Genomic DNA, 230,686 nt, shown 5'->3' on the forward strand with positions numbered 1-230,686 from the left:
TAGCAAGGTCATTAACAGCAACGGGTGCATCGTTTAATGGGATAACTGAGATATTTACATTTGCAGTATTAGTTAACCCTGTGTCACTAATAATTTGATAAGTAAAACTATCAACACCATTAAAGTCAGACTCTGGTAAATAGCTAAAACTACCATCGTCAGCCAACGTTAGACTGCCATTTTGAGGTGCGCTTACTGGTGTTGTATTAACTCGTAAAGATGAATTATCAATATTGGTATCATTAATTAATAAACCATTTGATACTTCAACAATCAGCTGAATATCTTCTTGAACTTGGTAGTTATCATCTAACGCAACAGGAATATCCGCCGTTGGGTTGATCGTAATAGTAACAAAAGCTTGGGCATTTAAGCCGGCTGAATTCTTTATTTGATATTGAAATTGATCTACACCAAAAAAATTACTATTGGGAATATAGGTAAAGGTACCGTCTAGCGCTAAATTTAACAGTCCGTGTTGTGGTTGAATCAGTAAAAGCTCTTGTAACTCAAAAGACAAATCATTTGGGTCACTATCGTTAGCTAAAATACCTAAATTAATAGCAGATACTACTAGTGTGCTATCTTCATCCACGGTGTAATTATCGTTAAGCGCAAGAGGAGGCAAAACATCACCGTTAGGTAATATGGTAACCCTTGCTTCGGCAGTGCCTCCTTGACCATCAGTAACTTGATAAACAAACTGATCGTTTTCAACTAAAACACCAAACGATTGATAAGAAAAACTACCATCAGCGTTAATTGATAAAGTGCCTGACTGGGGTGGAGTTACAGGTGTTGTCGTGATAGATAAATTATCGCCATCTATGTCAGAGTCGTTACTTAATAAGTTAGTATCAACGGCGCTAATATTCCCACTGGCATCGACACCATAAGCATCATCTATGGCTACTGGGTTATCATTTATAGGTAGTATTTCAAAAACTACCGTTGCTTCAGCAGTCGCCCCTTCAGCATCCATAACTCTATAACTAGCACTGTCAGTGCCGTGGAAATTTAACCTAGGAACATAAGTAAAGTTACCTTCATCATCGCGTGTTAATGTACCATTAATGGGTGCTAACAATATGCTTTCAATGATTAAAGGTAACCCTTCGGGATCAAAGTCATTATCGAGCATATTAACGGTAATGGTTTCATCTTCATTAACTTGGTAGCTATCGTTATTTGCAACAGGAGGTAGGTTCGTGACCCCCGTTAACTTAGCCAAACTAAAAGGCGCTGATTTTCCGCTTTCACCACCGTTATCAATACCTGTTACCAATAAATGATAATTTTTGCTTTCGTCGACATCATTAAATTGCGCTGTTGTGCCATTAATGGCCAATTGCTGAATACCGTTTTCTAGTTCAGTAGCATTCTCTGATGTTACACCGACTTCTGTCGTTGCATATAAATTATAGCGCTCTAGTTTTGAGTTCCCTGACCAAGAAACAGTAATAAGCCCATTTTCTCGGCTCGCACTTAATGCTGAAATTTGGATTGGCTGCCAGTTAACACTAAAGGCATCAACCACGGCGCTATTGCCTAAGCTATCTTCCACAACAAGCTCTATACGTAGTGAACCCGCTACTTCATCTGATAATTGAGGGTTAAAGCCGGTAATGGTCGCTTGAAAATCAGGAGTACAATTGTCTGCACATAAAACCAAACTACGCGCAGTGTTAGGCAAATATAGCGATACTTTATTCATTACATCAGTATCTGATGCAGTAACACCAAACGTTAAATTACCCTCAGCAATACCGGTTGTGTTGGGGTACCTGATGGTACCTAGTGCATTTGAAAAGCTAGTACTAACTGTGCTATTACTCTCGCTTTGTGTGCCCGCAACTTTTTGTGGCGTAGCAAGTGTTAAACCTGACTGCCCAGTTAAATCAAAAGTTTGTGCACTAGGCACTTGAGGAGTAGTTACTACCGGAGCAGTATCAACTGTTTTTTGTTCAGATGCTGAGTCACCACCTCCGCCACCACAAGCGGTAAGGCCCAATAAAGTAATAATATATATACATCTATTAATATACATTTTAAAAATCCTAATGTTTATGGGCGAATAGTAAATGAACCGTCGGCATTTACTGATGGGTTATTAACTTCTTGTAAATCAAAACCACCAATAATTTCATCTAAACCATTGGCAAAAGCACCAAATATAATACCTTCAGCTCTATTATCACCATGCGAAGCAAAGTTAATACCTAGGTCAAGTTGATCAATATTAATCAGCCCTGAGTAAGCGGCAAACCATTCGCCACCGCTGTCAGAAAAACTCAACGTACCGCCTGGTACAGAAGCATTATCAAAATCTATGGTCATGTTGATAGAAAAATCACTTACTGCCCCAACACTCGAAACGATGGCACTTTGGGTTACATTATTATAATCAATAATGCCTGTGCGTTCTGCTAACAGCTCTGCGGTAGGTGTACCATCAATACCTTGCTGATCAGACTCATCATAAACATCGAGGTCGTCAGGAGTTATTCTATCATCTGCATCGAAGTCTATACCTAAAGGGCTCACATCTGAGTCAGCTAATACAGTTTGTGTTGTTTCGGGTGATTCATTAATATCGCTCTCTTCATCGACATCACTAGGTGCAACATCAGAAAAGCCTAAAGAAATAGCGGCTGGTGCTTGAGTCATGCGGGTTACTTGTCCTTGAGCATTTACAGAAGCAAACGCGAAGTCTTCTGAGCTGCCAAGTGATAAAATACTTTGATCGTTTAACTCAACATCAATATTACCGCTGTATACCGCTAAAAAAGTGTCTCCTCCAACAACTTCAACAGCAAAGTGTGTACCACGAATACCAATACTTCCTACTGGGGTTTTAACTTGGTAATCACCACCCGATTTTTTAATCAAGCCACTTATTGAGCGAAAACCTCCGTTAACAACTTCAAGCGTTGCTGAAGACTCTCCTGCCTCTGGACTATAGTTGTAATTAGTGATTAAAATTTCTGTATTTGCTTTTAAAGTAATTAATCCACCATCATTCATACTAAATTGGGCTTTACTTTTATCACCAGTAACGATTTTATCTACGGTGAATATTTGTGAGCGACGTTTAAGTTTGCGTTTTTCATTATTATCGACATTAAACGACTCCACAGTTCCCTTGGCTAGAATAGTTTTTCCTGCAACATCACTTGCTAAAGCTGAACTTTGTGAGCCCAAAACATAAATAAAAAGCGTGCATAATAAACGAGTATTAAAAACTTTACGCTTGGTTAAATAGTTAATTTTTTTCATCGTTTACCCCTAAAAGCTCATACGAGCAGATAAATTAATTTCAGCACGTTGATAGGAAAAAAGTGCAAGGTTACTATCTTTGTCTTGCATATTAGCACTTAATTGATAGGTCCAATTCGTAGAATCTTTATATTGAATTGACGAACTAAACAACCACATATCATCTTTCTGCTTTTCTAAGAAAAAAGGATGCTCGTGCTGATAAGCTTGGTGTTGAAAAGCAATATTGGCCGTTGCCAACCATTGTTGATTAATAGCAAAATTAACCATGTAATTAATCGTGTTAGTATCTTTGCTATTGTGCTGGCTTTCGACAAACTCACTCTCTTCTTGAGAATAAATAAGTGAGAGAACATGTCGCCATTTTTGCGTTAGATATTGAGCCGATAATTGAATGGAAGCGTCATCGGTATTTAAAAGTTTATTGATATCATTTTTAGTTTTACCTATAAAGGCTTGCGTTGAAAGCATCCATTGTTGATTAAGAGTCTTACTTAAGCCAAAAGTGGCACCATATTGTGTTCGGTAATATTCACCATCTAACCAAAGTGGCACAGCTCTAAAACCAACATTGGCACTAAAAGCTTCAAAATCTTGATGATATTGCACGTTAGTTCTAAGTGTTATTCGGTTAAATTCAGGCTCATTAAAAAAGCGATGTAATTTGCCACTACCAAAAAATGTTAATTTCGACGACTGAGTTAACGCTTTAGTGCCGTTTAATTGGTAGCCAAGCCCTAAATAACTATCACTGCTTTCTTTACTGCTTTCAGAGAGGAGAATTTCTTGGTCTAAAAAAGGTAAATAAATGTTATCTTCGCTAGTGCCGGCATTTATATTCGAGTCATACCCCAAACTCACATTAACTGACTGTTGTATAAATAATGATTGCTTATTAAGTGCAACACTTGACTGACGGTTTAAACTTTCTGTTGAGCCTTTAAGCTGTGGAGATATTGCGTCAATATTAATTAACGACTGCGTAATTTCGACAGACGCATGATAATTTTTCATTAGATGATAAGCACGGGCAAGGTAATATTGTGCATCTAACCACTGCGGCTTATTCGCAACAACACGCTCAAATGCATACACAGCAAATTCATTCTCTTTTACTTTAAGCGCCGCAATACCATAAAGAAAATCAAAGTCTGGATCGCCTAAATGTTCATCTTCAAGGCTGGTTGCCAACTGCCATGTACTGCTAGCATCATTGCTTCTAATTTGTTTTGAAAAGGCGGCATAGGCACTATTGTCGCGAAATGTTTGCGCATTAATTGCAGAACTGGCGAATAACAACAAGAAAGTAATTAATAAAACGATCTTCACTCGACCATCCTTATGAGAAGATTAATATTACTTTATTCAAACTTATAAACCGTAAAAAAGCAATTAAATAATATCTAAATTTATGATAATCAGTACTGTACGCACATTCTACCCTACTAATATTATTCGCCTAAACTTGCATAATTATTCTAAATACTGATTAATAACGTAGCATTTGAAATAGAATGATAAAAGTTGGTTTTGACATTAGTAATTAAATTTAAGGTAAACAAGTAATTATATTAATAGTCAGCCTCTAAATCTCAAGCATTAAAAAATAACAAAAAAGCCGGTGACCCATTAAAGGCAACACCGGCTTTTTATTATTAAAAGTTGAATTGATTAACTGTTTAACGCTGTCTTACAGGCATCTGTAATTTTAGACCACTGCTCATTAGCAACCCATTCTGGATTCGCGACCCATGTTCCACCCACAGCAAAAACATTATTTAATGCTAAAAACTCATGTTGATTGTCTTGATTAACACCACCGGTAGGACAAAAAGAAATTCCCTTAAATACTGACCCCATAGCTTTTAGAAAAGGAGCGCCACCTGATAATGAAGCTGGAAATAGTTTTACTTCACTATAACCAAACTCTATAGCTAACAAAATGTCAGCCGTGTTAGATACCCCTGGTACTACTGGAACTTTGCAATTAGCTAAGTGTGTTAACAAGCTTGGTGAAATAGCTGGTGTAATTATAAAATCGCTGCCAGCATCTATTGCTTGTTGCAAAATGTCTGCATTAATAATAGTGCCCGCACCAATTTTTAATGCTGGGAGTTCTTTTTTAATAGCTTTAATAACATCTAGTGATGCTTCTGTTCTTAATACAACTTCTACTAAGTCAATCCCTGCAGCAGACATAGCCTTTGCTATTTCTACCCCTTGAGTAACGGTGTCTGCCTGAATAATAGGAAGTAACTTTTGCTGGCCCATTAAGGTAGAGAATAATGTCATGAGTGTTCCTTTTGTACAATTTTATAAAATAAGTAAACTAAGCGAATAGATACTAGGCATTAATAATTAAGATGCCATAAACTGTTGGTAAGCTGTTTTGTCTACAATGGCACCTTTGTGCTGTATAACAAAGCCTGCTGCTTTTGAGGCTAAAGCAATTGAATCAACGACCGAACGCCCTTCAAGACGCGCGCCTAAATAAACACCATTAAATGAATCACCCGCAGATGTAGTATCAACAACATTTTCAACTGGAGTAATTGCAAAGTGTGTAATTTCGCCATTTAAAACGACTAAAATACCTTGCTCACCGTTTTTGATGATTAACTCATTTAAAGCAAATTGTTGACAGTAGTTATTTACTTCTTCTGCTATTTTCATGCCAAATAGCTGCTCAAAATCATCAACACCAGGGAGCGATAAATCAGACTTTTCTAAAGCAAGCTCAAATTGATCTTGAGCTTCTTTAGGACTACTCCACAATCGAGGTCGGTAATTAGGATCAAAAACTATTTTTACGCCAGCCGCCTTTAATCTGTCGATTAAGTTCCAGAAGTCTGATCTTGCTGAAGGTTCAATCACAGCTAAAGAAATACCTGAAAAGAAAAACATATCGCCTATAGATAATCGACTAATGGCTTCGTCTGTTATATGTTGCATAACTTGCCTAGCAGCAGAGTTTTCACGCCAATAAGTAAAACTTCGCTCACCTTGGTCATCAAGCTGAATTGAATATAAACCTGGAATTTTAGTCTCAGATTGATAAACAAAATCAGTTCCAATGTTTTCACTTTTAAAGTATTCGATCATGTCTACGCTAAATTTGTCTTGACCAACAGCCGTGACCAAGTGCACTTTTTGTTCGGAAAACGTACGTTTCAAATAAACTGCCGTGTTAAAAACATCTCCAGCAAACGATTGTTTCATTGTATTAGCTGGCTGATCCTTTGAAGCAGCCATCAGCTCAATCATACATTCACCGAATAAAAAAATGTTTTTCATTTACAAACCTTAATAACTGACTTAAATAAAATAAAATTCTCGGAATCAGTTTCCGAGAATTTATGCTTTAATGTTTAATACTTAACTTTTAACTTTAGCTTTCAATGGCTCAACTTTTGGAATAAGTATCCAAATAGCAGCAATGGCAATTACAGCTAACGATGCTCCGATAACAAATGCAGGGGTGTAGTTTCCGTCTGCGGTCAAAATAGGCACTAACGCCGTTAAACCTAAAGCACCAAGTTTAGCAGCCATACCAGAGAAGCCGGCTAAAGTACCAACCGCTTTTTTGCCAAACAAATCACTTGGTAAGGTTTGTACATTACCGATAGCGGTTTGGAAACCAAACAAGATAACCGCCATAATCATTACAGCAGTAGTTGGCCCACCTGGATTAGCCATAGCTAACAATGCCGGTAACATAATTAAACAACCCAAAGTTATAGTAAGCTTACGCGTTTTATCTGTGTTCCAACCCGCTTTAATACGATTTTGAGCAAGTAAGCCACCAAACCAAGCACCAAACATAGCGCCAACATAAGGAACCCAACCGTAAATACCAATAGATTTAACATCCATGGCATAAACTTCGTTCAAGTAAATAGGGATCCAAAATACAAATAACCACCAAATAGGGTCAATCGCAGCAGAAGCAATAATTACGCCCCAGCTTTCTTTACGAGACAGTAATTCTTTAGTAGAAGGGTTATATTCTTTGTCATCTAAAGTACAATCTGCATCCGTATTTCGTTGGCCTGTTAAAATATATTCACGTTCTTCATCAGTGATCCAAGGATGAGATTTAGGTGGCGCTTTTACCAGTATTATCCAAGGAATCAACCATAGCAAACCCACTAAGCCAATAACGATAAACACCATTTGCCAGCTAAAATAAACCGTTAAATAGGCAATTAATGGAATGGCAATAATACCGCCAATAGCAGCACCTGAATTAAAAATACCTTGCGCTAAAGCACGCTCTTTAGTTGGGAACCAATCAGCATTACTTTTAGCTGCGCCAGGCCAGTTACCTGCCTCTGCCACACCTAAAATAGCACGGAAAATACTAAAGCTAAGAACGCCTTGTGCAAAGGCATGAGCAGCCGTTGCCAGAGACCATACACCGATAGATAACACAAAGCCTAAACGTGTACCTACCCAGTCAAATATTTTACCAAATATCGCTTGACCAAAAGCATACGACAAGATGAAGACGATAGAAATATTGGCATATATTTGCTTACGCTCTAAAGCCGACTCATCCGGAAACAAATCTTCTACAATATCAGGCCAAAGAACACTAAGTGCTGAGCGATCGATGTAGTTAATCACAGTTGCTAACGCAATAAGCGCAATAACCCACCAGCGTAAATTTTTCATTTTCATGCGCTAGTTTCCTTATTATGAATATGGTCAAAAGCACCTTCTTCAACAAAGTCTTCACGTGCAGGGCTAAAAGTATCAATTAAAATCCCACCCGTTGGGCATGTAGCACCGTGGTCAGCGTGTGGCGGTATAAAACAACTATCACCAGGTTTTAATATTTGCGTTACGCCATCAATATTAAAGTGAAATTCACCTTCAACCACATAAGTTACTTGAGAATGTCTATGTGCATGGTTGTAACCAATAGCACCTTCAGCAAACCAAATTTTTACCGCCATAAGCTCATGGTTGTAACCTAACATTTGACGTTTTAAACCACCGCCTATGTCTTCAATTTCTGCTTCATTACCTAATGTAAAATGTGCACTCTGACTCATAGCTGACCCCTACTCTTTAATATTGAACAATTTAAAACGGCCATCAAATTGATATTTAGAGCCATTAAACGAAAATGTGTTTAGTTGATTATTTTTGATTTTATCTGCGGCATTAAACGCTAATAGATAATGCTTATTGCCACTTAAAATAATTTCTACTAAATCTATATTATTAATTTTTTTGTGTGTTAACTGTTGTACTTTACTTACCGCTGATAGGGTAAATTCTTTTGATGGGTTATATTCGCCATGTGGCTCTAATACACTAACAAAGGTATGACTTTTAGCTTTTTCTTTTCGATTAATAAAAGCGTTTTCATTACGTAAATTAAACAATGGATCGTTCGCGCCAATTTGAGTAAATATAATTGAAGCATCGCCATCCATCATTGATGAACTTGTATAGAACCTACCATTGTCATTTAACCATGTTATTTGCGATAAACCTGCCTTCGGTTGAGCTTGCGCTTTCAACCATAAATGTTGATAACCATTCTCTGTGCCAAGTACTGGTAAGCTAGTTAAGTTGGTCGCCAACTCAAAATTTGTACTGATAAGATGACCTTTATAGTGTACAGGTAAATCGTATTGATGCGCTTCATTAGAGTTAACCTCGAATACATCAACCACTAAAGACTGTTCAGGATCTTTGCTGTTTAGCATAGGCAAGTTTATTAATGCCATTGTACGTTTTAAAGATACGTCATCATAAGCACTGTCAATGTACGCCGAACTGATAGTAACATCGTCATTTTTTGCAAAAAACACTAGCTCAGGATGATTAGCATTCCCTTTTTTTACATTCGCATTAAAGTGCGTTTTTTCATCTACAACCACAGTGTTATGTGCAACTGTTTGTTTCGCCCAAGTGTCATTCTCTGGTAAGTATCTACCGCCAAACTTTGCTTCAACATTTAAGAAACGAGCAGCGCCATAGTCTGAAACTATTTCTGCGCCTTTATCGTAAAACTGCCAAGTTAGCTTATCAAAATGTCCATGACCTAAACCTTGCGCAGCAGGTTTGAACAATACAGCTTGCTCGCCACCAACGTTTTGACGCATAACAACAAGCGCACCTTGTTTGCCGTCGTTGCCATCACCAAAAGCTACTGACTTAAACTTATAAGGTGTATCTAAGTTATTATCTAACGCGTTTGCTACCTTTAGGCCATCACCAGTTAATATAACTTGGTTTTGTTGACGTGCAATATCAAGTAACGATGAATCTTGTGTTAGTCCGTAAGCAATAGTGACACCATTAACTAATTCAATGGTATCAATACCTTTACTCTTGATCGCATCGTTAATTGGGAAGAAAAGCATGTTGTAACTTAGCTGTATTGTGGTATCAATCGCTTTCAGTACAATGCCATCGCGATATTCAAATATCTTACGTTCAGGCTGATTAGAATGAATGGCTTTAGCAAATGTTACAAATGGCATTAACGCATAACGTTGATAATAAGGACCTTCGTTGTAATAACCTTGTGGTGAGAACAACTCATCAAGTTGTCTTAAAAAACCACCTGTGCCTGATTTATCTAAACCATAAAGCGCTTGTTCAACCCACTCTTGCTCGCCAAGCACGTAGCCTGTCATGCCTACAGCAGCTGTAGTCCATGTGCCGTGGTTATGTACTTTATTAAATGTTTCAGGTGACTCTACCGATAAAAATTTAACAACAGGGCGAAATAAGCCATTTTCTATTGTTGTTTTGTCAGTTGTAGACAATGAGCTTAAAATTAGGTCATAAGCTTGGCTGGTATAAACCAACCAAACCGCCTCATTTAAACTTTGCCAAAATAATTTCCCTGGGTTTTGCTTGCCCATTTTTCTTTGCGGGTGCAAAGGTAGTGTTGGATATAAATTGGCATACTCAAGCAACATATCTCGAACATATCTGGCATATTTATCATCTTGCGTTATCTGATAAACAACACCAGCGTCATACATTAATTTATAGTTTTTCTTATGACGTTCGTGCGTATAACCGCCGCCACCATCTTTAGGTAAAGGTACGGTAATGGCTTGAGCTATTTGTTTATCTACAGATGCCTTACGTGCAACAAAAGCTTCAGTAAATTGACCGTCTTGTTTAATTGCACCACGCATGTCTTTAACGTCTTCAGGTGTAATAACCAAGTTAGGGCTAGTTCTAGCTAAAGTACTAGTACTTACCATTAAAGCCAAAACCATTATAGCTAAAACTAATAAGCTATTATTTAAGCTAGATAACCTAAATACAGAAAGTGACATTTGATTAAAAAATTTCATAGCTGCTATTAATCCGATTGCTTGTTATTTGATAGCACGGCAGTGTGCGGGCCTTTAGCATGTAACTCTTTTACGCTAGGTGATGCTGTTTTATTTAAAACATTGTTTGTAACTTCCGTAATCGGCTCGCCAACAGTATGCTCTATAACAATATCAGCCGTGTTGTTAAAGGTATTATTTTCAACATTAGTAACTTGTACACCATGTAAATAAAGACTTGACGATGTTTTGTTACGTTTACCATTACTACTATTATTAATTTTATTTTCAAACATAGCTAAGTGTGGGCCAAAAGTACTTTCATCCGTTCCACCACGATATAAATTAACTAAAGTGCCTTGCACATTATTAAAAGTGTTATTTTTAAGCGTGACATATTCAGCGTTATAAATACCTAAATCTTCAATTTCTTTATTTAAGCGTAAGAAGTCACCGGTAATATTGGTAAAAGTATTACCTGTTAATTCAATATAGTCAGCAAACGAGCCATTACCAGCATCAAAGAAATGAAAAGAGTGATTAATATCAAGTGCACTTACCGAACTGTTACGCATAACAAAACGATAATTATCAACCATGCCCCACTTTTGAGTTCGTACTAATGTATTTCCAGCTGCATCAGGGCTACTTTTACCTGTGATAGTTAAACCATCAAGTGTTAAGCTACCGCCATCAGAAATTTGAAACAATGTAGAACGTTGAAAACTAATAACAGCCTTACCTTTATGCTGTGCTTTAATCGTTAGGGTTTTGTTAATATCGATCATTTTTCTGGCTTCATATTCACCATCAGCCAATATAAGTACATCACCATTACTTGCTGCAGCTACCGCATTGAATAATGCATCACCTTCAGCGTTAACATGAACAGTTTTACCTGATTCAAAAGCAATTAAACTATCAACCTTCGGGTACCAACTAGGACCTGTAGCTGATTTTAATGTTGGCGTTAAGCCTTTGTTAGCACCTTTATCAGCAAACTTAGAAGATGTTGGATAAAGTAAACCGTTCTTAGCTCTTTTAAGTTCAACATTTTGCTTTTCAATGCCAGATGCAAGAGACGCTAACGCGACGGTATTAGCTACATTGCCTTTAAACTTTATACCGCTAACATCATCAAACAAAGTAAATGGTTGGTTGCCATCTTCATTAATAATTAAATTATTTTTTATCGTTGAGTTAATCGGTACTGCACTTCTTTCTGCATCACTACCAGCTGCTAGCTGAATATGTTTGACATTGACTAAAGTATTATTTTCAATTAATGCGTTTTCAACTTGATGATAACGATTAATCGATGAGTTAGGTACACCGTTCATTACGGTAAAACCGCTACCAAAACGATAACCTGTTAACCCTTCTAAGTAGTTGTTACGAATAATTTGATCTTTATTAATGACTCGAATACCGCCGGTATGATCAACACCATTACCAATAAATACATTTTCTTCAATTAAATTACCATTACCATGGCGCATGGTAAGTGTACCTCGCGACTCAAAGAAAACATTGTTACGAATTTCATTTTTCCCTGACTTAACTGAAATAATTTCAACTTCACCGTCACAACGATCAAAGTAGTTATTTTCAACCACAGTAAAAGAATTTGATAAAGAGTAATGGCTAGTACCAATACGTAGTGTTTCACCACCATTAGAGCCTAAGATTGGACGTGGACCAAAATAGTTATGGTCTATTTTATGATGATTCTCTTGACTCTCTTCTGTATTAAGGCGAACAGCGACAGTAACACCTTTATTACGTTTACCAGAAAGGTAGTTATGATCTAAACGATTATATTGGCCATAAATTGCAACCCAATAATCAGACTCACGCTTATCTGGATTACTGAAATTATCAATAACAACTTCAGTTACACGTGAATGAAAAGCTAAATTGTCTTTATTACTTCTAAAAGAAACAACAGCGCTGCTTGGTGTATAACCATCTTTAAATACTAGGCCTGAAACAACTAAATGCTCACCTGCTAGGCGCAAGTTAGATTGTCCGGTAAGAAAAACCTGTCCTTTAGTTTCAGCTTCTAAGGTAATGGGGTTATCTTTTGTGCCAGTGCCTTCAAACAAAATTTCAAAGTTATTATAAGTACCATTTGCTAAGACAATATTGTCACCCGCTTTAACTGCTTTCATCGCCTTTTTATAAGCTGCTTGGTCATCAACCAACCACTCTTTCGCTACTAGCGAGTTTGCTGTTAGCGCTAAACATAGCGTTAAGGTAAAACAACCTAGTAAATTAGGTGATAATTTTGTTTGTTGCATAAAATGACCTATAAAATTAAAGTTTAAAATTTGGCGTTTTATTAATAAAAGTATAATAACGTCAACATATTTATATTGATTAAATTGAGCCTTCCTAAACTAAATAACTTCTCACATTCACTATAATTGGGCCAAACAGCTCGGTTTATAATGCAAAAGTTAGCTCGCGAAATACTTATAAATTACCTTTAATCCAATTTAACTGATACCAACACCAATTGTCAACCAAATAACATTACCAAACAATAAGTAATTGGTAATAATAAAAGTTTCATTATATGCAAAAAGAGCTTACCTAAATTCTATTTACCTCTAGACCAAAATGGTATATAACAGATATGTAACTAATAGGTCAAAGCCTAATAGCTTTGCCATAAGCCAGTGAAAACGATATCATTAGTAATTGATGTTTTTACTTTAATATAAGTTAGCTAAGGAAAATAATATGGGCAGCAACCGCAGGCTGTTTTGGGGTATTGTAGATAAAATTGAAGCATTAATAGATTCTGGAGTTTACTCTCCAGGAAGTCGCTTACCACCAGAAAGAGAATTAGCAGAAACATTTAAAGTAAGTAGACCAACTATTCGTGAAGCAATTATTGCTTTAGAAGTGCGTGAAAAAATTGAGGTAAAAACTGGCTCAGGGGTTTATGTTTTAAAGCCGGCCAATCAACTTGCTGGTTCGCACAAGCAAGTCAATGCATTTGAAGTAACTCAAGCACGCGCTTTAATAGAAGGCGAAGTAGCTGCAATTGCCGCAACTACCATTACTGAAGACGAATTAGCTCGATTACACCAAACCTTAGTTGATATGGAAAAAGGGCAATTTATTGCTGCGGCTGATAAAGAGTTCCACCAAATTATTGCTAATGCGACTCGCAACAGCGCAATGATACTTTCTGTACAAAATCTTTGGAAGTTACGTTCATCAACACCTGAAATAATTAAAGACTATGACAGTGTATGTAGCAAAGATAACTCAAGAACTTTAGCTGAACATACAGCAATCTATCAAGCGCTTAAATCTGGTGATTCAACCCAAGCAAGGTTTGCCATGCATGGTCACTTTAATCGCTTAATTAATGCCTTATTTGATGCTGTTGAATTAAGAGCTTTAGAAGAAATAAAACAGAAGAACAGTGAAAAACGTGGCTTATATTCAATACCTAGTTCTGGCGAAATTCAATAAATATTTACTACAATTTTTAACAGAAAAGGTCTCTTTATAAGAGACCTTTTTTATATCAAGCTAAACATACCCCTGGGATCTATTAAAAATCTCTCATAATCATCGTAGCACCTATTTTAATTGTTAAGTGCTCTACTCCTTAACCAGTTAAAACTTATTATTACTAGCCACAGAGCTTAGCCAGTAACTACGCAAGTTATAAATTTTATAACAGCCTAGTTACTCTTTGTTACCATTAAAAGTTAGCAGCGAATTATTTACTTTGATATTACATCAAGTACATAAAGTTATGCCAAATAAGCTTGATTTTACAAACACAAAAAAACCAAAGACCTTATTCAAGATCTTTGGTTTTTAAATTTTAATTTCTATTTCAATAATTCCAATTATATTTAATACTTTTGGTATTTAGTGCTATCTAATTACTTAGCTAGTTTAGTATTAAAGTAATCAAATATAACAGGTACATCACTTTGGCCAAGACCAGCATCAACAGCGGCTTGTAAGTTAGCAGAAGTACCTTGAGCGATTAACGACTCGCCACCTAGATCTGAAACCATTTGATTAAAATAACCAAGATCTTTATTGGCATTAGCAACAGAGAAACCTAACTTTTCTTCACCGTCTACAGCATAAAACTTAGTAAACTGCATAAATGGAGAGTTAGAAGGTCCAGCAGACATAATGTCAAATAATTGCTGTCCATCTACGCCTGCAGCTTTAGCTACAGCAAAAGCTTGTGACATTGCAGTAACCGTAGTCATGCCAATGAAGTTATTAATTAGCTTAGTTGTATGACCCGCACCTAAAGCGCCTAGGTAAAATACGTTTTCGCCTTGTTGCTCTAATACTGGCTTAACTTTGTTAAAAGTTTCTTCGTTACCAGCAGCCATAATGTTAAGTAAACCATCTTTAGCATGAGCAGGAGTACGACCCAATGGAGCGTCAATCATGCCAGCACCTTTTTTCGCAAGGTCAGCACCAATTTTACGCGTTGAATCAGGAATAGAAGTACCAAAATCAATTAGTGTTTTGCCTTCACTCATACCCGCTAAAATGCCATCTTCAGCATAAACAACTAACTCAACCACTTTAGAAGTTGTTAGCGCAAGCATTACGATGTCACTTTTCTCAGCTAACTCTTTACCTGATTTAACTTCAGTAGCATTACCGCGAGCTATAACTTTTGCAACAGCATCTTTATTAAGATCCATTACATTTACTTGAAAACCACGAGTTTGTAGGTTTTCAACCATATTGCCGCCCATAAGACCAAGGCCAATGAAACCTATAGTAGGTTTTGTCATATCTAACTCCTAAAATATTAGTGTTTATTTATTTGATAACAAACATTACTCACCTTAATTTAGGCGGCATGCTAATTTTTGAGTAAATCAGGCTAATTCTATTAAGCCTTAAGTTAGTCTTTAGTAAAAATATAGACTAGCTTCAAATGCAACTCATTAATAATATTGGTATAAACACTTATATTCACACAGTATTTATACAAGCTTATTGTTAAGTTATATTCGAAACAATAAGTAATAACTAGATACTAACCAAAGGTACATTAGGTGTCAACCAATTATTAAATATTGGTAATAATCAAAGCTTGAACCATTATCAGCAATTGGTTTGAAAGATATTTAACCTCAATTAAGGTGTGTACTTTTATTGTTTAAATTTAGCTGCTAAAAAACGAGAAATATACACGGCGAAGCTTTTTCTATTGAGTTATAAAATCAAAGCCATTAAAGAAATATATATTCATGGTTAGATATTATATTGCGTTTTTGTGTAATGATATTCAGAAAGTAGATTCATTATTGGTAATATAGTGATAGTGATAGTGATAGTGATAGTTTTATATTATCGGGTGTTTCTAACTTATTTATTCAACCCACAGCTAAGCTTATTTACAAAAACCATAAAATCAATAATAAATTTCAACTTTACACGCTAGCTCAGAATATGTAACTTGCTAGTTATAAAAATTTTTATTTATTCAGTTGCTACTCTTTATTCACTCTTTGAGGCATGTACCTATATAAAGTGTGTACATAGGTAAGCTTATGTATGTGTAATAAGCACCCACATTTTCTTAACTCCATATAATAATCACTAAACACTATGCGTAAAAAAAGCCACTTATATAGTGGCTTTTTTCTCTAACGTAACGTAACTTAACTTTTATTTTGCTACGGCAGCAGCCTTCTCATCAGCTTCTGCAGGTTTAGTTTTTGGTAATAATAACTCACGCAAGCGAGTATCAATTTCTTTCGCTACTTCAGGGTTTTCTTTCAGGTATTTGGCTGCGTTTGCTTTACCTTGACCAATTTTGTCACCTTTATAGCTGTACCAAGCACCGGCTTTTTCAACCATTTCGTTTTTAACACCTAAGTCTACTAATTCACCTAAGCTGTTAATACCTTCACCGTATAAAATTTGAAACTCAACTTGCTTAAACGGTGGTGCAATTTTGTTTTTAACTACTTTAACACGTGTTTCGTTACCAACGATTTCGTCACCATTTTTAACAGCACCTATACGGCGAATGTCTAAACGAACCGAAGCATAGAATTTTAATGCATTACCACCTGTTGTTGTTTCAGGGCTACCAAACATAACACCAATTTTCATACGAATTTGGTTAATGAAGATAATCATGGTATTTGACTGTTTCAAATTACCGGTAAGTTTACGCATAGCTTGTGAAAGCATACGAGCTTGCAAGCCCATGTGTGAATCACCCATGTCACCTTCAATCTCAGCTTTTGGTGTTAAAGCAGCTACCGAGTCAACTACGATAATATCAATTGCACCAGAGCGCGTTAACATGTCACAAATTTCAAGCGCTTGCTCACCCGTATCAGGTTGAGACACTAATAACTCGTTAATATTAACACCTAACTTTTCAGCATAGATTGGGTCAAGTGCATGCTCAGCATCAACAAAGGCACAAATTTTTCCATTACGTTGTGCTTCAGCAATAACTTCAAGTGTTAATGTTGTTTTACCACTTGATTCTGGACCGTAAATTTCAACAACACGTCCAAGCGGTAAACCACCAGCACCTAGTGCAATATCTAATCCTAATGAACCCGTTGAAATTGTTTCAACGTCCATGCTGCGATTATCACCTAACTTCATAATTGAACCTTTACCAAATTGACGTTCGATTTGGCCTAAGGCAGCTGATAATGCTTTTTCTTTGTTATCGTTCATTTGTTGCTCCAAAATAATTTAGGTGCTTAATTCGTTTAATTGAGCAAAGTATACTGTATAGTCGTACAGTATCAAGTTTTTTATTGATTTATTTTTTTATCAATAAAAAACTTAATAACCGGTACTTTTATCTTACTGATATAAAATAACTTATTTAACATTAGTAACTTTTGTCAATTTCAGTTTAAAAAGTTACTAATGTATTTTTTACTGTAGTTTACAGTACATGATTTATAATCGTGGAGAGATTTTGTCAATTTATATAAAAGGTGTTTATTTTATTAAACCTTTTATAGCTAATTTTGCTTGGACATTGAGTTTGGTATGAGTAGATTCAAATCAAGCGAGTTTTCTATGTACGACATACAAAAAAACCAAAGCAAAATTGCTTTGGTTTCAGTTTCAGTTTCAGTTTTTTATATCACTAATACTATTATTAACTTACTTGGCTAAGTGCCTTAATAACACCTCTAATTTCGGCTAGGCCTTTTAAGCGACCAATGCACGAGTAACCTGGGTTACCGGGTTTGTTAATGTCATCTAGTATTTGATGTCCATGATCAGGTCTAATAAATATCGGCGCACTATTTTTATTGTCAGCACGTGACTTTTCTTCACTCAATAATGCTGAAATTATTCCCACCATATCAACGTCGCTAGATAAATGCTCAGCTTCATAAAACGAGCGTTGTTCATTTTTGTCTCTACTAACGCCACGCAAATGAGCAAAATGAATACGCGCACCATATTGCTTAGCCATTACAGGAAGATTGTTATCTGGACGACTCCCATAAGTACCGGCACATAAGGTGATTCCGTTTGCAGGACTTGGCAGCTCAGAGAATAAGATATCTAAATCTTCTGATGTACAAATTATGCGAGGTAGGCCTAACATATCTCTTGGTGGATCATCAGGGTGTATGGCTAATTTAACCCCTAACTGCTCCGCTTTTGGTAACACCTGTGATAAAAAAGCGAACAAGTTTTTTCTTAAAATATCTTTTGTAATATCTTTATAGTTCGCCAACATACTTCTAAAATTATCGATGTTGTATGCGTCTGTCATTTTACCTGGCAAACCAGCAATAATATTATTAGTTAACAGTGTTTTTTCATCTTCAGACATAGCCATGTAAACCGCTTTGGCTTGCTCTAACTCTTCAGCTGAGTAATCGGATTCTGCATTTTCTCGTTTTAATATATATAAATCAAAGGCGGCAAACTTTTGTTGATCAAACCTTAGTGCATAACCACCATTGGGCAGTTGAAACTTTAAATCGGTGCGAGTCCAGTCGATAACCGGCATAAAGTTATAGCATATAGTTTTAATACCACATTGAGCTAAGTTTTCCATTGAAGCTATCCAAGCATCAACGTAGCGCTGACTGTTGTCGCGACCTAACTTAATATCTTCATGCACAGGTATACTTTCAACAACAGACCAAATTAGCTCAGATTGCTCATTGTTACCTTGTTCAACTAACGCTTTATGGGCCTGAATTTGATCTAACGGCCATACTTCCCCAGTTGGAATAGCATGCAAAGCGCTAACAATATCTGTAGCACCAGTTTGCCTGACATCATTAATTGACACAGGATCATTAGGACCAAACCATCGCCAAGCTTCACGCATTATTTTATCTCCACATCATTATTCATGATAATTTCTTATTTATTTAAGACACTTAAGTAAGTGTCTAACGCTAATTGTTTAGTTCGCTATAAAGCTAGCTTTCCCGTACATGTTGCACTAAAACTTTATACAGAACTTAGCAAGACTTAAGTAAATTTAAGGTGGCAAATATGCTTCTTTGTAATTTAAGTAACCAAATTAAATGAAACACTTAAACCGCCAATTAAATCTAAACTGCAACTCATTACTTTTGTAGCACAACCCAACAGGCCAGACCAATAAAGCAACTCAAACCCACTACATACTAATCACCACCAGTATTTTAAGATGTTACACACTACATATTGGTAAGTCCAATTTAAATTACAATTGGTAAAGTATATATTGCGGTTGTCGATAAAAATAGATCGAGTATTTTCAAGCAGTTTAATACTGCTGAAAACTTAGTATGAATCTAGATTGTTGAATATTAGGTTAAATTAAATTTAGATGGGCGAATAGGTTTACAGTAAGCGGCGCTTGCTTAGATAACGAAAATGATACTCTGAAAGTTAAATAGGAAAAGCAATGTTACTCCTAAGTTTACAGCACACAATATCCCTGTTTTAAACCATTAACGAATAAATTAATAAAAATATTCGCTAATGGTTCGCACATACACTGATATTATTGAGTAAGTACGCTTAGCTATTTCCAGGGTAACATTCGAGAACAGACATACCTGAATCACTTTGATATTCGAACTCAGAAACGCCTGCAGGGCAGAAGAAACGGTCCCAGCGTTTAAGCTCGGTAACCTCGCCGTTAATAATGAATGTGCCTGAGCCCTCGGTCACAATACCATAGAAAAATTCATGCTCATTGCGCTTAAAGCTTTTTGAAACTGATGCACGTTTAACAGTAAAACATGTTGTATCCTCAGCACCTATAAGCTCTTCAAGACTATTATCATGCTCGTCTGAAATTAGCACTTTAGGTATGCAACGAAACTCTGCATCTATTTTTTCAGGCGGAACGGGCTCGAAATTAAAGACGTCTAATGCGGTTTCAATATCCCTGCCCATAAATCTTGCTTGCTCTGGTATAACATAACCACAGCGTTCAAATTCAAACCTTACAGCAAGATCAGAAGGCTCCATAATTTCTAGCATAAGTATCCCCTCGCCTAATGCGTGAGGACGTCCTCCAGGTAATAAAAACACATCACCTGGCTTAACAGATATGCGATCAAAACAACTTTCTATTGAAGCTATATCTTGCGTTTCTATCCAGGTTTTTAATTGCTCGCGACTTGGCGAACGCTGAAAACCTGCATATATATAGGGATCAGCGATATCTTCTCGGGTTTGCAGAATAACATAAGCTTCAGTTTTACCACGCGGCATACCTAATCGCTCTTGCGCAAACTCTCGTGTTGGGTGGGCTTGAAAATGCAAACGTGTAGAGCTATCAAGATATTTAACCAGCGGAATATCATCTAATGTGCGCATAGAATCGCCATGACACCCTAAAAAGTAAGCTTGGTTTTCTTGTAATAAATCACGAAATGGCACTGGCTGCCCTGCTTCATTATCGACCATAGCTAAGCCTTCTGAGATATGTTCACGCCCCACATTACGTGCTTCAACGGTTGAACCTATCCAGTCTTCTGGAAAACTTGTGTCTTGTGGTGACTCTTTACCTTCAATCGAATCAAGTAGTTTACCACCTTGGTAAGTACGCCAAACACGATTCGCATTAAATTTAATAATTTTATTCATTGTTTATATTCCACTTAAATTTTTACAGAAAGCACTTGTCGGGCATTTGAATATGTCGATAAAACAAGTACTGAAGATTTCATTTAAAAGGGCGAACACTGAATGGCGAGCCCGTTTCACATACTAAAGTGCTTGTAACGTAGACATAATACCGTTGAAACTCATATAACTCATAACGATGGCAAAAACGAATATCAGCGAAAGTATAATGTTGGTTACCGTTGAAAATTTATACATTCCCATCAGTGAGCTCTTATTACCAATATAAAAAATACATCCCACAGTTGCAGGTAATAATAAAGCGCCAAAAGCCTGAGAACTCACCATAACGGCAATCGGCTTAACACTAAAAATAGGCACAATTAAACCTAAGCAAGAAATAACTAAGGCAATAACACGATAACTCGTACGCTTTAAATTAGGTTTACGTTGATGAAAGTCATCTAATAACCAAGGTAATAATGCCACATTAGGAAACTGAGATGATACGCCAGCGGCTATAAGGCCTATTGTAAATATGGCCACGGCAGCTGCGCCTGCTAAAGGCTCTAATAAATAAATCATTTGTGTTACGTTGGTTAACGTTATGCCTTTTACAAATAATGAACCTGCCGCTGCTGCCATGATTGACGTACTTACAATAAACATAAGAAAGGCAGAAAACAAAGCATCCCTATTTTGAGTTTTTAAGTCAGCCATCGTCCAGCCCGCTTCTTTCACTAAGATGGTTCTTAATATAAACAAGCCAGAAAACACAGTCGTACCAACCATTGATGCAATAACTAAAAAAGAACTTTTATCTGCTCCCGTGTCAGGAACGTTTGGTACCATACCATTTAATATTTCAATTGCAGGCGGCATTAAAATTACAAAGTTTATTAAAAAACAGACGGACATTATAGCGACAAAAATCGCCAATACTTTTTCAAATACCTCTGTCTTACCAATCAAGAAAATAATATAAACAAAGGCAATAAAGAATAATGCGAAATACACGGCTGAAATACCACCATCAATAAAGCTCTTTGACCACTCATAGCAAACATCGGCTAGTATTCCCATTACACCAATAACGCTACCGCAAATTTGCGTGGTAAGTGCAACAATAAAAAATATAGCAACGCCAGGATGAATGTGCTTTTTAAAAGACTGCAATGCTGTTAAACCGGTTACTAAAGTAAACTTGCCAAATAAGTTAATTAAAAAGTAAGTAATTGCACAAGAGATAAAAATGGTCCACAACAATGACATACCATAATCTGCACCTGCTTTAGCCATAGCGGTAACACTGCCAGTGCCAACAGTAAAACCGAACAAAAATATTCCCGGCAATAACGACTTAAAAAAAGTTTTCATATTATTCATGTTGAGTCTTTACCTAAAGTTAGAGTGAATTAAAGGGCATATTCATTAAGGCATTAAATTTCATGCAAGCCCATTACCTTGTAGTTACTGATAAATACTGACGGGATATTTATTGACACATCAGAACATATTTATTCATAACACCTAGTCAGCTTAAAAAAGCCCATCTTAGGTTTTTATAAGTTAAGTATTATTTATTGAGCCATTTCGCAATTAAATGAATGAGCATATCTATATAAATAATTAAATAGCACACCATATATATCATCACATCGAACTCAACATACGACTTACAGTCATCAAAGCTAAAGCCTCGAAAGAAGCGTTTCATGCTGTTCAATAATTATTTACCCAAGACTATTGATATATACCCACTTGGTCAACCAATTTATGTTGCTGGTTAAACAAAACACCAAATTCGATTGTTTTTTAGACCAATAAAATATATGGAAAATAACAATTAGTATAACAATGGAATAAATAGATAACTTACAAAAACACATGCCTTATTTGAAAAAGGTCAACAGCAACCAAACAAAACACATAAATACAATAACTTAAAAAAACCTAAAATAACAAAATAACCAAGCGGTAATAATAAACCTGCCAACTGGTAAGTCCAAACAGTTAATTTTTTAACTTTTTTGTATAACCAAAAGATTGACCTTTGCTGCTTTTATTGTAACTATCTATGCTAATTCTTTTTGAGTACTTGATATTTTTACTTTCAGGGAGTTTGCAATTCTAGGGGACGACTTTAATTAACTAAAGATGTGGCTTTTGAGATGTTTGCAAAAATAATTTTCAAAAAAACTACACAGGGGAAATCTATGAGACAACAATTATCTAAAATAACTTTAGCGGTTCTTTCAGCTACCTCGCTGACTTTTGCAGCATCAGTTGCTGCACAAGAAACAGAAGCTGAAGCACAAGCTAAAAAATCAGTTGAAGTAATTCAAGTGACCGGCATGCGTAGTTCACTGACAAGCGCGCTTGCAGAAAAACGTGATACAGCTAACCTTGTCGAAATTATTATGGCAACTGATATTGGTAAATTACCTGACCAAAACCTTGCAGAGGTTCTTGAGAACGTAACCGGTATTCAAATTACAAGAACAGCAGGTATTGGTACCGGTGTTCAAATTCGTGGTAGTAACTCTAACCGCGTTGAAATTAACGGTGCATCAACGGTAGGCTCAGGTGCTGGTCGTAGCGGAATGAATTTTGAAGATCTTTCTGCCGCGATTATTGCTGGTGTTGAAATAACAAAATCCCCTGAAGCTAAAACGACTGAAGGCTCGGTTGGTGGTACAGTAAACTTACGTACAATTCGTCCACTAGAGTTATCAGAAACATTAGGCTCTATTCGTGTACAAGGTGAAGACAGTAGTTTAACAACTGATGGCGTTCAACCAAGAATATCTGGTGCTTACGGTGATAACTGGGAGCTTGATTCAGGTAAATTTGGTTTTGTCATTAGTGGTAGTTACACTAAACAAGAAGCCACGTCATTCCGCCCTCGTGTTGACCGCGACGGTAGTCTTGTTGAAAATAGAAATGCTGATGTTACTCGTTACAACAGTAATGGTGTTGCTGTAGTTGAAGATCAAGCTGCAGACAGACCAGTTGCACAAGATTATGACTTTCTTGGTATCCAATTCTTAAACCAAGAATTAGAAAATTTCGAATATGAAACAACTAACGTTGCAACCACTTTTGAATTCGCTCCTAACGATAACATGAAGTTCTTCTTCGATGCTATTATTACTGATCAAGAGCGTCGTCAAGAAAGTACACGTGTTCAAGCATCAGGTGTAAGTAGTGTACTTAACTACACTTTACCTAGTCAGTTTGAAACGATTGACTTTGGTTCACTTGATGGTGTTGACTTAGGCAGCATTCAAGCAGCATCTCGAGGCACAATTCAGCCAATAAACTCAGAAGATGATGATGATCCAAACCTACGTTTTAACAGTGATACCGGTGCACGTGTAACAGATACACAAGTATTTAGACTAGGCGGTGAATGGCAAGGTGATAACCTATTTATCAGCGCTGAGCTTTCAACGGCAAGCTCTGATACTGAAACACCATCTTTAAATACCCAGTTAAACTTTATTAACCCTAACCCATTAACACCACTCGATGGTTCAAGTAACGATAACAGTGTGCCATTTATTTATGACTTAACGGGTGGTTCATTAGCTTTTGGTATCGACTTTGCTTCACCATTTGCACCAACGGTTGCTAATTTGTTAGATCCTAATAATGTCGTACTTGACCAAGTAGATATTAGCCGTAGCACAACAGAAAACTCTGAAGACGCTTTTCGTATCGACTCTACTTATTATGTAGATGATAGTATTGTTACATCTGTTGACGTTGGTTACCGCTATAACATAACCAAGCATGATTCAGTTAAGATAACAGACCGCATTGGTGGTTTCAGTAAAATGATTGATAGCCCGAATGGCTCTTTATTTTCCGATCTACTTGTAGCAGGCCCAAGTCACTTTGGTGATGCTGACGGCAGAGAATTAGCGCTTAGAAATTTCCTAATCGTAAATCCTGATTTAGCGTTTAATGACCCCAGTCTTGTTATATCTACGTTAGAAGCAGCTTTGTTAGCGCATCGAGCTGAGCAAGAAGCATTAGGCGTTACTTTCCTTGATAAAGATGGTAACTATATACCTGTCGATGTTTCTAATTTAACTCCTTCAGATACAGCAGCATTTAGTATTGAAGAAAAAACGCATGCTTTATATGCGCAAGCAAACTTCGAATATGAAATGATCCGCGGTAACATTGGTGTACGTTATATCTCTACCGATATTGAGTCACGTGCTAACAGTGTTGTTAATGGCGATGTAATTCCTACGTCAAATGAAGGTGATTATAGCTACACGCTACCTCGTTTAAACTTAGTTGCCGATGTTCATGATGACGTAGTACTTCGTTTAGGTTGGGGTAAAGACATTCTTCGCCCTAACTTTGGTGATTTAAATACTTCAGTATCATTCGGTACTAACGAAAACCAATCAGTAGAGATCGGTAATGCCGCTTTAGAGCCTGAAGAAGTAACATCATTTGACCTTTCAGCTGAATGGTATTTTGCTGAAGCTGCTGTGGTAAGTATCGGTTATTTCAATAAAGAGCGTTCTAACTTATTTGTGACTAAATTAGAAAGTGCGATTATTCAAGCAAATGGCTGGCGTGAAGCAGGTCCTACTTGTGCCGGTGGTGGTATTTATAACCCAGCTGTTCAGCCAAACGCGATAGGCGATCCAAACACTACTGGTTTGTGTGTTGATGTTGAAACTAAATTAAATGATTCAGCAACCACTACGCAAAAAGGTATTGAGATGGCGGTTCAGTATGACCTTTCAAGCTTTGAAGAAGACTTAGGTTGGGCATCTGGTTTTGGTATTGTTGCTAACTACACAATTCAAGAATATAGCGGTGGTTCGGCTTTCTACACTTCTGCAACACGTGGTACCGATATCTTTAACGCAATTAACGGCGTTTATGATAGTGCACAATTTGTTGATGTAACATCTGACCGAGGTCTATTAGACTTTTCAGAAAATGCTTACAACGTTGCTGTTTACTACGAAAAGTATGGTCTTTCTGCTAGATTACGTTACACATGGCGTGAAGCGTTCCGCACAGAAGATACTGCTGCTGGTGCTAGCTTGAACTCTACATTAGGTTTCCCTGTTGTTACACACGACAGAGGTCAGCTTAACGCGAGTATTAGCTATGACGTGAATGAAAACTTAAACCTTGGTCTTGAAGCTGTTAACTTAACAGAGTCAGACATTACACAATCTTGTGTTAATGAAGGCGCTATGCTTTGTGCTCAAGGTATTACTGACCGTCGTATTACTTTTGGTGCTAGCTACAGATTCTAAACGAAAAAAAATGGCGCTGTATTGTTTAATATCAGCGCCAAGTTTAGGAGTATAGCGCTAACGTTTGTTGTTTTATAACGTTAAAGCAAGCCAGTCTAAATAAGCCATTAACGAGTCTCTGTACTGGTTGATGGCTTTTTTTATCAATAGTAATTAGCTAATTGCACTATTGGGAATTAAAACGATTAGCGTTGAGGCATGGAGCTTTGACTTTGATCAGTTTGGTTTTTCTTAAGTAGGAACTTAACACCGCTAGTTTTTATCTAACGATGCTGATTAATTGAAGTAAAGAAGCGGAGTATATGTTTAGATTTCAGCTTAGATTTGCTAATGCGTTTAAATAAGCCCCCTTGTTTTACTCAATCTTTCTCGGCTTTTAATCACTTGTTTTCGAGCCGCCTCTACAGCTTCAACCTCTGTCGCTTGTAAAATACCATCGATAACTCGCATTAAATGTTCGCGCATTAAAGTTCGAGCCGCTTTAGCATCACGTGATTTTAGAGCTTCATATATTGCTCTGTGTTCATCAACAGAAGGTTTAACACCACTCTCTCGCACAGTTTGATACATGCGCTTGGTTAATGCTGAACTGTCTCGCTCATCCCACAGCCCTTCAATAACAGTACTTATAGCACTATTGTTAGTCGCTGTTGCAATAATCATGTGAAATCTTTTGTCAGCAGCTTCATGACTATCTAAGTCACGCTTGTTTTCACTTGCCATCTCGTCAAGCGTTTGTGCAAGCTGGGCTAATTGTTCATCTGTTATCATAGTAGCAGCAAGTGCAGCTGCTTCACCTTCAAATAATGCTCTAGCTTCAGTTAGTTCAAAGGGGCCAACATCTTTATCTGAAAAGCGGCTTTTTCTTTTGTTACTTTCGATAATGTAGACACCAGAGCCCATACGCACTTCAACATAACCTTCTAACTCAAGTGCTATAACCGCTTCACGAATAGTGGGTCGGCTAACAGTAAACATTGCCGCTAAATCACGTTCAGCAGGTAACCGCATACCAACCGTATATTGTTCAGTCTCAATGAGAGTAACGAGTTTCTCAGCCACTTGTTGATATAAACGCGGGCCTTTTGCTGGCGATGACTTCATAAAATTATATTCACTTGCATTTAATGCACCTAACTGACCAATATAGGAATGTAGATGACCAGTTTTAGAAAGATAAATTATAATACAGAATATAATGTCAGTTTTATATACGTCATCGCATATTACTGTTAGCTATTTAAGCAGGCCTGCTAAGTAAAATTCTCGCATTTATAATGCAATATTTGGTTTAGCTTGCAGGATAAAAGCTTATTGATAACAACTTACTTGTCTTTTTACTTGATTAAGATTGGCTGTATTTCAACGCCCTACATTGGTAAGTCCAAATAAAAACATAAAACAAAAACCTAAAACATTGTAATTTATAAAGATAATTACACAACCCTGCTATGCAGAATAACGAGTTACAAATAACACAAAAATAAACTGGTAAGGCCGATTACTTTTCGTTTATTATAAATGAAGTTAATATTTATATGATGAACAAAGCTTCTGCAAATTAGATAAATATGTTGTTCATTAAAGTGGCAGTTATAACTAACTAACACCTAATCGCTTAAAGCAATACAAACAAGAGAACGATATGAACTTAGCGTTAAATCAATTAAATTTATCTCAAGTTGCCAGTAAAACAGAGGTTTCTGTTCCGCAATACGACAGAGAAAATACTGAAATTGGTATTGTTCATCTTGGTCCTGGTGCTTTTCATCGTGCTCATCAAGCGGTTTATACTGAAAATGCACTAAATTTATCTGGCGGCAACTGGGGTATTTGTGGCGTTTCACTTCGTAGTGCAACCGCACGAGACGTTTTAGCCGAGCAAAACAATTTATATACTCTGGCAATTTTAGATAAAAATATTAGTTATCAAGTGATCGGTGCCGTAAAGGAACTACTCGTTGCAAGCGAGCAAACACACGAAGTAATTACGCGTATGTCTGCAGCTACTACAAAACTTGTTACCTTAACAATTACCGAAAAAGGCTATTGCTTAGCCGCAGATGGTTCTTTAGATTTAAACCATAACGATATTAAACTTGATTTAGCAAACCCAAGCGCTCCTACTAGCGCGATTGGCTTTATTGTTGAAGCGCTCAAAACTCGTCAATTAAACGGTATTAGTGCCTTTAATGTGCTCAGTTGTGACAACGTTTCAGGAAATGGTGACAAGTTACGCCGTGCAGTTTTAGATTACGCAAATCAACTTGATGCAAACCTTAAAAGCTGGATAGAAAACAATGTTGCCTTTCCAAATGCCATGGTGGATAGCATTACACCTAAAACCGAAGATTACACTATAGAGTCGGTATCTAAAGCCGTAGGTATGCAAGACAATTGGCCGATTCAAAGAGAAGAGTTTACCCAATGGGTTATTGAAAATAACTGGCAAGGTGAGCGTCCAAACTGGGCAGCTGTTGGAGTTATATTTACCGACGATGTTGAAGGGTTTGAAAAAGCAAAGTTAAGATTGCTGAACTGCCTACACTCAACGTTAGCCTATGCAGGATCTCTAGCTGGCTTCGAGACAGTATTTGACGTTACCAGTGACAAAGGCTTTTATCAGTTTATTAGCAAACTTGCTTCAGAAGAAATTATTGGCTCTTTTAATCCACCAAAAGAATTAAATGAAGAGCTTTATAGCAAAGATATTATCCAACGCTTTTTAAACCCTAACATTCGTCACTTATTAGCTCAAATAGCCTTCGATGGTTCACAAAAAATACAAATGAGAATATTACCAACCATCGAAGATAACTTGCGCCTAGGTCGATCAACAACATTACTTGCTTTGTCATTAGCTTGCTGGTTTGAATTTATTTGCCAAGCGCTAAAGTCAGCTAGCGAGATAGTTGATCCCATCGCAAGTACATTGGCCAACATGCCTCAATTAAAAAGTAATGACGTAATCGAAGTTGTTGAAGCTTTTTTAAGTATTGAGTCAATTTTTGATCAAACATTTAGAAGTAACACACAACTTAAAACCCAATTAGCTAACAGTTTAACCGCGTTACGTCTTGGCGATATCAAAAACATTAGCAACATTGTAGATAAATTGTCTGCTTAAAAAGTAGCTTTGATTGTACTTTAAGCAATTAGTAATTTTAATTTGAAGAACGGGTATTTATGAAACAATTAAATCAAACCTCATTCACTGTCTTATTGGCACCAAAAAAATGGCTAACCACTATCACCATGGTGTTTTTAGCGTTTATGGCTAACACTCAACTAGCGATGGCAAAAACTAGCCCTAATTTAGTGATAACAGGTGCTGACGTTAAAAATATGCGCGCTGCAATACAAAGTGAGGGCCAATTCAAAAGCACATTTCTTACCAGTAAAGCTTCGGTTGATGAACAAATAACACAAACCATCACTGTACCACAGCCAAAAGATGGCGGCGGTGGTTATACTCATGAACGTCATAAAAAAAATTACAAGTTAATGTACAATGCTGGCATTATTTATCAACTAACCCAAGACGAAAAATATGCTAACTATGTTCGTGACATGCTACTTGTTTATGCTGAGCTTTATCCTACATTACCCCTTCACCCGAAAAGAAAAATGGGTAAACAAAGCCCTGGCAAACTATTCTGGCAAAGCTTAAATGAAGCAATGTGGTTGGTTTATACTAGCCAAGCTTACGACTTGGTTTTACCTTCGTTAAATACCGCAGAAAAGGATAAAATCGAAACAGGTTTATTTCGCCCTATGGCTAAATTTTTATCTGTAGAGTCACCTCAAACCTTTAACAAAGTGCATAATCACGGTACATGGGCAACCGCAGCCGTTGGTATGACAGGTTATGTACTAGGTGAGCAAGAATGGGTAGAACAAGCGCTTTATGATCTCGAACTATCAGGCGAAGGTGGCTTTTTAAAACAACTAGACGAGTTATTTTCACCACAAGGTTATTACAACGAAGGTCCTTATTATCAACGTTATGCGTTAATGCCTTTCGTTACTTTCGCTAAAGCAATTCAAGCTAACCAGCCTGAACGTAAAATTTTTGAATACCGTGATGGCATTTTATTAAAAGCGATAGATACCACCATTCAGCTAAGCTACAACAAGTTATTTTTCCCTATTAATGACGCGATTAAAAGCAAAGGTATTGATACGATTGAATTAGTTAACGGTGTTGCCATTGCTTATGGTTTAACAAATGATGCCGGCTTCCTAGATATTGCTAAACAGCAAAATGAAATTATATTAACCGGCGATGGCTTAAAAGTGGCACAGGCATTAGACCAACAGCTTGAAAAACCTTATCTGTTTAAATCTGAAGCGTTTGGTGATGGTAACGACGGTAAGCAAGGTGCTTTGGTAGTTATGCGCCAAAACGTTGCTGGTGAACAAGCCGTTTTATTTAAGCCTACAGGACAAGGTTTAGGACATGGCCATTTTGATAAACTTACTTGGCAGTTTTACGATAAAGGCGCTGAAATAGTATCAGACTACGGTGCTGCAAGATTTTTAAATGTTGAAGCTAAATTTGGTGGTAGATACTTACCTGAGAACCAAACGTGGGCAAAGCAAACGGTTGCTCACAATACCGTAGTGGTTGATGAAAGATCACACTTTAACACCAATGTTAAAGTGGGTAATGCTAATCATCCTGAGTTATTGTTTTTTGAAAAAAATGACCACGTTATAATGAGCTCAGCAACCATTGATACTGCTTACGAAGGTGTAGAGTTAAAGCGCACAATGGCGTTAATTAAGCTGCCGTTAAAGCATAAATCTGGCTTAGAACAATCGCTAGTGGTTGATGTATTTGATATAAAATCAAAAGCAGCACATCAATATGATTTACCTGTTCACTATAAAGGTCACTTAATTAGCACTGATTTTGCGTTAGACACGCAGCTGACAAGTTTACCTGTTCTTGGTAAAGAAAATGGTTATCAACATTTATGGTTAAAAGCACAAGCACAACCCAAAGCAGGTTTATCTCAGATTACTTGGCTAAACGATAATGGCCGATTCTATACTAGTTCAGCGGTTATGGATGGTGATTCAACTATCATGTTTACTCAAATTGGCGCTAACGATCCGCTATTTAACTTGCGTAATGAAAATGCTTTTATCAACCGTAAAACTCATGCTAAAAACCATACTTTTGTTAGCGTGTTAGAACCTCATGGTGAATATAATCCATCAAAAGAGTTTACGATTTCAGCGGTCAGTTCAATTGAACAGCTAACGCATAAGAAAGTTAACAATATTGACGTAATTGAAATTAGCCTTGTTGGTAACCAACACTATGTATTAGCCTTTAATTCAGCTGAAAGTATCAAAGCAAAGCAATTAAACAGCTTTTCACATAACGGTGAAAACTATCAATTCAATGGCCGCTTTAAATTGTTTACCCTAACGAATAAGTAGTTAATCGTTAACGTAATAATCAGCAAAAGCTACGAATACCCAAAGTAGCTGTTGCTGATTATATTCTTTTTTAGTAACAACATCTCTGCGTTTACCCCCTAAAATGCTGCCAATTTTTTTCAGCATAATATCGAAATAAAACACGTTTATTTACTTAAAATCTTGTCTGTTGCTTTAACCACTTAGTTCTATATTATTCGATCAAACAACTTGAAACGAAAACATTAAATCTAAATAAAACCGATAGCTCCACTGCCATGTTTATCAATTAATTATTTACGACCTGTCCTTACTTAAAGCTGTTTACAGGGAGCACTTAATATAATTTTCTGTTAGTATCATTTTCAATAATTACATTACTTACCTTAAGCTTTATACTTGATATTAAATTTCCATTTTTATCAAATATTAGCGCTTTATTTTGTCTAGACTCACAGCTTAGATAAATGGCTAGTCCTTATTCACCTTGTAAAATCTGAATAAGGAGAATAAATATATCAACATTAAATACAAAGCTTTAGTGTATAACTCAACAGATAAAAACATATAAAATGACTGAATCAGAACTCTCCAAACACACTCCTATGATGCGTCAGTACCTGACAATTAAAGCCGAATTTCCTAATATTTTAATTTTTTATCGTATGGGCGATTTTTATGAATTGTTTTTTGATGACGCTAAAAAAGCAGCTGATTTACTCGATATTTCATTAACTGCGCGTGGAAAAACCGGTGGAAATGCAATACCAATGGCGGGGGTGCCGTATCATGCGGTTGATGGTTATTTAGCTAAGTTAGTTAAATTAGGCGAATCTGTTGCTATTTGCGAACAAATTGGTGATCCAGCAACCAGTAAAGGTCCGGTAGAGCGAAAAGTGGTTCGAGTAGTTACGCCAGGTACTGTTAGCGATGAAGCTTTACTGAGTGATCGACAAGATAATTTAATTGTGGCTATTCATCAAACATCACAAGGCTTTGGTCTTGCTTATTTAGATATGACCAGTGGTCGTTTTGTTTTAGTAGAACCTAGAACTGAAGAACAAGTTCAAGCTGAGCTGCAACGTTTATCGCCGGCAGAGTTACTCTACCCTGAATCCTTAGCTGCCAATAATATTGTTGCTGGCCGAAAAGGACTTCGCCGTCGCCCCGATTGGGAATTTGATCTAGAAACCAGTAAAACCCTACTGAATAAACAATTTGGCACTCAGTCTTTGTCAGGCTTTGGTGTTGAAGACAAACCTTTAGGCATCGCGGCAGCAGGTTGTTTATTTCAATATGTAAAAGATAGTCAGCGTATTCCGTTACCTCATATAAGATCTATTATTGGTGAAAGCGCATCAAGTGCCGTTATTCTTGATGCTGCTACTCGTCGAAACTTAGAGTTAACACAAAACCTCCAAGGTGGTAATGAAAATACTTTAGCTTCGATTTTAGATAAAGCCGCTACACCTATGGGTTCAAGGCTACTTAAACGATGGTTGCACTTTCCGTTGCGTGATCTTGTTGCGCTAAACAACCGTCAAAGTGCGATTGAAAATATCTTACAGCAAGACTTATCTTTTGAGCTTAATACTAACTTAAAACAATTTGGTGATATTGAACGTATCGTTGCACGAATAGCCTTAAGATCGGCTCGTCCTCGTGACTTCGCACGTTTACGAAATGCGCTAATGCATTTACCTGAACTACAAACACTTACCTCAAGCTGCTCACAAGTACATTTAGCGACGTTAATTAAGCAGTGTCAGCCAATTCCTGCGACTCAGGCGCTATTAGAAAGTGCAATTGTAGAAAACCCTCCGGTATTAATTCGAGATGGCGGTGTTATTGCTCCTGGCTACAATGAAGAATTAGATGTATTGCGTGATTTAAGCGATGGCGCTACAGAATTTTTAGCCCAACTTGAAGCAAGAGAAAAAGAACGTACAGGTATTCAATCCTTAAAGGTCGGTTACAATAAGGTTCATGGCTTTTATATTGAAATGAGCCGCAGCTCGGCGATTGATGTTCCTGATGATTATATTCGCCGACAAACGTTGAAAAACAACGAACGTTTTATTACTAACGAATTAAAACAGCATGAAGAAAAAGTGTTATCGGCTCAAAGTAAGTTTCTTGCTTTAGAGAAGCGCTTATATGAAGCACTGTTTGACCAAATAATGCCTGAATTAGAAAAGCTGCAATTACTGGCGCAATCTCTATCTGAAATAGACGTACTTAATACCTTTGCTGAGCGGGCTGAAACGCTAAACTACGTTAAGCCAATATTACAAGAAGAAAGCGGCATTGATATTGACGCTGGTCGACATGCTGTAGTTGAACAAATGACGACAGAGCCTTTTATTGCAAATCCTGTTGTCCTAAATAACAACAGAGAAATGTTGATTATTACTGGCCCTAATATGGGCGGTAAATCGACTTATATGCGCCAAACAGCCCTTATTGTATTACTTGCCCATATTGGGTGTTATGTACCGGCAAGTGCTGCAACCATTGGTATGGTCGATAGAATATTTACCCGTATTGGCGCGTCTGATGATTTAGCCAGCGGGCGCTCAACCTTTATGGTGGAGATGACAGAAACCGCCAATATTTTACATAACGCTACGAATAAAAGTTTAGTGTTATTAGATGAAATTGGTCGCGGCACCAGCACTTATGATGGTTTATCACTGGCTTGGGCTTGTGCTGAAATGTTAGCGATAAAAACCAAAGCTTTCACCCTTTTTGCAAGTCATTACTTTGAATTAACTTTATTAGCGGATCAAATTGAAACGCTAGCTAATGTACATTTAGACGCGGTTGAGCATGGAGACAGTATTGTCTTTATGCATACAGTACAAGAAGGCGCAGCCAGCAAAAGTTTTGGGTTACAGGTAGCACAACTTGCCGGGGTGCCAAAAAGCGTTATTCAACGAGCAAAGCAACGTTTAGCAGAGCTTGAAACCATGCAAGCTCCATCGGTTATGAATAACGAACCACAAGCATTTGAACAATTAAACTTAATGGATAGCAGTCATCCTGTTGTTGAACAATTAAGCACAATCGATGTGAATGATTTAAGTCCTAAAATGGCTTTAGACCTACTCTATAAATTAAAAGGTTTGCTGTAAAAACAAAAAGTTATACCAAGCTAATTAAATCAGCATTCTACTTTTTCATGAGAAAAAGCGGATAATGATAAGACATGACATTTTGCCAGTCGTTATTCCACTTGTTAGTTTTATAAGGCCGTAATTATTCATTTTACTCCTTAAAAATGAGCTACTCATTAATCAACTTGGTAGTAAGCTAAAGCACACCATAATATAGACCTAAAAAAACCAGCAATCGCTGGTTTTTTATTTAAAAGCATAATTGAACTAAGCGAGTAAATTTATACTTGAAATAACGCTTCGATAGATAAGTCTTGCTGGCTTAAAATATCCCGTAAACGCTTCAGTGCTTCTACTTGAATTTGGCGAACACGTTCACGAGTTAAACCAATTTCAACACCCACATCTTCAAGGGTTGCCGCTTCATAACCTAATAAGCCAAAACGCCTTGCTAATACTTCACGTTGCTTAGAGTTAAGTTCATTCAACCAATCTACTATGCTGTGTTTAATATCGTTGCTTTGTAGCTTTGTTTCTGGCCCGCCAGCTTTTTCGTCAGGAATAACATCTAATAAAACTTTTTCACCATCGCCACCAAAGGGAGAGTCAACAGAGGCGATGCGCTCATTCAAACGCAGCATTTTACTAACACTTTCGATAGGAACGTCAAGTTCTAGGGCAATATCTTCAGCAGTAGGTTCATGATCAAGTTTTTGCACAAGCTCACGAGCAGTGCGCAAATAAATATTAAGCTCTTTAACCACATGAATAGGTAAACGAATAGTACGGGTTTGGTTCATAATGGCGCGTTCAATGGTTTGACGAATCCACCAAGTAGCATATGTAGAAAACCTAAATCCACGTTCTGGATCAAACTTTTCAACTGCGCGAATTAGGCCTAAGTTGCCTTCTTCAATAAGATCTAACAGGGGTAAACCACGATTATTATAACGGCGAGAAATTTTTACAACTAAACGGAGATTGCTCTCAATCATACGTTTACGTGAACGTTCATCTCCTTTTAGGGCGAGGCGAGAAAAATAGACTTCTTCTTCGGCGGTTAGTAGGGGTGAAAATCCTATTTCACTTAAATATATTTGTGTTGCATCCAGACTAGAAGACACTTCTTCAGGCGTTTCCACCTTAGTGCTGGTTAGCTTTTCCTTAACGGCAACATCAGAACATGTTGGTTGTTTCTTTATACCCATGTTATATCTCCCTTTTAGCTTAAGCTAAATTTACTGACTAATTACTCACATTGGCTCCAATTTATTTTTTATAAATTCTTATTATTATTTCGGCAAATACTTCATAGGATTTACTGATTTTCCGCGAAAGCGAACTTCAAAATGAAGCATGACTCTTTCAGCGTCAGTATCACCCATTTTAGCAATCACTTGACCGGCTTTTACAACTTGCTGCTCTTTCACTAGAATACGATCGTTATGGGCATAAGCACTGAGATAATCTTCGTTATGTTTAACTATGACTAACTGGCCGTATCCTTGTAACGCATCCCCGGCATATACTACTTTGCCGTCTGCTGTTGCTTTTACCGAATCACCGCGACGCCCCGCAATGTCGATTCCTTTATTTCCTTGTTTTGCTGAGGAAAAATTACGAATAACCTTTCCTTTCGCAGGCCACCGCCAATTACGTATTTTTTGTGAAAAGACAGTGGTTTGTTGCTGAACATTTTTGCTTACTTTTCGTTCAGCTACACTTCCACCATACGCCTGCTTTTTCTTCTGCGCAATAGGTTTTGTTATAACTTTTTGTTTTGATGATGTGCGGCTTTTACCGTTAGTGTTATTAGCGCTAGGTTTAGTCGCTTTTTTAACTAAAAGTAGTTTTTGTTGCGGGTAAATATTGTAGGGTGCTTTAATATTGTTGATAGCAGCTAAGGTGCGAATATCTACATCTGCTCGCCATGCTATTGAATATAGAGTTTCACCTTTTTTGACTATATATTCACTTCCGGTGACGCTATTTTTCAATCTTTGGCTTAAAGGAAGCGAACCTTGAACATCAACAACAGGAGCAGGTTTGCTGCGCGTAGAACAGCCATTAATGGCTATTAGCAGCATTAGTACCAATATATGATTAGTGCTAATTGAGTGACCCTGCATCCATTTCGTCATAATGATAAAGTTACCTTTTAGCGTGTTGCGATATAAGCAACAACAATGGCAATAACAACCAGCCAACCTAAAACATCAACCCACTGTTTCAGTTTTTTCTCCATCGCTGCACCGCCCCAACGAATGATACCGGCTACCATAAAAAATCGCATGCCACGACCAACAGCGGAGGCAATTAAAAATGGTAAAAACGCCATACTTAAAAAACCAGCACTTACGGTGAACAATTTATAAGGGATTGGAGAGAAACCGGCAATAAACACCACCCAAACTCCCCACTCACTAAACCATAACATAGCTTTATCGAATCGAGCTTGATAACCAAATTCAGTGATCAATGGTTGTATCCAAGGTTCAAACATTAAGTAGCCTAAACCATAGCCAACTATACCACCCAGCACTGAGGCAATAGTGGTAATGGTTGCAAAACGCCAAGCTTTTTCGCGTTGCGCCATTACCATAGGCGCTAGTAATACATCGGGAGGGATCGGAAAAAAAACTGACTCAGCAAAGCTTAAAGTCGCTAAGATTCTTGGGGCAAATTGATGCTCAGCCCATTTAAGTGTCCATTCGTATAATGCAGAAAATATTTTCACAAACTATCCTAACGCGCCAGGTACAAGTGGAACAAAACGAACAGCTTCAATTTGCTGTTCTTTAAATTCATCGCCGTGACGGGTAATTAACTTTAAAACTTGGCTTTGTTCGCCAACGGGAATGATTAAACGGCCACCATCGGCAAGTTGCTCTAATAATGCCGAAGGTACTTCTGTAGGAGCAGCCGTTACTATGATAGCCTGAAAAGGTGCTTTGCTTTGCCAACCTTGCCAACCATCGCCATGTTTCATTGAAACATTATGTAAATCCATCGTACGTAACCGACGCTTTGCTTGCCATTGCAATGACTTTATACGCTCAACGGAAAAAACTTTAGGGGTTAATTGCGCCAATATTGAAGTTTGGTAGCCAGAGCCAGTGCCAATCTCTAAAATACTGTCAGGTACACCATCAGCAAGTAACAACTCTGACATTTTTGCCACAATATAAGGTTGTGAAATAGTTTGGCCTTGGCCAATAGGCAACGCCGTATTGTCATAAGCTTTATGCGCTAAAATTTCGGGCACAAATATATGTCGAGGAGAACTCGCTATCGCTTTTAATACTTGTTGATTTTTGATGCCCTCAACCAGTAATTTTTGAGCCAATAATTCGCCACTACGACCCGATTTACCACTGATATTACTGCCTACTCTGGTATTGATATTACTTTGTCTCATATTGAAAGTTCATTAATCCATTCAGTCATTTTTGCCAAGCTTTTATAAGCGGTCATATCTATTGTTAACGGGGTAATTGAGGCATAGCCATTAGCTACAGCATGAAAATCAGTACCTGCACCTGCATCAAGCTCTTGTCCTAATGGGCCGTACCAGTAAATATCACGTTGCCAAGGATCTTTCACCTTTTTCATCGTTTCTGCTTTATGGCGGTTGCCTAACCGAGTTACTTGAATACCTTTGAGTTCTGCAAGCGATATATCGGGTACATTAATATTAATAATTTGGTCGCTCGGCAGCGGATGAAGCTTCAAGCGTTCAATAAATCTTGCTGTAACCACCGCTGCTGTTTGAAAGTGCTTAGGATCAGAAGATACCAATGAAACCGCTATTGCAGGCATACCTAAATGACGCCCTTCAGTTGCCGCAGCAACCGTACCTGAATAGATAGTATCATCACCTAAGTTAGCACCATGGTTAATACCCGCTACAACTAAATCTGGTTGAGGTTGCATTAATTGAGCTGCACCTAAATGCACGGCATCTGTGGGCGTGCCATTGACAGAAATAAAGCCATTTTCTAATGTTTGCGCGCGCAAGGGATTTAATAAAGTTAATGAATTACTAGCGCCGCTACAGTTTCTATCGGGAGCAACAACCGTAACATCAAAATATTTTGCAAGCTCATCATACAAAACTTTAATACCGTCGGCATGAACACCGTCATCATTACTTAATAATATTTTCATGTTCAGGTTTTCAACTCCGTGTTATCGACTGAAATATTAAGCTCAGCCTGAGTGGTCGCTGTTGAGTTTCTATTCGTGTTTATATCTACACGCTCTGTTAGGTCAGTATAATCAATGAGCTCTCGCATGATGGTGGTGGCATAAGCGCCAGCAGGCAAGAAAAATGACAAAGTAACTATATCGTTATCTACCGTAATATCGGTTTCTTTAATATTGAGACGAATTCTGCGACGTTCTTGTTTTAAACCAAAGCGAGGTAAGCCTTCGCAAAGTGCAGGTTGTAAATCGGCAATACGTTGTTCAAAAGTACGGGCTTGGTCGGTTGTCATTAATTCACCTGCGCCCCACATTGGCGCGGTAATATCAATATCATGCCCGTTAAGACGTGTTGTTAAACTTTCATCGTTAACATCGGCTAAAAATACCGATTGCGTGCCCGCTAACATTAAAACATCGCCATTGAATATGTTGTCGAATGTTTGTTCATCAATACGCTGACTGAGCATTTGATTAAAAATTAACGAACGTGCCGCAGATAAATACATACCACGCTTTTTCTTATCTTTAACTTTTTGCCCAGAGAATAACCCAATAGCCTTTTCAATATTACCGCCATTAATACCAAAACGTTGCTCGCCAAAGTAATTGGGTACACCAAAGTTACTTATTACATGCCAACGTCTAACCAGTTCATCAATATCGGTTACGTCGCGTAAAGTAATCTCAAAGCGATTGCCGTCTAAGCCGCCAATACGCAATTTTTTGTTATGACGTTTAAATGATAAAACCTCAACACCTTCAATGCTTAAATCACTTAAGTCATAGTTTTGTTTGCCCGGCAAATGCACCCCGAACCATTGTTCGGTTACCGCAAAGCGATCTTTTAAGCCGGCATAAGAAACTAACGACTCTTTAACGGAGAAATACTGTGCTAATTGCTTAGCAACAAATGCGGTATTGGCACCGGTTTTTCGAATATGAATATAAAGATGTTCGCCTTCACCACAGGGCTTAAAAGGTATTTGTTCAAATACTTTAAAGTCTGATCTGTGTTGTCTTAATAAACCAGTAGATTTAGGTTTACCGTATAAATATGAAAATTCAGGCAAAGCAGATATGCTGTTATCAGGCAAAGGCGCTGCACTTTGCTCAGGTGCTTTGGCGTCATGATTAACCCCAGCTTTACTTGGCGATTTTATTTTGCTGCTATTGTCATCTTTCATCAATAGCACTACTGCATGCACTGATACACCTTCTTTTCGACCAACATAACCTAGTTTTTCAGTTGTTGTTGCTTTGACATTAATTTGGTCTATATCTGCTTGTAAATCTTGCGCTAAACATTCACGCATAGCGAGAAGATGCGGCGCCATTTTAGGCGCTTGAGCACAAACGGTAATATCGGCATTACCCAAGCAAAAACCTCTTTCTTGCATTAAGCCAACGACATGACGTAATAAAATTCGGCTAGAAATATTTTCATATTCACCGTCAGTATCGGGAAAATGGTTACCTATGTCAGCCAAACATAATGCGCCTAAAATGGCATCACACAATGCATGTATAGCAACATCACCATCAGAGTGGGCGATAAAACCATGTTCATAAGGGATCTCAATACCACCTAAAACTAAGGGGCCTACACCACCAAATTTATGAACGTCGAAACCATGTCCTATTCGCATATTGCCTCTGCAGCTAAATTATTATTTTGTTGATTTAGTATGAACTCGGCTAAAAGCAAATCTTCTGGCTGAGTAATTTTTATATTATCACTACTTCCCTTCACTAAGCCGCTAACATAACCTTGAGCTTCCATCGCTGAAGATTCATCGGTGATATCAATACCATTAGCTAGTGCTGAATTGATCGCTGAGGTTAATTCAGCTGTTTTATACATTTGAGGTGTTAGTGCATGCCACATTTGGCTGCGATCTAATGTCGATGCCACCCGTTGTTTATTATTAGCCTGTTTCATGGTGTCACGCACTGGTGAAGCTAACAGGCCGCCATGATCATTTTCAAGACAATAAGTTATCAGTTGAGTTAAATCACTATGTCGTACGCAAGGTCTTGCCGCATCATGAACCAAAACCCAAGGCTCTTTTATTGCACTTAAGTGTTTTAATCCAGAAAGAACTGAATCCACACGCTCTTTACCACCAATAACCTTGGTAACATTAGGATTATTAGCTAATGAAGTTGTAGGAAGATATTCGTCATTTTCACCTAAGGCAATAACAACATGGTCAATAGCTGGGTGACTCAGTAACCGCTGAACGGTATGTTCTAAAATGGTTGTATTTTCAATAGTTAAATATTGTTTTGGACAGGATGAAAGCATGCGCTTACCAACGCCTGCTGCGGGCACAACTACGGTAAAGTGCCCTATAGAATCGCTCATTATCGCAATCGTTCCTTTTCATCGGCATCATCATTAGGTATTACACGGAAAAAAGTTTCACCTTGTTTGATCATACCTAGTTCATGACGAGCTCGTTCTTCAATGGCTTCAGTACCAGACTTTAAATCGTCGGTATCGGCATACAATAATTTATTTCTTTGTTTAAGCTTATTATTATTTACAACTTGTCGGCCAACTTCGTCTTCTAATGCTAAATAATCAGGCACACTATTTTTACCAAACCAAAGTCGGTATTGTAAAAGTATGAGAAAAAGTAGTAAAACTGCCGTGATCAGCCGCATAAAATATCTAAAGTCGAAATTAAAGAAGGTTATTAGTACGCTATTATAAATGCGTACCGTCTGCTGTAAACACCCAACGAGATTTAAAACCCATTGTTAGACTAATTTACCCTAGGTTGTTTGAAATTACGCCAATTAATTGTACAAGAAAGTAGTAATTCACGTAATGATGGCATGATAGGTTGAGACTTACGATTATTTTGCCAGCAATGCCCTGCGCAAGCTGCTGTCATAATTTTTTTCGTCGGCTTAAGTAAATTAACGCCATTTTCCAGTGGTTGATTATGTCCTTGGTTATCAGAGAAATTAGTAGCTAAGTAAAACCAGCCATAAACATTCGTGCGAAAACGCTGTTTCTCTCGATCTATTCTGTCAATGCTATCCAGTACAATATGGTTATTAAGTCCAATTGGCACAACTAAACCAAGCGTCAAAGATTGGTTTCGATACCATGTCATCACATTTTCATCATCGCCTGATAATTGGCTTATTGATGGATGAACATTACTTTGCTTAGCCGACCAACTGGCATTTTGAATATCTAACTCGAGTGGTGTTTGGGCATTAAGTAGCGCAAAAGCGGTACGTTTTACATAGTGAGGTAAGCTTTTGATACGACTTTGTAAACTTGTGAGTATTACCTGTTCATCTCGGGCTAAAGCGGTTAATTCTCTTTCATATAAAGCATTACAAAGCTCAGCAAAGTCTGAAGACTGCTGTTGCGATTGCCATAATAATGATTGAGTCACCATGAATTTAATTACCACTTTAAGAAATGCTGATAATTTAAGCATACTTGATTGTTGTGTAAAGATAAAATAGCCCATCAAGTTTTTGCTGTTCACTGTTCAATAGTCAGCTTAAAATCATAATCTTGTGTGCTACAGCAAGCTAAGTTTAGTAAGACCTTAATTAAACTAAGCGTTGAAAGAAAAGATTTAAAGAAAGCGTTCAAGCAAGGTTAAATTTTGGATAATTAGCGTCAATTGTATAAAATAAACTGATTTAGTGGTGTTTAAGTGCCCAAGTTAAAAGTAAGCTTTAATCGTTAACAATAAATCAAAAAATTATCACCACTCAAGCAAGCATTTTTAGGTTGTTTGGGTATAATATCGAAAAATATTTTCATCAAGCTTCTGGAGCAAATAATGAGCGTAATCGAAGTAAAACATCCCCTAATAAAACACAAGCTTGGCTTAATGCGTGAAGCCGATATTAGCACTAAGCGTTTTCGTGAGCTTGCTTCTGAAGTAGGTTGTTTATTAACTTATGAAGCCACGAAAAATATGGAAGTAGAAACAACAACAATTAATAGTTGGAATGGTGAAATTCAAGTAGAACAAATTAAAGGTAAAAAAGTAACAGTTGTACCAATTTTACGTGCTGGCTTAGGCATGATGGACGGTGTTTTAGAACTAATTCCAAGTGCTCGTATCTCTGTTGTTGGCATGTACCGTAATGAAGAAACGTTAGAACCTGTATTTTATTTTGAAAAGCTTGCTGGTCAAATAGAAGAACGTTTAGCCTTAGTTATTGATCCAATGCTGGCTACGGGTGGTTCTATGGTCGCTACGATAGATCTTCTTAAAGAGCGTGGTTCAACTAATATTAAAGCCCTTGTTTTAGTTGCCGCACCAGAAGGTGTTGCTGCCCTAGAAAAAGCGCATCCTGACGTTGAGTTATATACAGCTTCTGTAGACGACTGCTTAGATGACGCTGGTTATATATTGCCTGGTTTAGGTGATGCTGGGGATAAAATTTTCGGCACTAAGTAATACTAGTTATCGATAGTTAATATAACTTTCGCCATAAAATGGTTTAACCTGATTAAACTGCCAGCCTGCTGGCAGTTTTAAAGAGTAATATATGACCACAGAAAATAGCCAAATAGAAAACCTTCAACAACAATCTCTCTTTAAAGAGATAATTACTGGCACTCAAATGTTGTTTGTTGCTTTTGGCGCGCTAGTGTTAATGCCATTGCTCACCGGTTTAGATCCTAATGTTGCTTTATGCACGGCCGGTGTTGGTACTTTATTATTTCAATTAGTCACTAAAGGCAAAGTACCGGTATTTTTAGCCTCTTCGTTTGTTTTTATTGCCCCCATTATGTACAGCACACAAACTTGGGGAATTCCGGCAACTATGGGCGCTCTCGCTGTGGTAGGCGGTGTGTACATGTGTTTTAGTGGTTTAATCAAAGCGCGTGGTGTAGGTTTTATCAGTAAGTATTTGCCGCCCATTGTTACTGGTCCCATTATTATGGTTATTGGTTTATCGCTAGCGCCAGTTGCTGTGCATATGGCTTTGGGTCGAACAGGTGATGGCTCAACAGAGCTTATATCTCAGTCGGTAGCATTAAGTATTTCACTTCCTGCACTTTTAACTACCCTTTTAGTTTCAGCATTTAGTAAAGGCTTTATGCGTTTAATGCCAATTTTATCCGGTATTATGGTTGGGTATTTATTATCGCTATATCACGGCATTATTGATTTTACTCCAGTACAAAATGCCGCATGGTTTGCCGTGCCTAAATTTAGTGCACCAGAATTTAACTGGCAGGCCATTATCTATATGTTACCCATTGCAATTGCCCCAGCTATTGAACACATTGGTGATATTTTAGCTATTGGCTCAGCAACTGGCAAAGACTACATTAAAAAACCAGGACTACATCGAACACTTTTCGGTGATGGTATAGCAACAACCGCCGCTTCAATGTTAGGTGGCCCACCCAACACCACATATTCAGAAGTTACTGGCGCTGTAATGCTAACCAAAGCGTTTAACCCTAGAATTATGACCTGGGCTGCTTGTACGGCAATTATTATGGCTTTTGTTGGCAAGCTTGGCGCTTTGTTGCACACTATTCCTGGCGCGGTAATGGGCGGTATTATGATGTTGCTATTTGGTTTAATTGCCAGTGTCGGTTTAGGTAGTTTAGTGAAAGCAAAGGTGGATTTTGATCAACCAAGAAACTTCATTATTTTTGCCGTAGTGCTGGTTTTTGGTATTGGTGGAATGGCATTAAATCTAGGCGGATTTAGCATCCAAGGTATTAGTTTGTGTGCGTTAGTTGCCATTGGATTAAACTTAATATTACCAAAAGATAAACTCAGTAACTAAAGTCTTAGGTTAGTTATTAATGTATAGACCTGCCCTAAATTAGCTCAGGTCTATAATTAAAAGTAACTAGACTACTCAATTAGAATACCCAAATACGTTCAGCTGACAGCATACTGTAATTCATTTTGATAGTGGCTAAGTTCACTTATAAATCTACAGCAATTAAAATCTCATCACTTTTACCAAACTTAGCCATACAATAAGAATCTAAGTTTAATGCTTCATGAGCATTATTATTGGTTTTTTGATCAAATTTCGAAAAGGGCTTTATATAGTTTTTAACTAAGCCTTGAATTGGTTTATCAATATTTTCTAGTGCTAAACGAATGTTATTTCGATCTATATTCATTTCCCCAGATAGACCAACTTGTTTAACCGCTTGGATAAATAACTTAGTAAGATCATAAGCATGAATAAAGCCAACTGCAGACTTTAAATCTGCTGGTTCCGTTATTTCTCCTTTAGAATGCGCAATTAATTTCGAAAAAACGTCATTTGCAAATGAACTTTGATAAGGGTTTGTGAAAGCAAAGCAAGTCTGTATAAAGTTTAACTGTAATGTCTTACGACGTTCATTTGAAATAATTTCATGAAAATTACCACTAGTAATACCCCAATGGCTAATAATGGGTAAACGTTGGTTCTCAGGTTTATTCAAAATTTCATGTACAATTACCGCACCTTCCGTTGCATTACTAACCAAAACGATACAATCGCTTTGTGAGTGGGCAATTTGATTTACAATTACCGCTGCTGCTTTTGCTTTTATATTCCAAGAAAAGCGTGTTGTTTCATGTTTATCTATGCCATGAGTTTTTAAAGCTTCTGACATCGTTTTTAAGTTGGCATCACCCCAGGGCGTTTTTTCGAGCAACAAATGTGGCTTTTTGCATTGTTGCTCAGTTATAGCGTAATTAATAAGAAATGGGCCTGCTCTGCTGTCATCAATAGACAGCCTAAACATCCAATTCTCTGTTGATGGATAACGTGTTATATAATCAGCCGCTGCCCAAGGAATAAGAGTTAACGCTTTATTCTCATTAATATAAGTTCGGTTTTTGATCAGTGGAGGTGAATGAATACCTGAATAAATAACTAAGGCATTAGGGTCATTGATAAACGCCTGATAATTGCGCTTACTTCTAATAGCATTGCCACGATGATTTAAATATTTAAATGCAATGGTAAAATCGTTAAGTGTGTTATCTATTTCACTAAAAGCAAGCTCAATGCCCTGCTGTATAGCTTTTGAAGAGGCTTTATTATCAGAAAGATCAGCATCAAGATAAACATAAAGCTTTTTATCTTCCGCAACGGCTGGGATGATAAAATTAGATATTATCAACATAAAGATTAGCAATAATTTATTCATTTATTACCCACTCAAAGGTATATCATTACTCTGAATTAGCGCACAGATAATAGTAACTTTCATATAACTATACTTTAGTTATTACCATACTAAGTTTGCTTTCGAAGAACAAACACCGATTTAGGCCGCGCTAATAGATACTTTTAATGACTTTAATATCGAGTCTTTTAGCAATGCGATTTAAATTAGCACGATCAACAGATAGCCTTCTTGCTGTAGCTGCCCAATTACCATTTTCTTGTATTAGTACTTGTTTAATCATTTGTCGTTGAAATTGCTCAGTTGCATCTCTGAGGTTAATAGTTTTTTGAGATAAGTTAATGTCTGCATTGGTATTAATTTCTATATTATCTGCTTTTACAGCTGTAGATTGAAGATTTAGTAACCTACCGCAATCTTGTTTTTCAATCGATATTATTTTCTTGCCTTGTTGTCGTGCACGAGCTTTTAATGCCGAACGACTGACTACATGTTCTAGTTCTCGAACGTTACCAGGCCAATGATATTGCTCAAGATAATTGATAGCTTCAGACGTTATTTTTAATTGCGCTACGCCGAGTTTACGTTTTGTTTTTTCAACAAAATAACCACTTAATATTTGAATGTCACCTAAACGATCTTCAAGATTGGGCACCTTGATAGGGTAAACACTTAGCCTGTGATAAAGGTCTAAACGAAAACGACCGTTTTGCGCTTCTACTTTTAAGTCTCTGTTGGTTGCCGCAATTATACGAACATTGACTTGCTCTACTTTGTCTTGACCAACAGGCTGTATTTCATTGCTTTGAATAGCACGTAAAATTTTACTTTGAGCGGCTAAAGTGAGCTCACCAATTTCATCTAAAAATAAGGTTCCGCCGTTCGCTAATACAAATTTACCTGCACGGTTTTTTTCTGCTCCGGTAAAAGCGCCCTTAACATGGCCGAACAATTCACTTTCAATTAAGTTTTCTGGCAGGGCTGCACAGTTAACATAAACCAGAGGTCCATGTTGGCGAGGTGATTTATGATGTAAAGTTCGAGCGACTAATTCTTTACCTACCCCTGTTTCACCATAAATTAGAATATTAAATTCTGAATTGGCTACAATGGCTAATTCTTCTTTAAGCTTTTGCATAACCAAACTTTCGCCAATTAATTCACCACCATCACGCTTCCAGGCTTCTTCGGTTAGCTCTGCCACCACTTTTTGAGAGTGATCAGCTCGAGTTTCTAATTGCTCAATTAAAAATGCGGTATTTAATGTGGCTGCGGCTATTGCAGATATCACAACTAATGTTCGCTCGGGAATATTGTCAAATTCATAAGGCGTTAAGCTATCTATGGTTAAAAGCCCTAACAACTTGTCATCGTAATATAGCGGTAACCCCATGCATGAGTGCACAGGTAAATCATCTTCTCTATCAATCAGTAACCCATCGTAAGGGTCAGGTAAAGGTGAGTCTGCAGCAAAGCGAATAGGTTGCTTAGATTGGCAAATAACATTAAATCTTGGATGCTCAGCAAGCAAAAAACGTCGCCCAATAGTGTCTCTGCTCAGCCCCTGTATTGCTATTGGAGTGAGTATATCGCCATGAAACGATAATAAAGCAACAGCATCACAACTAATGGTTTTTCTTACGGTATCAAGTAAACGATCAAATCGATCTTTACTGTTAAGGCTGCTGGCTAGGTCAAGTGCTAGCTCAATAATAGCGGTTGATGATATTTGATTCATGTACGAATTCCTTAATAAACACAAAATCAAAATAACACACCAGAGTCTTTTAGACTACAGATAAAAGAGTCCATTTGACTTCATAAAATAAAAACAAAATCGCAAGTCGTTGATACTAAATAAAATAAACATATGGCATTCAATTTGCAAAATAACTTATAGCTGCATAAATCTGTGCAAGTAATCACGTTATTTATTGTTTTATTGAACTATAAGGAGTTAATGATGTACGCACAATTCTCAATTGCTAAACATTTACCTGAAGTTAAACACGCTCTCAACTTTCAAAAATGTTTAATTTTAGGCAATACCATGATGCTATTTTCTTTCATTGTTATTGCTTTTAGTATCACAGTAACTTTTATATTTGATAGCTACTTTGCCATTCCAACACAAGTTTTCGCGCATATTTCGACCATTATTTTCGCTGGCGCATTAAAGCTTGGTTACGTTCTGCGCTGTGTGGCTTTACACGGTTTTGGTAACAAGAACTTTTAGCTTAACCCGCTGAAAAATAAGTTCACCTACAGAGAAGCCCTTGAATAACCTTGTGGTTTTTATATAAGAATTTTACATCTACATACCTACTTAGGAAAAAAAATGCTAACCGACAAACACATCGACATAATTAAAAGTACGATTCCACTATTAGAAAATGCTGGCCCGGCACTAACCTCACATTTCTACCAACGCATGTTCTCTCATAATCCAGAGTTACAAGATATTTTTAATATGTCGAATCAAAAAACAGGCAGACAACAAGTAGCGTTATTTGAAGCAATAGCGGCTTATGCAAAAAACATTGAAAACTTAAGTGCATTAACCTCAGCTGTTGAACGTATTGTGCAAAAACACACAAGCTTTAATATTCAGCCAGATCATTACGCCATAGTTGGACATCATTTAATTGAAACACTGCGTGAATTGGCAACAGCAGCATTTACGCCTGAAGTAGAGTCTGCCTGGACTAGTGCTTATCAATTTTTAGCGGGTATTTTTATTAACCGTGAAGCCGAATTATACCAACAACGCTCACTAGCTATTGGCGGCTGGCAAGGGGCAAGAACATTTAAAGTTATTGAGACTGTTAGCGAATCGGCTTTAGTTAAAAGTTTTACTTTTGCTCCCGTAGATCAAAGACCCGTAATCGATTTTATACCTGGCCAATATTTAGGGCTTGAAGTTAAGCCAACAGGCAATGATTACAAAGAAATTCGTCAATACTCGTTGTCAGATAAACCTAATGGTAAAAACTACCGCATTTCTGTAAAACGAGAACAGCTAGGTGTTCCGGGCAAGGTATCTAATTTTTTGCACGACGCGATTAATGTTGGCGACGAGGTTAAACTTTATGCACCTGCTGGAGACTTTTTCTTTGTTGATCGCCAATCACCTACAGTACTTATTTCTGCCGGTGTAGGCATTACGCCGATGCAAAGCATGCTAGAAACATTAGCAGATCAAAAACATAGCCAACACGTACATTTTTTACATGCTTGCGAAGACAGTGAACAACACTCTTTTTCAAAGCGTACCGATGAGTTAGTGAAAAATAATAACTGGCAACAAAGCACTTGGTATAGAAACAAAACGGAACAACACGGCCATATTAGTAACGGTATGATGGATTTATCAGCCGTTGATCTGCCAATAGAAAAAGGTAACTTTTATTTATGTGGCCCTATCGCATTTATGCAATTTGCCAAACAACAACTCTTAAAGCTTGGCGTAGGCGAAAACAACATTCATTACGAAGTCTTTGGTCCACACGCAACCTTGTAATATAAATTAAACAAGCAAATACGCTGACAAATATACTTAAAACAATGACCAATAAAAAACCACTCCTGAGAGTGGTTTTAGCTAACAAGAAATAACGATTAAATTAGCAGTGTGATGGTACTCTGACAAGGAAGTTGCACGGAGCTGACAAGTGTCGTTAAGTACAACTGACGCCGTCAGCGTGCCATCACGCAATTAATTTAACGTTGTTCATTTATTAGCTAATAACCATCAAGATTGCAGTTAATTAACTCAAGAACAATAACCAATAAAAAACCACTCCTGAGAGTGGTTTTAGCTAACAAGAAATAACGATTAAATTAGCAGTGTGATGGTGCTCTGACAAGGAAGTTGCACGGAGCTGACAAGTGTCAGTGAGTACAACTGACGCCGTCAGAGTGGCATCACGCAATTAATTTAACGTTATTAATATCCATCAAGATTGCAGTTAATTAACTCAAGAACAATGAGGTTACACGGAGCTGACAAGTGTCAGTGAGTATAACCGAAGCCGTTATTGGGTTAATTAGCAAAAGATGATGGTTATTGGCCTTTAACTTCTGATAGACCATTGAATACAGCTTTATCGCCAAGGAACTCTTCAATACGTAATAATTGGTTGTACTTAGAAACACGATCAGAACGACAAAGTGAACCTGTCTTAATTTGACCTGCTGCTGTTCCTACTGCTAAATCAGCAATCGTTGCATCTTCAGTTTCGCCTGAACGATGAGAGATAACCGCAGTAAAACCAGCATCTTTTGCCATTTTAATTGCGGCTAACGTTTCAGTTAACGTACCAATTTGGTTGAACTTGATTAAGATTGAGTTACCAATACCTTGCTCAATACCACGAGCTAAAATTTTAGTATTAGTGACGAATAAATCATCACCAACTATTTGAACTTTATCGCCTAATAATTTAGTTTGGTAAGCAAAACCGTCCCAGTCTGACTCATCTAAGCCATCTTCAATTGAAACAATTGGATATTCTTGACAAAGTTCTGCTAAGAAATCAGAGAATTCGTTCGCGGTGAATTGCTTGCCTTCACCTTTAAGGTCGTAAATACCTTTGTCTGCATCGTAAAATTCAGAAGCAGCACAATCCATGGCTAATGTTACGTCTTTACCTAACTCGTAACCCGCGGCAGCAACTGCTTCTTTAATTACTGCTAATGCGTCGGCATTAGATGCTAAATCAGGGGCAAAACCACCTTCATCACCAACTGCGGTGTTTAAACCTTTTGCAGATAATACTTTTTTAAGGGCATGGAAGATTTCGGCACCCATACGTAGTGCTTCTGTAAAGCTTTTAGCGCCAACTGGCTGTACCATAAACTCTTGAATATCTACGTTATTATCTGCATGTTCACCACCATTGATGATATTCATCATAGGTAATGGCAATGAGTATTGACCTGGTGTGCCATTAAGGTCAGCAATGTGTTCAAATAATTGTACTTTCTTTTCCATTGCGGCAGCTTTTGCATTTGCTAATGACACAGCAAGAATAGCATTCGCACCGAATGTTTCTTTATTTTCTGTACCATCTAAATCAATCATGATTTGATCGATGTTAGCTTGATCTAAAGCACTTTGGCCGATAAGCGCATTCGAAATATTGACATTAACAGCGGCAACGGCTTTTAAAACACCTTTACCTAAATAGCGAGCTTTATCACCGTCGCGTAATTCTAATGCTTCACGCGAACCTGTTGATGCGCCAGAAGGAGCTGCAGCTCGACCCCAAGCACCAGATTCAAGAAAAACATCAGCTTCAACTGTTGGGTTACCACGAGAATCCATGATTTCGCGAGCGATAATTTTATTAATATTCGACATTATATTCCCTATTCCTTACTAGCTGCACACGGCAGGTTATAAACATTAAATTAAATTTGTTAACATTATTAAGTATTAAAACTCAATATTATAAAAAAAAACCGCAGCAATTAGCTACGGTTTTCATAAGTTAGGTTTAGCTTGATTGCTGCTTTTGGTGTTCAAAAGCGGCAGCCACAAAGCCAGCAAAAAGCGGGTGACCATCGCGAGGAGTTGAATTAAACTCAGGATGAAATTGCCCAGCAATAAACCAAGGGTGATTTGGATTTTCTATCACCTCAACTAACGTTTTATCTGTAGATAATCCCGAAAACACTAAACCAGCTTTGCTTAATTGTTCACGGTAGTTATTATTTACCTCAAAACGATGACGGTGTCTCTCATAAATTGTTTCACTACCATATACGTCATAGGTCTTGGTACCTTTCACTATGTGGCACAATTGTGAGCCTAAACGCATAGTTCCGCCTAAATCAGACTCAGCATTACGGTATTCTACTTTACCTTCTTCATCTAACCATTCGTTGATTAAACCAACAACAGGATGCGGTGTTTCAGGGTTGAACTCAGTACTGTGCGCATCAGTTAAGCCGGCAACATTACGAGCATATTCAATCAATGCTACTTGCATACCTAAACAAATACCTAAGTAAGGTATTTTGTTTTCACGCGCATACTGTGCGGTTAAAATTTTACCTTCAACGCCACGCTCGCCAAAACCACCAGGTACTAAAATAGCATCTAAATCTTTAAAAACTTCAACACCTTTAGACTCTACATCTTGTGAGTCAATGTATTGAATTCTAACTTTAACTTGGTTAGTAATACCGGCATGTTTTAATGCTTCATTTACTGATTTATAGGCATCAGGTAATTCGGTGTATTTACCTACCATACCAATAACAACTTCACCTGACGGGTTAGCTTCTTTGTAAAGCACTTGTTCCCAATCAGTTAAGTCAGCTTCTGGCACATCTAAGCCAAAGCGTTTAACGACTAATTCATCAGTACCTTGTGCTTTAAGTAACGCAGGCACTTTATATATAGAATCAACATCGCGCATTGAAACAACAGCTTTTGCTTCAACGTTAGTAAATAATGAAATTTTAGCGCGCTCGTTTGCAGGAATAGCGCGTTCACTTCGACAAACTAAAATATCTGGGAAAATACCAATAGAACGTAGCTCTTTAACAGAGTGCTGGGTTGGCTTGGTTTTAATTTCACCCGCGGCGGCAATAAAAGGTACTAAGGTTAAGTGCATGAACATAGCGCGTTCACGGCCAAGCTCAACACCTAACTGGCGAATAGCTTCTAAGAAAGGTTGTGATTCAATATCACCTACCGTACCGCCAATTTCTACCATGGCGATATCGTAACCTTCAGCTCCCTCAATAACGCGACGTTTAATGTCGTTAGTAATATGAGGAATAACTTGAATAGTGGCACCTAAAAACTCACCTTTACGTTCGCGTGCCAAAATATCTTGATAGATACGGCCCGTAGTAAAGTTATTAAGCTTAGTCATTTTGGTACGAATAAAACGTTCGTAATGACCTAAATCGAGATCTGTCTCTGCACCATCTTCAGTAACAAATACTTCACCATGTTGAATCGGGCTCATAGTGCCTGGATCAACGTTAATATAAGGGTCAAGTTTGAGCATGGTAACTTTTAAACCACGTGCTTCGAGAATTGCTGCTAGTGATGCTGCAGCAATACCTTTACCAAGAGACGATACAACGCCGCCAGTAACAAAAATATATCTAGTTGTCATGCGATACCCAGAGTCAGGAAAAACAGAAATTTTGCACTAAATTGATTTATTATTTGGTAAACAAATGAATTTAGTAGGACGGGAAAGTATTATACTGAAAAGCCATGCGTACAACAATAAGATCAATGCATCTAGTTGCACAAATTTTCACTAAAATAGTCAGTATTCCTCTTAATGCATTATTGTAACTATTGAAAAACGGGGTAAACTAATGTTTTCCACTAATATTCAATCGAAATAGAACATGATGACTCAATTAGAAAATGTCTTACTCGCTATCGACAATATAAATTCGGCAGATACCAATACAACTATGGTTGACGGCGTTTGCCATCCGAAAGAGTTATTGTATGGTCAACAAATGTCAGCTTGCCTTGAAGAATATTGGCCAAACGCTAGCGAGCATTTACAAATTGCCGTTCGTGCACAGCACGTAAAACGTTGGCACTTAAAGCGAGCCGACTTTGCCATTGGTAAAAAGGGCTACTTAACGTGGCGTAAAGAATTAGGTGTTTTCCATGCTGCAACAGCGAAGTCTATAATGTTAGAGCATGGCTACAGTGAGCAAGACTCAGATGTAACCGCAGCCATTATTCGTAAAGAAAACTTAAAATCTAACAGTGAAAGCCAAACACTAGAAGATGTAGCCTGCTTGGTATTTTTGCAATTTTACTTTGATGAATTTGCCGCTAAGCATACTGAAGAAAAAATAATACGTATAGTACAACTAACTTGGCGAAAAATGTCGACACAAGGTCAAGAAATAGCATTAACTTTAACTTTGCCACCGCACTTAGCAGCACTTGTTGGGAAAGCTTTAGCGTAAAGTTTTTTTAAAGGTTTTGCTTTATGTTAACACTTATTAGTCAGGCACTTTTGGCTAGCGCCTGACTTAATGCTAACGACGTTTTATTTAGCTATAGGAAGCCGACAAATAAAAACAAACGGCCAAGAGACTAAGCAAATAACTAAAATTTTCAACCATATTGCTGGCAAAATATAGACAGACCACATCACAGCTAAAACCATAGAGATCAAAGCAATAACCTTTGCTCGTTTAGGTATGCTGCGCGTTGTTTGCCAATGATAAATCATAGGGCCAAAAATCTTATTATTTAATAACATTTGATGCAAACGTGGTGAAGACTTAGCAAAACACGCTGTTGCCACTAGTAAAAAAGGCGTGGTTGGTAACAAAGGTAAAAATATACCTATAAATGCCAAACCAACAAAGAATATACCCACTATTTTAAAAAGCATATCGTTATGCAACACCTCTAACCAACACCACTTTACGACTACTAATCAACAACTTAAAGCTCAATAAAAGCATAAACAACTCTAGACTAAGCTAAGCTATGCTGAGTTAGTAATCGCCCCATCAATTGATTTACAAACAATCACTAACGCTCAGTATTCCAACTGAAAAAGTATGCACCTAAACTAAGGAACACTGCACTCATCAGCATTAAAATTGAAATATGGTAACTAATATCTGCTAATGTAGCACCTTCAGTAATTATTTTACGCGCACCTGCCACAAGGTGTGTTAACGGTAAAAACTCAGCAAAAACTTTTACCGCATTAGGTGCTCCTTCCAAGCTAAACCAAACGCCTGATAACAACATCATTGGCCATGAACTTAAATTTAATAACCCACCAATTAATTCTTCACTTTTACTTCGACTAGCAACCAGTAAGCCTAAAGTAATTAAACTGAATGCGCCTAATATAGCGACAATTAATAAATCAAAATAACTACCGAGCATGTAAAAATCAAAAAACAAATTACAACCAATATAGACCACAGAAGATAAAAATATCACAATAAATAAGCGTGAAAAAAGTTGAGCAGAAACAAATTCAAACGCTGATAATGGCGTAGCTTTCAAGCGTTTTAAAACGGCATTCTTACGGTATCGTACAATAACGTAGCCAACGCCAAATAAGCAGCTAAACATCATGTTCATGCCTAAAATACCCGGCAGTACCCAATCAACATAGCGAATTTTCTTCCCTTGGGTTTCAATGCGTTGATAATTGCTGTTATCGCTTAAAAATATCTTCTCTACTAAATAGCTATTCGGCGAACCTTGATTTACCCAATATGTTTTAGCATTAAAATCAACAAGTAAATCTATACTATGTTGCTCTAGTTTAACTTTGGCTAAAGCAACCTCTTGATAATCAATAAAACTCATATATTTGGTTTCAAGAAAGCTAGATTTACTTTGCGCTAAATCTATAACCCCAACTTTATAAATGGCACGTCCATCACCTGAAAAAACAAATGACAAACCCACTAACATTAATACCGGAAAAATTAGATTCCAGCCTAAAGAAGAGCGATCTCGAAAAAACTCTATATTTCGCGCTTTAAATACCGCGAAAAAACGTGAAAAATTCATATGATTAATCTCTTAATGAGTTGCCAGTTAACTTCAAAAATAAATCATCCAAATTTGGTGATTTAACATGTAAGCCTGTCAACGACACATTTTCTGCTAATAATAATGCTATGGTTGCTTCAACATCAGTGGTAATGATTTCAACTTGTTGCTCAATAACTTGCCAATTAAACTTAGTGCAAAGCGCTTCGGGTATTTGCTCTGCTGGTAAATAAATAAACACTTCATTAAAATGCTCTTTAAGAAGTTGCCTTGGCGAACCGCGCGCAATAACTTGGCCATGATCCATAATTAGCACATCGTCACACAGTTGTTGTGCTTCATCCATGTAGTGTGTGGTTAATACAACAGTTTTATCTCTTGCTTTAATGTTTTTAATTAACTGCCAGAAATTTCGTCGTGCTTGAGGGTCAAGCCCTGTGGTAGGTTCATCAAGAAAGACAATGTCGGGATCATTAATTAATGCCAATGCTAAAAGTAATCTTTGTCGCTGCCCACCAGAGAGTAGGCGATTATCTCGATTTAAAAACTCGCTGAGATCACATAATTCAATCAAATCTTCATGCGGTACTGTATGTTGATAAAAAGAAGTAAATAAATTTAAGGTTTCTTTCACGGTTAAGAAGTCTTGCAAAGCGGTATGCTGAAATTGAATACCTATTTGCTGAGACATAGATTCATCAATGGGTTTGTCGTAATAATAAACTTGGCCTTTTGAGGCTTTAATAATACCTTCCATTATCTCTATTGTGGTTGTTTTACCTGCACCATTTGGCCCCAGTAGACCAAAACAATGGCCTTTCTTAATAGCAAAGTTAATATTGTCTACCGCAATAACATCTTTATAACTTTTAGTTAAATTCTCAACGCGAATAACTTCCTGCATGATACACCTCAATAATGCTTATGCTTTATTCTAACGATACAATCAAATTATTAATACTAGAAAACTGTTAACACACCGCAAATGATAACAATTATCATTTGCATTTAATTGATTATTCCACTATTGTTTTATTTAGCCTATCCAGCAGCGATTAAAAAGGAACTATTATGGGTTATAGACAAGTAAACGAAGGTTGTGCTAGCAAAGCTCAGGTTGAGATACCTACCGCTTTATTAGCGCAATTAATCAGCTCAGGTATGTTAATTGGCACTGACTGTGTATGTCTTGACAACAATGCGCGAAAAATCATGTGGCAGTCTTTACTTAATTTAAGTGCTAATTTAAGTGCTAACTCAAGTACTAACTTCAACCAAGCGGAGCTGTAAGATGATGTCTGAGCAATCAAAAGTTGATATTAACTCACTTGAACATTGGCTAAAAGTGCTGCTCAAGCGCTATAATTTATCTGCGAGTAAACAATCGATAGAATCTATATGTACTAACATTAATGCAATTATTGAACATGAAGACTTTGATCAACTCGCCGATTGCTATTGTTGCTATCATAAAATGAAAACATATTGGCAATGGCGACTTCAGGCTTGATAAAATATAGACTTGTGCTTTTATTACATGAATCTTATATCAATTTAATGCGAACCAACATAATCGATAATGTGCTGATTTAATGATTTCTTACCTGTAAATCCATACTGTTCGCACACGTTATCGATACTGTTTTTTTGCAGTATTCGCGCAATAAGAGGCAAAACATTTGAGTCGTAATCTGCTGTGGTGTGTTTTAATAACCATTGATGCAAGGCATAAATACAGCTACTCAATTGCCTTTGTCCTGACGTAAAGTCATTAACACTTTGCAAAACTTCAGCACTAAGGCTAGAGTTTTTTATCGCAGCATTGCCATTAAGCAACTGCCACACTAAATGTGTTGGCATATGCTTGAACTCGTCTATAAGCCAATAATTAAGTTGCTGATAAAACTGCTCATTAAAATCATGCTGTAGATTGCTCGCCCTTGGCGTTAATGCTTTAGTCACTAAGCAAGAGTGTTCGCCACTGGCTTTATCTTTGTTAAACCCTACTCGAGCTATGCTATAGCCACTTTTTTGCCAAAAGCGAACTAAGGTCGCATTACCGGCAAAACTGGCGCCGATAAAGTCTGTATCTTTCATCAAGCTATGCTGTTCAATTGCAGTTAAAAAGTACTTCCCTAAACCTAAACCTTGAAGTTCAGGATGCACAGCAATACGCATAACCCGCTGATAGCTATAATCAAAACTTGTTTTAACACCACAATGCATCAATAAAGATTGAGGTAAAAATTGGTCACGTAAACGCCTTTTGTTTTCAATTACTTTTTCTACTAGCCCGTCGCCAACTAAGCCTTCTTGCATCAACATAGCAACACCGACTACGCTGCTTTCTCGTTTTAGTACGAATAATGAAATAGCACGGTTATTTAATAATAGTTTCAAATCACTCGGTGATGTTTGATAGTGTGCGGTTACTAACACGGAAAAAACTGCTTGTAATAGCGCTTCATCTTCAAGTAAATCTTCAACACTGATCAGTGTAACTTCTAATGCTGTATCATCTGTTAAGTTAGTATTCGCTTTTAACTGACAGGTTTTATCAACGCTGGGTAATTGGCCGTTGAGTAAACAACTGTCAAAAACAAACTGCTCAAGAGGATCATCACTAGCCCACCTTATCGCTTCATTAATGTGCATATTTCGCCAGTTAGGCATTGTGCGTTTTAAAACTTGACGAAATTTAATACTAAAACCTCGTCCTGCGCCTTCGTAGCCATGCATAGTACTAGCAAATATCAATCGATGATAAGTGCTCAATAGCTTTTGTAGAAGATATACTGGAATAGCTGCAGCTTCATCAACCATAACAATACTGGCAACGGGCTGATCTTTAAGAAGGGTATCAATCGGATAAAAGTTAATACTACCATTCGCATGTTCAACAGAAGCTCCGTTGACTATAGCTTCAGGTAAATGTTGTGCAACTTGTTGAAAAAATATTGCGAGTGCTTGCTTGCTAGGAGCACTCATTAGTATTTTCAATGGTTGGGTCGCATTGTTCAACATTTGACAAGCGGCAAGTGCTAATGCCGTTGACTTACCCCGCCCTCTATCTGCTGTTAACACTAAGGGCCTGTTCCTATGCCCAGAGAGTACTTTAAGCATAACCTCAACGGCTGAAACTTGTTCTTGGGTAATACAGCCGTAGGGTAAAGAGTTTATACCACCAAATTCTGCAGCGGCTTGAGCGTTACTTGTGCCTGTTTTTGGCACTGCCGCTTTAATGACAGCATTTAAGTCTGGTAATAAGGTGTCTGATTGTTTGATCACATAGCAATGTTCACGGGATAATTGCTGCATGAAGCGTTGAAGAAAGTAGTCATTTTCCTGAGCATGTTGAAGTTGGTTTGGAGAAATTAATAACACCAACACTCCGCCTGAAACTATCGTGCCTGAGAGAGCTGCAAAGGCATCAACATCAAACTCACTGTAACTCTCACTCTTTGTTTCAGTTTCAGGTTCAGTTTCGATTTCACTTGTTTTGCATTCAGCTTGTTTTTGAATGTACTCTGCGAGACGAAAGAAAACCAGTTTTTGTTCTGTGCCTAAATATTGATTAAAGGTTTTTCGATTAACAGCAGAAAGTTGTGAAGATAAAAAACTACCATCAATATCGCCATAAATAAGACCTTGCTTGGGTTGCATAACTTTAGCTGTTTGCTCAGATAAAAAAGCCTTAATGTTTGTCTCAACATGCTGGTTAGTCCATGCTTTATCTCCCACCAAAACCAATAAACTACGCCAGCGCTTTAGCTGAGTAACTTGTTGTAATTTAAAGCACCAAGCTGAAAATTCTTCATTTAACATTCAAGTAAACCTTCATAAATATTTTGGCTATCACTATGCCCTATAGTCTATCAGAGCGATTGCCATAGCTAAATCGCTTGGCTCAGGTAAATCCGCATATAAAATCAGCAACTAAACAATTGAGCAGTAAATTTTTGTTGAAATGAAAAAATTATTAGTTGAAAATCCGATTTTAGTTGCCTATGTTCAAAATATGGATCAGATATAAGTTAACTCTCGATATATACACTGTGATTATAACCTAGTCATTTTTAAGATATCGCGAATTAAAAATATTTAGCATAATTTTACATTGTAGCAATGATGAGCCATTAATATTTTAGTGCTTACTTAACACCCGCATATTTAGGGCCTTATTTTGTGTAATTGTAGCTAGCTCTACAAAAGCCATAGGTATAAACATGAACAATGATTTAACAGACGACTTATCAGATGATTTAACAGACGACTCTTCATCAGAAGAAGATCAAGAGCAATATGATAAAGACTTACCTAAAGGTCAAAAGCCTACTAGTAACAAAGAGGTAAGAAACCGTATTGAAGAGTTGCTAGAAAAAAAGCGCCTTAAGGCTTTATTAGATGATGCTGATGACTGGGACTTTTAACCGTCGGTACTAGTAGCTAATAACTAGCGGTGCTCCTTTAAAGCATCGTTATTAACTTTAAAGCTGTTATATATTTACGCTAACTGTTTGTTAGTAATAAAAAACTGCTATTATTAATTTCATAAATTCTCCACGTATACGGCCCCTACATGACATTATTTGAAAAACTGCGCTGTTTATTAACCTTCGGTCAAGGCGTTGCCCTGCCATTACCTGTTATTGACAATAACGCCGATCCGCTTACATTGTTCAAACTTTGGTTCGACGAAGCAAATAAATCCGGTATTTTATTACCTGAAGCGATGTCAGTTAGCAGTGTGAGTCAAGACGGTCAACCAAGCTGCCGCATGGTTTTGCTTAAAGAATTTAATCAAGATGGTTTTATTTTCTATACCAATTACGCAAGTAGAAAAAGCCAAGAATTAAACGAAAATGACAAAATAGCCTTGTTATTTCATTGGAATGTACTGCAACGCCAAATTCGTATTGAAGGCATTGTTGAAAAAGTTAGCGCAGAACAATCTGCAAAGTATTTTCATAGTCGAGATCGTGGCAGTCAGATTGGTGCTTGGGCTTCAAAACAAAGTAGCAAAATTCAAAGCGAGAGCGAATTGGCAGAAAGTGTAGATTACTACACGAAAAAATTTGCGGGTAAAGAAGTGCCATTACCAGAGTTTTGGGGTGGCTGGCGTATAAAACCGAATTTTATGGAATTCTGGCAAGGTCGCGCTAGTCGTTTGCATGACAGGGTTTGTTTTGAAAAAAGCACAACGGGTTGGAATAACTTTAAGTTGCAGCCATAAACGTTTTTTTGAAAATTTGATATCAAGTTAGCTATTAACTAAGCGTAAACAGACTATAAAAAAGGGAAGCAATGCTTCCCTTTTTAGTGCTTAATTTTCAAGCCAAATACTTACATTAACCAACTAACGCTAACAAAATACCTGCTGCTACAGCTGAACCTAATACACCTGCTACGTTTGGCCCCATAGCATGCATTAACAAGAAATTATGCGGGTTAGACTCTAAGCCAACCTTATTAGCAACACGAGCCGCCATAGGTACTGCTGATACCCCTGCGGCACCAATAAGCGGGTTCACCTTTTCTTTTGACAGCTTATTCATTAACTTCGCCATCAGTACACCCGTTGCTGTACCAATAGAGAAGGCAACTGCGCCCAATGCTAAAATACCTAAGGTTTTCCCGTTTAAAAATTGCTCTGCACTTAATTTAGAGCCAACACCTAAGCCTAAGAATATAGTCACAATATTGATCAACTCATTTTGTGCGGTTGAGCTTAAACGATCAACAACGCCACACTCACGCATTAAGTTACCTAAACAAAACATACCCACTAATGGCGTTGCCGCTGGTAGGAAGAATATGGTCATTAATAACACGCCAAGTGGAAAGACAATTTTCTCTACTTTAGTAACATGGCGTAGTTGCGCCATTTCTATTTTACGCTCACTTTCAGTGGTTAAAGCGCGCATAATAGGCGGCTGAATAATAGGTACCAACGCCATATAAGAATAAGCTGCTACAGCAATAGCTCCCAGTAAATCAGGTGCAAGTTTCGACGCTAAAAATATAGCTGTTGGACCATCTGCACCACCAATAATAGCGATAGCAGAAGCGTCTTTCATTGAAAAGTCTAGACCGACAAAGTTTAATGCAATGGCGCCAAATAAGGTGGCAAAAATACCAAATTGAGCGGCAGCACCTAACAACAATGTTTTTGGATTCGCAATTAATGCGCCAAAATCAGTCATGGCCCCAACGCCCATAAAAATAAGCAATGGGAATATACCGGTATCTATACCGGCGTAATAGATGTAATGAAGTAAACCACCTACCTCAGAAAAGCCAGCCACTGGAATATTAGTTAAAATAGCACCGAAGCCCATTGGCACTAATAAAAGCGGCTCAAAGTTACGCGCAATAGCTAAATAAAGTAAACCACAACCAACGAGCATCATGATCACTTGGCCTAGCTCAAAGTTTGCTAAGCCTGTGGACATCCACAATAATTTTAAAGAATCCATCGATATTCCTAAACTAAGCTCAACAATACATCGCCAACGGCAACTGAGTCACCTTCTCTAGCGTTAATAGAAGATATTTCACCGGCTTTGGTCGCTCTAATTTCAGTTTCCATCTTCATCGCTTCCATAATGACAACAACTTCGCCTTCTTCAACTTCGTCGCCTTCATTAACGAGTACTTTAAATATATTACCCGCTAAAGGCGCCTTTAAATCTTCACCACCTGCAGAACTTGGCGCTGGAGTAGATTTGGTTTGTTGAATATTTTCAATTGAACCACCTGGCGCAACAACAACATCGTATACCTTACCATCAACGCTTACTGCGTAACTTTCTGGTCCAGTGCTTGCTGAACTAGATGTAGGCGCTGATGCTGTACTTTTAGCATCTGGCTTAGTTGGAGCCGGTTCGAAGGCATCAGGGTTATTGCGATTTTCTAAAAATTTAAGCCCTATTTGTGGAAATAATGCGTAAGTTAATACATCGTCAATTGTATCTTCCGCTAAAGTAATGTTTTTGTCAGCGGCAATTTGTTGTAGCTCTACCGTCAATTTGTCCATTTCAGGGTCAAGTAAATCAGCAGGACGACAAGTTATAGCTTCTTTGCCATCAAGTACCCGAGCTTGTAATGCCGCATCAACCGGAGCAGCTGTTTTACCATATTCGCCTTTAAGTACACCGGCCGTTTCTTTGGTAATAGATTTATAACGTTCACCCGTCAAAACGTTCAATACTGCTTGTGTTCCAACAATTTGAGAGGTTGGTGTAACTAATGGAATATAACCAAGCTCTTTACGCACTTTAGGGATTTCTGTTAATACTTCATCTAACTTATCAGCTGCACCCTGCTCTTTTAGCTGGCTTTCCATGTTAGTCAACATGCCGCCTGGTACTTGTGCAAGCAAAATACGTGCATCGATACCACGTAAGCTACCTTCAAACTGAGCATATTTTTCACGAACATCACGAAAGTACGTTGCCACTTCAGCTAACTTAGCCATATCAAGACCAGTATCACGTTGCGTACCTTCAACAATAGAAACAATCGTTTCTGTTGGTGAATGGCCGTAAGTCATACTCATTGAAGAAATAGCTGTATCAATAACATCAATATCAGCATCAATCGCTTTCATGTGTGTAGCGACACTTAAGCCTGTTGTGGCATGACAATGTAGCGCAATTGGTAGAGCTACCGTTTCTTTTAAACGCCCAATCAACTCAGCAGCATCATAAGGCTTTAATAAACCGGCCATATCTTTAATACATAAAGAATGTGCGCCCATGTCTTCAAGCTGTTTAGCCATAGTTAACCAACCCTCAAGGGTATGAACAGGGCTTTCGGTATAACTTAATGTACCTTGTGCATGCGCACCAACTTTTACCGCAGCTTTAATTGAGGTTTCTAGGTTTCGAACATCGTTCATCGCATCAAAGATTCTAAAAACATCAACGCCATTTACATGTGCACGTTCAACAAATTTTTCTACCACGTCATCAGCATAGTGGCGGTAACCTAGAATATTTTGACCACGAAACAACATTTGCTGCTTTGTGTTCGGCATGGCTTTTTTTAATGCACGAATACGTTCCCAAGGATCTTCACCTAAATAACGAATACAAGAATCAAATGTTGCACCACCCCATGACTCAATTGACCAGAATCCAATTTCATCCATTTTCGCAGCAATGGGTAACATATCTTCTAAACGCAAACGTGTCGCGAGTAATGATTGATGGCCGTCGCGTAAAACGACTTCAGTAATTCCTAAAGGCTTAGTCATGGTAGTTCCTATTTCTGAGCTGAATGTTGTTGACGATATTGAGTAACAGCAGAAGAAATTGCTGCGACAACGGCAGGTGATACATTTTTACCGTCTTCTTTTTTATTATTTCTTTTACTTGAGCTTCTGTTTTCTACAACGGCATCAGGAAATTTATTTGCCAACCTCACAAGCACAATATTGATAAAAACAATCAATAAACCCAAAAAGGCAAAAACAAACACCATTCCGGCTAACATCAAAGTGCCTGCTTCAATAAATAACTGTTGAAGATTTTCCATTTTTTTACTCTCAAGTAATATTTATATAATTAGAATAATCACTCCAATGTGTAAAAAGCAAACAAATTCTTACAAATTGATAAAATAAAGTAATGTCAAGTTACAACAGGTTAAAAAAAGCACTATTTTAAGCGTAATTTCATCATTATTTTATACAATCGAATATAAAACAAAGATTGTATACAATATCAAAGTTATGAATAGCGGCTATTATAAAAAGAAAACCCAAGATAATATACAATATCCAATATTATCAAAGCCGTATACTGAACAAATAAATATCGTTCAAAAATCAAACTACAATATCAATAAGGAATAAACTAATAACGCCTATATGCTTCTAAACAATTTACATCGGCTTTACCGTGTCAATTTAACAAATCGCTATTCACCGCCTATTAAGCGTTACAATAATCGAGTGAAAAATGTCACTTTGCAGAGCCTAGCTTTATTAGAACCGCGTTTTATTTGAGTCCACTTTTTTAAAAATATTGGCTATGTAACCTGAACTCTGGATAAGCAGCACTTGCTCAATGTTCCCTTTTAATCCATTTTCTGCGTTAAAACGTTTATAAATAGCGCGCTATTCATAAACGTTTTGCCTTGGAAATGGCATAAAATGAAGCATTGATGATATCTATTCGTGATGTTCACCTGGCTATAGCATTTACTTTATTACCTAAGCTTTTGGTTCACTTGAGTTTCAAGCACTCATTATCCAGAGTTCAGGTTATGTAATACCAAACAGATTAATTAGCTTTCCTCTTATACCAATTGACTTAATGAATCGATCAATTTTAAACGAGGATAAATTTTCAGTAGCAAGGCGCTTGATTGATTCTTACATGGATGTAAGTCATTAGAGCAATGCAGGAGCATATTGTCGAGCAATAGCAGGCTATTGGGATTGAAAGCAACGTAGATACTGGATATTTAAACCGCTTTAGAATGATCGATTGTTTATATCAATTGGTATAACGGTAATCAATAAGTTAAAGCAATTGCATTAATGCCTTTATCACTTAAGAAAATTAAACTGTTTCTCGCTAATACTTAACGGAGCAATGGGTTATAGCAATTGAAATAAATAATCGAATGGTTTTAAAAGAGGTAATGATAAATTTTAGACGAAAAAAAACCAGTCAAAAGACTGGTTTTTTTAATGTGGCGGACGCGGCAGGAGTCGAACCTGCGACCGCCTGGTTCGTAGCCAGGTACTCTATCCAGCTGAGCTACGCGTCCGCGGTCAATCGTTATTTTATATCTTGATTCAAGATAAACTTATATCAAATTAAAACTTAATATAAATCACATATTTATTTTTTTATTAGCTTTAATACTAGCTACTCTTTATTATTTATCCACTTAAAGAAAAGTGGCGGACGCGGCAGGAGTCGAACCTGCGACCGCCTGGTTCGTAGCCAGGTACTCTATCCAGCTGAGCTACGCGTCCTTATTTAAACCTGTTATTTATATCTCTAGCTTAAGAGATAATGAACTAACAACATTAACTTAGGTAAAACGACCTAGTGAATATTATATACATTCATAGTGAACTATTTCAATACCGTTGTTCCTACGGTGCCAATCTAAAAGAATGGCGGAGAGGGAGGGATTCGAACCCTCGATCCGGGATAAACCAGATACTCCCTTAGCAGGGGAGCGCCTTCGGCCACTCGGCCACCTCTCCAATGGGTGCGAATAATAAGGGATTAAAAAAATAAGTCAAACTTTTTTCAGCTTTTATTTCTATTTTTTGACTGTTTGCTGAGAATTCAAACAATACGGTCAATTTCCCAACATTAAGTTACCCAAAAGGTGGGCATTTGGTGTTAATAAATTAAATTACTGGATCAAAAAAGCCGACTGATGTCGGCTTTAATTAGTAGAAAATACTTAGATTTCATTCCCTGAGGCTTCACCCTCACCTTTTTCTGATTGAATTCTCATGTATATTTCTTCACGATGAACTGACACTTCTTTCGGAGCATTAACACCAATGCGAACCTGATTGCCCTTTACACCTAACACTGTCACTGTGACGTCGTCTCCGATCATCAACGTTTCACCAACTCGGCGAGTTAATATTAACATCTTAATTTCCTTTATGTTTAAAAACGAGATCCACTAAATATATATAAGCTAGTAACAAATTAAATTTAGTCTAATTTTTGCAAAAGTGCACTAAAGATTACAATAAGTATTTAAAAAACTTATTAAACATTGAAAATTCCATTATCAATGTCAGTTTTTAAGTATTTAAATCAAAACTTGTAAATCAAGAGTAGAATGCAATTTCAGCAATTCATGGTTATTTTACCAACCTTAATGAAACAATAAACAGTTTATGCTTAATTAATTGCTATTTTGGTAAAATATTTTCTAAATACCTTTTAAACTGGTCCGATTTCACGTTTTATTAACATAAACGGCTAGTCTTCTATATATAAGACCTGTTAACTACAAAATAATTCCACTGTAAATGAATTAAAAATATTACTTTTAAATGAATAGAGAACTTATTAGTAGGATCGTAAAACCAGCCCTCTCAGAAAGCACAACAAAAAAATTTCACCACCGAGGGACTTCGTCCTGCACCGAGAAGAGCAAAAACATTAAAGTAAGATCTTACCCACATACACTGTTCTCTTCTCGGTGTCGGTGTAGCGCGCAGCACCTCGGTGCCTCGGTGGTAGAAGCCCTTAATCTTTTAATCCGTAAGATTATCAGGTTTAAAGTTTTATAAAACCGTAGATCAAAAAAAGGGACGCAAGGTCCCTTTAGTTAATTTCTATATGATGTTATTGCTTAGTTAAGTTTATCAGCTAACCAATTCTGAGCTGCTGTTAGGGCCGCTTCAAGGTTTTCTGGTTGGCTGCCACCTGCTTGAGCCATATCAGGACGACCGCCACCTTTACCACCTACTTCTTGAGCCGCTACATTAACTAAATCACCTGATTTAACTCGCCCAACTAAATCTTTAGTTACGCCAGCAATTAAGCTCACCTTATTATCGCTAGCAGTAGCGAGTAAAATAATGCCTGAGCCCATTTTATTTTTCAGGTCATCAACCATACCACGCAATGATTTAGCTTCTACGCCTTCTAAGTTAGCAATAAGCGCTTTAACACCATTATAATCTTTAGCTTGGCTTACTAGGTCTGCACCGGCGGCACTGGCAAGCTTTTGCTTAAATTGCGCGAGCTCTTTTTCTAACTCTTTATTGCGTAATATAACTTGTTCAATTTTGCCTGTGACATTAGCAGGCTCAGTTTTCACTAACGCTGCAATGGTATTTAAGGTTTGCTCTTGTGCTTCAAAATAGTTTAATGCCGCTTCGCCTGTTACAGCTTCAATTCGACGAACACCCGCAGCAATGCCTGATTCAGAAGTAATCTTAAATAAACCAATATCACCGGTACGATTAACATGCACACCACCACAAAGCTCTGTAGAAAAGTCACCTAAGGTAACAACTCGAACTTCATCATCGTATTTTTCACCAAATAAGGCCATTGCACCTTTTGCTTTGGCTTCATCTATTGCCATTAAGTTAGTGTCACGGCCCAAATTACTACGAATTTGTGCGTTTACCATACGCTCAACCGTATTTAACTCTTCTGGCGTTACTGCTTCAAAATTAGAGAAATCAAAACGCAGCTTTTCGGCGTCACATAATGAGCCTTTCTGAGTAACATGCTCGCCTAGAACTTTACGAAGCGCGGCGTGTAAAATATGCGTTGCCGTGTGGTTCTTCACAATAGCATCACGACGTTCAGTATCAATTTTGGCGGTAACTCGACTATTTAAACCAATGGTTTGTCGAGCAATGCCTTTATGCGCAAATGCATTGCCAAGCTTTGTTGTGTCGGTAACTTCAAAAACACCGTTTTCTAGGATTAATGTACCGCTATCACCCACCTGTCCACCTGACTCAGCATAAAATGGCGTTTGGTCAAGAATAACCATACCCGTTTCACCTGCGTTTAAGGTGCTAACTGAAGATTCATTGTTAAACAGTTCTACCACAGTAGATGACATTTCATTACGCGTATAACCTTTAAAGTTAGTGCGATGTTCTGATTTTAGTGTTTCGTTATAGTCAGTACCAAACTGGCTGGCTTTTTGGGCACGAATACGCTGTTGAGCCATAGCGGCATCAAAACCTTCAATGTCAATATTAAGCTCTCGTTCACGAGCAATATCAGCCGTTAAATCAGCTGGAAAACCATAAGTATCGTATAACTTAAATACATCATCACCGGCAATAGTGTTGCCTTTAAGATCAGATAATATATCTTCTAGCAACGCCATGCCTCGGTCTAACGTGCGGCCAAACTGCTCTTCTTCTATACGTAAAATTTTCTCAATAGTTGCTTGTTGTTGAACAAGCTCAGGATATGCAGCACCCATTTGCTCTGCAAGTGAGGCAACTAATTTATGGAAGAAAAATGACTTAGCTTCTAATTTGTGACCGTGGCGAATAGCACGGCGAATGATACGGCGTAATACATAACCACGCCCTTCATTTGAAGGCATAACACCATCAGTGATTAAGAAACTACATGAACGAATATGGTCGGCAATAACACGCAGTGACTTATGCTCTAAATCATTACATTCAAGTAATTCAGCCGTGTCTTTAATTAAGTTTTGGAAAATATCTATTTCGTAATTGCTATGCACGCCTTGTGTAATAGCGGCAATGCGCTCTAAGCCCATGCCGGTATCCACTGAAGGTTTTGGTAAGTTTTCCATTGTGCCGTCAGCATGACGGTTGTATTGCATGAAAACTATATTCCAAATTTCGATGAAGCGGTCGCCATCTTCATCTGGCGAACCTGGAGGACCACCGAAAATTTCTTCACCGTGATCATAAAAAATTTCAGAACAAGGACCACAAGGACCAGTATCACCCATAGACCAAAAGTTATCTGACTCGTACTTTTTATCGGCTGACTTATCACCTATACGAATAATTTTATCGGCTGGCACGCCAATTTCATTCAACCAATAATTATAAGCTTCGTCATCACTTTCATAAACGGTGACCAATAATTTTTCTTTCGGTAATGCCAATATGTTGGTTAAAAATTCCCAAGCATAAGTTATCGCTTCTTCTTTGAAGTAATCCCCAAAACTAAAGTTACCTAGCATTTCGAAAAAAGTATGGTGACGCGCGGTATAACCAACATTTTCTAAATCGTTGTGCTTACCACCAGCACGTACACAACGTTGCGCAGAAGTTGCTCGGGTATAACTGCGAACATCATCGCCTAAAAAAACATCTTTAAATGGCACCATACCAGCATTGGTAAATAATAATGTCGCATCGTTACCAGGAATAAGCGAGCTACTCGCAACAATTTGGTGCTGCTTAGAAGCATAAAAATCTAAAAATGCCTGACGCAATTGGGCACTAGTTTCAATCATGTGAATTTCCAACTTTTCGAAAAATTATATCTGTTTAAGCGTTTAATAGTGTCATGATTTCATGTAATGAGAAACCATCTTATTGTAAAGCGTAGTATTTAAGCTTGAGCTTTTTGTTCTTTATTAGGGACGCACCAAAGCGCATATTATACGCAACCTCTGCTTGAATATACCAATGTATTTAAGAATTTAATCCTAATTTCATAAAAATATTCGATAACATTAACTTTCATTCACATTACTGTTGAATAGCGTAAGTTTTTACAAGGGAAGTGTCGCTTGATAATTTACACTATTATGGTATTTATTCAGGCTCAGTATCTCAATTCCATACCACTATTGATGAGTTTTCTAAAAATAAAAACTGCATAACAAACTGAGGGCTTATCGAGCTTTTAGCTAAGATTTAATGTAAAGCTAGCTTTTAAATATAAGTACTTAGCGACGTTTCAAAGGAAAACTTTAGGCGGAGCCTTACTTTTACATTAAACAAAAATAGTCTGTAAATGTAAAAATATTGTAATAATGATGATAAGTTTTACATTATGTTAATAATCGCGCAAAATAAACTTAACCAATTGAAATAATGAATTAGCAAGTTTAGAGCGACATTCAGTTATCAATATAAGCTATTGTTTAGCAATTAATAAAAACAGGGACCTGTATGAAGGGACAAATGAAAAACATGCGTTTAATGTTAGTTATTTTATTTAGCTCACTATTTTTACAAGCATGTGGCGGCTCAAACGAAAAGGCTCCAACATTCACCGTTAGTTCATCGGTTTCATCGGTAGCATTTACTAATGAGTTTTTACAAACTGAGAGCAATACCATCGCCATTGATGTAAATTTTGATGGCTCGGGGTTATTACTTGGATTTGCTCCAACGGCGCAGCCAGTTGCTTGGTTGAATTATCGTATTGAAAGCCTAACCGCAAACTCAGCTACCATTTATATTGATGTTGTTGACGCTGATATCATTGCTGCTGACTTATACGGCACAACATTAAGGCTATCAAGTGGCGACCCAACCACAACAAATTTAGCGCATGCAGATATCAATGTTTCATTATTGGTATGGCAAGCACTTACCTTTGATGACACTTATGGCGTTGAATCAACACCTGCAAAAACTATCGAGTTAAGCTCTAGCGCAGACAACTTATCACTAACGAGCTCAGTACCTTGGCTAAGTGTTGAAAAAACCTTTACTGACGGTATTACCACCATTACTGCAACACCTAATTTGGCTGAGTTTAGTCAATCAGGCTTTTATCCTGCCACAATCGACATTACTAGCCCACTAGGCACAACTAAATATCCGGTTGAATTGAGCTTAGATAATATTCATATTTTTGCTGATAAAGCCAATATTGCCTTGGCCGAAACGGGTAATATTAACAACCGTAAAGCGGTGCTGAATATAAATTCAAATAGTGTTTTACCTTGGGGCTGGCAAGCAAGCACTGAAGCAACATGGCTAACCTTGACGCCTGACAACGATAATAACCAATTAACCATTACCGCTGACAGCAGTGCACTAGCCAATAACACCACAACCCTGGCTGAAATAACCCTTAGCCCAAATGTTCAAACCACAGCAATTGCAAACACAATACAAGTGAGCTTTTATAAATCTGACTTGAACACTGAAAACAATTCTTTAGACATTATTGCTAATACCGATGGCATAGTTACTGATCCTTTATTGCCGCAATATTATGTAGCTGTTAATAACGAGCTACGAAGCTATCACCTTTATAGCAACGAATTATTATCAACAACGGTAATTTCACCAGAAGAAACAACATTAGAGCAACTGATCATCCACCCTGACGCTAGTATGATATTAGCCAAGGCGACTGAAACCGTTGTTATTGATGAAGACACCACTGAAACCACAGTACATAGATATAAAATTAATCTTGACGATATGAGCTTTGTTGAATTAGCTGAAACTGATATTACCAATGAGCCGGTTAAATTTATTCGCATTGACGGCCGCTATTTTGTTGCAACAGCACTTTTAGAGTTTGCTGATGAAAACCTTATGCAAGTTGGTTTTGACGCCGCTAATGCCTTTTTCGCCAGAGCATTTAATATCGCAGAACAAAATCAAACCCTGTTTGCTTTAGATGTTAGTTCAGCTGATGACTTAATGTCGATAAAACGTATTGAAGCTATGGTGAACGACTTTGGCCGTAACCCGATTACAACCAGCATTAGTCACAGCTACCGCCCAGAGTTATTAGGTGAAAATGATCAAATTAATGACTTTTATGTCACTTCAGATGAAAAAAACATTTACGCCCTAAGCCCAACAAGCCAATGGATAAGCTTTGATGGTACAACTTTTACTGACAATGGTGTACTTAGTAGCGACGAAGCTATTATAGATTTAGCGCTAGCACATACAGCGAATGATCGCCCTCACTTTGTTAGATTTGATCCCGAAACAGGCTTTAGCGTTGATGTTTATAACGAAGAGCAAACCATTGCCAACAGTATTACATTAGGTTCAAATCAACCCACTCAAATGCTAATAGCCAACGGTGATAGCAGAGCTGTGCTACCTTCGCCAAACGCTAACAGCATAGATGTTATTAATTTAAGTCAATTTTCTACTTCTTCTGAAGCCTTAAGCTTTACCACCAATTTTGGTGATAGTGTTATTAACCAACAAATACTGACACTGTCGAATATTGGCGCAGATTGGCAAGTATCTGCCAGCGCTCCTTGGTTGATATTAACGCCGCAAAGCGATGAAAATGGCGATGCTATTTTAATTGATATCGATCGTAGCCTAATTACAGGCTGGGGCTTAATGTCTGCCAGTATATCTATATTCGACCCTGCAAGTGGCACAACAAAAGTTATAACGGTAGAACTAGCGATTGACGCGATAAGGTTAAGCAGCAACTATCCATCATTAGCCTTTAACAGCTTAGCGACCGAACAAACTTTAGAACATACAGTTGATATTATAACGAACAGCGAAACACCTATTGCTTGGCAAGTAAGCACCGATGTTAACTGGTTGTCTTTGTCAGCAAACAACACAAATAATACCCTTAGCATTAACGCAATTCCTGCTAATCTAACTGCTGATGGTGTCTATAGCGCAGTAATTAACTTAACACCGACGACCGAAGGTTCAGCTATAGCGGGTAGCATTAACGTAACGTTTAACAAAGGCGCTGATGACAGTGCAGATATTGAAGTTGAAAGTGTTACAGTCAATGCTTCAGGTTTCGTGCTTGACCCAATGCGGCCTTATGTTTATATCGCTTCAGGTGACAAAATTAATACTTACCACGTTATTTCTGGTGCCTTGGTCAATACTGCTAGCTCACCTTTGGCTGATATAGATCTAACTAACTTAGTTATTCATCCTGACGGCTCAATGCTGCTAGCATCTAATAGTGAAACCTATTTAGATGAAAATGAAGTTGAACAAACTCGGGTAAATCATTACCAATTTAACTTAAGCAATTATCAATTTAGTGAAATCGACAGTGAGAAGATCACCATAGCGTTTCGCCCAGTTTTAATTAAAATAGTCGCTGGCGCACCGGTTGTTATTACACAAACTCTTGAATACGCTGATTTAAACTTAGTTCGCCAGTATTGGGATCAAGAAAATGCTTACTTTACCTCAACTATTGCACAAGCTAATAGCGCTGATATTGTAACGGCATACAAGCAATCAACAACGTCATTAGAGCGCTATGCTCTAAGCTATAATGCCTATGCCAGTGAAATGGTTTCAGTAATGAATAACCCAGCTTATACTAATAGCGCTTTTGTAAGCCTAACAAGCATAGGTTTGAGCCATCAAGGCAACACCATTTATAGCGCCAATAGCACTTCTGAATGGGCAAGCTTTGACGGTACAACATATACCGACAATGGCTTACTGCATGCAAATGCTAATGTTCAAACCATTAATACAACCTCTGATACCGAAGACAACAGTTACTTCTATCGCTTTGATCAAACACAGGGAATGGTATTAACTAAATACAATGCTGCTCAAGTTGAACTTTGGTCAGAATTAATTATTGCTGATAGTCCAAGACAGCATTATTTTCTGCCAGATTATCAACGAGTAATTATTTATGACGCCGGCACATCAACATTAAAATTGCGCTCTCATCAATAAGAGCAAGAAAAATGTATAACGCCTATTTTTAAGCCATATAAACAGGTGGCAAGGCGAGTAAAATAGGTAAAGTATAAAAAATAAAAAACCGCATTAATGCGGTTTTTTTATTGGTGAAAGTAAAACTTAAGTCATCATGGTTAAAATATACATTTCTAGCGTTATTTACCTTTTCTGATTCCAATATGCGCTGGCATAAAGTTTAGTCTTCTCATATTCACAACTGGTGTTTAAATGCGACTTTAATTGCTTAACAACACTAGCCTCTGCAGCAATAAATATCGCGGTATCACTGAAATCATTGCCTAGTGACTTAAGTCCTATAAGGAAATCTTCTGTGAATTTATTTGCTGTTACAAGCCAGTGTAGCTTTACTCCTTTTGGCGCTGCTATCACTTGTTTATCTTGCTCGTTAGGTATTTGAATATAAGCATGTCCCGCTGCATTCTCTGGCAGTTTCTCCAATGTTGCAGCAATGGCAGGCAATGCGGTTATATCACCAAAAAACAAGTGATTTGGCGCGTTTAAATCGGCATGTTTTGCATCGCCTGGTCCAGCTATACCAAGATAATCGCCTGTTTTAGCTGCAAGTGCCCAATTAGTCGCTAAACCTTGGTGATCGTTTACAGCAAAATCGATAGTTAACGCTAAATTTTCTTTATCAAACGATCTAATGGTATAAGAGCGCATGAAATTTTTAAACCCCAAATATACGCCTAGTTTAGGCTTTTTATTACTTGAACTAGGCGCAGGAAAAATGGCTTTTACATGGGCGCTTTCTTTACCCTCTGGGAAATCAGCAAGTGAATCTCCCGTTAAGGTAATTCTTCTCATGTGTGGCGATAAATCATTAATAGATAAAACCTGTGTCATTCGCATAGTGGGTCCCATAATATTCTCCTATTTTTTATCTAAATTAAATAACAGCTAAACAACACCTTCATCAAGCTGTTCAAGCTTTGGCTTTATCACTAACGTCATAATAAGCGACAACGTAATCCCTACGGGTAATGCATAAAGTAAACTATTAAAAAATAATGCAAAAAAGTGTGTTATTGATTCATAAACACCATTTTTTATGGTCAGAACTGCTGCCATAATCGACTCCATAGCGACAGCCATTAACAAACCTTGTAATAAGTTTTTTTGCAAAACAGACCATGCTGAGCAGTAATGATTTATCAGCTTACTTAATATGATAAAAACACAGCCTCCTGTAGGGATTAATACTAAAAAGGTAAACAGAAAAGCATTTAACCAAACATTAAGAAAAACCTGTGAACCCTCAAGATTTGCAATGGTCATAATCGCCGTAATACTGGCGACCATGAATAGCATCACCAAAAACATAATAGTTACTCTTTTAAATTTAAGTGGCATAACAACTCTCAATACAATATAGTTAATAAGGTCTACTATATTGTATTTTGGTTGATATAGTCAACCATATTTTTATATCATTAATTTATGCGGAAATAACGATGGAATTAAGTGAAGCTCTTTTTAATTTAGTGCACGCAGTACGTAACAACATGAAGCAAGAAATAAAACTATTAAACATAGACTTATCTCCAATGCACTTGAAATCTTTAAAAGTAATATCACACATAGATGATTGCACAGGGCAAAAGTTAGCTGACTTTATGGGCCGAGATAAAGCCCAAATTAATAGATTAATTAAAGAGCTGCTAAGCCAAGAACTCATTATCAAAACAGATAATGAAAAAGACAAACGTAGTCACTTATTAACCTTATCGGTTAAGGGCATTGAAATAATCACGTTATTTAAAACAGCCGAGAAACAGCTATTTGATAAAATGGTCAACAATGTTTCAGCTGAAGAAGTTGCTGACTTTATTCAATTATCCCAAACGCTTAAAGCTAACTTAAATGAGTGATGAGAAAGTTAAAAGCACTAGTAGCTTTGTTTGTTTCAGCGTTTAGGGTATACGAAATTTTGAGATTGCTTGAAAAGCCGTTTGAGGCTTAAAGCTGCCCTTGGTGATTTAAAAGTTAAAGACTGCTTAGAGCCTAAAGCGGACGTTGAGGTTGCATTTTCTTGTTCGTAATTCAGCGTGAACTAACTCTAAAAAAGTTGATTCATGAAAAAAGTCAAGGATATGAGACATTATGTGATTTTTTAAATGGCACTAATCTTAAGAGCTGTATTTATATGAGCTTGATTTGTATGTAATATTTTTAATTCTATTTGGATATAATGTGCCATTCGACGGCTCACATATCTCAATGCTCGCTTGCTACAAACAAAGTGAAATTTGAAAAGGGAAATGATTGCTGATAACGTATTAATATCATTAATAAAAAAGTGTGCTGTGCCTCATTGAATTTCGGGTTTGATTTTGTATTAAATCGAAATGCACATTAATACACTGTTATGTATATATGAGTACTCCGATGATTAAGCAATCCCTCAAGTATTTTTTAATAGGTCTTCTCGCTTGGCCAATTACAGCCGAAATAATTGGTTTTATTTCTCCATTTTGGGGCGTTTTTGTTATTGGAGATTCTACAGGTGAAGCAAGTTTCTCTTTACTAAATATGATTCGGCCTTATTTGGCGTTGTTCTCAATAATTTTTGCATACTCGTTCTATTTGATTTCACGTATCACTCTAGGTGTATATAAAAAACGAGTTTGTGAGCTATTAGCATTACTCTATGTTTGCGTATCAATTTACGGTTTTTTTCCAGAAAATGGTGTTGTATATACAGTGTTAAATAGCTTACATTATCTTACAGAGCTATCGATGTTGTTTATTGGGGCTATGTTAATTTACAAAAACGTTCAAGATATACATAAGCCAATCAAGCAGGACTAAAAACAGTTTACTCGGTTTCGCTTCGCTACACATTTTAGCAAACAATTTTTACCCTCTTATTGGGGCGTTGTTAGTTACCAAAGGAAGCATATGCTAAATCTTCGTGTTTTATTTTTAGTCTTTGTGTTTATTGGCTTTAGTGTTGAAGCCGTAGAGAAGGCAAATCAATTGAATCAAGAACAATATATTCCTCCTGTTATGCCTGAATATCCCAAGACTTATAACGATATAATGAATACCTTAGCACCTTTTTATAAGGCTGAACGACCTTTAGATTATTTCTTTGAACTCTACATTATCAGTATATTAAACAAGTTACCGACAGAAACAGAAGTTGCTTTGAAAGAATATAATGATAAGTATCCAAGCTTTTTCCAGTCAACGAACGGTGATTGGAAAGCTTATGTTAAAAAAGAGCTTCATTTATCGGATACAATTGAAATAGCAATATGGTATTTATGGGCACGTAACTCTGTAAATGCAAAAAACAATGGATGGAATTACCACCCTTGGCATTTTGCTGAAAGTTTTCTTGATAATTATTTTGCTGAAGATAGCAAAGTTGATATTTGGGATGGCAACTCTCTTGAATTAGCAAAAAAAAGAATTTTAGAGTTCCGTGGAAATGGTAACTAACAACACACCCTGAGGTGGACAACTTGTAAAACTTAGCGTTCCGAGATGAAAAAGTCTGGCCGCTATGAATTTACATTAGTACATAAAAAATACAGTGATTTCCAGTTACAATTTCCCCTAATATGTTTTGAGTTTAAAAAGGCCAATGACCGCTTTGGCTAGCTACTGCCGTAAACAGCTAATGTCCGCAATGTCGGATAAGCTGCCGATAAAACTTATAGATTGAATAGCCGTAAAGGGGCCAAACCATCTATTTCAAAATAAATTTATACCAATATGCTATCGCTTATTTTAACAATCAAACTATAACCTATTTACCTGCCGGCTTTACTCAAGTTTAGAAACTACATCACTTAACACTCATCATAAAAAAAGGGCTTTAATGCCCTTTCATCAATCCAAAATACAGCCAAGTGAAATGATAATTAACTTAACGTGTAAGAAGCTAATATCACAGTTTTTCGTTACTATTAATCGCTGCTACTTTAAATCTGCAACCAAGGTTTTTAACCACTTTTCTTCTGTGATAAACGCCCAAGATAAATGCTTATATTTTTCACCAATACCTGCGCTAAGTATTTGCTCTTCTGATTTTCCTGCCGCAAGTGCTGATGCAACTCTATCAATACTGAAGCTGATCATATCAGCAAACGCTAGTAAACTTTCTTTATTGGTGAGTTTGCCGTGACCAGGAATAATAACGACATCGTCTGGTGTGTTTTTCAGCATGTGTTTAACGCTAGCTAAATAACCTTTAACACTACCACCGCTTTTTAAGTCGACATATGGAAAGCCAACTTCAAAGAATAAATCGCCGGTATGTAATACATTGGCCTTTTTGAAGTAAACATAAGTGTCGCCGTCTGTATGACCTTTTGGTAAATGCGTTAACTGAACTTCTTCATTATCTAAATAAATAGTAATACCATCTTTGTATGTTACTACAGGTAAGCTTTCGACGCTGTGATCTGCTTTACTGCTCAAGCGGCTACGGACATTTTCATGCGCAAAAATAGGCGCTTTATGAGAGAAAAATTGATTACTGCCCGTGTGATCACCATGAAAGTGAGTATTAATAATATATTTAAGATCTTTGTCTTCAAGCCCTTTCATCGCACTTTCAATTTTTTCAGCTAATGGTGCAAACTTATCATCAACTAATAGTAAGCCTTTATCTGTCGCTAATACGCCAATATTACCACCTGGGCCTTGAAGCATATAAACGTCGCCTGCAGCCTGCTGTACGGTTATTTCTTTATCGGCCATAGATTGTGCATTTGCTGTACTCGTTGCTGCGATACTAAAAAACAACGTTACCGCCACTAAAGATTTTTTAAACATAATTTCCTCGTTTTATTATAATTGTTGAACCTAAACTTATAGGTAATAGCGTAGACCTTATTTATCACTTTAACCTTACACATTAAATTCTTGTAGGTATTTATTTTACTATTCTGATTTTTGGCCGTTTTACTAAAATGAGTATGAATTAACTTAATCGCTTGTTTACTTAATAACTTACTTGATAAGTTACTGGATAAGGCAGAACTTAGATCACTCGCAGCAAATAATACTAGCCGAAAGCCTACAATAAGCTCCCAAATGGCAAAACTAAATTAATTGTCATTAGCTAAGTTTAACAAAACTGTCTTGACATGATATTGAGCCTAACAACGCTATAAAATAGATTTGAATGATAAGTATAATAAGCCTTGTGGCACTTTCACGCTGTTTTTTATAATCGTAGGTTTGAGTTAACCCTGTAATTAATTATAAGTCTAACCCAAGCTGTAATGTTTTTTCCGCTTCATCGGCAAGCCCAATATGTACGCCTAATAACCTGACAGGTTTGCCATTTCCACGATTTACCGCCTCAGTTAATAACTCAGAAAATAACTTAGGATTTATGTCTGAATACGTTTGCTCTTTTGTTGTTTGATGAAAATCATTAAACTTAACCTTTACACCCAGTTTGCTAATTTTTCTGGTCTCTAAATGCTTAGCAGCCCTTTTAATAAGCTCTGGTATTAGTTTTTCTTTTAATATCTCATCCATCACTTGAAGACTTTTAACGTCTTTATCAAACGTTCTTTCAACCCCTACTGACTTCCTAATGCGAGTCACTTGCACTTCTCGCTCATCAATACCGTGGCTTCTTCGCCAGAGCACTTGGCCATATTTACCAAATTTATTTATCAAATAAGCTTCATTGGAAGCTCTTATATCCCCACAGGTTTCAAAACCTAGGTTTTTTAGCTTTTCTGAAGTCACTTTGCCAACACCTGGAATTTTTCTTAAGGATAAGTTTTCAAGGAAGTTATCAATGTCATTTGGCCCAATGGTGCACTGGCCATTGGGCTTGTTTAGATCTGAGGCAATTTTTGCAACAAACTTTAACGGCGCAATGCCAGCCGAAGCGGTTAAGCCTGTTGCTTTGTATATTTCTGCCCTTATTTCTTGCGCAATTAAGGTAGCTGAGCCGTTATGCAGTTCTACATGAGTTACATCTAGGTATGCTTCATCTAATGAAAGTGGTTCAATTTTATCCGTATATCTTTCAAAAACCTCTCTGATTATCTGACTAGCTTCTTTATATACCGCCATTCTTCCCGGTACTATAATCAGATCAGGGCACTTTTTTAAAGCAACAGCAGAGGGCATAGCAGAGCTAACACCAAACTGCCTTGCAATATAATTGCAGGTAGACAGCACGCCGCGTCGGTCAGACTTGCCACCAACAGCAACGGCTTTATTTGCTAATTGTGGGTTATCTCTGATTTCAACAGAAACAAAAAAGGCATCCATATCAACATGAATGATTTTTTTCATGACTTAGCTCGTTTTAAAAAAACATACGCACTTTTCACACGATAAAATAAAGACATGAACAAAGGTATTGAAGGGATATAAGCTGAGACTGATATTTTTACATCACGGCTATGTTGCCAATAACAGGGTGTATCGATGTAAATTATTTTTCTTTGACTCTGGTACCCTCTAAACATTTACCGTTCCATATTAATAAACTTGAGGAATGACACTAACAACAAGACTGTATATAAACACAGTAACGATACCACATATAACGCTAACGTCAATACAGAAGAATAATCAGGGCTCTGTTAATTGCTATTAGATGTGAGCATAAGGGTTGCTGCTTGTTTTTTAAGCTATAGACAATCAGTACGCCTTTGAGGTTTAAAAATTAAACTGCCTGTCATTAAGTGCTATTTAACCTGAACTCTGGATAAGCAGCACTTGCTCAAAGCTCCCTTTTAAGCCATTTTCTGCGTTAAAACGTCGATAAATAGCGCGCTATTCATAAACGTTTTGCCTTAAAAATGGCATAAAATGAAGCATTGATGATGTCTATTCGTGATGTTCACCTGACTATAGCATTTACTTTATTACCTAAGCTTTTGGTTCACTTGAGTTTCAAGCACTCATTATCCAGAGTTCAGGTTATTTAAGCTTATTAATAACAGGCAGAAAAATAATCAGTTAACGATGAAAAGTAATTGGGTTAGCCATTAATTAAAAAGTGCACGCCAATACTTGCTGCGTAGCCTAGCGCAATTACCCAACTCCACTTAAGGTGACCCATAAATGAATAAACGCCTTTAGTTTGCCCCATTAAAGCAACACCAGCAGCAGAGCCAATTGACAATAAGCTGCCGCCAACACCTGCGGTCATAGTTACTAATAACCATTGTTGAAGATCCATTACTGGGTTCATACTTAATACGGCAAATACTACAGGAATATTATCTACAATGGCAGATAACACCCCAACAGCTATATTGGCATACGTAGGACTCCAGTAACTATATAACGCTTCTGACACTAAACTTAAATAGCCCATAAAGCCAAGACCGCCAACACACATCACAACACCATAGAAAAACAATAAAGTGTCCCACTCTGCGCGCGCTATTTTATCGAAAATATCAAAAGGGACTATGTTCCCTAACTTTTTCAATTCTTCAGCGTTATTCGCTGCTTCAGCTTTGCTACGCTTTTTATCTAAAGATCGCGGTAGGCTCATTCGTAAGTAATAACCGAAGAACTTTAAGTAACCTAATCCCATCATCATGCCAAGCACTGGCGGCATATTAACTACACTGTGACATAAAACAGCGGTGGCGATAGTTAAAATAAACAACCCGACAATTCTTTTAGCCCCGCGCTTAATTTCGACAGTTTCGCTAATATCAACCACTGACTTTTCATTAGAAATGAAAAAACTCATAATAATAGCTGGCACCAAAAAATTAACTAAAGATGGAATAAACAAGACAATAAATTGTTCAAACTTTACCAAGCCTGATTGCCAAATCATTAATGTTGTAATATCGCCAAATGGGCTAAATACACCACCGGCATTAGCAGCAACAACAATGTTAATACAGGCAATGTTGATGAATTTTTTATCTTTTGAAGCGACCTTCAATATAATGGCACACATCAACATCGCGGTAGTTAGGTTGTTAGCAAAAGAAGAAATAACAAAGGCTAGAACCCCGGTTAACCAAAACAATGATCTTAGACTTAAGCCTTTAGACACCATCCATAAACGTAAACCATCAAAAATGCCTCTTTCTTCCATAGCATTAATGTAGGTCATTGCCACTAATAGAAATAATAAAAGTTGGGCATATTCAAGTAAGTTATGGTTGAAAGCCTCTTCTGCTTCTAAAGGAATACCATTTTGCGTGTAAATCCAACCAATAATCAGCCAAATAATACCTGCTGCAACCAACACAGGTTTTGACTTTCTTAAATGAATAACATCTTCACCAATCACTAATAAGTAAGCAACGGAGAACAAAATAAGGGCGGTAAAACCAAGTACCGAGCTGGTTAAATCTATACTGCCAGGGCCCGCAGCCCAAGAAGTACCAGAAATACAGGAAAGTAAGACAATTAATGCTATTTTTTTAATCATAATGACCAGTGACCTAATTGAACGAGTAGTGTTCTGATTATTAAAGCGAACGAATAGATAAGTTGCTTTGTCAGTTTTAGAGTGGTTATTTTCCCTTTTAATTGTGTGACTTACTCCGCTTTTAATGTATCAATTTGTTTTACAGAGCTAACATCGGCCGAGTAAAAATATTGCTAATAATTTGTACGCCCCTTTTCCAGAAAGTCATTACCAAGCAACCTTTATCAGGCAACATTTATCAAATAAAACAGCCTGCCTTTTAGTTCCCAGCTTTGCTTAAAGCACCTTCTAAAGAAACAAACTTTAATTTTATAAACGCAATTACTGGCGTAAAGCCGGAATAATGTAAAAAATTTGTTTCCTCAACAAACAATGCTGTTAATTTAATAAAAGATACTATAGCGTAACGCTATTTTTTATCTTACAAAGAGCTAAATACTTTACCTATGCGCACACTTTCATTTTTTTACCTTTGCATTGTTCTTGTTACTGCCTCGTTTTTTTCATCAACGAGTTCGGCCCATTCTGATGAGATTAACCAAGCAACGTTATCGTTAGAAAACGCTGAAAGCTTTCAACTAGTTGTTGAGGTTGATTTTATTCATCTGTTAAAAAAGCATTTAGCTGTTACAGATAGCGATAATCAAGTTATAGAGTCAATCAATCAGTTATCATTCTTTGAACAAAAAAGACTACTTGAAAACGTAAAGACTATTTTGAGTGATCAAACCAGCATTCAATTTGAATTTTTAGCTAATAACGTTGCTAGCACTGCTGACTACACTAATAACTACAATGCTAATAACAATGCAAATAACACAGCTAATAACACTGCAGATAATAATGTTCAAATAGACATTGAGACAGAAGAAAATAATCAACACACCACAACATCAGCAACAACACAGCAGCAAAGTGTCTCTTTTAGCGGCTTAACATTACAACAACTAAAACAATTACTAGCTCAGCAAGTAAATCTAACCAGCAATAAAGCAAAGTTATTTGCAAACGGTAATATTCCATCGGGTTCGAATAGCATTGCTGTGCGCTTCTCTCCTTTATTTGGCGACATTGTGCTTACAGTCGTTCGACCTCAACAAGAAATGATTACTGCAACAACATTAAGTCAGCGCTATCTTGTAAACGATAACATCACCGGATTGGCTGAAAAATCAATAATGATGCCCAAGAAGGTTAGCAATGCGCTTGATTATGTTTACCAAGGTTTTGTCCATATTATTCCGCGCGGTTTAGATCATATTCTTTTTGTTTTAGCACTATTACTTTTTGCCAAAAGCCGTGCAGCTTTACTTTGGCAGGTGTCGGCTTTTACGCTCGCCCATACCATCACCTTAGCACTAGGAATATATGGCATTGTAGAAGTATCTAGCGCTATTGTTGAACCGCTAATTGCCCTCTCTATTGTTTATGTTGCTCTAGAAAATATCCACCGCGCGAAAAGCAATACCTTAAGCCATACTCGTATGCCGGTAATATTCGCTTTTGGTTTATTACATGGGCTAGGTTTTGCATCTGTATTAGCAGATGTAGGGCTACCGCAAAGCCAATACGCTTTGAGTTTAATTTCTTTTAATATCGGTGTTGAACTTGGACAACTAACAGTTATTGCTTTAGCTTTTATCTGTTTACTACCGTTTAGAAACAAAAGCTGGTATCAAACTAGGCTGGTAAAAAACTTGAATGGCGCTATCGCTATTATGGCTACCTATTGGATTTTTGAACGGTTGCTAGGGTAAGTTTATAAGTTCTATCGGCTTTATGATTTACATTGAGAGCCATTAGGTTTCATACAAGTATTGATAGTTTTTAAACAACTAAGCAACAAAGTAAACGTTTATAAATAGAAAAGGTGAGCTAAAGCTCACCTTTTCTATTATTTATCTCATCAGTTTTAACCTAAATGTTTTTCACATTAATATCACCAACAGCTAACGCGGCAACACGATCACGTTCTTGACGTTTTTCGCATGGGTTATCACAATTACATGATTTATCAATACCAACACTAGCTAAACCGCCGCAACTACCAGCAAGGGTTTTGTTTTGAAAAATATAACCAACAGCCATTGCTGCAAAAATAACGAGAAAAAAGCCAAAGGTGATTAAAAATATAGCCATAATGTGTGCCTACCTATTTTATAACATATCAATATTTTTTATATAAACGCTTGGAAACAACTATTTCCTTTAAAAAATATTCAACAAATTAACTTATTTAAATAAAAGTGCAAACCTACTTAAGATATTGCATGAATTTTACCGTGCTTTGCTCAACAAAGCCATGCTCTGTTTTAGCAATAATGTAAACAGCCAGATCATGTGCTTCAGCAAATGCTATAGCTTTATCTTCTCCCATGACCATCATTGCTGTAGATAAACCATCAGCGGTCATTGAAGATGGATGTATTACAGTAACAGAGACCAGTTTATGGTTAATTGGCTTCCCAGTATTTGGGTCTATGATATGCGAAAATCGTTGGCCTTCAGCTTCAAAGTAAATTCTGTAGTCGCCTGACGTTGCTACGGCATTATCTTTAGGAATAATAATTTGATGCACTGAACGCTCGTTATTCACCGGCTTTTCAATCGCAACATGCCACAACTCACCGGTATGCTTAAAGCCTTTAATTCGCATTTCACCGCCAATTTCAACTAGGTAGTTATTAATACCATTGGCCTCGACAAACTCTGCAACTAAATCAACCCCATAACCTTTGGCTATGGTAGATAAATCTACATAAAGATCTGGAATATTTTTACTTAACATTCCTCGTTCAAAGGTAAGTTTATCTAAACCAATGCGCGACTTGGTTGCTAATAGTAATTCCTCACTTGGCACTGTTTCAGGACGGTATTCTGGGCCAAATCCCCATAAATTAACCAAAGGTCCCACAGTAACATCAAGCGCCCCTTCACTTAACTCACCTAAACGAATAGCTTCTTTTATGACTCGACCTAAGCCTTCTGATACTTTAACTGGCTCAAGCGAGGTTGATTGATTGAATATCGATAATTCTGAATCTTTAATATAGGTCGACATTTCCTGGTTTAACTTTACTAACTTTGCATCAATGCCTTGCTGTAACTTTTCAGTATCGATATTTTCTCCTACCACTTTAATATTATAGGTTGTTCCCATAGTTCTACCTTGTAGTAAATATTCTTGACGACCAAGATCATTACTCGGAAAACACCCTGCAAGTATTACCAATGTGGCGACTATCAGCGCTAGTTTAATCGCTTGCCTATTTTTCTTAAGGTTAAAAATATATTGCATAACAATACCTTCATAAAATTTATTGAGTTAAAACATCTGCTGTTTATTGCTGCTTTAATTAAATAAATCTCAGCTACTTTTGAAAAAGCTTGTCTTTGCACAAGCATAAGATATTAAAAAGGCGACCTAGGCCGCCTTTTTATTCAATGAATTCATTGGCGAAAATTAGCCACCGAAATCATCTAACATAATGTTTTCGTCTTCTACGCCTAAATCTTTAAGCATATGAATAACGGCAGCATTCATCATTGGAGGACCACACATGTAGTACTCACAATCTTCAGGGGCTTCGTGGTCTTTCAAGTACTGCTCATGCAATACGTTATGAATAAAACCAGTTAAACCTTCCCAGTTATCTTCTGGTTGTGGGTCTGACAACGCAACATGCCATTCGAAGTTGTCATTTTCAGCCGCAAGACCGTTATAATCATCTTCATAGAACATTTCGCGCTTAGAGCGAGCACCATACCAGAACGACATTTTACGCTTAGACTTAAGGCGTTTAAGTTGATCGAAGATATGAGAACGCATTGGCGCCATACCTGCACCACCACCAATAAATACCATTTCGTTTTCAGTTTCTTTCGCGAAGAACTCACCAAATGGGCCTGAAATAGTCACTTTATCGCCAGCTTTTAAGCTAAAGATATATGATGACATTTTACCGGCTGGTAAATGCAAACGTCCTGGAGGTGGCGTAGCAATACGCACGTTAAGCATAATAATGCCTTCTTCTTCAGGATAGTTAGCCATTGAATATGCACGTAATGTGTCTGTATCAACTTTTGACTCTACATCGAAGAAACCAAAATGATTCCAGTCACCTTTGTATTGTTCATCGATATCAAAATCGCTGTATTTTACATGATGAGCTGGTGCTTCAATTTGTATATAACCACCTGCGCGGAAAGGTACAGATTCGCCATTAGGAATTTTTAACTTAAGTTCTTTAATGAACGTAGCTTTGTTATCGTTAGAGATAACTTCACATTCCCACTGTTGAACACCAAAGATTTCATCTTCAAGTTCAATATCCATGTCTTGTTTAACTGCCACTTGACATGCTAAACGACAACCTGCTTTTGCTTCACGCTTATTAATATGGCCTGATTCAGTTGGTAAGATATCACCACCACCTGAATGTACTTCTACGCGACACTGGCCACAAGTACCACCGCCACCACAAGCTGAAGGTATAAAAATACCTTGGTCAGCTAGTGCGCCTAAAAGTTTACCACCGGCCGCTGTAGTTACAGCTTTCTCTGGGTCGCCATTAATGCTGATCGTAACGTCACCTGAAGATACTAACTTAGACTTGGCAAATAAAATCACCATTACCAAAGCAAGCACTATCACGGTAAACATCGATACGCCGAGAATAATAATTTCCATCGACTTTTCCTTTAATCTTCTTTAAGGGTTTTAGCTTTGTTATTCACACTAAAGTGAAAACAAGCTAAAACCGACATTAACCTAAAGTGAAATACCACCGAAAGAAAGAAAGCCAAATGCCATCAATCCTGCAGTAATAAACGTAATACCTAAGCCTTTTAAGCCATCGGGTACATCTGAGTATTTCATCTTCTCACGAATACCTGCCATTAATACAATAGCTAACATCCAACCTACACCTGAACCAATGCCGTAAACAACACTTTCGCCTAAGGTAAGGTTTTTCGCTACCATAAATGACACGCCACCGAAAATGGCACAGTTAACTGTGATCAACGGTAAGAAAATACCCAATGCTTGATATAAAGCAGGGAAGTATTTGTCTAATACCATTTCAAGAATTTGCACTAATGCCGCAATCACACCAATAAAGGTAATGAAAGACAAAAAGCTTAAATCAATAGAATCAGCAGCATCCGTAACACCCATCATACTGTCTAACGCACCTGGCGCTAAAATAGCTTGATAAATGATTTGGTTAACAGGTACCGCAATACCTAGTACCACAACAACAGCAACACCTAAACCTATAGCCGTGCTTACTTTCTTTGAAACAGCTAAGAAAGTACACATACCAAGGAAAAAAGTTAATGCCAAGTTTTCAATAAAAATGGTTTTAACAAATAAACTTATATAATGTTCCATGACAGCTTAGTCCTTCTCTACTTGTTCTGGTTTGTACTGGCGAATTGCCCAGATAATTAAACCTATAATGAAGAATGAGCTAAATGGTAAAACTAATAAGCCATTACCTTGGTACCAACCGCCATTTTGTACCAAAGTAAACACTTCCATACCAAACAATGTACCAAAACCAAATAGTTCACGGAAAAAAGCAACAACAATCAATACTGCGCCGTAACCCATACCATTACCAATACCATCTAAAAAGCTCACACCAGGCTTTTCTTTCATTGCAAAAGCTTCAGCACGGCCCATAACGATACAGTTAGTAATGATTAAACCAATAAATACCGACAACTCTTTTGAAAGCTGATAAGAGAATGCTTTTAACACTTGGTCAACAACAATTACCAATGATGCGATAATCGCCATTTGCACGATAATACGAACACTTGAAGGTATTTGATTACGAATAAGTGAAATAAACAAGTTAGAAAAACCTGTTACTAACATTACCGCAATTGTCATAACAAAAGCATTTTGTAGAGAACTTGTAACCGCTAACGCAGAACAAACACCAAGTACTTGCAAAGCAATAGGGTTGTTATCAACAATAGGTCCAAATAAAACCTTTTTAGTATCTTGAGACATTAGTTCAGTCCTCCAGCGCGATAGTTAGAAATAAATGGACCATAGCCCTCGTCACCTAACCAAAAGCGCAATGTGTTTTCAACACCATTACTGGTTAATGTTGCACCAGACAAGCCATCTACACCATGAACATCGCCGGCTTTTGCGCCGCCTTTAACAATTTTAATAGCAACATTGTTTTGCTCATCAAACATTTTTTTACCAGGCCATAGTGCTTTCCACTTAGGGTTAAGCACTTCTGCGCCCAATCCAGGAGTTTCACTGTGGTCTGAGTAAATTACGCTTTTAACAGTATTCATGTCTGATTCTAAACCAACAAAACCATACATTAGGTTCCATAAGCCTGAGCCAACAATAGGTAAAACTATTGTTGTTACTTTACCTTGCTCATCTTTAACCAGATAAACGACTGCATTTTTAGCAACACGGTTTAAACCAGCAATATCATTTTCAGGCTTAAAACTTTTATTAGCGTCACGCGCATCAGCACGTTCTTCAAAAGTATTAACATCACCTTCAACAACTTTACCCGTAGCTAAGTTAATCATTTTAGCGTCAACACGTTGGTTATAAGTACCAACAATATCGTCGCCTGCTGCGTCTAAAAGACCAGCAGTTTCAAGAATTTTAGTTTGCTTATCAAGCAACTTATTCGCGGTTTGTAATGGTTTTAAGCTTACAGCTGAAATTGACACTAAAGCCGCACAAACTAAACAAACAACAAATACAAAACCAATCGTTTTGCCAAACGTTTCTTTATTACTAGACATTGCGAGCAAGCCTCCGTTTGATATTCCCTTGAACCACAAAGTAGTCGAAAAGAGGTGCAAACAAGTTAGCGAATAAAATAGCTAACATCATACCTTCTGGGAATGCAGGGTTAACAACACGTACTAGCACTACCATGATGCCAACTAAAGCACCAAACCAGTATTTACCTGTATTCGTAAATGACGCTGAAACAGGATCAGTTGCCATAAACATCATACCAAAGGCAAAACCGCCAGTAACTAAGTGCCAATACCAAGGCATAGCGAACATCGCATTAGTATCGCTAGCAATAGCGTTGAATAACATAGCCGTAACAACCATACCGCCGAATACACCTAAAACGATACGCCATGAAGCGATACCTTTATAAAGAATGTATGCACCGCCTAGTAAAATCATGGCAGTTGATACTTCACCAACAGAACCTGGGATATAACCCCAAAATGCATTCCACCAGTCAGCATTAATGGTATATTCAATTAAACCTTGGTTTGCAGCACTTAATGCTGTAGCACCAGAGAAACCGTCAGCAGCAACCCAAACAGCATCGCCTGAGATTTCACTTGGATAAGCGAAGAATAAAAACGCACGACCCGCTAACGCTGGGTTTAAGAAGTTTTTACCTGTACCACCAAATATTTCTTTGGCAATAACAATACCAAAAGTAATACCGATAGCCGCTTGCCATAATGGAATAGTTGCCGGCAGGATTAACGCGAAAAGAATTGAGCTAACAAAGAAACCTTCGTTAACTTCATGTTTGCGCACTGAGGCAAACAATACTTCCCAGAAACCACCAACAATAAATACCGTTGCATAAATAGGTAAGAAGAATACGGCACCGTATAGCATCATCGTGAACCAACCAGATTCAGCCGATAAGCTACCGCCTAACATTTCAAACAAACCTACTTGCCACGTATCAGGTAAAGCATAACCAGCCGCTAATGCGTCAGTTGCTTGAAAACCTATGTTATACATACCCCAGAACATGGCAGGGAAAACCGCTAACCAAACTGTGATCATGATACGTTTAAGATCAATACTGTCACGTACGTGCGTTTGACCTTTGTTAACTTGGCCAGGAGTAAATAACCCGGTAGCTACAGCTTCGTAAAGTGCATACCAAGCTTCAAATTTACCGCCTTTTTCAAATTGCGGTTCAATATCTTCAAAAAACTTTTTCAAGCCCATGACTAACCTTCCTTCTCAATTGTGGTTAGGCAATCACGAAGGATCACGCCGTAATCTGTTTTGCCTGGGCAAACAAATGTACATAAGGCTAAATCTTCTTCATCAAGCTCTAAAGCACCAAGTTGTTGCGCACCGTCTGTATCGCCGGCACATAAATCACGCAATAACATAGTTGGTAATATATCTAACGGCATAACGCGCTCGAAATTACCAATAGGCACCATAGCGCGTGCACTACCATTTGTTGTTGTGGTCATGTTGAACAACTTCTTAGGAAAGAAATGTCCCATATAAGCACGTGTTACAGAAAATTTATTAGGACCTGGATACATGTAACCAATAAATTCTTTTTCTCTACCCTCTAGGATAAGAGAAAGCTGTGTATGGTAACGACCTAGGTAGCCATGAACACCTGAAGCAACAGAGCCATGTAATAATGAACCTGAAACTACACGCACTTCGCCATCAGCTTTGTCTTTTGCAATTATCTCAGTAGAACTTGCACCTAAAACAGTACGAATTAAACGAGGATTTTTTGCTGCTGGACCTGCTAAAGAAATAACACGACTGTTATCTAATTCACCGGTAGTAAATAATTCACCGATGGCAATAACATCTTGGTAACCTGCATGCCATGCAACTTTATCAGCACTAACTGGCTTCAAAAAATGCATTTGTGTACCAACTAAACCGGCAGGATGTTTACCAGCAAATTCAGCAACTGTAGCGGCTGAATTAACAGCTATATCGCTACCTGGTGCTTTGCTAACAAATACTTCACCTTCGGTTAAGCGAGCAAGAACAGTTAAACCATTAACAAAGGCTTCACTTTTCTCAGCAATAATAACCGCTGGATCTGCAGCTAAAGGATTGGTATCCAATGCGCTAACAAATATAGCAACAGGCGTTGCATCTACAGCAGGAACTTTACTAAATGGACGTGTACGCAATGCAGTCCACAAACCTGAATTAACAAGGTTTGCAACAACATCTTCACGTGCTATTGAATTAAGTTCATTGGCGGCATAGCGGGTAAACGTTTCTTGCTCATTGCCACCGACTTCGATAACAACAGATTGCAATACGCGCTTTTCACCACGATTTATTTCTTTAACAACACCTGAAGCTTGAGCTGTGAATTTAACGCCAGGATTCTTTTTATCTTCAAAAAGTGCCTGACCTTTTTTAACGCTATCTCCAACCTTAACAAACATGGTTGGGCGCATACCCACAAACTCTTCACCTAATGTTGCAACAGTTTTGATGGACGGACCATCATGGATTACCTGCTGGGGGGCACCTACTACAGGAACATCCAGACCTTTTTTTATCGTAATCATAAACACTTGCACTACTTTTGATGGGAGTAATCAAAATCAATTAATGCGTTATTAAAAACACTTACATATTGCGAAAATCCACAATAAATGCAAATTAATAACATAAAAGACCGATTTCAGTGTATTTCAGTAAAATCTTAATTTAGTTTCAATAAATTAAGCTTCACTGGCTCTAGTTAAAATTTCTGGCGCGATTCTAACACAAAACCATATTTTGATTCTATCTTAAGCACCACAAATAATAATAATTTAGTCGAATAATCTTTATTTAGAACAAATATAGAACAAAATATACTTTTTTAAACGCTAACTTTTGAATAAAGAGGTTAAAAAAAGTTAAATTTTGATTATTTTTACTCCGCTATAAAGTTGAAATTATTCGATATTTACAAGGTAGACTGACATAAAAAAACCGACAATTCGCCGGTTTCTGTATCAATAAATATTTGCGAATTCAGCTATAACCAAACAGTAATAACTAACTTATAGTAAGTTATTTATCGCTAATTCTGGACTAACATCAGCATCATAATCAACACCTGTAACGCCAAAGCCGAACAGTTTCAAAAACTCTTGATGATAACCAACATAGTCGGTTAATTCGTCAATTGTGTCGCTATCTACTGTATTCCAAATATCAGTTACACGTTGTTGAACACTATCTTCAAGCTCTTTATTGTTTTGACGTAAACGCCCTGCTTCATCAAGTGTTGGGTTTTTACCGTATATATTTTCTCGAAATAGCGCCTGTATTTGTTCAATACAACCTTCGTAAGTACCGTCAGCTTTCATTACTTTAAACATAGCTGAAATATACAAAGGCATAATAGGAATAGCTGAACTTGCTTGAGTTACCACTGCATTAAGTGAAGTAACATAAGCTTCACCTTTAATATCAGCTGTTGTAGTTTTTATAGCTGTAGAGGCGCGATCTAAATCTTCTTTTGCGCGACCAATAGTGGCATGGCCATATATCGGCCAAGTTAACTCTTTCCCGATATAAGTATAAGCAACCGTTTTAAAACCTTTAGCTAAAACACCTGCTTCGCCTAGGGCTTTTATCCAAAGTTCCCAGTCTGCGCCGCCCATCACATCAATTGTACCTTGAATTTCTTCTTCTGAAGCAGCTTCAACCGATACTGAATCAATAATACGTTTAGAAGTATTCAGATTCTTAGTGGTAACACTTTGACCAATTGGCTTTAATGTTGACGAGTATACTTCGCCGGTATCAGGATCCGTTCTACGCGGTGATGCTAAGCTATAAACAATCAGATCAATTTCACCTAACTCAGCTTTAATAGTTTCAATAGCTTTGGCTTTAATTTCATGTGAGAAAGCATCGCCATTAATGTTTTTTGACCAAATACCTGCACTGTCAGCAGCAGCTTGAAAGGCGGCAGTATTATACCAACCCGCTGAAGCGGTTTTCTTTTCTGTTGGTGGTTTTTCAAAGAAAATACCCAATGTTTTTGCATTATTACCAAAAGCAGCTGTAATTCGTGAAGACAAGCCATAACCTGTTGATGAACCAATAACTAATACGTTCTTCGGTTTAACATCAGCTTGCGGCTGGCTTTTAACATAAGAAATTTGCTCGTTAACATGCGCTGCACATCCTGCAGGGTGAGCATTAGTACAAATAAAACCACGAATTTTTGGCTTGATAACCATAACTATACCTTCTTAATATCACATTAATAATCAAAAACTAAGGCTAATAATTTTAGCCTACTACCTGAGATTATTAAGTGAAAAATTGATTTATAAAATGAAATTGTCGCCTAGTTTACTCTTGCTTGCACCAATATGAGGTGCGACCAGTGACAATATTCGATATTTTTTAATGAATATTGCAAAAACAAACGTATTTTAGTTTAATTTTTAGGTTGCTATTCAAGTGGATAAGCTTTGGCTATTTAAGTGCTACTTTTGCTGCCACCTAAACATTTCGGCGATAATGGCGTGTTCTCTGCATAATAACTCTTCCACTCTTTTTCTGTATAAGTGTGTAGCGCTAGTGCATGAATTTTGTCTGCAAGTTCTTCGGCTAGAATGGAGTTTATTGCACGATGACGCTTAATTAAACGCTCGCCTTCAAACTCTTCAGAAACGATAATAACTTTAAAATGTGATTCGCTACCTGGGGCTACATTATGTTGATGACTTTCATTTATAACGTCGAGATGAATAGGTGAGAAAGCAGAAAGTAATTTTTCTTCGATTACGGCTTCAATAGTCATATTTATTCCCTGAAGTTGATCGATAGTATGATCAGTTTAATTTTAGTCGCTGACCGTAATTATGCCATCTATCTATGTGAGTAACAGCGTAATTTAATATTTTAATTTCAAGCCAAGCGTTATTGATGAAGAATAACGCTAAATACAAATATTGCGAAAGGTTAAATTAACTCTACTAGTTATCGCTCTAGTTCTTTTAGGTATGCAGTGTTGCCAATAATGCTGTGTTTTACCTTTCATGATTAGCAAGCTACCCGAGGTAAGCGTTAGATTAACTTTTTCTTTAGTTATAATATGTTTAAGCTGGAACTCTCGCTCAGCGCCAAAAGATAACGAAGCAATCGTTGGCATATTTCCTAGCTCAGGTTCGTTATCACTATGCCAACCAACACTATCGTTTTGATTACGATATAAATTCGCCAATACCGCGTTAAAATCGTGCTGACAATAACCACTCACTTTAGTTTTAATGTCTAATAAGCGCTCTGACCAAGGCTTAGCAATTAATGTTATATTGGAATAGCTATAACGTAAGTGATTATCACCATACCAAGCCTGTAGCCTTGGTATTTTCATTACTTTTCCAAAAATTTTTATATCGTCATGGCGCCAAGCTAAATTTTGCTTTAAGTCTTGAAAAATAATATCGGCTTCATCTTTAGGGTAAAAGTTTTCAATATAATAAATATCAGCATCTGCACAGTTAATCTTCAAATTTTACGATTCCTCAATAATCTTAAGTGTTTGTTTTATCTTTTTTAGCCTCATTATCTTATAATTTTGGTAATTAGCTAGCTCGTAGAGTTAAACTTTGTCACAATATCTGTTACGCCAACTAAGTATTTATCACTATGATCAGCCCTTTTATTATCAATGACAAAAACCTTTTTCTCGATCGATTTCCTACCGGACAAGTGAACCGAAGCCTACAGGCATGGGATGCTGCTGATGAATATATTATTAGCTATTTAGCGCAACAAGACTTAGATAAACCAAAACAAAAAATTCTAATTTTCAACGATAATTTTGGTGCTATCACCTGCAACTTAACTGAACATCAAGTGTTTTGTGTTAATGACTCTTTTTTAAGTCAACAAGGAGTTGAGCTTAATTTAGAGCAAAATGGTTTATCTAATGAAAATGTAACCTTGCTAAGTAGTTTAGACGAGTTACCTAGTGACATAAATCTAGTACTTTATAAAATACCGAAAAGCAAAGGGTTACTCTGCCAACAACTTAGCGCTATAAAGCAAAAGCTTAGCAAAGACGTTTTATTTATTGCCGGTGATCGTGCTAAAGAAATTCATAGTTCAACACTGAAAATATTTGAGCAATATCTTGGCACAACTAAAACATCGTTAGCGGTTAAAAAAGCACGATTGGTATTTTGTGAACTCGATAATAAAAAGCCCACACATGCTAATTTCCCTACATCTTGGCCACTAGAAAACACCAATTTTACTTTACATAATCACGCTAATGTTTATGCAAGAGAAAAGCTCGACATTGGCGCAAGATACTTTATGGATAATTTACCAAGCATTTCTGCTGACACTAAAGTTATCGATCTTGGCTGTGGTAACGGTGTAATTGGCTTAAATGTATTATCAAAACAACCCCAAGCACATGTTCACTTTATAGATGAGTCTTACATGGCGATAGCATCTGCAAAGTTAAATATCAGCGAAAATTTACCCTCCGTTGCCGAGCAATGCCAATTCCAAGTCAATGATTGCTTAACCAGCGTTGAAGGAGGCAGTGTTGATTTAGTATTATGCAACCCACCTTTTCATCAACAAACAGCGACCACAGACCATATTGCATGGCAGATGTTTAAAGATAGTCATAGAGTGTTGAAAAAAGGCGGCGAATTGCGCATTATTGGCAATCGACAACTCGGTTATCATATTAAATTAAAAAGAATTTTTGGTAATGAAACATTGATTGCTAGTAACGATAAATTTGTTACTATTTCAGCAATCAAACGATAGTTAATCAACTTAACGCTTAAGAAAATCATATGAAATCAACTATATTTAAGTTCATGCTTTTATGTACAACGACTTTTTTAATTGCTTGCTCATCACCAACACAGCAAGTAATTGTAAGTCCAGAGTTGAATATTGGAAGTAGCAACGCGTACCAGCTAAAGCAAGCACAATTACTTATGCGTGATTTACGCACCTCTCCTCATATAGTACAAATTTTGCGCACAGGTGAAGCCACAAAGTTATATTCTCCACAACAGCCTATTATTGAAACCGTAGAGATAACATTGATTAAAGCATTAAAAGCTAATGGTTTGCGCTTTAATACCCCAGCGGCAAATCAAGTTGAAATAATTATTGATAATGCCTTAATCAGTGTTAAGCAAGCAATGTTGAAGTATAGCGCGAGTAACCTTATGAATATTCGTGTTGTTATACATAATAGTAAAGGCACTTTATCAAAAGCATTTAAAGTTACAGGTTCCAGTAATGGCCCATTGAAGGCAGATTTGGCAGTTTTAGAGCGTGACTTTAATCAGCAGCTAACCAGACTATTATCACAAATCGTTCAAAACGAAGAGTTACAGCAATTCATGCAATAACTGATTTTATGTTGCCTAGTAAGAGAGTTTTCCAATGAGAGTTACCCAATGAAATTTTTTTCAGTTATTTTTTTATGTTTATTGTCAGTTACTTCTAGCGCTAAAAACTTATCGATAGATCCTGACAATTTATTTCCACAGGTAAAATTAGAGACAACGATGGGCGTTATTGTTGTCGAACTTGATAGAATTCGCGCTCCGCTAACTGTCGATAATTTTTTAACTTATGTTGTTTCAGATGAATACAACAACACTATATTTCATCGTGTAGTAAATGAATTTATTGTTCAAGGTGGCGGATATAGTGAAAACTTTGAACTTAAAAAAATACACGGTGAGATAGTAAATGAATCGGGTAACGGGCTAAAAAATGAAATAGGTACTATTGCTATGGCAAAAGAAAGCCGCCCTCATACCGCTAACAGACAGTTTTTCTTTAATGTGGGCGACAATACCAGTTTGGATCCAGGTAGAAAATGGGGTTATGCCGTTTTTGGTACAGTAATCGAAGGCCAAGAAGTGGTAGACGCTATGGCATTAGTCGCAACAGACTACAACGAAGCTATGGGCTGGGAGGATGTTCCTTTAGAACCAATAATGTTAATTAAAGCTAGTTTATTACCTGCTTTATAAGATATCTTTTGCACGAATATATGTTCAGAAAATGTAACGCATTTCAAACATAAAAATAATAATAATAAAATTAACGGTCAATATACAACCAAAAAAATAGTGTGTGAAATACGCTATTAGGCTTAGAAAATAAAGTTTCAGTTACAATTTTACCGGCTCATAACTTTGACAATACTAGTTTTCTCTACGATAACTAAACTGTACAAACAACAACGCATGGTAACTATTACTGTTTATTTCTTACGCTAAATTATGTATTGGCTTAATAATTCAAAAGGAATGTCATGATAATTGAGCAGTTTATCAATGAAAAAATCACCCAAATCGGTGCCTACATTATCGCGGTTATAAATCATTCTATCCATTACACTGAGCTCGACCATTTTGTCGATAATACAATGGCAGAATGGACATTACTCTGTGTGAGTGACGAAACACCGAGTAATGCTAGGGAAAGGGTTTTTTGGCATATTATGCATGAGTTAAGCTTACATAGTGCTCATGATCTTGAACGCGATCTTTACTTTAAAAGTGAGATATCAACCTGCCTAGATTTTTTCTCTGGTACGGGCAGTTATCCTATTGATTGTATAGGCTGGCGACCGCTGCCATAACTAAGCGACCACTCCTCGTACATATCTTGTCATCATAAAGTTAAACAATGCAAAGTACAGGTGATTCAATATAAGTAATTACCTGTTTCAAAAGATTAATCTTCTGTTTACTAGTACATTTTGGTAGCCTATTAGTATTACCTTCTCGCTTTCATTAGGCTTAATCAATGCAGTCTCCTACCTTTAAGCAAGCGATATTTAATCGTCGCATGCTAATTTGTATTTTCATGGGCTTTAGCTCTGGGTTACCACTGTTTATTTTATATCAACTTGTGCCTGGATGGTTGCGCTCTGAAGGTGTTAGCCTAACTGAAATCGGCCTATTTTCACTTATCGGTATTCCTTACGTTTGGAAGTTTGTTTGGGCACCATTAATGGACAGGTACTCATTACCTGTACTGGGTCGTCGTCGCAGTTGGATGTTACTCACACAAGTCCTTTTACTATTTTCTATTGCCGGGTTTGGTTTTGTTGACCCCATAATGAACATTTGGAGTGTCGCGTATTTAGCTGCCGCTGTAGCATTTTTTAGTGCAAGCCAAGATATTGTGTTAGATGCTTATCGACGGGAATTATTACCCGAGCATGAGCTTGGTTTAGGTAACTCTATTCATGTGCAAGCTTATCGGCTTTCTGGTTTAGTGCCCGGCTCGTTAGCTTTTATTCTTGCTGATCATATCAGTTGGCAATCGGTATTTTTGATTGTTGCAGCCTTTATGTTAATCGGTATTTTCTTAAGCCTTACCATTAAAGAACTTAACAACACGCTACAGGCACCAAAAACACTTCGCCAAGCTGTTGTGCTCCCTTTTAGAGACTTTATTAATAGAGAAGGGATAAAATCAGCACTACTAATTCTAGCTTTTTTATTTTTATACAAGCTTGGTGATAGTATGGCAACCGCCTTACAAACCCCATTTTTCATCGACTTAGGCTTTACTAAAACAGAAATAGGTGTTGTCGCCAAAACGGCATCATTAATTGCGATGACCATTGGTTTAGCCGTTGGTGGTATAGTCATGATTAAATTAAGTATTAATCGTGCGCTTTGGTTATTTGGTTTTGTGCAAATAGTCAGTATATTAGGTTTTGCGGCTTTAGCAGAAATTGGCCATAACACCTACGCTTTAGCTTTTGCTATGGGCTTTGAATATTTAGGCGTTGGACTTGGCACCGCGGCTTTTACTGCCTTTATTGCTCGAGCGACTAACCCTGCATTTGCTGCAACCCAATTTGCACTATTTACAGCACTTACCGCATTGCCTAGAACATTCGCTAATGCCACTACAGGAGTTATTGTTGAGCAAATAGGCTGGACAAATTTTTATTTTATGTGCACGGCATTAGCAGTACCCGGTATGTTAATGCTTTTAAAAGTTGCGCCATGGCGAGAGCCAACTAAACAAACAACGCAGGAGATAGCGTAAATATGATCAAACTATTTTTTCTCGTTCCCATTCTTATGTGTGCTATTTGGTATTGGTATTTAAAAAGCAATAACTATACGATAAAAGAGGGTTTAAAAGGCTTTGGTTATATATTTGCTTTTAATGGCACCATCATCGCCTTTTTTGTCTTAATGTTATTTATCACCAATTAACAATTTGCATACTAGGTAACTGAGTCAGTCAATTCACCATAGCACTTAAATAGACTACCTTGGGTATTTGAGGTAAATTAAGTCAAAGTACAATTTTATTAATAAGGAAAGCCCATGAAAACATTACCAAGCCTAATATTACTTACAGCAGCTTTATCAACAACAAGCTTCTTAGCATTATCAAGTAGCGCGCAAGCCACTGAAGTAAAGCAAGCAAGCAATGAAAAACAAGCGCAAGCAGTAACTACCTACCGTAAGTCTGTATTTCAGCTAATTAGTAGTAATATGGGCCCGTTAGGTGCCATGGCGAAAGGTAAAATACCGATGGATGCCGACGTGATCACAAAAAATGCTGAACGTATCGCCTTTTTAGCACCTATGATGCATGACTACTTTTCACTAGATACCTCAAAATTCAATATAAACACTGATGCTAAAGACAGCATTTGGACTAATCATAAAGATTTTAGCGATAAAGTAGATAACTTAGTTACTGCTGCTAATAACTTAAAAATGGCTGGCGAAAAAAATGAAACAGGTAGCTTTAAAAAAGCTATCGGAGCCGTTGGCGGAAGCTGTAAGTCTTGCCATGACGACTACAAAAAAGATTAAATCCTTATAGAAATTTGATGAATTAGCTACTCATTTTTAATGCTTAAAATGAAAAGGTAGCTCACTTAATTAATCAAATTGGCATTATCAAATGTGTGCTCTGAGTGAATAAAATCAATGAGAGCACACTTTTTTATCTTTCCCCTTACCAAACCCTAAATAGTTGAAAAATAAAAGCTTTACTTAATCTATCAATTTTAGACCATTAATAGCCAAAATAATCTTCTACTGGCTCAGGTGGCCATACTTCAATAATTAAGTAAACGGTTAGCGCTGTAATCGCTACACAGACTATCAAGCCTAACCATGGAAACGGCCCTTGAGAATGCACACTTTTATGTACTGTTTTATTACCTGTGACCATTGCACTGGTTAAGTTGTCTTTGTGTTTGATTTTATAAAACAAAATTGCGCCGATATGTAAAACAATAAAGCCTAAAAGTACGTAGACTACATTGTGATGCACAAAATTAGCCACAGTTTGCCAAAAATCGTTCAGTACACCGAAGTAAGGTGCATCATTAAAAATATCATCGGTGGTGAATAAGCCACTAACCGCCTGCGCGAGTATTAATGACAACAAAGCGATAACAGAATAAGCACCTGCGGGATTATGCCCAATGTGATTTTGTACTCCCCTGCCACGTAAATAATGAAAGGTTTTAATCGGAGATTTTACAAATTGGCTAAATTTAGCATAGTAAGTACCTAATATTCCCCACAAAATTCTAAAAATAACGAGTGCAAGGCAAGCGTATCCGCCATAAAAGTGCCATTGAGTAGCGTTAGATAGCATTGATTCATCTAACACTTTTACACTGATAAATTGAAAAGCAATAATAATGACTAATAACCAATGACAAATCCGAACAGGTAAATCCCACACTTTTATTTTCATACGATGCATCCTATTAGCACTTTAATTTTCAATAACATAAATAGTCGAATACATTGATGTAGCCGAAAGAGTTAAGCAACTTTTTTAATATTAAGCATTATATCAATACCGATAAATAGATCAGTGATTTAATTCAAAAAATCTTTAAGCACAATAACAGTGAAAGTAATAAAAGAAGGAGTACAAATAAGGCAGCATAAAGAAGATAGAACAAAAAAATATCTAGCAAAGATATTGAAAGGTATGTCAGAAATTTAACGTTAAAGAATGAATGATGTAATACCAACTTGGAATGATATAACTGCGATTTAAGACAGAGCTATTAACTCATACTAAAATCGCAGCTACCAATATTTACTTAGTTTGAATTTAACCAGTAATGATTAAATTCCGGCCAAATAAGTTTACTCGGCTAATGGACGCATGTGCGGGAACAAAATAACGTCTTTAATCGTTGGTGAGTCAGTAAATAACATCACTAATCGATCGATACCGATACCTTCACCTGCTGTTGGCGGTAAACCATATTCTAATGCTTGTATGTAGTCAGCATCGAAGTGCATAGCTTCGTCATCACCTGCGTCTTTACCTTCAACTTGGTTTTGGAAACGTTCTGCTTGGTCTTCTGCATCATTAAGCTCAGAGAAACCATTGGCTAATTCACGGCCACCAACAAAGAACTCAAAACGGTCGGTAATAAATGGGTTATCGTCATTACGACGCGCTAGTGGTGAAACTTCCCACGGGTATTCTGTGATGAAAGTTGGTTGATCAAGCATGTGCTCGGCAACTTCTTCAAAAATTTCACAAATATACTTACCTGCACCCCAAACTTTAGATGCGTCAGTTTCTTTAACGCCAACAGATTTTGCCATCGCTTTAAGCGCGTCAAAGTTTTCTTCTGGGTTACGTAAAATGTTTTCGTCTAAATTATTACCGTGTAATAAAATCGCGTCAACCATTGATAAACGAGTAAATTTCTCGCCAAAATCATAGAACTTCTCTTCTACAACTTCGCCATCAGCATTTTTAATGGTATTTCGAATAACAGAAGTTCCCATTACGTCTTCAGCTAACGTACGTAGCATATCTTCAGTAAGGTTCATTAAATCATGATAGTCAGCATAAGCTTGGTAGAATTCAATCATAGTAAATTCTGGGTTATGACGAGTTGATAAACCTTCGTTGCGGAAGTTACGGTTAATTTCGAATACTTTTTCAAAACCACCAACAACCAAACGCTTCAAATAAAGCTCCGGGGCAATACGCATATACATTTGAATATCTAAGGCATTATGAAAAGTTTCAAATGGTTTAGCTGATGCGCCGCCAGGAATAGTTTGTAGCATTGGTGTTTCAACTTCCATAAAATCACGGTCAGTTAGAAACTTACGAATTCCATCAACAATTTTTGAGCGAACTTTAAAAGTGTTACGGGTATCTTCGTTGATGATCAAATCAACATAACGTTGACGATACTTAGTTTCAACGTCTGATAAACCATGAAATTTTTCAGGTAATGGACGAAGCGACTTTGTTAAAAGTTCGTACTTGTCCATGTTAACGTATAAGTCACCTTTACCAGACATGTGCATAGTACCGGTTACACCAATAATATCGCCAATATCTAAAGTGCCCCAACGCTCTTTAATATCTTTTTGCACTGTTTTATGCGCGTAAGCCTGAATACGGCCGGTCATATCTTGTAGTACTAAAAATGGACCACGTTTTGCCATAACACGACCAGCAATGCTGTATTCAGCAGATTCAGCTTCAAGCGTTTCTTTATCTTTTTCACCGTGCTGGGCTTGTAAATCAGCAGCATAATGTTTTCGGTCAAACTTGTTAGGGTGGCCATTAGCCGGACAGTTTTCGCGAATTTTTGCTAATTTGCCACGACGCTCGGCAATCAATTTGTTTTCGTCTTGGTTTGCTTGATCAGTCATTTTATTTCTCGTGTTTAACGTAATATTCTATTTAAGTTAATGAATGTGTTTATAACTGCTTCATTAGGTTTATCAATTTATTGTGCAAAGAAAAACAAATCAAGATATAGCGCTTTGAATTGTTTTAGCTAACACAAGTGACTAATAACGTAATGAAATGGTTATTATAAGCCAGATTTTAAACTAGCTTCTAAAAATTTATTTAAATCACCATCTAATACGGCTTGCGTATTGCGGTTTTCTATTCCGGTGCGTAAATCTTTAATACGGCTGTCATCTAAAACATAAGAGCGAATTTGACTACCCCAACCGATATCAGATTTTCCGTCTTCTAATTCTTGCTTACCTTCATTCTGTTTTTGCATTTCCATTTCATACAGCTTAGCTTTTAATAGCTTCATTGCTGTTGCACGGTTTTTATGCTGAGAACGATCGGCTTGACACGCCACTACAGCCCCCGTTGGTACATGCGTTATACGAATAGCAGAGTCAGTTTTGTTAACATGTTGACCACCAGCGCCTGAGGCACGAAAGGTATCTATGCGTAAATCTGCTGGGTTAATATCAATTTCAATATTGTCGTCAATTTCTGGATAAATAAATGCAGAAGCAAACGATGTATGACGACGACCACTTGAGTCAAACGGAGATTTTCTTACTAAACGATGCACGCCGGTTTCTGTTCGCAGCCAACCAAAAGCATATTCGCCGGTGTACTTAATGGTACAACCTTTAATGCCAGCAACATCACCACCGGTTACTTCAATTGCTTCAGTTTTATATCCGTTAGCTTCGCCCCAACGCAGATACATACGCATTAGCATTTCAGCCCAATCTTGTGCTTCTGTGCCGCCTGAGCCTGACTGAATATCTAAGTAGCAGTTATTAGCGTCATGTTCACCAGAGAACATACGGCGAAATTCTAATTTTTCAAGGCTGGCTTCTAACGCTTTTGTTTCCGCTTCTGCGTCGTTAAAAGTTTCTTCATCTTCAGCTTCAACAGCAAGTTCTACTAGGCCTTCGATATCTTCACAACCAGAGTCCATCTCGTCAATGGTTTCAACAACAGCTTCTAATGCTGCGCGTTCACGACCCAAAGCTTGTGCTCGTTCTGGATCATTCCAAACATCAGCTGACTCTAATTCGCGTGTAACTTCAACCAAACGTTCTGACTTTTGGTCGTAGTCAAAGGTACCCCCGAAGCAAATTGGTGCGTTCGCGAATTTCTTTAACTTTATTGAGTACAGGGTTTACTTCTAACATACTTTTACTGATACGCCGTTATGGTTGAATATAATTGGTCAATAGAACCAAAAAACAGTCGCGCATTGTAGCTTAATTATACGACTAAATAAACGCTTGCTTGTGCTTTGAAATGTCATTTTTTTATATTTTTCTAACTGTTTTTTAACTTCAATAATCTAAGCAAATAAAACGGCAATTTTTCTGATAATTTTCAAGCCAATTGTTCAACCATTAATTGTACCGTTTGCTTGCCTCTAAACTCATTAATATCTAAACGGTAGGCTAACTTAACCTGCTTTGCTTGATGATCTGGCCAACGTTTAATATCAACATTAAACGCAATAGCATCAAAAATTTGCTGATCTTTTTCTACCACTAACTTTAAGTGTTTTTCGCCAACAATACGCTGCTGAACTAAGGTAAAAGTATCATCAAACACGGGTTCTGGAAAATTTTGTCCCCACGGGCCTGCTTCACGTAATACTTGAGCAAAAGTCAGCGTGATATCGCTTGTTAATAGCTCGCCGTCAGAAGATATAGTGCCCGTAAGCGCTTCTTTGCTTAACCACTGCTCGGCATACTTCTCGAAAAGTATTGAAAACTGTTGAAATTTATCCGCCACTATCGATAAACCAGCAGCCATGGCATGGCCACCAAATTTGATAATAATTCCCGGATGTTGGCTGTCAATGTATTCTAATAGATCTCGAATATGCAGGCCTGGAATTGAACGAGCAGAGCCTTTTATTTCTGCCGAATTAACCGCAGCGCTTTGCTCATCAAGATCATCGTTACCTTTCGCAAAAACGATACTCGGTCGATGATATTTTTCTTTTAATCGCCCAGCCACAATGCCAATAACACCTTGATGCCAGTCACTATGAAACAAACTAATGCCATTGGGTAAATTGTCTTCACTAAACTTTAAACTCGCTAGCACCTGTTCAGCTTCAACTTGCATACCTTGTTCAATTTCACGACGTGCTTTATTTAAATCATCTAAGTCGGCCGCCATTACTCTTGCTGTTGATAAGTCTTTTGCCAATAAACAATTAATACCAAAGGCCATATCATCTAAACGCCCTGCGGCATTTATTCGAGGCCCCAAAGCAAAACCAAAGTCACTAGCAACTAACTTTTGTTGGCTCTTCCCTGCTATTTCAATTAACGCTTGTATGCCTGGGCGTGTGGCACCAGCTCGAATACGTTTTAAGCCTTGCTCAACTAAAATGCGATTATTGGCATCAAGTGACACCACATCGGCAACTGTGCCTAATGCGACTAAATCGAGTAATTGCGCAATATTAGGTTCTTTAAAGTCTTGTGCTTCAAACCATTGTTGTTCGCGTAAATATTTTCTTAATGCCAACATAAAATAAAATGCTACGCCAACACCCGCCAACGATTTACTCGCAAAATTACAACCGCGCTGGTTTGGGTTAACAATGGCATCGGCAGGCGGTGTATCCGCTCCAGGAAGGTGATGATCTGTCACTATCACTTGTAATCCAAGATCTTTCGCTCTTTTAACACCCGCCATACAGCTAATGCCGTTATCAACAGTAACTAATACTTGTGCACCTTGTGAAGCGGCAATATCAACTATTTCAGGTGTTAAGCCATAACCATATTTGAACCTATTAGGCACTAAAAAGTGATGATTGGAAGAGCCTAGCATCTGCAAAGCTTCCATCATTAATGCCGTACTCGTGGCACCATCAGCATCAAAGTCACCTATTATTATAATATTCTTTTTATCTTTCAGCGCTTGGTATAAAAGTTCGCAAGCTTCAGGCAGCCCTTTTAAGGTATCAACAGCACAAAGATGTGAAGCGGTTAATTCAAGCTGGTCTTTACTTGTAACACCACGTCGCGCATATATTTGTCGAATAATAGGGTGCAAAGTATCAGGTAAATGCTCATCACTTACTTGATCTCGACGTATGATCTCTTTATGCATAAATGCACCTTAATACTTAAAATGCCAAAAACGATAGAAACAAAAATGGCAAGTTAATTACTTGCCATTTCTAATAAAAACAATAACGTACCTAACACAAGTGTATTATTTACGGGGTATTAACTACCTTGTTGAGTAGTTTCTAGTAAGGTAAATAGTTTATCAGGGTCTTGATAGCCTGGCACCATCATGCCATTTTTAAGCATAATTGCAGGTGTACCTGTTACGCCCACTTGACGACCAAAGTTAAATTCTTCTTCAATCGGCGCTTCACAAATACGGGCAGCAACAGATGAGCCACTTTTTGCCTTTGTTAATGCTGTTTCTGCATCTTCATGACACCAAATTGAGCGAAGATCTTTAAAGCCTTGAGAATAACTTCCATTACGATCTTTCACACCGGCACGCGGATACGCTAAGTAACGCACCGTTATACCTTTGTCGTTGTAGGCACTCATTTGTTCATGCATTTTACGACAATAACCACAAGTAATATCAGTAAATACTGTTACCACATGCTTTTCATTTTTAGCTGGATAGACAATCATATTATCTGAAAATTTAACCATGCCATCAACACGCACTTGCGCTAAACTTTCTTCCGTTAAATTACTAACGTTATCGCCTAAACCATACATTTTTCCATGCAATAAAAAGTTGCCATCAGCACTTGCGTAAAACAAGCCTTGATCGGTTAATACTTCCACAACACCTGGCATTGGTGAAGCTTTAATACTGGCAACATTAAAACCTAACGTTTGTGAAAGTTTTGCTTTAACAGCAGCTATTTCAGTTGATTGCGCCACAGGTAACATTACACTGTTATTTGCAGACGAAACAGGCTCAGCGAATGCAGTAACATTGTTCGTTAAACTTAGTACACCGAATGTGGCAGCCAATATAATTTTTTTATACATAAGTAAATTCAAACCTTAATGAGTGAGCGGAAATTAGCGGAAAATTACAATTGCAATTTAGGGTAAATACAAAGACCGCTCTAATGCCGCTAAAATTACAGTGAAAATAGTATAATTGCAATAACACTAAGCCTACCAATAACCAATATTTACAATAAAGTATTTATTTATCCACGCATGCAAAGCTTCTTATTTACTGAGATTTTGTTAAAATCTCGCCATTAGCTCACTAACCACCGAAAGTGGTTTGTATTAAAACTCGGTAAATTATAAATGAACATCGCATTATTTTACGGCTCAACCACTTGTTATACCGAAATAGCTGCAGAAAAAATTCAGGCAGAACTTGGCGCTGATATGGTCAGTTTATTTAATATAAAAGATACACCATTAGCTGAAATGGCAAATCACGATATTTTAATTTTGGGAATATCTACTTGGGACTATGGTGAAATTCAAGAAGATTGGGAATCACATTGGCCTGAAATTGCCGATATTGATCTAGAAGGTAAAATTATTGCTCTGTATGGCATGGGCGATCAAATTGGCTACACTGATTGGTTTCAAGATGCATTGGGTATGCTGCATGAACAAGTGCAGGCTCAAGGCGGCTATGTTATTGGCTATTGGCCAAATCAGGGCTATGAATTTGCCGAGTCAAAAGCCTTAACTGAAGATAAACAACAATTTGTTGGTTTAGCGCTTGATGAAGACAACCAATACGATGCCAGTGAAGAGCGCATTAAACTATGGTGCCAACAAATTAACCTTGAAATCGCTGATATTCTCGCTGATTAAGCGAAATATGATAATAAATAGACTAATTTGGCAAGATCTTTAGGAAAAAACTGATTTTGCCATTATAATCCGCGTTATTAATCCCCAAAGAAAATTATTACATGTTTGAGCAGTTTGACCTAGATTCCGCGTTATTAGGCGGCATTGAAAAAGCAGGCTTTAAAAAGCCAACGTCTATCCAAGAATTAGTACTTCCTGTTGCTATGACCGGCAAAGACGTATTAGCTTCAGCCCCAACAGGAACCGGAAAAACAGCAGCGTTTTTGTTACCTGCCGCTCAGCATTTACTGGATTACCCACGACGAGGCCAAGGTTTTCCGCGTGTGTTAATTTTGTCACCAACGCGTGAACTTGCCATTCAAACCTATGAACAGTGTGTAAAATTAACTGCGCTAACCAACATTAAATCTGCGGTAATTACTGGTGGTGTTAACTACGGTAGCCACAAAGAAGTGCTTACCGGCCATACTGATATTTTAGTTGCAACGCCTGGTCGCTTAATGGAATACATTGAAAGCGAGCAATTTGATAGTCGTGAAATAGAAATTCTAATCTTAGATGAAGCTGATCGCATGCTTGCCATGGGTTTTGCGGAAACCATTAATCGCATTGTAGGTGAAGCGCGCTGGCGTAAACAAACCATGCTATTTTCTGCAACGCTTGAAGGTGCAGCTGTAGTACGTTTTTCTCGCGAACTTTTAAACGACCCCGTATTTTTAGAAGCGAATCCTTCACGTAAAGAAAAAGCTAAAATTCATCAATGGATGCATTTAGCAGACGATAAAGAACATAAATTCGCTTTGTTAATGAACATATTGCAACAAGAAGAAGTCGAACGAGCACTTGTTTTTGCCAATAAACGTGAAACCGTACAGTACCTATCAGGCAAACTTTATGCTGAAAACATGCCTTGTGTATGGCTTGAAGGTAAAATGCAACAAGACAAACGTAACACCTCTGTTGAGCGTTTACGCAATGGCACGGTGAATGTACTTGTAGCCACCGATGTTGCTGAACGTGGTCTTGATATTGATGATATAACCCATGTAATAAACTTTGATATGCCTCGCACCGCTGATATTTATCTACACCGTATTGGTCGCACAGGCCGTGCAGGTAATAAAGGCACGGCTATTTCATTGGTAGAAGCACATGACATGACGGTAATAGGCAAAATTGAGCGCTATATTAAAGAGCGTTTAGCTCGTCGCGTAATTGAAGCACTAAGACCGAAATATAAAGAAGCACGTGTTGCCACGAAAAAAACCAAAGTTAAAAGAACTGTTGCTCAAAAGAAAGCTAAAGCTAAAAAAATGGCGAAACGCGCTAAAAAGTAATAACTGTTTTAAAATAGCTTTAAGTTACAAGCTTTCAGCTGTCAGTTATTAGCTAAAAACCTAAACGATCTCGTTTAGGTTTTTTTGTTTTAGTGATTGTTAAACTAGAACTATGACTATGACTAAACGACTGATAATTAAACGAGTACGTTCTTAAAGTATGATTAATTGTCAGGTAAAAATACGAACATCAACAAAAAAAATCACACCACATCAATTCATCAAAGCTTCATTATAGCTATCTAAAAACACAATAATTCTAACAACTTAAATTAATTTAATAGCAATGGGGATTTCCCTTCATTAAAAAGGGCAGATATAATCGTTCAAAATATAATATATGATAAAAGGATGTTTTATGTACTTTCAAACAATGAAGTTTATTATCTTGTTTTGCCTTATGTTTGGCTGCAGTTTAATAGTTTCAGCACAAGTATCAAACCATGTTACCCCCCAAAAATTAGCTATTAGCGCCCTATTTCAGGATGATGACTACCGAGATGTTCGTTTATCACCAGACGGTAAACATATTGCTTTAATAAAGAATCAACAAGGTACGTCAGTTCTTGTCGTAGTTGCCGTTGGAACGATGAAAGCAATTAATCAAATTTCTTTTGCCAATAAAGACAATGTTGGAAGCTACTCATGGGCAAATAACGAAAGATTACTTATTTTTCTCTCTAGTAAACAAAGAAAAAAAGAAAGAAAGGCCTATTACGGTGAAATTTATAGTATTAACATCGATCAAGCAGAAGGAAGGTTTATTTTTGGCATTCGTTCTTTAGTGAGTAGAGGGAAAATCAAGAAGAATGTTCAGTCACTCGACTACGAAAAACATTTAGCCCACCCTAAAATAATCAGCATGTTAGAAAATGATCCTGAGCACATCATCATTTCAACATCGCAATATCAAGATAAGGGCATGTGGGTCTTTAAATTAAATATATATAACGGAAAAACAGAAACGTTAGCGAAAGTTGATGATAGCAACGCAGACCACAAATCAACTAGATTACATTACTTTGATACTCACCAAGAACTTTGGCTTAGTAGTAAACAAGAGAATGAAAATAACATTATAGCGCGTTATGATTTTGAAGATGAATCATGGCTAGAATATCCATTACTTGATGCTAGCGATAATTTATCAATCATTAGTAAATACAAAGATGAAGAAAAACTCATCGTTAGTGATTACTGTGGCAACAACACAATATCTATTTGCCTTTTTGACCCAATGAATAAAGAACTCAGCCCTTTATATCAAGTTGATGGATATGATACCAACTGGTTGTATTTAGATAAAGAAAACATCCCTTATGCGGTTTCGTACTTTGATGCATACCCACAATATAAAATTTTAGATAACAACCATACTATGGCACAGCAACTTTCTGGTTTTTTAGAAAAGTTTGCAGGCTATAGAGTTAACGTAAACTGGAACAGTACAGACGAAACAAAAGCACTTATTACCCTCTCAAGTGATATTCAACCAACGTTATGGTACTTGTTTGATAGCGAACAAAGCAAACTAACTTTTGTTGCTAACAGCAATAAAAATGTCAATACAGAGCAATTGAATCCTCAATATTCTTTTAACTTTATGGCAAGAGATAACACTCCTATTCAGGGGTATATAACCTTGCCGGTAAAAATAGACAATGCACCACCTCCTGCAGTGATATTAGTCCACGGTGGTCCACATTCACGTGATTATTGGGGGTTTGACCCTGAAGTACAATTGTTGTCGTCACGCGGATATGCCGTTGTTCAAGTTAATTTTCGTGGCTCTACAGGCTTTGGTTGGGAGTTTGAAGCTTCAGGCTTTAAACAATGGGGAGAAAAAGTCCAATTTGATATTCTCGACAGCATAGACTACCTAGTAGAAAAACAATATTTAGATAAAAGTCGTCTATGTATTATGGGGGCGAGCTTTGGCGGTTATAGCGCGATTCAAAGTAGTATTATCGCACCTGATTTATTCAAATGCTCAATCGCAACTTCAGGTGTTTACGATATACAACTGCAAGTTGAAGATGAAAAGCCAGAAGTTGGCAGAGCCTTAACTAAAAGAATAGGATTAGAGGATATACAAAGCAATCATTCACCCATTAACGCTATTGAACATTTAAAGTCCCCTGTATTAATAGTACATGGTACCAAAGATGACACAGTGGATGTAAAACAAGCTGAGGTATTAATAAAACAATTAAAGAAGTATAAGAAGCAATATCAATGGTTTGAAATTGAAAATGAAGGACATTACTTTTACAAGCCTAAAAATAGAATTGCCTATTATGAAAAAGTAATTCAGTTCCTAAATAAATATAATCCGGTTAACTAATCGATTATTACCTTACGAACTCATATTAAAAAAGCACAGTATAATAACTGCTTAAAGTAGCTTTAAGTTACAAGCTGTCAGTTATTAGCCAAAAACCTAAACGTTCACGTTTAGGTTTTTTTTAATAACGTAAATGCTAATTAAATTTTTTCGCTATATGTAAGTACATTAAACGCGTCTCTTGTTCTGTACTTTAATGACAACGACACCAACATTTCAGAAACTTTAACGAGCCAAGCCTCAGAATATCTTTTTGCCAGCTCAATTTTCTTGGTGTTTGAAACTGGAAAAATTTCACTTTATGCACTAAGTTTCAAGCAGTAAATTAATTTGCAGTCGCCCTTAAAGGCCAACTCCAAGAATTTTAGCTACCTATGTACAGTACTAAAAAACTATCTTGTTATTCATTACAAAGGATAATCTTATGTTAAGACGAAATTTTTTAACTGGTTTGGGTGTTAGTATTGGTGCGAGTTTATTGGCTTCTAGAGATTTGCTAGCAGGTACACACTCTTCCATTAATAAAAGTGAAACTATCGCCCCCGCTGATTGGGCTGCCTTGAGAGACTTATTCCCCTTAACCAAAAAATATATTCAACTATCTACATTTTTATTAGCTTCCCATCCTAAGCCGGTTTCCGATGCCATTGAAATGCATAGACGGGGCCTAGATGAAAATCCTGCTGATTATTGGCATCAACGATTTGAAACAATTGACAATGATATTGCTGAGTCAGCAGCAGAGTATATGGGAGGAAAAGCTAACAATATTGCGCTAACTGACAGCACAACCATGGGCCTCGCATTGATTTACAGTGGATTAAAATTATCTCCTGGTACAGAAATTTTACAAACAGTACATGACCACTACTCAACAGATATGTCATTAGCATATCGAGCTAAACGCACAGGTGCGAAAGTTCGTCGAATAGCACTTTACGAAAACCCTTCAACCGTCAACATCGCTAATATAATTAAGCGTTTAAAAAATGGAATTAACCAAAACACTCGTGTGGTTGCAGCTACATGGGTGCATTCTTCAACAGGTGTTAAACTCCCTATTAGGGCAATGGCAGATACTATTAAAGTCTTAAACCAAGCGAGAAAAAAAGAGCAACAAATACTTTTTTGTGTCGACGGTGTACATGGCTTTGGTATTGAAAATGAAGATATCTCCACTTTAGGTTGCGACTTTTTTGTCGCAGGCACACACAAATGGATTTTTGGACCTAGAGGTACGGGTGTTATATGGGGTAATGACCGTGCATGGGAGAACAGCGAACCTGTTATTCCAAGCTTTAGTGCTTCTTATGATGTGTGGCTAGGCAATGGCTCTCAAGCACAAGTACCCGTAGGAGAGCATATGTCGCCAGGCGGATTTCACTCTTTTGAGCACCGCTGGGCTCTACCTGAGGCCTTTAAGCTTCATATGCAATTAGGCAAAGGCAATGTACAAAAACGTATTCATCAATTGAATACTCAAACAAAAGAGGGTTTAGGGAAAATGCGCCATGTAACACTTTATACTCCTCAATCGAGTGAACTTTCTTCAGGGTTAGTATGCTTTGACGTTGCAGGTATGAGTGCTAGTGATGTAGTGACAAGGTTACACAGCAAAGGCATTATTATGAGCAGCACTCCTTATCGACAAAGCTACGCTCGATTTGCTCCTTCACTAATAAACAATGAGCAGGAAATAGAAAAAGCATTGGCTGAAATAAGAGCACTAGCTTAAGTGCACGTTTAAAATTCAATTATTTCAGTAAATTAAAGGCCTTCAAAATAGTACAACTCGCTGATGTATAAATTCTAAAATGTATTGGTATTTGAATCTTTAAGCGCCTACCCCAAAAAAAATTTCAGAGCTGTTATAGGCTATCCCCCTTGTACTTCAGCTAAGCAATATTATTATGTAAATATAAAAAAGGCGTGTAAAAGAGTCTTGGTCTCAGCGTAACTCTCAGCTATATTATGGCTACATTTACAACTATTTAACGACGTGCTATGAATATTCGCTCTAAACTAACCTTGAGTTTTGCTGCTACTGTTATTTTACCTATTATTGCCATTGCAATCGTCAGTATATCCATGACTATCTCTAAGTCTTCATCACAGTTTGTAGAACGTACTCATAATGAATTAAGACAAGTAGACAATGGTTTTCAACTATTTTTTCAACAAATCAAAGCCAATGTAAAATTTCTAGCTGAAAGTAAATTAACGGCACAGCTTCCTGACAATACACATAGTTATATTGGCGCTGCGCACATGATGGATCCTAAAAATGACTCTGTCGAAGAATTAGATTTATTCAAGCTTTATGAGGATTTTGGTACGTCACACCCCGATTTACTTTACGTCTACACTGGCACCAAAGAAGGTGGTTTTGTTCAATACCCTTCAGAAGAACTTGGTAACTATGACCCTAGACAACGTCCGTGGTATAAGCAGGCATTAGCGTCTCCAAATATTCCTATTCTTACCGAAGCCTATCAAGATGTTATAGGTAAACCAGTAGTTACATCTGCTTTAGCGGTGAAAAACCAACAGGGCGAAATAGTTGGTGTACAAGGGCTAGACGTTACTCTTTCAACCTTAACCGATATATTGAGTAATACAAAGTTAGGCAAAAGCGGCTATCTTATTCTTATTGATGATTCAGGAACCGTTTTAGCTGATGCCAAAACACCTGAAAATAACTTTAAAAATATTAAAGATCTGCCTTCCTCATTATTTTCTACACTACAAAAAACACCAAATCAGGATCATTTCTCTACTCAACACTTAGGTAAAGATGTTGATGTAGCAAGTTATTATTCACAGAAATTAAAATGGCGATTTGTTGGTGTAATTCATAGCGATGAAATTTTAGCTCCTGCATATAGTATGAGTATGACCATTTCCGTAATTGCCTTTATTATGGTGACATTATTTATTGCTATTGGTTTTTGGCTAGCGAATCGAATTGTTCACCCCATTAATCGTGTGGCTGCGGGTTTACGTGATATCGCGCAAGGCGATGGTGATTTAACTGCCCGTTTGGCTGTTATTGGTCAAGATGAAGTAAGCGAATTAGCCCAATGGTTTAATCAATTCTTAGACTCAATTCATCAACTTGTTGTGGATATTAAAGCCTGTGCCTCAACATTAAATTTGGCAGCAAATGAGTCAGGTTTGCAAATCGCTGATGTGAAATCAGTTAGTCACCAGCAAGAACAATCTATAGATAATGTGAACAACCTTATCGATAGCATGACAGATATCGCGCATCAAACATCAAATGACTGCCAAGAAAGCTCAGCCACAATTACAAAGACTGAAGAGTATTCAAAAGAAGGTATTTCGCTAATTTCTATCACGGTAAATGAAGTGAGCTCCTTAAATCAATCGTTAAGTGAATCATCTCAATCGATGAAGTCACTTGAGCTTGAAAGCGAGAATATTACAAAAATATTAGATGTAATTAGAAGTATTGCTGAGCAAACTAATCTGTTGGCACTTAATGCCGCAATTGAAGCAGCAAGAGCAGGTGAGCAAGGTCGCGGTTTTGCTGTAGTCGCAGATGAAGTAAGAACATTAGCACAACGTTCGCGCGGTGCTACCGAAGAAATTGATAGTGTATTAATGAACTTACTCGATAAAACAAGAGTGGTTTCTCAACAAATGGGGGTGAATGTAGAGCAGTCGCAACAAGCTATCGAAAAAATCACACAAGCAAATCAATCTTTTAACGAAATCAGTTCTTTAGTTGTTCAAATGAAGGGAAATATTGCACGAATTACGCAAGCTGCAGATCAACAGTGCAGTTCATCAGACTTGATCAATGACAATATCAGTGGCATTAATCAATCAGCAAAGGGTATTGCTGGTACTGCTGATAGTCTAGCTGACGGCTCGAATAACTTACTTTTATTATCAAAAGATTTAACTAATTTAGTGGGTCGATTTAAAGTCAATCATTAACCCAAAATATGAGCTGCAAAAATGAGCCAGTACAACTAAAATTGCTACTGGCTTTTTACCTTAGCTAAAAGATTATTTTTAACTAATATCATCGGTTACTTCCTATATAACTAGTATATTCTAAAAGCTATAAGATCATATTCAACGTCTATAGCTTTTAGATTTGACCAAATAGAATAAGCTAATCAAGCTCTTTACGGGTAAAAACCCAGTCATTACCTTTGCTAAATTCACTTGAAAACTGATAACCTGCCACGTCGAAGTCTTTCAGCTTCTCAACATGAGTAATTTGATTTTCAATGATATACCTGGCCATTAAACCACGGGCTTTTTTGGCAAAAAAGCTGATCATTTTGTATTGACCATTTTTCCAATCTTTAAATGCCGGGGTAATAATTTCAGCTTTTAATATTTTCTTATTTACCGATTTAAAGTACTCATTTGATGCGAGGTTGATTAATACATCGTCACCTTGCGCTGCAATTGCCGCATTTAAATTTTCGGTAATAATGTCACCCCAAAATTGATACAAATTAGTACCGCGATCATTATCAAGTTTTTTCCCCATTTCTAAACGGTATGCTTGCATTAAATCTAACGGTTTTAATAAGCCATATAAACCCGACAAAATTCTCATATGCTGCTGAGCAAATTCAAAATCTTTCTCGCTGAATGTTTGAGCGTCTAGACCTGTGTACACGTCGCCATTAAAAGCTAATATAGCTTGGCGAGCATTGTCTGGCGTAAAAGGGGTTGTCCATTCACCAAAACGTGCAGCGTTTAACCCTGCCAACTTATCGCTGATACCCATTAATGAACTGATATCTGCTGGGGTTAATGTTTTACACTTTTTCATTAACACTTCGCTGTGTTCTAACAGCTCAGGTTGGGTATATTTGTCAGTAGCAACGGGGGATTCATAATCAAGATTCTTAGCGGGAGAAACAACAAGCAACATTATATATCTACTCAACTTTAAAAAATTTTTCACACTATAACACAGGAAAAAACGAATATAATTAGTGGCATTATTAATTAATCATCTAACTAATAGCCTATACCGCTTACAATAACGTTTTTATCTAATTTATTTCGTTATCGCACTTGAAAAATTATGAAAATTTGATACAAATAGTAGCGAATAAAACAGATACCTAGCAATTTCACCTATCTTGCTCGAAAAACGTTGTAATATTTCATCAAATTTTACGTGCTCATACGTACCACTATTTATATCAAGGACATATTATGACCGACCAATTATCACAATTAAAAGCGATGACAACCGTTGTTGCAGATACTGGCGACATTGAAGCTATTGCTAAGTTTCAACCACAAGATGCCACAACAAATCCGTCGTTATTATTAAAAGCGGCGTCATTACCAAATTACCAACAACTATTAAAAACAGCGGTAGAATGGGCAAAAACCCAATCTGCTGATGCTGATCAACAAGTGATTGATGCTGCAGATAAACTGTCAGTATTAATTGGTTTAGAAATTTTAAAGATAGTACCCGGTAGAATTTCAACTGAGGTTGATGCTCGTCTTTCATTTGATACGCAAGCGTCTATTGCTAAAGCTCATAAACTTATCGCGATGTACAACAAAGCTGGTATTAGTAATGATCGCATATTGATTAAAATAGCCTCTACCTGGGAAGGCATTAAAGCTGCTGAACAATTAGAGCGTGAAGGTATAAACTGTAACCTAACATTACTGTTCAGCTTTGCGCAGGCACAAGCTTGTGCTGAAGCTAACATTTACCTTATCTCTCCTTTTGTTGGCCGCATATTAGATTGGTACAAAAAAGACACTGGCCGCACCGACTATTCAGCAAGTGAAGATCCTGGTGTTGTATCAGTGACTAGCATTTACAATTACTACAAAGCAAAAGGTCACAATACGGTTGTAATGGGTGCAAGTTTCCGCAATATTGGCGAAATACTTGAATTAGCCGGTTGTGATCGTTTAACCATTAGCCCTAACCTAATGGACGAATTAGCGAATTCAACAGAAACAGTTGAACAAAAGCTATTTAGTGAACAAGCACCAATCGCGCAAGAAGACGCTTTAACTGAAGCGCAGTTTAGATGGCAAATGAATGAAGATGCTATGGCAACTGAAAAGTTAGCAGAAGGTATTCGTAACTTCACCATTGACCAAGTAAAACTAGAGCAACAATTAAAAGCAATGCTTTAAATTTTTATTAAACTTGTTGATATGTCAGTTGAAATGTAATTTTCTGTAATTAAAATGCAAAAAATTGTTTCTTTTTTATCGACAATTGTGGTATTAAAAAGCTGCAGTTGTAGAAATAAGGAGCATACCATGGAAAAATTTCAACAAGTATTGGATTCAATAGGCGCTCAGCCGAAAGCAAGTCCGAGTAATAATAAAAAAAGAAAGTGGCGTGAAATCGAACAACTGAAAGAAAAGTTTCAGCTGGAAAAAGAATTAAAAGCATATGATGATTCTTTGGAAAGTATGCTGAAAGAGTTTTAAGTAAGCAATGTAGTGCTAATAAAACATTTAAAACGACTAAAAACCCGGAATTTTCCCGGGTTTTTTATTAATAATTAATTAATACCAAGTGAGTATAAGAAGAAAAATGCTCAATCTCCCTGTCGGTCTTGGCAACGATAACGCCAATATTATTTTCTACATTCGTAATCGCCCGCCCCTCAAAACGTATCAAAACCTCAATAGTATTAAACCGCTAATACCTGGTGAAATTAGTCATATATGCCAAGAAACGGGGAATCATTGGCGCAAAATATTTAATGTTTATGCTAAGTTATTATTTGAATTATCAGCTGATAAATTTTCTAGTTGGCAACAATTAAGAGATGAACAACTTTTACAAGCACACAGTCAGCACTGCTTACTTTTTTCAGCGCCTAACTTAACAACAAACTACACGACTGATATAACTTATTATCAGACTACTAATTCAAATTCGCAAGCTACCTACATTGCCGACTTAAAAAAAGAAAAACCCAATACAAAATTACATATTGTCTTGGGTAAAGGGTATGCACAAGAGCTTAGCCTAGCTAATGAAAGCACTTGGCTAAGTGATGATTTTGCAATTAATGCTGAGTTCGGTTTAATTATCTGTCCATATTTCGATTATCGACAATTATCAAATATAAAAATAATACAGTTAGCTGGCTTGATTAAGCAATTATTACTACCTGAAACATCAGCTATCTAGCAGCCGGGTTAATAAGCATCTTAACTCTCAGATTAATTTTAAAGTAATTCAACTGAGCCTGAGTAAAGCGCAAACTAAGCAAAGTATAAAATGACACTAGCCTTAGCAGTGGTACTTTTGACCAGATATAAAAAAGCCTTAAGATATTTATGCTTAAGGCTTCATTGCAGTTTCAGCTAAACACGCATTACAATCGAGTTATGTGCTCTGCATTTTTGTAATTGTTGAGACTATGCAGCTAAGCTTCACTTTCTGGCGTTTCAGGCTCTAAACCTGCACCTGTTTGCTCAACAACAATATTATCAACACGCTGTAACCCTCTAGGTAATTTATTACCTCGACGACCACGCTCACCTTTATAATGCTCAATATCACTAGCTTTTAAGGTCAGCTTTCGTTTACCCGCATGTAAAGTTACAGCACTATCTGGTGGTAATACTTCAAGCAAAGTTACATATTCTTCACGCGCTTTTGCCCTTGCGGTTGGAATATTAATAATTTTATTACCTTTACCTTTACTTAACACAGGTAAATCTTTAATTGGGAAAACTAACATCCGCCCTTCAGAGGTAATTGAAAGCACCAATTCGGTATCTATATTAGTAATAACTCTTGGGGTCATTACCTTAGCCGAAGCCGACAAGCTCAGCAGCGCTTTACCGTTTTTATTTCGGCTAACCATATCGCCAAAGCTACCGACAAAACCGTAACCTGCATCACTACTTAATAAGTATCGACTTTCGTCATCAGCCATCAGCACTTTTTCAAAGTACTCACCACTGGCTAAGTTGAACCGACCTGTTAATGGTTCGCCCTGGCTGCGTGCTGTAGGTAAACTATGAGCATCGGTAGCGTATGCCCTGCCTGCTGAGTCAATAAACACTACAGGGCGATTACTGCGCCCTTTAGCTGAGCATAAATATTCATCGCCTGATTTGTAGCTGAGTGCTTGCGCGTCAATGTCATGACCCTTAGCACAACGTGCCCAACCCTTTTGAGAAACCACTACGGTGACCGATTCACTTGGCATTAAATCTTTTTCTGATAAAGCTTTCGCCTCGCTACGTTCTACAATAACTGAACGGCGATCATCACCATATTTTTCAGCCGCCTCTAAAATTTCTTTCTTCATTAGCGTATTCATACGCGCCTTTGAGCCCAGTGTTTTTTCAAGGTATTCGCGTTCAATATTTAATTCGTCTTGCTCCGCTCGAATTTTAATTTCTTCTAGCTTGGCAAGTTGGCGTAATTTAATTTCTAATATTGATTCAGCTTGACGATCAGACAAGTCAAAACGAGACATTAACTCCGCTTTGGGATTATCAAAACCTCTGATAATTTCAATAACTTCATCAATGTTTAAATAGGCAATAAGTAAGCCGTCTAAAATGTGTAAACGCGCTAACACTTTATCTAATCGATACTGTAAACGACGTCGCACAGTTTCACGACGATATTCTAACCACTCGCTTAAAATGGTTCTAATATCTTTAACCGCTGGTTTATTGTCTAAACCTATCATGTTTAAATTAACACGGAAGTTTTTCTCTAAATCTGTTGTAGCAAACAAATGCTGCATTAGCTGTTCTATATCAACACGATTTGAACGCGGCACAATAACAAGGCGAATAGGGTTTTCATGATCAGACTCGTCACGTAGATCAACTACCATCGGCAATTTTTTAGCCTGCATTTGATTCGCAATTTGTTCTAATATTTTTCCGCCAGACGCTTGGTGTGGTAAAGCAGTAATAACCACTTCACCATGCAAGATTTCATACACTGCGCGCATTTTTATACTGCCGCGCCCCGTTTGATAAATTTTCTCTATATCGGCTTTCGGGGTAATTATTTCGGCATCGGTTGGGTAATCAGGCCCTTGAATAATTTCAAGTAAATCTGACAGTTCTGCTTTAGGTTGCTCAATTAAGTGCACACAAGCACTAGCTACTTCTCTCACATTATGAGGCGGAATATCAGTTGCCATACCGACAGCAATACCGGTAATACCATTAAGCAATATGTGGGGTAAGCGTGCAGGTAATGTTTTAGGCTCTTTCATGGTGCCGTCAAAATTAGGCGACCAATCAACGGTGCCTTGGCCTAATTCTGCTAATAAAACTTCACTAAATCGTGATAAACGGGCTTCAGTATAACGCATAGCCGCGAATGACTTTGGATCGTCAGGAGCACCCCAGTTACCTTGTCCATCAACTAATGGGTATCGGTATGAAAACGGCTGGGCCATTAACACCATAGCTTCATAACAAGCTGAATCGCCATGTGGATGAAATTTACCGAGCACATCACCGACCGTACGCGCTGATTTTTTATATTTTGCCAACGCAGACAAGCCAAGCTCTGACATTGCATAAACGATACGACGTTGAACCGGTTTTAATCCATCACCAATATGTGGCAAGGCACGGTCCATAATGACATACATAGAGTAATTTAAATAAGCTTCTTCAGTAAATTGCCTTAAAGGGCGTTGTTCAATACCGTCTAAACTAAAGTCGATCGCATCTGACATGAAATTGTTCCTTAAAAGTTCGATTAATGCCGAGTTATTAAACGTAACTTCTATTATTATTGTTCTAGGGGTAGCTTAGCTGATTATACTTGAGGAAAGAATACTTTTAGCGGATAAATATCTTATAACGATAATTAATTTTAGTTTTCTTTTTCTGCTTTAGTGAAACTATAAACTTGATTACAGCCTTTAACCTTAGCTTGATACATGGCTAAATCTGCAGCATGTAATAAACTATCGAAATCTTTTTTAACATCTCTGATACTCGCAATACCAATACTGACAGTTACCGTTTGCTTATGGTTTTCATTATCTCTGATATTAGCACTAGCGTTATCTTGAATTTTCTCACGTATATGTTCTGCAATAGAGCGTGCTTGCTCTATGGTAGCGTCAGGTAAAATCGCTGCAAACTCTTCACCACCAATACGAGCAAAAAAATCTCGTGAACGCATAGTCTCAGCCGCTAAAGTGGCAACATTACAAATAACACTATCGCCAGCATCATGGCCTAAATTGTCGTTTATTGTTTTAAAGTCATCAATATCAAGCATGAGAATACTAAGCTCTTTATCTGACGACAATGCTTTACTCATGTAGGTATCGCCACGACTAAAAAATGAACGGCGATTTGGCAATTGCGTTAAGCTATCTGTTTTAGCTAATAACTTTAACGCTCGACGTATTTTAAACTGCCGAACTAATAACAAGAAGAACACACTAACAGCGACAATAAAAATCGCAATATGAATGTGTTGTTGTGTACGGTCAGACTCTGCACGAGAAAGTGCATATTGTTTTATTTCATTGTTTTGGGCGAGCAGCTCATTCTCTTCATGCTTTTTTTCAATATTATATATTTCATTTAAACGTTTAACACGTAGCTCTTTTTGTTGCTTTAAGTGTGAGAAATACTTTTTGATATACTTTTTCTTATTATCAAAAGCCAATTTATCTTGACCTTGGCGTTGATATACAGCTGATAACAGCAAATAAGCATCAGCAAATAAGGGTGAGTCGAGCTGTTTTTTAGCAAGCGATGGTTCAAGTACAATTGCTTTATTGAGCCAGTTAATAACTTTATGCTCTTGCCCTTCAGTATTTGATATATTGGCACGAATCACATTTAATAAGTATTGTTCAGCGATGTTGAATGTTACCCCCGATGACTGTATCTCCAAAAGTTTAATTTGGGCTGCGCTCTTATCATGTTCACTCAAGGTTTTTAGTGAATACACTGTACCACTAATGACCATAACTTTAGTTGAATTGAGAGCATTAACCTGAGGGTTATCAGCAGACGTAAATGCTTGTTGTGAATTAATACCTTCATCAGCAAAAACTTGTAAACTGAAGATCATTAGCCAAAAAGATAATAGATAAGAATGTATTCTAGAATATCTACGCATCTGAACTAACCTTATTTCGACCAGAATGTTTTGCTTTTAATAATTGTTCATCTGCGGCTTTTAGCAGAGTTGAAAAATCGTTATAATTGTCACACTCAAATGTCGCTACACCAACACTAATGGTTAATTGGCTAAGTTGCAGCTTTTGCCAGTTTGTTTCTTCAATATGCTGTCTTAGTCGCTGTGCAACGTCAAACGCTTGGTTATGATCAGTATTGGGCAGCAGCGCAATAAACTCTTCGCCACCAAATCGACCAAAAACATCACTATCGCGCATTAGATTTTGCCCTATAATGGCAACTTCTTGTAATGCTTTGTCTCCAACACTATGACCAAATTTATCATTTATTTGTTTGAAAAAATCAATGTCGATCATATAAACACTAAATGCTTGTTGTTCTTTTTTCGCCTGCTTGAATAAGTCTTCTCCTAATTCAAGCAATCTTCGCCGATTAACTACTCCGGTTAAACTATCAATTCTGGTTACTCGAACTAAGTTTTTTTGTCCGGTAATAACTCGCAGTAAAAACCAAGCTAAAAGCAAAGTACATACGGCTAAAATTATAACGAGTATCTCACGACTATCAGCATTACTTGTCATTTGTTGAAGTTGTAAATCTTGTAATCGTTGTTTTTTCTCTAGAATGTTATTCTGCCGCTGAGCGGTTTCACTTTCATATTGTAAAATTAACTCATCAACCTCATTAGTTTCTCGTACTTTTTTATATGCAATTGATTTTGTAAAGAATGTAGATTGAGTTTCAATAGCTTGACTGTAATCGCCTAAAACATACTGTAATTTAGCTCTCAAAAATAGAATATTTAATTCACTGGTATCATAGATATTACTGTCTTTAAGCGCCAATAAAGCTTGCGCTTGATCTAAGTTATCTAATGCCTCCTGATAACGCTCCATCTTCTCTAAGACAAAAGCTTTATCAACCATATATTGTAATTTTACCGCATGTTGCTCAACTTCTTTTACGTATTCCCCAGCTAAAATAATATAACGATAAGCATTTTCTGTGTCAGGCATTTCTTGATTGACCAATGCCCAAGCTATGTTTCGATAAATACCAGCGATAAAGTGATTACTCGTGTTAGGTAAAATCTCGCTTTCTAAAATTCTATAAACCTCTAAGGCTTCTTCATACCTTTTTTGGTTAGCATGGTTATTAGCCACATTATGCAAGCTATTCAGTGCATAATTATGTTTTCCTGCTTTTTTAAAGTGCTGGTATGATTGTTGAAAGTAATCATTTGCCTGTTTCTCTTCACCTAAGTAGCCGTATAAAATACCCAATTCACTGTTGATGTCACCTAAAAGAGCTTCATCTGCAATATTATTCGCTAAGGTTAGCGCCTGGTTAAGCGTTATTAACGACTGCTTGTAGTTTTTTTGTAAATATAATATCGCCCCTATATTCATTAACCCACGCGCAGTAAGCTCTTGATTATTCATCGAGCGGGCAACGTCTAAGCCATTTTGATATATTTGCAATGCGCTATCGAAATCTCCTAAGCTTTCTAATGAAAAACCTTTGGTATAAGCAAGCTCAGCAATAAATACACTTGGATTACTCATTTGTTTAGCTAGCATTAAACCTTTTTCTGCCGATGCTTCACTTAAACTGTAAAGTGATTGGTCTGAATAGGCCGCAGATTGAATACGGTAATAGTTTACTTGGCTAGATATTGGTTGAGTGTTTAATGAATCTTTGTGTGAATTTAATAAAATTAAAGCAGCTTTAGGATCACTATTATTAAGTTGCTCCGCGCGTAGCAGGAAGGCATTAAAGTCATTATTCGTTAACGATTGCAAAGCATTTGATTTACAAGATATTAACAATAAAACAAAGAAAACTTGGGCACAGTTTTGAAAGTTGAATTTTACAAAGCTTCTAAACAAATTCTCGCTCCAACAGCATGTGCGATTATGTACAAAATACAGTATAAAACGATTTTGTGTAAATGATAAACTATTATTTTTATTGATAAAAAAGTAATTATTATGTTGTCAGAACATAGCAACATACTATTATTTTTCAGTAACTTGCCAATAGCTCGCTTCTATTTTATTACCATCTAAATCGATAATAAAACAACCATAATACAGTGTGCCATATTCCGGCCTTGCACCTGGTGCACCATTACACCTTCCACCCAAAGCAATAGCACATTGATAAAAATCATCTACTTGCTGTTTATTTAGCGCAACAAAGCCAAAGTGAACGCCATTACCTGGCGTTGCTGGCATTTTATCAAATGGTTGTTGCAACCAAAACTCAGGGTAGCCTTTACCGTATGTCACGGCTTGTTCATATTCACTCACTAAGGCTATGTTTAATGTTGCTAATACCGGCGTATAAAAGGCTTTAGCACTTTCTAAATTGTTGGTACCAATAGATGCGTGACATATACTCCGTAGAAGACGATGCTCAATCATAATTTTCCTTCCAAAAGAAAAAAGGTATAGTTATTAATAACTATACCTTGATAAATTAACGTAAAAAGATGACTAATTCATTGTTGTTACGTTACTTAAAGTACTAATCTAACTCAACTAAGTCGCCTTTAGATTGGAGCCAGTTTTTACGATCGCCACTGCGTTTTTTCGACAGTAACATGTCCATTAACTCCATCGTTTCTGCGTGTTCATCAACAGTTAATTGCACTAAACGTCGAGTATTTGGATCCATAGTGGTTTCGCGCAATTGTAACGGGTTCATTTCACCCAGGCCTTTAAAGCGCTGTACGTTAACTTTACCACGTTTTTTCTCTGCTTGAATTCGGTCTAAAATACTGTCTTTTTCCGCCTCATCTAACGCGTAAGACACTTCTTTGCCAACATCGACACGATACAGCGGAGGCATAGCAACGTAAACATGACCTGCTTGTACTAGAGGTAAAAAATGCTGAGTAAATAGCGCACAAAGCAAAGTCGCGATATGTAGGCCATCAGAGTCGGCATCGGCAAGAATACAAATTTTACCATAACGTAATCCTGATAAATCATCAGTGTCGGGATCAATCCCTAACGCAACAGATATATCATGTACTTCTTGCGAGGCTAAAATTTGTCCTGAATCGACTTCCCAAGTATTTAAAATTTTACCACGCAACGGCATTATTGCTTGAAATTCACGATCTCTCGCTTGTTTTGCACTACCGCCGGCTGAGTCACCTTCAACTAAAAAAAGCTCGGTGCGTAAAATGTCTTGGCTACCACAATCAGTTAACTTTCCGGGTAAAGCAGGCCCTTGAGTTACTTTTTTACGGATAATTTTTTTACTAGCGCGCAAACGACGTTGCGCGTTGGAGATACAAAATTCAGCTAATGCTTCTGCAATTTCAGTATGTTCATTAAGCCATAAACTGAAAGAGTCTTTTACTACACCAGTAACAAATGCAGCACATTGTCGCGAAGATAGCCGCTCTTTAGTTTGACCCGCAAATTGCGGATCTTCCATTTTCACCGAGAGAATATAAGAACATTTATCCCAAATATCATCTGGTGTTAACTTAACTCCGCGAGGGATTAAGTTTCTAAATTCACAAAATTCTCGCATTGACTCTAACAAGCCTTGGCGAAGACCATTAACATGGGTACCACCCTGCACCGTAGGTATTAAGTTTACGTAACTTTCTCCTACAGACTCGCCACCTTCAGGTAACCAAGTTACAGCCCAGTCAGCGGCTTCGTGTACAGAGCTAAAACTACCAACAAATGGCTCTTCTGGTAAGCTTTCATAGGCTTTCACTGATTCTTTTAAATAATCAACTAAGCCATCTTCATAGCACCATTGATATTTAGCGTCTTCGTTCTTATCATGAAATTTAATCGTTAGGCCTGGGCATAGAACTGCCTTGGCTTTTAACAAATGTACTAACCTACGTGCAGAGAATTTAGCTGAGTCAAAATAGTTAGCGTCAGGCCAAAATTTAACACGTGTGCCTGTATTTCGTCGGCCCACGGTACCCGTTTCGGTTAACTCTTCTACTTTATAGCCATTTTCGAAAGCCATTTCATAAAGTTTACCATCGCGCCTAACAGCAACATCTACCCGGGTAGATAGCGCGTTGACCACTGAAATACCAACACCATGTAAACCACCAGAAAACTGATAATTTTTATTAGAAAACTTACCACCGGCGTGTAACTTACAAAATATAAGTTCAACACCTGATACGCCCTCTTCTTGATGGATATCAATCGGCATTCCGCGACCATCATCAATCACTTCTAATGACTGATCTTTATCAAGGATCACCGTAATATTTTGTGCATGACCAGCTAAGGCTTCATCAACAGAGTTATCGATAACCTCTTGACCTAAGTGGTTAGGCCGAGTGGTATCGGTATACATGCCAGGACGATGGCGTACTGGGTCAAGGCCACTTAAGACCTCGATGGAGTCGGAATTATATTGTTCGCTCATTTATATGTTCTGATCATTGTGCTGTTAATAGGGGTAAGTTGAAAAATAACGCGATATTAGGCAAGGCATTTTCATAATTAATAAAACTATGATCGCCACCTTGCTCAATTACTAATTGGCAATGACGGTATTTTTCAACAGCTTGTTGGTAATCTAACACTTCATCACCTGTTTGTACCATGACCAAGTAATTATTTTTAGAAATATTTTCTTGTTCAAGTGTTTTAAGCTCGTCAATATGCTGAGCAAGCACTTGATATCGTTCTTTCGTATACGGATTTACTTGTTCTCCGAGTATATCTGCCATTAAATCAAATGGCTTAACTGCAGGATTAATGAGTACCACTTTTATTTGGTATTTCTCAGCAAAATAAGTCGCAAAGAACCCACCCAACGAAGAGCCTACTATGTACCATGAATCAATTGGTTCAAGCGCAATAATATCTTCTAGTTGCTTAATGGCACCGCTAGGCGAAGGAATAATCTGTGGGCAGTAAAGGTTCACCTCAGGATGGTTTTCGGCTATGTATTTGCGTGTTAGCTCTGCTTTCATGGATTGTGGCGAAGAGTTAAAACCATGGATATACAATAGGTTAATCATAATCACTTTTTCTCATTATATTAGACATAAAATACTGTTCGGGTTAATTCACCAGAACTAGCGAGTGTAAACACCTGATAACCTGGTGGCTGTCCATTAGATGCAGGTATTGTAGAATTCATATCAAATTGAATTGATGTCGCAGGGCACGTATATAAATTCACGCTTCGTTCGCCCAGTTCCACAGGTAAAATTAACGCCTGATGAATATGACCACAACCAAGCGCTTTAATTGAAGGAAACTTGTTTACCCATCTATGAAACTCATTTTTATTTATTAAACCATGCTGATCAATAAAAAAACCAGCATCAACGGCGTGATGATGGGTTAATAGTAACTGTGATTTAGCGCTGTTAATGACTTTAGTCGCCTGCTCGCATTCTCCATTGGTAATGATTCCTGCAGGTGTATCACTTTTGCTTTCAATTAATACGACTTGCCAATAATTATTTTCTATTACCTTGTGCTGACAGAACGGCGCTTTTGATAAATATTGATTTAGTAATGAAGGCTCATCATGATTACCTGAAACATAATAAACCGGTACATTAATTTCACATGCTTCAAAAGCATTAACAAACAGCTGATAAGACGCTTCTGTGTGGTCTTGAGTTAAATCGCCAGTAAAAACAATAGCATCAATTAGTGGTTGCGCTTTAATCGCAGACAAAACATGCTTTAAGTTTTCATATACATTGGCCTGATGATGCCTACCATTTGGGTTTGAAAATAAATGACTATCGCTTATTTGCGCAATAGTCAGTGTATTTAACCTTGAGTGGTTTAATGATAATTTCGTTGGCATGAGACGATCAAATTCTAGGTATGTCGAAATTCACTTGTCCCAACTTTAAACATAGCTGCAACCACTCTTTTAAAAAATAGTTCACTTGTTGTTTTTCATCAGGTAAGTGCATTTTCTCGTTAGGGTAATCATAACGAGGTTTAATTTGTTGTACATCTTGATTACTTATCACTTCAGCCATGCGTGCATCATGATATAAGCGCACGACCATTTTTGGCCGAAAAAGCTCAGCTAAATTATATCCGCGAATATTGGCTTCTTGATTAATCGTGATCAAGGTTGTGTATTTTGTTACTTCATTAACAGTAACGCGATAACTTAAAAAATCTGAGATAAAAAAGCATCTTTGCTCGCCGACCTGCTCTTTATCTGCAAGTATACGAAGTAGTAACATGTAATTAATCTCACATAAAGCCATTAATGTGGGTAAATGAGGACGATATTTTTTTTCTACAACAGGCATTTATTTCCAGCTTGATTTAAATTTATCTATATTCAGAGCTAGCCATTGTAACGTAATAATAGTTGCTGCATTAAGGATCTTTCCTTCGGCAAGTAATTTGTTGGCATTTTTTCTTGTCATAACATGCACTAAAATATCTTCCCCTTCAGATTCTAAGCCATAAACACCCGAGATATTGCTACTATCTACTGGTGCACAGTATAGTTGAATACATTCACTCATACCGCCCGCGCTTGAAAGGTAGTCCATGACTTTAATTACATTTTCTGGCGCTAAGTCTAAATTTGCTTCTTCTTTAGATTCTCTGATGGCAACGTCTAATGGCACTTCATCCTCAGAACACATACCAGCGATTAATTCTAATTGCCATGGCCCTGTTTTACTTTTAAGCGCACCTGCTCGAAATTGTTCTACTAAAACTACAGAGTCAGTTTTCGGATCATAAGGTAATAACCCAACAGCGTTTCCACGCTCAAAAACCTCTCTTGTTAACACTTCACTGTAACCACCAGCATAAAGTTTATGCTGAAATTGGTACTCATCTAGTGCAAAAAAACCTTGATATTTTCGATCTTTTTTTTGCACTTTTACATCGGTTAAATCAAAGCGCAACAGCGGTTCTCGAGTGATATTCATTTACATAGTTCCTCTATTATAATTGGCCTTTTTATAAGGTATTTTTCGATACCCTAGCGTTTAACATTTTGTTACACTAGAGTACTTCCTTATACACTTATTTTATTTAGCTAATATAATATTCGCGTTAAGATAGTTACAATTAAAAAAATAATAGCATGTTCATTATTACAGGAATCGCTTCAAGATGAAAAAAACAATAACCGCACTACTTATTGGCCTTGCTTATACTGCGAGTAGCTCTTTAGCTAATGCCGAAGATTTATTGTCAGTATACCAACAAGCACAAGGGAATGATCCGGTTGTTCTTAAAGCGCATGCGCAATTTTTAGCCACTGAAGAAGGTATTGAACAAGCTCGCTCTGTATTATTACCACAAATTAATGCTTCTGCTTCTTACACTGATAGCAAGAACGAAATTTTTAATACTGTCACTGGTGAAGTTAACGACTTTAACAATGAGAACTTCTCTTATGGTGCGAGCCTAAGCATGGAGTTGTATCGTCATTCAACATGGTTAAACTTGGCTAATGCTAAAAAACTTGCTCATCAAAGTGATATTGCTTATCAATCGGCTAAGCAAGAATTAATCGTACGAGTTACTGGCGCTTACTTTAACGTATTAAGTGCTAAAGATGATTTAGAATTTTCAATTGCAGAGAAAGCAGCGATTGAACGTCAATTAGAACAAACAAAACAACGATTTTCTGTTGGCTTAACAGCCATTACTGACGTTCACGAAGCGCAAGCTCAATACGACAATGCGGTAACCGAGCAAATTCGTGCAGAAAATAACGTTTTCAATGCTGAAGAAGCTTTACGTGTTATTACCAATATTTACCCGCGTGATTTAAACATATTAAACACTGAGCGTTTTGCGACATCTCGCCCATACCCAGATAGCGCCAATGAATGGCAACAAACTGCTGAAGCGAAGAACCTTGATTTAATCGCGCAAAAAATTAATATGGATATTGCTAAAGAAAATATTAATATCGCACGTTCTGGTCATTATCCTTCACTTGGTTTAAACGGTAACTTAAGCTCTTCTGATGATAACCGTTCACAATTGCCTGGCGTTAATCCTCCGTCTTTAGACAGTCACTCTATCGGAATAACATTAACTGTACCAATTTATTCTGGCGGCTCTATTTCAAGCAGTGTTAGACAAGCTCAAAGTAATTATGTTGCCGCAAGTCAAGATATGGAACAGTCTTATCGCAACGTAGTACGTAACACCCGTAATGCCTACAATACTGTTATAGCTGCAGTATCAGCGATAAAGTCGTTAGAACAATCTGTGGTAAGTGCACAAAGTGCATTAAAAGCTACAGAAGCTGGCTTTGAAGTAGGCACTCGTACTATCGTTGATGTACTTAATAGCACCAGAAACCTTTATAACGCTAAACGTAATCTATCTTCAACACGATACGATTATATTCAAAACGTTTTAGCACTTAAACGCGCCGGCGGTACAATTACAGAACAAGACTTAAAAGATATTAACCAAGGCTTAATTGCTGCTGAGTAACAATTCCAGCGTTAATTAAACCACATAAAAAAAGCAGCATTTATATGCTGCTTTTTTGCTATTTGAAATAGCGGTTTATTACATAACCTGAACTCTGGATAATGAGTGCTTGAAACTCAAGTGAACCAAAAGCTTAGGTAATAAAGTAAATGCTATAGCCAGGTGAACATCACGAATAGATATCATCAATGCTTCATTTTATGCCATTTCCAAGGCAAAACGTTTATGAATAGCGCGCTATTTATCGACGTTTTAACGCAGAAAATGGCTTAAAAGGGAGCATTGAGCAAGTGCTGCTTATCCAGAGTTCAGGTTACATATGTAAGATAAACACTTATAATCGATACGGTTATCAACAGTGAGTGTTTAGTCTTCTTGTTTAATCGCGTTAATAATTTTAGTGGTAGAAATACCATCTTCAAAGTTCAACACTTTAACTTCACCACCTGCGGCTATTACCTCTTCACCACCTGCAATATCTTCCACTTTATAATCGCCGCCTTTTACTAAAATGTTCGGTAGTATGTTGGCAATTAAACGTTGTGGCGTATCTTCACTAAATGGCACTACCCAATCAACAGCGCCTAAACCAGCAAGTACTGCCATACGACGGTCTACTGGATTAACAGGACGACCGGGCCCTTTTAAGCGGGTCACTGAAGCATCATCGTTAACGGCAACAATAAGTCGGGTACCTAAGGTATTTGCTGTAGATAAATATGAAACGTGTCCCGCATGAAGAATATCGAAACATCCGTTTGTCATCACAATATTTTCACCGCGTGCTTGCGCTAATTCAACTGCAATTTTAAGTTGATCCTCAGTCATGACACCAAAGCCACTTTCTTGGCCCGATAAAAGCTCAGCGCTAAGTTCTGCTTCGCTCACCGTTGAAGTGCCCAATTTACCAACAACAATACCTGCTGCTATATTTGCTAAAGCACTGGCTTGAGCAAAATCGGTTTTAGCGGCAATTGAAAGTGCTAAAGTAGCAATAACGGTATCGCCCGCTCCTGTTACGTCATAAACTTCTTTCGCTTGAGTAGGTAAATGAAACTCTTGCTGATCATGCATTAGCAGAGTCATTCCCTGCTCGCTTCTGGTGACCAACATTGCTGTTAAATCTAACGCTTTAAGCAGTGCTTGGCCTTTACTGACAATTTCAGCTTCATTTTTGCAATGTCCAACAACCGCCTCAAATTCTGCAAGGTTTGGCGTAATTAAGGTTGCGCCACGGTATTTTGAAAAATCAGTACCTTTTGGATCAACTAATACCGGAATATTTTGTTCTTTAGCCGCTTGAATAAGTGCCTGTACTTCTGACAAAGTACCCTTGTCATAATCTGACAATAACAATAAATCGTGTTGAGCGACCAAAGCTTTAGTTTGTTCTGTCAGGGAGTATTTATCCATTTGTGCAAAAGATTCTTCAAAATCTAAGCGCAATAATTGCTGATTTCGACTTAAAATACGCAATTTTGTGATCGTTGGATGATCTGCAGACTGAATAAATTGACAATTTATATTCATTGCAGACAGCTGTGTTTGCAATGTTTTTGATGCTTCGTCTGCACCGGTAATACCAAGCAAAGTTACTTGACCATTTAGCGAGGCAATGTTCAAGGCTACGTTAGCCGCGCCTCCTGGGCGATCTTCGTCTTGATGTATTTTAACAATAGGCACAGGTGCCTCGGGTGAAATACGTTGTGTTGGTCCAGACCAGTAGCGATCTAACATGATATCACCAACGACTAAAACACGCGCTTTTTCAAAAGCGGGAATATCTACTTTCATCCTGTACCCTATAACAGATATAATAACCAATATTGTATCACAAGCAATTCAATGAGTTGAAATCATCCCGTGAGTAAAAACAAAGTTTTACAACCAAATTTTAAAATATCTTACCTATTACCTAAATATTGGCTAACGTGGATTGGAGTGTTTATTCTTTATAGCATTTCTTGGTTGCCTTACAGGTTCCAGTTATTTCTAGGTAAAATGATTGGCCGATTACTTTATAAAATTGGCTCAAGTCGAAAACGAGTTGCTTTAAGAAATTTAGAGCTGTGTTTTCCTGATATGTCTGACGCTGAGCGCCAGGTTATGCTCAAGCGCAATTTTGAAAATACCGGCATTGCACTACTCGAAACCGGCATGGGTTGGTGGTGGCCAAATTGGCGTGTAAAGCGCAAAACTAAAGTTATCGGCCTTGAACATATTGAAGCAGCACAAAAGCAAGGCAAAGGTATATTACTACTCGCCATGCACTACCTTAGTGCTGAAATTAACTGTCGTGGCATTGGTTACGGGCATCCAATGGTGGTTTTTTATCGACCACACAACAACCCTTTAATGGAGTATTTTCAGTTTCGTGGCCGTGGCCGTTCGAATAAATATATGTTGGGAAAACGTGATGTTAAAGGTTTACTTAAAGCCCTTAAAGATGGCGAAGCATGTATTTATTTACCGGATCAAGATTACGGGAGAAATCGCAGCGTATTTGTACCTTTTTTTAATGTCCCTGAAACCGCTTCAACTACCGGTACATTAATTTTTGCTCGACAAAAAAACACTCAAACTCATATGCTGATTCCAACACGCAATGACGATGGCAGTGGTTATACATTGGAGATAAAGCCGATGCTGGAGAACTTTCCTACCGGTGACGATACAGCAGACGTTTTACGAATAAATCAAGAATTAGAAAAAGCCATTATGGTTAAGCCAGAGCAATATATGTGGTTACATCGTCGCTTTAAAACACGACCTAACCAAGACGATCCTTCATTATATGATTAAAATAAGTTGTTAAATCTATATACAAAAATGCAAACTATGATAAAAATTAAATAACAAACGACAATAAGTGATTTATGAAATTATTTTTTAAAATTATTATAGGCCTTATTTTAATCGGTTTAGGTGCTGCACTTTGGTTAAATAAAGCGCATTTATTCGGAGGCAATCAAAGTACTTCGCAACTACCTGCAGTAACTAATGCAGATCATCATCATAAAAGCGAAACAACGTCAGAAAGTGAGTCTGCAGAAGAGAAAAAAAGTGACACTGAAAACATTGTAAAGAAAAATAGCAATGCGGCAGCCGATGGACTTTCACGTTATTATGCCAATCTACATGGCGAAATGGACGGCAAAGGTCCAAAAATTCGCAATAATATTGTCTATTTACCTGAGCCAGAAGGAGATTTAGCGTTAATATTAGAAGAAAGGCGCTTAATCACTCGGCCTTTGCGAAGAAGCTGGACTGGCAATACTGACAACCATCCATTTCGCCAAGATGAAACCTTGTATCAGAAATTATCTGAGTATTCTAAAAGCAATGATGTTGAATTAATTTGGTGGTTAAATCGTGATTTTATCGTCAAAAGCCCTTTTAGAATTAATAAAGATATTATTAAAACCTCATATCAGGTAGGTAAAGCCATTGAAGGCCACTTTGAAAATGGCCTTTCAATTTATTTTTGTTACCAGCAACGTGCTATTGTTTTAATAGAGTACGATATTCCTTACTTAGCTAAAGAATGTTTAAAATTACACAAAGATAAAAGTTACTAGCGCAGACATAATACTGCGCTATTTTTTCTAATGTAGTAACGCTGAAACAATATTCATTACTTGGTTATGCTCTGCAGTAAACTCCGCCGCAGGTATCATTGCTGGACTGTTTTGTAAGGTTGCATGATGGCTAAAATCACGCAATTTACAATAGTTTTCAACCAAAGTTTGCTGCTGATGCACAGTAATAATATCAATACTAGCTAAGTATTCGAGTAAATTAATATTATCGGAGTAAGTGCTTAACTTAGGGTGGTCTATTGAATATGCGAGCACTAAATACTGCACAAGGAACTCAATATCAACCAGTCCACCAAGCCCTTGTTTAATATCAATTTCAGTTGATGATGACTTATCCAGATGGCGCCGCATTTTATCACGCATTTTTAACACGTCTTCACGTAATACTGCTTTGTCACGTTTTCTCATTAATACATCGCGCTTAATATCTTTAAACTTTAATGCCAACGCTTCATGACCATATATAATACGCGTACGCACTAAAGCTTGATGCTCCCACGTCCATGCATCATTATTTTGATAATGGTTGAAAGTATCAATATGCACCATTAACAAACCTGCATTACCTGAAGGCCTTAAACGCATATCCAATTCATATAAAATGCCATTTGCCATTCGGGTATTAAATAAATGCATCATTCTTTGCGCAAGTTTTAAATAGAATTGGCCAGCCGAAATCGATTTTTCACCTGAAGTCATTTCTGCCAAATCGGCATCATGCACAAAAACTAAATCTAAATCTGAGCTATAACCGAGTTCAATACCGCCTAATTTTCCATAACCAATAACCGCAAAACCTTTATCTTGGCAGTCTAATTTACTGCTAGGTACACCAAAGCGTAAGGCCATTTGCTGCCATGCTAAGTTGGCCACTTCTTCTACTAGTGCTTCTGCGAGTGCGGTTAAATGGTCACTGACTTTAGTAATAGGCAAAATATCAGTGATATCTGCAGCAGCGATACGCAATTGTTTAGCTTGTTTGAATTGACGTAGCGTTATCATTTGCGCTTCTTGATCATCTTCGGGCACCCGCAACATAGTTTCTCGCAACTCAGCAGCATAAGAAGATAATAACGGTGGTTGATGAAATAATTTGGGGTCAATCAATTCATCTAATAATATAGGAAACTTGGCTATATGCTCAGCCACCCAACTACTATTTCGACATAAATGTATTAACTGTTTTAACGCTCCTTCATTCTCAAATAGTAACTCAAGATAAGCCGTTCGAGTTGCAACGGTAGTCAACACTCCTAATACTCGCGCTAAGGTTTCATCGGTTAATTTCAACTCTGCAAGGTGCCAAAGTACTGTTGGTATTAATTTATCAAGGGTTTGTCTACCACGACTTCCCATGCTTCGTTTAACCATTTCACGACGAAAATCTCTTAATGTTAGCCATAAAGATTCACTATGGGTAAAAATTACCCCGTTAGTGGTATCAAGTAATTGCGGTGAATGTTCAATCCAAGCAATAGACTCTTCATCGCTCCATTGGCTATCCCATAATGTTGTCCAGTATTGATCTACAGCTTGTCGATTTGGGCTTTCCTCACCAATAAGCTCGCCAAACTGTTGATGAACACCTTGCATATGAAACGTAAGCTGAGTAAGAAAAGTAGGCCAATCGCTACACTGGCTATCCGCAAGAATAGTCACCAAACGTTGTTTATCTAATTCGCATTCAGGCAGTTTTTGAGTTTGTTGATCGTTTATCGCTTGAATAATATTCTCAACCCGACGTAAAAAACGATAGCTATTCGTTAGCACCTGCGCGCTTTGAGGGGTAAGTTCACCGTGAGTTACGAGTAAGGGCACTACCTTTAATAGATTACGATGTTGCAAGTCGGTATCGCGACCGCCTCTGATCATTTGGAAAACTTGGACAATAAACTCTACTTCACGAATACCGCCAGCGCCCAACTTAATATTATTGGTCAGTTGCTTGCGTCTAACTTCTTGTGCAATCAAAGCTTTCATTCGGCGCAGACTATCAATAACACTAAAGTCGATATAGCGGCGGTATACAAAAGGCCTAAGCATACTCGACAACTGACCGTGATAATCGCTTTCACCAATCAAGCGTGCTTTTAACATGGCATAACGCTCCCAATCACGCCCTTGATCTTGATAATAGTTTTCCATGGCGGTAAACGACAACACCAAAGGCCCACTTTCGCCAAAAGGTCGTAAACGCATATCAACACGATAGACAAAGCCATCAGCCGTTTGTTGATTCAAAGCCGTTATTAATTTTTGACCTAAACGGGTAAAAAATAATTGGTTATCTATACTGCGCCTAACACCTTGTGTTTCACCGGCTTCTGGATAAACAAAAATTAAATCTATATCTGAAGAGAAGTTCAGCTCTTTGCCGCCAAGCTTTCCCATACCATAAACCAGTAAACGTTGAGGAACCCCTTCAGCGTTAACCGGAGTACCCCATTTTTCCTGACAAAATATTGATAACCAATCATTTGCTGCAATGATTAAATGATCTGCCAAAGACGACAACCTTTTTAATGATTCATCAAGCGATATGCCTAACAAAAAATCGCCAACAGCAATATGTACCATTTGCTCTAAACGAAACATTCTCAAACAATGCTGTAATTGCTCTTCTGTTTTACATGGCTCCAGCTTCCCTTCAATTATATCGCCATATTTTGGGGTGTTTTTCGTAAGTAACTGTTCACTATTAAACAGATCAACAATCACGTTTGGAGCCTGTATAGCGCTGCGTAATATAAAGTCACTTAATGCGATTGCGTGTTTAAATAGTGCTAATCGCTCCGGTGTAAGACCATCAGTCGCGTTAGGAAATTGTTGAGAAAACTGTAACCAACTTTTATCTTGCTGTTCAACAAGTAGTGGTGAAAATGACAAAGGAGATGAATTAGGCACGTTATCCTCGAAAATAGTTACAAATGCAAATGAGCATACAGTTATAATGTACAATAAATTAATTTCACTGATATACCTAAAACATTAGACATAATATGTCATAAATGGTATTAATGAATGATTACCATAGCATTTTTGAGGACAGTATGGCAGGAATGCAGCCCCTAAAATTAATGATACTTTTGCTGACGTTACTACTCTTTGCTTGTTCAGATCCAGTTAAAGAGCAAATTACCCAGCAAATTCCACTCACAGAACAACGCATTAACATGCTGGCTAAAGCGCTTGCTAATGGCGAGGTTCGTAACGCTAATTTGATTGGTCAATATGGCTCAAGGCTATTAGACTCTAAACCAAGTTATAAACCGTTAATTGACGAGTTTTTAAAAGACACCGGCACCCAAGGGCCTATGTTTTTAGCATTAGTTGATCGATTAAACACGGTAAAAAATCAACCGCAAATGTTTGAGAGCTCTCAAGCTATTTACGACGAGTTACTAAATTTATATCAGGCTGCTGATCCTGTTTTATACTCTGACGCCTTAAGCGACCCACTCAATGTGTTAGCTGATATGTCCGACGGAACTTTGCCACGTGTTAATGCTATGTCAAAATCACAAAGTATGTCAGCTAATAAAGCCCAAGACTTTGGCACCGGCGAACAACTTATTGGCAATCCTTCCTACGGCAGTTGGACAACTGGTTCAAATGGTATGTCCTTCTGGGCTTGGTATGGTATGTATTCAATGATGGGTGATTTATTTGGTTCACGTCGCACGAGTTATAATGATTGGGGTCGTAGTAGAAATTATAGCTATTACAATGATTATGGCCGTAAACGTTACAGTTCACCTGATCAACTGCGGAAGCAAAATGATATCGACACACGTACTAAAAAATCATTTGAAAGCCGCGGTCAAAAATATACTAGCACCTATAGTAAAAACAGAACTGGCGCGTCAAGTATCTCTAGTCAAAGTAAAAGTGCACAAACCAGTGCCAACCGATTTGCTAGCAAAACAACCAATAAAAGCGCTTATGCTAAATCAAGTAAAAGTGCTAAAAATGCTAGTTTTAGAAACAGTAAGAGTACAACGTCACGTAGCTTTAGACGTGGAAAGTAGGGATAAATATGAATACATTTATTGAAATAACCGGCCTCAATCTAGAGCTATTAATTTTCTTAGCCATTGATATCACCATCGCTATTATATTACTGGGCGCTATGCGCTTTATCAGTGGTTTATCAGCAAAGGTTAACTCAACAGACGAACTTTCTAAAGAAGATAATTTTGCCTTTGGTATAAGTGTTGCCGGCAGTGTGGCTGCCCTGGGTATTGTATTAACCGGTGCCATAGCGGGAGAAAATGCAGATAGTTATTTAATGGAAATTATCGGCATGGCAAGTTATGGCATTTTTGGTTTAATCTTGATTAAAGTTGGTCGCATTTTTCATGACCGCTTTGCTTTAAACCAAATTGACAAGAATGCGCAAATTAAATCACGTAATATTGCCGTTGGCATTGTTGATGCATCAGGTGCTATTGCTACAGCGATTGTCATTCGTGCTGTACTACTTTGGGTTTATGGTTTAGACATCAGCACCTTTGCCGCCATTGCCGCTGGCTTTGTAGTTTCACAAGCTATGCTAGTGTTAGTTACTCGACTTAAAGAACGCCAATATGCCAAAAACAACCAAAACAGCAGCATGCAAAATGCCTTTGCACAAGGACATGTAGCACTTGCCATTCGTTATGCAGGCCAAGCTATAAGTACTGCCTTAGCTGTTACAGCAGCCAGTCACTTTCTAACTTATAGTCCAGAAACCTTAATGGTTAATTTAGTCGGCTGGTTAGTTTTTGGTATAACCATGACATTATTGGTCGCCCTACTTACTTCTATTGCTAAACGCCTAGTACTCATGGGCATCAATTTAGTTGAAGAAGTAGACCATCAGCACAATATTGGTGTTGCTTGTGTTGAAATGGCGATCAGCATTTCAATTGCACTACTACTAACGGCGTTAATGTCTTAACTGCCGCTAAAATCTGCATATTAAATCAAGCGCAATTATGCGCTTGATTGCTTTCTAACCAATAAATACAGCGCATTAAAGCTAGGAACATTCATGATACTCGAAAGAAATCGGCTATGGGACGATACACTCCTGATTTTAACTATGGCTGTTTTAGCGGGTTGTGGACTGATATACGAATATCTATTGTCGCACTATGCAGGTCGTGTTTTAGGTATAATGGAAAGCACCATATATGCCATGATTGGCTTAATGATCGTTGCCATGGGCTTAGGTGCATTTGCCGCCCGTAAAATTCAATGTGCTTTTAATGGTTTTGTATGGCTCGAACTCACCATCGCATTTCTAGGTAGTAGTTCAATATTGATCATTGGCGGGTTAATCGCTATTACCCAGACCTTCCCTGAAATACTAGGTAGTATGTTCAACCTGCCACCAGACGCTTACCCGCGAGGTGGTATTTTTAAACAACTCAGTTTTCTTGCTTTTAATAGCCCGTACTTTTTCGGCTTAATTTTAGGCTTTTTTATTGGCATGGAAATCCCCTTAATCGCGCGAATTCGCGAAGAAATACACCAGAAACACCTAAAAAACAATCTTGGCACCATCTACGGTGCAGATTATATCGGCGCAGGTATTGGCGCTGCTATTTGGGTTATTTTTCTGTTATCAATCGACATTAGCAAAGCCAGTGCACTAACCGCTGCTTTAAACTTAACGGCCGGCGTAATTTTCATACTTTACTACTGGCAAAGGCTTACTTGGCGAAAAACCTTAATTACAGCCCATGGGGTTTTATTAGTAATGATCATGGCTATATACCATTATGGTAATGGTTGGTTGAGCCAAATGAGTAACTTACTTTACCTCGATAAAGTTGTTTATAGTGATAAAACGCGTTTCCAACAACTCACCTTTACTGAACGAAATATGGGGCCTGAAAGCGGCAATATTATTAACTTTTATTTGAATGGCCGCTTACAATTTTCATCTTCCGACGAGTTTATATACCACAGTTATCTCGTCAGCCCAGTTTTAGCAGGTTCTGCACGCCATGAAAATATTCTTATCATAGGTGGCGGTGACGGACTCGCCTTGCGAGATGTGCTGCAATGGCAACCTAAACACGTCACTTTAGTTGACCTAGATACTGAATTGATGCAGTTATTCAAAAACCCACATGAAAAACTACCTCACTCTCTAGCTAATGAAATTGAAACGTTAAATGCAGCCAGTTTACGTGATGAAAGAGTTAACATTATTTCTGCTGATGCCTTTATTGCTATCGACACATTACTGCAAAGCCAACAAACCTTTGATGCTATTATTGTTGACCTACCTGACCCGAGCCACCCGGATCTCAATAAACTTTATTCAGTTAATTTTTATGCTCGCTTAAAACAGTTGCTTGCGGGCGATGGCTTAATTGGTATTCAATCTGCTAGTCCTTATCACGCTAAGAATGCCTTTATTGCGATAGGAAAAACGGTACAAGCTGCTGGCTACTCAAGTGTTCAACAATATCATGACAACGTGCCAAGCTTTGGTGAATGGGGTTGGACTATCGCCAGTAAAATTGGCGCTTCTCCGCTTACAAGATTAAAAAATATTGAAGAATTCCCTACACCTCATCATTGGCTAACCTTACCTATGACTATTAATGCTTTTGAGTTCTCCAAAGGTTTTTATGAGGACAGCAAGTCAGTACCCGTTAATTATCTAGGTAGCCATGCCATTTATCAACTGCATCAAAAAGCATGGCAAGATCAACAAGGGTTAAATAATGCCCATTTACAATAAAAATGATTAAGATGGATTACAAAATAAAATGAATTAGCACTTGACATAATATGTCACAATGCTAAATTACTCCCAACACGACATAATATGTCGTCAGTAAAATCAAGTTAATTGGTTTTACGCTACTTATTAGAACATGAGGAAGAACATGAATATTCATAAGATAGCTGACTATTTAAATGCTTTGGCCGATGATTCGGACACCGGAATGACCTTTGACTGCCAACCTATTTCAGGTGAAGTAGATGTACTGCAAATTACTGTTTTTGGTCGCGAAGAGCTGCCTATATTTGTTTCAGTAACAGATGACCAAATTCTTTGCATTACTTACCTCTGGGGTGAAGAAGAAGTTAAAGCCGATAAGATCAATGAAATGCACGTAAGCATGCTAGAGATGAACATTCCAATGCCGCTGTCTTCATTTTCGAAAATCGGTGATAAATATGTCATTTTTGGCGCCCTAGCGATTAGCTCAACTTTTAATGACATAGAACACGAACTAGCGGTATTGAGTAACAATGCACTAGAAATTATTGACGACATGAGTGATTACTTAATTTAAGCAGCCACCTTAGGAGTATTATTATGAGTATATTTAAAAAAATTATGACCGCTATTCGCGGCGGTGCAACTGAAGTTGGCGAATCTATTATTGACTCAAATGCCACTCGCATTTTTGAACAAGAAATTCGTGATGCAGAAAATCACTTAACTAAAGCTAAACGTGATTTAACCGGTGTTATGGCACAACAAATGTCATCTAGCCGTGACGTTGAACGTATTAAACGCGAAATTACTGAACATGAAGGTTATGCTGTTCAAGCCTTAGAAAAAGGTGATGAAGCACTTGCATTAGCAGTTGCTGAGAAAATTTCTACGCTAGAGAATGAGCTTACAACACAGCAACAAGCACTTGATAGTTTTCAAGGTAATGCTGAACGTTTAAAAGAGCTAGTTAAAAAGAGCGAGCGCCAAGTGGCTGAGTATAAGCGCCAATTATCTATGGTTAAAACCACTGAAAGCGTACAAAAAGCAACTTCAGCCATTACTGATAACTTCTCATCAAGTAACTCAAAGTTATTAAATGCTAAAGACTCGTTAGAGCGCATTAAAGCTAAGCAACAGAAATTTGATGATCGCATGAAAGCTGCCGAAGTATTAGAGTCTGAAAACTCAGATACTTCGTTAGAAGCTAAGCTAAAAGAAGCAGGTATTGGTGCTAGTGATAACAGCGCTAATTCAGTACTAGAGCGCTTAAAAGCCAAGCAAAAATAAATCAACAATTTGATTTACCGCTTTGTATCTATGATGCAAAGCGGTTTTTTAGCTTTATTTAGCTCAACTATCTGCCAAAAATTCGGAGCACAAAGTGAGTTTTTTCAAAAATATATTCAAAAAACCAACACCAGAGCGCAAACTCAGTAATGTAAAAGACCTTACTTTAGGTGATATTATTGTTATGTCAGACAGCTTTGGTTTACCCAGCGCACTACGAGCACAAGAGTTTCAAGTTAGCGCCGTAAATAGCTACGAATTTGAGCATAAAACTCAAGCAGAGTGGGTACTTAAAGGCAATAATGAACTAGAATTATACTTAACGTTAGATATAGACGATAAAACCTACTTAAAATTCTCTCTGAAAATATTACATCAAGACGTAGAAACCTTGTTTGATCTAGAGCAATTCGCTGAAGTCTTCGATGAACCCGGCGAGGCACAATTAACCCGCCTTGGTGACAATGACACCACATCAGGCTGGAGTAGCGAAGTATATCAACAAAGTAGCTACGCTGAAGTTGGGTACTTCCATCGCAAAGATTATAGAACAGATGCCCTTTCTGCTTATGAAGGCAAAGACAGTGGCGAGCAGTTTGAACTTTATGCATTGTTTAACGAAGATCAAGACAAAGGTGTAGACATTGAAGTTTGGCAAGATGGCGACACCGAAGTATTTTTGACCCTTTTTAGACCTACCACAGATATTGTGGACATGTATCCAGGGAGTTAATTATGTCACGAAAAATCCCAGAAAAATGGCAGTCATCAGTTAAAGCAGTTAAAGCGGTACAAGTCGCTTTTGATATGGACGAAAAAATTCAACTCGCCATTCGACAAAAGGCGCTCAAAGCAGGTATTAGTCCTTCAGAGCAAATTAGAGATATTCTGGGCTTACCAACCAATAAACGCCCCAAGCGCCCAAGACTAACCGTTAGCTTATCTGGCGAAGACTACGTACTACTCGCTGAAAAATATGGCCTATCTGCTGAACAACAGCTTGAAATTAAGAAAAAATTGATGGATGATTTAATTAGTTATGTTGATCATACAACGGATGAGTAAAGCGCTACTCAACTTAATGGTTGATTCTATTAAATAAAATAACGTAGAGATTGCAATGATAGTCGTACAAAAAGCCATGGAGAAAACAAATTTATACCGTGTCGATGATTTCGGGGTAAAGAACTATAACTACGGCTTTATTGGCGCTATATCTTTGCTGTTATTCTTAACATTAAACATTTCATTAGGCTACTTTACATATCAAGCAGAAGCAGGTCTTGAAACTTCACCAATTCAAACTTACGGCGACGCTATTTGGCTAATGGTAATGTCTGCAACTACCATTGGTTTCGGTGATGTTTACCCTATTACTCTGATCGGTAGAACGTGCGTTTTTGTTATGTTTATTTTAGGCGTAGGCATCTTAGGAGGAATGGGAGCTGTATTTGTAAATAAAATATTTGGCTTTGCCGACACCAATATTAAAAATCGTGAGCTCAGAATGCAAAACTCACAAATTATTGCTCAAAATACAGAAATGGCCAAAAAACTTTTAGCCTTAGAAGAAAAATTAGAGGCGCTAGCAAAATCCCTCGATAAATAATCTACGTTAACCCCAATTACAATAATATCCAACAAGAGTGCTAATACGTAATACAACGTTTCTATTAATAATTGTTGTTCAATGTTAGTACTTACTCCGACTAAATGTCGAGTTACAAACTCTTGCAAGCTAGTTGCTATTTTAAACCCTACTATTTTTGTGCCATACTGAAATCTGACCACTATTAGCATATTAATTTATTAGAAATACAGGGATCTCTTTATGATATTAAAAAAATTAACACTCGTAGCCATAGTTGCCATTATTAGCGGTTGTGCAAACAACACTGCCTTAGAAGCAAATATTTCGCAATTAAATCAAAAAATTGATAATTTAACTAATAAAGTTAATAGCTTATCTGCTAAAACAAAAGCAGTATCTGGCGAAGTAAATGCATTAGGGATGGCGCAAGAAAAAACTAATCAAGCGGTAAAAGATACCAATGAACGCATTGATAATGTAGTGGCGAGTTACAAAAAATAATTTATAGCGACCATTTATAGTTACTAAATATTGTATATGAGCATAAATAAAACACTAAACTTTGTTTGGTGTTTTATTGTTTTTGCAGCGATATTTAGCGTGTATATAATTCAGTTACCAATCCTTGCGGGTTAGCGACTTGTTCAATTAACATTTTTTTATTTTCAGCTAAATCGCCTACAAAATGACTAATATTATCGGTGATTTCAGCTACTCTTTCTTCACCATCTTCTCTCGTTAGAGGACTATGTACTTCTAGCAACTTTTTTCCTGGTTCATAAGATAACTTTATTGTTTGCTCAATAATTTTTACAGGAGTATTAATGGCAACATGTTGAAATAACCACTCAATATCATCGTCATATAAACGAATACAGCCTGAACTGGCACGCATTCCTATTCCAAAACGCTGATTAGAACCGTGTAACAAGTAAACACTAGTGCCTAATCGCATGGCATATTTACCAAACGGATTATTCGGCCCCGCAGGCACTTCATTAGCGAGTTGCTTACCATGCTCTGCAAAATATCGTGCTTTCATTTCGCTAGTTGGCCGCCAAATGGGATTTTTTCGCTTTTCGCTTATATAACTTGTTGTTTTTGGTGTTGCTAAGCCTTCCCTACCAATACCTACAGGGAAAACATGTACCTTGTCGCTATTTTCAGGAAAATAATACAAGCGTAATTCAGGCAGGTTAATTACAATGCCCTCACGTTTACCAAAAGGTAATAACATTTGGCTTGGTATAACTAGCTGATGTCCCACTGTAGGTAAAAATGGGTCAATACCGGGGTTAGCGGCCATTAAGGCGAGAAAACCTACATCATACTTTTCTGCAATAAGTTGAAAGTAGTCACCTTTGGCAACCACATGATATTGCTTTTCTCCAATTAGCCTTGAGCCTGCCTGAGGTAAACTATAAGTTTTTGCATAACTTAAAAATGAGATTGAATTAAGTGTAAGAACTAACAGAAACACTTTACACGCACAGGTATTTATCAATATATTTGACATAAAATTACAACAATCACTTTTCAGTTTAGCTTGTATTAATTAATAGCCCTTTACTCTGTCGCTATTAGCTCACAGCATGTTAATAACAGAGTGCTTTATTCATACCAATAACGAGGCATAGTAACGGCAATAGCTTTAGTATGATTTAATGCGATAAGTAAACTGTCAACCTTGCTATTTTGCCACTGAACCATTTTTTTAGGTGGGTTATCTAACTTTTCTAATTGCAGCTGAATAATCCATAAAGAATGTAACTCTGTAATACCTTGCTGTAAATCTAGCCAAGGGTGGCGAAACTTATCACGTAATTCGTTATCAAATAAGCCAGCAAGCCAAGCACCCGTTAATGAGCTTCGATAAAGCGGTTTACTTAAATCTAGGTACTGCTGACTCTGTAAACTCGAGGTATTTTTCATCTGTACACTCAGTTCACTTAAACTAAACTCTATTTTATCTTGAGCAAACTTAAGTAACGCATCATCTGAAACTTCATCTGCTGTACTGTGTTGCTGATTACGCGTTAAAAAAAGTTCGAGAATCGAAAGTTGTAACTGATTAAATCGACTACTATGTAAAAGTTGAGAAATATCTTCATCATTCGGGAAGAGGCGCTTTTCAATTCTTAACTGTTCAATAAGCTGCTGACTAAATTCTAACTTCTTTCGATAATTTCCTGTTTTGTTTGTTAGCTCTTGCAAGTGTATTGCGTTATCAACCCAAGCTAATAAATGAATAAAATGGCTTAATTCGTCTCTAACAAGTAACTCTTGTGCTGACAAGTACTCTTCGAATAACCAAAAACCATGACGCAATGTAGCTAAATCAGCCTTGACCTGTATTAATGCCTGTAAACTAGGCGCAACTAAATAACGTTCAATACCTTTTTGTAAGCCAGTAAGGCTAAAACTTAATCCATAAGTAAAAGCAGCAGCGATAGAGTCACTACGATTTTCACAAATATAATTTGATTGTTGAGTGTGTGTACTCTCTGGCTGTTTTCTCCAAAGCGAATAACCACGTGCGGCTTTGCTCTTTATGCCTGGTCGCAGTGCAAGTACATCAAATAGTAGTCTGGCTAGATTAAAAAGTGCAGATTTATCTCCTTCAACCAATTCAAACTCAAGCTCATGAATACTCTCTTTGTTTTCTGAGCTGGTAATTTCTCCTTGATCAAAAGCGAGCTCAACTACGTTACCTACTGCATCGGTAATTAACCAAGTACAACGTTTAAAGTTGGTGTCGAACAAGGCTACCAAGTCTCGCTGAATAGTGCCAACCGATTGGCTTTGATGCCAAATCTCATTGGGAAAAAGCGATAGTATTGGAAATTCACTTACGATATCAACATTGTATTCTGGTCGACTATGTAAACCACCAACAACTTGCCCAGCCGTTTTAATCGTTTGCTCGATATGGTCATTGTTGCGGCGAACTCTTAACCCCATATCGTGATGGCGCAAATTAAGATCTGGCGTATCAAAATAGCAATTAGCTAATTGCTTTTCCTGATAGCTAAATTGAATGTTTTCACGATTTAAGGCTTGGTTGATTTTTTCTTCGGTGTTATCGCCTAAAACTAAATATTTAAGCTCTATTTCGGTTGTCATGCTTTTCCAATAGTAGTTATAAATCAAGCTTATTTACTGTAACAATAATATATTACACCATTGTAAGTAAATAATAGTGCATCTTACATGATTGATATTTTATAGCAAAAAACTTAGAAATCTAGGCGACATTGCTTGCTATCAATCGTGCAAAGCCCTACTATCTTTTGCATTCTCTGTTTAAAATGGCGCTATTGGTTATTTCATGATGAACATAAAAAAAACTTTCATTACTCTACTTATATTAACTCCCTTATTTTCTTTCGCTGAAGCGGCTGAGTCAGCCAACAAAGCTGGCTATATTTCTGAAGATTTAATTGTTTACATGCACACCGGTGCTGGCAAAAATTACCGCATACAAGGCACGGTTAATTCTGGCGAAAAAGTAGAGCTTACCGGAAATTCAAACAATGATTATAGTGAAATTATTACCGATAAAGACCGTACTGGCTGGATAGAAACCAAACATGTTTCAACCAAACCAGGTATGCGCTATGTAATCGCTGATTTAAATGAAAAACTAGCGAGCATTCAATCAAGTAAAAACGATATAGCACAACAGCTCAGTGACGCAACGCTTGAGGTTGATGCATTGAAGTCTGAACGTATTGATTTACAAAATAGTATTTCAGCACTCAATATGGATTTAACACAAACTAAATCGCAATTAAAAAGCCAAGATACTGACATTAAAAAGCAATGGTTTTTCAATGGTGCAATCGTGTTAAGTATTGGTTTATTATTTGGTTTAATCTTACCTCGTCTATTTTCAAAACGTAAATCTAGTATGCAAAACTGGGGTTAATTTTAACCATGGTTTTATCATATTACTTGCTAAAAATTCCATACACCATTGTTTGGGAAGTAAGAAACATTTTAGGTTTAAATAAAGATGTTATGTTGTATTGTGCTAACGCGCTTGATTATCAAATTTTTTCACCCGTTCAAAAGCATATTGAACATGATGTAAAAGTTATAGCGAAAGATAAAAAAGCTCAACAAGAGTTAGCACAAATTGGTGTAGAGTCAGTGTTATACCCTGCCTTCCCTAAAGGCATAATTATGTGCCGTCAAGCAGGGTATAAGTTTCCAGCAAATCGTATGCTTAAAGTAGGTATGCGTCATGGCGCATATACATTTAAACCTTTCGCTAATACCAAAGGTTACAACCTCTTAGATTACTTTTACATGACGAGTAATCGAGAAGTTGAGCGCGCGAAAGCAAAAGGGATAAACTGTGGAATTGCCATTGGTTTTCCTAAGTTAGACCCATTCTTTGATGGTAGTATCACCTCAGACCAAGTGAGTGAAATACACGCCGAAGCAGCAATTGATACTTCACGCCCAACTTTATTATTCACCGCGACTTGGAATAACTCTGGTATTTCAGCCGTTAACATTTGGTTTGATCAATTAGCTAGCTTAACCAAGAAATACAATATATTAGTCACAGTTCATCCGTGGACTAGTGCTGAAATTAAACATAAAATAGCGACGACTAAAGGGGTTTATTTAATTAAAACGGTTGATGTTGTCCCTTTCATTAAAGTTGCAGATATTTGCATTGGCGATACTAGTTCAATATTAGCTGAATGTTGCGCACTTAATAAACCGATCATTACCTTTAAAGTTGCTGATGGTAAAAGAACAGATAAAGAAGTTAAACAGTTAATCAGTGAGTTCACTACACAAATCAACTCATTTGATGAATTAGATAAACAAATAGAATTCATTCTATCCAATCCCGACATGAAAAAAGTTCAGCGTGCTAAAGCTAACAAAATCATGTTTGACACACTAGATGGAAAAGCTGGGTTAAGAGCAGCAAACCACCTAAAAACAATATTCCCGAGTTTAGATAAAAAATGATAAAGAATAAAATACAAGTAGTTACGCTTTTATTAGTGTTATGGATAACGCAATCATCTGTTAATGCAACACCTTGGGTTGATCCAAACAACATTTACCTTCGAGTAGATATTCAGCAACTTGCTGACAATAACATTATTAAATCCCCCATTAATCATTGGCCACTAGCATGGCAAGATATTGGCAAAGACATAACATCAGTAGATACAAACACGCTTTCAACCGAGTTAAAGCAAAGCTACTATCGCGTTATGTTTCATTACAGACAAGCTAAACAAGCAGTCTCAGCAACCGATCTAAAATTAACATTAGCTACCGACACACCTAAATTTCAACGTTTTTCTAGCTCAAATAAAGAAAAAGGTGAAATGAGTGTTACAAAATCATTTATGTCAGATAGCTTTGCTGGTCAATTATCCGTTACTAGAACACTCGTTCCACAAGATGGAAAATCTTTTAGATTAGATAACTCATTTCTTGCCTACCGTATTGCAAATTGGAACATAACGCTTGGCGCTGTTCCTATGTGGTGGGGCCCTGGTTGGGATACCGCCTTATTAATGTCAAACAATGCGCGCCCAATTCCTGGCATAAGTATTAACCGCCAACAAGCGCTTGCTTTTGAAACGCCTTGGTTAAGCTGGATTGGACCATGGTCTTTTAACTCTTTCATGGGGCAACTCGAAGATAATGGTCGTGCAGTACCTAATGCATTACTCTGGAGTAACCGGTTAAGTGTTAGGCCTTTACCTTCACTAGAATTAGGTTTTTCTCGTTCAACCATGTGGGCTGGCGATGGCAGAGACAGTGGTTTTTCTGCTTTTTTGGGGTTGCTACAACCGAGTGAATCTGACAATAAAGTTCGCGACGAAGGCGATGTAAATGACTTAGGCTCAATTGACTTTAGATGGACAAGTGCGATTTTCAACCAACCTTTCGGTTTGTATTATGAAATGGGCTTTGAAGATTATGGCATCAGCACTATAGCACCATCAAAAAGAAGCCACTTACTTGGAGTTGATACCGATTTATATATCTTTGAAACCTTAGTTAGCCTTTATGTTGAAGCGTCTGACACCTATCACGCTACTTGTCAGTGTATTTATGAGCATAGCCAATACAGATCGGGTTATAGGTATAGAGATAGGATTATTGGCAGCACCTACGGTAACAATGCAACATCCTTAACTTTTGGCGTTACCATGCAAACCGAAGAACATTCAAGCATTAATGCCAGTCTGCACTTTATTGAACAAAACAAACAAAATGAGCAAAGCAGTCAAAACACTACAAACCCTTATGAAGAAATTCTAGAGCTAAATGTAGAGTACGTATTTATTTTTGCTGACAGTCGTTGGACATTAGCCACCACAGCTAGAAATAGTAAAATAAACGCTGAAACAGATAATGATATGGAGTTTTCATTAGGCTGGGAATATAAGTTATAACAATAATTATTAAGCAAAAGGCTTAATGAATACTGGCTGACCCATGATATGGTTCAGCCAGATAAAGACAACATTCATTATATAACGGCTAAACACCTTACAAGATATACAAACGAACACTTATTACGCTAAGTCTACGCCATTTAAACCCAAAAATTCGCTTCATCGTCAGCATTAAAAGTACAAATAGCTATCCAACTAAAGCTTCCAATAATTAAGGTTTTTTCTCATCTTAAAGTTTCGAACAAGATTAAATGGTTTCGATTTCTTTGGCAGGCTATCACCTGCTAACATTTGTTCTGCCGCGTTGATAACACGCTCAGCAGATTTTCCGTCTTTATAAGGGTGAGTTTGGTTCACAAATTCAGTGATATTTTCCATTAACGCTTTAGGGCGTTTTAATGCTGTCTCGATGCTGGTTTCTAAAAGCTCAACATCATTAATATCCAAGTTATGTGCTTTAGGGTTGGCGTTTTTAAAAGTAACTACAGGCTTCTCTAATAATAAAAACATAGTGATTATCGACGAGGTATCGCTAACCATAACATCTGCTCTTTGCAATAAAGGGATCACATTATCAGTTTCAATAAACGTTAAGTGTTCACTTTGAATTGATTTATATTTTTCTACAACCTTAGCGTCCATTTTGGGGTGAAATTGTACTAACCACTGCCAACGTCCAGATTCACTCAAACTTTTGACTTTATTAAATATGTGTTCAGCGCAACTTAAACTTGGACTAAAAGTTGAACACAGGAGCACGGTTGGTCGCTTATGTTCACCATGCTCACCACCATAAAGATTATCAATTGCTGGCCAGCCTGTTTCTACAACATTAAAAAACTGATGCTTTTCAGCTAAATCTTTAAAAGTTTCAGTGGTGTTTGGTCCTTGCGTACAATATAAATCGAAACACCCCCGAATATTAAAATGTCCGCGCGAACCACTTCGCTTCTCTACATTGAAACCATGAAAAACAGCCACCTTAAGGCCAGAGATAAACGAAGGAACCACATTGCCTGGCACAAATACAGCGTCAGGTTTATAAGCAATTACATCGTGAATATTACTTAAGACTAGCTCGCCATCTTTGATATAATCAGCATTAATATCACTACCATGTAAAAACCAATGTACAACATCTCCACGTCTTAATATTTCGGCTTGTAATGGCCTTAAAATAGCAAAACTATAATTCTGGCTTACATAAAATAAATATTTTTTAGGATTCATATGGCTAGCATCTTTAGGGTAGGTATAGTTGATTCTTTATCTGTTCACTTTAAATTATCTCATCAATAAGTTAATTAAAAGTTTTGTTCGAATTTGTATAATATCACGTAAAAATAATAAATTAAGGAAGATTTCTTCACTCACCCTATATCTTCTTACTGTTTTGATATAACAAAAAACTTAAAATCTTACTAAATTGTTTTAATCTATCCATTGACAGATTAATGATAAATGCGTTATTAATATCTCACTAACTATTTATCTTCTAAGCAACTAGAAACATAGCAATGAAAAACTTCACCAACAACATTTTTATTAACCTCCTCCTCGTATTATTCATGCGCGGCTAGGTTTTATTGGTTGAAATATAAATAGGTAACATAATAAAACACTAAACCCGCGCTATTCAACGCGGGTTTTTTTATGCTCGTTATTTAGCGTAAACACTTTTAAATCAGGGATAAACATGGGCACTTCAAACGATAAAGTAATAATTTTTGATACAACATTACGTGATGGCGAACAGGCACTAAATGCAAGTTTATCGGTACATGAAAAGCTGCAAATAGCGCACGCAATTGAACGCCTTGGTGTCGACATCATGGAAGTGGGTTTTCCAGTTTCTTCTCCGGGTGATTTTCAATCCGTGCAAGAAATAGCGAGAACGGTAAAAAACTCACGTGTTTGTGCCTTAGCCCGCGCTGTTGAAGCTGATATAAAAGCTTGTGCTGATGCCTTAAAGCCTGCTGAACAATTTCGCATTCATACTTTTATCTCTACCTCTGACGTACACGTTCAACAAAAGTTAAAAAAGAGTTTTGATGACGTACAAGCCATGGCCGTTAACGCAATTAAATATGCTCGACGTTTTACCGATGACGTTGAGTTTTCATGTGAAGATGCAGGCAGAACACCCATCGACAACTTATGCCGTATGGTTGAACAAGCGATTATCGCCGGCGCAACAACTGTAAATATTCCAGATACCGTAGGTTACACTTTACCCAATGAATTTGGCGGCATTATAGAAACTTTATTTAATCGCGTACCTAATATCGACCAAGCAATTATTTCGGTGCATTGTCATAATGATTTAGGCTTGGCAGTTGCCAATTCAATGTCAGCGGTACAAGCAGGTGCAAGACAAATCGAATGTACTATTAATGGTATTGGCGAGCGTGCAGGCAATTGTTCGTTAGAAGAAGTTGCCATGATCATGAAAACTCGCCAAGAGTTATTAGGTGTTCATACTGGCATTAATCACCAAGAAATTGCCCGCACCTCAAAATTAGTGAGTCAACTTTGTAATATGCCGGTGCAATTGAATAAAGCTATTGTGGGCGGCAATGCTTTTAGCCATTCTTCAGGTATTCATCAGGATGGTATGTTAAAAGCCAGTAATACATACGAGATTATGACACCAGAAAGTGTCGGTATTAGTAAAACAAAATTGAATTTAACTTCGCGTAGTGGCCGCCATGTTATTAAGCACCGAATGGAGAGTTTAGGTTACCAAGAGTCAGACTATGAAATTGAAACGCTTTATGCTGATTTTTTAGCATTAGCGGATAAAAAAGGCCAAGTATTCGATGATGACTTAGAAGCCTTACTTTTTAATATTAAGCAACAAGACCAACAAGACTTTTATCACTTACAAACCGTTAATGTACAAAGTGGTGGTAGTGAGTTTTCTACTTCAAGCATCAAACTAGCGTTAGGTGAAGAAAGTAAAATTGTTTCAGCAACCGGCAATGGCCCTGTCGATGCACTTTATCGTGCGATTAAAAAAGCCATTGATATTGAATTTGAAGTAAGCGATTACAAAATTTCTAACAAAGGCGAAGGCGAAGACGGCCTAGGTAAAGCTGATATAGTGGTATCGTGGCAAGGTCGGAACTTCCATGGCTACGGCTTAGACACTGACGTAATTAAAGCATCTGGTCACGCTTTAGTTAATGCCCTTAATGGTATTCATCGTGCTATTACAATTGCTGAATTAAAAACAGAAATGAAAACCGATTTCAACAAAGAAGCTGCTATAGATGGCCAGAGCCAAATATAGATAAGCGAGTAATTAACAAATTACAGCTCGCTTGACTAAGGCTAGCTGTAAGTCAGATTCATTTATTAAATAAAATTTATAGGTTTAAAATAATACTATGTCGAAGATTGCAATATTAGCCGGTGACGGTATCGGGCCAGAGGTTATGGCACAAGCAGAAAAAGTATTACAAACGGTTGCCAAACAATATGATTTTGAATTATCTACCTCACACTACGATGTAGGTGGTTGCGCTATCGACAATCACGGTGAAGCGTTACCTGCGAGTACCGTTAAAGGTTGTGAACAAGCTGATGCTATTTTATTTGGCTCGGTCGGTGGCCCTAAGTGGAGTAACTTACCCCCAACAGAGCAACCAGAAAGAGCGTCATTATTAGGTTTACGTGGCCACTTCGGGCTATTTTGTAATATGCGACCAGCAAAATTACAAAGTGCTATGTCTCATCTTTCTCCATTGCGTGCTGATATTTCACAAGCAGGTTTTGACATTTTAGTGATACGTGAACTTACCGGCGGTATTTATTTTGGTGAGCCTAAAGGACGTAAAAATCAAGGGCAAGAAGATGAAGCAGCCTTCGACACCATGATTTACTCTCGTAAAGAAATTAGCCGTATCGCGCACCTTGCCTTTCAAGCAGCTGAAAAGCGCCGTAACAAGGTTATATCTATCGATAAAGCCAACGTATTAGCCTCATCTCAATTATGGCGAGAAGTGGTTAATAACGTAGCAAAAGACTATCCAAATGTAGCTGTGGAGCATATGTATGTTGATAACGCGGCTATGCAATTAGTGCGCGACCCTGCGCAGTTTGACGTAATGCTATGTTCGAACTTGTTTGGCGATATTTTATCTGACATCTGCGCCATGATCACCGGTTCTATGGGGCTTTTACCTTCAGCAAGTCTAAATGAACAAGGTTTTGGTATGTATGAACCTGCCGGCGGAACAGCGCCAGATATTGCTGGTAAAGGTATTGCAAACCCCATCGCACAAATTCTTTCAGCGGCATTAATGTTACGTCATAGCTTAAATCAAGCTGAAGCAGCAACGGCGATCGAAAACGCTGTAGCAGCAACACTAAATGCAGGTAACTTTACTGGCGACTTGTTAAGTCCAGAAGAGCGCCACAACGCTAAATCGACCAACGAAATGGGCGATATTATCTGCCAATATATTCGTGACAACCAACCTACTTCAGGAGCAAAATAGCATGGCCAGCACTTTATACGAAAAATTATGGCAAAATCATATCATTGAAGAAAAAGCCGACGAAACGCCATTAATATTTGTTGACCGTCACCTAATTCATGAAGTGACATCACCACAAGCTTTTGCCAATTTAAAGTTTCATAATCGTGTTTTACGCCATCCTGAACGTACTATTGCGACGATGGATCATAATATTTCTACTCGCTCAATTGAAATTAATGCCGCCGGTGAAGGCGCAGCAAATCAATTAAGAACATTAGAAAAAAACTGTAAAGAGTTTGGTGTTGAATTATTCGGCATGGGCCATAAAAACCAAGGCGTTGTGCATGTTATGGGGCCAGAGCTAGGCTTAACTTTACCGGGCACAGTTATTGTTTGTGGCGACTCACATACCGCCACTCATGGTGCTTTCGGCGCCTTAGCATTTGGTATTGGTACTTCTGAAGTTGAACACGTATTCGCTACACAAACTTTACGACAAACTAAAGCTAAAACCATGCGCATTGAAGTAAAAGGCCAAGTAGCTGCTGGTATTAGTGCTAAAGATATTATATTAGCGATTATCGGTAAAACTGGCAGCGCAGGTGCAACCGGTTACGTGGTTGAATACTGTGGCGAAGCGATTGAACGCTTAACCATGGAAGAGCGCATGACAGTGTGTAATATGAGTATTGAATTTGGCGCTAAAGCGGGTTTAATCGCGCCAGATGAGACCACATTTGCATATTTAAAAGGTCGTGATTATTCACCAAAAGGTGAGCTTTGGGAACAAGCCGTAGCTGATTGGAAACAATTAAAATCAGATACTGATGCCACGTTTGACAGCTACTTAACACTTGAAGCAAAAGACATTAAAACTCAAGTGACTTGGGGCACCACACCTGGTCAAGTTACTCAAGTTGATAATGTTGTGCCTTCACCAGAAGACTTTTCGGATCCTGTTGAGCGCGACTCATGTGTTGCCGCATTAAAGTACATGGGCTTAACGGCCGGAACAAAAATTACCGACATTGCTATCAATAAGGTATTTATTGGCTCTTGTACAAACTCTAGAATTGAAGATTTACGCGCTGCAGCAGCTATTGCTAAAGGTAAAAAGGTCTCACCAACTGTTGATGCTATTGTAGTACCAGGCTCTTACCGCGTTAAAGCCCAAGCCGAAGAAGAAGGTTTAGCACAAACCTTTATTGATGCCGGTTTTGAATGGCGCTTACCCGGTTGCTCAATGTGTTTAGGCATGAACGATGACGTATTAACTGAAGGTGACCGTTGTGCTTCAACCAGTAATCGTAACTTTGAAGGCCGACAAGGCCGTGGCAGTCGTACACATTTAGTTAGCCCAGAGCTAGCGGCAGCATCTGCAATCGCAGGACACTTTGTCGACTTAACAACGATTAACTCACCAGCTAAAGGAGCATAACATGGAAAATTTTACCCAACATTATGGTTTAGTTGTGCCATTAGATGCAGCGAATGTTGATACTGACCAAATTATCCCGAAACAATTTTTACAAAAAACGACTCGTACTGGTTTTGGCCAGCACTTATTTAATGATTGGCGTTATTTAGATAATGACGGCAAAGTAAATAATCCAGAATTTATTCTGAATAAGCCTGAGTATAAAGACGCCAGTATTTTGCTAACAGGTGAAAACTTTGGTTGTGGTTCAAGTCGTGAACATGCGCCTTGGGCATTACAAGAGTATGGATTTAAAGTCATTATAGCACCGAGTTTTGCTGATATTTTTTACGCTAACTGTATTAATATTGGTGTATTGCCCATTACGTTAACAGCGACAGAAATATCAGAGTTATTTAAACAATCAAAAGATAGCTTACAACATTTAACTATTGATTTAGCCACTAGCAAGGTTAAGTCTGCCGATAAGGAATTTAGCTTTACTATGACGCCTTTTCATAAGTACTGTTTAGAAAACGGTGTTGATAGTGTCGGTTGGACGTTAAATAAAATTTCAAAAATAGAAAGTTACGAAGCAAAAATGCCAGCTTGGCAGTAAGTTAACAATTTAAGCCATCAGTCATAAAACTGATGGCTTAAATGTTATATTTAAATTAAATGCTTAAGGCTCATTAATTATCAGAAGATCAACTAAACCTACCATACATCCATTCAACGAAATTAGCTAAACTGAATTAATTCCAAGACGTTAGTGCGTCCATGGTAAATTTTTCACCTCGAAAGCTCAGTACCACTTTCTGTGGCAGTATTTCATTTAACAGTAATTCTCGGCCAATATAATCACCTTCATAACGATCTCGGCCATTAACTCTTACCCAACCTTGGCCATCACTGGCATAAATATGCATTTCAAAAGCTATCGACGGCACACCATCTTGCACCCAAACAGGCATTTGTGTCAGTGGCATAAGATCACCATTTTCTACAGTCGGTTTTTCAATAGTTTGTTCATCTTGCTTGGTTTCTTCAATAGCCGATTGAAAACTTGCCAATAATGCGTCTGACACCCCTTCTTCCGCTTCTACCACAAAATTACTTGGTGTTACTTTTTTTGCGGGTTGGGTAAAATCATCTGCACTTTGTTGTTGCGTGCTTTGTTGTTGAGCAATTTGTAGGCTAGCTAATTTTTTTTCCGCCGCAAGTAGCTTTTTATTAGTGGCTAATAACTGTTGCTCTGCTGTATCGACCAACTCAGTATTCTTTGTATTGTTATTAGAAATGACAGTTTCGTTATCAGATACTATTTTTTCATTAATCAGGGCTTGTGTATCAGCAGCCGTATTTTGTACTAATGCATTCGCATTATTATCAACAGGAAAAGTGGTTTTTTCCTGTGCTACAGCTTGGGCTAGCTTACTGTTGTCTTCATTTTCAGTAGCGGTTAAGTGCGGCGCAGACTTAAAACCTTGCAGTTGGTATGCTCCCCACCAAACGCCAATGACCAGCACAAGGCCTAATGCTGAAACTAAACCACCAACTTTAACAAAGCGATTCTTCCACCAAGGTATAACTTCAAATTCATCACCTAAGGCATCGTATGCGGCTTGTAACACCATTTTACGATTAACCACGGCATTGTTACTGTTATAAGCGTTCATTAAAGAGCGCTCTGCTAACAGATTCATTAAGCGCGGTATTCCTTTACAGGTTTTATGAATAGCATTAACAGCACTTTTGTCGAAAATTTCTCGAAAGCACTTAGCTACCGATAAACGATGTTTAAGGTATTGAGCCACTTCTTGCTTGTTTAGCGGTAATAAATGGTATCTCGCGGTAATTCGTTGCGCTAATTGGCGTAAATCTCGGCGCTGTAATAACTGTTGTAGTTCTGGCTGCCCAATCAAAATAACTTGTAAAAGCTTTTTGGTATTAGTTTCTAAATTGGTTAATAATCTTAACTGTTCAAGCACTTCAGGCTGTAAATGCTGAGCTTCATCGATGATTAAGAGTGTATTAATATTTTCACTGTGGTTTTTCAGTAATTTTTGCTGGATTTTATCGGTCAGTGTTTTTAACGTAGCGCCTGTTTTTCGATAGCGAATTTTTAGTTCATCACATAAAGTGGCCAGTAACTCTTGACTAGAAAGTGTTGGATTAAGAATAAAAGCCGCTTGGGTATTCTCTGGCAAGTTCTCCATTAAACGACGGCTAATGGTAGTTTTTCCAGTCCCTACTTCTCCGGTAAGCAGCACGAAACCACCGGTGTCACCCAAACCATAAGTTAAATGATTAAGTGCTTCACGGTGACGATCACTCATAAACAAATAATCAGGGTTTGGTGCAATTGAAAATGGCTTTTCTTCTAAACCAAAATAGCTTGTATACATAGAAAATCTTAACTAGTGAATCGACCCTGTGAAATTAACCTGAACGCAGCCATATGTCAAAAATCAGCTGCATTTGTGTTAGAGTTTATTGGTATAATAACCCTTTATTATTTACTTATTTATTTTCAGAGGCTTAAAGCGCTTAAATGGCAGATATAACCCAACAACTTAATACGTTTTTAGTCGGAGGCGCAGTGCGTGACTCGCTGCTTAATCGAGCCGTTGTTGATAACGACTATGTCGTTGTCGGCTCAAGTGTTGACGAAATGCTTAAACTTGGCTTTATCCAAGTGGGAAAAGATTTCCCGGTATTTCTTCACCCCAAAAGTAAACAAGAATATGCGTTAGCGCGTACAGAGAAAAAAGCAGGCCAAGGCTATACTGGCTTTCACTGTAATGCCTCTGCTGATGTTACCCTTGAAGAAGATTTAATGCGCAGAGACTTAACCATTAACGCTATGGCAATGGCTACAGATGGTAAAATAGTTGATCCTTATCATGGCCAAGTTGACCTTAAAAACCGTGTACTGCGCCATGTTTCATCCGCATTTATTGAAGATCCTTTGCGCGTTTTAAGGGTTGCGCGATTTGCGGCGCGCTATCATCAATATGGCTTTACAGTCGCACCTGAAACACTTTCTTTGATGACACAACTGAGTGAAAGCAGTGAGTTAATGAGCCTATCAGGCGAGCGGATATGGCAAGAAATGGAACGAAGCTTAGCTGATAATAATCCTGAAATATTTTTTCAAGTGCTATATCAATGCCACGCATTAAAATCGCTCTGGCCTGATTTACATAACTTATGGGGCATACCCAACCCTGCTAAATGGCACCCTGAAATTTGCTCAGGTTTACACACCATGATGGTATTGAAACAAGCAGTATTATTATCAACAAAAACCACCGTAAGATTCGCTAGTGTTTGTCATGATTTAGGCAAGTCATTAACTGAAGATGAAACATTACCGTCACATCCGGGTCATGAAACTGCTGGGCTGCCACTAATTGAGGCATTCTGTACTCGTTTAAGAGTGCCAACAGCACATAAAAACTTAGCCTTAAAAGTTTGTCAGTTCCATTTGCATGTGCATAAAGCGTTTGAATTAAAGCCAAGCACTACGTTAAAGCTATTTGATCAACTCGACGTTTGGCGAAAACCAACAGAGTTTGAAGACTTTTTATTGTGTTGCCAAGCCGACTTTACTGGCAGATTAGGGTTTGAAACCCGTGATTATTTACAAAAAGACTATCTTTACCAAGCATTTGAAAAGTTAACGCTTATCACAGCTAAACCATTTGTTGAGCAAGGTTTGAAAGGACTACAAATAAAAGAAGCTATATCGCAGCAGAGACTTAAGGTTTTAACACACTTTAAAGCTAACTATATACAGCAGAATAGTATTACCTAATAAACCTTCTAGCAATACCAATTGAAATAAATAATCGATCATTTTAAGGCGGTTTAAATCGTCAATAACTGCGTTGTTTTCAATCACACACGCCCGCTATTACTCGACAATTGCTCCTGCATTGTTCTACTTACGGGCATCCATGCCCTAATCAATCAAACGCCTTGCCTGCAGGGATGCAGGTACTTATGTTTAGTCTGGAACAATAAACATGTGCCTGCAAGGGTGCAGGTACTTATGTTTAGTCTGGAACAATAAACATGTATTATTGAGCAATTTATCCTCGCTTAGAGTTGGTCAATAACTTATTACATTTGGTATAATTCACCTTAAATCTAACACTCGATAGGCTCGTTGCTTAATTTAATAAAATGTTAGGCATAAAAAAACCATATCAATTGATATGGTTTTTTAGCTTTAACTTACTTTAGATTAAAAGTTATAAGTTGCTTTTACGTAGTAGAAACCGCCGTTGTAATCAAACGGGCCACTTTCGTAATATTGAGCACCAAGTACACCGTAAGATTCTTCAGGTAACTTTTGCGCTTCTTGGTCGAAAAGGTTATTTGCACCAGCAGATAATGTAATGCTGTCATTTAAGAAGTAACTTACTTCTGCATCAACAGTAATTGCTGAATCAGCAATTTCATTCCAACAGCCAATTGCACATGTATCATCAGCATGCGTTGCAAAGTACTCACCAAAGTAATTCACACGTACAAAGCTCGTTACACTATCCCAAGTTTGAGAAATAGTAAAAGTTGCACGGTGGTCAGGCATACCTTCTTCTAAACGATGTACCTTACCTTCATCTGTTGTATTAGGGTTAAACTTATCAACAGTTGTTTCATTCCAGTTATAAGCTAATGATAACATGGTATCACCGTCTAACAACTCCATTGAGTAGTTTGCAACTATATCAACACCTTGAGTAGTTGTATCAAAGTCGTTCGCAAAGTATGTTACCGCAGAAATTAACTCTGGGTTAGCTACACCAAGCGCTTCAAGTTCAGCATAGTCATCAGATTCAACGTCAATTTGGCTAGACTGAGCTAAACGATCGGTTACTTCGATGTTGTAGTAATCAAGTGTGAAGAAGAAATCACCATTTTGATAAACCATACCACCAGCAAAACTGCGTGATTCTTCAGGTGTTAACTCTTTACCACCATAGAATGCAGAAAGTGGGTTAGTTGGTGGTGCAAGGAATGTTTGAATTAACTCACCCATCACTAGTGATGTTTGCGTATTTACAACATTTGCTTGTCCAACTGTTGGTGCTCTAAAACCAGTGCTGTGAGAGGCACGGAATGAAAACTCATCGTTAAGCGTATATTGTGCAGTTAACTTGTAGTTAGTTGTATTACCGAACGTTGTGAAGTCTTCATAACGTACTGCTGCGCCAAGTAAAAGATCTTCAGTTAACTGTGCTTCAACATCAACATATGCAGCAATATTGCGGCGATCGTTACGACCTTGAGTTTCAGGACCAAACCCTTTAAAACCATGTGAACCTATGTTAAAGCCTTGGTCAGCATATGCACCGGCTTCCCATGACGCTTTCTCGCCTGAAACAATTTCAAAGCTCTCTTCACGCCACTCAACACCAGTAGCAACATTGACTAGTTCTTCTAGGCCCATATCAAACCCTTTAACTAAATCAAAGTTAAAGGTTTTTTCCATTTGGATATAGCTACCCGTTTCAAAATCGACCGGTGTTTCTAAACCGAGTGACGGGTTTAAGGTGTTTTTCAAGTTAAATTTAGATTCGTTACGACCTACTGAACCGCTTAAATCAAAATACCAACCTTCAAGCATGCCACTGTTAATGTCACCCTTAGTACCAACCGTTAATGATGTATCAGTAATGTTGCCACCAAATTGAGGCGTGTAACCACCTGGGAATATTTGGTTCATTGAGAAACAGTTAGGATCTGCAACCATTGCTTGATATTCAGGAGTATTAAGCACGTTACCTACATTTGCAGGAACTACAGCACAAGTTCGGGCTGCACCTTGTGATTGTGCGATATCACCAACTAGTAATGTTTCGCCGCCATCAATAGAGTAAACATTGCCACGGTTATGTGGGTTACGGTAGTAAAAACCACCTGTTACATCACGCTCAGAGTAGTTACCGAACATGTAAAATTCTTTATCATCACCTAAGTCTAAGCCAACATTACCGAATAAAGTAATGTCATCTTTAACTTCAGGGTTACCCCAAATTTGTGCAGGATCTTGAATTGCTGTATTGCCGGCATCAGCAATACCTTGTGCATCCGGACGTTGAACACTTCGGCTAGTTGCATCAGCATCTTTTAATTGAAAGCTTAAATTAACAAAGCCATCTTTAGTAAAAGGTAAACCAATATTACCGTCGATAATAGTTTGATCACCATCACCTTCATAATATGAGCCATGCTTAACAGACATTGAACCGCCATCTGAATCATTTTTCAATACAAAGTTCATTACACCAGCAATAGCATCAGAACCGTACTGCGCTGCAGCACCGTCACGCAATACTTCGACTTGCTTGATTGCAACGCTTGGGATTACTGAAATATCAGGACCTTGAGCACCATCATTAATGCCACCACCTTGGAAAGCAATTACTGATGCACGGTGACGACGTTTACCATTTAAAAGTACTAAGGTTGAATCTGAAGGTAAACCACGTAAGTTTACTGGACGAATTAAAGATGCAGCATCACTAATAGGTTGCGCACGTGCATTCAACGACGGTATAGCACCAACTAACATATCTAGCATGTCACTTGACGCATTTTTACCTAACTCATCACCACCAATAATATCAATTGGTACTGGAGACTCTGCAACTGAACGAGGAGCAGAACGTGAACCGATAACGGCGATACGCTCTACGCTTTCTTTTTTAGCGGCTTCTTCTGCAAAACCTGCGGCAAAGCTAGGAGCAGTTCCTAATGCTAAGCCAACAGCTAAAGCTAATGTACCGGTACGAAATGTTGTAGACATGTTATTTCCTTCCTAAATATATGAATATGTTTTTTCTAGTTACTATTTTTATAGTTATATTTTTTCCATTAAATTAATTGCTGTACAACTATTTTATAAATACTAGTGCAACAATCTAAATGGCATGATTATTTATAAAATAGTTATAAGTGCTTTACAAGTAGTGTTTTTAAAGGATTTTTAACAAGGAGTGGATTAATAGAATTGAAATGTAAATGTAAACTATAGTTATGCAAAAGATGAATAGTATATGTAATCAAACTGTAACCTGCATTTAGCCTTAGTTGGAGAAAAGTATTCAAACAAACAAAGTGCGAAAATATTCGTATTAAACCTATCTTTAACTGTATATTTAATCATCAAAAATAAAATAAAAAAAATGTAAAAAAAGTTGAACTTTTTTGTGAATAGTGACTTACCTTAACGTCAAGTGCAGTAAAGTATAGGTGTACAAAGTTAATATCTTGTTAATATTGTTTTGATACTGTACGAAAGTCATATTAGAAAACTGTATAAAAATTATATTATGTGCATAAAAAAACTCCAACATTGTGGAGCTTTTAGTGGATTAACCTTAGTTGCCAATCAGCAAAAACCTTTTAATCGGCGGCTAAAATAGTCGCACTAACTTCACCAAAGCCAATACGAGCTGAGCCTGATTTTTTACACCAACCTTTCATAATTATTGCATCGCCATCTTCTAAAAAGGTACGTGTTTCGCCATTTGGTAAGGTAATAGGCTCTGAGCCTGCATTTGACAATTCAAGCATTGAACCCGCTTCTTCAGGATTCGGGCCCGATTGGGTTCCGCTACCAAACATATCGCCTGAACGAAGATTACAACCGTTAACCGTATGATGAGCGACCATTTGAGCCACTGTCCAATACGAGTCTTTAAAATTTGACTGCGACAACTGTACGGGTTTTTCGCCTGCCTTACGCATAGCTTGAGTTTCAATCAACACCTGTAAGTTTAAATCTAAAGAACCAAGATCTCTATTTTGCTGAGACTCTAGATAAGGCATAGGTTGTGGATCCGCTTCATCTCTTGTCCAAGCAGCACGAAAAGGTGCCAATGCTTCAGAAGTAACAATCCACGGAGAAACAGTCGAGGCAAAACTTTTTGATAAAAATGGTCCTAAAGGTTGGTATTCCCAACCTTGAATATCACGAGCAGACCAATCATTGAATAAACACATACCAAAGACATGGTCCTCAGCATTTTCGATACTAATTGGCGCACCTAAGTCATTACCATTACCAATAAATATACCCACTTCCATTTCATAATCTAAACGTTTACATGGACCAAATGAAGGCTCGGTCGCTGTCGGTGCTTTTGTTTGTCCTTTAGGACGTTTAAAATCACTACCCGATACTTCAATTGAAGACGAACGGCCATGATAGCCGATAGGAACCCATTTATAATTTGGCAGTAATGGGTTGTCTGGACGAAATTTTTTACCCACAGAAGTTGCATGATGAATTGAAGTATAAAAATCGGTGTAATCACCAATTTGACAAGGTAAAGCATATTCAACATCAGTTTGCGCTACTAAACAAGAAGCTAATTTGGCTTCATGCGCAGACCCTTGTGTTAACGAAAGTGATAAAGCTTGACGTAAAGCACTCCAAAAGCGTTTCCCCATCGACATAAAATCATTTAACTGTGCTAAACAACATTTTTCTAGCGCTAATTGAGCATCGCCTTCAAAGATATTAAGCTCGTATAACGCTTTTAAATCTACAACCTGATCACCAATAGCAACACCAGCACGCAGCGCTTCTTCACTATTTTTTCGTTTAAAACTCGCAAAAGGTAGGTTTTGAATGGGAAAGTCACAATTTTCAACATTAGCAGACTTTACCCAACTGCTTAAAGCTGGGTTATGCGTTTCATTCAGTAAATTGGTGTTAGACATGGGCTAAACAACTCCAGAAAATAGATAAAATACGTGTTTGCATTACACGTGATTGAATATGCAATGGGCAATATTATAACAAGCGATCGAATAAAGGCTATGCCAATAAAATTTACCTGAAAAACAAGTGTCAACAATATGTTGCAGGGCCAAGTTTACAACCATTATTTGCTTAATATAAATAAACTTCAGTTTAAATACTTTTAGCTCTGAGCAACATTTGTTAGAATGCCGGCGTTTTATCAACAGATGATAAACAAACACCGCCATATTCTATGGTGGAATATCTTTCAATCTATAGCTCCTGACTTACTATCAGGCTCGCTCAATGGGTCAATAAAAAATGAATAATATTACTGTCTGTGCATTATATAAATTTGTACGTTTAGAGAACTTCGAAGTAATTAAACCGCAATTACAAAAAATAATGGAAGATAACGCCGTAAAAGGCACATTACTTCTAGCGCTAGAAGGCATCAATGGCACTATAGCCGGAACACAAGCAGGTATAGATACAGTATTAGCCTTTATAAACAGCGATACACGTTTATCTGGCGTATCAACTAAATCTTCATTTCATCAAGAAAACCCTTTTCAACGTACAAAAGTTAAGTTGAAGAAAGAAATTGTCACCATGGGTGTTGAAGGTATTGACCCAACCCTAACTGTAGGTACCTATGTAAAACCTAAAGATTGGAATGCACTAATCTCTGATCCTGAAGTTTTATTAATAGATACCCGTAATGATTATGAAGTAGAAATTGGTACTTTTGAAAATGCGGTTAATCCAAACACCGAAACATTTAGAGAATTTCCAGATTATGTTGAAAAAAACCTAGATAAAAACAAGCACAAAAAAGTGGCGATGTTTTGTACTGGTGGCATTCGCTGCGAAAAATCTACAGCTTACCTGAAAGAACAAGGGTTTGACGAAGTTTACCACTTGGAAGGTGGCGTTTTAAAATACCTCGAAGAAGTACCTGAGCAAGAAACCATGTGGCAAGGTGAATGCTTTGTTTTTGACGCTAGAGTAGCTGTAAATCATAATTTAGAGCGTGGCAAATACGACCAATGTTTTGCTTGTCGTTATCCTATTACCGAAGAAGATAAAACCAGCGAACATTATATTCAAGGGGTAAGTTGTCCGCGTTGTTTTGACAAGTACACTGATGAACAAAAAAGTAGTTTTCAAGAACGTGAAAAACAAATTAACCTTGCTAAAGCACGTGGTGAAGAACATATTGGCGGTGACATAAAGCAAGTCATTGCTGAACGAAGAGCGACAAAGAGCGCGAATAAGCAAGCTCAGAAAAAATAACGATTCATCAAGGTTAGTATCGCGTAGTAATCAAATATAATACCTGCTTAATTAAGTGGGTATTTTTATTTCAAAGCCCATTAAAATATACAAGTTATAAACATTTCACTTAAAAACATTTCACTTAAAAACATTAGAATATAAAAAAACATCAATCATTATAATTGATGTTTTAAAGTACGATGTTTAAATTATGTTTAAAGGGCTTGCTTAAATTTTCGTGATACTAAACCCATAATACCTAATGCGAAAATGGCAAGTGTCGAAGGCTCAGGTACAGTAGCATCTGGTGGAAGTATTATTTCTTCGGTAAACCCTGTATAACGAACTTGTGATTGAGAATAGTTGTAAAAACCAAACTTACCTGAGTTAAAGCTCCCTGCTACATCAAATATATTTGTACCATCAATGCCTATTTTGATGTTATTGGATGTGAAGTCTAAACTAAAGTTATATACCGTATTATCTGCCCAACCTTTAGTAGAAGCATAGTCAGTTCCTAGTACTGTTATATCCGAACCAGTATGCCCCCAAAAGTCTACATCTGAACCACTAATTTGAGATAGTGTAAAACCCGCGAGAGCATTTGATTGGTTACCTTGCTTCCAATCAAACAGTAAAAAGTCATTACTATTGTTATAACCAAAGGCAAACCCTATGAAGTCATCATCGCCAGTTGTTTCCACCCCAAAAGTACCATCAAATTGAGTATTTATATAGTTTATATCGCTGAGGAAAAAAGTAGGGTTGCCATTGATTGTTTGTAAAACACTGGTCCCGCTACCATCTACTGTCCAATTTCCGCCAGATGTCGCTGTCCAAGTATTTAGATCTATTAAACCTGCATTGGCAAAACTACATATAGATAAAATTATGCTCGCAGATGCAATTTTAAAAGTTTTAATATTCATTGCTATTCCTTATCAACCTTAGTCATTAGAGAATTGAAAATAAAAATCTATCATTGAAATCAATACATAAATCATACCAAGTTAATAAAAACATATAATTTCAATAGTGTAGATATTTGCATCATTTAACTTTAACTAAAGTTGTAAAAAAATCTGACAATAAAAGATATCTAGTATCGCTACTGCACGAAAATACAATCAATTTTTTACTTTTTCGAGTTCAAAGTTAGGTCAATCGGGTCGGTTTAACTACTAAGATTAACCTAAAGTTAAGGTAAAAAACCTCGGCACCATGAGATAGTTATCCTTCTAATAATGAATTAAAGCCTACCTCTAGACATATACTTTATGACTTTCTTTTATATAGTAATAGAGACCAAATAATATTTATATAAAACATTAGTTAATGTCGAAGCTTTGTTTTCAAGATGGTGATATTTAGCGCCTCGACAGTGTTCACAGGTCAGTGACTTTGCTTATCGCTCTATTGAATATAAAAAAGAAATAAAATTGAAGTTGATATTTTATTCCTGTAGCTTTTTTGATCAGGTTTGAATGGGTAAACTAATGATTTTTCAACGTTAATAATATTTTTTGGAAGCACTGCACTAGGAATACTATTGATACTGCTAAATTATATTGTTAATAAGTTTCGAGGTTTTTTCTGTAGGAATAACTAAAAGTGAATATGGTGCCTTGACCCGGAATCGAACCAGGGACACGAGGATTTTCAATCCTCTGCTCTACCGACTGAGCTATCAAGGCACACTCTTCGCTGAAACAAACAAATATGTTAAAAGTTAATTTCGAAAGAGGCGACATAGTATCGAGATTTTAGCTCACTCGCAAGCCATTTTATTCGCTAAACTTAACTCGTGCTAATAATGTACTGAGTACGTTGAAAAAACCAACAAAAAGCATATTGCTCAGCACGTTTATAGATATTAAAAATAATCTTATCGCTATATTTATAAGTACTATCTTGCTACTTTTAACATCTAACAACCTTGCTAAGAATTAACCTTAAATAGCTTGCATAAAAAAGCCAGCATGATTGCTGGCTTAATTAAACCGTCACCCTATTTCAGGATGAGAGCTAAAGGCTTTATTAACTAAATATTGCTTTCATTATCCAGAAGAAAACAATGGAAAGACCAGCGCCTATAGGTAAAGTGATTACCCAAGAAATAACAATGTTACGCACTACGCCTAAGTTAATTGCAGCAATACCACGTGCCATCCCCACACCTAACACAGCACCAACTAACGTTTGTGTTGTAGAGATAGGCAGACCAGCACCTGAAGCAATTACAACAGTACATGCAGCAGCTAATTCAGCGGCAAAACCACGACTTGGTGTTAAGTGTGTAATGCCTTTACCAATCGTGGCAATAACGCGGTGTCCAAACAATGCTAAACCAGCAACAATACCAAAACCACCTAGTGGCAATATCCACCATACAAGGCTAGCTTTTTTCGCAATTTCACCACCGTTATCAACAATACTTACAACAGCAGCTAACGGCCCAATAGCATTAGCAACGTCATTTGAGCCATGCGCAAATGCCATACAACAAGCGGTAACAACCATTAATACAGCAAAAACTTTTTCTACGTTAGCGTAATGAGTTGTTTTATCGGCATTATCGTCAAACTTAACGCGTGTAACAAAATACTTACCAACAAGGGCAACTATAATAGCAACAATAATGGCGAGGTAATATCCACCAGCACCGGCTACTTCAAAGTTGTAGAAACCTACGTTAATATTGTCTAAACCTATATGCTTTAAACCTTTTTTGATGGTTACTAGCGACAATACAAAACCCGCTAAAAACATGTAGAAAGGTACGTAACGTTTAGCTTGCTCTAAAGGTTTGTCAGTATCAAATATTAACTTTTGAGCACTGTTAAAAATGATAAAAGCAATAACACCTGAAATTAATGGTGTAATAACCCAACTACCAACAATGCCACCTACTTTACCCCATGCCACTGTATCTGGGCTTATGCCGATAGCGGCGAAACCAATAATTGCACCAACAATAGAGTGAGTTGTTGAAACAGGCCAACCTAAGATAGAAGCCACTAATAACCATGTTGCTGCCGCTAACAAGGCTGAAATCATACCAAAAACAAGCAGTTCAGGAATGTCTACAAAGAGTGCGGGGTCAATAATACCTTTACGTATTGTTGATGTAACTTCGCCACCTGCTAAGTATGCACCAGCAAATTCAAAAATCATCGCGATGATTATTGCTTGTTTAATGGTTAATGCTTTTGAGCCAACTGATGTTCCCATTGCATTAGCAACATCATTAGCGCCTATGCCCCATGCCATAAAAAAACCTACGACAGCGGCGATCATGACTAACGTAGAGCCATGTGATAATAAAATTTCCATGAGTTAGCCCTATTTTCTAGCCAAAAGAATTTCTAAACGTGCGCCAACACGTTCGGCAAGATCAGCTAAGTCGCCAACCCAATCGATGATTTGATATAAAAACATTACATCTACGCAATTTAAATCTTTTTCAATATTTAAAAGATCTTTGCGAAGCTTAATTTGCATACCATCTGTTTCATCTTCAATTTCGTCAAGTTGACTGATCATTTTAGTGACTAGCTCAACTTCACGACCACGAAATCCAGTTTCTAGTAGGTCATCCAGTTCATTAATTGCGTCTGCAGCTTTTTCAGCAGCGTCGATGCTACGGGCAACATAAGCAATGAACTGTTCTTGTAATTCAGTAGGAATGGTTAATTTTCGGCCAAAGATACGTCCTGCAATATCTTTTGCGCGATTAGCAATTTTGTCTTGTTGAGATAGTAACTCTAGTAAATCAGCACGATCAACGGGCATAAACAAACCACCCGGAAGTTCTAAACGAATTTGACGTTTTAATTCATCGGCATCACGTTCTAATTTAGAGATTTTAGTACGCATTTTACCTGCGGCACTCCAATCTTCTTCAGTAACGGCTGCGAAGAAAGGTACAAGTTGACTACAACATTTGTGTACTATACGGATGTGTTTTTCTAACGGTTTAATTGGCGATTTTGCAAATATGCCAATGATTGAATTTCTGGCCATAATTAATTTCCAGGAGCTTATGCTCTTTATTTTTATTCGCCGCGGATATTAAAGCATTTGAAAATTAATTCAAAGGCTTTATAACAAGATAACGGCTGTTGATAGAATAATTAGTTATTATCAGTTCACATAAAAGTATATACCTTATTAGCCAAGTAAAAGCTAATAAGGTATATACTTTTATGTTTTTTTTAAGCTATTTTTAAGATAATGATTCGAAATCTTCGGCAGTTGTATGACGAACAGACTTACCTTTGACAAAATAAATAATGTACTCACAAATATTTTGACAGCGGTCACCAATGCGCTCTAATGCTCGAGCCGACCATATAACACTCATTATTTGAGGAATAGAGCGAGGATCTTCCATCATGTAGGTCATAAGTTGACGCATAAGCGCTTCGTATTCACGGTCAATTTTATCATCACTTTTATGCACTTTTACTGCGGCATCAAAATCCATACGTGTAAATGCGTCTAAAGTGGCTTGTAAAAAGGTTAAAACATGTCGACCTAAATTATCTAAATTTGACAATAAATCTTTGTGCTTCCCTGAAAAGCTTTCTAAAGTAACATTAGCAATTTTTCCAGCTTCGTCACCTATACGTTCGAGATCAGTAATGGTTTTTACAATGGCCATAACTAAACGTAAATCGCCCGCTGCAGGCTGACGTTTGGCAATAATACGCGTACATTCATCATCAATACTGACTTCTGCATTATTAATAAGATAGTCGTTACTTAAGACTTTTTTTGCTAATTCTTCATCTGCGTCACACACTGAAGTTAGTGCCTCGGCTAATTGCTTTTCAACTAACCCCCCCATGTGCATAACATGATTAATAATACGTTCTAAATCTTCGTTAAACTGGCCAGAAATATGGCGGCCAACATTTAATTTATCCACGGTAAAACCCTCTGCTTATCGCCTGTTTTATCTAACTAAGTAAGTTAATCAACTAACTGATTAACTTAACCATAACGGCCAGTAATATAATCTTCTGTTTTCTTCTTTGTTGGCGTGGTGAATAAGGTATTAGTGTCACTATATTCTATTAAGTCACCCATATACATAAACGCCGTTTGATCAGATACACGTGCAGCTTGTTGCATATTATGAGTAACAATAACCACGGTAAATTGTTTCTTTAAGTCATTAATCAACTCTTCTATGGTCAATGTTGAAATAGGATCCAATGCTGAAGTAGGTTCATCTAGTAACAGTACTTCAGGTTTAATCGCTATCGCTCGTGCAATAACTAAACGCTGTTGCTGACCACCAGAAAGCCCTAAAGCGCTTTCGTGTAACCTGTCTTTTACTTCATTCCATAATGCAGCACTGCGTAATGCGTTTTCAACGGCTTCGTCTAATACTCGGCGGTTGTTCTCGCCAGTAATACGAAGGCCATAAACTACATTTTCATAAATTGATTTAGGAAAAGGGTTTGGGCGTTGAAACACCATACCCACTTTACGACGTAATGCGGCTACATCTGTATGGCGATCATAAATGTTTTCACCATGAAGATTTATTTGGCCGGTAATTTTACAAATATCAACCAGATCATTCATCCGGTTAATACAGCGCAACAATGTTGATTTACCACAACCACTTGGTCCGATAAACGCCGTAACTTGGCCCTTAGGGATCGACATTGAAATATTTTGCAATGCCTGTTTGTTACCATAATATAAATCTAGATTCTTAATCTCTAACGCGACTTGCTCTGGCGAAAGATTATTAAGATCAAGTTTAACATTTTGATCTGATAAAGTTTTTGGCGTAACTGAAATCATAGTGTTCTCTTTAAATCTTATTCAATAGAGGGGCAAATACCCGTTTATTTTTAATTTTATAAATTTGCGTAAAATCGTTTTTTTCAGTCAGTGTTAATGCTCTAACATACGATATTTTTCGCGCAAACGGTTACGAATAGAAACCGCTGTCATATTCAAAGCAACAATAATCGTTACGAGCAATAATGCTGTGGCATATACCAAAGGTCTTGCTGCTTCAACGTTAGGGCTTTGGAAACCTACATCATAAATGTGGAAGCCTAAGTGCATAAACTTACGATCTAAATGTAAAAACGGGAAGTTACCATCAAGCGGTAAATTCGGCGCCATTTTTACTACACCCACTAACATAAGCGGTGCTACTTCACCTGCAGCACGTGCAATGGCTAATATTATGCCGGTCATAATGGCTGGGCTAGCAATCGGTAAAATAATACGCCATAAAGTTTCAGCTTTAGTTGCGCCTAGCGCCAAGCTACCGTGGCGCATAGCAGAAGGAATTCGAGAAAGTCCTTCTTCAGTTGATACAATAACTACAGGTAAGGTTAAAATCGCTAAGGTAAGTGCTGACCACATAACTCCAGGCGTACCAAATGTAGGGCTTGGAAGAGTTTCAGCATAAAACAATTGGTCTAAGCTGCCCCCAACCATATAAACGAAAAAGCCTAAGCCAAATACACCATAAACAATTGAAGGTACACCCGCCAAGTTAATCACGGCTATGCGCAAGAGCTTAGTTAACGCATTATTACCTGCATATTCATGTAAATAAATAGCGGCAACTACACCTAATGGCGATACAATAACTGTCATCAACAATACCATTAATACCGTACCAAATATTGCAGGAAATACCCCGCCCTCGGTATTTGCTTCGCGTGGGTCATCAACAATAAAGGCGGCGATTTGGCTGAAAAATAATTTCATTTTACCAAACACACTCAATTTATTATTAAACGTTATGTGTAAAACATCTTCGAAGTTAATCGTAACTTTTTGCCCGTCCATAGCACGAACCACAATTTGGTCGCGCGATACTTTCTTACGCAATGCCATTAACTGTTTTTCAAGTACTTGGTATTCAGCTTTTAAATTCGCAACTTCAACTTTAAATTCTTGTTCTAATTCAGCGGTCAGTGTTTCATCAAGCCTATGTTTGCGCTCTTTTAAACGTGTGCGTTCAATTTGATAATTAATTGCGCCAATATCAGTCTTTTGTAAAGCTTCTATTTCTGTTTGAAAATCGCTGACACGCTCTACAAGCTCGGCCATTTTCTGCTGACCAACAACCTCGCCATCTAAAATAATATCTTCGATATAGCCATAGAAATTACCGTTAGTTCTACGCTCAATAACTACCAGTTCTTCAGGTAAAGAGGTTTTGTTAATTTGCGGTACTAAAATCCAACGAAAATCTAAACTAACCAGTTCACGGTTGCCGGTTTTAATTAATAATCTCTCGATTGTTTCTGCCGACTCATCGATATCAAGATTTAAATGTACTAACTGAGCCGTTGGTATACTTTCTCTATCGTAAATTTCACCGATAACCGTTAAAGGCTTGCCTTGTTCATCAGTCATATCAAACTGATAAATATCTGCTGGCCAGAAATAACTTAAACCGCGTGAAGCAATTAACCACAATAAACCTAAAACCGATATCAGGCTGATGCTTACACCACCTGCTGACAACCACACCCAAGGCGAGCCAGACTTAAACCAATTATTCATACTATCTAGCCTTCCTTACATTGAGCTATATTTTTCACGCAAACGCTGACGTATAAACTCAGCAAGCGTGTTGAATACAAACGTAAATACAAATAAAACAAATGCTGCCAAGAATAGAATTCGATAATGCGAACTCCCTACTTCTGACTCCGGCATTTCAACAGCAATATTTGCTGCTAGCGTGCGCATACCTTGGAAAATACTCCAATCAAGAATTGGCGTATTACCCGTGGCCATTAATACAATCATGGTTTCACCTACAGCGCGCCCTAGCCCCATCATTACCGCAGAAAATATACCTGGGCTTGCGGTAAGTAGTACCACTTTAATTAGGGTTTGCCATTGAGTAGCACCTAAGGCTAAAGAGCCGCTAGTTAAGTGCTTAGGCACACTAAATATGGCATCTTCTGCCATAGAGAATATTGTTGGAATAACCGCAAATCCCATGGCAATACCCACTACAAGGGCATTACGTTGGTCAAAATCTATACCTAAATCATTGGTAATATATTGTCTAATATCACCACCAAATATATGTAACTCAAGCACTGGTGATAATGCGAACGCAGCATAAGCAGCAATAAGAATCGCAGGAATTAATATAATAGGCGCCCATGTTTCAGGAATGCGTGTTTTAGTTTCACGCGGTAACTTATGCCATGTAAACGCGGTTATAAATACAGAGGCAGGAATAAATATTAATAATAAAATAATCGCAGGTAGATAAATCTCAATGATTGGCGCGAGCCAAAGTCCAGCTAAAAATCCTAATATTACAGTCGGTAATGCTTCCATCATTTCAATGGTTGGCTTAACTTTTCTGCGCATACCTGGGGTCATAAAATATGCTGTGTAAATTGCGGCAGTTAGCGCAATTGGTACAGCAAATATCATTGCATATGTAGCCGCTTTAATCGTACCAAAAGAAATAGGAACTAAAGAGAATTTACCTTCAAAATCATCAGAGCCTGAAGTTGATTGCCAAATAAACTCGGGTTCAGGATAACCTTCATACCAAACTTCTTGCCATAGTGCTTGCCAAGTAACTTCTGGGTGTTCATTTTCAACTGAATAAAGTGCTAGCTTGTCACCTAAAAACAACACTAATCCATCAGCACGAGGCGCAATAGCAAATGCTTGAGCATCGCCCTGATGTAATTTACCACGCCATAAGTCAGCTTCACTAGTGGTGTAAAACATACCCATTTCACCGGATGGTGTTTGGGTATAAAAACTTTTGCGAAATTGTTCGGTGTAAATAGCACTAACAGGTTCGTTGTCACTAACATTAAAACGACGAATTTCTTTAAATTCTCGTCCTTGATCTGTTGCCACTTCAAACCATTGACTTACTGAACCATTATCATCGCCAAGTAAAATAGAACTACCACCTGATAATAAAGCCATCGAGGTAATATGATACGGTTGCGATTTATTTTGAGAAAGCTGTGGGATAATGGTGGCTTTTAATTCAGCCTCTTCATCGTCCAATGAAAATACCGCAACTTGATCACCTTGGCGAACAAATACCATCGCTAAATCTGGCGATACTAAGATATCGTTTATTGCTTTAGCTGTATAATCGACTTCTTCATATTCGGCATCAAAGGCGGTGTCATAACTGAAATCGTCTTCTGCTGATAAGGTTGTTTTAAGTAAGCGTTTGTCTTCGGTAAAACCAACAAAAACTGCCCTTTCATCATCCATAGCAAACGAGAGCTTAGTAAAAGCAGCGCCTTGTTCGTCAAGAGGTAAAAAGTCTTCACCTAGTGGATAACGAATACTTGGAACAATCACTCGTTCGCCGCTGTCAAAGTTCGCAAAAAAATGTGGAACAACAAGTCTAACGTTACCTGCACTATCAAGTAACAACTTCTTTTCTTGACCGACATTAACGAGTTGCTTGATATAAATACCGTCATCAGTTAATTGCTCTGACAATATTTTATCGCCGGCTTTATAACCGCCGCCATCAACTAATTGGTAAAAATTAATAAAGCCCTGCTCAGTAATGCTATAAGCAACTTCTTTAAGCTCGTCAACACCGGTTGCAAGTACATTACTTTGCTCAGTAATAACAAATTGTGCCGTAGGCTCAACTTTTGCAGATTCAAAAATAGGTTTTATCACATAAAGTAAATACATGAATATTAAAACTAAAGTAAATAAAACACTGATACCGCCCAAGGTGATCATCCATTTTGCTAATGAATTTTTCACTTTGCGATAGTTTGCTGATTTAGAAGCAATGGCCACTTAAAAATACCTTTAACTATAATGATTTTTATAACTGAAGTGATTATAAAACACTAACATGACAGTTTTGTGACAAAGCGTTATTAGCGAAAAATTGGTACTTAAAGAGACTAAAACAACAATTCACTGGTTATTAATAGCTTATGTTATGCTGATTATATAAGGTAAATATGCTCCGCTATTATGAGTTCGAAACAGGCCAAACATAAGTTAAAAAGGTGAAAGCATGAACGTTAGTCAAATAATGCAAAAAGATTTAATAACGCTTGATATGGATGACACGTTAGACGATGCAAAAAAGTTGTTTGAAACACATACCATGCATCATATTTTGATAAAAAATGAATCGACACTAGCCGGCGTAATAACCGACCGAGACTTATGGCAAAACCTTAGCCCAACGGTTGGTACCCGAAACGAAACGCCACAAGATAGTTTTTCGATGAATAAAAAAGTGCATTTAATCATGTCTCGAGAGCTTATCACTGCCACTGAAGAAACAAGCCTTACTGAAGCGGTATTGTTATTCCATGATCATAGAATATCGTGCTTGCCTATTATCAATGAAAAACAACAAGCTATTGGTATTGTTACTTGGCGCGATATTATTAAGCTTATTGCAATCCAATACCGTCAAAAGTTGAAGCAGGCTTAACTGCGCTAAATAATGCGCAGATTAAGCTTTCATACTAAAGATAAAAAATTAAATAAAGGCCTACGAACTACAAGATAACATTGAGCAACCCGCTTTATTTTTCGCCCAATCCGGACGTTTTTCAGCAAATTGATCATATTCTGGTTGTTCATCATATGGGTTTTCCAAAACCTTTTGTAATTGCTTTAACAAGGTATAGTCTTGCTTTTCAGCTAAATCGATAGCTTGTTGTGCCAAGTAATTACGTAAAACATATTTAGGATTTACTTCATTCATCGCTTTGCTGATTTCAGCTCGATGCTTATTGCTGTTATCACGCAATTGGCTATAACGTTCAAGCCAATTAAATAAAACGCTTTTATAGTCAGCTGTTATTTCATTTTCATTATAAAAACATGCCATCAAATGTGATAACCAATATGATTTATCATCGGGTAAATCAGCTAAACGACGATAGAAAATGGTCATATCGGTTTCAATCATCATCAATAGATTTTCAAGATCAACAAACAAACTGCGCTCTAGTGAGTTCGCCCCTTCCGTAAATGCATCAACAGGTAGTTCGATACCGAGTTTAGCCGCCATCATAGTTTGCCATTGTTGTTGATAGTTTTTAGCGAAGTTATTTAGTGCTTTTTCTAAAGGCTCAGCATCGGTGATTAATGGGAATATGGCATTCGCTAACTGAAATAAATTCCATTGTGCTATTTCGGCCTGCACACCAAAGCGATACCGCTTACCATTTGCATCTGTCGTGTTAGGGGTCCAATTTAAGTCAAAATTGTCAATCCAACCATAAGGACCGTAATCAATCGTTTCACCAATGATCGACATATTGTCGGTATTCATTACCCCGTGAACAAATCCCACACGCATCCAATCAACAACTAGCTTACATGTTCTGTCACACACTTCATTAAACCATGCTAAATAAACCTCAGTGCATGGCGCACCTAAATGCGGAAAGTCACGTTCGATAACATAATCAACCAGTTGAGTTAGCAAACTTAAATCTTTTCTTGACGAAGGTAACTGGAAACTGCCAAAACGAATAAATGATGACGAAACACGACAAACCACAGCACCAGGCTCTGCCTTAGCGTGTCCGTCATAGAACATATCTCTAACTACGCTATCCCCCGTAAGCGATAAACTTAACGCTCGGGTTGTGGCAACACCTAAATGAAACATAGCTTCTGAACAAAGAAATTCTCGCACCGATGAACGTAAAACAGCAAAGCCGTCAGCCGAACGGGAATATGGTGTAGGCCCAGCTCCTTTTAGTTGCAAGGTTTTGTGACCGTTTCTAGGAGTCATTATTTCAGAAAGGTTAATGGCTCGCCCATCACCTAATTGTCCAGCCCAATGACCAAATTGATGCCCGCCATAACACATAGCGAACGGCTGCATATTTTCTAACAAACCATTGCCCGAAAATAACTGTAAAAATTCAGATGAGCTTACTTGTTCTTCACTCAAACCTATTTGCTCTGCAACAAGTTCACTGTTGGCAATTAATGTTGGCATTGCTGTTTTTTTAGGCGTAACAAAAGAATAAGCTGACATAACTTGTCGTGGGTAATTTTCTGCAATTTCATCAGCAGCAAAGGTGGTAGTGAATTTATTATCTAAGGTAAATTTAATAGCAGACAAAGCATGAGTACTCTTTATTTAGCAAGATGGCTAGTATCAACTCAACAAACATTGAATTCAACTATAAGCACAATATATTACACTTGAAAACTTAAGGTTTATAAATTTTAATTAAAGACAGTGTCTGTGTAAGCGTAATTATAATGTGGCAATAAAGTTTTACTTAAAATACCCTTTAGTAAATGCTGAATACATTACCTATCGATAGGTATTTAAATTATCATTTGCAATTTTGTATAATAAAGTAGATATTAATTAGCTGTCTGAAAACTTCAGGGGAAGTGTATTTTTCATGACGAGTCACTAATTGTTAACAGCCTGTAAATTAAGTGTCGAAAGGAAATCGAGAAAGGTTAAAATAGCAATGGTGGAATATATTTATGTCAGATAAAAATAATAATACAAAGACGTTATCACAACAAATTTCTGTAATGTCTAAAGTACTCGATAATATTGGTTCATACGTTTTTAGCAAAGATTTAAGCGGTAAATATACTTATGCTAATGCTAACGTTGAAGTTTTATTTCAAAAGCCAGCTGAATATATTATCGGCAAAGACGATTCTCATTTCTTTGATTTAGATATACTTGACGATCTTATAGAAAGTGATCAGCAAGTGATGAAAGAAAACATTACTTTAACAATCGAAGAAGACACTGTTATTAAATCAACAGGGAAAATTCATACCTATAGAACCGTTAAAAGCCCGCTTTACAATGATAACCATGAAGTTATAGGCCTTTCCGGAATATCCACAGATATCACAGAACAAAAAGCGCTCGAAGCAGATAATCAAAATAAAAAGCATTTGCTTGACGTTGTATTAAATAATGTTGATGCTTACATATATATGAAAGATGCTAATCGTCGCTACAGGTATGTCAACAGCCGTGTAGCTGATCTTATCGGCCTGCCCGCAGAAGATATTATTGGGAAATTCGATCATGACGTTGTTCCACCTAAGTATGTAGCAGATTTTTGGAAAAGTGATAAAGCTGTTTTTGATAAAAATCAAAAAGTAGTGATGAATGAAAAATTAAAAGGGCCAGACAATAAAGTTCATCATTACCTGAGCACAAAAGTACCTTTTCAGTTAAAAGGTGATCTACAAACCATGATAGCTTTCTCTACTGATGTAACTGAGCTATACCAACTAAAAGAAAAATTTGAACAACTCGCAAATACAGACGAATTAACCGGAATTTATAATCGCCGATATTTCTTTGAAAATGCTCATAGAGAATTTAAGCGAGCTAGAAGGTATCAGCAACCATTAGCCGTTATTTCTTTAGATGTTGATCATTTCAAGTCGGTAAATGATCATTATGGCCACCCTATTGGCGATCAGGTTTTAATAAAAATTGCTCAGTTAATTTCTCCAACCATAAGAGCCGAAGATATCTTTGCTCGCATCGGTGGAGAAGAGTTTTCAATATTACTCCCCAATATTTCCACAACCGATAGTTTACATGCAGCAGAAAGACTACGTGAATTATTAGATAACAATAAAATTAAAGTGAACAGCCTCGAATTACCCATTAAGATTAGTTTAGGTGTGTCTGTGCTAAAAGCAACCGATAACGACTTCCAAGCTCTTTACTCTCGCTCTGACATGGCATTATATAAAGCCAAGTCGCATGGTCGAAACCATGTATATTTAATGGATTAAAGCTCTTTCATTAATATCAATAAAGTATAAATTTCGCTGCAAATCAACCATAAAACCTCATTGCCAACATGGTAGCTATTAACCTAGAATAGCTACCATACTAATCCTGCTTCAAAAGGTTTTCCATGGCACAACCATTACCAGATAAATTCATCATGTCGATGAACCGCGTTTCTAAAGTCGTTCCACCTAAACGCACTATATTAAAAGACATTTCTCTTTCATTTTTCCCCGGAGCAAAAATTGGTGTACTTGGCCTCAATGGCTCTGGTAAATCAACTTTACTGCGAATTATGGCTGGCCTTGATACCGAGTTTGAAGGTGAAGCAAAAGCGCTTGCAGGTACTAATATTGGCTACTTGCCACAAGAACCAGTATTAGATGAAACAAAAACTGTTCGCGAAATTGTAGAAGAAGCGGTTTCTGAAGTTAAAAGTGCTATGGCACGTTTAGACCAAGTTTACGCTGAGTACGCTGAGCCTGAAGCCGACTTTGACGCTTTAGCCAAAGAACAAGGCCAGTTAGAAGATATTATTAACAGCCACGACGGACATAATATTGACAACGTGCTTGAACGTGCCGCTGACGCTTTACGTTTACCTGATTGGGAACAAAAAATTGCAGTATTAAGTGGTGGTGAACGTCGCCGAGTTGCGCTTTGTCGTTTGTTATTACAAAAACCTGACATGCTACTACTTGATGAGCCAACCAACCATTTAGATGCAGAATCTGTTGCTTGGTTAGAGCGATTTTTACATGACTACGCGGGCACTGTTGTAGCAATTACCCATGATAGATATTTCTTAGACAATGTAGCAGGCTGGATTTTAGAGCTTGATAGAGGCCACGGCATTCCTTACGAAGGCAATTACTCTTCATGGTTAGAGCAAAAAAATGCTCGTCTTGAGCAAGAAAGCAAAAGTGAAAGTGCATTACAAAAAACCATAAAGCAAGAACTTGAATGGGTTCGCTCAAACCCTAAAGCCCGTCAATCAAAAAGCAAAGCCCGTATGGCGCGTTTTGAAGAGCTTAACAGTCAAGATCATCAAAAACGTAATGAAACAAACGAATTGTATATTCCATCAGGCCCACGTTTAGGTGATAAAGTGGTAGACGTTAATAACGTCACTAAGTCTTTTGGCGATAGAGTACTTATTGATAATTTAAGCTTTAGCGTACCTAAAGGCGCTATCGTAGGTATTATTGGGCCAAACGGTGCAGGTAAATCTACTTTATTTAAAATAATGTCAGGTGCCGAGCAACCAGATTCAGGTAATGTAGAGCTTGGAGATACGGTAAAACTTGCCAGCGTTGATCAGTTCCGTGATGACATGGACAACAGCAAAACTGTTTATCAAGAAATATCTCAAGGCCATGAAATTTTGCACATTGGTACATTCGAAATACCTAGTCGTGCTTACGTAAGCCGTTTTAATTTTAAAGGCAATGATCAGCAAAAAATTATTGGTGACTTATCTGGCGGTGAACGTAACCGTGTGCATTTAGCTAAATTAGTGCAAACAGGTGGCAATGTATTATTACTCGATGAACCAACCAACGACTTAGATGTTGAAACCTTACGTGCACTAGAAGAGGCACTTTTAGAGTTTCCAGGCTGTGCTATGGTTATTTCTCATGACCGCTGGTTCCTAGATCGTATCGCCACACATATACTCGACTACCGTGATGAAGGCCAAATCAACTTCTATGAAGGTAACTACACTGAATACGAAGAATGGATGAAGAAAACCTATGGCGCCGAGGCGACTCAACCACACCGTATAAAGTATAAAAAAATTGGTTAGCTAATATATAACCACCTAGTTAACAATAAGATAAAGGCAGCTTAATGTATTAATTAAGGTGCCTTTTTGCTAAAAGCGAGCTATGCTGAAGAAACCACTTTGTCATAAATACTGCTCATGAACAATAGACGTCAATTTACCCGAATACTTTTTTCAATGCAGGCTGAACTAGCCATTAGCGAACACTGTTTACCTGTGAATATCATAGATCTATCTTTAAACGGCGCGTTACTTTGTGCAGACACTCAGGAAGTGGTATTTTCAAATAAAATGGGTTTACTGTCATTTAAATTACATCAAGCTGAAGAAAAAATCCAAATGAACGTTGTTGTTGTTCACCAAGAAAAAAATAATATTCGGGTACAGTGCAGTGGTATTGACATCGATAGTGTCAGCTCATTACGTCGATTAATTGAACTTAATCTCGCTGACGAAGAACAATTCAATAAAGAGCTTTCAAAACTTGGCCGAACTTAATTATCTTTAACACTTAATACATTTTCAAAGGACTTATCATGAACCATCTTATAATCTCATTTATGACCGCAGATCGCCCCGGTATAGTTAAAGTTTTATCTGATTTAATTTCTGAACATAGCGCTAACTGGGAAAAATCTAGTTTACATCAAATATCGGGCGTTTTCGCCGGTGTTGTGGAAATTGCAGTACCCGTTGAAAATTCAACAGATTTAGCAGATAAACTGGCTGAACTACCTGGCTTTAAAATGCAAATTGAACATGTTCAACAGCAAGATTCAGCTTCTGAAAGCATTTTTGTTCTAGAATTAACAGCAAATGATAGATCAGGCATAGTGCAAGAGATTTCATCAATTATCCATCATCACGGTGGTAACTTACTAAAATTAGTCAGTACACAAGAAATTGCACCGCATGCTGGTCATGAATTATTTAAAGCAAAAATTACGGTTTCAGCAGAAAAAAGTACAATAGATACCATGATTGATGCGCTTGAAAATTTAGCTGACGACTTGATGGTAGATATTTCTCGCTAAAGTAGCTGAATTAAGCGAGTAAACCTACATTTAGGTTTGTTCGCTTTACAATTTGAACAACCCAATTTGAATGCCTATCTAGATTACTTTACGCTAGATAATCTACGGCTTGTTTGCAAGCCACCTTGCTAGGCACTTGAATTTAATAAAAAACTTTTTAACTTCCACCGTACACGAAAAACTATCTCCGCCTTTATTAATTAACGATTTCCAAAGAATGGTTAATTAAATACCTCTAAACTAATATCCCTTAAATGCTATCTGCAAAGTAGAATCTGTAAAGTAATAATACATGATTGTAAAGTTGAAGCTGCACTCATCGAGAATAATGGTACATATTCGTATCTTCTGTTTCATTCATACTGAATGAAAATCAGTCGTTAAATACAGGAAAGTATTTTCAAATATAAATAAACGTTAATCAGGCAATAACTAACCATTAAGATTAAGCATAATGCAGAAATTTAATTATAGGATAGTGTAAAAGGTAAGCCATAGAGCAATGCACCTGAGATCAAACAGCCCATAACATATGGTTACATCAATTTAAAATTTTGCTTTTATATTAAAAAAGCCCACAACCATTGCGGGTTGTGGGCTATCTTTTTTTAAATATAACGTTAGTTGTTATAAACCTAACTTTTTAAACTCTTTTTCTACTACTGAAGCTGGTAGTGGGATATAACCGTCTTTTTCAACGATGGTTTGTCCTGATTTTGACAATACCATTTTCAAAAATTCAGCTTCCATTGGCGCTAACGGCTTATTTGGGTGCTTGTTAACGTAAACATATAAGAAGCGTGAAAGCGGATATGTTTTAGAAACAGCATTTTCCATGTTAGCTTCGATAAATTTACCGCCTTTTTTCGATAAAGGTAAAGCTCTAACACCTGAAGTTTTATAACCAATACCTGAGTAACCAATACCGTTTAATGAGGCAGATACTGACTGTACAACAGAAGCTGAACCTGGTTGCTCATTCACACTATTTTTAAAATCACCTTTACATAAGGCTTTCTTTTTAAAGTAACCATATGTGCCCGATACTGAGTTACGACCGTATAACTGAACATCTTTACCTGTCCAATCGCCAGTTAAACCAAGGTCGCCCCAGCGATCTACATCTTTTTCTGCGCCACATTTACGATTACTTGAAAAAATAGCGTCTACTTGATCAATGCGTAAACCTTCAATCGGGTTATCTTTATGAACAAAAACAGCTAAGGCGTCAATGGCAACACGAACTGCCGTAGGCTTGTAGCCGTAACGCTTCTCAAAGGCTTCAATTTCACGCGATTTCATCTTACGGCTCATAGGTCCAAGGTTAGATGTTGCTTCAGTTAACGCTGGAGGAGCTGTAGATGAACCTGCTGCTTGAATTTGCACGTTTACATTAGGGTAAGTGCGTTTAAACTCTTCAGCCCAAAATGTCATCATATTTGCTAGTGTATCAGAACCAACAGACGATACATTGCCTGAAACACCACTTACTTTTTTATAAACTGGTAAATCACTATCAACTGCAAATGCAGAAAAATTGATAAGGGTAGATAAACCAATAACGCCTAAGGTACGCTTTAAACTCATGTTACTCTCCGATGAGATATATAATTAATTTGAGTACACTATAGAAAGTGAATATGACAATAATAAGTAAAGTTTGTGACACTTGTATGACAAGCATTAAAAATTTTTTCTGGTAACTTTTTTACCATAAAAGATTAATTTATTTTTATGACTAATGCTAAATTTAAGCACTGTTAAGTAAAGTTAAGTGCTAAAGTTAAAAAATATTATGCTTCTTCAATTAAGAAGGCGTTTAAAATAGGAGCCAAATTGAACAGAATAGTGCAGTTAACTTAAACCTTTAAAAAAAAGAATCGGTTAAGTTAACTCGTTGAAGTCGGTTTAAAGTGAATAATAAATTCACTACCTTGTTGCCAGTCACTTTCGATAGAAAGCTCACCATTATGGTGATTTAGCACATGTTTAACTATTGCTAAACCTAACCCTGAACCACCAGTATCTCTTGAGCGAGACTTGTCAATCCGGAAAAAACGTTCAGTTAATCTGTTAACATGCTCAGGTTTAATACCTGGACCATTATCTTTAACACTGAAGCGAATTTTATTCCCGTCAATTCGCAATGTTACTTCAATAATGCCATTTTCATGGGTATAGGCTATAGCGTTGGATAATAAATTTAGACAGGCACTTTTTAATTCGTGCTCATTCCCTTTAATACTAATATCAGGCGCTATATTACAATGTATAGCATGCTTTTTATCCTGATTTAACCATTGTGCGTCTTCTACTACTGTCAGCGTTAAACGTGATAAATCAACTTGTTGATGGTTATCTGAATCAAGGTTGTTCTCAACCTTAGCTAATACTAGTAACTGTTCGACTAACCTATCCATTCGCGATACTTGAGTTTCAATGGTAGAAAAAGCTTTTTGCCAGTGAGGCGCTAATGCTGTTTCACTTGCTTGTACCATTTCAACATAGCCTCGAACTACCGTTAACGGGGTTTTTAATTCATGAGAAACATTGGCAACAAAATCTCGACGCATTTCTTCAAGTCGTTGAATTTTACTGATATCACGCGCTAAGAGTAAAATTTGATCACTACCATAAGCCATCATACGCAACTCAAGCTGTAGCTCGCTATTTATGGGAGAAATAATCAAACAAGGGCTTTCGAAGTCGCCACTTGCTAAATATTTAGAAAATTCAGGAAACCGAATCAAATTATCAATGCGCTGCCCTACATCGCCAGGCCAACGAACACCAATGAGTTGTGAGGCTTTTTTATTTCCCCACAAAATATTAAGTTCATTTGAAAGCACTAATGCAGCATCAGGTAAAGCTTCTGCACCATCTCTAAATTTACGAAGGCGCTCATTTAATTGCTTTTGTTTCAAACGTTGCTTACGAATGCGACGGTACATACCGTCATATATTCGCCCCCAAATACCATTAGCTTGAGGCGGAGAAATTGACTTACCTTGCCATAACCACTGTATTAATTTGAATAAGTGGTTGTAATGCCATGCAAGTAAAGCTATTGCGACTATGCTAACAACAAGAAACGTATGTCCAAGTATATAGCCCAGAATAGCACTAGCAATTAACCCACTAATAATTCGTGTTAAAAGTACCGGAGCTGAAATACGAAAATACATATATTAGCGATTAACCTGAAGTTTTAATTTTGCCCGAAAAACGGTAGCCCGAACCTCGAACAGTTTGAATGAATTCTTCATGGCCGTCACCGGCAATAGCTTTGCGCAGACGACGAATATGCACATCAACCGTTCTATCTTCAACATAAACATTGGTTCCCCAAACATTATCTAAGAGTTGCTCTCGGCTATACACACGTTCGGTGTGCGTAAGAAAAAAATGTAACAAGCGAAACTCAGTAGGTCCAAGCTCAAGCGCTTTATCATTAATAGAAACACGATGTGCAACAGGATCTAAGTTTATACCATGAAAGTCGATTGACTCCTCCAATGCGGTTGGAGCAACCCGTCGAATAACAGCTTTAATTCGAGCAATTAATTCTTTAGGGGAAAAAGGCTTAGTTACATAGTCGTCAACACCCGCGTCAAAGCCTTTTACTTTATCGTCTTCATCGGCACGTGCGGTTAACATAATAATAGGAATAGAACGTGTGTATTCGTTTTGCTTTAATGATTTGGCTAACTTTACACCTGTACCACCTGGCAACATCCAATCAAGTAAAATTAAGTCTGGGTATGGTTCTTTAATTTTAGCTTGTGCTTGCTCTATTGTTTCAGCTTCTATGGCATTAAAACCATTTTGCTCTAAAACAAACGTTATCATCTCTCTAATTGCTGCTTCGTCTTCAACAACTAATATCTGTCTATTCATGTATCCATCCTAATAGCCTAATCGTATAGTGAACATTGTGATAAATAAATATGACAGTTTCATGACAACGGAACAATTATAGTTAAAATTGCATTAGTTTATATAATAAATTAAACAACATCATGATCAACGATACAAAACAAATAGGCAAGAAAAAAGCCGCAGAATGCGGCTTAATTATAATGAGCCATAGCTAAAAGACGGCTCACTGATTTAATGACAACTTATCATCAATATTAAAATTTATATTCAACACCTGCAGCTAAATAGTTTTGATCTTCGCCACTGTCCATATCGAATGTTGTGTAAAACGTGTATAGCTTTGTGCTTTTAGCTAATGCATAGTCTGCACCTACAGTAATACCTGATTTGTCATCACCGTCTTTAAAGTCAGCAGCTTGGTATTGACCTTTAAAAGTTATTTTGTCCATTTTGTATTTAGCCGACAACATGTAGCCATCCATTTCGCCAGAGCCGTCTACTTTTTCTTGAGTCTGTATCATGGCACCTAAAACAACACCCGACACTTTACCTTGAACTGTAGCACGCGTAATGTCGTAACCATTTACGTCTGAATCAACAGCAACAGAAGCAAAAAGGTTAGTTTTTTTCAATTTAGCATCACCGTAGAACACAGCAACCGAAACGCCATCTTCAGCATCAACGGCATCTTCTGCAATATAAGTAACACCTACTTGGAAGTTACTAAATTTAGGTGATTTATAAGAAAGTGTGTCCGCCATGCGGTTCTCACCTTTCCATAAGCTTTTAATATCACCATTTAAATCACTAAATAAATCTACTTTACCTTGTGATTGCTTAAGCATAGTGTCGTTTTTGCCTAATAACACTTCACCAAAGTTGCCCGCTAAACCAACATATTGGTTACGATCTGTAATGCTATCGCCTTTGTCACTATCGCCATCTAAGTCAACCTGGAACTCAGCTTTATAAATTACCGTTAAGCCATCGCCAAGATCATGTGAACCTTTTAGACCGATGCGCGAAGCGTTACTTTTTACTTCTGTAAAAGAGCCTTCTCCTTCATCAGAAGATTGTAGAGAAAGATTTGCTTTACCGTAAACTTCAACATCAGCTGCAAATGCCGACATTGATAAAGAAGACAATAAAACTACAGCGATTTTGTTGTAAGTATGTTTCATGGTGATACCTTTATAAATTTAAGTATGGCTAAAAAATAATTGTGGCTATATTGCCAAACCTTTATGACATTATTGTGACACAAGAAATTATTTTTTAAAATTTTTACAAAATTGTTTTATTTATTGTTACTACAACTATTTTTAAATTTTTATGAGAAATAAAGAAGTTAATACCGTATATTGAATTACCTATACTGAGAAGTTAGGCTTATTAAATGCCTAATCTATTGATTTCTATTATTGAACAATAAAACACGAGCCTGTTTAAAACAGCTAGAATCAACAACCACTTAATAGAAGAATTACTTAATGAAAACAACAAGTCTGTCACGAAAGCTTCTAACGCGCGTATTGTCACTGTACTTTGTACTGACTTTTATCGTTACTTGTGTACAGATTGGCGCAGAATATATCAATACCAAAAACCACATTGCCAGCGAATTACTCACCTTAGAAAAAACCTTCAGTGGTAGTTTAACGCGTGCAGTATGGGAGCTTAACACCCAACAAGCAATATCAATTGCCGGAGGTTTAGTCGCTATCCCTATGATTAAAGGTATAACAGTTACCGATGAAAATGATTTTGTTATTGCTCAATTAGGTGTTACGACAGGAGAAGATAACCTCTTTATAGAGTCTACAAATGCAAATAAAAAAGGTGATGATCAAAAATACTTTAATGTTAGCTCGCATAATACAGGGTTATTTGGCCATGCTTTCCCATTAATTTTTGAGTTTTCAGGCCGTACAACCAAAGTTGGCTCTGTAACATTATTATCGAGTAACGAGGTAATTTTTAATCGCATACAAGTCGGTATTTATTTTCTCATTGGTAATGCTATGGTCAAAACCGCAGCACTTGTATTGCTATTTTCTTTAGCCTTTTCCAGCCTATTAACGCACCCACTTAACGAATTAACTGAGCAAATTAATCAATTTGATATAGAAGATCCTGAAGCCTCTAAACTACATGTTATTAACTATGAAAATAATGAGTTAAATATTCTTCAAAATGCATACAACAATTTAATTGATGAACTCGTGATCTACCAAGAAAAGTTGGCTCTAACACAAAGTAAAGTTATTTCAGCAAACAGTAAATTAGATGAACAAAATTTAATGCTAGAACAAGAAGTCGCCCGTAAAACATCTTCATTAAGCACCACTATGTTAAAAATGGAAATTCAGCAACGAGAGCTATTAGATCAACAACAAAAACTTCAAGCTGAAAATAGCCGAAGAAGTCTTACTGAAAAAACCCTTTTAGAAACCAATAATGAATTGAAAGGTTCAATAAATGAATTGAAAAAAGCCCAAGAGCGATTACTTGACACAGAAAAAATGGCAGCACTTGGAAGCATGTCGGCAGAGGTAACCCATGAAATTAACACCCCAATTGGTGTCAGTATAACCTCAACCACTTACCTAACAGATTTACTGAATAAGCTTAAGTCAGACATCGATAGTAATAAGCTCTCAAAGCGTGAGCTTAACGACTTTACTAATAACTCAAAACAAGGGTTAGATTTATTGCTTAACAACCTTGAACGGGCCTCAGAGTTAATTACTAGCTATAAACAAGTTGCAGTTGATCAAATAAGTGAAAAAATTCGTCAAATTAACTTAGCTCAATACCTTGACGAAATTATTCATTCTTTGCACCCTAAGCTGAAAAAAACCAATCACACAATTAAGGTTAATTGCCCTAACGATGCAGAGATATATTGCCACGCAGGTGCTATTTCTCAAATATTTACCAACCTCATCATCAACTCAGTAGTGCATGGTTTAAAGGATATCAACCGGGGTAAAATTACAATAGATATTCAACTTAATGGTGAACAAGTTCATATTATGTATAAAGACAACGGCCACGGTTTGTCTGAGCAGCAATTAGCACATTTGTTTGACCCATTCTTTACTACCGAAGCTAGCAAAGGTGGATCAGGCTTAGGCACTCATATAGTGCATAACCTAGTCACTGACACCTTAGGTGGTAGTATTCATGCAACTTCTGTCGTTAATGAAGGCTTAGCTTACGAAATAAAATTTAATAATATGCATTAAATATTGAGTATATCGTTGGATTAATCTAAGGCGTGCGTGATTGATATAAGTACGGTAATATAGCCGTCGTTTTTCAATTATTCGCCCACAGTAACAGGGCAAGGATTATTTTAATGTGGTTTAAAAACCTATACTTTTTTGCTTTTACCCGCCCTTTTGAATGTTCTGAAGAAGATTTAGAGAAACAATTATCTGAGCATTTATTTACTCCTTGTGCATCAACTGAACAATCACATTTTGGTTGGGTTAACGCGTTGGGTAAGCATGGTGATACTGTAGTACACGGTGTAAATGGCAATTACTTATTATGCGCTCGTAAAGAAGAAAAAATTCTCCCAGCTCCTGTTGTTAAAGACATGCTTGAGCAAAAAGTTGCACAATTAGAAGCAGAACAATCTCGCGGTGCTACAAAAAAAGAGAAAGAGCAATTTAAAGAAGATATTATTTTTGAATTACTGCCAAGAGCTTTTTCTCGTTTTAGTGATACCCGTGCTTATATCAACCCTGTTCACAACATTATTGTTGTTGATACCAGTAGCAGAGGTAAAGCTGAAGACTTTTTAGCGCTTTTACGTAAATCACTTGGCACCTTGCCAGTAACAACACCTTCACCAGAAAAAGCACCTGATGAGCTAATGACAGAGTGGTTAGTAGAAAGCAATTTAGGCGCTAATTTCCAACTTGGCATGGAAGCAGAATTTAATGCCCTTGGAGATGACGGTGCTGTCGTTCGCGTTAAGAATCAAGACTTAACTTCTGAAGAAATTAAAGCCCACTTAGATGCAGATAAATATGTTGTAAAAGTAGCGCTAGAATGGGATGAGTCATTATCGTTTATCTTATGTGACGACTTAGCGATTAAACGCCTTAAGTTCTATGACGTAATACAAGAACAAAATGACGATATTGATAGTGATGATATTGTTGCCAAACTCGATGCAGATTTTGCTTTAATGGCTGGCGAGTTAAATCGTTTTATAGATAATTTATTAGCTGAGTTTTCACTAAAAGCGAGTGATTATTTAGAAGCATAATTATTGCTTTGCCTTTGCAGATATCATTAATACTAAAAATGCGCTAAACAGCGCATTTTTTTTTATTCTTCACAATTAATATGAACAGGCTAAAACTCAATTTTAACATTAAAACATTGATTTAGTATCTGCTAATATCTCTAAAAACGCTTCTGACTCCATAAAATTTAGTTCTGGCAAAATGCCTTTTTCAACATAACTTTCAAGCAGAAAATCTCGTGTTGAGTTATTTTTAAATACTTCATGATAAACAGCGCCCGCTCGAATAAAATCAATATAGTGTGCATTTTGAGGCAATACACTTAAATCATTCCAGGTTTTTACGACTTCACGAAAATCTTCCGAAAAATCCCAAGCTTTTGTCATCTCTACAGCAATTTCATTTGAAAATTTAGTGATCGCTTTTTCCAAAAACTCAGCGTTTGCGAATACTTCTGGGTGAGCTTTTGCTTCATTTAAAATAGGCAAAACACCAATATTGTGAATGAGTGCTGCTAAGGTTAGTGTTTCAATCCTTAAAGGTGATTGTTTATTTTTTTGTATGTATAGAGTCATTAACGCAATAGCAACCGAGGCAATATCAACCGTTTGTTGCCAAGAGTCTTGCATATATTCTGAAATAACCTGGTTGTCAGAAATAAACATTTGCTCTATAGCCATTGCGGTTGCAATACTTTTAATTTGCCTTAAACCGATACGGGTAACAGCTTTAGCAACAGAATCTACTTTTACTGCCCGGCTAAAAGCAGCACTATTTGCTACTTTTATCATACCTAAAGAAAGTGCTGCATCGTGACTAATAATCTCACTCATATCCATCAAATTAATGTCAGGGTTATCAGCGGCCTCTCTTACTCTCAAAGCCACTTCAGGTAAAGCAGGTAGCACTAACGCATCTTGTTTTATTTTTTCAATGAGTATTATATAAAGTGCATTTTCTGAGCCCATAAAAGTTTCCTTCTTCTAAAGTTAATAAATAAGCAATAACACATTACATTGAAATTTGAGCAAATAAAAGTATATTTTTTGACCATAGAACTTAATAAAAAACTTTCGCTTTTCCCTTGAATAATTCCACTTTTAAAGCTATCAAGTAGTTACTTCATTAGTAAGTTAAGTTTTAGCTAGATGCTATAAGCCCTACAAAGCTTCATAGGAAAGGTAAGTGTCCTAATGACTTTGTGCAATATTTACAAGACGAAAAAAAGAGCACTTAAAAGTGCTCTTTTTTAGAGTTTTAACTTGAGCGTTTATTGAACAACTCTTTATACCGAAATGGCCGCTTTAATATGAGGATGTGCCTGATAGTTTTGAAGTTCAAAATCTTCATAGGTAAAATCAAAAATACTTTTTACATCAGGATTAATCCACATATTTGGCAAAGGTAATGGCTCGCGTGATAGCTGCTCATCTACTTGCTCAAGGTGATTTAAATATAAATGAGCATCACCAAATGTATGAACAAAATCGCCTAATTCCAAATCACAAACTTGGGCGATCATCATGGTAAATAAAGCATAGCTTGCAATATTAAATGGTACGCCAAGAAAAATGTCTGCGCTGCGTTGATACAATTGACAGCTTAACTTGCCGTTTAGCACATAAAACTGAAACAAAGTATGACATGGAGGCAACGCTTGCTTACCTATTGCCGCATTTGCGTCAGGGCTTATCGATGTATCTGGCAGTAATGCCGGATTCCAAGCAGTAATAATATGGCGACGAGAATCTGGATTATTTTTTAAATCATCAATTAATTGTGCTAATTGATCAATAGTTTCGCCGTTTTGTGCCGGCCAATTTCGCCATTGAACGCCGTAAACTGGGCCAAGTTCGCCATCTTCAGTTGCCCAAGCATCCCAGATTTTTACACCGTTTTGTTTTAAATATTCAATATTAGACTCACCTTTAATAAACCATAATAATTCATGAATTATCGATTTAAGGTGACATTTTTTTGTCGTGACTAGCGGAAACCCTTTTGCAAGATCAAAACGCATTTGATAACCAAATATACTTTTTGTTCCTGTGCCAGTACGATCAGATTTTTCAACCCCTTCATCTCTGACATGACGCATTAAATCAAGATATGCTTTCACTAAGCTTTCCCTCAAGGTTATGAATAACAACAGACTATTCTGCTAAAATTCAGATCTAAAATTAAATATTAAAAACTACACTTCAATATGTAGAGTTTATCAGTAATTAGCCATTTTTGGCACGAGTTTATCTAATGAATAATGCCTAAATATTCCAAGCGAGATAAAGGTTATAATCGAGAGTTTTCGATAAACTTAGCTAATACCACATCATTTTAATGGCAACTAACATTAAAAATATGGCGAAACCTTTCTTCAAATAAGGTAAGGACAACTTAGCGCCAGCTTTAACACCCAGTGGCGCAAATAGTGACGAGGTTAACACTATGCCTAATAAAGCAGGTAAGTAAATATAGCCAATACTCCAAGGTGGTAACTCACTTTGCCCTAAACCTACAAATATATAGCCAAGCGTACCAAAGAGCGCGACAATAATTCCACTTGCGGTGGCTACACCTATAGCCTGGCGCATCGAAAGAGAGCAGTACATTAAAATAGGTACGAGTATTGCACCACCAGCGATGCCCATTAAACTTGCTAAAACACCAGTAAAAAGGCCAATAAATTGTAACCACCATTGAGATGGTAAGGGGATACTGCGCTCAATTTTAATCGATAGAAACATATAGAGCGCCAGAATAAGCACGGCACTACCAAATATGGTTGTTAACGCCTGTAATGACAATAATCCAGCGATAATAGCACCAAGCACTGCGCCAATAGCAACAGTTGTTACCATGCTTTTGGCGAGCGGCCAAGGTATATTGCCATTTTTATGGTGAGCAAAAGCAGCAGAAGTAGAAGTGAAAATAATTGAAGCTAAAGACGTTGCCAATGCCATAGGAAATGCCAGTTCAGCACTTATCCCTAACAGTGGTAACAAATAAACTAGCACTGGCACAATAATAAGCCCGCCACCTATACCGAGTAAGCCAGCAAAAAAGCCTACAATAGCGCCCAAAAAAGCACATGCGATAAAAACACTAGTAAACATTAAAATCACTTAAGCAGTAAAAGTGTATAAAATGCGTTTGATAACAGTGATTATAATCTTGCATGAACAAAGTCTCCTAAACCTAGTTGCACTAATTTCTCGTGCATAAAGCTGTGCACATCACTCGTATGAGTTAATGTTAATACATGGTCTAAAATTTGTTTCAGTTGATCATGCTCAACATGACGAATAACCCATTTTACCTTCGCCAAACTGTGTGCGCTCATACTTAAATTTTTATACCCCATCGCAATGAGTAAAAGTGCACCTGTGGGTTCATTCGCTAATTCTCCACAAATACTTATTGGCATGCTTTGGTCTTGGCTTTTTTGTGCAATATAATATAAAGAACGCAAAACGGCTGGGTGATAAAAGTCATACAAGTTTGCTACCCGGCTATTATTTCGGTCTACCGCTAATAAATATTGTGTAAGATCATTGCTACCCACCGAGAAAAAATCAACTTTATTAGCTAAGTCTTCTAACTGAAATATAATGCCGGGAACCTCAATCATCACACCAACTTTGGGGCGAATAAGTGGCTCGTTTTCGTGACAAAACAATTCAGTTGAGAGCTCAAAATAAGCTTGATTAATAAGCCTAATAGCTTCGTCAACCTCACTAATACTTGAAATCATAGGTAACATTATAGCCAAATTACCTATGCCATGGTTAGCTTTGATCATAGCGCGAATTTGTACTAAAAATATTTCTGGATGATCTAAAGTTATTCGAATTCCCCGCCAACCTAAGAAAGGATTCGCTTCAATAATGGGGAAATATGGTAATGACTTATCTCCTCCAACATCTAAAGTGCGCATTGTTACCGGCTTACCTTTAAATGAGACTAAAACATCTCGATATAAAGCTGTTTGTTCTGATTCAGAAGGGAAACAACTACGGTTCATAAATGGAATCTCAGTGCGATATAAACCTACTCCATCTGCACCGACATTTTGCGAATACTCAAATCCAGCTGATAAACCCGCATTAATTAATAGACTAACGCAAAAGCCATCCATTGTAGACGCGGGTAAATGTTCAACTTCTTTAACCTGTGCATTAAGTGCACTCTCTGTCGCCAATATGTGACGGTATTCTTTAATGAGTGCTTGACTAGGTGTTACATAAAGTTGGCAGCCATAACCGTCTAAAATTGCTTTTTTCTTATGTAATTGGCGAATAGTAAGATAATCAACACCCATTATTGCAGGAATATTTAATGCTTTAGCTAGAATGGCAGTATGAGAATTGTTTGAGCCTGTAATAGAAACAATCCCTTGTAACCCAAGATGTTGATACTCAGCCAACATAGTTGCACTAACATCTTCGGCAACCAATATAAACTTATTAGGCAGCAGCTGTTCATCTTGTTTAATATTTTTAATATTATTTAATAAGCGATTACCTAAATCTTTTATATCGTAAGCTCGTTCACGTAAATACTCGTCATCGAGTGCTTCAAACTGCAAGACATAGCTGTCTACCACTAGTTTCAATGCACTTTCAGCATTGAAACCATTATCTATTTTTTCAATAACTTCCGATTTAAAGCTATCACTTTCTAGCAGGTGCTTATAAACATCAAATATATCAAGGCTATTGTCAGATATTATTGCTTTAAGCTTTTCACTCATTTGCGTAAGTTCAGAGACAGTTTGACTGATAGCATCTTGAAAAATAATAAGTTGTGGCTCAATTTTTTCGGCTTTCTCAATCGTAATATTCGCTAAATCTGTTTTAGGGTGTACAACCACCATTTCGCCAATCGCAATGCCTGGTGCGCCACCAATACCGGAGATATTTTTACCTATACCTTGAGCATTATGATTAAGCTCAATCATACCTTGAGCCTCTACACTGGCTAACGCCGTTGCAAGTTGTGCAGATAAGGTCACTAAAAAGGCCTCTTCCATTTCAGTGAAAACACGAGATTTTTCTTGTTGTACGGTTAAAATACCCAAGACTTTACGTTGATGAATAATCGGCGTACCTAAAAAGGCTTTAAAGTTTTCTTCTTCTACCTCAGGTGCATGAATGAAATCTGGGTGTTGTTGTGCGTTCGCAATATTAATTGGCTCTTCACGCTGGCCGACAAGCCCAACAAGCCCCTCAGTAAAACCAACGCTAGTTCGACCAAAAGCATTTTCAGCTAAGCCGTTTGACGCCATTAAAATAAAGTGTTGTTTTTGATGGTCGGCTAAATATACGGAGCAACATTGGGTATTAAGAGCAGATTTAACCTGACTAACTAAGCGCAGCAACGCCTGATCAAGCTCTGATGCTTGACTAAACTCTAGAACAATTCGACGCAAAATAGTAAGCATTACCGTCCCTTTTAGTTCATTCTTTGGTTATTCTATTGATATCATACAAGCCAGTATGATTAGATTGATCTGTACTAACTCAGTAAATTTAGTGATGTTGATGTTGAAGTTAATATCTATATTTTTAATAATTTTAAACTAAATAGCTCACCGGAGTGAGCTATTTTATAATGCATAATAATAATCTTAGATTAACGATTAAGCACGGCGTCGTCGACGCTCTTGTCGATAACTGGGCATTGCTGCTAACGCAAATTCTTTCATTACCTTGCGATAAACTTCGCGCTTAAAAGACACAACTTGCCTAACAGGATACCAGTAAGATACCCAACGCCAGTCGTCAAATTCAGGATGACTTGAATGTAATAAATCAACCGCTGACTCTGGTGCGGTCAATTGCAGTAAAAACCATTTCTGCTTTTGACCAATACATACTGGTAAACTGTCGTGTCGAATTAACCTTTTCGGTAATTTATATCTTAACCAGTGCTTTGTGGTCGCTACAATTTTCACATGCTCAGGTTTTAAACCAACTTCTTCGTCTAATTCCCGATACATAGTTTGTTCTGCAGACTCACCCTCGTCAACTCCACCTTGTGGATATTGCCAAGAATGTTGACCAAAACGCCTTGCCCAAAATACTTGCCCCCTGTCATTAATTATTACTATGCCGACGTTGGCTCGATAGCCTTCGGCATCTATCACAGGAACTCCTGACAGCATTAAATTATAATTTTATTCTTCCACACTCTGCACTTTTGGGCAAACGTTTATTCACAAAAAACATCACAATATAAAGCTATAGCTAGATTAGATATGGTTTAATTTTCATTCACTTTTAAGCAATATAAATTAATTGCCTTGCTGATAGACTTAAAGTTGAATGATAATATAGGCACTAAAAACTGATTACAGAGTCCACATTGCAGAGCATAAATATTCCTAAAGATGAAACAGAGCTACTTAAACGTGCACAAGACCTTGCAGGTATGTCGCTAGGAGAGATCGCTGCAATGATCAATGTTGAAGTGCCAAAAGACTTAAAGCGTGAAAAGGGTTGGATAGGTTTATTACTAGAGCAAGTATTAGGTGCTAGTGCAGGTTCTAGGCCAGAACCTGACTTTCCTCACTTGGGTGTTGAACTAAAATCGCTACCAATAAACGCCCAAGGTAAACCTCTAGAAACGACTTTTGTTTGTGTTGCCCCGCTTACGGGCTTGGTTGGTGCGCAATGGCAAACAAGCCATATTCGCAATAAGCTGGCACGCGTATTATGGATACCAGTAGTATCAGAGCGCAGCATAGCGATAGCAGAACGTATAGTTGGCACAGCCTTTATTTGGTCACCTTCTCAAGAAGAAGAACACTTATTGGCACTTGATTGGCAAGAGTTAACCGATATGATCGTACTTGGCAATGTAGAAAATATACATGGTAAACATGGACAAGTACTACAATTACGACCTAAAGCAGCAAACAGCGAAGCCAGAACACAAGCTTTTAATCGCCATGGGCAACCTTTTATGACTTTACCAAGAGGCTTTTATTTAAAAACCACTTTTACACATGCATTACTCAATAAGCACTTGCGTATAAATTAACCGCCACCTAATATTAAAACTATTGATACTTAAATAAAACATAGTAAATAGTAGCTAACCGCGTTATAAATTAATTAATAAAAAACCTAGGAATTATTATCTCCCAATGAAGCAAGGCAACAAATTTGAACGCTACATCGCCGTTATTTTTTTCGTCACTATTGTTACAGTAATTTTAACCTCTTACTTTACTTTAAAAGATGTTATTAATAGCCATAACAAACAAGTACAAAGTGCAGTAACACCATTATTCTCTTTAGTGACAAGCGAAATACTTAGGCCACTTAATGTGGCAAATTTTATGGCGAAAAATCAATTTGTTATCGATTATGCAGAGCAAGAGGAAATAGACAAAAGTTATTTAGTTTCTTACTTAGAAGAAGTTGCTAAATCTTACAATATGATGGCTTTTATTGCCTTAGAAAAACATGACACCATGATAGACTCAAATAGTAAAGAAGGCACTTTGGATAGTGAAAATGTAGAGTGGTTTCATAGACTGAAAAACTTACCAGGGGATCAATTTACAGATATAGGTAATGCTGAAAACCCACATTTATATTTTGACAATAAAATACGAAATAGCAAAGGTGAGTTTATTGGATTTACTGGGGTTGCACTTGACTTGAAATATTTTGCAAACAAATTTCAAGAATATAACGAGCGTTTTGGGTTTGAATTATACTTTGTTGATAGCAATAATATTATTACTTTATCTTCCAATAATATCATGAAGTCTCAAAGCCATCACCGTACAGATTTAATCACACGTTTGAGTGATTTACCTTGGCATCAGTCACTTATTCAAAACAACCACGCTGATAGCAACTTATCCTCAGAGGTTATGTACACCACTGATGAGGGGTTATTAATTTCTCAAATGCCCATACAAGAATTAAACTGGCGCATGTTTATTGTTTCTCCTCCAGCTGCTGAGCAAAGTGCATACTGGAAAGTATTTATCGGCCGATTTATGTTGTTTTTCATCATTGTAATTATTTTTTACATGGCATTGTTAACTATTATCAAATATTTAAAATCACGATTGATTAAACATGCTGAAACCGATCACCTCACGCAACTACCAAATCGTAGCCACATTCACTGGCGTTTTGATGATATAGCTAAAAACAACCAAAACCTTTGTTTGGTGTTAGCTGATATTGATAACTTTAAAAATATCAATGACACATACGGACATTTAGTCGGTGACGATGTCTTGCGCATTATTTCTGAACAATTGTCACAAACGTTGAGGAAAATTGACGTTGTAGGCAGATGGGGAGGTGAAGAATTTGTGATGCTCTTACCCGAAACATCTGCAGAACAAGCACTTATTATTGTTGAGCGTATTAGAAAAAATATTGCTGCTATTTCTTTTCCTATATCAACGACTAGTGGTTCCTTTTCGACGACCATTAGCTTTGGCATTAGTGAATCACCCATAAAAAATCAAAACATAGAGAATTACATACAAGGTGCTGACAAGGCCTTATATCAAGCTAAAAGCAATGGTAGAAACCAAAGTGTAATTTTTAACTAATGCCAAGTTGATTTATTAGCTGCTTATTTTTACTCTTAAGAAAACAGCTAACTCAATTAATCAATTTGGTATAATTTTTTAGTTCTAAAGTGCGTGTAGCTTAACGATTTGACTAATACTGACACTACTTTGACTACCTATAGGTTGCCAGTTAGTATTTGCTGCTTCTAAACAAACAAATTCATACTCTCCATCGGTATGAACATCAGCCATGTTTTTAGCATCTTTACTACCTGGGTTCCATAATACCCAGTTTTCACACCCCTGACTTGTTACTTCAATTTTGCGTTGCCATTCATGGTCATTTATAAACATACTATCGTTATTATGATAAATACGATCAATTGGTCCCATACAATTTTTAAGCACTGACTTTTGTTTATTACAGCCATTTACTTTGTCTTCATAAAGCACATTATTTAACATCGGAATATCAGTTTTTTTCGGATTTCCAACGCAAAAATAACTGTGTAATGCGCCAGTATATTCTACCGTTTCATCAGACTGGTTGGTCATGGTTAACGTTTGATGAAATGACTCATCAAATAGTAAAGTTTGTTTTAATTCAAATGCAGCAGGCCAATAAGGAGAATAATTTTCTCCAGTCAAAACTAAGGTGATTTTAACCGAAGCAGCTAAGACTTCAATGTCAGTAATGTCCCATTGTTTTTGTCTCGCAAAGCCATGGTTACTCACTTGATTAAGCTCACCATTAGATAATTTAACCTCTCCACCAAACCAAGGCCAGCATAATGGCACACCGCCCCTAATAGCTTTACCTAAGCTATAATGACTCGTATCACTGAGCCAAAATACAGGCTGTTGATCGCTAGGTTGCCAACTAAGCACTTGTCCGCCATATAAGCTAATTGAGCCTTGCCCTTTTTGATGAATAAAGCGTAATGCTTGTAGACCTTGGCTAAGTTCGTATTGCTCAATACGTCCAAATTCATTTTCTAAAAGTACATTCAACATTTAACCTTGTCTCTCAAGTTAATAACAGCCATTTAATATATTGTTATTCTAAGTAATTAAAAATTTGGATGAAAGCCTTAATGGCCATTAGTTAAGTGCTGATAAGTTACTTTCAACATTATATTTGTATCCAAACCTACTTCTTAATTATTGCTAGTTTTTGATGATAATAAACGAGTTTGTCAAAGCGTAATATAAGCTTATTAAAGTTTCTAAAAATATTAATAAGTTTATAGTGAGGTAATTGAAGTGTATAGGTGCATAGGTGCATAGACGATTAACCTAGGTATCACAAAAAAACTAGCTTATTACTTAACCTGAACTCTGGATAATGAGTGCTTGAAACTCAAGTGAAGCAAAAGCTTAGGTAATAAAGTAAATGCTATAGTCAGGTGAACATCACGAATAGATATCATCAATGCTTCATTTTATGCCATTTCCAAGGCAAAACGTTTATGAATAGCGCGCTATTTATCGACGTTTTAACGCAGAAAATGGCTTAAAAGGGAACATTGAGCAAGTGCTGCTTATCCAGAGTTCAGGTTACTTAAAAAAAGCCTGCATGCCTTAATCCATACAGACTATTTTACTCGTTGTAGGTTAATCTCTAAAGTAGTGTTCTGATCACGTACTGAAGGATCCCACCATGACGGAAATATTCAAACTCATTAGGGGTATCAATACGTATATCAGCTTCAAAACTAATATTCTCGCCATCAGGTTTTAACACCTCTACTTTTACCTGTTTCTGGCCTGCAACTATCGCCTGAATAGAAAACTGCTCTGCACCAGTTAATTTATAAGTGCTTGCGCCTTCACCTTGTTTAAATTGCAGTGGTAATATCCCCATGCCGATAAGGTTAGAACGATGGATTCGTTCATAAGTTTCAGCAATAACCGCTTTTACACCTAATAACAAAGGTCCTTTTGCGGCCCAATCTCGAGAACTGCCTGTACCGTACTCTTTACCTGCAATAACAATACTCGCAGTATTTTCAGCAATATATTGATTCGCTGCTTCAAATACCGTCATTTGTTCACCGCTCGGTTGTTTACAGGTAAATCCGCCTTCCGTGCCAGGGGCAAGTTGATTTTTCAATCTAACATTTGCAAAGGTTCCCCGCATCATCACCTCATGATTACCGCGTCTTGAACCATAAGAATTAAAGTCTTTTTGTTCAACGTTATTAGTACGAAGGTAATCTGCTGCCGGAGTTTCCTTACCAATAGCGCCGGCCGGTGAAATATGATCTGTAGTAACACTGTCTGATAGTTTTAATAAGCAGCGTGCATTTACAATAGCTTTAGTTGCTTCTGGCTCTGCTGGCATGTTTTCAAAAAATGTTGGCTTTTTCACATAACTACTGTCTGGCCAGTTATAAATATCAGCATCAACCGTTTCGAGTTTCTCCCAGATATCACCACCATCATAAACAGAGCCATATTTCTCTGTAAACATGCTCTTGTTTACCACACGAGTAACAATCTCTTGTATTTCTTGCTGGCTTGGCCATAAGTCTTGCAAGTACACTGGCTTACCCGCACTACTCGTACCCAGAGGATCTTTGGTGATATCAACCTTCATATTACCCGCCAATGCATAGGCGACCACTAAAGGCGGTGACGCTAAATAATTCGCTTTAACGTCTGAATGAATTCGTCCTTCAAAGTTTCGATTACCTGATAAGACTGATGTTACCGTTAGATCACCTTGCCTAATCGCATTAGAAATAACTTCAGGTAATGGGCCTGAATTACCAATACAGGTGGTACAACCATAACCGACTAAGTTAAACCCCATTTTATCTAATTCTTGGGATAAACCCGCTTTGTTAAGGTACTCAGTAACTACTTGTGAACCAGGAGCAAAACTGGTTTTAACCCAAGGCTTAACTTTAAGCCCTAATTCATTAGCTTTTTTTGCCAACAACGCAGCAGCCACTAACACAGAAGGGTTCGATGTATTGGTACAACTGGTAATTGCAGCAATTACAACTGCACCTTCGTGAAGATCAAAGTCTTGGTTATTATCGCGATAGGCCACAGTCGTTTTCGAGCCAATATTTTCTACGCCGCCTTCACCATCAAAGTTTGCTTTCTGTTTGCTGCTAGGTGGGATAATTAATTCATTTTGTTCTGTTATCCAACGCTGAAATGAGGCCGATGCTTGATCAAGGTTAATTCTGTCTTGCGGACGCTTGGGCCCTGCAATAGCAGAAACAACAGAATTTAAATCCATAGAGAGGGTTGCATGATACTCAGCATGCTCTTGTGCTTCACTTCCCCACATACCCTGTGCTTTCGAATAAGCTTCAATGATCTCGATTTGTAGATCACTTCGACCCGTTAACTCCAAGTATTTAATCGTTTGTTCATCAATGGGAAATAAGCCACAAGTTGCACCGTACTCAGGCGACATATTGGCGAGTGTTGCTCTGTCTGCCACAGTTAAATGTTTTAAACCTGCCCCAAAAAACTCAACAAATTTCCCTACTACCCCGAATGCACGTAGTTGCTCAGTAACGGCAAGTACTAAATCGGTAGCAGTGGCTCCAGCAGGTAATTTACCTTTTAATTCCATGCCAATAACTTCAGGTATCAACATGGTAACAGGTTGCCCTAACATAGCAGCTTCAGCTTCAATACCGCCTACGCCCCAACCAAGTACACCTAAGCCATTTATCATGGTTGTGTGCGAATCGGTACCGACTAGGGTATCAGGGTAAAGTAGCGGTGTGCTCTGTTGTTCATCAATAAATGTTACTCGCGCTAAGTACTCTAAATTAACTTGGTGTACTATGCCTTTTCCTGGCGGAACAACTTTGAAATTATCGAATGCACTTTGCCCCCACTTTAAAAATTGATAACGCTCTTTATTGCGCTCAACCTCAATTTCAGTATTACGTTCAAATGAATCAGCCTTACCGAATTCGTCTACCATTATTGAATGATCAATAACTAAATCAACGGGTTTAAGCGGATTAATTTTATTGGGATCACCACCTAGGTCTAACATCGCGTTACGCATAGCAGCTAAATCAACAACGGCAGGAACGCCAGTAAAGTCTTGTAAAACAACTCTAGAAGGTACAAATGCTATTTCGGTATCAGAGGCAAATGCCGTATCCCATTTAGCTAAGTTTTCAATATCTTCTTCCTGCACATACTTTTCATCGCTATGGCGGAGTAAGTTTTCTAGTAATATTTTTGCAGTCAGCGGCAATCGCTTTGTGTCTGTGTTCAACCTAGATAGGTCGAAGTAGTGATAATCCTTGCCTTGCACGGTTAGTGTCGATATATGTTTATTTAAAACTTTCACATTATTCTCCTTTCGCCTTAGTCAGGCATTTTTAAGGTAAATTATTTTCCGTGTTTATGCTTTATCATTAAAAGATAAATCCTTGCTTAACCGCTATCAATAGCAGCTTTAGTATTTACTCTGCTTGTTTTTTTCTTAGGAACATGAACACCACGAACAAAATAATAGCAGCAATAATCGATGTTACTGCCAATGCCGAGGGCTCCTTCATTAGCTCGAGCGCACCTTTACCAAAAAATACGGCGCTTAAACCTAAAGGAGCAATACCTATTGTCGAGCCTAGCATAAATTTGAAAATATTTATTTCAAGTGAACCTGCTAGAATACTTGTTACGGTAAAAGGTGGTGTGGGCGCCAAACGCAATGCCAAAATGGCCCATGCCCCTTTGTTATCCATTTTTTCTTTTATTGTTTCGGTATGCTTTTTTACGCCTTCTCCAAAAGAGTCTCCACCAATAGCACGGCCTACTCCATATCCGCTTAAACTGGCTAAAAGAAAACCAGGTATACAAATTAATACACTGATCCAAATATTAAAAACTAAGCTAACCGTAAATGCCATTAATGGCACAGGTATAAGAAGAGCTCCCCCAATAAAGAAAACACCTAAAAAGATCATCGCGGTTAATGCATTATCAGGTATGTCGCTTGCTAATTGACTAATTTTGTCTATTTCAAGGTAGTCACTAAGCGGGGTTAAAAAGTACAAAGATAAAAGCCCAATAACAACACCAAATAATAGACATAATTTTATAATGCTTGCCTGTTTCATTTTATCGCCTCTCGTATTAACCAACTGAAGATCTTTCTATGGGCTTTCATATAGAACAAGTACTCTGGATGCCATTGAACTCCTAATACCTTGTCACTATTTTTACTTTCAATAACTTGATTAATACCCGCTTCTTCTTTGCCAGTAACTTTTAGCTCTTTTGCTGGTTTAGCAACGGCTTGGGAGTGTATTGCGTTGACTTTTAAAGGGTCGTCTCCTGCTATTCTTGAAATTAAGGAATCATTAGTCGTATAAAGCACAGTTTTACGTGGAAAGGCACTTCGGATCCTAGCGCTTTCTTTTAAAAGTGGTAATGTAGACTCATACATTGAACCGCCTAATTCTGCGTTTAGTAGTTGATGACCACGACAAATACCTAAAAGCGGTAAATTGTTGTCTAAAGCATAATGAATAAACTGAATTTCCATATCATCACGTTCTTTGTCGTATTGGTGTGAACTAAAGTGGCTCATTAATTCCATCGGATACAATAAGCATTCTTTTAATTGCGTCCAAAAAGAGCGAGTTACTGGCGCTGTGTTTTCTTTAATAAAGTGTTCTGGATGAATATCTGAACCTCCTCCAATAATAACGCCGTCATAATCGAGCGTGCCATCAAAAGACTCAGGCGTTACCCTAATTGGCTTTCCTCCCGCAATCCTTATATTCAAAGCAGTAAAAAACCAAGCTACATTGCCTGATTTATTAGGTCCAGTTATGGCAATTCTAGGTTTTGATATACTGGTCAAGTAAACTCCTTAAGATGACTTTTTAGCACTATAGTTAACAGCAATATTTTTCCTGTTGCTACTGCCTAAACTTGAGCATAAGTACTGAACCAAGTCCCAAATGCTTACATTTGATAGTACCTATGTTATGTGAGTAATCATATTGCAAAGATTAGACCAATAAATTAACTCAATAAAATCAATAAAAACAATAATATAAAAATCACCAACTGAGTTTTTCATTTCATAGTATGTAAAATTTACTCATTGGTCGTAGTATTTACGTCCTTAGCTTCCGGTCTAAAAAACTAAAAAAGAGTTATAACAAACATATACCTTTATTAATTGTCTTCTACAGCACGGTTAAAGCGGTAATTTTTGTTGATCTATAAAAGTGAGCAGATAATTAACTGAACTCTAGCAAGTTTGAGTGAGGTTAAGTTAACGGTAACTTATAAGGATTAATTGAAAGTAAGAAAGGAACCCCGTTAGCTTGTACTAACGGGGTTGAGTATTATTCAGCGTTTTAAAAGCTTATATAACACACTGTTTTTGCATTATTTCACGTAAGATCTAGGCATATCACTTGACGTTGTATAACGATCTCGCAAAGCATCTTGGCGGCTTATAGTCGAATATTCTTCACCATTAATCCACATTTGACTAACCTGAGTACTAAGTTCAAATGGGTCAGCACTCCATAATACTAAATCAGCAGTTTTGCCAACGGCAATAGTGCCCGAATCAAGATTAAAGGCTTGTGCTACATTAGCCGTTACAGCTGCTAATGCGTCATCAGCTGATAAACCATTTGCAATAGCATTACCGGCATGAAAGCGCAGCTCATAAAGTTTATGAGTATCGCCGCTCACCGATAAAGCAACTTTTACACCTGCATTCGTTAATTTTGCCGCATTTTTAAGTGAAGAGTGCAAAGTGTCAAAACTCGTTGGCAAATTATCTAAAGCATTCATCACAACGGTCACTTTCGCTTGTGCTATTTTATCAGCAATTAAAACAGCGTCGGCCGCGCCAACAAACACTAAATCAAGTCCGAATTGCTGTTTAATTTTCAACAAAGCGAGTAAGTCAGTTGCACGATCGGCATGAGCAACTAACGCTTTATCTCCAGCAAGCAAGGCATTAATAACTTGTTCTTCACGGCTTGGTTCTTTAGCTTCTTTCTTGTTTTTAGTGCCTTTTTTCTCTTGAGCTTTAACGGCGTCTTCAAGTTTAAATTGAAGGTTTTGCAAGCTTAGCGCTCGCGAGCCTTCACTTTTAGCGCCTAAGTCAATCAATACACTATTATTGTTCACTCTAATGCTATCAAACTCACCAGAAAGATCAGTGACAAAAGTTTGCCCTTTAAACATGTCTTCACCACCACGAGGGCTAACAACATTGCTGGTAATACCACCTTTGCGGCTATGTGAAACAACCGTAGAACGAGGATTAAAAGCTAAGCTAGCATCAAAAGTAATGTCAGCTTTTTTATCGCTAGCATCTCGGCTACGAGACACAGCACTAACTTCCACTAAACCTAGCTGGTTCATAGAACCAATTAAGCCTGGGGTTAAAATTTTTCCTTCGGCATCAATAATGGTGTCAGCACTAATAGTTTCAGGGTTAATCGCGGTAACTTTTCCATTTTCGAATACGACAGTTGCGTTTTCTAACACACCTTGCTCAGTTACTGTGTGTACTGTGGCATTAGTAATAGCAATACTTTCTGCATAACTCGCCGTAGAACTTGCTAGTGCCAATGCAATTAGCGATGATTTAAATAATTTAAAATGTTTCATAATCTTCACCTTACCTTTGACCTAACAGAAAATCGCTTTTCGCTTGGTATTTTTCATCAAAACGATCGTACACCTTAGCACCATCAACAAACACTTGTTCAGCTTGAGCATAAACACTGAATGGGTTTTGATTCCAAATAACTACATCCGCTTTTTTACCATTTTCTAAACTACCGGTTTCGTCGGCTAACCCTAGTGATTTTGCGGCATTAGAAGTGATCCAAGTAATAGCAAGTTCAGGCGTTACTTCAAAACCATTTTCGTTTGCACGATACATAACCTTACCGGCTTCTTGGTTCAGTCGCTGAATTGTACTATCAGAATCTGAATGAACGACTGCACATGAGTTTTTCATTGCATCAACAATGGCAACGTTTTCGTGCACCATGTCATAAGCTTCCATTTTAAAGCCCCACCAATCAGGCCACATGGCTGCACAATTGCCATTTTCGGCTAACATATCAGCTATTTTGTATGCTTCAACCGCATGATGAAAAGTGCCCGAATGGTAATTAAACTCTTTACCTAGGTCGATCATCATTGCCATTTCTTCAGCTTTATAACAATGGTTATGAATTAAGATATCGCCATCGAGCACACCTTTTAAGGTATCTAACTCTATATCACGCTCTGGTGCTAAAGGATTTTTACCGGCATCATAATCAGCATCGTACTTTTCCCATGCGCGCTTATACTCTGTTGCATCAGCCCAGGCCATACGATAGCCCGCCATATTACCCATACGAGTTGATGGTAATACTTTGCGGCTACCATAAACCCGTTTTGGATTCTCACCACAAGCCATTTTTAAACCGTAAGGTGCTTCAGGGAACTTCATACCTTGCATGGTATGGCTAGGAACATTTCGCAAAGTTACACCACGACCACCAAATAAATTTGCTGAGCCGGGTAGAATTTGTAATGTTGTTATTCCCCCTTCCCGTGCAGCCTCAAAACCAGGGTCTTGTGGCCAAACACTATGTTCAGCCCATACTTCTGAGGTATTAGGCGAAGTCATTTCATTCCCGTCAGCATGCGACTCTACAGACGGGTTAGGGTAAACCCCTAAATGTGAATGCACATCAATAATACCAGGAGTTATCCATTTACCATTAGCATCAATTTCAACAGCGCCTTCTGCAACTAAGTCTGTACCTATTTGGTTGATCTTTCCATCTACCATCAGAACATCAGCATTATCTATACGTGAGCCTGTGCCTGTTAAAACTGTGGCATTTTTTATTAGAGTAGTTTGCAAAGGTAATGCTTTATAGGTACTTGGGTATGGATTTTTATTGATAACCACTCTTTCGTTTTGCTGTTCGCTTTGCAAGCAACCTGTTAGTGTAACAGCAAGGGCTGCTGACACTAAAGATGGTAGAAATTTTTGCATAGATTTATTCCTGTTTTACTTAGTATTCTGCAGAAGTTATGGAATTTTTTAGCAGATTTTTAAGCGCTATTATGGGTTAATTAAAGTTAACATAAGTTAATAAACCTAAAGTTTTGAGGTTCATTAACTTATGTTAACAAGATATTAATAACTACAATATTATGAAATGTCGCTGACAACAAGTCAGACTTATAGAGGAGTTAAGCAATTGCGTTGAACGGTTAACTATCTGCGACAAATGGGTGCTAAAAACAAGTTCAACTTAAAGTTCAAAGTCACCAAAGTCAATTTCGCTACTGTTTTCAATACGCGTTTTGCTTGGTGGATCAAGTAACGAAACTTGCTTATTTTCAACAATAACTTCTGCTACTTTGGAGCTGGTAGGTTGTGTTTTACGTTTTTTACGCTGTAAGCAACGTTTAATAACCTTTTGCCGTTCATTAGAGTCAAAGGCGATCCAGTTCAGGCGCTCGTCTCGCGTACGATAGCAACCCGAACATTGGCCTTTGTCATCAGACTGACAAATGCCAACACAAGGACTTGGTACTTCAAAAAACTCTAATTGCATGTTATACCAAACAGGTTAAATGTTTGTTCTTCATTTATAGCAAGTAACGGTTCAATTTTAAGGCGTGTGACTGAGCACAACGAAAAAATTAAACGGATAAAGCATTTGAAATTTATCAATGAATTAGTCCACTTGATCATATTTACAACATAAAATATCAATGGCTAAAGTTGAATTAAACCATTGGGTAGATACGGTTAAGTATATACCCAATAATTACGTTAAAGAAAAAGAATTAATTAACCCAGCTTATCTGTGGCGATAGAATACTCAGGGTCTTCAATAACATTAATTTCAACTAAACTGCCAGCTTTAGTTAACAATTGCGTACATTCTTTACTTAAATGTCTTAAGTGCATTTGCTTACCACGGCTAATATAACGTTCGGCTAAGGTATCTATGGCTTCAATCGCTGAATGATCTGCAACGCGTGAGTTTTTAAATTCAACAATAACGTCATTACTATCATTTTCCATATCAAATTGCTCTAAAAAGCTAGCAACTGAACCGAAAAATAACGGGCCAGACACATCATATACCGTTGAACCATTGGCATTAACAGAGCGATGAACCGCAACATGTTTAGCATGTTCCCACGCAAATACTAAGGCAGAAACAATAACACCTACAACAACAGCTATGGCTAAATCAGTAGCAACAGTCACACCCGATACCAATATAATGACAAAAGCATCAGCTTTTGGCACTTTGCCAATAATGCGGAAACTAGACCATTCAAAGGTGCCAATAACGACAATAAACATAACACCAACCAAAGCAGCTAAAGGTATTTGTTCAATTAAACTAGAGCCAAATAAGATAAAACCAAGTAACGCTAATGCTGCCGTTACACCTGACATTCGGCCACGACCACCAGAGTTAACATTGATCATCGATTGACCAATCATGGCACAACCACCCATACCACCGAAGAAACCCGTTACGGTATTTGCCGCACCTTGCGCAACACATTCTTTATTGCCTTTACCGCGTGTGCCGGTTAATTCGTCAATCAAGGTAAGTGTTAACAATGACTCAATCAAACCAATAGCCGCTAAAATTAATGCGAAAGGTAAAATAACTTGTAAGGTTTCAAGGTTAAAAGGTACATTTGGAATATTAAAAACAGGAAGACCGCCGGCAATAGAAGCCATAGGGTCATTTGTCATATCACGTACAAAATCAACGACTGTTCTGGCATCTAAATTAAGGCTTTGAACCAAAATAGTAACCGCTACAATTGCGACTAAAGATGAAGGTACGGCTTTAGTTAGCTTAGGTAAAAAGTGAATAATTGCCATAGTTAATACAATAAGACCAGCCATAGTTAGCATTTGGCTACCTTGCATCCAGCCTAAAACACCATTTTCATCGGTCACTTTAAATTGACCTAACTGTGCAAGGAAAATAACAATAGCTAAACCGTTAACAAAGCCGAGCATAACTGGGTGAGGCACTAAACGAATAAACTTACCTAGCTTAAATAACCCCGCTAATATTTGCAGTATTCCGGTTAGCACCACAGTGGCAAATAAATATTCGACCCCATGAATAGCAACTAAACTCACCATAACAACGGCCATGGCGCCAGTAGCACCTGAGATCATGCCAGGACGACCACCGAAAATAGATGTAATTAAACCCACCATAAATGCAGCATATAAACCCACTAATGGTTCAACGCCAGCAACAAAAGCAAATGCTACCGCTTCAGGCACCAAGGCTAAGGCTACAGTGAAGCCTGATAGAACATCATTTTTTAAATTTGCCACTTTACTGGCATGTAATTCAAACATTATTATCTCTACTTTGATTAGAACATCAAAAAACAAGCATAATTTAAAAAACTAGCTTGAATTTAGTTACATTGGATGTAGCCCAAAAAATATATTACTGAATGATAATGTGTACCAAGCAAGTTCAACGATAAACGTTATCTTTCGGGATTTGAAGGCGCCGGAATACTATAGAAATACTCGTTAAATGTCAATATTTGCTCAAATTAACATCAAGAAAAACACCAAGAATAACAAGCAAATATTTATAAAGAATAGGCTTACAAAGCAAAGCTAACTTTCAACCGGTTAATATCAGTATAGTTACCTAAAATAAGCTTAATCAGCATTACTCAACGATATCATTAAATGGTTATAAATATTATTTTTTATGATTAATAGCCTACGCTCTGTGTGACGAAAAACCTAGATACTGAAATTCTGTCAGAGATCTTTGTCTTTTATGTTTTGATGAAATGAATACTAAGTAACTCAGCAAATAAGCTCATTAAAAAATTATAAAAGCAATCATAATATTCAACTAGTTAGCCATTCATTTTAGATTCACGCGCCTCTAAAAAGGCTTTAATTTCATCACGTGACCCCAGAATATGCTGTTTAAGCATTGCTACTGCTGCTTCAACGTTTCGTGCTTTACTGAATGCTAAAATGTCATTGTGTTCAGATTCAGCTTTTGAGATACCACCTGCCCAAAGTAAGTGCATACGAATATAGCGATCTGCACTTTTATTAAGGGTATTCACCAAGTCTAAAGTTTGTGGTCGATTAGCGCCTGAATACAAACAATTGTGATAACTAGAGTTAAGCTCACTCCAAGTGTTAGCAGCATTTTCTTTACCAAGCGCCTTATCTAACTTTGCAAGTAACAAGGTGGCTTCTTCTAACTTCTCGTCGCTAATGTTGGGCAATGAATTTGCTAACAAGTCAGATTCAAGTATAGCGCGCAATTCAAATAGCTCATCTACTTGATCAGCATTAAGCTCAGTGGCCGTTGCTCCTTTATGCGGTTCAAAAACCACTAAGCCCTCACCTTCAAGTTGCAATAAAGCCTCTCTAACCGGAATTCTGCTAACATTTAATTCACTTGCAAGCGCGGCTTGTCTTAAAGGTTGCCCTGCTTTAATCTCACCACTTAATATTTTTTCTCTAAGTGTTTCAACAACTAATTGAGTTCTAGTTTTATATACAATGCTCATATAAGGCTTCCTAAAAATATTGTTGCCATTATAAAGAACCGTGGGATAAACACAAAACAATAGCAGACGCTCAAAGCGATAAAATCAAGCTGAACTTACAACAGTTTCAAGCGTAATTACCTGAAAATATTAAATTAAGATATTCAAAACATTAATTTAGCGACTCATTAAAAAGTGAACATAACAAGACCAATGCTCTTTCATACCTTTTAAAATCTGTTATCGTTAAGATACAAATTATGCATAGCGACTTTCACGTTAACTCAGTAGTTTCATATGTAGCTATGACTGAATAAAAAACATCTCAATAAATAGCTAATTAAAAAAGAGAATTTTTTTATGCCAAACGATGTACCTCAAAAAGTGCAAAAAAAACATAATAGCATCGCATTAATTACCTTTATTTTTGCCATATTGTCGGCTGTGTATATTAAGCAATTTATTCAACCTCATTGGGTTGAGCAGAGTTATGTATACGATGTAAGTACAGATGCAATAGGTGTTTCGAGCTACATTTATAAAGAACAAAGAGTAATAATTGATGCTGTAGTTAGCTACGAAAACTCGCCGCTTAATCAACAAAGCCTCAATAATATAAGCAAGCCACCAACACTTAAGCAGCAATGGGTAACAGACGATAATCAACAATTAAAACTTCTTAAACCGGCCTTTCATTTTGGTATTGGCTCACTTTTACCCGCTTTAATAACGATTATTTTATGCTTATTAACCCGAGAGCCGCTAACAGCATTACTTGGCGGAGTTGTCGTGGGCGCTATTATGCTCGGTCGTTATGATCTTACCGATAAAGTCATCATTCCTAATCTTGCACAAGAAGGCACAGCAGCGTTGTTATTGTTGTATTTATGGCTACTTGGCGGTTTATTAGGTATATGGTCGAAAACAGGTGCAGCACAAGCTTTTGCCAATTTTATGACTAAGCACTTTGTCAAAGGGAGAAAGTCAGCGAAAGTGGTTTCATGGCTACTTGGTATGCTATTTTTCCAAGGTGGCACTATGAGTACAGTGTTAGTAGGAACAACAGTGCGACCTTTAGCCGATAAAGCAAAAGTAAGCCACGAAGAAATGAGTTACATTGTAGACTCAACTGCTTCTCCTATTGCATCAATATTAGCGTTTAATGCTTGGCCAGCCTATGTTCAAGCATTAATATTTATACCTGGCGTATCTTTTCTAGCCACAGAAGCAGATCGCATTAGCTTTTTCTTTCAAAGTATTCCATTTAGTTTTTACAGTATGTTTGCCGTGATGGGAACATTGCTGCTTAGTCTTAATATCACTATTTTTTCAGGTAAGCGTATACGTGCAGCAAAACTGCGAGCTGAAACTTATGGCCAATTAGACGCTCCTGACGCCAAACCATTAAGCGCTAAAGAATTACAAAGCACAGACATACCTCAAGGCTATAAACCACATGTGCTTGAGTTTATTTTACCCTTAGTTACTTTAACTGCCATTGCAGTAGGTAGTTTTGTAATGCTGGGGACACCTAAAATTAACTGGGCTTTTGGCGCTGCACTCTTGCTTTCTGCCATTATGGCTTTAATTAAAGGTATGTCTTTAGACCATGTCGTTGAAGGTTTTGGTAATGGATTAAAAGGCGTGGTATTTGCCTCAGTGATTTTAATGCTCGCGGTTATTATTGGCAGTATTAGTAAAGAAACCGGAGGCGGGCTATTTTTGGTGTCTTTACTAGGAGAGCACCTGCCATTTTGGTGTTTACCGGTAATTTTACAGCTGATCACTATGATCATCGCATTTTCTACCGGTACTAGTTGGGGAACTTATGCTATCGCCTTTCCGTTAGCAATGCCTCTAGCATGGGCAATTTGTCAAAGCCAAGGTGTAGCAAACCCAGAGTTATTTATGATGCTTTGCTTCGCGACAGTATTAAACGGTAGTGTTTTTGGTGATCAATGTTCGCCAATTTCAGATACCACTATTCTAAGTGCAATGACAACAGGCTGTGACTTAATGGACCATGTAAAATCACAACTTGTACCCGCCGCACTAGCGGCTTCATTCGCAGGGGTACTTTGGACATTAACCGCATACCTATTTGTATAGCCTAGACTTTAGAGCTTAGCGTATAAATAAATTAGTGGTTTTAAATCATGACTTAAGCCATTAGGCATTAATTATTGAGATAAAAGAGCTGTAAAAATTAATTAAACCTATGGAATTAAGGTTAACTCCGGTCCAGCTTCGCTATCGGTGTCATTGGAGCTTCCCTCTAAAGGTACCTCAACAACAAAACAGCACCCTTGTTCAACAGATACATGCTTAATACTTCCGCGAAGTTTAGTATTAACTAAGTTATACACAATATTCATCCCTAAACCTGAGCCGCCTAGACCACGCTTGGTAGTAACAAAGGGATCGAATACTTTGTCTTTAACTTTGTCATCTAACCCTTTACCGTTATCTTGATAAGTCAGCACAAGGCTTTCATCATTCAGTTCAAATTTAATAGAAATTTCACCATCTTGAGTATTTTCAAAACCGTGATAATGTGAATTAGTCAGAAAATTCGTTAATATTTGATTCCAAGCACTGGGAAAAGTAACCAAATTAATATCCTCGTTAACAAGTATATTAATCGTATAATTTTTCTGTTTAAATAAAGTTTTCACTGTATTTACAATGTCATGAACATGTTGGTATAAATTAATTTTTATTTTGGGATCGGTATGATATTCAACCGCTACAGATTTAAAGCCTCGAATTAAATCAACCGCTTTATGTAGACTACGATCAATAATTTTTTCATATTCCTCAAACAGAACCAACATCGTAGTTAATTGCTTTTTGGTTAAAGTTTCACGACTAAGCGATTGCTTCAGCTCAGTAAACTTTTCTTTCATCGCACTAAGCGACGTAACACAAATACCTAACGGCGTATTCACCTCATGTGCAACACCTGCTACTAATTGCCCCAACGACGCCATTTTTTCTGACTGTACTAATTGATCTTTGGCCAAGGTTAGTGCATCAAGCGAACGCTGTAATTGCTGATTACTTTCAGAAAGTTTCGACGTTCGTTCATAAACCTTAATTTCTAAATCACCGTTAAGGTTAATCAATGCATTCTCAGCATCTTCTAGTTTAATGATGTCGTTTTGAAGTGTCAGACGCATATCGTTAATGGCAGCAACCAATTCATCGAGTTCGTCAGTTTTATTGCTCCGATTTTCTAACATTAAAGGTCTGTCTAAGCTATCCCCACTCATCGCTTGAGAATAAAGGGTAATTCGATAGAGATGGCGGGTGATAAACCAATGAACAATAAAAAAAGTACAGAGTGCAACGATAAAAATTTTAATAAATTCAGTAAAAACAATAAAACCAGCTTTTTGCCATAAGTGATTATATATATCTTGATAGTCGGCAGAAATAGTCATATTACCTATTGCAGTGCCTTCAAAAACAATAGGGTAGCTTTCAACTTTTTTAGCTTCTTTTACACGGTTACCAACTTGATATATTTTCCCAAACGTTGTTGTTAGTTGCACATGGCGAATATCGGGAAGTCGCTGTACGCCGGCAATTTGTTGTTCAATGAGTTCTTCATTAAAATCCCATAAGCTTGTAGAAATTGATTGCTTATAACTTACTTCAATATTATCAAAACGCTTATCTAACCTCACCACACCATCTTGAAAATCGACATACAATTGAATAAAAGTAGAAGCCACTGACAATAAAGCACTGCACAAAAAAATGTAAATAAAGACACGTCGGCTTAATTTACTATTAAAAGCACTTTTTTCATTCATTACTTTATTCACGCCTATTTTTATCAATTGCTAGTTTATTGTAAGCTTTAATTTATAGCTTTGCGGAATACCAAATTTTAGTTGAATATATTAACTATATTAGACAGTAGTTATACTTGGGTAATAACACTAATAGTTTTAATTTAACCTATTAATCACTATATGTCTCATCAAGGTTAATTTAAAGTAAATAGCTTTCCTATTTAAAGCCTATAGAGTTTATATTTTAGGTGGTGTCCGATTATCGCTAGTTATTTACATTATCTGCCGTATGATCACTCAGTATTAAAGTTGCCCCTTAAAAAGTAAATTTAGGAAAAGTATGTTCAGTATAGAAGTTTGTGAGAATGCGCGTTTAAGTCGCGATGCTCGCTTCGATGGTAAATTTTTTACCGCGGTGATCACAACAGGTATTTTTTGCCGCCCTATTTGTCCTGCAAGGCCTCCAAAGCCAGAAAATGTTACTTACTATGCAAATGCTGAACTTGCACAACAATCAGGCTTTCGACCTTGTAAACGATGTTTTCCGCAACTTGCGCCAAATTTGCCATTACCTAGAAAAATAAAACAAATTACCCAAGCCTACTACGAAAATAATTACAGTTTGCAACAATGTGCCGAGCAGCTAGAAACCAGTGACAGACAAATTCGACGTTTATTTATGCAATATTATGGACTTCCGCCGAGTGAGTTTTTTCATCAACAACGTTTATTGCTTGCTCATAAATTACTTATATCAACAAGTTTAAGTATTACTGACGTGGGTTTCGCGGCAGGTTTTAACAGTATCCGTCGATTTAATGAAGTAATTTTGCAGGCTTACAAAGTATCTCCAAGTGAGATCAGAGGTAAAAAATCATCAACAACAGATAACCAAGTTACTATTTTATTACCCTATAAAGCACCGTTTGACTGGCCATTAATGCTGAGCTTTTTTCGTTCAAGAAAAATGAGTAATATTGAAGATATTACTACAGAACATTATTTTCGTACCCTAGAGTTAGATAATTGCCAAGGCTGGATAAAAGTAACGCATCACGAAAATAAAAGTGCTTTAAACCTTACTGTTAATTTAACTGACTATAGCTTTCTAAATCAAATTATTGCCCGCGTTAGACGAATGTTCGACCTAGATGCCGACATGCAACTTATTCATCAGCATTTAAAATCTCATCCCACATTAGCAGCAGTAATCGAAAAATTTCCAGGTCTGCGTTTACCGGGTTGTTGGGATATTTTTGAGTTTTCAATTCGAGCTATTTTAGGCCAACAAATATCGGTTAAAGGCGCAACAACTTTGGCCCAACGCATTGCAGAAAAATATGGCGAAAATGTTGCTGATATTGAACAGCCAGATAATATTAATACAACAAAGTACTTCCCCAAAATTGCAGCGCTCATGAATGTAGATTATCAAGATATTGGCTTAACTCGCTCTCGCATTGCCACATTACAAACCTGGGTTACTTACTTTCAACAACATGAAAATATATTTGCCAAAGGTTTAACCATTGAAGAATTAGAAGCTTCATTAACAAAACTTAAAGGCATAGGGCCATGGACAGTCAACTATATAGGTATGCGAGGTTTAAGCGACCCAGATGCATTTCCTAGTGCTGATTTAGGCATTATTAAAGCCCTTACTTTTAATGCAGTTAAACCTAAGAATAAAGATATACTCACATTGGCTGAAAATTGGCGCCCTTGGCGAGCTTATGCTGCTATTTATTTATGGCAATCGCTGGCAACACAATAAAAATAATGTACAAAAGACAAATTTCTAAGGACGCAAAAACATGTATTACTGTATTTATCAATCTCCATTAGGGGAAATTGCTTTAACGGCAAACGAGCAAGGGTTAAGTGCCCTCGCCTTTCAAACTGGAAAATCTCCAATTGATTTTACTGGCTTATCTGAAAACCACAGTAAATTCACTAAAGTTGTAAAACAATTAGATGAATATTTTAGCGGCGAGAGAAAGCACTTTGATCTACCCTTAGCGCCAAAAGGTACTAACTTTCAAAAACAAGTGTGGCAAGCATTAACCGAAATACCTTGTGGTGAAACTAAAAGTTATGGCTGGATCGCAAAAAGTATTAATAACGAAAAAGCCGTTAGAGCAGTAGGTACAGCAAATGGTGCCAACCCAATCGCATTAATTGTACCTTGTCACCGAGTTATTGGTAGTAATGGCAAGTTAACTGGTTATGCTGGTGGTTTAGCACTGAAGGCTAAATTATTAATGCACGAAGGCGCACAATTTAAACCCTAAACATATTACTGCACCGTCTTGTTCTACGATGGTATTACATAACCTGAACTCTGGATAAGCAGCACTTGCTCAATGTTCCCTTTTAATCCATTTTCTGCGTTAAAACGTCGATAAATAGCCCGCTATTCATAAACGTTTTGCCTTGGAAATGGCATAAAATGAAGCATTGATGATATCTATTCGTGATGTTCACCTGGCTATAGCATTTACTTTATTACCTAAGCTTTTGGTTCACTTGAGTTTCAAGTACTCATTATCCAGAGTTCAGGTTACATAAGATAAAAATGAAAATAAACAGTTTAAAAAACAACATAAAAAACAACATAAAAAACAACATAAAAAACAACATAAAAAAATATAGACAAGATTTAAATCCTGTTATGATATTGTCGATTTTAAATAGAATTACTTGAGTATAGTTTTGGAAATTATTGCAGTTATCGCGGTTTTGTTTTTGGCTTGGTTAATTTGGCAGCTTATGCGTGCTAAACATTTCACCCAATTTAAACGTCAAATAATACAAGAATTAAAACCCAAAGTTATCGCGAATATTATTGACGAAATGACGCAAACACGGTCAGAGCATTTACCGAATACCTCTGCACATCAAGAAGCGACTATACTTTACTGGAGTGTTTCAGCAGGTAGAGTGTTGCAAGCAGCATTAATGCGAGAGATTATTGATGAACAATGGTTAAAATCAACGGGAAACTTACGAAATAGTCAGCATCTATTTCATGTTGAACGAGATAAACTGCACCGTTAGTTGATAAGTACTTAATCCGCTTGGTATAAACTATAAGCGCATATTTCAAAGATAAAAAAAGAGCAACTTCGCTCTTTTTTCGTTAATTACTTTGTTAAGCTTATACGCGTTACAAAATTACGCTAACTTTTCAAACTGTAAATCCCACACGCCATGACCTAAGTTTTGACCACGGTCTTCAAACTTAGTCAATGGGCGAGAGTCTGGACGTGGTACATAATCATTGTTTGCTGATAAATTTTTGTAACCAGGTGCCGAGGTCATATCTTCTAGCATGCATTCAGCGTAATTTTCCCAGTCGGTTGCCATATGAAACACACCACCAACTTTTAACTTTTCACGAATAGCTTCAACAAAACTAGCTTGAACAATACGGCGCTTATGGTGCTTCTTTTTATGCCAAGGATCAGGGAAAAACAACTGTACGGTTGTTAAACTTTCAGCGGGAATACAATCGGCTAAAACTTCAATAGCATCATGCTCATAAACTTTAAGGTTATTTACACCTTCTTCCTGTGCTAAACCAATACAAGCGCCAACACCAGGACGATGAACTTCAACACCAATAAAGTTAAGCTCAGGGGCATTTTTTGCCATTTCTACCAGCGACTTGCCCATACCAAAACCTATTTCAAGCACAACAGGATTATTGTTTGCAAACAAAGTACTAAAATCAAGTAAACCATCTGTGTGGTTTAAGCCCATAGTACCCCAAAACTCTTCTAAGGCTTTAGCTTGACCATTAGTCAGGCGCCCTTCACGTTTAACAAAGCTACGTACTTTTCGAATGTACTTACCTTCTTGTTCTGCTTGCTCAATAGTTTTATGGGTTCTTTCAGTCATAGTCGTTCTTAAAGAAAAATCAAGGCGCATATTATCTATGTTTCAGCAAATAAATTCAAACACAAATAACTTTACCTGTGCAAATTGTGAAATAAGTTTTAGTGGTCTACAACTATAGTATAAACAAGAAAATTAACGAGAGGTACTTGTGAGTAATTGGCTTAATAACATTTCAATAAGAAAATCACTTATTGTAGTAATTTCAGCTTCACTGGTCACTTTGTCTATTGTCACACTTGCCCTAAACAGTAATATTTTCACTTCTGTTTTTGAACGTAATATTGAACAGGATTTACTCCCAAACCAATTAGCAAAAATTGAAGCTAGAATAAAACTTAAACTTAGTACACCACTTGAGCTTTCTAAATCCATTACACAAAACAAATTTTTAATTGACTGGGCTATGGCAGGAGAGCCCGAAAGTGGACAACAACAAGCTGTCGATTTCCTTAAGTACATGCAAGAGAAGAATAATGCATTAACGGTTTTTTGGGTGTCGAATGTTTCTAATAACTATCTTAATCAAACCGGTGTAATTAAAACAATCAATCAACAAAGTGATGCTTGGTTTTATAAATTTATACAACAAAACAAGCCTTTTGAAATAGCGTTTGATCTCGAGGAAGGCACATCAAAATTAACCGCATTTATTAATTATAAAGTAGAGCACGGCGGAAAAAACTTAGCGATAGCAGGTTTGGGCTACCCTGTAGATGAAATTAGTGCTGACATATTATCAAATAAAGTAGGCGAAAATGGTTATGTCTTTGTGACTGATTATCAAGGCAACGTCATCATACACCCACAAATAGAAAAGCTTGCTTCGAAAACATTACAACAACTCGATGGTTTTAGTAGTACAAGTGGGAAGTTACTCACTAATGAAAGCGATTATATTTTTGACCACGTAACACATAACGGTGATCACTTTTACGTTGCTAGTGTTGGTTTGCCTGAATTAAATTGGAAGATTTTCGCTATGCTTCCTCAGTCAGAGCCATTATCAAAAATTCATACAGCCCTAAGTAAAACAGCCATATTTACACTTATTATTGTAATAAGTTTTATTTTATTAATGGTATTGGTTGCTAATCGCATCACAAAACCCATTGTACTGATCGGCGATAGATTACTTGAAATGGCAGATATAGGGGGTGATTTAACCTTACGGTTAGACGATAGTCGAACCAATGAGCTTGGCCTGCTAGCTAAAGGTTTTAATGCCATTTTAATTAAAGTTCAAGAGATTATGGTTGAGATAAAAAAAGCAGAAAATGTTATGACAACATCTTTCGAGCAATTACGAGAAATGGGCAACACTGTAAACAGCTTAGTAATGAGTCAACAAATAGAATCTGAATCTGTGGCAACCGCAACAAATGAAATGAGCCATAGCATTCAAGAAGTTAGCGAACTAGCAGGCAGTACAGCCACTAAAACAGAAACGTCAGAAAAACAAATTAGCGTTTCAAGTCAGAGGGTTGATGAATCTAGTGATGTTATGCTTAAGCTCCAAGAAAGCAATGATACTACCCAAGAAAAAATAACCCAATTAGCGCTACAAACACAAACCATAAGCTCGGTAATTGACACTATCAGTAGTATTTCTGAACAAACAAATTTACTTGCACTTAATGCCGCTATTGAGGCAGCCAGAGCCGGCGAACAAGGTCGTGGATTTGCCGTTGTTGCTGACGAAGTACGCACCTTAGCCGGAAGAACTCAAAGCTCGACAAAAGAAATAAACGACGTTATACAACGCTTACAAGGACAAGCCAACGAAACAGTAAGTGCCATGCAGGAAAATACCAATTTGGCAACACAAGGGCTAAGCAAAACAAATGACGCGAAGCTAGTATTGAGCGAAGTGGTTTCTGATATCAAAGAAATTACCGCGATGAACGTTCAAGTAGCAACCGCAACCAAAGAGCAAGCAAGTGTAATTGATGAACTTAATCAAAATGTGACGAAAATTGCTGACATGGCAACAGAAATATCTATATTATCAGACAGTACATCACAGGTAATGAATGAACTTGATGTACAGAAGCATCAGTTGCAAAGTTTAGTGTCACAATTTAAAACCGAATAAGGAAATTATATGAAGCTATATACCATAGCAATATTTACGTTTAGCGCAATTACCGCCTTTAATAGTGTTGCAGAAACATTATGGTCAGATGTCAGCGCCACATTGTTGCGCGGCAACGATTATGAAGTTGGTGATAATAAACGTACTGTATTTACCTTCGAACATGCCGCAGGTTATAGCTGGGGAGATAGCTTTTTATTTGTTGATCGTCTTCACTCATCAAATGGCGACAAAGAAACTTATGCTGAAATTGCGCCTCGGCTGCAAATTTCAGATTATAAAAATCAAGCATTCGAGAATATCTATATTGCTACAACAGCAGAAATTGGCGATGGTTTCACTCATTACTTAGTTGGTTTAGGTACCAAGCTAAATATCCCTAACTTTACTTACGCTAACATCAACATTTATCACCGCAATAATGACTCAGCAAAAAACAATCAACAAGTTACCTTTACTTGGGCGCTACCTATTGGTCCATTAACTTATGACGGTTTTATTGACTATGTTATTGCAACAGGAGATCAGCATTCAAGTATGAATTTGACTTCTCAATTAAAGTACAATCTAGCAGAGCACTTAAATTTAAAGACAAACTTCTTTGTTGGGTTTGAATATGTTTATTGGAAAAATAAGTTTGGGATAGATGGAGTTGACGAGAAAAATTTAAATTTATTAGCAAAATATCACTTCTAAATCACTCTATTCAAGCTAGCAAGGCGCTAGCTTGAATAGTACTTAACGGATGTTAGGCTAAATGATTACTCTGCCCACCAAACGTCGTATAATGGACCTACCGTAACTGAGCTAGCGCCATTATCTGTTAACCACTTCTCAACTAATTGGCGATGCTCTTCAGTACACTTACCTAATTGCTGTGTACAGATTAAACCATGCCATAAAGTATCGCCTTCACCGCCAAAGCCTAAACCGTTTGGATCAATTGCTTCGTCGAAAAATTTCGTTAAAAATGCATCAATTGTTTCATCATCAGCGCCATCATCTAGTTTCCACGCAATATCGAAACCTAACTCTTGAAACTCATCAACACGTAATTTTTTACGTAAACGGTTGCTACGGTTTTTTGCATCTATTTTCATTTTAAATCCTTACGACTTGGCCCAAGCCAAGACTAATTTTTATAAATATTTACTCTTGAGCGTGAGGATAGTGGCAATAGAAATTTTTGCAATGAAAATCTCAGCTTTATTCGCTACACTGTCGCCATTATGACAAATAAAACCACTATATCAGCCAAATCTGCGCAACAATTTAGCGGCCAAGTATTATCTTGGTTTGAGTTGCAAGGCAGAAAACACTTGCCATGGCAGCAAGACAAAACCCCTTACCGTGTTTGGATTTCCGAAATTATGCTACAGCAAACGCAAGTAGCAACAGTTATTCCTTACTATTTAAGGTTTATGGAAAGCTTTCCTAATATTATCGATTTAGCCAATGCAGATGAAGATACCGTACTTCATCACTGGACCGGCCTTGGATACTATGCACGAGCAAGAAACCTACACAAAACAGCTAAAATAATACGCGACGAATACCAAGGAAAATTCCCTGAAAATATTGACGAGGTTATTGCCTTAGCCGGTATTGGTCGCTCAACTGCTGGTGCAATATTAAGCTTAGCGTTAAATAAGCACCATGCAATTTTAGACGGAAACGTAAAACGCGTATTAGCGCGCTGCTACAAAGTACAAGGCCATGCGGGCCAGGCTATTTATGAAAAAACCTTATGGCCAATTACTGAAGCATTAACGCCAAAAGTTGGCGTTGCAAAGTTTAATCAGGCCATGATGGACTTAGGCGCTATGGTTTGCACTCGCTCTAAACCTAAGTGTGACATTTGCCCGCTTAGTACTAGCTGTTTAGCAAATGCTAGCGACGAGCAAGCAAGCTACCCACAAAAAAAACCGAAGAAAACTATTCCTGAAAAACATACTATTATGGTAATTCCACGCGTTCAACAACAAGTACTCATGGAGAAGCGCCCTCCTGCAGGTATTTGGGGTGGTTTATGGTGTTTTCTAGAAATGTCAAATATTGGCGAGCTTCCTAAGCTGCTAACTAAACTAAACCTAAAACAAAACAACACATTCGCGTTAGATAAGTTTCGTCATACCTTTAGCCACTTTCACCTCGACATAGAAGCTATAGTGGTAGACTGCGAAATACTACCTGCAAAAGAAATTAGCGAAAATAGCACCTTGCAATGGTACAATTTAGCCACAGTTGCGTCAGTGGGGTTAGCTGCTTCTACGCAAAAATTAATTAAACAGCTTGAACAACTACCTGTTTAACTAAATTTACCCATAAAAATACATTAGACAAAAAGAGAATTGATTATGAGCCGCACCGTTTTTTGCCAAAACTTACAAAAAGAAGCCGAAGGCCTTGGTTTTCAACTTTATCCGGGTGAAATTGGCAAACGTATTTTTGACAATATTTCGAAAGAAGCTTGGGGGCTTTGGCAAAAAAAGCAAACCATGCTAATTAACGAAAAGAAAATGAACATGATGAACCCCGACGATCGTGCATTTTTAGAAACTGCCATGGTTGGGTATTTATTCGACGGTAAAGAACCTGAAATCGAAGGCTACACCCCAGAAAAAAAATAATTACCCCGTAGTAAATTTTAAAAAAGCAGGTAAATAAATATTATTTACCTGCTTTTTTGCATTTAATTTATAAAAAATAATTAAATTGCACCTTTTTGTGATTAATTTTTTCTTACTCAACCCCAAAATTAATAGAACTCTCCCTCGATATTTTAATCTTTAGATCCCCCAGTAACGGCCAAAACAAGAAATAAAACCACAAAACTGCTCCATAAAAGCACAATACGTAGAAAAAAACGGCAAACAAACATTTATTTAAAAAAAAGGGTTGACGGGGTAAACGAAAAACAGTTTAATACGCCCCGTCTTCAAGGCACAGCCAAGAAGACAATGTACAGAGCAATCAAATTGATTGTTAATGTGCCTCGATAGCTCAGTCGGTAGAGCAGAGGATTGAAAATCCTCGTGTCCCTGGTTCGATTCCGGGTCGAGGCACCATTTACACTTTTAGCTTTTAATTAAGTTAACTGTAGAATCAACTAATTCCGATGTTGATTCGGTGCCAAGATAATTAGTTCCTAGAACATAATTATCGCACACGTTCTTCGTGTGCCGACTTAGCTCAGTTGGTAGAGCAACTGACTTGTAATCAGTAGGTCGCCAGTTCGACTCCGGCAGTCGGCACCATTCATTCAAGCCCTAACTTCGGTTGGGGCTTTTTTGTATTTGTTACTCGGTTAATTTCTTTCCTAAATTTCACTCTCACCAATATTTTCTATACCCTGCACTATTAGTGATTTATACACCCGTTTTATTAATTTATTGGTATACCTTATAGGCACAAAATCCACCCTAATTTGAGTAAACCCAACTAGGACACAATTGGTATTAGGGTAAATTTAACTGTTTCTACTAATTTATTAAGGTTTTTCACGGGATAAAAAGGATTTAATCCGTTGCTTAGGGTATATGGGTTAACTTATAGGCCGCTAATACTGCGGGTGAATTTTAATAGGGTAAATTAGTTGATGGTGTAAATATCCGAACTGGGTATTAGCACCAGTGAAATCAGTTGGTTTGCACGATGATATAGCTATCGATTAATCAAACATACCCGAAATACTTGAGTATTTTAAATTTAGTTTATGTTAATTAAAAAGGTAATGACTCTTTAAAAAAGCCGAAATAGTCGAGTATGTTAGGTTTAACTTCAAACATGGAAGTATTAAATAAAATTCACTTTAATTTACTGCTTGAAATAGGGTCTTAGTGCCAAAATTAGTGTTTAAAACTAATATCGTTCACTGACCACGCAACCAAGTTGCTACTTTAGAATCAGTTACCCTGAATCACTGGGGCTAAAATTAATATTTCAAACTAATATCTAAAATTTACGACTTAGCCAAGCTGATATTATAAGAACAAATTTCCTTACCTAATAAACCAAATATGTTCAGACAACCTTTGATTATAGCCATAATACTTTTTTCGAAAGCTGTTCATGGCTGCATCATATTGAGAAAGCATCAACGTAACATCACTTGACTGAGGTAGATCATCTTCGTCAAGTAAGTCTAAAAACACAATAGAGTCTTCATCCGCAAGAACTGATCTTACTCTTTCTAATAAACGATTTACGATCTTTAATTTATTTTTACTTACAGCTGCATCAGGCTTCTTTTTAGATAACTCTTTAAATTCAGCATACATTGAATCTAGCAGAGGTCTTGTAGTGTCATAACTATCAGCCTGTGTTTGTGTTGTATATACTTCATTCATAATTAGTCCTTTAATCTCTTCGGTTTAACTGTTTTAATCTTAACCATACCATCGTCGTCCAAATTGTCGCCTTCGTCTCCTTGAACTTTCCAATACCAAAAACCATTGAATTGAACAACATTATCCGAACGAAGCTTTTCAAAGCATTGAATATATTGCGATAAAATAAAAACAATATCGCTGTTATGAGGAATATCATCTTCTTCAAAGCTATCAAAGTCATCAAATGGGCGGTATTTTTCATCAAGATAAATATTACTGTCAGTAATTAACCGGTTTATAAACTTTAGCTTGAATTTATTTACAGCATCATTTGGATTTTTTTTCGATAAAAGTGATATTTCTTCGTACGTACTCAACAATTGGCCTGATAGTTTTTCAAATACATCTACATCATTTTTGTTCATTATTTTTCCTTTTATGAAGGGCAACTTCTTCTAAATTCAATATATTTCTTTTTTAACACTTCAATCGGGCTTCTTTGTTTACTTTCATATACATTGACCATTAACTTAAGGTCTTCATCGGTGATAGCAATAATGCACTTTCTCTGTGACGACCATAGATCTATTGTATTTTGGAACATAGCTTTAGGTAATGGATTTCGAGTTAAAAATATACCAAACCTACCAAACCCCGACTGCATATATCGATTTAACTGGTTAATATGATCTCGGCCTATCTTTCTCACATTTTTCATTTCAATAATGAGTTGCCGATTGTCGTATTCAGTAAATATTTCATCCAAAAAGTCTATATCCCGATTATTATAAAACACTAGATCTCTAATATGCCGTCCAGACTCTGTTCGACTCTGCGTTTGAGCAAAATCGAGATGTGGATAAAATAATGTAGCTAATAAGTCAGCAGATAAATCTTCATACTTCATATCTGCACCATCTTCCTTACCTGTATTTAACTTTAATATCTCACCTAACTTTCTCTTGGCTGATACCACAGGAATTTGGCTGAACAATGGATCATTCTTACAGTCACTAGAAGTTTTATCTTTGTACTTAATATACTCTTCTACTATCCCATAGTTATCTCTATTGAAATTAAGGATTTTCACCTTATCTACAGGCTCATTTGGGTTAAATATTTCATCTCTAGGACAATATGATTTAAAGTAATCCTCATAACTAATCCAAGGGTTAAACCTTAGCCATCTTTTAGGGGTGAAAATAAGGGGCTCTCTGGTTAAAGGGTTCACAGGTAAGTAAACTTTCTGATTCAAATCGAACTTATTTGATTGATAGTTATAAATACAATCTATCAGGCAAGCTTCTGTTGGAATACCATGAAGTTCACATTGCTCGATGGTATAGTCTATTAAAAAAGACTTAATATAGTTGCAAGCTATATCACTAATTCTGTCTTTTGATATTCCTGAAATATATAGTTGTATAATTTCGAAATGAGTAAAGCCAAACTGGCTATATTCAGGTATATCATTAAACAAACTTAATATCTGTTCAGCTTGCCCCTTACCTATTTGAAGACCTTTTCGAGTTTTCGATACGCCCAGCCCTACTTCTTCACATTCAGATAGCTTAATTAAAGTTGAGACAGCTTCATCACTTCGCTTTTTTTTAATTAAATAGTTTAAGTGATTAAATGAATTAGTAATTGCAGTGTGTAACGCTTGATCTTGCAATGATGGTGACTTCCATAAAAGAAAAGGATCAACATATAGCGGAATATCTTCATCAAAAAATTGAATGGCAAAATCCAACTCTGATTGACTCTTATGGATCCCATGATGATCCGTTAACCTTGGTCTTATTATGTTCACTATTTCCCCAAAATACTTAGCAACCATATATTTCTATATGGCTTTAGCTACAAAATTCAAGTTATATAAGTAATTAATAGGCATAAACTTTTACATATTGAATACCAAAATATTATTTGTTATCGGGCTATTTCAAGTAACCTTCACTCACCTCCCCTACAACTACTTAATTAGAACTTCATCAACCCCGATACACTCACCATGTTTTTTAACCTTCAATTCTTGGTCATACACTAAGAACTTAATTTTTGCTGAATCGATAAATGCATATTTGTAATTAGCTTCCAGAGCTCCTTCGGATTTAAAACTTCCACAATATAACTGTGTATTGAGATCAAACTCATAAACACTTTTCTTCAAAAAGTAATTTACACTTTCCGCAGGTGCTTTTAAAAAAACTCCAGACAAACCACCAATAAACCCTATAGTAAACAAATAATTAATACATAGAAAACCTCTGATTTCTGACTTTAGCTTTGAATCTTTATCAAATGAAAAATAAGGTATTGTACTTTCCATAAACCAATGAATTTGCTTTATTACTGGGGCATTAACCCTACCGCTATACTCTTTCGCTTTAGGGCTGTAAACAATACCGAGCAAAGCTAAAAGTAGACCAATAACAATAGATAACATTACAAAAGAGAGCACGAATGTTGCAGTAAGCGTTAAGACAAAACTTGCTCCTTCAATTTTGGTTATTTCATTTAGCTGACCATAAACATACGCTGTAACTAAAAATGAAAATAGAAAAGTTGTTATTTTTAATACTTGAGACTTTATAGGGTTGTTTTTATAGAGTGAGTTAAAACTATCTAATTGTGAGAAAAAGGAAAATAGCGCCCATAGAATTAGCAACATCCCGCTAGATAAAAGCATTACTTTGACCAAAAAAGCTGCTGGTGAATACAAATAAACACTAACCAACAGTAATGCTCCAATATAAAAACCTACATACTCTGCAATAGATGGTTGTCTACTTAATTTTGGGGTTTTTCTACCCCATGCATCCACCGAGTTGATAACTCTTTTTGTGACTCGATAAAAAAGGGCTTTAAATACTAACCCAAAACTTAAAGCCAAAGTAAAAACGACACTTATAAAATGTAGAACCTGACTTTTACCTGTAACAAAGAAAACAGCCTGGAAAAGTAGTAACAGCCCTAAAAGAAAATTTATTTTTAACAGGTTATTGAGAACTTCTTTAGAGTTTTCTCCTACTCCATCTTTATGATTTAAAATGTCTTGTCTAATAAGCAGGTACTTTACAAAGAAATAAACCAGCAAGAGTGTATATAGTACTACTCCTAGGTCACGATAGCCTATTTCAATTAGTACGTAATACACAACCAAAGCAAAACTTGCTTCAAAAACACTTAATAATCTTTTAATCATAAAACCAATAAACCTTTAATTCAAAATAATTGAAGTTTTTAATACTTAACTTCTTTTCTGCATTTACTACAGAAAATAAAACATGCTTTATCGTAAAACCTGCTTGTATTTCCACAGTTTTCACACGCGAGATTTTCATACTTTTTTGACTTAGTTAGAGCTTTAACATTAGATTCAGACAACCCCTTATTTTCAGCTCTTTCAGGCTCAAAGTAGTTAGTTCGCCACTCATTTCCTCCATAAGAAAGTTGACGACTAGCTTTAGCTTCACGTGCTTTTCTAGCTCTTTCTTCAGCCGCTTGACGTTCTTTTTCTATACGAATCTCTGTACGACGACTTTCTGCTTGAGATTCAACTACTCGTTTACGATCATTTGAATCAAAAAAGAATAATTTCCCTGAGGTATCATCAAAAGATAACTTACTAACTGGTACTAATTTTTCAGCGTCCTGTTCCTGTACTTCTACAACTTCACCCGACTCTTGTACGAAATAATCTTTATAGTGACACTTAAGTACTAACTCCCCATACTCTTGGCTAGCTAACTTTGCTTCTTCATCAAAAATAAAAGCATTTAATTTGTTTGCATAAAAAATATCTAGTTCAGTAAACCGTTTTTCTTCAAAATTTAAAAATATCCAAATGATGAAAGCACCGTTGTCACGATAAAAGCGCTCCCTTTCAACTATTACATCAATAAAAGTTGTAGAGACTTGTAGTTCAAAAGCTATTTTTTTTCCGGTGTTAGTATGAGTAGCGGACACATCAGGACGACGCCACAGTTTTGCAATACCCGTCGAGTTTTCTTCTCTGAAAGTTTTTTCAACATGCACTTCACGAAAGCCTTGATCCTTATCCAAAATAGAAGCAATTAAATGCTTATTCTCTTTATGACGTCTTCCTTCTTTTTGGCCGTTGTACTTCATTGCCTCAATTTCTTCTTTTGAAAGATGAGAAGTAGTTTTAATAGGGCAATCTTCAGAGTCTTTAACGTGTCTAAAATAAAACGTTTGATCGATTTTCCCTGCAAGTAACAAAGGCTGATAGCAAGTGGGGCAAAGCAAAGAAAGTTCATTAACGATCGGACGTAATTTGCGCCTTATATCAAACAATTGTTCAACAGGCTTATCTAAATATTTTTCTGTCGAAATAATAAGATCTTTATCTGGAATAAAGATTGAATCCATCCTATATCTGCTCATAACAGTTTTTCCTTATGATAACTTACTGAAACAGATACACAGCAGCACATACGAGCTACTGTGTATCATTTACATCACCCTGCTTTTTTAAGTACTTGA

The 230,686-nt window shown here is 37.3% G+C and carries 184 protein-coding genes, 6 tRNA genes and 1 pseudogene (2 of these 191 only partly in view); 74 read left to right on the forward strand and 117 right to left on the reverse strand.

The window, feature by feature from the left end:
• From AC27H3_RS00230 to AC27H3_RS00270, 9 genes are all read right to left on the reverse strand, one after another.
• A protein-coding gene (locus tag AC27H3_RS00230) for a tandem-95 repeat protein (RefSeq protein ID WP_487102848.1) crosses the window boundary here: on the reverse strand, positions 1–2,047 show its beginning. It extends 4,571 nt beyond the left edge of the window; 2,047 of the gene's 6,618 nt are visible here — the first part of the coding sequence; it begins with the start codon at positions 2,045–2,047; the stop codon falls past the left edge of the window.
• Positions 2,048–2,064: 17 nt separating this feature from the next.
• On the reverse strand, positions 2,065–3,276 hold the full coding sequence (locus tag AC27H3_RS00235) for a FecR family protein (RefSeq protein WP_487102849.1): 1,212 nt from the start codon (positions 3,274–3,276) through the stop codon (positions 2,065–2,067).
• 9 nt (positions 3,277–3,285) lie between these two features.
• Positions 3,286–4,605: a surface lipoprotein assembly modifier gene (locus AC27H3_RS00240; protein ID WP_487102850.1), complete on the reverse strand. Its 1,320-nt coding sequence runs from the start codon at positions 4,603–4,605 to the stop codon at positions 3,286–3,288.
• A gap of 342 nt (positions 4,606–4,947) precedes the next feature.
• Complete coding sequence (gene eda / locus AC27H3_RS00245) at positions 4,948–5,568, reverse strand: bifunctional 4-hydroxy-2-oxoglutarate aldolase/2-dehydro-3-deoxy-phosphogluconate aldolase (protein ID WP_487102851.1); 621 nt, start codon at positions 5,566–5,568, stop codon at positions 4,948–4,950.
• Positions 5,569–5,634: 66 nt separating this feature from the next.
• Positions 5,635–6,570 carry a sugar kinase gene (locus AC27H3_RS00250; protein WP_487102852.1) on the reverse strand — a complete coding sequence of 312 codons (936 nt, stop codon included), beginning with the start codon at positions 6,568–6,570 and terminating at the stop codon, positions 5,635–5,637.
• A gap of 81 nt (positions 6,571–6,651) precedes the next feature.
• Complete coding sequence (locus AC27H3_RS00255) at positions 6,652–7,956, reverse strand: MFS transporter (protein ID WP_487102853.1); 1,305 nt, start codon at positions 7,954–7,956, stop codon at positions 6,652–6,654.
• Positions 7,953–8,333 carry a cupin domain-containing protein gene (locus tag AC27H3_RS00260; protein WP_487102854.1) on the reverse strand — a complete coding sequence of 127 codons (381 nt, stop codon included), beginning with the start codon at positions 8,331–8,333 and terminating at the stop codon, positions 7,953–7,955. The genes AC27H3_RS00255 and AC27H3_RS00260 overlap by 4 nt, the downstream gene beginning before the upstream one ends.
• A gap of 9 nt (positions 8,334–8,342) precedes the next feature.
• The gene (locus AC27H3_RS00265) at positions 8,343–10,529 is read right to left on the reverse strand and encodes a heparinase II/III domain-containing protein (protein ID WP_487103515.1); all 2,187 of its coding nucleotides are present in this window, start codon (positions 10,527–10,529) and stop codon (positions 8,343–8,345) included.
• Between the two features lie 86 nt (positions 10,530–10,615).
• On the reverse strand, positions 10,616–12,886 hold the full coding sequence (locus tag AC27H3_RS00270; RefSeq protein ID WP_487102855.1) for a chondroitinase-B domain-containing protein: 2,271 nt from the start codon (positions 12,884–12,886) through the stop codon (positions 10,616–10,618).
• Between the two features lie 445 nt (positions 12,887–13,331).
• Between AC27H3_RS00270 and AC27H3_RS00275 the strand changes: the two genes are divergently transcribed.
• Entirely contained in the window at positions 13,332–14,075 is a 744-nt protein-coding gene (locus tag AC27H3_RS00275) for a FadR/GntR family transcriptional regulator (protein ID WP_487102856.1), read from the forward strand.
• A gap of 422 nt (positions 14,076–14,497) precedes the next feature.
• On the opposite strand, the gene AC27H3_RS00280 is transcribed toward AC27H3_RS00275, so the two are convergent.
• From AC27H3_RS00280 to AC27H3_RS00300, 5 genes are all read right to left on the reverse strand, one after another.
• Complete coding sequence (locus AC27H3_RS00280; RefSeq protein ID WP_487102857.1) at positions 14,498–15,382, reverse strand: NAD(P)-dependent oxidoreductase; 885 nt, start codon at positions 15,380–15,382, stop codon at positions 14,498–14,500.
• Positions 15,383–16,265: 883 nt separating this feature from the next.
• On the reverse strand, positions 16,266–17,300 hold the full coding sequence (recA, locus tag AC27H3_RS00285) for a recombinase RecA (RefSeq protein ID WP_487102858.1): 1,035 nt from the start codon (positions 17,298–17,300) through the stop codon (positions 16,266–16,268).
• Positions 17,301–17,736: 436 nt separating this feature from the next.
• The gene (gene uxuA, locus AC27H3_RS00290; protein ID WP_487102859.1) at positions 17,737–18,933 is read right to left on the reverse strand and encodes a mannonate dehydratase; all 1,197 of its coding nucleotides are present in this window, start codon (positions 18,931–18,933) and stop codon (positions 17,737–17,739) included.
• A 683-nt stretch (positions 18,934–19,616) separates the two neighbouring features.
• Complete coding sequence (locus tag AC27H3_RS00295; protein ID WP_487102860.1) at positions 19,617–20,693, reverse strand: class I mannose-6-phosphate isomerase; 1,077 nt, start codon at positions 20,691–20,693, stop codon at positions 19,617–19,619.
• 123 nt (positions 20,694–20,816) lie between these two features.
• A complete protein-coding gene (locus AC27H3_RS00300; RefSeq protein ID WP_487102861.1) occupies positions 20,817–22,058 on the reverse strand; it encodes an Nramp family divalent metal transporter in 1,242 nt (413 codons plus the stop codon).
• An 830-nt stretch (positions 22,059–22,888) separates the two neighbouring features.
• Between AC27H3_RS00300 and AC27H3_RS00305 the strand changes: the two genes are divergently transcribed.
• Entirely contained in the window at positions 22,889–25,969 is a 3,081-nt protein-coding gene (locus AC27H3_RS00305; RefSeq protein ID WP_487102862.1) for a TonB-dependent receptor, read from the forward strand.
• 336 nt (positions 25,970–26,305) lie between these two features.
• On the opposite strand, the gene AC27H3_RS00310 is transcribed toward AC27H3_RS00305, so the two are convergent.
• The gene (locus AC27H3_RS00310; RefSeq protein ID WP_085304289.1) at positions 26,306–27,073 is read right to left on the reverse strand and encodes a FadR/GntR family transcriptional regulator; all 768 of its coding nucleotides are present in this window, start codon (positions 27,071–27,073) and stop codon (positions 26,306–26,308) included.
• A 541-nt stretch (positions 27,074–27,614) separates the two neighbouring features.
• Between AC27H3_RS00310 and AC27H3_RS00315 the strand changes: the two genes are divergently transcribed.
• Positions 27,615–29,096 carry a mannitol dehydrogenase family protein gene (locus tag AC27H3_RS00315; RefSeq protein ID WP_487102863.1) on the forward strand — a complete coding sequence of 494 codons (1,482 nt, stop codon included), beginning with the start codon at positions 27,615–27,617 and terminating at the stop codon, positions 29,094–29,096.
• A 128-nt stretch (positions 29,097–29,224) separates the two neighbouring features.
• Positions 29,225–31,420, forward strand: a complete 2,196-nt coding sequence (locus AC27H3_RS00320; protein ID WP_487103517.1) for a heparinase II/III domain-containing protein — start codon at positions 29,225–29,227, stop codon at positions 31,418–31,420.
• On the opposite strand, the gene AC27H3_RS00325 is transcribed toward AC27H3_RS00320, so the two are convergent.
• Entirely contained in the window at positions 31,421–31,564 is a 144-nt protein-coding gene (locus tag AC27H3_RS00325; RefSeq protein ID WP_487102864.1) for a hypothetical protein, read from the reverse strand. It lies immediately after the preceding gene.
• A gap of 407 nt (positions 31,565–31,971) precedes the next feature.
• On the opposite strand from AC27H3_RS00325, the gene mutS reads away from it, so the two are divergent.
• Positions 31,972–34,533 carry a DNA mismatch repair protein MutS gene (gene mutS / locus AC27H3_RS00330; protein WP_487102865.1) on the forward strand — a complete coding sequence of 854 codons (2,562 nt, stop codon included), beginning with the start codon at positions 31,972–31,974 and terminating at the stop codon, positions 34,531–34,533.
• A gap of 263 nt (positions 34,534–34,796) precedes the next feature.
• Here mutS and rpoS read toward each other — a convergent pair whose 3' ends face one another.
• The 10 genes and pseudogenes from rpoS to AC27H3_RS00380 form a co-directional block, all read right to left on the reverse strand.
• Entirely contained in the window at positions 34,797–35,723 is a 927-nt protein-coding gene (rpoS, locus tag AC27H3_RS00335; protein WP_487102866.1) for an RNA polymerase sigma factor RpoS, read from the reverse strand.
• A gap of 84 nt (positions 35,724–35,807) precedes the next feature.
• Positions 35,808–36,656: a peptidoglycan DD-metalloendopeptidase family protein gene (locus AC27H3_RS00340; protein WP_487102867.1), complete on the reverse strand. Its 849-nt coding sequence runs from the start codon at positions 36,654–36,656 to the stop codon at positions 35,808–35,810.
• 17 nt (positions 36,657–36,673) lie between these two features.
• Positions 36,674–37,252 carry a YqaA family protein gene (locus AC27H3_RS00345; protein WP_487102868.1) on the reverse strand — a complete coding sequence of 193 codons (579 nt, stop codon included), beginning with the start codon at positions 37,250–37,252 and terminating at the stop codon, positions 36,674–36,676.
• A gap of 3 nt (positions 37,253–37,255) precedes the next feature.
• On the reverse strand, positions 37,256–37,933 hold the full coding sequence (locus AC27H3_RS00350; protein ID WP_487102869.1) for a protein-L-isoaspartate(D-aspartate) O-methyltransferase: 678 nt from the start codon (positions 37,931–37,933) through the stop codon (positions 37,256–37,258).
• Positions 37,930–38,682, reverse strand: a complete 753-nt coding sequence (gene surE, locus AC27H3_RS00355) for a 5'/3'-nucleotidase SurE (protein ID WP_487102870.1) — start codon at positions 38,680–38,682, stop codon at positions 37,930–37,932. Before surE ends, AC27H3_RS00350 begins: the two co-directional genes overlap by 4 nt.
• A 2-nt stretch (positions 38,683–38,684) precedes the next feature.
• Entirely contained in the window at positions 38,685–39,905 is a 1,221-nt protein-coding gene (truD, locus tag AC27H3_RS00360; protein ID WP_487103519.1) for a tRNA pseudouridine(13) synthase TruD, read from the reverse strand.
• Positions 39,903–40,367 (reverse strand): annotated as a pseudogene (gene ispF, locus AC27H3_RS00365) (2-C-methyl-D-erythritol 2,4-cyclodiphosphate synthase); the annotation flags it as partial. The pseudogene ispF and the gene truD, both read right to left, overlap by 3 nt.
• On the reverse strand, positions 40,358–41,086 hold the full coding sequence (ispD, locus tag AC27H3_RS00370; protein WP_487102871.1) for a 2-C-methyl-D-erythritol 4-phosphate cytidylyltransferase: 729 nt from the start codon (positions 41,084–41,086) through the stop codon (positions 40,358–40,360). The pseudogene ispF and the gene ispD, both read right to left, overlap by 10 nt.
• A complete protein-coding gene (ftsB, locus tag AC27H3_RS00375; protein WP_487102872.1) occupies positions 41,086–41,388 on the reverse strand; it encodes a cell division protein FtsB in 303 nt (100 codons plus the stop codon). Before ftsB ends, ispD begins: the two co-directional genes overlap by 1 nt.
• A gap of 101 nt (positions 41,389–41,489) precedes the next feature.
• Positions 41,490–42,182: a hypothetical protein gene (locus AC27H3_RS00380; RefSeq protein ID WP_487102873.1), complete on the reverse strand. Its 693-nt coding sequence runs from the start codon at positions 42,180–42,182 to the stop codon at positions 41,490–41,492.
• 354 nt (positions 42,183–42,536) lie between these two features.
• On the opposite strand from AC27H3_RS00380, the gene upp reads away from it, so the two are divergent.
• Together upp and AC27H3_RS00390 are read left to right on the forward strand one after the other, a co-directional pair.
• Positions 42,537–43,163, forward strand: coding sequence for a uracil phosphoribosyltransferase (gene upp / locus AC27H3_RS00385; protein WP_085304272.1), 627 nt, complete (start codon positions 42,537–42,539; stop codon positions 43,161–43,163).
• A gap of 91 nt (positions 43,164–43,254) precedes the next feature.
• Positions 43,255–44,514 (forward strand): uracil-xanthine permease family protein, encoded by a 1,260-nt coding sequence (locus AC27H3_RS00390; RefSeq protein ID WP_487102874.1) that lies wholly within the window; start codon positions 43,255–43,257, stop codon positions 44,512–44,514.
• A gap of 145 nt (positions 44,515–44,659) precedes the next feature.
• On the opposite strand, the gene AC27H3_RS00395 is transcribed toward AC27H3_RS00390, so the two are convergent.
• Both AC27H3_RS00395 and norR read right to left on the reverse strand, forming a co-directional pair.
• On the reverse strand, positions 44,660–45,886 hold the full coding sequence (locus AC27H3_RS00395) for an ABC transporter substrate-binding protein (RefSeq protein WP_487102875.1): 1,227 nt from the start codon (positions 45,884–45,886) through the stop codon (positions 44,660–44,662).
• 130 nt (positions 45,887–46,016) lie between these two features.
• Positions 46,017–47,603, reverse strand: coding sequence for a nitric oxide reductase transcriptional regulator NorR (gene norR / locus AC27H3_RS00400; RefSeq protein WP_487102876.1), 1,587 nt, complete (start codon positions 47,601–47,603; stop codon positions 46,017–46,019).
• A gap of 222 nt (positions 47,604–47,825) precedes the next feature.
• Here norR and AC27H3_RS00405 point away from each other — a divergent pair, with 222 nt between their 5' ends.
• Both AC27H3_RS00405 and hmpA read left to right on the forward strand, forming a co-directional pair.
• Positions 47,826–48,101 carry a hypothetical protein gene (locus tag AC27H3_RS00405; protein WP_487102877.1) on the forward strand — a complete coding sequence of 92 codons (276 nt, stop codon included), beginning with the start codon at positions 47,826–47,828 and terminating at the stop codon, positions 48,099–48,101.
• A 102-nt stretch (positions 48,102–48,203) separates the two neighbouring features.
• Positions 48,204–49,385, forward strand: coding sequence for an NO-inducible flavohemoprotein (gene hmpA, locus AC27H3_RS00410; RefSeq protein WP_487102878.1), 1,182 nt, complete (start codon positions 48,204–48,206; stop codon positions 49,383–49,385).
• 543 nt (positions 49,386–49,928) lie between these two features.
• On the opposite strand, the gene eno is transcribed toward hmpA, so the two are convergent.
• Together eno and pyrG are read right to left on the reverse strand one after the other, a co-directional pair.
• Positions 49,929–51,227, reverse strand: coding sequence for a phosphopyruvate hydratase (eno, locus tag AC27H3_RS00415; protein WP_487102879.1), 1,299 nt, complete (start codon positions 51,225–51,227; stop codon positions 49,929–49,931).
• Between the two features lie 136 nt (positions 51,228–51,363).
• On the reverse strand, positions 51,364–53,001 hold the full coding sequence (gene pyrG / locus AC27H3_RS00420) for a CTP synthase (protein WP_487102880.1): 1,638 nt from the start codon (positions 52,999–53,001) through the stop codon (positions 51,364–51,366).
• 244 nt (positions 53,002–53,245) lie between these two features.
• Between pyrG and AC27H3_RS00425 the strand changes: the two genes are divergently transcribed.
• Positions 53,246–53,827 (forward strand): DUF4202 domain-containing protein, encoded by a 582-nt coding sequence (locus AC27H3_RS00425; RefSeq protein WP_487102881.1) that lies wholly within the window; start codon positions 53,246–53,248, stop codon positions 53,825–53,827.
• 83 nt (positions 53,828–53,910) lie between these two features.
• On the opposite strand, the gene AC27H3_RS00430 is transcribed toward AC27H3_RS00425, so the two are convergent.
• The 3 genes from AC27H3_RS00430 to AC27H3_RS00440 all read right to left on the reverse strand — a co-directional run bounded on the left by AC27H3_RS00430 (position 53,911) and on the right by AC27H3_RS00440 (position 56,295).
• Positions 53,911–54,261, reverse strand: coding sequence for a YbaN family protein (locus AC27H3_RS00430; RefSeq protein WP_487102882.1), 351 nt, complete (start codon positions 54,259–54,261; stop codon positions 53,911–53,913).
• A 143-nt stretch (positions 54,262–54,404) separates the two neighbouring features.
• Positions 54,405–55,409, reverse strand: coding sequence for an ABC transporter permease (locus tag AC27H3_RS00435; RefSeq protein WP_487102883.1), 1,005 nt, complete (start codon positions 55,407–55,409; stop codon positions 54,405–54,407).
• Between the two features lie 4 nt (positions 55,410–55,413).
• Positions 55,414–56,295: an ABC transporter ATP-binding protein gene (locus AC27H3_RS00440; RefSeq protein WP_487102884.1), complete on the reverse strand. Its 882-nt coding sequence runs from the start codon at positions 56,293–56,295 to the stop codon at positions 55,414–55,416.
• Positions 56,296–56,462: 167 nt separating this feature from the next.
• Here AC27H3_RS00440 and AC27H3_RS00445 point away from each other — a divergent pair, with 167 nt between their 5' ends.
• Both AC27H3_RS00445 and AC27H3_RS00450 read left to right on the forward strand, forming a co-directional pair.
• Positions 56,463–56,681 carry a hypothetical protein gene (locus AC27H3_RS00445; protein ID WP_487102885.1) on the forward strand — a complete coding sequence of 73 codons (219 nt, stop codon included), beginning with the start codon at positions 56,463–56,465 and terminating at the stop codon, positions 56,679–56,681.
• A gap of 1 nt (position 56,682) precedes the next feature.
• Complete coding sequence (locus AC27H3_RS00450; protein ID WP_487102886.1) at positions 56,683–56,901, forward strand: hypothetical protein; 219 nt, start codon at positions 56,683–56,685, stop codon at positions 56,899–56,901.
• 44 nt (positions 56,902–56,945) lie between these two features.
• On the opposite strand, the gene AC27H3_RS00455 is transcribed toward AC27H3_RS00450, so the two are convergent.
• A complete protein-coding gene (locus AC27H3_RS00455) occupies positions 56,946–59,216 on the reverse strand; it encodes a tRNA(Met) cytidine acetyltransferase TmcA domain-containing protein (protein ID WP_487102887.1) in 2,271 nt (756 codons plus the stop codon).
• Positions 59,217–59,617: 401 nt separating this feature from the next.
• Here AC27H3_RS00455 and AC27H3_RS00460 point away from each other — a divergent pair, with 401 nt between their 5' ends.
• A complete protein-coding gene (locus AC27H3_RS00460; RefSeq protein WP_487102888.1) occupies positions 59,618–59,821 on the forward strand; it encodes a PA3496 family putative envelope integrity protein in 204 nt (67 codons plus the stop codon).
• Positions 59,822–59,970: 149 nt separating this feature from the next.
• Entirely contained in the window at positions 59,971–60,624 is a 654-nt protein-coding gene (gene pdxH, locus AC27H3_RS00465) for a pyridoxamine 5'-phosphate oxidase (RefSeq protein WP_487102889.1), read from the forward strand.
• 115 nt (positions 60,625–60,739) lie between these two features.
• On the opposite strand, the gene AC27H3_RS00470 is transcribed toward pdxH, so the two are convergent.
• From AC27H3_RS00470 to alaS, 8 genes are all read right to left on the reverse strand, one after another.
• Positions 60,740–61,867, reverse strand: coding sequence for a sodium ion-translocating decarboxylase subunit beta (locus AC27H3_RS00470; protein WP_487102890.1), 1,128 nt, complete (start codon positions 61,865–61,867; stop codon positions 60,740–60,742).
• 8 nt (positions 61,868–61,875) lie between these two features.
• Positions 61,876–63,648, reverse strand: coding sequence for a sodium-extruding oxaloacetate decarboxylase subunit alpha (oadA, locus tag AC27H3_RS00475; RefSeq protein ID WP_487102891.1), 1,773 nt, complete (start codon positions 63,646–63,648; stop codon positions 61,876–61,878).
• A gap of 8 nt (positions 63,649–63,656) precedes the next feature.
• Positions 63,657–63,929, reverse strand: a complete 273-nt coding sequence (locus AC27H3_RS00480; RefSeq protein ID WP_487102892.1) for an OadG family protein — start codon at positions 63,927–63,929, stop codon at positions 63,657–63,659.
• Between the two features lie 1,165 nt (positions 63,930–65,094).
• Positions 65,095–65,171 (reverse strand) — tRNA-Arg (locus AC27H3_RS00485).
• Between the two features lie 134 nt (positions 65,172–65,305).
• Positions 65,306–65,382, reverse strand: a tRNA-Arg gene (locus AC27H3_RS00490).
• Positions 65,383–65,527: 145 nt separating this feature from the next.
• Positions 65,528–65,619: transfer RNA gene (locus AC27H3_RS00495), tRNA-Ser, on the reverse strand.
• Between the two features lie 206 nt (positions 65,620–65,825).
• The gene (gene csrA / locus AC27H3_RS00500) at positions 65,826–66,023 is read right to left on the reverse strand and encodes a carbon storage regulator CsrA (RefSeq protein ID WP_085304221.1); all 198 of its coding nucleotides are present in this window, start codon (positions 66,021–66,023) and stop codon (positions 65,826–65,828) included.
• Positions 66,024–66,737: 714 nt separating this feature from the next.
• Positions 66,738–69,362: an alanine--tRNA ligase gene (gene alaS / locus AC27H3_RS00505; protein WP_487102893.1), complete on the reverse strand. Its 2,625-nt coding sequence runs from the start codon at positions 69,360–69,362 to the stop codon at positions 66,738–66,740.
• A 664-nt stretch (positions 69,363–70,026) separates the two neighbouring features.
• On the opposite strand from alaS, the gene AC27H3_RS00510 reads away from it, so the two are divergent.
• A complete protein-coding gene (locus AC27H3_RS00510; RefSeq protein WP_487102894.1) occupies positions 70,027–73,524 on the forward strand; it encodes a hypothetical protein in 3,498 nt (1,165 codons plus the stop codon).
• Positions 73,525–73,689: 165 nt separating this feature from the next.
• On the opposite strand, the gene AC27H3_RS00515 is transcribed toward AC27H3_RS00510, so the two are convergent.
• Both AC27H3_RS00515 and AC27H3_RS00520 read right to left on the reverse strand, forming a co-directional pair.
• The gene (locus AC27H3_RS00515) at positions 73,690–74,415 is read right to left on the reverse strand and encodes a siderophore-interacting protein (protein ID WP_487102895.1); all 726 of its coding nucleotides are present in this window, start codon (positions 74,413–74,415) and stop codon (positions 73,690–73,692) included.
• A gap of 36 nt (positions 74,416–74,451) precedes the next feature.
• The gene (locus AC27H3_RS00520; RefSeq protein WP_487102896.1) at positions 74,452–74,904 is read right to left on the reverse strand and encodes a hypothetical protein; all 453 of its coding nucleotides are present in this window, start codon (positions 74,902–74,904) and stop codon (positions 74,452–74,454) included.
• Positions 74,905–75,005: 101 nt separating this feature from the next.
• Here AC27H3_RS00520 and AC27H3_RS00525 point away from each other — a divergent pair, with 101 nt between their 5' ends.
• From AC27H3_RS00525 to AC27H3_RS00535, 3 genes are all read left to right on the forward strand, one after another.
• Complete coding sequence (locus tag AC27H3_RS00525) at positions 75,006–75,422, forward strand: MarR family winged helix-turn-helix transcriptional regulator (protein ID WP_487102897.1); 417 nt, start codon at positions 75,006–75,008, stop codon at positions 75,420–75,422.
• Positions 75,423–75,939: 517 nt separating this feature from the next.
• A complete protein-coding gene (locus AC27H3_RS00530) occupies positions 75,940–76,362 on the forward strand; it encodes a hypothetical protein (protein WP_487102898.1) in 423 nt (140 codons plus the stop codon).
• 90 nt (positions 76,363–76,452) lie between these two features.
• Positions 76,453–76,998, forward strand: coding sequence for a hypothetical protein (locus AC27H3_RS00535; RefSeq protein WP_487102899.1), 546 nt, complete (start codon positions 76,453–76,455; stop codon positions 76,996–76,998).
• A gap of 480 nt (positions 76,999–77,478) precedes the next feature.
• On the opposite strand, the gene AC27H3_RS00540 is transcribed toward AC27H3_RS00535, so the two are convergent.
• The 3 genes from AC27H3_RS00540 to nhaD form a co-directional block, all read right to left on the reverse strand.
• On the reverse strand, positions 77,479–78,339 hold the full coding sequence (locus tag AC27H3_RS00540; protein WP_487102900.1) for an MBL fold metallo-hydrolase: 861 nt from the start codon (positions 78,337–78,339) through the stop codon (positions 77,479–77,481).
• Between the two features lie 429 nt (positions 78,340–78,768).
• Complete coding sequence (gene dinB / locus AC27H3_RS00545; RefSeq protein WP_487102901.1) at positions 78,769–79,827, reverse strand: DNA polymerase IV; 1,059 nt, start codon at positions 79,825–79,827, stop codon at positions 78,769–78,771.
• A 694-nt stretch (positions 79,828–80,521) separates the two neighbouring features.
• On the reverse strand, positions 80,522–81,943 hold the full coding sequence (gene nhaD / locus AC27H3_RS00550) for a sodium:proton antiporter NhaD (RefSeq protein WP_487102902.1): 1,422 nt from the start codon (positions 81,941–81,943) through the stop codon (positions 80,522–80,524).
• A 446-nt stretch (positions 81,944–82,389) separates the two neighbouring features.
• Between nhaD and AC27H3_RS00555 the strand changes: the two genes are divergently transcribed.
• Complete coding sequence (locus tag AC27H3_RS00555; protein ID WP_487102903.1) at positions 82,390–83,700, forward strand: HupE/UreJ family protein; 1,311 nt, start codon at positions 82,390–82,392, stop codon at positions 83,698–83,700.
• A gap of 160 nt (positions 83,701–83,860) precedes the next feature.
• Here the strand turns inward: AC27H3_RS00555 and nqrM are convergent, their stop codons facing one another.
• From nqrM to AC27H3_RS00610, 11 genes are all read right to left on the reverse strand, one after another.
• Entirely contained in the window at positions 83,861–84,082 is a 222-nt protein-coding gene (gene nqrM / locus AC27H3_RS00560; protein ID WP_487102904.1) for a (Na+)-NQR maturation NqrM, read from the reverse strand.
• Between the two features lie 115 nt (positions 84,083–84,197).
• The gene (locus AC27H3_RS00565; protein ID WP_487102905.1) at positions 84,198–85,241 is read right to left on the reverse strand and encodes an FAD:protein FMN transferase; all 1,044 of its coding nucleotides are present in this window, start codon (positions 85,239–85,241) and stop codon (positions 84,198–84,200) included.
• Positions 85,242–85,406: 165 nt separating this feature from the next.
• Positions 85,407–86,633, reverse strand: coding sequence for an NADH:ubiquinone reductase (Na(+)-transporting) subunit F (nqrF, locus tag AC27H3_RS00570; RefSeq protein WP_085304168.1), 1,227 nt, complete (start codon positions 86,631–86,633; stop codon positions 85,407–85,409).
• An 81-nt stretch (positions 86,634–86,714) separates the two neighbouring features.
• Entirely contained in the window at positions 86,715–87,338 is a 624-nt protein-coding gene (gene nqrE / locus AC27H3_RS00575) for an NADH:ubiquinone reductase (Na(+)-transporting) subunit E (RefSeq protein ID WP_487102906.1), read from the reverse strand.
• Between the two features lie 6 nt (positions 87,339–87,344).
• Positions 87,345–87,968, reverse strand: coding sequence for an NADH:ubiquinone reductase (Na(+)-transporting) subunit D (locus tag AC27H3_RS00580; protein WP_085304164.1), 624 nt, complete (start codon positions 87,966–87,968; stop codon positions 87,345–87,347).
• Positions 87,968–88,738 (reverse strand): Na(+)-translocating NADH-quinone reductase subunit C, encoded by a 771-nt coding sequence (locus tag AC27H3_RS00585; RefSeq protein ID WP_085304161.1) that lies wholly within the window; start codon positions 88,736–88,738, stop codon positions 87,968–87,970. Before AC27H3_RS00585 ends, AC27H3_RS00580 begins: the two co-directional genes overlap by 1 nt.
• Entirely contained in the window at positions 88,731–89,933 is a 1,203-nt protein-coding gene (locus AC27H3_RS00590) for an NADH:ubiquinone reductase (Na(+)-transporting) subunit B (protein WP_487102907.1), read from the reverse strand. The genes AC27H3_RS00585 and AC27H3_RS00590 overlap by 8 nt, the downstream gene beginning before the upstream one ends.
• Before the next feature lie 2 nt (positions 89,934–89,935).
• Positions 89,936–91,273 (reverse strand): Na(+)-translocating NADH-quinone reductase subunit A, encoded by a 1,338-nt coding sequence (locus AC27H3_RS00595; RefSeq protein ID WP_487102908.1) that lies wholly within the window; start codon positions 91,271–91,273, stop codon positions 89,936–89,938.
• A gap of 483 nt (positions 91,274–91,756) precedes the next feature.
• A complete protein-coding gene (gene fabV, locus AC27H3_RS00600) occupies positions 91,757–92,947 on the reverse strand; it encodes an enoyl-ACP reductase FabV (RefSeq protein ID WP_487102909.1) in 1,191 nt (396 codons plus the stop codon).
• Positions 92,948–93,192: 245 nt separating this feature from the next.
• Entirely contained in the window at positions 93,193–93,516 is a 324-nt protein-coding gene (gene bolA / locus AC27H3_RS00605) for a transcriptional regulator BolA (protein ID WP_085304153.1), read from the reverse strand.
• 138 nt (positions 93,517–93,654) lie between these two features.
• Positions 93,655–94,230: an alpha-ketoglutarate-dependent dioxygenase AlkB family protein gene (locus tag AC27H3_RS00610; RefSeq protein ID WP_487102910.1), complete on the reverse strand. Its 576-nt coding sequence runs from the start codon at positions 94,228–94,230 to the stop codon at positions 93,655–93,657.
• A gap of 137 nt (positions 94,231–94,367) precedes the next feature.
• On the opposite strand from AC27H3_RS00610, the gene AC27H3_RS00615 reads away from it, so the two are divergent.
• From AC27H3_RS00615 to AC27H3_RS00645, 7 genes are all read left to right on the forward strand, one after another.
• Positions 94,368–95,507, forward strand: a complete 1,140-nt coding sequence (locus tag AC27H3_RS00615; RefSeq protein WP_487102911.1) for a methyltransferase — start codon at positions 94,368–94,370, stop codon at positions 95,505–95,507.
• 29 nt (positions 95,508–95,536) lie between these two features.
• Complete coding sequence (locus AC27H3_RS00620; protein ID WP_487102912.1) at positions 95,537–96,106, forward strand: YajG family lipoprotein; 570 nt, start codon at positions 95,537–95,539, stop codon at positions 96,104–96,106.
• A gap of 48 nt (positions 96,107–96,154) precedes the next feature.
• Positions 96,155–96,739, forward strand: coding sequence for a peptidylprolyl isomerase (locus AC27H3_RS00625; protein WP_487102913.1), 585 nt, complete (start codon positions 96,155–96,157; stop codon positions 96,737–96,739).
• Positions 96,740–97,023: 284 nt separating this feature from the next.
• The gene (locus tag AC27H3_RS00630) at positions 97,024–97,353 is read left to right on the forward strand and encodes a hypothetical protein (protein ID WP_487102914.1); all 330 of its coding nucleotides are present in this window, start codon (positions 97,024–97,026) and stop codon (positions 97,351–97,353) included.
• Between the two features lie 167 nt (positions 97,354–97,520).
• Positions 97,521–98,780: an AmpG family muropeptide MFS transporter gene (locus AC27H3_RS00635; RefSeq protein WP_487102915.1), complete on the forward strand. Its 1,260-nt coding sequence runs from the start codon at positions 97,521–97,523 to the stop codon at positions 98,778–98,780.
• Between the two features lie 2 nt (positions 98,781–98,782).
• Positions 98,783–98,953 (forward strand): hypothetical protein, encoded by a 171-nt coding sequence (locus tag AC27H3_RS00640; RefSeq protein WP_198946908.1) that lies wholly within the window; start codon positions 98,783–98,785, stop codon positions 98,951–98,953.
• Between the two features lie 114 nt (positions 98,954–99,067).
• On the forward strand, positions 99,068–99,565 hold the full coding sequence (locus AC27H3_RS00645) for a c-type cytochrome (protein WP_487102916.1): 498 nt from the start codon (positions 99,068–99,070) through the stop codon (positions 99,563–99,565).
• A 205-nt stretch (positions 99,566–99,770) separates the two neighbouring features.
• On the opposite strand, the gene AC27H3_RS00650 is transcribed toward AC27H3_RS00645, so the two are convergent.
• The 5 genes from AC27H3_RS00650 to dsbC all read right to left on the reverse strand — a co-directional run bounded on the left by AC27H3_RS00650 (position 99,771) and on the right by dsbC (position 106,531).
• Positions 99,771–100,463: a cytochrome b/b6 domain-containing protein gene (locus AC27H3_RS00650; RefSeq protein WP_487102917.1), complete on the reverse strand. Its 693-nt coding sequence runs from the start codon at positions 100,461–100,463 to the stop codon at positions 99,771–99,773.
• A gap of 404 nt (positions 100,464–100,867) precedes the next feature.
• Positions 100,868–102,409 carry a lysine--tRNA ligase gene (gene lysS / locus AC27H3_RS00655; protein WP_487102918.1) on the reverse strand — a complete coding sequence of 514 codons (1,542 nt, stop codon included), beginning with the start codon at positions 102,407–102,409 and terminating at the stop codon, positions 100,868–100,870.
• Between the two features lie 164 nt (positions 102,410–102,573).
• A protein-coding gene (gene prfB / locus AC27H3_RS00660; protein ID WP_198946907.1) for a peptide chain release factor 2 occupies positions 102,574–103,672 on the reverse strand; the annotation gives its coding sequence in 2 pieces (ribosomal slippage) (positions 102,574–103,596 and positions 103,598–103,672; 1,098 coding nt in all).
• A gap of 193 nt (positions 103,673–103,865) precedes the next feature.
• Positions 103,866–105,614, reverse strand: a complete 1,749-nt coding sequence (recJ, locus tag AC27H3_RS00665; RefSeq protein WP_487102919.1) for a single-stranded-DNA-specific exonuclease RecJ — start codon at positions 105,612–105,614, stop codon at positions 103,866–103,868.
• Positions 105,615–105,733: 119 nt separating this feature from the next.
• Positions 105,734–106,531 carry a bifunctional protein-disulfide isomerase/oxidoreductase DsbC gene (gene dsbC / locus AC27H3_RS00670; RefSeq protein ID WP_487102920.1) on the reverse strand — a complete coding sequence of 266 codons (798 nt, stop codon included), beginning with the start codon at positions 106,529–106,531 and terminating at the stop codon, positions 105,734–105,736.
• Positions 106,532–106,804: 273 nt separating this feature from the next.
• On the opposite strand from dsbC, the gene fldB reads away from it, so the two are divergent.
• From fldB to AC27H3_RS00695, 5 genes are all read left to right on the forward strand, one after another.
• Positions 106,805–107,329, forward strand: a complete 525-nt coding sequence (gene fldB / locus AC27H3_RS00675) for a flavodoxin FldB (protein WP_487102921.1) — start codon at positions 106,805–106,807, stop codon at positions 107,327–107,329.
• 101 nt (positions 107,330–107,430) lie between these two features.
• Entirely contained in the window at positions 107,431–108,666 is a 1,236-nt protein-coding gene (gene srmB / locus AC27H3_RS00680; RefSeq protein ID WP_487102922.1) for an ATP-dependent RNA helicase SrmB, read from the forward strand.
• A 358-nt stretch (positions 108,667–109,024) separates the two neighbouring features.
• Positions 109,025–111,010, forward strand: a complete 1,986-nt coding sequence (locus AC27H3_RS00685; RefSeq protein WP_487102923.1) for a S9 family peptidase — start codon at positions 109,025–109,027, stop codon at positions 111,008–111,010.
• Between the two features lie 424 nt (positions 111,011–111,434).
• A complete protein-coding gene (locus tag AC27H3_RS00690) occupies positions 111,435–112,745 on the forward strand; it encodes an aminotransferase class V-fold PLP-dependent enzyme (protein WP_487102924.1) in 1,311 nt (436 codons plus the stop codon).
• A 269-nt stretch (positions 112,746–113,014) separates the two neighbouring features.
• Positions 113,015–114,973 (forward strand): methyl-accepting chemotaxis protein, encoded by a 1,959-nt coding sequence (locus AC27H3_RS00695; RefSeq protein WP_487102925.1) that lies wholly within the window; start codon positions 113,015–113,017, stop codon positions 114,971–114,973.
• Positions 114,974–115,154: 181 nt separating this feature from the next.
• Here AC27H3_RS00695 and yaaA read toward each other — a convergent pair whose 3' ends face one another.
• Positions 115,155–115,931, reverse strand: a complete 777-nt coding sequence (gene yaaA, locus AC27H3_RS00700; protein ID WP_487102926.1) for a peroxide stress protein YaaA — start codon at positions 115,929–115,931, stop codon at positions 115,155–115,157.
• Between the two features lie 290 nt (positions 115,932–116,221).
• Between yaaA and tal the strand changes: the two genes are divergently transcribed.
• The 3 genes from tal (at position 116,222) to AC27H3_RS00715 (ending at position 118,190) form a co-directional block, all read left to right on the forward strand.
• Positions 116,222–117,175, forward strand: a complete 954-nt coding sequence (gene tal, locus AC27H3_RS00705; RefSeq protein ID WP_487102927.1) for a transaldolase — start codon at positions 116,222–116,224, stop codon at positions 117,173–117,175.
• 129 nt (positions 117,176–117,304) lie between these two features.
• Positions 117,305–117,478: a DUF3545 family protein gene (locus tag AC27H3_RS00710; RefSeq protein WP_085304108.1), complete on the forward strand. Its 174-nt coding sequence runs from the start codon at positions 117,305–117,307 to the stop codon at positions 117,476–117,478.
• A gap of 106 nt (positions 117,479–117,584) precedes the next feature.
• Positions 117,585–118,190, forward strand: a complete 606-nt coding sequence (locus AC27H3_RS00715; protein WP_487102928.1) for a DUF6942 family protein — start codon at positions 117,585–117,587, stop codon at positions 118,188–118,190.
• 238 nt (positions 118,191–118,428) lie between these two features.
• On the opposite strand, the gene parC is transcribed toward AC27H3_RS00715, so the two are convergent.
• From parC to AC27H3_RS00760, 9 genes are all read right to left on the reverse strand, one after another.
• On the reverse strand, positions 118,429–120,723 hold the full coding sequence (gene parC, locus AC27H3_RS00720; RefSeq protein ID WP_487102929.1) for a DNA topoisomerase IV subunit A: 2,295 nt from the start codon (positions 120,721–120,723) through the stop codon (positions 118,429–118,431).
• A 140-nt stretch (positions 120,724–120,863) separates the two neighbouring features.
• On the reverse strand, positions 120,864–122,132 hold the full coding sequence (locus AC27H3_RS00725) for a GGDEF domain-containing protein (protein WP_487102930.1): 1,269 nt from the start codon (positions 122,130–122,132) through the stop codon (positions 120,864–120,866).
• Positions 122,125–124,041, reverse strand: a complete 1,917-nt coding sequence (locus AC27H3_RS00730; protein ID WP_487102931.1) for a diguanylate cyclase — start codon at positions 124,039–124,041, stop codon at positions 122,125–122,127. Before AC27H3_RS00730 ends, AC27H3_RS00725 begins: the two co-directional genes overlap by 8 nt.
• Positions 124,042–124,170: 129 nt before the next feature.
• Complete coding sequence (locus tag AC27H3_RS00735; RefSeq protein ID WP_487102932.1) at positions 124,171–124,578, reverse strand: VOC family protein; 408 nt, start codon at positions 124,576–124,578, stop codon at positions 124,171–124,173.
• A gap of 103 nt (positions 124,579–124,681) precedes the next feature.
• A complete protein-coding gene (parE, locus tag AC27H3_RS00740) occupies positions 124,682–126,571 on the reverse strand; it encodes a DNA topoisomerase IV subunit B (protein WP_487102933.1) in 1,890 nt (629 codons plus the stop codon).
• Positions 126,572–126,584: 13 nt separating this feature from the next.
• Positions 126,585–127,172: a YqiA/YcfP family alpha/beta fold hydrolase gene (locus AC27H3_RS00745; protein WP_487102934.1), complete on the reverse strand. Its 588-nt coding sequence runs from the start codon at positions 127,170–127,172 to the stop codon at positions 126,585–126,587.
• A 20-nt stretch (positions 127,173–127,192) separates the two neighbouring features.
• Positions 127,193–127,978 (reverse strand): metallophosphoesterase, encoded by a 786-nt coding sequence (locus AC27H3_RS00750; protein ID WP_487102935.1) that lies wholly within the window; start codon positions 127,976–127,978, stop codon positions 127,193–127,195.
• 7 nt (positions 127,979–127,985) lie between these two features.
• A complete protein-coding gene (locus AC27H3_RS00755) occupies positions 127,986–128,441 on the reverse strand; it encodes a DUF1249 domain-containing protein (protein ID WP_487102936.1) in 456 nt (151 codons plus the stop codon).
• On the reverse strand, positions 128,442–129,077 hold the full coding sequence (locus AC27H3_RS00760) for an NUDIX domain-containing protein (protein WP_487102937.1): 636 nt from the start codon (positions 129,075–129,077) through the stop codon (positions 128,442–128,444).
• Positions 129,078–129,264: 187 nt separating this feature from the next.
• On the opposite strand from AC27H3_RS00760, the gene tolC reads away from it, so the two are divergent.
• Complete coding sequence (gene tolC, locus AC27H3_RS00765) at positions 129,265–130,608, forward strand: outer membrane channel protein TolC (protein WP_487102938.1); 1,344 nt, start codon at positions 129,265–129,267, stop codon at positions 130,606–130,608.
• Positions 130,609–130,974: 366 nt separating this feature from the next.
• Here the strand turns inward: tolC and hldE are convergent, their stop codons facing one another.
• The gene (hldE, locus tag AC27H3_RS00770; protein ID WP_487102939.1) at positions 130,975–132,402 is read right to left on the reverse strand and encodes a bifunctional D-glycero-beta-D-manno-heptose-7-phosphate kinase/D-glycero-beta-D-manno-heptose 1-phosphate adenylyltransferase HldE; all 1,428 of its coding nucleotides are present in this window, start codon (positions 132,400–132,402) and stop codon (positions 130,975–130,977) included.
• 69 nt (positions 132,403–132,471) lie between these two features.
• Between hldE and lpxL the strand changes: the two genes are divergently transcribed.
• Positions 132,472–133,410 (forward strand): LpxL/LpxP family Kdo(2)-lipid IV(A) lauroyl/palmitoleoyl acyltransferase, encoded by a 939-nt coding sequence (gene lpxL / locus AC27H3_RS00775; protein WP_487102940.1) that lies wholly within the window; start codon positions 132,472–132,474, stop codon positions 133,408–133,410.
• 74 nt (positions 133,411–133,484) lie between these two features.
• Entirely contained in the window at positions 133,485–134,186 is a 702-nt protein-coding gene (locus AC27H3_RS00780) for a TcpQ domain-containing protein (RefSeq protein ID WP_487102941.1), read from the forward strand.
• A 27-nt stretch (positions 134,187–134,213) separates the two neighbouring features.
• On the opposite strand, the gene glnE is transcribed toward AC27H3_RS00780, so the two are convergent.
• On the reverse strand, positions 134,214–137,111 hold the full coding sequence (glnE, locus tag AC27H3_RS00785) for a bifunctional [glutamate--ammonia ligase]-adenylyl-L-tyrosine phosphorylase/[glutamate--ammonia-ligase] adenylyltransferase (protein ID WP_487102942.1): 2,898 nt from the start codon (positions 137,109–137,111) through the stop codon (positions 134,214–134,216).
• A 113-nt stretch (positions 137,112–137,224) separates the two neighbouring features.
• Here glnE and AC27H3_RS00790 point away from each other — a divergent pair, with 113 nt between their 5' ends.
• The 9 genes from AC27H3_RS00790 to AC27H3_RS00830 all read left to right on the forward strand — a co-directional run bounded on the left by AC27H3_RS00790 (position 137,225) and on the right by AC27H3_RS00830 (position 144,313).
• On the forward strand, positions 137,225–138,235 hold the full coding sequence (locus AC27H3_RS00790) for a hypothetical protein (protein WP_487102943.1): 1,011 nt from the start codon (positions 137,225–137,227) through the stop codon (positions 138,233–138,235).
• Between the two features lie 8 nt (positions 138,236–138,243).
• Positions 138,244–139,146 carry a DUF350 domain-containing protein gene (locus tag AC27H3_RS00795; protein ID WP_487102944.1) on the forward strand — a complete coding sequence of 301 codons (903 nt, stop codon included), beginning with the start codon at positions 138,244–138,246 and terminating at the stop codon, positions 139,144–139,146.
• A gap of 93 nt (positions 139,147–139,239) precedes the next feature.
• Positions 139,240–140,946, forward strand: a complete 1,707-nt coding sequence (locus AC27H3_RS00800) for a polyamine aminopropyltransferase (RefSeq protein WP_487102945.1) — start codon at positions 139,240–139,242, stop codon at positions 140,944–140,946.
• Positions 140,947–141,094: 148 nt separating this feature from the next.
• The gene (locus tag AC27H3_RS00805; RefSeq protein WP_487102946.1) at positions 141,095–141,508 is read left to right on the forward strand and encodes a YjfI family protein; all 414 of its coding nucleotides are present in this window, start codon (positions 141,095–141,097) and stop codon (positions 141,506–141,508) included.
• 23 nt (positions 141,509–141,531) lie between these two features.
• Positions 141,532–142,221 carry a PspA/IM30 family protein gene (locus tag AC27H3_RS00810; protein ID WP_085304071.1) on the forward strand — a complete coding sequence of 230 codons (690 nt, stop codon included), beginning with the start codon at positions 141,532–141,534 and terminating at the stop codon, positions 142,219–142,221.
• Positions 142,222–142,315: 94 nt separating this feature from the next.
• A complete protein-coding gene (locus tag AC27H3_RS00815; protein WP_487102947.1) occupies positions 142,316–142,954 on the forward strand; it encodes a hypothetical protein in 639 nt (212 codons plus the stop codon).
• Positions 142,955–142,956: 2 nt separating this feature from the next.
• Positions 142,957–143,286: a hypothetical protein gene (locus AC27H3_RS00820; protein WP_487102948.1), complete on the forward strand. Its 330-nt coding sequence runs from the start codon at positions 142,957–142,959 to the stop codon at positions 143,284–143,286.
• 55 nt (positions 143,287–143,341) lie between these two features.
• Positions 143,342–143,830, forward strand: coding sequence for a potassium channel family protein (locus tag AC27H3_RS00825; protein ID WP_487102949.1), 489 nt, complete (start codon positions 143,342–143,344; stop codon positions 143,828–143,830).
• A 222-nt stretch (positions 143,831–144,052) separates the two neighbouring features.
• Positions 144,053–144,313: an LPP leucine zipper domain-containing protein gene (locus tag AC27H3_RS00830; protein ID WP_085304065.1), complete on the forward strand. Its 261-nt coding sequence runs from the start codon at positions 144,053–144,055 to the stop codon at positions 144,311–144,313.
• A gap of 94 nt (positions 144,314–144,407) precedes the next feature.
• Here the strand turns inward: AC27H3_RS00830 and AC27H3_RS00835 are convergent, their stop codons facing one another.
• Both AC27H3_RS00835 and AC27H3_RS00840 read right to left on the reverse strand, forming a co-directional pair.
• Positions 144,408–145,328 (reverse strand): L,D-transpeptidase family protein, encoded by a 921-nt coding sequence (locus AC27H3_RS00835; RefSeq protein ID WP_487102950.1) that lies wholly within the window; start codon positions 145,326–145,328, stop codon positions 144,408–144,410.
• Positions 145,329–145,423: 95 nt separating this feature from the next.
• On the reverse strand, positions 145,424–146,935 hold the full coding sequence (locus AC27H3_RS00840) for a CYTH domain-containing protein (protein ID WP_487102951.1): 1,512 nt from the start codon (positions 146,933–146,935) through the stop codon (positions 145,424–145,426).
• A 205-nt stretch (positions 146,936–147,140) separates the two neighbouring features.
• Here AC27H3_RS00840 and AC27H3_RS00845 point away from each other — a divergent pair, with 205 nt between their 5' ends.
• The 3 genes from AC27H3_RS00845 to AC27H3_RS00855 are packed head-to-tail and all read left to right on the forward strand — an operon-like array spanning position 147,141 to position 150,252.
• Positions 147,141–147,740, forward strand: coding sequence for a TIGR04211 family SH3 domain-containing protein (locus AC27H3_RS00845; RefSeq protein ID WP_487102952.1), 600 nt, complete (start codon positions 147,141–147,143; stop codon positions 147,738–147,740).
• A gap of 8 nt (positions 147,741–147,748) precedes the next feature.
• Positions 147,749–148,804, forward strand: a complete 1,056-nt coding sequence (locus AC27H3_RS00850; RefSeq protein WP_487102953.1) for a CDP-glycerol glycerophosphotransferase family protein — start codon at positions 147,749–147,751, stop codon at positions 148,802–148,804.
• Entirely contained in the window at positions 148,801–150,252 is a 1,452-nt protein-coding gene (locus AC27H3_RS00855; protein WP_487102954.1) for a capsule assembly Wzi family protein, read from the forward strand. Before AC27H3_RS00850 ends, AC27H3_RS00855 begins: the two co-directional genes overlap by 4 nt.
• Before the next feature lie 198 nt (positions 150,253–150,450).
• Here the strand turns inward: AC27H3_RS00855 and AC27H3_RS00860 are convergent, their stop codons facing one another.
• On the reverse strand, positions 150,451–151,485 hold the full coding sequence (locus tag AC27H3_RS00860; protein ID WP_487102955.1) for a UDP-N-acetylglucosamine 2-epimerase: 1,035 nt from the start codon (positions 151,483–151,485) through the stop codon (positions 150,451–150,453).
• A gap of 466 nt (positions 151,486–151,951) precedes the next feature.
• Between AC27H3_RS00860 and leuA the strand changes: the two genes are divergently transcribed.
• From leuA to leuD, 4 genes are all read left to right on the forward strand, one after another.
• Positions 151,952–153,547 (forward strand): 2-isopropylmalate synthase, encoded by a 1,596-nt coding sequence (leuA, locus tag AC27H3_RS00865; protein ID WP_487102956.1) that lies wholly within the window; start codon positions 151,952–151,954, stop codon positions 153,545–153,547.
• A 97-nt stretch (positions 153,548–153,644) separates the two neighbouring features.
• The gene (gene leuB / locus AC27H3_RS00870; RefSeq protein WP_487102957.1) at positions 153,645–154,757 is read left to right on the forward strand and encodes a 3-isopropylmalate dehydrogenase; all 1,113 of its coding nucleotides are present in this window, start codon (positions 153,645–153,647) and stop codon (positions 154,755–154,757) included.
• Between the two features lies 1 nt (position 154,758).
• Positions 154,759–156,177, forward strand: a complete 1,419-nt coding sequence (leuC, locus tag AC27H3_RS00875) for a 3-isopropylmalate dehydratase large subunit (protein WP_487102958.1) — start codon at positions 154,759–154,761, stop codon at positions 156,175–156,177.
• 1 nt (position 156,178) lies between these two features.
• A complete protein-coding gene (gene leuD, locus AC27H3_RS00880) occupies positions 156,179–156,775 on the forward strand; it encodes a 3-isopropylmalate dehydratase small subunit (RefSeq protein WP_487102959.1) in 597 nt (198 codons plus the stop codon).
• A 136-nt stretch (positions 156,776–156,911) separates the two neighbouring features.
• Here leuD and AC27H3_RS00885 read toward each other — a convergent pair whose 3' ends face one another.
• Positions 156,912–158,564 (reverse strand): AAA family ATPase, encoded by a 1,653-nt coding sequence (locus AC27H3_RS00885; protein ID WP_487102960.1) that lies wholly within the window; start codon positions 158,562–158,564, stop codon positions 156,912–156,914.
• A gap of 146 nt (positions 158,565–158,710) precedes the next feature.
• On the opposite strand from AC27H3_RS00885, the gene AC27H3_RS00890 reads away from it, so the two are divergent.
• The gene (locus tag AC27H3_RS00890; protein WP_487102961.1) at positions 158,711–159,976 is read left to right on the forward strand and encodes a multifunctional CCA addition/repair protein; all 1,266 of its coding nucleotides are present in this window, start codon (positions 158,711–158,713) and stop codon (positions 159,974–159,976) included.
• A 432-nt stretch (positions 159,977–160,408) separates the two neighbouring features.
• Here the strand turns inward: AC27H3_RS00890 and AC27H3_RS00895 are convergent, their stop codons facing one another.
• Together AC27H3_RS00895 and fahA are read right to left on the reverse strand one after the other, a co-directional pair.
• Positions 160,409–162,976 carry a TonB-dependent receptor plug domain-containing protein gene (locus AC27H3_RS00895; RefSeq protein ID WP_487102962.1) on the reverse strand — a complete coding sequence of 856 codons (2,568 nt, stop codon included), beginning with the start codon at positions 162,974–162,976 and terminating at the stop codon, positions 160,409–160,411.
• 599 nt (positions 162,977–163,575) lie between these two features.
• Positions 163,576–164,898, reverse strand: a complete 1,323-nt coding sequence (fahA, locus tag AC27H3_RS00900; protein ID WP_487102963.1) for a fumarylacetoacetase — start codon at positions 164,896–164,898, stop codon at positions 163,576–163,578.
• Positions 164,899–165,241: 343 nt separating this feature from the next.
• Here fahA and trhO point away from each other — a divergent pair, with 343 nt between their 5' ends.
• A complete protein-coding gene (trhO, locus tag AC27H3_RS00905) occupies positions 165,242–166,216 on the forward strand; it encodes an oxygen-dependent tRNA uridine(34) hydroxylase TrhO (protein WP_487102964.1) in 975 nt (324 codons plus the stop codon).
• A gap of 197 nt (positions 166,217–166,413) precedes the next feature.
• Here the strand turns inward: trhO and AC27H3_RS00910 are convergent, their stop codons facing one another.
• From AC27H3_RS00910 to AC27H3_RS00945, 8 genes are all read right to left on the reverse strand, one after another.
• The gene (locus AC27H3_RS00910; protein ID WP_487102965.1) at positions 166,414–167,127 is read right to left on the reverse strand and encodes a PEP-CTERM sorting domain-containing protein; all 714 of its coding nucleotides are present in this window, start codon (positions 167,125–167,127) and stop codon (positions 166,414–166,416) included.
• 689 nt (positions 167,128–167,816) lie between these two features.
• Positions 167,817–167,892: transfer RNA gene (locus AC27H3_RS00915), tRNA-Phe, on the reverse strand.
• Between the two features lie 343 nt (positions 167,893–168,235).
• Positions 168,236–169,531 carry an inorganic phosphate transporter gene (locus AC27H3_RS00920; RefSeq protein ID WP_487102966.1) on the reverse strand — a complete coding sequence of 432 codons (1,296 nt, stop codon included), beginning with the start codon at positions 169,529–169,531 and terminating at the stop codon, positions 168,236–168,238.
• 9 nt (positions 169,532–169,540) lie between these two features.
• Entirely contained in the window at positions 169,541–170,221 is a 681-nt protein-coding gene (locus tag AC27H3_RS00925) for a TIGR00153 family protein (RefSeq protein ID WP_085304032.1), read from the reverse strand.
• A 202-nt stretch (positions 170,222–170,423) separates the two neighbouring features.
• Entirely contained in the window at positions 170,424–171,128 is a 705-nt protein-coding gene (phoU, locus tag AC27H3_RS00930) for a phosphate signaling complex protein PhoU (protein ID WP_487102967.1), read from the reverse strand.
• Positions 171,129–171,193: 65 nt separating this feature from the next.
• Positions 171,194–172,018, reverse strand: a complete 825-nt coding sequence (pstB, locus tag AC27H3_RS00935) for a phosphate ABC transporter ATP-binding protein PstB (protein ID WP_487102968.1) — start codon at positions 172,016–172,018, stop codon at positions 171,194–171,196.
• A gap of 93 nt (positions 172,019–172,111) precedes the next feature.
• Complete coding sequence (gene pstA / locus AC27H3_RS00940) at positions 172,112–173,749, reverse strand: phosphate ABC transporter permease PstA (RefSeq protein WP_487102969.1); 1,638 nt, start codon at positions 173,747–173,749, stop codon at positions 172,112–172,114.
• A gap of 15 nt (positions 173,750–173,764) precedes the next feature.
• Positions 173,765–175,945 carry an ABC transporter permease subunit gene (locus AC27H3_RS00945; RefSeq protein ID WP_487103521.1) on the reverse strand — a complete coding sequence of 727 codons (2,181 nt, stop codon included), beginning with the start codon at positions 175,943–175,945 and terminating at the stop codon, positions 173,765–173,767.
• A 286-nt stretch (positions 175,946–176,231) separates the two neighbouring features.
• Between AC27H3_RS00945 and AC27H3_RS00950 the strand changes: the two genes are divergently transcribed.
• The gene (locus tag AC27H3_RS00950) at positions 176,232–176,660 is read left to right on the forward strand and encodes a CBS domain-containing protein (protein WP_487102970.1); all 429 of its coding nucleotides are present in this window, start codon (positions 176,232–176,234) and stop codon (positions 176,658–176,660) included.
• Positions 176,661–176,720: 60 nt separating this feature from the next.
• On the opposite strand, the gene AC27H3_RS00955 is transcribed toward AC27H3_RS00950, so the two are convergent.
• Positions 176,721–178,313 carry a protein adenylyltransferase SelO gene (locus tag AC27H3_RS00955; RefSeq protein ID WP_487102971.1) on the reverse strand — a complete coding sequence of 531 codons (1,593 nt, stop codon included), beginning with the start codon at positions 178,311–178,313 and terminating at the stop codon, positions 176,721–176,723.
• A gap of 380 nt (positions 178,314–178,693) precedes the next feature.
• Here AC27H3_RS00955 and AC27H3_RS00960 point away from each other — a divergent pair, with 380 nt between their 5' ends.
• From AC27H3_RS00960 to AC27H3_RS00975, 4 genes are all read left to right on the forward strand, one after another.
• Positions 178,694–179,983: a sensor domain-containing diguanylate cyclase gene (locus AC27H3_RS00960; RefSeq protein WP_487102972.1), complete on the forward strand. Its 1,290-nt coding sequence runs from the start codon at positions 178,694–178,696 to the stop codon at positions 179,981–179,983.
• Positions 179,984–180,108: 125 nt separating this feature from the next.
• The gene (ettA, locus tag AC27H3_RS00965; protein WP_487102973.1) at positions 180,109–181,788 is read left to right on the forward strand and encodes an energy-dependent translational throttle protein EttA; all 1,680 of its coding nucleotides are present in this window, start codon (positions 180,109–180,111) and stop codon (positions 181,786–181,788) included.
• A 117-nt stretch (positions 181,789–181,905) separates the two neighbouring features.
• Positions 181,906–182,265, forward strand: a complete 360-nt coding sequence (locus AC27H3_RS00970; protein ID WP_487102974.1) for a PilZ domain-containing protein — start codon at positions 181,906–181,908, stop codon at positions 182,263–182,265.
• A 38-nt stretch (positions 182,266–182,303) separates the two neighbouring features.
• A complete protein-coding gene (locus tag AC27H3_RS00975; protein ID WP_487102975.1) occupies positions 182,304–182,801 on the forward strand; it encodes a glycine cleavage system transcriptional repressor in 498 nt (165 codons plus the stop codon).
• A 627-nt stretch (positions 182,802–183,428) separates the two neighbouring features.
• On the opposite strand, the gene AC27H3_RS00980 is transcribed toward AC27H3_RS00975, so the two are convergent.
• From AC27H3_RS00980 to AC27H3_RS00995, 4 genes are all read right to left on the reverse strand, one after another.
• Positions 183,429–184,388: a PstS family phosphate ABC transporter substrate-binding protein gene (locus tag AC27H3_RS00980; protein ID WP_487102977.1), complete on the reverse strand. Its 960-nt coding sequence runs from the start codon at positions 184,386–184,388 to the stop codon at positions 183,429–183,431.
• A gap of 302 nt (positions 184,389–184,690) precedes the next feature.
• Positions 184,691–185,986, reverse strand: a complete 1,296-nt coding sequence (gene phoR, locus AC27H3_RS00985; RefSeq protein WP_487102979.1) for a phosphate regulon sensor histidine kinase PhoR — start codon at positions 185,984–185,986, stop codon at positions 184,691–184,693.
• 10 nt (positions 185,987–185,996) lie between these two features.
• Positions 185,997–186,698, reverse strand: coding sequence for a phosphate regulon transcriptional regulator PhoB (gene phoB, locus AC27H3_RS00990; protein ID WP_085303995.1), 702 nt, complete (start codon positions 186,696–186,698; stop codon positions 185,997–185,999).
• A gap of 236 nt (positions 186,699–186,934) precedes the next feature.
• The gene (locus AC27H3_RS00995) at positions 186,935–187,861 is read right to left on the reverse strand and encodes a porin (protein ID WP_487102982.1); all 927 of its coding nucleotides are present in this window, start codon (positions 187,859–187,861) and stop codon (positions 186,935–186,937) included.
• A 309-nt stretch (positions 187,862–188,170) separates the two neighbouring features.
• On the opposite strand from AC27H3_RS00995, the gene AC27H3_RS01000 reads away from it, so the two are divergent.
• Together AC27H3_RS01000 and rdgC are read left to right on the forward strand one after the other, a co-directional pair.
• On the forward strand, positions 188,171–189,928 hold the full coding sequence (locus AC27H3_RS01000) for a sensor histidine kinase (protein ID WP_487102984.1): 1,758 nt from the start codon (positions 188,171–188,173) through the stop codon (positions 189,926–189,928).
• A 113-nt stretch (positions 189,929–190,041) separates the two neighbouring features.
• The gene (gene rdgC / locus AC27H3_RS01005) at positions 190,042–190,962 is read left to right on the forward strand and encodes a recombination-associated protein RdgC (RefSeq protein WP_273312103.1); all 921 of its coding nucleotides are present in this window, start codon (positions 190,042–190,044) and stop codon (positions 190,960–190,962) included.
• A 108-nt stretch (positions 190,963–191,070) separates the two neighbouring features.
• Here the strand turns inward: rdgC and AC27H3_RS01010 are convergent, their stop codons facing one another.
• The 5 genes from AC27H3_RS01010 to rppH form a co-directional block, all read right to left on the reverse strand.
• Positions 191,071–191,910: an HDOD domain-containing protein gene (locus AC27H3_RS01010; RefSeq protein ID WP_487102986.1), complete on the reverse strand. Its 840-nt coding sequence runs from the start codon at positions 191,908–191,910 to the stop codon at positions 191,071–191,073.
• Positions 191,911–192,227: 317 nt separating this feature from the next.
• A complete protein-coding gene (locus tag AC27H3_RS01015) occupies positions 192,228–193,061 on the reverse strand; it encodes a thymidylate synthase (protein ID WP_487102988.1) in 834 nt (277 codons plus the stop codon).
• Between the two features lie 199 nt (positions 193,062–193,260).
• Positions 193,261–194,055 carry a sulfite exporter TauE/SafE family protein gene (locus AC27H3_RS01020; protein WP_487102990.1) on the reverse strand — a complete coding sequence of 265 codons (795 nt, stop codon included), beginning with the start codon at positions 194,053–194,055 and terminating at the stop codon, positions 193,261–193,263.
• A 50-nt stretch (positions 194,056–194,105) separates the two neighbouring features.
• Entirely contained in the window at positions 194,106–196,382 is a 2,277-nt protein-coding gene (ptsP, locus tag AC27H3_RS01025; RefSeq protein WP_487102992.1) for a phosphoenolpyruvate--protein phosphotransferase, read from the reverse strand.
• Positions 196,383–196,580: 198 nt separating this feature from the next.
• Positions 196,581–197,087: an RNA pyrophosphohydrolase gene (gene rppH, locus AC27H3_RS01030; RefSeq protein WP_085303976.1), complete on the reverse strand. Its 507-nt coding sequence runs from the start codon at positions 197,085–197,087 to the stop codon at positions 196,581–196,583.
• Positions 197,088–197,305: 218 nt separating this feature from the next.
• Here rppH and mutH point away from each other — a divergent pair, with 218 nt between their 5' ends.
• Both mutH and AC27H3_RS01040 read left to right on the forward strand, forming a co-directional pair.
• On the forward strand, positions 197,306–197,983 hold the full coding sequence (gene mutH / locus AC27H3_RS01035; RefSeq protein WP_273312114.1) for a DNA mismatch repair endonuclease MutH: 678 nt from the start codon (positions 197,306–197,308) through the stop codon (positions 197,981–197,983).
• A 106-nt stretch (positions 197,984–198,089) separates the two neighbouring features.
• Positions 198,090–199,526, forward strand: a complete 1,437-nt coding sequence (locus tag AC27H3_RS01040; RefSeq protein ID WP_487102994.1) for a sensor domain-containing diguanylate cyclase — start codon at positions 198,090–198,092, stop codon at positions 199,524–199,526.
• Positions 199,527–199,610: 84 nt separating this feature from the next.
• Here AC27H3_RS01040 and AC27H3_RS01045 read toward each other — a convergent pair whose 3' ends face one another.
• The 9 genes from AC27H3_RS01045 to AC27H3_RS01085 all read right to left on the reverse strand — a co-directional run bounded on the left by AC27H3_RS01045 (position 199,611) and on the right by AC27H3_RS01085 (position 212,075).
• Positions 199,611–200,501, reverse strand: a complete 891-nt coding sequence (locus AC27H3_RS01045) for a D-hexose-6-phosphate mutarotase (RefSeq protein ID WP_487102996.1) — start codon at positions 200,499–200,501, stop codon at positions 199,611–199,613.
• A 607-nt stretch (positions 200,502–201,108) separates the two neighbouring features.
• Positions 201,109–203,820, reverse strand: coding sequence for an aconitate hydratase AcnA (gene acnA, locus AC27H3_RS01050; protein WP_487102998.1), 2,712 nt, complete (start codon positions 203,818–203,820; stop codon positions 201,109–201,111).
• A 115-nt stretch (positions 203,821–203,935) separates the two neighbouring features.
• A complete protein-coding gene (locus tag AC27H3_RS01055; RefSeq protein WP_487103000.1) occupies positions 203,936–204,592 on the reverse strand; it encodes a TVP38/TMEM64 family protein in 657 nt (218 codons plus the stop codon).
• A complete protein-coding gene (locus AC27H3_RS01060) occupies positions 204,589–205,341 on the reverse strand; it encodes a gamma-glutamyl-gamma-aminobutyrate hydrolase family protein (RefSeq protein WP_487103002.1) in 753 nt (250 codons plus the stop codon). Before AC27H3_RS01060 ends, AC27H3_RS01055 begins: the two co-directional genes overlap by 4 nt.
• A gap of 536 nt (positions 205,342–205,877) precedes the next feature.
• Entirely contained in the window at positions 205,878–207,122 is a 1,245-nt protein-coding gene (locus AC27H3_RS01065) for an amidohydrolase family protein (RefSeq protein ID WP_273312123.1), read from the reverse strand.
• A gap of 10 nt (positions 207,123–207,132) precedes the next feature.
• A complete protein-coding gene (locus tag AC27H3_RS01070) occupies positions 207,133–208,515 on the reverse strand; it encodes an amidohydrolase (RefSeq protein WP_487103004.1) in 1,383 nt (460 codons plus the stop codon).
• A 262-nt stretch (positions 208,516–208,777) separates the two neighbouring features.
• On the reverse strand, positions 208,778–209,083 hold the full coding sequence (locus AC27H3_RS01075; RefSeq protein ID WP_487103006.1) for a DUF1289 domain-containing protein: 306 nt from the start codon (positions 209,081–209,083) through the stop codon (positions 208,778–208,780).
• A 239-nt stretch (positions 209,084–209,322) separates the two neighbouring features.
• Complete coding sequence (locus AC27H3_RS01080) at positions 209,323–210,879, reverse strand: SulP family inorganic anion transporter (RefSeq protein WP_487103008.1); 1,557 nt, start codon at positions 210,877–210,879, stop codon at positions 209,323–209,325.
• A gap of 524 nt (positions 210,880–211,403) precedes the next feature.
• On the reverse strand, positions 211,404–212,075 hold the full coding sequence (locus tag AC27H3_RS01085; protein ID WP_487103009.1) for a GntR family transcriptional regulator: 672 nt from the start codon (positions 212,073–212,075) through the stop codon (positions 211,404–211,406).
• A 339-nt stretch (positions 212,076–212,414) separates the two neighbouring features.
• On the opposite strand from AC27H3_RS01085, the gene AC27H3_RS01090 reads away from it, so the two are divergent.
• On the forward strand, positions 212,415–214,163 hold the full coding sequence (locus AC27H3_RS01090; RefSeq protein WP_487103011.1) for a Na+/H+ antiporter NhaC family protein: 1,749 nt from the start codon (positions 212,415–212,417) through the stop codon (positions 214,161–214,163).
• A 107-nt stretch (positions 214,164–214,270) separates the two neighbouring features.
• Here the strand turns inward: AC27H3_RS01090 and AC27H3_RS01095 are convergent, their stop codons facing one another.
• Positions 214,271–215,872, reverse strand: coding sequence for a sensor histidine kinase (locus AC27H3_RS01095; protein WP_487103013.1), 1,602 nt, complete (start codon positions 215,870–215,872; stop codon positions 214,271–214,273).
• Positions 215,873–216,194: 322 nt separating this feature from the next.
• Between AC27H3_RS01095 and AC27H3_RS01100 the strand changes: the two genes are divergently transcribed.
• The 3 genes from AC27H3_RS01100 (at position 216,195) to AC27H3_RS01110 (ending at position 218,911) form a co-directional block, all read left to right on the forward strand.
• Complete coding sequence (locus tag AC27H3_RS01100) at positions 216,195–217,628, forward strand: DNA-3-methyladenine glycosylase 2 family protein (protein WP_487103014.1); 1,434 nt, start codon at positions 216,195–216,197, stop codon at positions 217,626–217,628.
• A 40-nt stretch (positions 217,629–217,668) separates the two neighbouring features.
• Positions 217,669–218,145: a methylated-DNA--[protein]-cysteine S-methyltransferase gene (locus AC27H3_RS01105; protein ID WP_085303960.1), complete on the forward strand. Its 477-nt coding sequence runs from the start codon at positions 217,669–217,671 to the stop codon at positions 218,143–218,145.
• A 409-nt stretch (positions 218,146–218,554) separates the two neighbouring features.
• On the forward strand, positions 218,555–218,911 hold the full coding sequence (locus AC27H3_RS01110; RefSeq protein ID WP_487103016.1) for a hypothetical protein: 357 nt from the start codon (positions 218,555–218,557) through the stop codon (positions 218,909–218,911).
• A gap of 117 nt (positions 218,912–219,028) precedes the next feature.
• Here AC27H3_RS01110 and trmB read toward each other — a convergent pair whose 3' ends face one another.
• Entirely contained in the window at positions 219,029–219,754 is a 726-nt protein-coding gene (trmB, locus tag AC27H3_RS01115) for a tRNA (guanosine(46)-N7)-methyltransferase TrmB (protein WP_085303958.1), read from the reverse strand.
• A 148-nt stretch (positions 219,755–219,902) separates the two neighbouring features.
• Between trmB and AC27H3_RS01120 the strand changes: the two genes are divergently transcribed.
• Together AC27H3_RS01120 and AC27H3_RS01125 are read left to right on the forward strand one after the other, a co-directional pair.
• The gene (locus tag AC27H3_RS01120; RefSeq protein ID WP_487103018.1) at positions 219,903–221,846 is read left to right on the forward strand and encodes a methyl-accepting chemotaxis protein; all 1,944 of its coding nucleotides are present in this window, start codon (positions 219,903–219,905) and stop codon (positions 221,844–221,846) included.
• Between the two features lie 9 nt (positions 221,847–221,855).
• Positions 221,856–222,542 carry a DUF5020 family protein gene (locus AC27H3_RS01125; RefSeq protein ID WP_487103020.1) on the forward strand — a complete coding sequence of 229 codons (687 nt, stop codon included), beginning with the start codon at positions 221,856–221,858 and terminating at the stop codon, positions 222,540–222,542.
• A gap of 65 nt (positions 222,543–222,607) precedes the next feature.
• Here the strand turns inward: AC27H3_RS01125 and AC27H3_RS01130 are convergent, their stop codons facing one another.
• Positions 222,608–222,946, reverse strand: a complete 339-nt coding sequence (locus AC27H3_RS01130; protein WP_487103022.1) for a YggL family protein — start codon at positions 222,944–222,946, stop codon at positions 222,608–222,610.
• A gap of 129 nt (positions 222,947–223,075) precedes the next feature.
• Between AC27H3_RS01130 and mutY the strand changes: the two genes are divergently transcribed.
• The 4 genes from mutY (at position 223,076) to AC27H3_RS01150 (ending at position 225,103) form a co-directional block, all read left to right on the forward strand.
• Complete coding sequence (gene mutY / locus AC27H3_RS01135) at positions 223,076–224,158, forward strand: A/G-specific adenine glycosylase (RefSeq protein WP_487103024.1); 1,083 nt, start codon at positions 223,076–223,078, stop codon at positions 224,156–224,158.
• Positions 224,159–224,203: 45 nt separating this feature from the next.
• Entirely contained in the window at positions 224,204–224,476 is a 273-nt protein-coding gene (locus AC27H3_RS01140) for an oxidative damage protection protein (RefSeq protein WP_085303947.1), read from the forward strand.
• A 362-nt stretch (positions 224,477–224,838) separates the two neighbouring features.
• Positions 224,839–224,914, forward strand: a tRNA-Phe gene (locus AC27H3_RS01145).
• 113 nt (positions 224,915–225,027) lie between these two features.
• A tRNA-Thr gene (locus AC27H3_RS01150) sits at positions 225,028–225,103 on the forward strand.
• Positions 225,104–225,847: 744 nt separating this feature from the next.
• Here AC27H3_RS01150 and AC27H3_RS01155 read toward each other — a convergent pair.
• From AC27H3_RS01155 to AC27H3_RS01180, 6 genes are all read right to left on the reverse strand, one after another.
• Complete coding sequence (locus AC27H3_RS01155) at positions 225,848–226,195, reverse strand: hypothetical protein (RefSeq protein ID WP_487103026.1); 348 nt, start codon at positions 226,193–226,195, stop codon at positions 225,848–225,850.
• Between the two features lie 2 nt (positions 226,196–226,197).
• On the reverse strand, positions 226,198–226,602 hold the full coding sequence (locus tag AC27H3_RS01160; RefSeq protein ID WP_487103028.1) for a hypothetical protein: 405 nt from the start codon (positions 226,600–226,602) through the stop codon (positions 226,198–226,200).
• Positions 226,603–226,613: 11 nt separating this feature from the next.
• Positions 226,614–227,990, reverse strand: a complete 1,377-nt coding sequence (locus AC27H3_RS01165; protein WP_487103030.1) for a hypothetical protein — start codon at positions 227,988–227,990, stop codon at positions 226,614–226,616.
• 162 nt (positions 227,991–228,152) lie between these two features.
• Positions 228,153–229,385: a hypothetical protein gene (locus AC27H3_RS01170; protein ID WP_487103032.1), complete on the reverse strand. Its 1,233-nt coding sequence runs from the start codon at positions 229,383–229,385 to the stop codon at positions 228,153–228,155.
• Between the two features lie 38 nt (positions 229,386–229,423).
• On the reverse strand, positions 229,424–230,572 hold the full coding sequence (locus AC27H3_RS01175) for a DUF6035 family protein (protein WP_487103034.1): 1,149 nt from the start codon (positions 230,570–230,572) through the stop codon (positions 229,424–229,426).
• Between the two features lie 89 nt (positions 230,573–230,661).
• Positions 230,662–230,686 carry the 3' portion of a YegP family protein gene (locus AC27H3_RS01180; protein ID WP_487103036.1) on the reverse strand. It continues 311 nt past the right edge of the window, so only the last 25 of its 336 coding nucleotides appear in the window; its start codon lies beyond the right edge, outside the window — the gene reads right to left on this strand; the stop codon is at positions 230,662–230,664.

This window comes from Colwellia sp. NW0002-52-1 (assembly GCF_057550865.1).

Excerpts from the sequence above, each read along its gene's own strand:
- AC27H3_RS00235 (WP_487102849.1), bottom strand. The coding sequence starts at position 3,276 with ATGAAAAAAATTAACTATTTAACCAAGCGTAAAGTTTTTAATACTCGT.
- eda (WP_487102851.1), bottom strand. The coding sequence starts at position 5,568 with ATGACATTATTCTCTACCTTAATGGGCCAGCAAAAGTTACTTCCTATT.
- AC27H3_RS00250 (WP_487102852.1), bottom strand. The coding sequence starts at position 6,570 with ATGAAAAACATTTTTTTATTCGGTGAATGTATGATTGAGCTGATGGCT.
- AC27H3_RS00255 (WP_487102853.1), bottom strand. The coding sequence starts at position 7,956 with ATGAAAATGAAAAATTTACGCTGGTGGGTTATTGCGCTTATTGCGTTA.
- AC27H3_RS00260 (WP_487102854.1), bottom strand. The coding sequence starts at position 8,333 with ATGAGTCAGAGTGCACATTTTACATTAGGTAATGAAGCAGAAATTGAA.
- AC27H3_RS00265 (WP_487103515.1), bottom strand. The coding sequence starts at position 10,529 with ATGGTTTTGGCTTTAATGGTAAGTACTAGTACTTTAGCTAGAACTAGC.
- AC27H3_RS00270 (WP_487102855.1), bottom strand. The coding sequence starts at position 12,886 with ATGCAACAAACAAAATTATCACCTAATTTACTAGGTTGTTTTACCTTA.
- AC27H3_RS00275 (WP_487102856.1), top strand. The coding sequence starts at position 13,332 with ATGGGCAGCAACCGCAGGCTGTTTTGGGGTATTGTAGATAAAATTGAA.
- AC27H3_RS00280 (WP_487102857.1), bottom strand. The coding sequence starts at position 15,382 with ATGACAAAACCTACTATAGGTTTCATTGGCCTTGGTCTTATGGGCGGC.
- recA (WP_487102858.1), bottom strand. The coding sequence starts at position 17,300 with ATGAACGATAACAAAGAAAAAGCATTATCAGCTGCCTTAGGCCAAATC.
- uxuA (WP_487102859.1), bottom strand. The coding sequence starts at position 18,933 with ATGCGTGAAGCTTGGCGATGGTTTGGTCCTAATGATCCTGTGTCAATT.
- AC27H3_RS00295 (WP_487102860.1), bottom strand. The coding sequence starts at position 20,693 with ATGAATAAAATTATTAAATTTAATGCGAATCGTGTTTGGCGTACTTAC.
- AC27H3_RS00300 (WP_487102861.1), bottom strand. The coding sequence starts at position 22,058 with ATGAATAATATGAAAACTTTTTTTAAGTCGTTATTGCCGGGAATATTT.
- AC27H3_RS00305 (WP_487102862.1), top strand. The coding sequence starts at position 22,889 with ATGAGACAACAATTATCTAAAATAACTTTAGCGGTTCTTTCAGCTACC.
- AC27H3_RS00310 (WP_085304289.1), bottom strand. The coding sequence starts at position 27,073 with ATGAAGTCATCGCCAGCAAAAGGCCCGCGTTTATATCAACAAGTGGCT.
- AC27H3_RS00315 (WP_487102863.1), top strand. The coding sequence starts at position 27,615 with ATGAACTTAGCGTTAAATCAATTAAATTTATCTCAAGTTGCCAGTAAA.
- AC27H3_RS00320 (WP_487103517.1), top strand. The coding sequence starts at position 29,225 with ATGGTGTTTTTAGCGTTTATGGCTAACACTCAACTAGCGATGGCAAAA.
- mutS (WP_487102865.1), top strand. The coding sequence starts at position 31,972 with ATGACTGAATCAGAACTCTCCAAACACACTCCTATGATGCGTCAGTAC.
- rpoS (WP_487102866.1), bottom strand. The coding sequence starts at position 35,723 with ATGGGTATAAAGAAACAACCAACATGTTCTGATGTTGCCGTTAAGGAA.
- AC27H3_RS00340 (WP_487102867.1), bottom strand. The coding sequence starts at position 36,656 with ATGACGAAATGGATGCAGGGTCACTCAATTAGCACTAATCATATATTG.
- AC27H3_RS00350 (WP_487102869.1), bottom strand. The coding sequence starts at position 37,933 with ATGAGACAAAGTAATATCAATACCAGAGTAGGCAGTAATATCAGTGGT.
- surE (WP_487102870.1), bottom strand. The coding sequence starts at position 38,682 with ATGAAAATATTATTAAGTAATGATGACGGTGTTCATGCCGACGGTATT.
- truD (WP_487103519.1), bottom strand. The coding sequence starts at position 39,905 with ATGAAAGATGACAATAGCAGCAAAATAAAATCGCCAAGTAAAGCTGGG.
- ispD (WP_487102871.1), bottom strand. The coding sequence starts at position 41,086 with ATGAGCGATTCTATAGGGCACTTTACCGTAGTTGTGCCCGCAGCAGGC.
- ftsB (WP_487102872.1), bottom strand. The coding sequence starts at position 41,388 with ATGCGGCTGATCACGGCAGTTTTACTACTTTTTCTCATACTTTTACAA.
- AC27H3_RS00380 (WP_487102873.1), bottom strand. The coding sequence starts at position 42,182 with ATGCTTAAATTATCAGCATTTCTTAAAGTGGTAATTAAATTCATGGTG.
- upp (WP_085304272.1), top strand. The coding sequence starts at position 42,537 with ATGAGCGTAATCGAAGTAAAACATCCCCTAATAAAACACAAGCTTGGC.
- AC27H3_RS00390 (WP_487102874.1), top strand. The coding sequence starts at position 43,255 with ATGACCACAGAAAATAGCCAAATAGAAAACCTTCAACAACAATCTCTC.
- AC27H3_RS00395 (WP_487102875.1), bottom strand. The coding sequence starts at position 45,886 with ATGAATAAATTATTGCTAATCTTTATGTTGATAATATCTAATTTTATC.
- norR (WP_487102876.1), bottom strand. The coding sequence starts at position 47,603 with ATGAATCAAATATCATCAACCGCTATTATTGAGCTAGCACTTGACCTA.
- AC27H3_RS00405 (WP_487102877.1), top strand. The coding sequence starts at position 47,826 with ATGATGTACGCACAATTCTCAATTGCTAAACATTTACCTGAAGTTAAA.
- hmpA (WP_487102878.1), top strand. The coding sequence starts at position 48,204 with ATGCTAACCGACAAACACATCGACATAATTAAAAGTACGATTCCACTA.
- eno (WP_487102879.1), bottom strand. The coding sequence starts at position 51,227 with ATGTCGAATATTAATAAAATTATCGCTCGCGAAATCATGGATTCTCGT.
- pyrG (WP_487102880.1), bottom strand. The coding sequence starts at position 53,001 with ATGACAACTAGATATATTTTTGTTACTGGCGGCGTTGTATCGTCTCTT.
- AC27H3_RS00425 (WP_487102881.1), top strand. The coding sequence starts at position 53,246 with ATGATGACTCAATTAGAAAATGTCTTACTCGCTATCGACAATATAAAT.
- AC27H3_RS00430 (WP_487102882.1), bottom strand. The coding sequence starts at position 54,261 with ATGCTTTTTAAAATAGTGGGTATATTCTTTGTTGGTTTGGCATTTATA.
- AC27H3_RS00435 (WP_487102883.1), bottom strand. The coding sequence starts at position 55,409 with ATGAATTTTTCACGTTTTTTCGCGGTATTTAAAGCGCGAAATATAGAG.
- AC27H3_RS00440 (WP_487102884.1), bottom strand. The coding sequence starts at position 56,295 with ATGCAGGAAGTTATTCGCGTTGAGAATTTAACTAAAAGTTATAAAGAT.
- AC27H3_RS00445 (WP_487102885.1), top strand. The coding sequence starts at position 56,463 with ATGGGTTATAGACAAGTAAACGAAGGTTGTGCTAGCAAAGCTCAGGTT.
- AC27H3_RS00450 (WP_487102886.1), top strand. The coding sequence starts at position 56,683 with ATGATGTCTGAGCAATCAAAAGTTGATATTAACTCACTTGAACATTGG.
- AC27H3_RS00455 (WP_487102887.1), bottom strand. The coding sequence starts at position 59,216 with ATGTTAAATGAAGAATTTTCAGCTTGGTGCTTTAAATTACAACAAGTT.
- AC27H3_RS00460 (WP_487102888.1), top strand. The coding sequence starts at position 59,618 with ATGAACAATGATTTAACAGACGACTTATCAGATGATTTAACAGACGAC.
- pdxH (WP_487102889.1), top strand. The coding sequence starts at position 59,971 with ATGACATTATTTGAAAAACTGCGCTGTTTATTAACCTTCGGTCAAGGC.
- AC27H3_RS00470 (WP_487102890.1), bottom strand. The coding sequence starts at position 61,867 with ATGGATTCTTTAAAATTATTGTGGATGTCCACAGGCTTAGCAAACTTT.
- oadA (WP_487102891.1), bottom strand. The coding sequence starts at position 63,648 with ATGACTAAGCCTTTAGGAATTACTGAAGTCGTTTTACGCGACGGCCAT.
- AC27H3_RS00480 (WP_487102892.1), bottom strand. The coding sequence starts at position 63,929 with ATGGAAAATCTTCAACAGTTATTTATTGAAGCAGGCACTTTGATGTTA.
- csrA (WP_085304221.1), bottom strand. The coding sequence starts at position 66,023 with ATGTTAATATTAACTCGCCGAGTTGGTGAAACGTTGATGATCGGAGAC.
- alaS (WP_487102893.1), bottom strand. The coding sequence starts at position 69,362 with ATGATTGAAACTAGTGCCCAATTGCGTCAGGCATTTTTAGATTTTTAT.
- AC27H3_RS00510 (WP_487102894.1), top strand. The coding sequence starts at position 70,027 with ATGAAGGGACAAATGAAAAACATGCGTTTAATGTTAGTTATTTTATTT.
- AC27H3_RS00515 (WP_487102895.1), bottom strand. The coding sequence starts at position 74,415 with ATGGGACCCACTATGCGAATGACACAGGTTTTATCTATTAATGATTTA.
- AC27H3_RS00520 (WP_487102896.1), bottom strand. The coding sequence starts at position 74,904 with ATGCCACTTAAATTTAAAAGAGTAACTATTATGTTTTTGGTGATGCTA.
- AC27H3_RS00525 (WP_487102897.1), top strand. The coding sequence starts at position 75,006 with ATGGAATTAAGTGAAGCTCTTTTTAATTTAGTGCACGCAGTACGTAAC.
- AC27H3_RS00530 (WP_487102898.1), top strand. The coding sequence starts at position 75,940 with ATGATTAAGCAATCCCTCAAGTATTTTTTAATAGGTCTTCTCGCTTGG.
- AC27H3_RS00535 (WP_487102899.1), top strand. The coding sequence starts at position 76,453 with ATGCTAAATCTTCGTGTTTTATTTTTAGTCTTTGTGTTTATTGGCTTT.
- AC27H3_RS00540 (WP_487102900.1), bottom strand. The coding sequence starts at position 78,339 with ATGTTTAAAAAATCTTTAGTGGCGGTAACGTTGTTTTTTAGTATCGCA.
- dinB (WP_487102901.1), bottom strand. The coding sequence starts at position 79,827 with ATGAAAAAAATCATTCATGTTGATATGGATGCCTTTTTTGTTTCTGTT.
- nhaD (WP_487102902.1), bottom strand. The coding sequence starts at position 81,943 with ATGATTAAAAAAATAGCATTAATTGTCTTACTTTCCTGTATTTCTGGT.
- AC27H3_RS00555 (WP_487102903.1), top strand. The coding sequence starts at position 82,390 with ATGCGCACACTTTCATTTTTTTACCTTTGCATTGTTCTTGTTACTGCC.
- nqrM (WP_487102904.1), bottom strand. The coding sequence starts at position 84,082 with ATGGCTATATTTTTAATCACCTTTGGCTTTTTTCTCGTTATTTTTGCA.
- AC27H3_RS00565 (WP_487102905.1), bottom strand. The coding sequence starts at position 85,241 with ATGCAATATATTTTTAACCTTAAGAAAAATAGGCAAGCGATTAAACTA.
- nqrF (WP_085304168.1), bottom strand. The coding sequence starts at position 86,633 with ATGGAAATTATTATTCTCGGCGTATCGATGTTTACCGTGATAGTGCTT.
- nqrE (WP_487102906.1), bottom strand. The coding sequence starts at position 87,338 with ATGGAACATTATATAAGTTTATTTGTTAAAACCATTTTTATTGAAAAC.
- AC27H3_RS00580 (WP_085304164.1), bottom strand. The coding sequence starts at position 87,968 with ATGTCTCAAGATACTAAAAAGGTTTTATTTGGACCTATTGTTGATAAC.
- AC27H3_RS00585 (WP_085304161.1), bottom strand. The coding sequence starts at position 88,738 with ATGTCTAGTAATAAAGAAACGTTTGGCAAAACGATTGGTTTTGTATTT.
- AC27H3_RS00590 (WP_487102907.1), bottom strand. The coding sequence starts at position 89,933 with ATGGGCTTGAAAAAGTTTTTTGAAGATATTGAACCGCAATTTGAAAAA.
- AC27H3_RS00595 (WP_487102908.1), bottom strand. The coding sequence starts at position 91,273 with ATGATTACGATAAAAAAAGGTCTGGATGTTCCTGTAGTAGGTGCCCCC.
- fabV (WP_487102909.1), bottom strand. The coding sequence starts at position 92,947 with ATGGTTATCAAGCCAAAAATTCGTGGTTTTATTTGTACTAATGCTCAC.
- bolA (WP_085304153.1), bottom strand. The coding sequence starts at position 93,516 with ATGACTATTGAAGCCGTAATCGAAGAAAAATTACTTTCTGCTTTCTCA.
- AC27H3_RS00615 (WP_487102911.1), top strand. The coding sequence starts at position 94,368 with ATGATCAGCCCTTTTATTATCAATGACAAAAACCTTTTTCTCGATCGA.
- AC27H3_RS00620 (WP_487102912.1), top strand. The coding sequence starts at position 95,537 with ATGAAATCAACTATATTTAAGTTCATGCTTTTATGTACAACGACTTTT.
- AC27H3_RS00625 (WP_487102913.1), top strand. The coding sequence starts at position 96,155 with ATGAAATTTTTTTCAGTTATTTTTTTATGTTTATTGTCAGTTACTTCT.
- AC27H3_RS00630 (WP_487102914.1), top strand. The coding sequence starts at position 97,024 with ATGATAATTGAGCAGTTTATCAATGAAAAAATCACCCAAATCGGTGCC.
- AC27H3_RS00635 (WP_487102915.1), top strand. The coding sequence starts at position 97,521 with ATGCAGTCTCCTACCTTTAAGCAAGCGATATTTAATCGTCGCATGCTA.
- AC27H3_RS00640 (WP_198946908.1), top strand. The coding sequence starts at position 98,783 with ATGATCAAACTATTTTTTCTCGTTCCCATTCTTATGTGTGCTATTTGG.
- AC27H3_RS00645 (WP_487102916.1), top strand. The coding sequence starts at position 99,068 with ATGAAAACATTACCAAGCCTAATATTACTTACAGCAGCTTTATCAACA.
- AC27H3_RS00650 (WP_487102917.1), bottom strand. The coding sequence starts at position 100,463 with ATGAAAATAAAAGTGTGGGATTTACCTGTTCGGATTTGTCATTGGTTA.
- lysS (WP_487102918.1), bottom strand. The coding sequence starts at position 102,409 with ATGACTGATCAAGCAAACCAAGACGAAAACAAATTGATTGCCGAGCGT.
- recJ (WP_487102919.1), bottom strand. The coding sequence starts at position 105,614 with ATGCATAAAGAGATCATACGTCGAGATCAAGTAAGTGATGAGCATTTA.
- dsbC (WP_487102920.1), bottom strand. The coding sequence starts at position 106,531 with ATGTATAAAAAAATTATATTGGCTGCCACATTCGGTGTACTAAGTTTA.
- fldB (WP_487102921.1), top strand. The coding sequence starts at position 106,805 with ATGAACATCGCATTATTTTACGGCTCAACCACTTGTTATACCGAAATA.
- srmB (WP_487102922.1), top strand. The coding sequence starts at position 107,431 with ATGTTTGAGCAGTTTGACCTAGATTCCGCGTTATTAGGCGGCATTGAA.
- AC27H3_RS00685 (WP_487102923.1), top strand. The coding sequence starts at position 109,025 with ATGTACTTTCAAACAATGAAGTTTATTATCTTGTTTTGCCTTATGTTT.
- AC27H3_RS00690 (WP_487102924.1), top strand. The coding sequence starts at position 111,435 with ATGTTAAGACGAAATTTTTTAACTGGTTTGGGTGTTAGTATTGGTGCG.
- AC27H3_RS00695 (WP_487102925.1), top strand. The coding sequence starts at position 113,015 with ATGAATATTCGCTCTAAACTAACCTTGAGTTTTGCTGCTACTGTTATT.
- yaaA (WP_487102926.1), bottom strand. The coding sequence starts at position 115,931 with ATGTTGCTTGTTGTTTCTCCCGCTAAGAATCTTGATTATGAATCCCCC.
- tal (WP_487102927.1), top strand. The coding sequence starts at position 116,222 with ATGACCGACCAATTATCACAATTAAAAGCGATGACAACCGTTGTTGCA.
- AC27H3_RS00710 (WP_085304108.1), top strand. The coding sequence starts at position 117,305 with ATGGAAAAATTTCAACAAGTATTGGATTCAATAGGCGCTCAGCCGAAA.
- AC27H3_RS00715 (WP_487102928.1), top strand. The coding sequence starts at position 117,585 with ATGCTCAATCTCCCTGTCGGTCTTGGCAACGATAACGCCAATATTATT.
- parC (WP_487102929.1), bottom strand. The coding sequence starts at position 120,723 with ATGTCAGATGCGATCGACTTTAGTTTAGACGGTATTGAACAACGCCCT.
- AC27H3_RS00725 (WP_487102930.1), bottom strand. The coding sequence starts at position 122,132 with ATGCGTAGATATTCTAGAATACATTCTTATCTATTATCTTTTTGGCTA.
- AC27H3_RS00735 (WP_487102932.1), bottom strand. The coding sequence starts at position 124,578 with ATGATTGAGCATCGTCTTCTACGGAGTATATGTCACGCATCTATTGGT.
- parE (WP_487102933.1), bottom strand. The coding sequence starts at position 126,571 with ATGAGCGAACAATATAATTCCGACTCCATCGAGGTCTTAAGTGGCCTT.
- AC27H3_RS00745 (WP_487102934.1), bottom strand. The coding sequence starts at position 127,172 with ATGATTAACCTATTGTATATCCATGGTTTTAACTCTTCGCCACAATCC.
- AC27H3_RS00750 (WP_487102935.1), bottom strand. The coding sequence starts at position 127,978 with ATGCCAACGAAATTATCATTAAACCACTCAAGGTTAAATACACTGACT.
- AC27H3_RS00755 (WP_487102936.1), bottom strand. The coding sequence starts at position 128,441 with ATGCCTGTTGTAGAAAAAAAATATCGTCCTCATTTACCCACATTAATG.
- AC27H3_RS00760 (WP_487102937.1), bottom strand. The coding sequence starts at position 129,077 with ATGAATATCACTCGAGAACCGCTGTTGCGCTTTGATTTAACCGATGTA.
- tolC (WP_487102938.1), top strand. The coding sequence starts at position 129,265 with ATGAAAAAAACAATAACCGCACTACTTATTGGCCTTGCTTATACTGCG.
- hldE (WP_487102939.1), bottom strand. The coding sequence starts at position 132,402 with ATGAAAGTAGATATTCCCGCTTTTGAAAAAGCGCGTGTTTTAGTCGTT.
- AC27H3_RS00780 (WP_487102941.1), top strand. The coding sequence starts at position 133,485 with ATGAAATTATTTTTTAAAATTATTATAGGCCTTATTTTAATCGGTTTA.
- AC27H3_RS00790 (WP_487102943.1), top strand. The coding sequence starts at position 137,225 with ATGAATGATTACCATAGCATTTTTGAGGACAGTATGGCAGGAATGCAG.
- AC27H3_RS00795 (WP_487102944.1), top strand. The coding sequence starts at position 138,244 with ATGAATACATTTATTGAAATAACCGGCCTCAATCTAGAGCTATTAATT.
- AC27H3_RS00800 (WP_487102945.1), top strand. The coding sequence starts at position 139,240 with ATGATACTCGAAAGAAATCGGCTATGGGACGATACACTCCTGATTTTA.
- AC27H3_RS00805 (WP_487102946.1), top strand. The coding sequence starts at position 141,095 with ATGAATATTCATAAGATAGCTGACTATTTAAATGCTTTGGCCGATGAT.
- AC27H3_RS00810 (WP_085304071.1), top strand. The coding sequence starts at position 141,532 with ATGAGTATATTTAAAAAAATTATGACCGCTATTCGCGGCGGTGCAACT.
- AC27H3_RS00820 (WP_487102948.1), top strand. The coding sequence starts at position 142,957 with ATGTCACGAAAAATCCCAGAAAAATGGCAGTCATCAGTTAAAGCAGTT.
- AC27H3_RS00825 (WP_487102949.1), top strand. The coding sequence starts at position 143,342 with ATGATAGTCGTACAAAAAGCCATGGAGAAAACAAATTTATACCGTGTC.
- AC27H3_RS00830 (WP_085304065.1), top strand. The coding sequence starts at position 144,053 with ATGATATTAAAAAAATTAACACTCGTAGCCATAGTTGCCATTATTAGC.
- AC27H3_RS00835 (WP_487102950.1), bottom strand. The coding sequence starts at position 145,328 with ATGTCAAATATATTGATAAATACCTGTGCGTGTAAAGTGTTTCTGTTA.
- AC27H3_RS00840 (WP_487102951.1), bottom strand. The coding sequence starts at position 146,935 with ATGACAACCGAAATAGAGCTTAAATATTTAGTTTTAGGCGATAACACC.
- AC27H3_RS00845 (WP_487102952.1), top strand. The coding sequence starts at position 147,141 with ATGATGAACATAAAAAAAACTTTCATTACTCTACTTATATTAACTCCC.
- AC27H3_RS00850 (WP_487102953.1), top strand. The coding sequence starts at position 147,749 with ATGGTTTTATCATATTACTTGCTAAAAATTCCATACACCATTGTTTGG.
- AC27H3_RS00855 (WP_487102954.1), top strand. The coding sequence starts at position 148,801 with ATGATAAAGAATAAAATACAAGTAGTTACGCTTTTATTAGTGTTATGG.
- AC27H3_RS00860 (WP_487102955.1), bottom strand. The coding sequence starts at position 151,485 with ATGAATCCTAAAAAATATTTATTTTATGTAAGCCAGAATTATAGTTTT.
- leuA (WP_487102956.1), top strand. The coding sequence starts at position 151,952 with ATGGGCACTTCAAACGATAAAGTAATAATTTTTGATACAACATTACGT.
- leuB (WP_487102957.1), top strand. The coding sequence starts at position 153,645 with ATGTCGAAGATTGCAATATTAGCCGGTGACGGTATCGGGCCAGAGGTT.
- leuC (WP_487102958.1), top strand. The coding sequence starts at position 154,759 with ATGGCCAGCACTTTATACGAAAAATTATGGCAAAATCATATCATTGAA.
- leuD (WP_487102959.1), top strand. The coding sequence starts at position 156,179 with ATGGAAAATTTTACCCAACATTATGGTTTAGTTGTGCCATTAGATGCA.
- AC27H3_RS00885 (WP_487102960.1), bottom strand. The coding sequence starts at position 158,564 with ATGTATACAAGCTATTTTGGTTTAGAAGAAAAGCCATTTTCAATTGCA.
- AC27H3_RS00890 (WP_487102961.1), top strand. The coding sequence starts at position 158,711 with ATGGCAGATATAACCCAACAACTTAATACGTTTTTAGTCGGAGGCGCA.
- AC27H3_RS00895 (WP_487102962.1), bottom strand. The coding sequence starts at position 162,976 with ATGTCTACAACATTTCGTACCGGTACATTAGCTTTAGCTGTTGGCTTA.
- fahA (WP_487102963.1), bottom strand. The coding sequence starts at position 164,898 with ATGTCTAACACCAATTTACTGAATGAAACGCATAACCCAGCTTTAAGC.
- trhO (WP_487102964.1), top strand. The coding sequence starts at position 165,242 with ATGAATAATATTACTGTCTGTGCATTATATAAATTTGTACGTTTAGAG.
- AC27H3_RS00910 (WP_487102965.1), bottom strand. The coding sequence starts at position 167,127 with ATGAATATTAAAACTTTTAAAATTGCATCTGCGAGCATAATTTTATCT.
- AC27H3_RS00920 (WP_487102966.1), bottom strand. The coding sequence starts at position 169,531 with ATGGAAATTTTATTATCACATGGCTCTACGTTAGTCATGATCGCCGCT.
- AC27H3_RS00925 (WP_085304032.1), bottom strand. The coding sequence starts at position 170,221 with ATGGCCAGAAATTCAATCATTGGCATATTTGCAAAATCGCCAATTAAA.
- pstB (WP_487102968.1), bottom strand. The coding sequence starts at position 172,018 with ATGATTTCAGTTACGCCAAAAACTTTATCAGATCAAAATGTTAAACTT.
- pstA (WP_487102969.1), bottom strand. The coding sequence starts at position 173,749 with ATGAATAATTGGTTTAAGTCTGGCTCGCCTTGGGTGTGGTTGTCAGCA.
- AC27H3_RS00945 (WP_487103521.1), bottom strand. The coding sequence starts at position 175,945 with ATGATCACCTTGGGCGGTATCAGTGTTTTATTTACTTTAGTTTTAATA.
- AC27H3_RS00950 (WP_487102970.1), top strand. The coding sequence starts at position 176,232 with ATGAACGTTAGTCAAATAATGCAAAAAGATTTAATAACGCTTGATATG.
- AC27H3_RS00960 (WP_487102972.1), top strand. The coding sequence starts at position 178,694 with ATGTCAGATAAAAATAATAATACAAAGACGTTATCACAACAAATTTCT.
- ettA (WP_487102973.1), top strand. The coding sequence starts at position 180,109 with ATGGCACAACCATTACCAGATAAATTCATCATGTCGATGAACCGCGTT.
- AC27H3_RS00970 (WP_487102974.1), top strand. The coding sequence starts at position 181,906 with ATGAACAATAGACGTCAATTTACCCGAATACTTTTTTCAATGCAGGCT.
- AC27H3_RS00975 (WP_487102975.1), top strand. The coding sequence starts at position 182,304 with ATGAACCATCTTATAATCTCATTTATGACCGCAGATCGCCCCGGTATA.
- AC27H3_RS00980 (WP_487102977.1), bottom strand. The coding sequence starts at position 184,388 with ATGAGTTTAAAGCGTACCTTAGGCGTTATTGGTTTATCTACCCTTATC.
- phoR (WP_487102979.1), bottom strand. The coding sequence starts at position 185,986 with ATGTATTTTCGTATTTCAGCTCCGGTACTTTTAACACGAATTATTAGT.
- phoB (WP_085303995.1), bottom strand. The coding sequence starts at position 186,698 with ATGAATAGACAGATATTAGTTGTTGAAGACGAAGCAGCAATTAGAGAG.
- AC27H3_RS00995 (WP_487102982.1), bottom strand. The coding sequence starts at position 187,861 with ATGAAACATACTTACAACAAAATCGCTGTAGTTTTATTGTCTTCTTTA.
- AC27H3_RS01000 (WP_487102984.1), top strand. The coding sequence starts at position 188,171 with ATGAAAACAACAAGTCTGTCACGAAAGCTTCTAACGCGCGTATTGTCA.
- rdgC (WP_273312103.1), top strand. The coding sequence starts at position 190,042 with ATGTGGTTTAAAAACCTATACTTTTTTGCTTTTACCCGCCCTTTTGAA.
- AC27H3_RS01010 (WP_487102986.1), bottom strand. The coding sequence starts at position 191,910 with ATGGGCTCAGAAAATGCACTTTATATAATACTCATTGAAAAAATAAAA.
- AC27H3_RS01020 (WP_487102990.1), bottom strand. The coding sequence starts at position 194,055 with ATGTTTACTAGTGTTTTTATCGCATGTGCTTTTTTGGGCGCTATTGTA.
- ptsP (WP_487102992.1), bottom strand. The coding sequence starts at position 196,382 with ATGCTTACTATTTTGCGTCGAATTGTTCTAGAGTTTAGTCAAGCATCA.
- AC27H3_RS01040 (WP_487102994.1), top strand. The coding sequence starts at position 198,090 with ATGAAGCAAGGCAACAAATTTGAACGCTACATCGCCGTTATTTTTTTC.
- AC27H3_RS01045 (WP_487102996.1), bottom strand. The coding sequence starts at position 200,501 with ATGTTGAATGTACTTTTAGAAAATGAATTTGGACGTATTGAGCAATAC.
- AC27H3_RS01055 (WP_487103000.1), bottom strand. The coding sequence starts at position 204,592 with ATGAAACAGGCAAGCATTATAAAATTATGTCTATTATTTGGTGTTGTT.
- AC27H3_RS01065 (WP_273312123.1), bottom strand. The coding sequence starts at position 207,122 with ATGAAACATTTTAAATTATTTAAATCATCGCTAATTGCATTGGCACTA.
- AC27H3_RS01070 (WP_487103004.1), bottom strand. The coding sequence starts at position 208,515 with ATGCAAAAATTTCTACCATCTTTAGTGTCAGCAGCCCTTGCTGTTACA.
- AC27H3_RS01075 (WP_487103006.1), bottom strand. The coding sequence starts at position 209,083 with ATGCAATTAGAGTTTTTTGAAGTACCAAGTCCTTGTGTTGGCATTTGT.
- AC27H3_RS01080 (WP_487103008.1), bottom strand. The coding sequence starts at position 210,879 with ATGTTTGAATTACATGCCAGTAAAGTGGCAAATTTAAAAAATGATGTT.
- AC27H3_RS01085 (WP_487103009.1), bottom strand. The coding sequence starts at position 212,075 with ATGAGCATTGTATATAAAACTAGAACTCAATTAGTTGTTGAAACACTT.
- AC27H3_RS01090 (WP_487103011.1), top strand. The coding sequence starts at position 212,415 with ATGCCAAACGATGTACCTCAAAAAGTGCAAAAAAAACATAATAGCATC.
- AC27H3_RS01095 (WP_487103013.1), bottom strand. The coding sequence starts at position 215,872 with ATGAATGAAAAAAGTGCTTTTAATAGTAAATTAAGCCGACGTGTCTTT.
- AC27H3_RS01100 (WP_487103014.1), top strand. The coding sequence starts at position 216,195 with ATGTTCAGTATAGAAGTTTGTGAGAATGCGCGTTTAAGTCGCGATGCT.
- AC27H3_RS01105 (WP_085303960.1), top strand. The coding sequence starts at position 217,669 with ATGTATTACTGTATTTATCAATCTCCATTAGGGGAAATTGCTTTAACG.
- trmB (WP_085303958.1), bottom strand. The coding sequence starts at position 219,754 with ATGACTGAAAGAACCCATAAAACTATTGAGCAAGCAGAACAAGAAGGT.
- AC27H3_RS01125 (WP_487103020.1), top strand. The coding sequence starts at position 221,856 with ATGAAGCTATATACCATAGCAATATTTACGTTTAGCGCAATTACCGCC.
- AC27H3_RS01130 (WP_487103022.1), bottom strand. The coding sequence starts at position 222,946 with ATGAAAATAGATGCAAAAAACCGTAGCAACCGTTTACGTAAAAAATTA.
- mutY (WP_487103024.1), top strand. The coding sequence starts at position 223,076 with ATGACAAATAAAACCACTATATCAGCCAAATCTGCGCAACAATTTAGC.
- AC27H3_RS01140 (WP_085303947.1), top strand. The coding sequence starts at position 224,204 with ATGAGCCGCACCGTTTTTTGCCAAAACTTACAAAAAGAAGCCGAAGGC.
- AC27H3_RS01155 (WP_487103026.1), bottom strand. The coding sequence starts at position 226,195 with ATGAATGAAGTATATACAACACAAACACAGGCTGATAGTTATGACACT.
- AC27H3_RS01160 (WP_487103028.1), bottom strand. The coding sequence starts at position 226,602 with ATGAACAAAAATGATGTAGATGTATTTGAAAAACTATCAGGCCAATTG.
- AC27H3_RS01170 (WP_487103032.1), bottom strand. The coding sequence starts at position 229,385 with ATGATTAAAAGATTATTAAGTGTTTTTGAAGCAAGTTTTGCTTTGGTT.
- AC27H3_RS01175 (WP_487103034.1), bottom strand. The coding sequence starts at position 230,572 with ATGGATTCAATCTTTATTCCAGATAAAGATCTTATTATTTCGACAGAA.